General features: G+C 65.2%; 213 protein-coding genes, 4 tRNA genes, 3 other RNA genes and 1 pseudogene (1 of these 221 only partly in view). 125 read left to right on the top strand and 96 right to left on the bottom strand.

Features of this window, described 5'->3' with window-relative positions:
• The 7 genes from ACNI3Q_RS01275 to ACNI3Q_RS01305 all read left to right on the top strand — a co-directional run.
• Window positions 1-134 carry the end of a cysteine desulfurase family protein gene (locus ACNI3Q_RS01275; protein WP_426273488.1) on the top strand. Its footprint begins 961 nt before the window's first position, so the window shows 134 of its 1,095 coding nt (coding positions 962-1,095); the start codon falls outside the window, past its left edge; its stop codon occupies window positions 132-134.
• Window positions 131-466 carry a 2Fe-2S iron-sulfur cluster-binding protein gene (locus ACNI3Q_RS01280; protein ID WP_426273490.1) on the top strand — a complete coding sequence of 112 codons (336 nt, stop codon included), beginning with the start codon at window positions 131-133 and terminating at the stop codon, window positions 464-466. The genes ACNI3Q_RS01275 and ACNI3Q_RS01280 overlap by 4 nt, the downstream gene beginning before the upstream one ends.
• Before the next feature lie 14 nt (window positions 467-480).
• Complete coding sequence (gene bla, locus ACNI3Q_RS01285; protein ID WP_426273492.1) at window positions 481-1,350, top strand: class A beta-lactamase; 870 nt, start codon at window positions 481-483, stop codon at window positions 1,348-1,350.
• Window positions 1,351-1,415: 65 nt separating this feature from the next.
• Window positions 1,416-1,513, top strand: an RNA gene (gene ffs / locus ACNI3Q_RS01290) — signal recognition particle sRNA small type.
• Window positions 1,514-1,560: 47 nt separating this feature from the next.
• On the top strand, window positions 1,561-3,225 hold the full coding sequence (locus ACNI3Q_RS01295) for a DNA polymerase III subunit gamma/tau (RefSeq protein ID WP_426273494.1): 1,665 nt from the start codon (window positions 1,561-1,563) through the stop codon (window positions 3,223-3,225).
• Between the two features lie 26 nt (window positions 3,226-3,251).
• Window positions 3,252-3,575 (top strand): YbaB/EbfC family nucleoid-associated protein, encoded by a 324-nt coding sequence (locus ACNI3Q_RS01300; protein ID WP_426273496.1) that lies wholly within the window; start codon window positions 3,252-3,254, stop codon window positions 3,573-3,575.
• 60 nt (window positions 3,576-3,635) lie between these two features.
• Window positions 3,636-3,878 carry a hypothetical protein gene (locus ACNI3Q_RS01305; RefSeq protein WP_426273498.1) on the top strand — a complete coding sequence of 81 codons (243 nt, stop codon included), beginning with the start codon at window positions 3,636-3,638 and terminating at the stop codon, window positions 3,876-3,878.
• 6 nt (window positions 3,879-3,884) lie between these two features.
• Here ACNI3Q_RS01305 and ACNI3Q_RS01310 read toward each other — a convergent pair whose 3' ends face one another.
• A complete protein-coding gene (locus tag ACNI3Q_RS01310; RefSeq protein ID WP_426273499.1) occupies window positions 3,885-4,532 on the bottom strand; it encodes a CAP domain-containing protein in 648 nt (215 codons plus the stop codon).
• The gene (mtgA, locus tag ACNI3Q_RS01315) at window positions 4,529-5,179 is read right to left on the bottom strand and encodes a monofunctional biosynthetic peptidoglycan transglycosylase (protein WP_426274171.1); all 651 of its coding nucleotides are present in this window, start codon (window positions 5,177-5,179) and stop codon (window positions 4,529-4,531) included. Before mtgA ends, ACNI3Q_RS01310 begins: the two co-directional genes overlap by 4 nt.
• A 198-nt stretch (window positions 5,180-5,377) precedes the next feature.
• Between mtgA and ACNI3Q_RS01320 the strand changes: the two genes are divergently transcribed.
• Entirely contained in the window at window positions 5,378-6,196 is an 819-nt protein-coding gene (locus tag ACNI3Q_RS01320) for a sterol desaturase family protein (protein WP_426273501.1), read from the top strand.
• On the top strand, window positions 6,193-7,371 hold the full coding sequence (locus ACNI3Q_RS01325; RefSeq protein ID WP_426273502.1) for an acyltransferase family protein: 1,179 nt from the start codon (window positions 6,193-6,195) through the stop codon (window positions 7,369-7,371). The genes ACNI3Q_RS01320 and ACNI3Q_RS01325 overlap by 4 nt, the downstream gene beginning before the upstream one ends.
• Window positions 7,372-7,468: 97 nt before the next feature.
• On the opposite strand, the gene rpoH is transcribed toward ACNI3Q_RS01325, so the two are convergent.
• Complete coding sequence (rpoH, locus tag ACNI3Q_RS01330; protein WP_426273504.1) at window positions 7,469-8,371, bottom strand: RNA polymerase sigma factor RpoH; 903 nt, start codon at window positions 8,369-8,371, stop codon at window positions 7,469-7,471.
• Window positions 8,372-8,448: 77 nt separating this feature from the next.
• The gene (locus ACNI3Q_RS01335; protein ID WP_426273506.1) at window positions 8,449-9,396 is read right to left on the bottom strand and encodes an RluA family pseudouridine synthase; all 948 of its coding nucleotides are present in this window, start codon (window positions 9,394-9,396) and stop codon (window positions 8,449-8,451) included.
• 39 nt (window positions 9,397-9,435) lie between these two features.
• On the opposite strand from ACNI3Q_RS01335, the gene ACNI3Q_RS01340 reads away from it, so the two are divergent.
• The 9 genes from ACNI3Q_RS01340 (at window position 9,436) to rnpB (ending at window position 16,881) form a co-directional block, all read left to right on the top strand.
• Entirely contained in the window at window positions 9,436-9,819 is a 384-nt protein-coding gene (locus ACNI3Q_RS01340; RefSeq protein ID WP_426273507.1) for a M67 family metallopeptidase, read from the top strand.
• A gap of 63 nt (window positions 9,820-9,882) precedes the next feature.
• Window positions 9,883-10,524 (top strand): histidine phosphotransferase family protein, encoded by a 642-nt coding sequence (locus ACNI3Q_RS01345; RefSeq protein WP_426273509.1) that lies wholly within the window; start codon window positions 9,883-9,885, stop codon window positions 10,522-10,524.
• 56 nt (window positions 10,525-10,580) lie between these two features.
• The gene (locus tag ACNI3Q_RS01350; RefSeq protein WP_426273511.1) at window positions 10,581-12,920 is read left to right on the top strand and encodes a chemotaxis protein CheA; all 2,340 of its coding nucleotides are present in this window, start codon (window positions 10,581-10,583) and stop codon (window positions 12,918-12,920) included.
• Window positions 12,920-13,348 (top strand): chemotaxis protein CheW, encoded by a 429-nt coding sequence (locus ACNI3Q_RS01355; RefSeq protein WP_260019720.1) that lies wholly within the window; start codon window positions 12,920-12,922, stop codon window positions 13,346-13,348. Before ACNI3Q_RS01350 ends, ACNI3Q_RS01355 begins: the two co-directional genes overlap by 1 nt.
• 81 nt (window positions 13,349-13,429) lie before the next feature.
• Window positions 13,430-13,795 carry a response regulator gene (locus ACNI3Q_RS01360; RefSeq protein WP_260019719.1) on the top strand — a complete coding sequence of 122 codons (366 nt, stop codon included), beginning with the start codon at window positions 13,430-13,432 and terminating at the stop codon, window positions 13,793-13,795.
• A gap of 85 nt (window positions 13,796-13,880) precedes the next feature.
• The gene (locus tag ACNI3Q_RS01365) at window positions 13,881-14,900 is read left to right on the top strand and encodes a chemotaxis protein CheB (RefSeq protein ID WP_426273512.1); all 1,020 of its coding nucleotides are present in this window, start codon (window positions 13,881-13,883) and stop codon (window positions 14,898-14,900) included.
• The gene (locus tag ACNI3Q_RS01370; protein ID WP_426273513.1) at window positions 14,897-15,727 is read left to right on the top strand and encodes a CheR family methyltransferase; all 831 of its coding nucleotides are present in this window, start codon (window positions 14,897-14,899) and stop codon (window positions 15,725-15,727) included. The genes ACNI3Q_RS01365 and ACNI3Q_RS01370 overlap by 4 nt, the downstream gene beginning before the upstream one ends.
• Window positions 15,728-15,785: 58 nt before the next feature.
• Entirely contained in the window at window positions 15,786-16,475 is a 690-nt protein-coding gene (locus ACNI3Q_RS01375; RefSeq protein WP_426273515.1) for an N-acetylmuramoyl-L-alanine amidase, read from the top strand.
• An 11-nt stretch (window positions 16,476-16,486) separates the two neighbouring features.
• Window positions 16,487-16,881: RNase P RNA component class A (gene rnpB / locus ACNI3Q_RS01380), an RNA gene on the top strand.
• Between the two features lies 1 nt (window position 16,882).
• Here the strand turns inward: rnpB and ACNI3Q_RS01385 are convergent.
• Together ACNI3Q_RS01385 and ACNI3Q_RS01390 are read right to left on the bottom strand one after the other, a co-directional pair.
• Window positions 16,883-17,530, bottom strand: coding sequence for a carbonic anhydrase (locus ACNI3Q_RS01385; RefSeq protein WP_426273516.1), 648 nt, complete (start codon window positions 17,528-17,530; stop codon window positions 16,883-16,885).
• Window positions 17,527-19,113, bottom strand: coding sequence for a SulP family inorganic anion transporter (locus ACNI3Q_RS01390; RefSeq protein WP_426273517.1), 1,587 nt, complete (start codon window positions 19,111-19,113; stop codon window positions 17,527-17,529). The genes ACNI3Q_RS01385 and ACNI3Q_RS01390 overlap by 4 nt, the downstream gene beginning before the upstream one ends.
• A gap of 183 nt (window positions 19,114-19,296) precedes the next feature.
• Here ACNI3Q_RS01390 and ACNI3Q_RS01395 point away from each other — a divergent pair, with 183 nt between their 5' ends.
• Together ACNI3Q_RS01395 and ACNI3Q_RS01400 are read left to right on the top strand one after the other, a co-directional pair.
• Complete coding sequence (locus ACNI3Q_RS01395) at window positions 19,297-19,836, top strand: J domain-containing protein (protein WP_426273519.1); 540 nt, start codon at window positions 19,297-19,299, stop codon at window positions 19,834-19,836.
• Entirely contained in the window at window positions 19,833-20,150 is a 318-nt protein-coding gene (locus ACNI3Q_RS01400; protein ID WP_426273520.1) for a hypothetical protein, read from the top strand. The genes ACNI3Q_RS01395 and ACNI3Q_RS01400 overlap by 4 nt, the downstream gene beginning before the upstream one ends.
• Here ACNI3Q_RS01400 and ACNI3Q_RS01405 read toward each other — a convergent pair.
• Window positions 20,147-21,637 carry a glycerol kinase gene (locus ACNI3Q_RS01405; protein WP_426273522.1) on the bottom strand — a complete coding sequence of 497 codons (1,491 nt, stop codon included), beginning with the start codon at window positions 21,635-21,637 and terminating at the stop codon, window positions 20,147-20,149. The two genes, ACNI3Q_RS01400 and ACNI3Q_RS01405, sit on opposite strands and share 4 nt — an antisense overlap.
• 54 nt (window positions 21,638-21,691) lie before the next feature.
• On the opposite strand from ACNI3Q_RS01405, the gene ACNI3Q_RS01410 reads away from it, so the two are divergent.
• The 3 genes from ACNI3Q_RS01410 (at window position 21,692) to ACNI3Q_RS01420 (ending at window position 23,517) form a co-directional block, all read left to right on the top strand.
• The gene (locus ACNI3Q_RS01410; RefSeq protein ID WP_426273524.1) at window positions 21,692-22,897 is read left to right on the top strand and encodes an AI-2E family transporter; all 1,206 of its coding nucleotides are present in this window, start codon (window positions 21,692-21,694) and stop codon (window positions 22,895-22,897) included.
• A 45-nt stretch (window positions 22,898-22,942) separates the two neighbouring features.
• A tRNA-Asp gene (locus ACNI3Q_RS01415) sits at window positions 22,943-23,019 on the top strand.
• 141 nt (window positions 23,020-23,160) lie between these two features.
• Window positions 23,161-23,517, top strand: coding sequence for a PRC-barrel domain-containing protein (locus ACNI3Q_RS01420; RefSeq protein WP_260019709.1), 357 nt, complete (start codon window positions 23,161-23,163; stop codon window positions 23,515-23,517).
• Between the two features lie 43 nt (window positions 23,518-23,560).
• Here the strand turns inward: ACNI3Q_RS01420 and ACNI3Q_RS01425 are convergent, their stop codons facing one another.
• The 5 genes from ACNI3Q_RS01425 to ACNI3Q_RS01445 all read right to left on the bottom strand — a co-directional run bounded on the left by ACNI3Q_RS01425 (window position 23,561) and on the right by ACNI3Q_RS01445 (window position 25,033).
• Window positions 23,561-23,776, bottom strand: a complete 216-nt coding sequence (locus ACNI3Q_RS01425; protein WP_426273525.1) for a DUF2842 domain-containing protein — start codon at window positions 23,774-23,776, stop codon at window positions 23,561-23,563.
• The gene (locus tag ACNI3Q_RS01430) at window positions 23,773-24,333 is read right to left on the bottom strand and encodes a 5-formyltetrahydrofolate cyclo-ligase (RefSeq protein ID WP_426273527.1); all 561 of its coding nucleotides are present in this window, start codon (window positions 24,331-24,333) and stop codon (window positions 23,773-23,775) included. The genes ACNI3Q_RS01425 and ACNI3Q_RS01430 overlap by 4 nt, the downstream gene beginning before the upstream one ends.
• A 28-nt stretch (window positions 24,334-24,361) precedes the next feature.
• Window positions 24,362-24,519: non-coding RNA, 6S RNA (ssrS, locus tag ACNI3Q_RS01435), on the bottom strand.
• Window positions 24,520-24,530: 11 nt separating this feature from the next.
• A complete protein-coding gene (locus tag ACNI3Q_RS01440; RefSeq protein WP_426273529.1) occupies window positions 24,531-24,833 on the bottom strand; it encodes a cell division protein ZapA in 303 nt (100 codons plus the stop codon).
• Entirely contained in the window at window positions 24,833-25,033 is a 201-nt protein-coding gene (locus tag ACNI3Q_RS01445) for a hypothetical protein (protein ID WP_260019705.1), read from the bottom strand. Before ACNI3Q_RS01445 ends, ACNI3Q_RS01440 begins: the two co-directional genes overlap by 1 nt.
• 186 nt (window positions 25,034-25,219) lie before the next feature.
• Between ACNI3Q_RS01445 and tkt the strand changes: the two genes are divergently transcribed.
• The 29 genes from tkt (at window position 25,220) to ACNI3Q_RS01590 (ending at window position 53,043) form a co-directional block, all read left to right on the top strand.
• Window positions 25,220-27,187, top strand: a complete 1,968-nt coding sequence (tkt, locus tag ACNI3Q_RS01450) for a transketolase (protein WP_426273531.1) — start codon at window positions 25,220-25,222, stop codon at window positions 27,185-27,187.
• A 32-nt stretch (window positions 27,188-27,219) separates the two neighbouring features.
• On the top strand, window positions 27,220-28,224 hold the full coding sequence (gene gap, locus ACNI3Q_RS01455; protein ID WP_260019703.1) for a type I glyceraldehyde-3-phosphate dehydrogenase: 1,005 nt from the start codon (window positions 27,220-27,222) through the stop codon (window positions 28,222-28,224).
• 5 nt (window positions 28,225-28,229) lie between these two features.
• A complete protein-coding gene (locus tag ACNI3Q_RS01460; protein ID WP_260019702.1) occupies window positions 28,230-28,697 on the top strand; it encodes an MOSC domain-containing protein in 468 nt (155 codons plus the stop codon).
• 47 nt (window positions 28,698-28,744) lie between these two features.
• Window positions 28,745-29,938: a phosphoglycerate kinase gene (locus ACNI3Q_RS01465; protein WP_426273532.1), complete on the top strand. Its 1,194-nt coding sequence runs from the start codon at window positions 28,745-28,747 to the stop codon at window positions 29,936-29,938.
• 92 nt (window positions 29,939-30,030) lie between these two features.
• A complete protein-coding gene (locus ACNI3Q_RS01470; protein WP_426273533.1) occupies window positions 30,031-30,933 on the top strand; it encodes a fructose bisphosphate aldolase in 903 nt (300 codons plus the stop codon).
• Between the two features lie 71 nt (window positions 30,934-31,004).
• Entirely contained in the window at window positions 31,005-31,700 is a 696-nt protein-coding gene (thiE, locus tag ACNI3Q_RS01475) for a thiamine phosphate synthase (RefSeq protein ID WP_426273534.1), read from the top strand.
• Entirely contained in the window at window positions 31,693-32,106 is a 414-nt protein-coding gene (locus ACNI3Q_RS01480; protein WP_426273535.1) for a low affinity iron permease family protein, read from the top strand. The genes thiE and ACNI3Q_RS01480 overlap by 8 nt, the downstream gene beginning before the upstream one ends.
• A gap of 276 nt (window positions 32,107-32,382) precedes the next feature.
• Window positions 32,383-32,946: an elongation factor P gene (gene efp / locus ACNI3Q_RS01485; RefSeq protein WP_260019697.1), complete on the top strand. Its 564-nt coding sequence runs from the start codon at window positions 32,383-32,385 to the stop codon at window positions 32,944-32,946.
• Between the two features lie 63 nt (window positions 32,947-33,009).
• Window positions 33,010-33,831 (top strand): inositol monophosphatase family protein, encoded by an 822-nt coding sequence (locus ACNI3Q_RS01490; RefSeq protein WP_260019696.1) that lies wholly within the window; start codon window positions 33,010-33,012, stop codon window positions 33,829-33,831.
• 139 nt (window positions 33,832-33,970) lie between these two features.
• Entirely contained in the window at window positions 33,971-34,345 is a 375-nt protein-coding gene (gene ndhC / locus ACNI3Q_RS01495) for an NADH-quinone oxidoreductase subunit A (RefSeq protein ID WP_426273536.1), read from the top strand.
• A gap of 3 nt (window positions 34,346-34,348) precedes the next feature.
• Window positions 34,349-34,897 (top strand): NuoB/complex I 20 kDa subunit family protein, encoded by a 549-nt coding sequence (locus ACNI3Q_RS01500; RefSeq protein ID WP_426273537.1) that lies wholly within the window; start codon window positions 34,349-34,351, stop codon window positions 34,895-34,897.
• Entirely contained in the window at window positions 34,894-35,820 is a 927-nt protein-coding gene (locus ACNI3Q_RS01505; protein ID WP_426273538.1) for an NADH-quinone oxidoreductase subunit C, read from the top strand. Before ACNI3Q_RS01500 ends, ACNI3Q_RS01505 begins: the two co-directional genes overlap by 4 nt.
• Entirely contained in the window at window positions 35,820-37,049 is a 1,230-nt protein-coding gene (locus ACNI3Q_RS01510; protein ID WP_426273540.1) for an NADH-quinone oxidoreductase subunit D, read from the top strand. Before ACNI3Q_RS01505 ends, ACNI3Q_RS01510 begins: the two co-directional genes overlap by 1 nt.
• Window positions 37,049-37,720: a complex I 24 kDa subunit family protein gene (locus tag ACNI3Q_RS01515; protein WP_426273542.1), complete on the top strand. Its 672-nt coding sequence runs from the start codon at window positions 37,049-37,051 to the stop codon at window positions 37,718-37,720. Before ACNI3Q_RS01510 ends, ACNI3Q_RS01515 begins: the two co-directional genes overlap by 1 nt.
• Window positions 37,717-37,884, top strand: coding sequence for a hypothetical protein (locus ACNI3Q_RS01520; protein WP_426273544.1), 168 nt, complete (start codon window positions 37,717-37,719; stop codon window positions 37,882-37,884). Before ACNI3Q_RS01515 ends, ACNI3Q_RS01520 begins: the two co-directional genes overlap by 4 nt.
• Window positions 37,881-39,182 (top strand): NADH-quinone oxidoreductase subunit NuoF, encoded by a 1,302-nt coding sequence (nuoF, locus tag ACNI3Q_RS01525; RefSeq protein WP_426273546.1) that lies wholly within the window; start codon window positions 37,881-37,883, stop codon window positions 39,180-39,182. The genes ACNI3Q_RS01520 and nuoF overlap by 4 nt, the downstream gene beginning before the upstream one ends.
• On the top strand, window positions 39,179-39,829 hold the full coding sequence (locus ACNI3Q_RS01530; RefSeq protein WP_426273548.1) for a hypothetical protein: 651 nt from the start codon (window positions 39,179-39,181) through the stop codon (window positions 39,827-39,829). Before nuoF ends, ACNI3Q_RS01530 begins: the two co-directional genes overlap by 4 nt.
• Window positions 39,830-39,832: 3 nt before the next feature.
• The gene (gene nuoG, locus ACNI3Q_RS01535) at window positions 39,833-41,836 is read left to right on the top strand and encodes an NADH-quinone oxidoreductase subunit NuoG (RefSeq protein ID WP_426273550.1); all 2,004 of its coding nucleotides are present in this window, start codon (window positions 39,833-39,835) and stop codon (window positions 41,834-41,836) included.
• The gene (gene nuoH, locus ACNI3Q_RS01540) at window positions 41,833-42,891 is read left to right on the top strand and encodes an NADH-quinone oxidoreductase subunit NuoH (protein ID WP_426273552.1); all 1,059 of its coding nucleotides are present in this window, start codon (window positions 41,833-41,835) and stop codon (window positions 42,889-42,891) included. The genes nuoG and nuoH overlap by 4 nt, the downstream gene beginning before the upstream one ends.
• Window positions 42,888-43,373, top strand: a complete 486-nt coding sequence (nuoI, locus tag ACNI3Q_RS01545; RefSeq protein ID WP_260019686.1) for an NADH-quinone oxidoreductase subunit NuoI — start codon at window positions 42,888-42,890, stop codon at window positions 43,371-43,373. Before nuoH ends, nuoI begins: the two co-directional genes overlap by 4 nt.
• 121 nt (window positions 43,374-43,494) lie before the next feature.
• Window positions 43,495-44,106: an NADH-quinone oxidoreductase subunit J gene (locus ACNI3Q_RS01550; protein ID WP_426273554.1), complete on the top strand. Its 612-nt coding sequence runs from the start codon at window positions 43,495-43,497 to the stop codon at window positions 44,104-44,106.
• Window positions 44,103-44,408 carry an NADH-quinone oxidoreductase subunit NuoK gene (nuoK, locus tag ACNI3Q_RS01555; protein WP_260019684.1) on the top strand — a complete coding sequence of 102 codons (306 nt, stop codon included), beginning with the start codon at window positions 44,103-44,105 and terminating at the stop codon, window positions 44,406-44,408. Before ACNI3Q_RS01550 ends, nuoK begins: the two co-directional genes overlap by 4 nt.
• A 7-nt stretch (window positions 44,409-44,415) precedes the next feature.
• Complete coding sequence (gene nuoL, locus ACNI3Q_RS01560) at window positions 44,416-46,479, top strand: NADH-quinone oxidoreductase subunit L (protein ID WP_426273555.1); 2,064 nt, start codon at window positions 44,416-44,418, stop codon at window positions 46,477-46,479.
• An 8-nt stretch (window positions 46,480-46,487) separates the two neighbouring features.
• Window positions 46,488-48,086: an NADH-quinone oxidoreductase subunit M gene (locus tag ACNI3Q_RS01565; protein WP_426273557.1), complete on the top strand. Its 1,599-nt coding sequence runs from the start codon at window positions 46,488-46,490 to the stop codon at window positions 48,084-48,086.
• A complete protein-coding gene (nuoN, locus tag ACNI3Q_RS01570; protein WP_426273559.1) occupies window positions 48,086-49,534 on the top strand; it encodes an NADH-quinone oxidoreductase subunit NuoN in 1,449 nt (482 codons plus the stop codon). The genes ACNI3Q_RS01565 and nuoN overlap by 1 nt, the downstream gene beginning before the upstream one ends.
• 8 nt (window positions 49,535-49,542) lie before the next feature.
• Window positions 49,543-50,244: a biotin--[acetyl-CoA-carboxylase] ligase gene (locus ACNI3Q_RS01575; protein ID WP_426274173.1), complete on the top strand. Its 702-nt coding sequence runs from the start codon at window positions 49,543-49,545 to the stop codon at window positions 50,242-50,244.
• A 40-nt stretch (window positions 50,245-50,284) separates the two neighbouring features.
• Window positions 50,285-51,082 carry a type III pantothenate kinase gene (locus ACNI3Q_RS01580; protein WP_426273561.1) on the top strand — a complete coding sequence of 266 codons (798 nt, stop codon included), beginning with the start codon at window positions 50,285-50,287 and terminating at the stop codon, window positions 51,080-51,082.
• Between the two features lie 40 nt (window positions 51,083-51,122).
• Window positions 51,123-52,763: a ribonuclease J gene (locus ACNI3Q_RS01585; protein WP_426273563.1), complete on the top strand. Its 1,641-nt coding sequence runs from the start codon at window positions 51,123-51,125 to the stop codon at window positions 52,761-52,763.
• A gap of 4 nt (window positions 52,764-52,767) precedes the next feature.
• Window positions 52,768-53,043 (top strand): DUF1467 family protein, encoded by a 276-nt coding sequence (locus ACNI3Q_RS01590; RefSeq protein ID WP_426273565.1) that lies wholly within the window; start codon window positions 52,768-52,770, stop codon window positions 53,041-53,043.
• A gap of 21 nt (window positions 53,044-53,064) precedes the next feature.
• On the opposite strand, the gene ACNI3Q_RS01595 is transcribed toward ACNI3Q_RS01590, so the two are convergent.
• Window positions 53,065-55,353, bottom strand: a complete 2,289-nt coding sequence (locus tag ACNI3Q_RS01595) for a coiled-coil domain-containing protein (RefSeq protein ID WP_426273567.1) — start codon at window positions 55,351-55,353, stop codon at window positions 53,065-53,067.
• A gap of 83 nt (window positions 55,354-55,436) precedes the next feature.
• On the opposite strand from ACNI3Q_RS01595, the gene ACNI3Q_RS01600 reads away from it, so the two are divergent.
• Window positions 55,437-55,730: an Hpt domain-containing protein gene (locus tag ACNI3Q_RS01600; RefSeq protein ID WP_260019677.1), complete on the top strand. Its 294-nt coding sequence runs from the start codon at window positions 55,437-55,439 to the stop codon at window positions 55,728-55,730.
• A 3-nt stretch (window positions 55,731-55,733) separates the two neighbouring features.
• On the opposite strand, the gene ACNI3Q_RS01605 is transcribed toward ACNI3Q_RS01600, so the two are convergent.
• The 9 genes from ACNI3Q_RS01605 to ACNI3Q_RS01645 all read right to left on the bottom strand — a co-directional run bounded on the left by ACNI3Q_RS01605 (window position 55,734) and on the right by ACNI3Q_RS01645 (window position 66,241).
• The gene (locus ACNI3Q_RS01605; RefSeq protein ID WP_426273569.1) at window positions 55,734-56,912 is read right to left on the bottom strand and encodes a vWA domain-containing protein; all 1,179 of its coding nucleotides are present in this window, start codon (window positions 56,910-56,912) and stop codon (window positions 55,734-55,736) included.
• Window positions 56,913-56,917: 5 nt separating this feature from the next.
• A complete protein-coding gene (locus ACNI3Q_RS01610; protein ID WP_426273571.1) occupies window positions 56,918-58,324 on the bottom strand; it encodes a hypothetical protein in 1,407 nt (468 codons plus the stop codon).
• A gap of 47 nt (window positions 58,325-58,371) precedes the next feature.
• The gene (locus ACNI3Q_RS01615; protein ID WP_426273573.1) at window positions 58,372-58,950 is read right to left on the bottom strand and encodes a CHAP domain-containing protein; all 579 of its coding nucleotides are present in this window, start codon (window positions 58,948-58,950) and stop codon (window positions 58,372-58,374) included.
• 48 nt (window positions 58,951-58,998) lie between these two features.
• On the bottom strand, window positions 58,999-59,844 hold the full coding sequence (locus ACNI3Q_RS01620) for an AAA family ATPase (protein WP_260019674.1): 846 nt from the start codon (window positions 59,842-59,844) through the stop codon (window positions 58,999-59,001).
• A gap of 71 nt (window positions 59,845-59,915) precedes the next feature.
• Window positions 59,916-60,641 (bottom strand): DUF6975 family protein, encoded by a 726-nt coding sequence (locus tag ACNI3Q_RS01625; protein ID WP_426273576.1) that lies wholly within the window; start codon window positions 60,639-60,641, stop codon window positions 59,916-59,918.
• Window positions 60,642-60,665: 24 nt separating this feature from the next.
• Window positions 60,666-61,592: a nitrogen regulation protein NR(II) gene (locus ACNI3Q_RS01630; RefSeq protein ID WP_426273578.1), complete on the bottom strand. Its 927-nt coding sequence runs from the start codon at window positions 61,590-61,592 to the stop codon at window positions 60,666-60,668.
• A gap of 209 nt (window positions 61,593-61,801) precedes the next feature.
• Window positions 61,802-63,832: an RNA polymerase sigma factor RpoD gene (gene rpoD, locus ACNI3Q_RS01635; RefSeq protein WP_426273580.1), complete on the bottom strand. Its 2,031-nt coding sequence runs from the start codon at window positions 63,830-63,832 to the stop codon at window positions 61,802-61,804.
• Between the two features lie 16 nt (window positions 63,833-63,848).
• A complete protein-coding gene (dnaG, locus tag ACNI3Q_RS01640) occupies window positions 63,849-65,789 on the bottom strand; it encodes a DNA primase (protein ID WP_426273582.1) in 1,941 nt (646 codons plus the stop codon).
• Complete coding sequence (locus ACNI3Q_RS01645) at window positions 65,786-66,241, bottom strand: GatB/YqeY domain-containing protein (protein WP_260019669.1); 456 nt, start codon at window positions 66,239-66,241, stop codon at window positions 65,786-65,788. The genes dnaG and ACNI3Q_RS01645 overlap by 4 nt, the downstream gene beginning before the upstream one ends.
• A gap of 138 nt (window positions 66,242-66,379) precedes the next feature.
• Here ACNI3Q_RS01645 and carA point away from each other — a divergent pair, with 138 nt between their 5' ends.
• The 4 genes from carA to greA all read left to right on the top strand — a co-directional run bounded on the left by carA (window position 66,380) and on the right by greA (window position 71,886).
• Entirely contained in the window at window positions 66,380-67,636 is a 1,257-nt protein-coding gene (gene carA / locus ACNI3Q_RS01650) for a glutamine-hydrolyzing carbamoyl-phosphate synthase small subunit (protein WP_426273585.1), read from the top strand.
• Entirely contained in the window at window positions 67,629-68,000 is a 372-nt protein-coding gene (locus ACNI3Q_RS01655; RefSeq protein WP_426273587.1) for a hypothetical protein, read from the top strand. The genes carA and ACNI3Q_RS01655 overlap by 8 nt, the downstream gene beginning before the upstream one ends.
• Before the next feature lie 5 nt (window positions 68,001-68,005).
• Window positions 68,006-71,329, top strand: coding sequence for a carbamoyl-phosphate synthase large subunit (gene carB / locus ACNI3Q_RS01660; protein ID WP_426273589.1), 3,324 nt, complete (start codon window positions 68,006-68,008; stop codon window positions 71,327-71,329).
• Window positions 71,330-71,409: 80 nt separating this feature from the next.
• On the top strand, window positions 71,410-71,886 hold the full coding sequence (gene greA, locus ACNI3Q_RS01665; protein ID WP_426273590.1) for a transcription elongation factor GreA: 477 nt from the start codon (window positions 71,410-71,412) through the stop codon (window positions 71,884-71,886).
• A 70-nt stretch (window positions 71,887-71,956) separates the two neighbouring features.
• On the opposite strand, the gene ACNI3Q_RS01670 is transcribed toward greA, so the two are convergent.
• The 5 genes from ACNI3Q_RS01670 to ACNI3Q_RS01690 form a co-directional block, all read right to left on the bottom strand.
• Window positions 71,957-72,169 carry a DUF4170 domain-containing protein gene (locus ACNI3Q_RS01670; protein WP_426273592.1) on the bottom strand — a complete coding sequence of 71 codons (213 nt, stop codon included), beginning with the start codon at window positions 72,167-72,169 and terminating at the stop codon, window positions 71,957-71,959.
• Window positions 72,170-72,247: 78 nt separating this feature from the next.
• On the bottom strand, window positions 72,248-72,634 hold the full coding sequence (locus ACNI3Q_RS01675; protein ID WP_426273594.1) for a hypothetical protein: 387 nt from the start codon (window positions 72,632-72,634) through the stop codon (window positions 72,248-72,250).
• Window positions 72,631-72,951 (bottom strand): hypothetical protein, encoded by a 321-nt coding sequence (locus ACNI3Q_RS01680; protein ID WP_426273596.1) that lies wholly within the window; start codon window positions 72,949-72,951, stop codon window positions 72,631-72,633. Before ACNI3Q_RS01680 ends, ACNI3Q_RS01675 begins: the two co-directional genes overlap by 4 nt.
• Entirely contained in the window at window positions 72,948-73,316 is a 369-nt protein-coding gene (locus ACNI3Q_RS01685) for a phage holin family protein (RefSeq protein WP_426273598.1), read from the bottom strand. Before ACNI3Q_RS01685 ends, ACNI3Q_RS01680 begins: the two co-directional genes overlap by 4 nt.
• Window positions 73,317-73,343: 27 nt before the next feature.
• Window positions 73,344-73,823: a hypothetical protein gene (locus ACNI3Q_RS01690; RefSeq protein WP_426273600.1), complete on the bottom strand. Its 480-nt coding sequence runs from the start codon at window positions 73,821-73,823 to the stop codon at window positions 73,344-73,346.
• 155 nt (window positions 73,824-73,978) lie between these two features.
• On the opposite strand from ACNI3Q_RS01690, the gene eno reads away from it, so the two are divergent.
• The gene (eno, locus tag ACNI3Q_RS01695) at window positions 73,979-75,256 is read left to right on the top strand and encodes a phosphopyruvate hydratase (RefSeq protein ID WP_426273602.1); all 1,278 of its coding nucleotides are present in this window, start codon (window positions 73,979-73,981) and stop codon (window positions 75,254-75,256) included.
• A 26-nt stretch (window positions 75,257-75,282) separates the two neighbouring features.
• Here eno and ACNI3Q_RS01700 read toward each other — a convergent pair whose 3' ends face one another.
• A complete protein-coding gene (locus ACNI3Q_RS01700) occupies window positions 75,283-75,654 on the bottom strand; it encodes a tRNA-binding protein (RefSeq protein WP_426273604.1) in 372 nt (123 codons plus the stop codon).
• 57 nt (window positions 75,655-75,711) lie between these two features.
• Here ACNI3Q_RS01700 and ACNI3Q_RS01705 point away from each other — a divergent pair, with 57 nt between their 5' ends.
• The 3 genes from ACNI3Q_RS01705 (at window position 75,712) to ACNI3Q_RS01715 (ending at window position 78,567) form a co-directional block, all read left to right on the top strand.
• A complete protein-coding gene (locus tag ACNI3Q_RS01705) occupies window positions 75,712-76,026 on the top strand; it encodes an FtsB family cell division protein (protein ID WP_426273606.1) in 315 nt (104 codons plus the stop codon).
• Between the two features lie 101 nt (window positions 76,027-76,127).
• A complete protein-coding gene (gene pdhA, locus ACNI3Q_RS01710; protein WP_260019657.1) occupies window positions 76,128-77,177 on the top strand; it encodes a pyruvate dehydrogenase (acetyl-transferring) E1 component subunit alpha in 1,050 nt (349 codons plus the stop codon).
• Between the two features lies 1 nt (window position 77,178).
• Window positions 77,179-78,567 (top strand): pyruvate dehydrogenase complex E1 component subunit beta, encoded by a 1,389-nt coding sequence (locus ACNI3Q_RS01715; RefSeq protein WP_426273609.1) that lies wholly within the window; start codon window positions 77,179-77,181, stop codon window positions 78,565-78,567.
• Window positions 78,568-78,624: 57 nt separating this feature from the next.
• On the opposite strand, the gene ACNI3Q_RS01720 is transcribed toward ACNI3Q_RS01715, so the two are convergent.
• Genes ACNI3Q_RS01720 through ACNI3Q_RS01730 form a run of 3 tightly spaced genes read right to left on the bottom strand, consistent with a single transcriptional unit; the run spans window position 78,625 to window position 82,003 of the window.
• Complete coding sequence (locus ACNI3Q_RS01720; protein ID WP_426273611.1) at window positions 78,625-79,314, bottom strand: TadE/TadG family type IV pilus assembly protein; 690 nt, start codon at window positions 79,312-79,314, stop codon at window positions 78,625-78,627.
• Entirely contained in the window at window positions 79,311-80,033 is a 723-nt protein-coding gene (locus ACNI3Q_RS01725; protein WP_426273613.1) for a TadE/TadG family type IV pilus assembly protein, read from the bottom strand. The genes ACNI3Q_RS01720 and ACNI3Q_RS01725 overlap by 4 nt, the downstream gene beginning before the upstream one ends.
• Complete coding sequence (locus tag ACNI3Q_RS01730) at window positions 80,030-82,003, bottom strand: Tad domain-containing protein (protein WP_426273614.1); 1,974 nt, start codon at window positions 82,001-82,003, stop codon at window positions 80,030-80,032. Before ACNI3Q_RS01730 ends, ACNI3Q_RS01725 begins: the two co-directional genes overlap by 4 nt.
• A 148-nt stretch (window positions 82,004-82,151) precedes the next feature.
• Here ACNI3Q_RS01730 and ACNI3Q_RS01735 point away from each other — a divergent pair, with 148 nt between their 5' ends.
• The gene (locus tag ACNI3Q_RS01735) at window positions 82,152-82,826 is read left to right on the top strand and encodes a squalene/phytoene synthase family protein (RefSeq protein WP_426273616.1); all 675 of its coding nucleotides are present in this window, start codon (window positions 82,152-82,154) and stop codon (window positions 82,824-82,826) included.
• A gap of 62 nt (window positions 82,827-82,888) precedes the next feature.
• Window positions 82,889-83,368, top strand: a complete 480-nt coding sequence (locus ACNI3Q_RS01740; RefSeq protein ID WP_426273618.1) for an EF-hand domain-containing protein — start codon at window positions 82,889-82,891, stop codon at window positions 83,366-83,368.
• Here the strand turns inward: ACNI3Q_RS01740 and trmFO are convergent.
• On the bottom strand, window positions 83,365-84,684 hold the full coding sequence (gene trmFO, locus ACNI3Q_RS01745; RefSeq protein WP_426273620.1) for a methylenetetrahydrofolate--tRNA-(uracil(54)-C(5))-methyltransferase (FADH(2)-oxidizing) TrmFO: 1,320 nt from the start codon (window positions 84,682-84,684) through the stop codon (window positions 83,365-83,367). The two genes, ACNI3Q_RS01740 and trmFO, sit on opposite strands and share 4 nt — an antisense overlap.
• Window positions 84,685-85,327: 643 nt before the next feature.
• Between trmFO and ACNI3Q_RS01750 the strand changes: the two genes are divergently transcribed.
• Window positions 85,328-85,945 carry a lysoplasmalogenase family protein gene (locus ACNI3Q_RS01750; RefSeq protein ID WP_426273621.1) on the top strand — a complete coding sequence of 206 codons (618 nt, stop codon included), beginning with the start codon at window positions 85,328-85,330 and terminating at the stop codon, window positions 85,943-85,945.
• A 1,054-nt stretch (window positions 85,946-86,999) separates the two neighbouring features.
• Here ACNI3Q_RS01750 and ACNI3Q_RS01755 read toward each other — a convergent pair.
• A complete protein-coding gene (locus ACNI3Q_RS01755; protein WP_426273624.1) occupies window positions 87,000-87,548 on the bottom strand; it encodes a GbsR/MarR family transcriptional regulator in 549 nt (182 codons plus the stop codon).
• Between the two features lie 105 nt (window positions 87,549-87,653).
• On the opposite strand from ACNI3Q_RS01755, the gene ACNI3Q_RS01760 reads away from it, so the two are divergent.
• From ACNI3Q_RS01760 to ACNI3Q_RS01775, 4 genes are all read left to right on the top strand, one after another.
• Window positions 87,654-90,368 carry a valine--tRNA ligase gene (locus ACNI3Q_RS01760; protein ID WP_426273626.1) on the top strand — a complete coding sequence of 905 codons (2,715 nt, stop codon included), beginning with the start codon at window positions 87,654-87,656 and terminating at the stop codon, window positions 90,366-90,368.
• Between the two features lie 236 nt (window positions 90,369-90,604).
• Entirely contained in the window at window positions 90,605-91,594 is a 990-nt protein-coding gene (gene hemB, locus ACNI3Q_RS01765) for a porphobilinogen synthase (RefSeq protein WP_426273628.1), read from the top strand.
• Window positions 91,591-92,151, top strand: coding sequence for a GNAT family N-acetyltransferase (locus tag ACNI3Q_RS01770; RefSeq protein ID WP_426273630.1), 561 nt, complete (start codon window positions 91,591-91,593; stop codon window positions 92,149-92,151). The genes hemB and ACNI3Q_RS01770 overlap by 4 nt, the downstream gene beginning before the upstream one ends.
• A gap of 44 nt (window positions 92,152-92,195) precedes the next feature.
• Window positions 92,196-94,445, top strand: a complete 2,250-nt coding sequence (locus tag ACNI3Q_RS01775; RefSeq protein WP_426274175.1) for a fused MFS/spermidine synthase — start codon at window positions 92,196-92,198, stop codon at window positions 94,443-94,445.
• A gap of 10 nt (window positions 94,446-94,455) precedes the next feature.
• On the opposite strand, the gene ACNI3Q_RS01780 is transcribed toward ACNI3Q_RS01775, so the two are convergent.
• Window positions 94,456-94,989, bottom strand: a complete 534-nt coding sequence (locus ACNI3Q_RS01780; RefSeq protein ID WP_426273632.1) for a hypothetical protein — start codon at window positions 94,987-94,989, stop codon at window positions 94,456-94,458.
• A gap of 82 nt (window positions 94,990-95,071) precedes the next feature.
• Here ACNI3Q_RS01780 and ACNI3Q_RS01785 point away from each other — a divergent pair.
• The 7 genes from ACNI3Q_RS01785 to ACNI3Q_RS01815 all read left to right on the top strand — a co-directional run bounded on the left by ACNI3Q_RS01785 (window position 95,072) and on the right by ACNI3Q_RS01815 (window position 102,493).
• Window positions 95,072-95,148: transfer RNA gene (locus ACNI3Q_RS01785), tRNA-Arg, on the top strand.
• A 147-nt stretch (window positions 95,149-95,295) separates the two neighbouring features.
• The gene (locus ACNI3Q_RS01790; RefSeq protein ID WP_260019640.1) at window positions 95,296-96,870 is read left to right on the top strand and encodes an aldehyde dehydrogenase (NADP(+)); all 1,575 of its coding nucleotides are present in this window, start codon (window positions 95,296-95,298) and stop codon (window positions 96,868-96,870) included.
• 114 nt (window positions 96,871-96,984) lie between these two features.
• Entirely contained in the window at window positions 96,985-97,548 is a 564-nt protein-coding gene (locus ACNI3Q_RS01795; RefSeq protein ID WP_426273634.1) for a carbohydrate binding domain-containing protein, read from the top strand.
• Between the two features lie 103 nt (window positions 97,549-97,651).
• On the top strand, window positions 97,652-98,803 hold the full coding sequence (locus ACNI3Q_RS01800) for a fumarylacetoacetate hydrolase family protein (RefSeq protein ID WP_426273636.1): 1,152 nt from the start codon (window positions 97,652-97,654) through the stop codon (window positions 98,801-98,803).
• Between the two features lie 75 nt (window positions 98,804-98,878).
• Window positions 98,879-99,676, top strand: coding sequence for a D-xylose 1-dehydrogenase (xylB, locus tag ACNI3Q_RS01805; protein ID WP_426274177.1), 798 nt, complete (start codon window positions 98,879-98,881; stop codon window positions 99,674-99,676).
• A gap of 1 nt (window position 99,677) precedes the next feature.
• Window positions 99,678-100,559: an SMP-30/gluconolactonase/LRE family protein gene (locus tag ACNI3Q_RS01810; protein WP_426273638.1), complete on the top strand. Its 882-nt coding sequence runs from the start codon at window positions 99,678-99,680 to the stop codon at window positions 100,557-100,559.
• 5 nt (window positions 100,560-100,564) lie between these two features.
• A complete protein-coding gene (locus tag ACNI3Q_RS01815) occupies window positions 100,565-102,493 on the top strand; it encodes a sialate O-acetylesterase (protein WP_426273640.1) in 1,929 nt (642 codons plus the stop codon).
• A gap of 44 nt (window positions 102,494-102,537) precedes the next feature.
• On the opposite strand, the gene ACNI3Q_RS01820 is transcribed toward ACNI3Q_RS01815, so the two are convergent.
• The 3 genes from ACNI3Q_RS01820 to ACNI3Q_RS01830 form a co-directional block, all read right to left on the bottom strand.
• Entirely contained in the window at window positions 102,538-104,325 is a 1,788-nt protein-coding gene (locus tag ACNI3Q_RS01820) for an IlvD/Edd family dehydratase (RefSeq protein ID WP_426273642.1), read from the bottom strand.
• A gap of 149 nt (window positions 104,326-104,474) precedes the next feature.
• Window positions 104,475-105,875 (bottom strand): sugar porter family MFS transporter, encoded by a 1,401-nt coding sequence (locus ACNI3Q_RS01825; protein WP_426273644.1) that lies wholly within the window; start codon window positions 105,873-105,875, stop codon window positions 104,475-104,477.
• A 121-nt stretch (window positions 105,876-105,996) separates the two neighbouring features.
• Window positions 105,997-107,013: a LacI family DNA-binding transcriptional regulator gene (locus tag ACNI3Q_RS01830; protein WP_426273646.1), complete on the bottom strand. Its 1,017-nt coding sequence runs from the start codon at window positions 107,011-107,013 to the stop codon at window positions 105,997-105,999.
• A gap of 192 nt (window positions 107,014-107,205) precedes the next feature.
• Here ACNI3Q_RS01830 and ACNI3Q_RS01835 point away from each other — a divergent pair, with 192 nt between their 5' ends.
• On the top strand, window positions 107,206-109,632 hold the full coding sequence (locus tag ACNI3Q_RS01835; protein WP_426273648.1) for a glycoside hydrolase family 3 N-terminal domain-containing protein: 2,427 nt from the start codon (window positions 107,206-107,208) through the stop codon (window positions 109,630-109,632).
• A 139-nt stretch (window positions 109,633-109,771) separates the two neighbouring features.
• On the opposite strand, the gene ACNI3Q_RS01840 is transcribed toward ACNI3Q_RS01835, so the two are convergent.
• Together ACNI3Q_RS01840 and ACNI3Q_RS01845 are read right to left on the bottom strand one after the other, a co-directional pair.
• On the bottom strand, window positions 109,772-111,481 hold the full coding sequence (locus ACNI3Q_RS01840) for a glycoside hydrolase family 43 protein (protein WP_426273650.1): 1,710 nt from the start codon (window positions 111,479-111,481) through the stop codon (window positions 109,772-109,774).
• Window positions 111,482-111,510: 29 nt separating this feature from the next.
• Window positions 111,511-113,661 (bottom strand): alpha-glucuronidase family glycosyl hydrolase, encoded by a 2,151-nt coding sequence (locus ACNI3Q_RS01845; protein WP_426273652.1) that lies wholly within the window; start codon window positions 113,659-113,661, stop codon window positions 111,511-111,513.
• 165 nt (window positions 113,662-113,826) lie between these two features.
• On the opposite strand from ACNI3Q_RS01845, the gene ACNI3Q_RS01850 reads away from it, so the two are divergent.
• The 3 genes from ACNI3Q_RS01850 to ACNI3Q_RS01860 are packed head-to-tail and all read left to right on the top strand — an operon-like array spanning window position 113,827 to window position 117,535.
• Window positions 113,827-115,143 carry an MFS transporter gene (locus ACNI3Q_RS01850; protein WP_426273654.1) on the top strand — a complete coding sequence of 439 codons (1,317 nt, stop codon included), beginning with the start codon at window positions 113,827-113,829 and terminating at the stop codon, window positions 115,141-115,143.
• Window positions 115,140-116,312 carry an endo-1,4-beta-xylanase gene (locus ACNI3Q_RS01855; RefSeq protein ID WP_426273656.1) on the top strand — a complete coding sequence of 391 codons (1,173 nt, stop codon included), beginning with the start codon at window positions 115,140-115,142 and terminating at the stop codon, window positions 116,310-116,312. Before ACNI3Q_RS01850 ends, ACNI3Q_RS01855 begins: the two co-directional genes overlap by 4 nt.
• A complete protein-coding gene (locus ACNI3Q_RS01860; protein ID WP_426273659.1) occupies window positions 116,309-117,535 on the top strand; it encodes an SGNH/GDSL hydrolase family protein in 1,227 nt (408 codons plus the stop codon). The genes ACNI3Q_RS01855 and ACNI3Q_RS01860 overlap by 4 nt, the downstream gene beginning before the upstream one ends.
• A gap of 56 nt (window positions 117,536-117,591) precedes the next feature.
• Here the strand turns inward: ACNI3Q_RS01860 and ACNI3Q_RS01865 are convergent, their stop codons facing one another.
• From ACNI3Q_RS01865 to ACNI3Q_RS01900, 8 genes are all read right to left on the bottom strand, one after another.
• Complete coding sequence (locus tag ACNI3Q_RS01865) at window positions 117,592-118,605, bottom strand: glycoside hydrolase family 43 protein (protein WP_426273661.1); 1,014 nt, start codon at window positions 118,603-118,605, stop codon at window positions 117,592-117,594.
• Between the two features lie 60 nt (window positions 118,606-118,665).
• On the bottom strand, window positions 118,666-118,887 hold the full coding sequence (locus tag ACNI3Q_RS01870) for a hypothetical protein (protein ID WP_426273663.1): 222 nt from the start codon (window positions 118,885-118,887) through the stop codon (window positions 118,666-118,668).
• A 66-nt stretch (window positions 118,888-118,953) separates the two neighbouring features.
• Window positions 118,954-120,207 carry an N-succinylarginine dihydrolase gene (locus ACNI3Q_RS01875; RefSeq protein WP_426273665.1) on the bottom strand — a complete coding sequence of 418 codons (1,254 nt, stop codon included), beginning with the start codon at window positions 120,205-120,207 and terminating at the stop codon, window positions 118,954-118,956.
• A gap of 41 nt (window positions 120,208-120,248) precedes the next feature.
• On the bottom strand, window positions 120,249-121,262 hold the full coding sequence (locus tag ACNI3Q_RS01880) for an arginine N-succinyltransferase (protein WP_426273667.1): 1,014 nt from the start codon (window positions 121,260-121,262) through the stop codon (window positions 120,249-120,251).
• Complete coding sequence (locus ACNI3Q_RS01885) at window positions 121,259-122,467, bottom strand: hydrolase (protein ID WP_426273669.1); 1,209 nt, start codon at window positions 122,465-122,467, stop codon at window positions 121,259-121,261. Before ACNI3Q_RS01885 ends, ACNI3Q_RS01880 begins: the two co-directional genes overlap by 4 nt.
• Before the next feature lie 52 nt (window positions 122,468-122,519).
• On the bottom strand, window positions 122,520-123,425 hold the full coding sequence (locus ACNI3Q_RS01890; protein ID WP_426273671.1) for a DUF481 domain-containing protein: 906 nt from the start codon (window positions 123,423-123,425) through the stop codon (window positions 122,520-122,522).
• 54 nt (window positions 123,426-123,479) lie between these two features.
• Window positions 123,480-123,956 carry an RNA pyrophosphohydrolase gene (locus ACNI3Q_RS01895; protein WP_260019621.1) on the bottom strand — a complete coding sequence of 159 codons (477 nt, stop codon included), beginning with the start codon at window positions 123,954-123,956 and terminating at the stop codon, window positions 123,480-123,482.
• 120 nt (window positions 123,957-124,076) lie between these two features.
• On the bottom strand, window positions 124,077-125,021 hold the full coding sequence (locus ACNI3Q_RS01900; RefSeq protein WP_426273673.1) for an alpha/beta hydrolase: 945 nt from the start codon (window positions 125,019-125,021) through the stop codon (window positions 124,077-124,079).
• 56 nt (window positions 125,022-125,077) lie between these two features.
• Between ACNI3Q_RS01900 and ACNI3Q_RS01905 the strand changes: the two genes are divergently transcribed.
• The 7 genes from ACNI3Q_RS01905 to ACNI3Q_RS01935 all read left to right on the top strand — a co-directional run bounded on the left by ACNI3Q_RS01905 (window position 125,078) and on the right by ACNI3Q_RS01935 (window position 136,338).
• Window positions 125,078-126,019 (top strand): histone deacetylase family protein, encoded by a 942-nt coding sequence (locus tag ACNI3Q_RS01905; RefSeq protein ID WP_426273676.1) that lies wholly within the window; start codon window positions 125,078-125,080, stop codon window positions 126,017-126,019.
• Window positions 126,020-126,071: 52 nt separating this feature from the next.
• Window positions 126,072-127,949 (top strand): 2-oxoacid:acceptor oxidoreductase subunit alpha, encoded by a 1,878-nt coding sequence (locus ACNI3Q_RS01910; protein ID WP_426273678.1) that lies wholly within the window; start codon window positions 126,072-126,074, stop codon window positions 127,947-127,949.
• A 157-nt stretch (window positions 127,950-128,106) separates the two neighbouring features.
• Window positions 128,107-129,156 (top strand): 2-oxoacid:ferredoxin oxidoreductase subunit beta, encoded by a 1,050-nt coding sequence (locus ACNI3Q_RS01915; RefSeq protein ID WP_426273679.1) that lies wholly within the window; start codon window positions 128,107-128,109, stop codon window positions 129,154-129,156.
• Window positions 129,157-129,247: 91 nt separating this feature from the next.
• Window positions 129,248-130,609, top strand: a complete 1,362-nt coding sequence (locus ACNI3Q_RS01920; RefSeq protein ID WP_426273681.1) for a cryptochrome/photolyase family protein — start codon at window positions 129,248-129,250, stop codon at window positions 130,607-130,609.
• Window positions 130,610-130,812: 203 nt separating this feature from the next.
• On the top strand, window positions 130,813-133,737 hold the full coding sequence (locus tag ACNI3Q_RS01925) for a TonB-dependent receptor (RefSeq protein ID WP_426273683.1): 2,925 nt from the start codon (window positions 130,813-130,815) through the stop codon (window positions 133,735-133,737).
• A 184-nt stretch (window positions 133,738-133,921) separates the two neighbouring features.
• Complete coding sequence (locus ACNI3Q_RS01930) at window positions 133,922-135,154, top strand: class I SAM-dependent methyltransferase (protein WP_426273684.1); 1,233 nt, start codon at window positions 133,922-133,924, stop codon at window positions 135,152-135,154.
• Window positions 135,155-135,156: 2 nt separating this feature from the next.
• Window positions 135,157-136,338, top strand: a complete 1,182-nt coding sequence (locus ACNI3Q_RS01935) for a serine hydrolase domain-containing protein (RefSeq protein WP_426273685.1) — start codon at window positions 135,157-135,159, stop codon at window positions 136,336-136,338.
• Window positions 136,339-136,362: 24 nt separating this feature from the next.
• On the opposite strand, the gene ACNI3Q_RS01940 is transcribed toward ACNI3Q_RS01935, so the two are convergent.
• Together ACNI3Q_RS01940 and purF are read right to left on the bottom strand one after the other, a co-directional pair.
• Window positions 136,363-137,085 (bottom strand): SDR family NAD(P)-dependent oxidoreductase, encoded by a 723-nt coding sequence (locus ACNI3Q_RS01940; protein ID WP_426273688.1) that lies wholly within the window; start codon window positions 137,083-137,085, stop codon window positions 136,363-136,365.
• Window position 137,086: 1 nt separating this feature from the next.
• Window positions 137,087-138,538, bottom strand: a complete 1,452-nt coding sequence (purF, locus tag ACNI3Q_RS01945; RefSeq protein WP_426274179.1) for an amidophosphoribosyltransferase — start codon at window positions 138,536-138,538, stop codon at window positions 137,087-137,089.
• A 144-nt stretch (window positions 138,539-138,682) separates the two neighbouring features.
• Here purF and ACNI3Q_RS01950 point away from each other — a divergent pair, with 144 nt between their 5' ends.
• Complete coding sequence (locus ACNI3Q_RS01950) at window positions 138,683-138,931, top strand: Rho termination factor N-terminal domain-containing protein (RefSeq protein ID WP_426273690.1); 249 nt, start codon at window positions 138,683-138,685, stop codon at window positions 138,929-138,931.
• Window positions 138,932-138,935: 4 nt separating this feature from the next.
• Here the strand turns inward: ACNI3Q_RS01950 and rsmD are convergent, their stop codons facing one another.
• Window positions 138,936-139,475: a 16S rRNA (guanine(966)-N(2))-methyltransferase RsmD gene (rsmD, locus tag ACNI3Q_RS01955; protein ID WP_426273692.1), complete on the bottom strand. Its 540-nt coding sequence runs from the start codon at window positions 139,473-139,475 to the stop codon at window positions 138,936-138,938.
• Entirely contained in the window at window positions 139,472-140,209 is a 738-nt protein-coding gene (locus tag ACNI3Q_RS01960) for a pseudouridine synthase (RefSeq protein ID WP_260019609.1), read from the bottom strand. The genes rsmD and ACNI3Q_RS01960 overlap by 4 nt, the downstream gene beginning before the upstream one ends.
• 127 nt (window positions 140,210-140,336) lie before the next feature.
• Here ACNI3Q_RS01960 and ACNI3Q_RS01965 point away from each other — a divergent pair, with 127 nt between their 5' ends.
• The 6 genes and pseudogenes from ACNI3Q_RS01965 (at window position 140,337) to ACNI3Q_RS01990 (ending at window position 143,874) form a co-directional block, all read left to right on the top strand.
• Window positions 140,337-140,765, top strand: a complete 429-nt coding sequence (locus ACNI3Q_RS01965; protein WP_426273694.1) for a response regulator transcription factor — start codon at window positions 140,337-140,339, stop codon at window positions 140,763-140,765.
• 65 nt (window positions 140,766-140,830) lie between these two features.
• Window positions 140,831-141,001: a hypothetical protein gene (locus ACNI3Q_RS01970; protein WP_426273696.1), complete on the top strand. Its 171-nt coding sequence runs from the start codon at window positions 140,831-140,833 to the stop codon at window positions 140,999-141,001.
• Window positions 141,002-141,013: 12 nt separating this feature from the next.
• Window positions 141,014-141,322, top strand: a pseudogene (locus tag ACNI3Q_RS01975) (DUF1223 domain-containing protein); the annotation flags it as partial.
• A gap of 5 nt (window positions 141,323-141,327) precedes the next feature.
• A complete protein-coding gene (locus ACNI3Q_RS01980; protein WP_426273698.1) occupies window positions 141,328-141,588 on the top strand; it encodes a DUF1223 domain-containing protein in 261 nt (86 codons plus the stop codon).
• A 134-nt stretch (window positions 141,589-141,722) separates the two neighbouring features.
• Window positions 141,723-143,117, top strand: coding sequence for an AmpG family muropeptide MFS transporter (locus ACNI3Q_RS01985; protein WP_426273700.1), 1,395 nt, complete (start codon window positions 141,723-141,725; stop codon window positions 143,115-143,117).
• A 10-nt stretch (window positions 143,118-143,127) separates the two neighbouring features.
• On the top strand, window positions 143,128-143,874 hold the full coding sequence (locus ACNI3Q_RS01990) for a tetratricopeptide repeat protein (protein ID WP_426273702.1): 747 nt from the start codon (window positions 143,128-143,130) through the stop codon (window positions 143,872-143,874).
• A 20-nt stretch (window positions 143,875-143,894) separates the two neighbouring features.
• Here ACNI3Q_RS01990 and ACNI3Q_RS01995 read toward each other — a convergent pair whose 3' ends face one another.
• From ACNI3Q_RS01995 to ACNI3Q_RS02020, 6 genes are all read right to left on the bottom strand, one after another.
• Window positions 143,895-144,329: a DUF6628 family protein gene (locus tag ACNI3Q_RS01995; protein WP_426273704.1), complete on the bottom strand. Its 435-nt coding sequence runs from the start codon at window positions 144,327-144,329 to the stop codon at window positions 143,895-143,897.
• A 57-nt stretch (window positions 144,330-144,386) separates the two neighbouring features.
• Window positions 144,387-145,721: a bifunctional folylpolyglutamate synthase/dihydrofolate synthase gene (locus ACNI3Q_RS02000; protein WP_426273706.1), complete on the bottom strand. Its 1,335-nt coding sequence runs from the start codon at window positions 145,719-145,721 to the stop codon at window positions 144,387-144,389.
• 68 nt (window positions 145,722-145,789) lie between these two features.
• A complete protein-coding gene (gene accD, locus ACNI3Q_RS02005) occupies window positions 145,790-146,647 on the bottom strand; it encodes an acetyl-CoA carboxylase, carboxyltransferase subunit beta (protein WP_426273708.1) in 858 nt (285 codons plus the stop codon).
• Window positions 146,644-147,447, bottom strand: a complete 804-nt coding sequence (gene trpA / locus ACNI3Q_RS02010) for a tryptophan synthase subunit alpha (protein WP_426273711.1) — start codon at window positions 147,445-147,447, stop codon at window positions 146,644-146,646. The genes accD and trpA overlap by 4 nt, the downstream gene beginning before the upstream one ends.
• 3 nt (window positions 147,448-147,450) lie before the next feature.
• Entirely contained in the window at window positions 147,451-148,680 is a 1,230-nt protein-coding gene (gene trpB / locus ACNI3Q_RS02015; protein ID WP_426273713.1) for a tryptophan synthase subunit beta, read from the bottom strand.
• Window positions 148,677-149,315: a phosphoribosylanthranilate isomerase gene (locus ACNI3Q_RS02020; RefSeq protein ID WP_426273715.1), complete on the bottom strand. Its 639-nt coding sequence runs from the start codon at window positions 149,313-149,315 to the stop codon at window positions 148,677-148,679. Before ACNI3Q_RS02020 ends, trpB begins: the two co-directional genes overlap by 4 nt.
• A gap of 144 nt (window positions 149,316-149,459) precedes the next feature.
• Between ACNI3Q_RS02020 and ACNI3Q_RS02025 the strand changes: the two genes are divergently transcribed.
• From ACNI3Q_RS02025 to ACNI3Q_RS02040, 4 genes are read left to right on the top strand one after another with little or no spacing between them, the layout of a single operon-like run.
• Entirely contained in the window at window positions 149,460-150,101 is a 642-nt protein-coding gene (locus ACNI3Q_RS02025; protein ID WP_426273717.1) for a Pr6Pr family membrane protein, read from the top strand.
• Between the two features lie 50 nt (window positions 150,102-150,151).
• Complete coding sequence (locus ACNI3Q_RS02030) at window positions 150,152-151,786, top strand: sodium/sugar symporter (RefSeq protein ID WP_426273719.1); 1,635 nt, start codon at window positions 150,152-150,154, stop codon at window positions 151,784-151,786.
• A gap of 2 nt (window positions 151,787-151,788) precedes the next feature.
• A complete protein-coding gene (locus tag ACNI3Q_RS02035) occupies window positions 151,789-152,658 on the top strand; it encodes a 2-dehydro-3-deoxygalactonokinase (RefSeq protein WP_426273721.1) in 870 nt (289 codons plus the stop codon).
• Entirely contained in the window at window positions 152,655-153,293 is a 639-nt protein-coding gene (locus ACNI3Q_RS02040) for a 2-dehydro-3-deoxy-6-phosphogalactonate aldolase (protein ID WP_426273723.1), read from the top strand. The genes ACNI3Q_RS02035 and ACNI3Q_RS02040 overlap by 4 nt, the downstream gene beginning before the upstream one ends.
• Window positions 153,294-153,314: 21 nt before the next feature.
• On the opposite strand, the gene pyrF is transcribed toward ACNI3Q_RS02040, so the two are convergent.
• The 10 genes from pyrF to ACNI3Q_RS02090 form a co-directional block, all read right to left on the bottom strand.
• Window positions 153,315-153,989, bottom strand: coding sequence for an orotidine-5'-phosphate decarboxylase (gene pyrF, locus ACNI3Q_RS02045; RefSeq protein ID WP_426273725.1), 675 nt, complete (start codon window positions 153,987-153,989; stop codon window positions 153,315-153,317).
• A complete protein-coding gene (locus ACNI3Q_RS02050; RefSeq protein WP_426273727.1) occupies window positions 153,986-154,342 on the bottom strand; it encodes a lipopolysaccharide assembly protein LapA domain-containing protein in 357 nt (118 codons plus the stop codon). Before ACNI3Q_RS02050 ends, pyrF begins: the two co-directional genes overlap by 4 nt.
• A gap of 74 nt (window positions 154,343-154,416) precedes the next feature.
• Window positions 154,417-156,732 (bottom strand): patatin-like protein, encoded by a 2,316-nt coding sequence (locus ACNI3Q_RS02055; protein ID WP_426273729.1) that lies wholly within the window; start codon window positions 156,730-156,732, stop codon window positions 154,417-154,419.
• A 29-nt stretch (window positions 156,733-156,761) separates the two neighbouring features.
• On the bottom strand, window positions 156,762-157,457 hold the full coding sequence (locus tag ACNI3Q_RS02060; protein WP_426273731.1) for an endonuclease/exonuclease/phosphatase family protein: 696 nt from the start codon (window positions 157,455-157,457) through the stop codon (window positions 156,762-156,764).
• Window positions 157,458-157,461: 4 nt separating this feature from the next.
• Window positions 157,462-158,823, bottom strand: coding sequence for a sensor histidine kinase (locus tag ACNI3Q_RS02065; protein WP_426273733.1), 1,362 nt, complete (start codon window positions 158,821-158,823; stop codon window positions 157,462-157,464).
• A 7-nt stretch (window positions 158,824-158,830) separates the two neighbouring features.
• Entirely contained in the window at window positions 158,831-159,544 is a 714-nt protein-coding gene (locus ACNI3Q_RS02070) for a response regulator (protein WP_260019591.1), read from the bottom strand.
• A gap of 86 nt (window positions 159,545-159,630) precedes the next feature.
• Window positions 159,631-160,473 (bottom strand): EF-hand domain-containing protein, encoded by an 843-nt coding sequence (locus tag ACNI3Q_RS02075; protein WP_426273735.1) that lies wholly within the window; start codon window positions 160,471-160,473, stop codon window positions 159,631-159,633.
• A 128-nt stretch (window positions 160,474-160,601) separates the two neighbouring features.
• Complete coding sequence (locus tag ACNI3Q_RS02080; RefSeq protein WP_426273737.1) at window positions 160,602-161,294, bottom strand: glutathione binding-like protein; 693 nt, start codon at window positions 161,292-161,294, stop codon at window positions 160,602-160,604.
• A gap of 118 nt (window positions 161,295-161,412) precedes the next feature.
• A complete protein-coding gene (locus ACNI3Q_RS02085) occupies window positions 161,413-161,931 on the bottom strand; it encodes a hypothetical protein (protein WP_426273739.1) in 519 nt (172 codons plus the stop codon).
• 56 nt (window positions 161,932-161,987) lie between these two features.
• A complete protein-coding gene (locus tag ACNI3Q_RS02090) occupies window positions 161,988-163,235 on the bottom strand; it encodes a TetR/AcrR family transcriptional regulator (RefSeq protein WP_426273741.1) in 1,248 nt (415 codons plus the stop codon).
• A 175-nt stretch (window positions 163,236-163,410) separates the two neighbouring features.
• Between ACNI3Q_RS02090 and ACNI3Q_RS02095 the strand changes: the two genes are divergently transcribed.
• Genes ACNI3Q_RS02095 through ACNI3Q_RS02105 form a run of 3 tightly spaced genes read left to right on the top strand, consistent with a single transcriptional unit; the run spans window position 163,411 to window position 166,750 of the window.
• On the top strand, window positions 163,411-164,649 hold the full coding sequence (locus ACNI3Q_RS02095) for an acyl-CoA dehydrogenase family protein (protein WP_426273744.1): 1,239 nt from the start codon (window positions 163,411-163,413) through the stop codon (window positions 164,647-164,649).
• Window positions 164,646-165,731 carry a Zn-dependent alcohol dehydrogenase gene (locus ACNI3Q_RS02100; RefSeq protein ID WP_426273746.1) on the top strand — a complete coding sequence of 362 codons (1,086 nt, stop codon included), beginning with the start codon at window positions 164,646-164,648 and terminating at the stop codon, window positions 165,729-165,731. The genes ACNI3Q_RS02095 and ACNI3Q_RS02100 overlap by 4 nt, the downstream gene beginning before the upstream one ends.
• Entirely contained in the window at window positions 165,728-166,750 is a 1,023-nt protein-coding gene (locus tag ACNI3Q_RS02105) for a phosphotransferase family protein (RefSeq protein ID WP_426273748.1), read from the top strand. Before ACNI3Q_RS02100 ends, ACNI3Q_RS02105 begins: the two co-directional genes overlap by 4 nt.
• 22 nt (window positions 166,751-166,772) lie before the next feature.
• Here ACNI3Q_RS02105 and ACNI3Q_RS02110 read toward each other — a convergent pair whose 3' ends face one another.
• Window positions 166,773-168,548, bottom strand: coding sequence for a cation:proton antiporter domain-containing protein (locus ACNI3Q_RS02110; protein WP_426273750.1), 1,776 nt, complete (start codon window positions 168,546-168,548; stop codon window positions 166,773-166,775).
• Window positions 168,549-168,695: 147 nt separating this feature from the next.
• Complete coding sequence (locus tag ACNI3Q_RS02115; RefSeq protein WP_426273752.1) at window positions 168,696-169,919, bottom strand: NADP-dependent isocitrate dehydrogenase; 1,224 nt, start codon at window positions 169,917-169,919, stop codon at window positions 168,696-168,698.
• 135 nt (window positions 169,920-170,054) lie between these two features.
• Here ACNI3Q_RS02115 and ACNI3Q_RS02120 point away from each other — a divergent pair, with 135 nt between their 5' ends.
• Complete coding sequence (locus tag ACNI3Q_RS02120; RefSeq protein ID WP_426273754.1) at window positions 170,055-170,786, top strand: phosphatidylserine decarboxylase; 732 nt, start codon at window positions 170,055-170,057, stop codon at window positions 170,784-170,786.
• Window positions 170,786-171,592, top strand: a complete 807-nt coding sequence (pssA, locus tag ACNI3Q_RS02125; RefSeq protein ID WP_426273756.1) for a CDP-diacylglycerol--serine O-phosphatidyltransferase — start codon at window positions 170,786-170,788, stop codon at window positions 171,590-171,592. The genes ACNI3Q_RS02120 and pssA overlap by 1 nt, the downstream gene beginning before the upstream one ends.
• On the opposite strand, the gene ACNI3Q_RS02130 is transcribed toward pssA, so the two are convergent.
• Window positions 171,540-171,746 (bottom strand): hypothetical protein, encoded by a 207-nt coding sequence (locus tag ACNI3Q_RS02130; RefSeq protein ID WP_426273758.1) that lies wholly within the window; start codon window positions 171,744-171,746, stop codon window positions 171,540-171,542. The genes pssA and ACNI3Q_RS02130 overlap by 53 nt on opposite strands.
• Before the next feature lie 252 nt (window positions 171,747-171,998).
• Between ACNI3Q_RS02130 and rpsB the strand changes: the two genes are divergently transcribed.
• The gene (gene rpsB, locus ACNI3Q_RS02135; protein ID WP_426273760.1) at window positions 171,999-172,820 is read left to right on the top strand and encodes a 30S ribosomal protein S2; all 822 of its coding nucleotides are present in this window, start codon (window positions 171,999-172,001) and stop codon (window positions 172,818-172,820) included.
• A 116-nt stretch (window positions 172,821-172,936) separates the two neighbouring features.
• The gene (gene tsf / locus ACNI3Q_RS02140; protein ID WP_426273762.1) at window positions 172,937-173,866 is read left to right on the top strand and encodes a translation elongation factor Ts; all 930 of its coding nucleotides are present in this window, start codon (window positions 172,937-172,939) and stop codon (window positions 173,864-173,866) included.
• Window positions 173,867-174,115: 249 nt separating this feature from the next.
• On the opposite strand, the gene ACNI3Q_RS02145 is transcribed toward tsf, so the two are convergent.
• From ACNI3Q_RS02145 to moaA, 3 genes are all read right to left on the bottom strand, one after another.
• Window positions 174,116-174,190 (bottom strand) — tRNA-Asn (locus ACNI3Q_RS02145).
• Window positions 174,191-174,239: 49 nt separating this feature from the next.
• On the bottom strand, window positions 174,240-175,025 hold the full coding sequence (locus tag ACNI3Q_RS02150) for an NAD kinase (RefSeq protein ID WP_426273764.1): 786 nt from the start codon (window positions 175,023-175,025) through the stop codon (window positions 174,240-174,242).
• Window positions 175,022-176,020 (bottom strand): GTP 3',8-cyclase MoaA, encoded by a 999-nt coding sequence (moaA, locus tag ACNI3Q_RS02155; RefSeq protein ID WP_426273766.1) that lies wholly within the window; start codon window positions 176,018-176,020, stop codon window positions 175,022-175,024. The genes ACNI3Q_RS02150 and moaA overlap by 4 nt, the downstream gene beginning before the upstream one ends.
• A gap of 45 nt (window positions 176,021-176,065) precedes the next feature.
• Here moaA and ACNI3Q_RS02160 point away from each other — a divergent pair, with 45 nt between their 5' ends.
• The gene (locus ACNI3Q_RS02160; RefSeq protein ID WP_426273767.1) at window positions 176,066-178,084 is read left to right on the top strand and encodes an EAL domain-containing protein; all 2,019 of its coding nucleotides are present in this window, start codon (window positions 176,066-176,068) and stop codon (window positions 178,082-178,084) included.
• On the opposite strand, the gene ACNI3Q_RS02165 is transcribed toward ACNI3Q_RS02160, so the two are convergent.
• Window positions 178,081-180,141: an NAD(+) synthase gene (locus tag ACNI3Q_RS02165; RefSeq protein ID WP_426273769.1), complete on the bottom strand. Its 2,061-nt coding sequence runs from the start codon at window positions 180,139-180,141 to the stop codon at window positions 178,081-178,083. The genes ACNI3Q_RS02160 and ACNI3Q_RS02165 overlap by 4 nt on opposite strands.
• Window positions 180,142-180,185: 44 nt before the next feature.
• Window positions 180,186-180,935: a murein L,D-transpeptidase catalytic domain family protein gene (locus ACNI3Q_RS02170; protein ID WP_426273771.1), complete on the bottom strand. Its 750-nt coding sequence runs from the start codon at window positions 180,933-180,935 to the stop codon at window positions 180,186-180,188.
• Between the two features lie 196 nt (window positions 180,936-181,131).
• Between ACNI3Q_RS02170 and ACNI3Q_RS02175 the strand changes: the two genes are divergently transcribed.
• Together ACNI3Q_RS02175 and ACNI3Q_RS02180 are read left to right on the top strand one after the other, a co-directional pair.
• Window positions 181,132-181,851, top strand: coding sequence for a L,D-transpeptidase family protein (locus tag ACNI3Q_RS02175; RefSeq protein WP_426273773.1), 720 nt, complete (start codon window positions 181,132-181,134; stop codon window positions 181,849-181,851).
• 81 nt (window positions 181,852-181,932) lie between these two features.
• Window positions 181,933-183,165 (top strand): GNAT family N-acetyltransferase, encoded by a 1,233-nt coding sequence (locus ACNI3Q_RS02180; protein ID WP_426273775.1) that lies wholly within the window; start codon window positions 181,933-181,935, stop codon window positions 183,163-183,165.
• Window positions 183,166-183,170: 5 nt separating this feature from the next.
• Here the strand turns inward: ACNI3Q_RS02180 and ACNI3Q_RS02185 are convergent.
• The 8 genes from ACNI3Q_RS02185 to ACNI3Q_RS02220 all read right to left on the bottom strand — a co-directional run bounded on the left by ACNI3Q_RS02185 (window position 183,171) and on the right by ACNI3Q_RS02220 (window position 188,442).
• Window positions 183,171-183,245, bottom strand: a tRNA-Glu gene (locus ACNI3Q_RS02185).
• 22 nt (window positions 183,246-183,267) lie between these two features.
• A complete protein-coding gene (locus ACNI3Q_RS02190) occupies window positions 183,268-184,095 on the bottom strand; it encodes a TrmH family RNA methyltransferase (RefSeq protein WP_426273778.1) in 828 nt (275 codons plus the stop codon).
• Between the two features lie 45 nt (window positions 184,096-184,140).
• Window positions 184,141-184,413, bottom strand: a complete 273-nt coding sequence (locus tag ACNI3Q_RS02195) for an HPr family phosphocarrier protein (RefSeq protein WP_260019332.1) — start codon at window positions 184,411-184,413, stop codon at window positions 184,141-184,143.
• Window positions 184,410-184,817, bottom strand: a complete 408-nt coding sequence (locus tag ACNI3Q_RS02200) for a PTS sugar transporter subunit IIA (RefSeq protein WP_260019333.1) — start codon at window positions 184,815-184,817, stop codon at window positions 184,410-184,412. Before ACNI3Q_RS02200 ends, ACNI3Q_RS02195 begins: the two co-directional genes overlap by 4 nt.
• Complete coding sequence (rapZ, locus tag ACNI3Q_RS02205; protein ID WP_426273781.1) at window positions 184,814-185,752, bottom strand: RNase adapter RapZ; 939 nt, start codon at window positions 185,750-185,752, stop codon at window positions 184,814-184,816. The genes ACNI3Q_RS02200 and rapZ overlap by 4 nt, the downstream gene beginning before the upstream one ends.
• Window positions 185,749-186,180 (bottom strand): HPr kinase/phosphorylase, encoded by a 432-nt coding sequence (locus ACNI3Q_RS02210; protein WP_426273783.1) that lies wholly within the window; start codon window positions 186,178-186,180, stop codon window positions 185,749-185,751. Before ACNI3Q_RS02210 ends, rapZ begins: the two co-directional genes overlap by 4 nt.
• Complete coding sequence (locus ACNI3Q_RS02215) at window positions 186,177-187,736, bottom strand: sensor histidine kinase (protein ID WP_426273785.1); 1,560 nt, start codon at window positions 187,734-187,736, stop codon at window positions 186,177-186,179. Before ACNI3Q_RS02215 ends, ACNI3Q_RS02210 begins: the two co-directional genes overlap by 4 nt.
• On the bottom strand, window positions 187,723-188,442 hold the full coding sequence (locus tag ACNI3Q_RS02220; RefSeq protein ID WP_426273787.1) for a response regulator: 720 nt from the start codon (window positions 188,440-188,442) through the stop codon (window positions 187,723-187,725). Before ACNI3Q_RS02220 ends, ACNI3Q_RS02215 begins: the two co-directional genes overlap by 14 nt.
• Window positions 188,443-188,628: 186 nt before the next feature.
• On the opposite strand from ACNI3Q_RS02220, the gene ACNI3Q_RS02225 reads away from it, so the two are divergent.
• The 3 genes from ACNI3Q_RS02225 (at window position 188,629) to ACNI3Q_RS02235 (ending at window position 191,836) form a co-directional block, all read left to right on the top strand.
• Window positions 188,629-190,239, top strand: coding sequence for a phosphoenolpyruvate carboxykinase (locus ACNI3Q_RS02225; protein WP_426273789.1), 1,611 nt, complete (start codon window positions 188,629-188,631; stop codon window positions 190,237-190,239).
• Window positions 190,240-190,376: 137 nt separating this feature from the next.
• Window positions 190,377-190,697, top strand: a complete 321-nt coding sequence (locus ACNI3Q_RS02230; RefSeq protein ID WP_426273791.1) for a hypothetical protein — start codon at window positions 190,377-190,379, stop codon at window positions 190,695-190,697.
• A 53-nt stretch (window positions 190,698-190,750) separates the two neighbouring features.
• Window positions 190,751-191,836 (top strand): mechanosensitive ion channel family protein, encoded by a 1,086-nt coding sequence (locus ACNI3Q_RS02235; protein ID WP_426273793.1) that lies wholly within the window; start codon window positions 190,751-190,753, stop codon window positions 191,834-191,836.
• Here ACNI3Q_RS02235 and ACNI3Q_RS02240 read toward each other — a convergent pair.
• The 3 genes from ACNI3Q_RS02240 to ACNI3Q_RS02250 are packed head-to-tail and all read right to left on the bottom strand — an operon-like array spanning window position 191,828 to window position 195,113.
• Complete coding sequence (locus tag ACNI3Q_RS02240; RefSeq protein WP_426273795.1) at window positions 191,828-193,645, bottom strand: DUF885 domain-containing protein; 1,818 nt, start codon at window positions 193,643-193,645, stop codon at window positions 191,828-191,830. The genes ACNI3Q_RS02235 and ACNI3Q_RS02240 overlap by 9 nt on opposite strands.
• A gap of 10 nt (window positions 193,646-193,655) precedes the next feature.
• Entirely contained in the window at window positions 193,656-194,123 is a 468-nt protein-coding gene (locus tag ACNI3Q_RS02245; RefSeq protein ID WP_426273797.1) for an NfeD family protein, read from the bottom strand.
• Window positions 194,124-194,129: 6 nt separating this feature from the next.
• The gene (locus ACNI3Q_RS02250; RefSeq protein ID WP_426273799.1) at window positions 194,130-195,113 is read right to left on the bottom strand and encodes an SPFH domain-containing protein; all 984 of its coding nucleotides are present in this window, start codon (window positions 195,111-195,113) and stop codon (window positions 194,130-194,132) included.
• Between the two features lie 49 nt (window positions 195,114-195,162).
• Between ACNI3Q_RS02250 and ACNI3Q_RS02255 the strand changes: the two genes are divergently transcribed.
• The 5 genes from ACNI3Q_RS02255 to ACNI3Q_RS02275 all read left to right on the top strand — a co-directional run bounded on the left by ACNI3Q_RS02255 (window position 195,163) and on the right by ACNI3Q_RS02275 (window position 199,450).
• Window positions 195,163-195,987, top strand: coding sequence for an HpcH/HpaI aldolase/citrate lyase family protein (locus tag ACNI3Q_RS02255; protein WP_426273801.1), 825 nt, complete (start codon window positions 195,163-195,165; stop codon window positions 195,985-195,987).
• A 61-nt stretch (window positions 195,988-196,048) separates the two neighbouring features.
• Window positions 196,049-197,506 (top strand): IMP dehydrogenase, encoded by a 1,458-nt coding sequence (guaB, locus tag ACNI3Q_RS02260; protein ID WP_426273803.1) that lies wholly within the window; start codon window positions 196,049-196,051, stop codon window positions 197,504-197,506.
• Between the two features lie 33 nt (window positions 197,507-197,539).
• Window positions 197,540-197,710 (top strand): hypothetical protein, encoded by a 171-nt coding sequence (locus tag ACNI3Q_RS02265; protein WP_426273805.1) that lies wholly within the window; start codon window positions 197,540-197,542, stop codon window positions 197,708-197,710.
• Window positions 197,707-198,897 carry an RsmB/NOP family class I SAM-dependent RNA methyltransferase gene (locus ACNI3Q_RS02270; protein ID WP_426273807.1) on the top strand — a complete coding sequence of 397 codons (1,191 nt, stop codon included), beginning with the start codon at window positions 197,707-197,709 and terminating at the stop codon, window positions 198,895-198,897. Before ACNI3Q_RS02265 ends, ACNI3Q_RS02270 begins: the two co-directional genes overlap by 4 nt.
• A gap of 4 nt (window positions 198,898-198,901) precedes the next feature.
• Window positions 198,902-199,450 (top strand): hypothetical protein, encoded by a 549-nt coding sequence (locus tag ACNI3Q_RS02275; RefSeq protein ID WP_426273809.1) that lies wholly within the window; start codon window positions 198,902-198,904, stop codon window positions 199,448-199,450.
• Between the two features lie 21 nt (window positions 199,451-199,471).
• Here ACNI3Q_RS02275 and rsmA read toward each other — a convergent pair whose 3' ends face one another.
• From rsmA to ACNI3Q_RS02295, 4 genes are all read right to left on the bottom strand, one after another.
• A complete protein-coding gene (gene rsmA / locus ACNI3Q_RS02280) occupies window positions 199,472-200,296 on the bottom strand; it encodes a 16S rRNA (adenine(1518)-N(6)/adenine(1519)-N(6))-dimethyltransferase RsmA (RefSeq protein ID WP_426273811.1) in 825 nt (274 codons plus the stop codon).
• 4 nt (window positions 200,297-200,300) lie between these two features.
• Entirely contained in the window at window positions 200,301-201,314 is a 1,014-nt protein-coding gene (gene pdxA / locus ACNI3Q_RS02285; RefSeq protein WP_426273813.1) for a 4-hydroxythreonine-4-phosphate dehydrogenase PdxA, read from the bottom strand.
• Window positions 201,311-202,660 (bottom strand): peptidylprolyl isomerase, encoded by a 1,350-nt coding sequence (locus ACNI3Q_RS02290; protein WP_426273815.1) that lies wholly within the window; start codon window positions 202,658-202,660, stop codon window positions 201,311-201,313. Before ACNI3Q_RS02290 ends, pdxA begins: the two co-directional genes overlap by 4 nt.
• A gap of 84 nt (window positions 202,661-202,744) precedes the next feature.
• Window positions 202,745-204,982: an LPS-assembly protein LptD gene (locus tag ACNI3Q_RS02295; RefSeq protein ID WP_426273817.1), complete on the bottom strand. Its 2,238-nt coding sequence runs from the start codon at window positions 204,980-204,982 to the stop codon at window positions 202,745-202,747.
• A gap of 175 nt (window positions 204,983-205,157) precedes the next feature.
• On the opposite strand from ACNI3Q_RS02295, the gene ACNI3Q_RS02300 reads away from it, so the two are divergent.
• The 3 genes from ACNI3Q_RS02300 to ndk all read left to right on the top strand — a co-directional run bounded on the left by ACNI3Q_RS02300 (window position 205,158) and on the right by ndk (window position 207,579).
• Window positions 205,158-206,627, top strand: coding sequence for a leucyl aminopeptidase (locus ACNI3Q_RS02300; protein ID WP_426273819.1), 1,470 nt, complete (start codon window positions 205,158-205,160; stop codon window positions 206,625-206,627).
• Complete coding sequence (locus ACNI3Q_RS02305) at window positions 206,627-207,070, top strand: DNA polymerase III subunit chi (RefSeq protein ID WP_426273820.1); 444 nt, start codon at window positions 206,627-206,629, stop codon at window positions 207,068-207,070. The genes ACNI3Q_RS02300 and ACNI3Q_RS02305 overlap by 1 nt, the downstream gene beginning before the upstream one ends.
• 86 nt (window positions 207,071-207,156) lie before the next feature.
• Window positions 207,157-207,579 carry a nucleoside-diphosphate kinase gene (gene ndk, locus ACNI3Q_RS02310; RefSeq protein WP_260019354.1) on the top strand — a complete coding sequence of 141 codons (423 nt, stop codon included), beginning with the start codon at window positions 207,157-207,159 and terminating at the stop codon, window positions 207,577-207,579.
• 19 nt (window positions 207,580-207,598) lie between these two features.
• Here the strand turns inward: ndk and ACNI3Q_RS02315 are convergent, their stop codons facing one another.
• The 3 genes from ACNI3Q_RS02315 to purM are packed head-to-tail and all read right to left on the bottom strand — an operon-like array spanning window position 207,599 to window position 210,298.
• Complete coding sequence (locus ACNI3Q_RS02315; protein ID WP_426273822.1) at window positions 207,599-208,252, bottom strand: hypothetical protein; 654 nt, start codon at window positions 208,250-208,252, stop codon at window positions 207,599-207,601.
• Complete coding sequence (gene purN / locus ACNI3Q_RS02320; RefSeq protein ID WP_426273824.1) at window positions 208,252-209,199, bottom strand: phosphoribosylglycinamide formyltransferase; 948 nt, start codon at window positions 209,197-209,199, stop codon at window positions 208,252-208,254. The genes ACNI3Q_RS02315 and purN overlap by 1 nt, the downstream gene beginning before the upstream one ends.
• Window positions 209,192-210,298 (bottom strand): phosphoribosylformylglycinamidine cyclo-ligase, encoded by a 1,107-nt coding sequence (purM, locus tag ACNI3Q_RS02325; protein ID WP_426273825.1) that lies wholly within the window; start codon window positions 210,296-210,298, stop codon window positions 209,192-209,194. Before purM ends, purN begins: the two co-directional genes overlap by 8 nt.
• Window positions 210,299-210,363: 65 nt before the next feature.
• On the opposite strand from purM, the gene ACNI3Q_RS02330 reads away from it, so the two are divergent.
• From ACNI3Q_RS02330 to ACNI3Q_RS02345, 4 genes are read left to right on the top strand one after another with little or no spacing between them, the layout of a single operon-like run.
• The gene (locus ACNI3Q_RS02330) at window positions 210,364-211,587 is read left to right on the top strand and encodes a heavy-metal-associated domain-containing protein (protein WP_426273826.1); all 1,224 of its coding nucleotides are present in this window, start codon (window positions 210,364-210,366) and stop codon (window positions 211,585-211,587) included.
• Complete coding sequence (locus ACNI3Q_RS02335; RefSeq protein WP_426273827.1) at window positions 211,584-212,219, top strand: P-loop NTPase family protein; 636 nt, start codon at window positions 211,584-211,586, stop codon at window positions 212,217-212,219. Before ACNI3Q_RS02330 ends, ACNI3Q_RS02335 begins: the two co-directional genes overlap by 4 nt.
• Window positions 212,216-214,420, top strand: coding sequence for an RNA degradosome polyphosphate kinase (locus ACNI3Q_RS02340; protein ID WP_426273828.1), 2,205 nt, complete (start codon window positions 212,216-212,218; stop codon window positions 214,418-214,420). Before ACNI3Q_RS02335 ends, ACNI3Q_RS02340 begins: the two co-directional genes overlap by 4 nt.
• The gene (locus tag ACNI3Q_RS02345) at window positions 214,420-215,919 is read left to right on the top strand and encodes a Ppx/GppA phosphatase family protein (RefSeq protein WP_426273829.1); all 1,500 of its coding nucleotides are present in this window, start codon (window positions 214,420-214,422) and stop codon (window positions 215,917-215,919) included. The genes ACNI3Q_RS02340 and ACNI3Q_RS02345 overlap by 1 nt, the downstream gene beginning before the upstream one ends.
• A gap of 10 nt (window positions 215,920-215,929) precedes the next feature.
• Here the strand turns inward: ACNI3Q_RS02345 and ACNI3Q_RS02350 are convergent, their stop codons facing one another.
• Together ACNI3Q_RS02350 and rnd are read right to left on the bottom strand one after the other, a co-directional pair.
• Entirely contained in the window at window positions 215,930-216,223 is a 294-nt protein-coding gene (locus ACNI3Q_RS02350; RefSeq protein WP_426273830.1) for an I78 family peptidase inhibitor, read from the bottom strand.
• Entirely contained in the window at window positions 216,220-217,398 is a 1,179-nt protein-coding gene (gene rnd, locus ACNI3Q_RS02355) for a ribonuclease D (protein WP_426273831.1), read from the bottom strand. Before rnd ends, ACNI3Q_RS02350 begins: the two co-directional genes overlap by 4 nt.
• Window positions 217,399-217,515: 117 nt before the next feature.
• Between rnd and aspS the strand changes: the two genes are divergently transcribed.
• The 3 genes from aspS (at window position 217,516) to ACNI3Q_RS02370 (ending at window position 220,629) form a co-directional block, all read left to right on the top strand.
• Window positions 217,516-219,309 carry an aspartate--tRNA ligase gene (gene aspS / locus ACNI3Q_RS02360; protein WP_426273832.1) on the top strand — a complete coding sequence of 598 codons (1,794 nt, stop codon included), beginning with the start codon at window positions 217,516-217,518 and terminating at the stop codon, window positions 219,307-219,309.
• A 223-nt stretch (window positions 219,310-219,532) separates the two neighbouring features.
• A complete protein-coding gene (locus tag ACNI3Q_RS02365; protein ID WP_426273833.1) occupies window positions 219,533-220,297 on the top strand; it encodes a TetR/AcrR family transcriptional regulator in 765 nt (254 codons plus the stop codon).
• Complete coding sequence (locus ACNI3Q_RS02370) at window positions 220,297-220,629, top strand: hypothetical protein (RefSeq protein WP_426273834.1); 333 nt, start codon at window positions 220,297-220,299, stop codon at window positions 220,627-220,629. Before ACNI3Q_RS02365 ends, ACNI3Q_RS02370 begins: the two co-directional genes overlap by 1 nt.
• A 51-nt stretch (window positions 220,630-220,680) precedes the next feature.
• Here the strand turns inward: ACNI3Q_RS02370 and ACNI3Q_RS02375 are convergent, their stop codons facing one another.
• A complete protein-coding gene (locus ACNI3Q_RS02375) occupies window positions 220,681-223,161 on the bottom strand; it encodes a PhoX family protein (RefSeq protein WP_426273835.1) in 2,481 nt (826 codons plus the stop codon).
• Window positions 223,162-223,306 lie beyond the last annotated feature (145 nt).

A 223,306-nucleotide genomic window follows, 5' to 3' on the forward strand; every position in this document is an offset into this window, starting at 1 on the left:
CGATCGGGCTTGATGATGCCGAGGCGCGGTCGAGCATCCGCATCGGCCTTGGCCGCATGACCAGCGAGGAAGAAGTGATGACCGCAACCGGCAATATCCTCGACGCAGTCCGCGCCCAGCGGATCGCCGCATGATCACCGTCCGCTTCGTCGCGCCCGATGGGGAAACGGTGCGCGAGGCTGAGGCTGCGCCCGGGACCCGGCTGCTGGAGGTGGCGCAGGCCGCCGGTCAGCCGCTGGAGGGAACGTGCGAGGGGCAGATGGCGTGCAGCACCTGTCACGTCATTGTCGCCGTCGCCGATTTCGATCGACTGCCCCCGCCCGTCGAGGAAGAAGAGGACATGCTCGACCTTGCCCTTGGGGCGACCCGTCACAGCCGGCTTGCGTGCCAGATCGTGCTGAACGATGCGCTGGACGGCCTGACCGTCCGCATTCCGGGCGGCCATCGGGACATGCAGGGCCGATAGGAAAGGACGAAATGATGCCGACCCGTCGCCAGTTGATCGTCGGGGGCGCGATCGCCACCATTACCGGCCTGTCCGCACCCGCCTGGGCACAGGCGCGCGATCCGATCGCGGCATTGCTGGAGGGGACGGACGGGCGCATCGGTGTTGCCGCACTCAACACCAATACCGGCCAGCGGCTGATGATCGATGCAGAGGCCCGCTATCCGCTCCTTTCCACCTTCAAGCTGGTGCTGGCCGCCGCCGTCCTGGCCCGGGTCGAACGGGGCCAGATGGCGCTGACGGACAAGGTGCGCTTCACCGCTGCCGACCTGCTCGAATACGCCCCGGTCGTCCGCGCGGCCGCCACCACGGGCGAACTGAGCGTCGAGGCATTGTGCGCAGCCGCCGTCGAACAATCGGATAACAGCGCCGCCAACCTGCTGCTGATGAAAATCGGCGGGCCGGGCGGGCTGACCCGGTTCATCCGGCAATCGGGCGATCCTGCGACCCGCCTTGACCGGATGGAGCCGGAACTGAACCGGTTCGCCCCCGGCGCCGAGCTGGATACCACCATCCCCTATGCCATGGCCCGGCTGACCAAGCAGCTGCTGACCGGGGGCGAGGTGCTGAGCTCCGCATCCCGGCAAAGGCTGATCGGGTGGATGGTCGCATCCCAAACCGGGCTCAAGCGGCTGCGCGCCGGGCTGCCCGCCAACTGGGTGGTCGGGGACAAGACCGGCACCAGCGGGCGGGGGCAGTGGAACGATGTCGCCATCGCCACGCCGCCGGGGCGCAAGCCGATCATCATCGCCAGCTATCTCGATGCCCCCGGCCTTGACCCGGCAAAGGCGGATGCCGTGCATGTCGAGGTGGGCAAGCTGATCGGCGCGATCTGGGCGCAATAGGGCCGGTGCACGACGGCCGGCGGGGGCGGCGCTTGCATCGCGCGCGCCCTTGGCCCATATGCCCGCTCGGGAGTCGGGCGGACGTGGTCGTCGCGAACCGGGTCAGGTCCTGACGGAAGCAGCCACAGTGATTTCGCTACGGGTCGTTCCGGCTCCCACCGCAGCAACATCCTTCGACATCATCGGCCGCTGTCGTTAGACAGGCGGGCAATGTCCGATTCCTTCGACCTTGGTGAGCCCCCACAGCCGCGCGATGCCGCCTATCGCGTGCTCGCCCGCAAATACCGGCCTCAGACGTTCAGCCAGCTGATCGGCCAGGATGCGATGGTTCAGACGCTGGGCAACGCCATCCGGCGCGACCGGCTGGCCCATGCCTTTCTGCTGACCGGCGTGCGCGGGGTCGGCAAGACATCGACGGCGCGGCTGATCGCAAAGGCGCTGAACTGTGTCGGCCCGGACGGGCAGGGCGGGCCGACCATCGACCCGTGCGGAGTGTGCGAACCATGCCGCGCCATTGCCGAGGGTCGCCATATCGACGTCATCGAAATGGACGCGGCCAGCCATACCGGCATCGACGACATCCGCGAGATTATCGAGGCGGTGCGCTATGCCGCCGTGTCGGCGCGGTACAAGATCTACATCATCGACGAAGTGCACATGCTGTCCAAGGCCGCGTTCAACGGCCTACTCAAAACGCTTGAAGAGCCGCCGCCGCACGTCAAGTTCCTGTTCGCCACGACCGAGGTGAACAAGGTGCCGGTCACCGTCCTGTCGCGGTGCCAGCGGTTCGACCTGCGCCGGATTCCAGCGGAATTGCTGGCCGAGCACTTTCAGAAGGTAACCGCGGCCGAGGGGTTCGACGCAGAGCCGGAGGCGCTGGGCCTGATCGCCCGCGCGGCCGAGGGGTCGGCACGCGACGGCCTGTCGATCCTGGATCAGGCGATTGCCCATGCCGGGATGGAGGGCGGCGGCGTGTCGGCAGAGGCGGTTCGCCAGATGCTGGGCCTGTCCGATCGCGGCGCGATCCGCGCGCTGCTCGGGCACCTCTTGGCCGGCGATGCGCAGGCCGCGCTGGCCGGCCTTCGCGGGCAATATGATCTGGGCGTCGATCCGCTCGCCGTGCTGCGCACCCTTCTGGAAACGGTCCACGCCGTCACCCTGACCAAGATTGGCGCGGACAGCGGCGTTGCCCGTTCTGCCGAGGAACAGGCCGCGCTCGAGGAATGGGCAGCGGGCCTGACCCATGCCCGGCTCCACCGGCTGTGGCAGCTGTTGCTGCGCGCGCATGACGAGGTGACGCGCGCCGCCCTGCCGATTGAGGCGTGCGAAATGGCGCTGCTGCGGATCGTCCACGCCGCCGAACTGCCCGATCCCGGCACGCTGGCCCGGATGATCCGGGGCGGAGAGGTCTCCCTGCCGGCCGAATTGTCAGTCGCGCCCGCTGCCGCCGCCGCACCATCGGCCCGCGCGGCCGAACCGGCACCTGCCGCTGCCAATGCCGCAGCCGCCACCGATCCGGCGATGCCTCCCTTGCCGGCAACGCTGGCCGACATGGTCGACCTGCTCACCGATCGCGGCTTCGGCCAGATCGCGGCACAGGTCCGCAACCTTTTGCGCCCGGTCCGCTATGCGCCGCCCGCGCTGGAAATCAGCAGCGCCCGCCCGCTGCCCGCCGAACTGGTTGCCGAACTGACGCGTGCATTGCGCGACAGCACATCGACTGCATGGTCGGTGACGCTTGTCGCGGCAGAGGGAGACCCCACATTGCGGGAGCAGGAGGAGCAGGCGGCCGACGCCCGGCGGGCGGCCATCCTGGCATCGCCGCTGGTTGCAGCGGCGATGGCGGCGTTTCCGGGGGCAAAGCTGGTCGATTGACCGCAATTCGGATGGACAGGTGAAGTATGAAATCGCTCGAAGACATCATGGCCATGGCGCAGAACGTCCAGAACGAACTGGAAAAGGCGCAGGCCAATCTGGACGGGATCGAGGTTGAGGGCGCCGCCGGGGGCGGCCTGGTCAAGGTGCGCGCCAGTGCAAAGGGCCGCATCATCGGCATCGACATCGACGATTCGCTGTTGTCGCCGACCGAAAAGACCATGCTGGAGGATCTGATCACCGCCGCCATGAATGACGCGCGGGCAAAGGCGGATGCGGCGGCGCAGGGCGAAATGTCGAAACTGAGCGCGGGCATCCCGTTGCCGCCGGGTTTCAAGCTGCCCTTCTGATCCAAGGAACCATAACGGTTTGCCGGATGTTGCAACCTCCATCGATAAGGAGGGAACTTCATGGATAACCAAACGAATCCGCAGCCGACGCACACGACGGTGATCGAAAAGCGCGGCGGTGGCGGCACGGTGCTGATCGGTATCGCGCTGCTGCTGGCAGTCGTGATCGGCGCGTACTTTCTGATCAGTGAGAATAACCGGGAAACGGCAAAGACCGAAGCGGTGACCGAAGCCGCCAAATCGGTGGGGGATGCCGCTGACAAGGCGGGCGACGCCATCGAAAAGGCTGTGCCCGGCGAATAACCCCCCTCAGAGATCGGGCGGGACGTAATGGCCGTCCCGCCCGCTCGACAGGTCGATCACGCAGACGACGCGATACCGGCTGTGCGTCGCGCAACCCGCACCGGCAAACCGGTTCTGCCGATCCAGCAGCGTGACCCGGTGCCCCCGGCGGCCAACGCCGTCATCGATCAGCAGCGCCATCACGACGTCGCGCGCGCTGACATGGCCATAGCTGATGACCTCGGCAACAAACACATCGCCCCCCAGCGCCCGAACTCGCTCGCCCGGCCCGCGACCCATCCGATCGCGATGGCCGATCGCGCCGCTTGCCGCCTGTTCGCGGGCCAGTTGCAGGGCGGCTGCGCTCAACCTTGGCGATGGGGACAGGGGCGGCATCGGTGCCACCCGGCGCAGGGCTTCCGCCGCCTCCCGCACCGCCGCCGGCCCTTCCAGTGTCAGCATGCCGACGGGATCGCCGGGCGGGCGATAGACGCGCGCATCCACGAACCAGCGGGCGCGCTCGTCAATCGCATCGCCATATCGCCCGGGATCGGCGCGCATCCGGTTGAGTTCGGCCAGAATGGCTTCTGCATCGGGCGGCGTTGCGTGTTCCCCGGCCGCGGACGGGACGGCCCATGCCAGTATCGCCGCCAGTGCCGCCCGGCAAAGCGTCACCGCAGACAGGAATCCATGCCCTCGTTCGCGACGACGCCGATTCGCGCCGCGATCCGGTTGCCATACCGGCGGGTCCAGCCGCTGGGCGCGCTGCCCGGCCGTTTTTTGGGCAGCGGCAGGACAGCGGCGATCCGGGCCGCCTCGGTCCGGGTCAACCGGTCGGCACCATGCTTGAAATATCGCTGGGCGCCCGCTTCGACGCCATAGGTGCCGATGCCGGTTTCCGCGACGTTCAGATAGACTTCCATGATCCGCTGCTTGCCCCAGATCGTTTCGATCAGCAGCGTGAACCACGCCTCCAGCGCCTTGCGGAACAGGCCGCCGCCTTGCCACAGGAACACGTTCTTCGCGGTCTGCTGGCTGATCGTCGATCCACCGCGCAGGACACCCCGGCCGGTTGCGTTGCGTGCCGCCGCAGCAGCAATCGCCTTGTAATCAAAGCCGAAATGCGAACAGAAGCGCGCGTCTTCGCCAGCGATCACCGCACGCGCCATGTCGCGGTCGATACGGTCCAGCGACCGCCACTGCTTTTCCACGCCATGCCCGGCCAGCGCATCGCCGATCATCGTCCAGGTGATCGGCACGGGGACAAAGCGATAGATGACGACCATCAGCAGGGACAGCGCGACGAAGGCGCCAATGGCCATCCCGATCCAGCGGAGCAATCGCCCGAACCATCGCTGTTGCGCCACCCGTGCCACATCCCGGTCATAACGTGGCCGGGCACGCTCGTCATCGGCAAACTGACCCAAACAGCGACAGATCGACGTCCCGGCCGCCGATTTAATCCACGTGCGAAACGACGGGAAAAGGCGTATGACGCACTGCGAAATTGGGGGATTTCGATGGACCTGAACTTTTATCTGACATGGTTCGGCGTCATCACGCTGGGCGAAACAGTGCGCTATCTGCTGGTCGCGGGCGGGATGTTCCTTGCCTTTCTGGCGCTGTCCCGCTGGCTGGCGCCGCGCAAGATCCAGGATAAACCCTTGCGGTTCAAGGATGTTCGCCGCGAAATGGCGGCATCGCTCGTCTCGTGCGTCATGTTTGCCGGGGTCATCACGCTGACCATCCTTGGCCTGTACACGGGCGTGCTGACTTGGCGGTCCTTTCAGCTGTCTGTCGGTGCGACGATCCTGTTTCAGATTGCCATGGCCATCGGTCATGACACCTATTTTTACTGGACGCACCGGATGATGCACGGACGGCGGTTGTTCCGCACCGTCCACCTGACCCATCATCAGTCCAAGGCGCCGACCGCGCTGGCCAGCTATGCCTTCTCGCCGATCGAGGCTGTGGTACAGGTCGGTTTCGTCCCGCTCTGGGTGCTGCTGGTGCCGACGGCCCCCGAAAATGTCGGGTTTTTCGTGGCGCATCAGGTGATCCACAACGCGTTCGGCCATTCCGGATATGAACTGGCCTGGCCCGGCTTTGCGCGCGGCCGCATCACGCAATGGTTTGCCACGACGACGCATCACGACCTGCATCACAGCGAGGGGCGGTACAATTTCGGGCTGTGGTTCACCTGGTGGGACCGGATGATGGGGACCGAGCATCCCCACTATCGCGAACGCTTTGACGCCAATGCACGCCCGCTGCTCCGCCGTCGTGGCACGGCTCAGGCGGCGCCGGTCGCCGCCGCCGGTTCGCAGGGCAACGCATGACCGCTGCCGCGCCCCAGCGCCTGTACGGGCTGGACGTTGCCCGGATCGTCCTCGTCATCCTGGTCGTCATGGCCCATGTCGGCATGACCTATATCTCGCTGCCCGTCTGGGCGGCGTATGACGGGTTCGACATGATCGTCGCGCTGCAGGTGTTCCTGGCGCAGCTGTCGATCATGATCACCTTTTTCCTGATCAGCGGTTTTGCCGCACGCGCCCTGTTCGTGGGCAAGGGAGAGGCGTTTTTCATCCGCGACCGGTTGATCCGCATCGTCCTGCCCCTGATCGTGTTCGGCCTTGGCTATTATGCGGTGGTGCCGTTCATCTGGCGGTTGGGCGACCGTGTGATTACCCGGTACGGTACGGGCGTTGCCGACGGGTTCAATCCCGTGATCCAGTTTCCGCTGACCCATTTGTGGTTTCTGTACGTCATCGCGATTTTCTATGCGCTGACCGTTGCGCTGGTGCGGGTCCGGTCAACCATCCCGGCGTGGATCGATCGCTGGATGGCGCTGGCCGTGAACAGCTGGATCACGCCGCTGCTGTTCGGCCTGCCGATCGCGGCGGCGATGACGCTGTTCCGCGGGTGGGACCCGATGACCTCGATCCCGCCATCGACCCTGGTGCCCAGCGTGCATGTGCTGGTCGCCTTTGGTGCTGCCTATCTGTATGGCTGGTACTGCCATCGCCAGCCGGAATTGCTGGGCGTACTCGCGCGGCGCTGGGCCTGGCTGCTGGGTGCGGCGCTACTGATGCTGCCGCTTTATTTTGCGGTCGCATGGACCTGGCCGATCGACATCTCGGCGTCGCGAAAGCTGGAACGGCTGCCCTATGCGCTGGCGTTCGGCGTCCTGTCCTGGACCGTATCGCTCGCCGGCCTGTCCGCCGCGCTTCGCTTTGCCCGGCGGCCCGGCCCGGTCGTGCAGTTCCTGTCGGCCAGCTCCTACTGGGTCTATATCGCCCATATGATTCCGGCGCTGCTGCTGCCGATCCTGCTGCTGCCGCTGCCGTTGCCGCCTTTGGTCAAATATCTGATCGCATCTGCGGGCAGCATGGCGCTGCTGCTGGTCAGCTATCGCTGGCTGATCCGCGGCGGTCCCATCGACCGCTGGCTGAACGGTCCGGCAAAGCTGGCGAGGCCCGCCGCGCCGGCCGCCAATCCTGCTACCGCCGCCTGAGCGACCCGACGCACAAGAAAACGGCCGGCTGTTTTCGACCGCGAATGCGGGTCCGAAACAGCCGGCCGGTATCGTCCGGGTTATCGGCTGGCGAGCATCAGGCCGTGATCAGCCGCCGTTCCCCGGCCAGCCGCATCATCGCCTTTTGCAGCTTTTCGAACGCGCGCACCTCGATCTGGCGAACCCGTTCGCGGCTGACATTGTAAACCTGGCTCAACTCTTCCAGCGTCTTGGGATCGTCGGTCAGCCGCCGCTCGGTCAGGATATGCCGCTCGCGCTCGTTCAGGTCGTCCATCGCCTCCATCAACAGCGCGTGGCGAACATCCGCCTCCTGCGCATCGGCGACCCGCTCGTCCTGCAACGGACCTTCATCGGCCAGCCAGTCCTGCCACTGGCTTTCGGAATCGTCGCGCATAGACACGTTGAGCGAGGTATCCCCGCCCATCGCCATGCGACGGTTCATGGAGGTGACTTCCTCCTCGGTCACGCCCAGGTCGTGCGCGATCTTCGCCACATCCTCGGGGCGCAGATCGCCGTCCTCGAATGCGTCAAGCTTGGCCTTCATCCGGCGCAGGTTGAAGAACAGCTTCTTCTGCGCCGCCGTGGTGCCCATCTTCACCAGGCTCCACGACCGCAGGATGAATTCCTGAATGCTCGCGCGGATCCACCACATGGCATAGGTTGCGAGGCGGAAACCCCGGTCGGGCTCGAACTTCTTCACGCCCTGCATCAGGCCGATATTCCCTTCGGAAATCAGCTCGCTGACCGGCAGGCCATAGCCGCGATACCCCATGGCAATCTTGGCCACCAGCCGCAGGTGGCTGGTCACCAGCTGCGCCGCCGCCTCTGGATCGCCATGCTCCTGAAACCGCTTGGCGAGCATATATTCCTGCTCGGGCGCCAGGATCGGGAATTTCTTGATCTCCGACAGATAGCGGCTCAGGCTCGCCTCGCCGCCAAGCGCCGGGATCGTCGCCGGGACATTGCTCGATTTCGCCATAACCAGAACTCCCTTTCCGCCGGATTAGGGCAGGTCCGCGATCTTCGCGCCACCTGCCTTTTCAGCCGTATTGAATTTCAACCGCCAAGGTGAACGATCAGTTCCTGAATGTCAGCGGGAGCATCGCTATCGAACGACAAAGCGTTCTTTGTCGCAGGATGAATGAACCCCAACCGCGCTGCGTGCAAGGCCTGACGCCTGAAACCGATGGTTTCCAGCATCCGCTGATGTCGGCCACCCGCTCGGCCATAGACCGGATCTCCGATCAGCGCGTGGCCCAGCGATGCCATATGCACCCGAACCTGATGCGTTCGTCCGGTTTCCAGCCGACATTCGACCAGTCCGGCGTGATCAAGCGGCCGGATCATCCGCCAATGGGTCACCGCCCGCTTGCCGCTGGCCACAATGGCCACCTTCTTGCGATTGACGGGCGATCGCGCCAGCGGGGCATCGACCGTGCCGGCTGCTGACTTGGGAATGCCGTTCACCACCGCCAGATAGCGGCGGTCGATTGAATGATCCTTGAACTGTTTGGCCAGTCCGACATGCGCCCGGTCGGTCTTTGCCGCCACCATCAGGCCGCTGGTATCCTTGTCGATGCGGTGCACGATCCCCGGCCGCGCGACGCCGCCGATGCCGGACAGCGACCCCCCGCAATGATGGAGCAGCGCGTTGACCAGCGTGCCGTCGGGATTGCCGGCCGCCGGGTGCACGACCAGCCCCGCCTGCTTGTCGATCACGATCAGGTGCTCGTCCTCGAACACGACGTTCAGGGCGATGGCCTGCGCCTGGTTATGGGCGGGTGCGGGGTCGGGTATGGTCACCGAAAAGGGCGTGCCGGCCGCCGCCTTGCGCTTGGCATCGCGGACCGGGCCGTCGGGTCCGATCACCGCGCCGGCGGCGATCAGCGTCTTCAACCGTTCGCGCGATAGGGTGGGCAGGGCGTCCGCCAGCGCGCGGTCCAGCCGCCATCCATCGGCGTCTGCCGAAATGCGTGCTTGAAGAGTGGAGATCCCCCGATCCATTGTGCACCGCATATGGGATCGAAAATCGCCATTTCAAGGATGATAGTGAACGCACTCGTTCACGAATCGGCCGGGGCCGCGCCGCATGAGGCGTGCGGGCTTTTGTTCGGCAGCGTCGATCGCGTGACCGCATGGTCCGCAACGCCGAATGTGGCCGCCGACCCGCATCGCCATTTCGAGATTGATCCCGCCGCGCTGATCGCCGCTTATCGTGCCGAGCGGGCGGGTGGGCCGGCCATCATCGGCTGGTGGCATTCCCATCCCGGTGGCGATCCCTCGCCATCGCTGACGGACGCCGCCATGGCCGTTCCGGACGGCCGGCTGTGGCTGATCGTGGGGGCGGGCGGGGTGGCGGCCTGGCGTGCGTCGAATGGCGGCACCGTGCATGGCCGGTTCGATCCCGTAACCATCGAAATGGCCTGATCGCTTGCGATTCAGCCGCCCGGCGGACTAAGGACGGTCAAGGGGATCAGGAGTTTGCCAGTCTTGAACATCAGCGCCACCGATTTCGCCAGCCTGCTTTGTTCGCGCCTTTGCCACGACCTGCTGTCGCCGGTCGGCGCACTCAACAACGGTCTGGAACTGCTGGCGGACGAGACCGACCCGGAAATGCGGGCGCGCTGCATGGAACTGCTCAGCGACAGCGCGCGGGCATCGGCGAACAAGCTGAAATTCTTTCGCCTGGCGTTCGGCGCGGCTGGCGGCTTTGGCGACTCAGTCGATGTGCGTGAGGCGAAACAGGCGCTGGAGGGGCTGTTTTCCGATCACAAGCGGCTCACGATCGGCTGGATGATCGACGCACAAAGCCTGCCCAAGGTGGCGGTGAAGGTGATGCTGAACCTCGCGCTGATCGGCGGCGATGCCCTGATTCGCGGCGGCCAGCTGGATATCGGCGCGGAAATCGAGCGCGAGCAGGTGGAAATCGTGGTGCGCGCGACGGGCGACCGCATCGTGCTGGACAGCGAGCTTCGCGCCGTCCTGTCGGGCGAACCGGTAGAGGCGGTGACGCCGCGCGCGGCCGCTGCGCATCTGGTCCGGCATCTGGTCAGCGATGCGGGCGGCACCGTGATGATTTCGCCCGCCGATGCCGATGTGCTGCTGTTCGGGGCATCGCTGCGCGCCGCATAACGCGGAATTAACCCTCATCCGTCCATGGTCGTGCCGCAAATCCGCCGCGGGGACCAATGGACGATCTGCTCGTAGAATTCATCGCCGAGACCCGGGAAACGCTTGAATCGCTTTCCGGGGAAATCATCGCGTGGGAAGCCAATCCCGATGATCGTGCCCGGCTGGATGCCATTTTCCGCTTTGTCCACACGGTCAAGGGAAGCTGCGGCTTTCTTGACCTGCCCCGTCTTGCCCGGTTGAGCCATGCGGCAGAGGACGTGCTGGCCGATGTGCGCGATGGCAAGCGCCGGCCGGATCCTGCCCTGGTCAACGCCGTGCTGTCGGTGGTCGACCGGATCGGAGAGATTGTCGAGGCGATCGATGCTGGCGCTGCGCTGGACGATTCCGGCGAAGACCTGCTGATCGCTGCCCTGGCCGAAGGGGGAATCGGTCCGCAGCCGCCCGCCATACCGGTGGTTCAGGGCTTTCGCTCTGCCGCGCGATCGGTCCGGCTCAACGTCGATCTGCTCGACCGGATGATGAGCGGCATGTCGGACATGGTGCTGGCCCGCAACGAACTTGCCCGGCGGCTGCGCGAGCATGATGTAGATCCGGCGATCGAGGCATCGCTGGAGCGGCTGTCCGCCACCGTCGCCGAAATGCGCGACACCGTGACGCGCACCCGGATGCAGAAGGTGGAGGCGCTGTTTTCGCCGCTGCCGCGCATGGTGCGCGACACGGCGGCTGCCTGCGCCAAGTCGGTGACGCTGAATGTCGAGGGGTCGGAGGTCGAGCTGGACCGCGAGATGATCGAGCTGATGCGCGATCCGCTGGTCCATATCATCCGTAACGCCATCGACCATGGCATTGAATCGCCGATGGAGCGCCGCGCCGCCGGCAAGCGCGAAAATGGCCGTCTGACCGTGTGCGCCCGTCAGTCCGGCAACCAGATTGTGATCGACATTGCCGATGACGGTCGCGGCATCGACCCCGAACGACTGATCGCCAAGCTGGTCCGGGCCGGGCGCAGCGAAAGCGAACTGCGCGCGCTGTCGCCGCGTGAACGGCTCGAACTGATCTTCGAACCCGGTCTGTCGACCAAGGACGAGGTGACCGAAATTTCCGGCCGCGGGGTCGGCATGGACGTGGTGCGCGCCTGTATCGAACAGATTGGCGGCCGCATCCTCCTGGACAATATGCCCGGCCATGGCCTGCGCGTGTCGATCCATGTGCCGCTCACGCTGTCCATCATCCCGACCATCGTCGTGGGCCTGGGCGGTCAGCGGTTCGCCATGCCGCGCCAGACGATCGAGGAAATCGTCATGCTGCGCGGCGACACCATCCGCATCGACCGGCTGGGCGATCAGGATGTGGCAACGGTGCGCGGCCGCCGCCTGCCGCTCGTCAATCTGTGTGCGATGCTCGGCTTGAACTGCACTGGGCGGATGGATGGCGATGGCAAGCTGGTGATCGTCAGCGTCGGGACCACCAGCTATGTCGTGGCGGTCGATTCCGTGCTCGATAACGAAGAACTGGTCATCAAACCTGCGGCGCCCGCGATCATGGCCTGCGGCCTGTTCGCCGGACAGACGCTGCCCGACAATGGCGTGCCGATGCTGATCCTCGACTGTGCCGGAATTGCCGCTGCGGCGGGGGTCGCCGGCAGCGGAACGGTCATGGCAGATTCCGACGGTGCTGCCGACGACGATGCCGGGGAACCGGGCTATCCGGCGCTGCTGATCCACGATCTGGACGGCGCCCGCCGCATCGTCCCGCTGGCCGCCGTCGACCGGGTCGAACAGGTGACGACCGATGCCATCCGCGAAAGCGCCGGGCGGCTGCGCATGACGATTGACGGCACCATCATCCCGCTGGCCACGGTTGCGCCGGTCGACGGGCTGGATCGGGTCAGCGTGCTTCGGCTCCATGACGGCGCAACCGAAATCGGCTATGCTGTCCGCGAAAGCGTGGACATCGTGCAGGTCACTGAACCGCTGGTCCCGGCTGCGGCGCCTGGCCATGTGGCTGGCGTCACCCTGGTCGATGGCGAACCGACCGAACTGCTCGACCTGATCTGGCTGTTCGCCACGCATGGCGATCATCACCATCCGGCGGCCGCCGTTCAGCCGCTCTGTCTGATCGGCGACGATGCCTCCGGCTGGACGCAGACCTTTCTGCGGCCGATCATCGAGGGGATGGGCTTTCGCGTGACCCAGCGGCTGCGCGGTGGAGAGCGGGCGGACCTTTTGATCCTGTCGGACGACACCCCCGTGCCCGCCGATGGTCCCGCGCAAACGGTCGTCACGCTTCGCGCCGCGCCCGAACCCGATCCGGCGCGGCCCGAAAGCGTCTGGCGTTATGACCGCGAAGCCGTGGTCGCTGCCGTGAAACAGTCGCTGCGGCGAAAGGGGGCGTGATGAACGAACGGCTTTACCTGCTGGCCCAGCTTGATGGCCGCACCGTCGCGATCGATTCCGACCAGGTGGAATCGGTGGTCGATCTTGGCGATATCACGCCGGTGCCCTGCGCCCCGGCCGGTGTCTGCGGCCTTGCCGCCCTGCGCAGCCGGGTGGTGACCGTCATCGACAGCCGCGTGGCGCTTGGCCTGGCCGGTGTCACTGAATCGCGACGGGCGATCATCATCCGGTACGACAATCACCACTATGCAATGCTGGTCGATGCGCTGGACGATATCGTGCCGCTGGCGATGACCGCGCTCAACGCCGCGCTTCCGATTGCGGGGGAATGGAGCCGTGCGGCAACCGGCGTCATCGATCATTCGGGCGAACCGGTGCTGGTGATCAACCTGGCCGCGCTGGTGCCCAGTCACGCGCTTGCCGCCTGAAGTGCCGCATTTGGCGATTAACGTCGTGGTTACTCCCGGCGTGCCACAAGAATTGACCGATAAGTATACGGGAAGCGACGCATGAAGACCTGTCTGGTGGTCGACGATTCCAAGGTGATCCGCAAGGTCGCCCGGCATATCCTCGAGACGCTGAACTTTACAGTACGCGAGGCCGGGGACGGGCGCGAGGCGCTGGAATCCTGCATGGCCACGCCGCCGGACGTGATCCTGCTCGATTGGAACATGCCGATCATGAGCGGCATGGATTTCCTGCGCGCGCTCAAGGAAAGCGGCCTCGCCCAAAAGCCGAAGGTCGTGTTCTGCACCACCGAAAACGGCATGGCCTATATCCGCGCCGCCATCGAGGCGGGGGCCGACGAATATGTGATGAAACCGTTTGACCGCGACACGTTGCAAAGCAAGCTTCAGATCGTCGGCATGGCCTGATCGCCTTTTCCGGCAACCCACGGCAATGCACCCGCCCACACCCTTGAAGGCTCCGGAACCGGACGCTTCGGCCTCGCTTCGGCGCGTGCTGATCGTCGATGATTCGGTGGTCGCGCGATCGGTGATCGAACGGCTGGTGCAAAGCCTGCCGGGCTTCGTCATCGCCGGCGCGGTGCCGGATGCAGCGCGTGCCCTGCAATTCCTGGCGCAGAATACCGTCGACATCATCCTGCTCGACCTCGAACTGCCCGGCATCAGCGGACTGGCCGCCTTGCCCCGGCTGATCGATGCGGGCGTCGGCGCGCGGGTGCTGATCGTCTCGTCCGCCGCATCGGACGGCGCTGCATCGTCGCTTCAGGCGCTTGCGCTGGGCGCAGCCGACACGCTGGTCAAGCCGGGCCTGGGCAGCATCGGCAGCCGTTTTGCCGAACAACTGGCCGAAAAGCTGGTTCGCCTGGCCGATCCTGCGCCGGTCGACGCGGCGGCACCCGACGCCGTGCTGCCCCTGCCACCGAACGCGATCGGACAGTTCGACGTGGTGGCCATCGGTGCATCGACCGGCGGCATTCACGCGCTCAGCGGGATGCTGCGCGAAATCCCGCCAAGCATGGATGCCCCCATCCTGATCACCCAGCATCTGCCCGAAAGCTTCATGACCTATTTCGCCGCGCAAATCGCGGTGATGGCCGGCCGCCCGTGCGAGGTGGCGTGCGATCACCTGCGCGTGCGGCCGGGCCGCATCGTGATCGCGCCGGGCAATGCCCATATCGAATGTCTAAAGATGGCGGATGGCGTTTCTATCCGCCTGTCGACCGCACCGGCGCCCAGCGGCTGCATGCCGTCTGTCGATCCGATGTTCCAGTCGGTCGGCGATGTCTATGGCGACCGCGCGCTCGCCGTTCTGCTCAGTGGCATGGGCCGGGACGGGACGCGCGGGGCAAAGGAGCTGGTGACGCGCGGCGGACGCCTGATCGCTCAGGATCAGGCAAGCTCCGTGGTATGGGGCATGCCGGGATCGGCGGTTCAGGCGGGGCTGGCCCGCCTGGTCCTGCCGCCCGAAGAAATCGGGCGCATGGTCGCCCGTCGGCGGGCAGCGCAACGATGATCCAGTCGCCCATCGCCTCGGTCCGGTCGATCTCGACCATCACCAACCTTCTGGAACAGCGCACGGGCCAGCAGATTGCGCAGGGACGCGTATGGCGCATCGAAACCGCGCTGAAACCGGTCATGCGCGATCACGGCGTAACCACGCTGGATCAGCTTGCCCTTGCCGTGTCCACCGGGCCGCGCTCGGTCGGCGATGCGGTGGTGGAGGCATTGCTTAACCACGAAACGTCCTTCTTCCGCGATGGTCCGCTGTTCGAACATCTGGTCGAGGCGGTCGCCGAACGGGCGCGCGCGTTTCCGGAACGGCGCCTGCGCATCTGGTCGGTCGGCTGCTCCTATGGTCAGGAGCCGCTATCGCTGGCGATGCTGTTTGCCGATCATCCCGACCTGTCCGGGTCCCGCTTTCCGGAAATTACCGGGACCGACGTCTCCTCGGTGGCGATCGATCGCGCGCGGGAGGGGCGCTATACCCAGTTCGAGGTGCAGCGCGGGCTGCCGATCCGCCGGTTGATGCAGTGGTTCAGCGAAGGCGACACGGATCAGGAATGGCATGCCAATCCCGAACTGGTCGCCCGGATCCGCTATCGCCAGCATCATGTGGTGACGGACGAGCCGCCGGCGGGGCGGTTCGACCTGATCCTGTGCCGCAACCTCCTCATCTATTTCGCGCCGGACCTGCGCCAGCGGGTGTTCGACCGCCTGGCCGATGCGCTGCGTCCCGATGGCCTGCTTGTCCTTGGCGCGGGTGAAACCGTGATCGGTCAGACCGACGCACTGGTGCCCAGCCGCCGCCATCGCGGCTATTACGAGCGTCGCGCGGCCTGACTTGCCTTTTCGGCACCGGCACCGCATCCCCCTGTGCCTGAGGGGAATGTGCTGCGTCATGGACTGGATTGAATCGCCGTCGCCCAATTTCAACGACCGGCTGCTGCCGATCACGATGATCGTGCTGCATTACACCGGAATGCCGGATGCTGCCGGTGCGCTCGCCCGGCTGCGCGATCCGGATGCTCAGGTGTCCGCCCATTACCTGGTCGAGGAGGATGGCCGCATCCATCGACTGGTTGATGAGGAAAAGCGCGCCTGGCACGCCGGCCGTTCGCACTGGCGCGGCGTGACGGAGGTCAACAGCGCCAGCATCGGTATCGAAATCGTCAATCCGGGGCATGAATTCGGCTATCGCCCCTTTCGCGACGAACAGGTCGCCTCTGTCATCCGCCTCGTCCACGCGATCAAGGATCGGTACGAAATTACGCGCGGCAATATCGTCGGTCATTCCGACGTTGCGCCTGCCCGCAAACAGGATCCGGGCGAGCTGTTTCCCTGGGGCAAGCTGGCGCGGCTGCGGCTGGCGCTGCCGCGTCCGACGCGCAACCTGGTCGATCCCGGCTGGCCCGATGGCGGGTTTCTGCTGGCGCTGGAACGGTTCGGCTATGACGTCAGCGATGCAGAGGCGGCGGTGACCGCGTTTCAGCGGCGGTTCCGGCCGGAAATGATCGACGGGATCATCGATGCCGAATGCCGTATGATCCTGCTCGCGCTGCTGCTTCCCAAACCGCAGGGAGACGATTAGGGAAGGCCGGGTCAGAGGGCCGGGCGGCCGCGGCCTCCGCAATGCGGGGGGCGAGGAAAGTCCGGGCTCCACGGAACGGCGATGCCGGGTAACGCCCGGCGGCACCGGCTTTCAGCCGGGGTCAGGGAAAGTGCCACAGAGAGCAGACGGCGCAAGGGCTTCGGCCCGGATGCTTCGGCAGCGTCACGGTGAAAGGGTGCGGCAAGAGCGCACCGCGCGCCCGGCAACGGGGGCGGCACGGCAAACCCCATCGGGAGCAAGACCGAATAGGGACGCCATATGGGCCTCGTTCCGGCCCGGCGTCCGGGTTGGTTGCTTGAGGCGGCGCGTGAGCGTCGTCCTAGAGGAATGGTCGCCCATCCCCGAAAGGGGTGGACAGAACCCGGCTTACAGGCCCTCTGACGCCTTTACGCCGCCGGCGACAGCACCCGGTCCGGCGCGCCCAGCGTGTCCAGGTTGGTATCCGCCTCGATGTCCAGCAGCGGCTTGATCAACCCGTCGCGCAGGTCATAGACCCAGCCATGCAGATGCAGCCGCTGGCCCGATGCGAACGCTGCCTGCACGATATCCGTGCGGGCCAGATCGACCAGCTGATCGCGGACATTGCATTCGACCAGGCGGTTCAGCTTGGCCTCGGCATCCGGTTCGCCGTCGATTTCGTGGCGGTGATTGGCATGGACGTCGGCCGCATTCTTCAGCCATTCGCCGATATGCCCCTCGGGCGCGCCGTTCAGCGTCGCATGCAGGCCGCCACAGCCATAATGGCCGCAGATGATGATGTGCCCGACCTTCAGCACCGTGACCGCGAATTGCAGGACGGACATGAAATTGTCGTCGGTCGTATGGACCAGATTGGCGATGTTCCGGTGGATGAACAATTCGCCCGGCTGGGTCCGGGTGATCTGTTCCGGTGACACGCGGCTGTCGGAACAGCCGATCCACAGCACGTCGGGTTTCTGGCCCTCGGTCTGACGCAGGAAATAATCGGGATCCCGCTCGGTCACTTCCTGTGACCAGGCACGATTGGCAAGGATCAGCTGATGATAGGTTCTCATGCGTACACCACGTCCTTGGGTTCGGCCTTGATCTGCGGGCCGGCGCGTCGCGGCGTGTCGCCGCGCACGAACAGGTCGATATTGCGGAACCGCGCGCCCTCGCTGAACCCGTTGATGATATCGATATTGTCGGGATCGACGAAATCTGCGGCGGTCAGGTCGATGATGACATTGGCACCGTCGGGCACCCGGTCGAACGCCTTCTGCAGTTCATATTTGTGAATGAAATACAGGTTGCGGCGGGCGCGGACCAGCACATTGCCATGCTCGTCATCGACATAGGTGACGGCCGGGCGGAAATTGCGCGCGATGACAAAGGCAAAACCGATGGCCAGGCCGACGGCAATGCCCTTCAACAGGTCGGTGAACAGGATCGCGGCGACGGTGGCAACGAACGGGATGAACTGCGCCCAGCCCAGTTTCCAGAACTTCACGTACAGCACAGGCTTGTTCAGCTTGTACCCCGTCTGGATCAGGATCGCGGCCAGCACCGACAGCGGGATCAGGTTGATGATTGTCGGAATGATCACGACGCTGAGCAGCAGCCAGAAGCCGTGCAGGATCGTCGACAGCTTGGAATTGGCGTTCGAATCGACATTGGCCGACGACCGGACGATGACCGACGTGACCGGCAGGCCGCCGATCAGCCCGGAAATCAGGTTGCCGCTGCCCTGTGCCAGCAGTTCGCGGTTCTTGTCCGTCGTGCGCCGTTCCGGGTCGATCGTGTCGATCGCCTTGACGCTCAGCAGCGATTCAGGGCTGGCGACCAGCGCCAGCGTGACCGCGGCGGTCCACACGGCGGGCAGGGTGATCGCACTGAAATCGGGGAACGAGAAAAAGCTGAAGAACTCGGCCACCGACCCGGCGACCGGCACCTGCACCAGATGGGTTTTTTCGATGACCAGGCCGGGTGCAGCGGATGCGAACACCGCATTGGCAACGACGGCGAACACCACCACGACCAGCGGGCCGGGCAACAGGCGCAGCATGCCGTCCTTGGGCTTGTTCGCATCCCACCAGAACAGGAATGCCAGCGATACCAGCGCGATGATCGCCGCCCCCCACTGAATGCTGTTCGCCAGCGTGTACCAGATGGTCGACAGCGTGTTCATGCCGTCCGTCTGCAGGAACGCGAAATCCCCCTCGACATCGCCGTCATAGCCCAGCGCGTGCGGGATCTGCTTCAGGATCAGGATCAGGCCGATCGCGGCCAGCATCCCTGTCGTCACCGACGTCGGCACGAATTCACCCAGAATGCCGCCCTTCGTAAAGGAAAAGGCGATCTGAAGCACGCCGGCCAGCACCACGGCCAGCAGGAACGCCTGATAACTGGGCACCGATTCAATCGCCGTCAGGACGATGACAGTCAGGCCGGCCGCAGGGCCGCTGACCGAAAGCGGGGATTGGGAAATGATCCCGACGACGATGCCGCCGACGATCCCGGCGATCAGTCCGGAAAAGAGCGGCGCGCCCGATGCCAGCGCAATGCCGAGGCAGAGCGGCACCGCGACCAGGAAAACGACGATGGAGGCGGGAAAGTCCCGACGCCAATTTTCAGCCAGGGAAGCGAGGTTCTGCGACATAAACACTCATCGGCAATAAGGGATGTTATGGGATGATTGCATTCCATGCCCGGATCAAGCGCCGCGATTGCAATTGCCGGCATTATAGCGGTGGGCTATCGGTCAAATAACGCACCGCTATAAAATGTCTTTGGCCCGACATCGCTTGGCGATCCCGCCCTGCGTGCCTATGTGCGGTCCAAGATGGTACGATCCACCCGCTCCAATGACTGGGGATTTCCGCGCTGGCGCGGTTATGGCTCCTCGCGTGAGGCAAAGCCCGTTCGCCTGTGCGACCGGGACGGTTGCGACCGGCCGGGCGACCGCCCCGCGCCAAAGGCACCGAATTTGCCCGACCGCTGGTATTTCTGCGAAGAGCACGCCGCAGAATACAACCGCAACTGGAATTACTTCGAAGGGCTGAACGAGGCGGAGGCCCGCCAGCGGGAGGAGGCCGAACGGCGCACCGCCAATGGCTATGCCGAATCGTCGCATTACGCCTGGTCCGGCCCTGGCGATGGCACGCGCAGCCGCGACGAAATGCGCGCGCTGTCGATTCTCGAACTCGATCCCGATGCCGATTTCGATGCGGTGCGCGTCGCGTGGCGGCGGATGGCCAAGGCCAATCATCCCGATGTGTGCCCGGGCGATGCGGATGCGGCCAAGCGGTTTCAGGCGATCCAGACGGCGTACGAGGTGCTGAAGGCGGCAGAGGACCGGCGTCAGCTGCGCCCCGCACCGTGAAGGACAGGGTTCGCGCCAACTGGTCGGACGCCATCCTGGTCTGCGCAAAATGCTCGAAAAAGCTGGATGGCGGCTTTGGCGACAAGCAGAACCAGCCGCTGGCAAAGGCGCTGCGCAAGAATCTTGGCACCGGCAAGGGGCGAAAGGGCAGGGTGGGGATCGTCGAGGTGAAATGTCTGGGCGTCTGTCCGCGCGGCGCCGTGACCGTCATCAACGGGCGTGAACCCGGCGTCTGGCAACTGGTCCCGGCGGGCACCGATCTGGATGATGTCGCCGACACCCTCGGCCTCGGCGCGCGGAACCAGGGGGATTAGGGCAGGGCGCTGCCGCCCGGATCGCCCAGCACGGACCGTACCGCCGCTGCCCATCCGGTCAGCCGTTCCTGCCGCCGTTCCTCGTCCAGCATCGGGATGAACCGGCTTGCCGGGCCGCGCATCGCCGCCGCCGCATCCGGCAGGGACGGGTAAAGCCCTGCACCGACCGCCGCCAGCATCGCCGCGCCCAGCGCCGTCGTCTCCACCATCGCCGGCCGCTCGACCGGCACCGCCAGCATGTCGGCCAGATCCTGCGCCATCCAGTCGTTTGACGCCATGCCGCCATCGATGCGGATCGTCGCCCAGTCGGCATGATCGGCGGCAAAGGCGCGTTTCAGGTCGTGCGCCTGATACGCCATCGCCTCCAGCGCCGCCCGCACCAGATGCGCGCGCCCCGTGGCAAAGCTGAGGCCGGTCATCGCGCCCCGCGCCTCCGGCCGCCACCATGGCGCGCCCAGTCCGGACAAAGCGGGCACGCAGTACACGCCGCCGGTATCACTGACGGATGCGGCCAGCCCGGCGGTCTGCGCCGATGCCTCGATCAGGCCCATCTGGTCGCGCAGCCACTGGATCAGGCTGCCTGCGACAAAGATCGACCCTTCCAGCGCATAGGCGCGCGTCCCCGCCACCTGCCATGCCACGGTGGACAGCAACCGGTGCCGCGATACCGGGGGCGTCGCCCCGCTATGCGTCAGGATGAACGCCCCGGTGCCGAACGTCGCCTTTGTCTCGCCCGCGTTGAGGCACGCCTGCCCGATGGCCGCCGCCTGCTGATCGCCGGCCAGCCCGCAAATCGGGATGGGCGCGCCGAACAGCCGCGTTTCGCCACAGCTGCCCGCACTGTCGATGATCGCGGGCAGCGCGCGGCGGGGCACGCCGAACAGGTCGATCAACCCGTCGTCCCACGCCCCCGATCCCAGCGCCATCAACAGCGTGCGTGACGCATTGGTCGCATCCGTCACATGCGCCCCGCCGGTCAGTTTCCAGACCAGCCAGCTTTCCACCGTACCGATGACCAGCCGCTCGCCCGCCTCTGCCACGGCCGGCCAATGGTCCAGCGCCCACCGGATCTTGGTGGCCGAAAAATACGGATCAAGCAGCAGGCCGGTGCGCGCCTGCACGCCCGGTTCCTCGCCCGCTTCGATCAACTGGCGACAGGTGGCGGCCGTCCGCCGGTCCTGCCACACGATCGCCGGGGCCAGCGGTGCACCGCTGATGCGGTCCCAGAACAGGATCGTCTCACGCTGATTGGCGATGCCGATGGCCGCGATGCCCGCCGCGCCGCCCGCATCCGCGATGGCCCGTTCGGCGGCATCGCGCGTCAGGCGCCAGATCTCGTCCGCATCCTGCTCCACCCGGCCCGGTGCCGGATAATGCTGGGTGATCGGGTGCGCCGCGCTTGCGACCACCGCGCCCCGGGGGTCGAACACCAGCGCGCGGGTAGAGGTGGTGCCTGCGTCCAGCACCAGGATCAGGGGATCGGCCATCGCGCAACGCTAATCGGGATTACAGCCGCTGGGAATGGCGGTAGGAATGGGGGCATGGTTGCACAGCCCCCGCCCGACCCGACCAATGGCGACGCGAAAGCGGTGCAGGCCCCGCCGCCACTGGCGGGCGACGAAACCCGGCGGGATCGCCTGCTCGCCGCGCTGACGCTGATCGCCGGCATGGGACTGGTGCTGGCGACACCCTTTGCATTGCAGGCGGGCGCAGCCTTCTTTCTGCCGCTCACCGCCGCGCTGGTGATTGCGGTTGCGCTGGTGCCGATGCTCGAATGGCTGGAACGGCGGCGGGTGCCGTCCAGCCTTGCCGCGTTCCTGTGCCTGGTGCTGTTCCTGGCCATTGCCAATGTCGCGCTGGCATCCATCGTTGTCCCGGCATCGGGCTGGGTGCGCGAACTTCCCGCCCGGATCGGACGGATACAGGCCAATGTGAAGCCGGTGATCGACACCTATGCCCAGCTGGAGGCGTTCGTGAACCGCCTGATCGCCGAAGTGGCCGCTGCGCCTGCCCGCACGGCCCAGGCGAATGTCGGCACGCCGCCCACCTCGCTGATCGATCTGGTCGGCACCAGCGCGCCGTCGGCGCTGATCGAGATGTTCTTTGCCATCCTCGTCATCTATTTCGTGCTGTCCGGGTGGAGCCGGCTGCGCGCCCGGGCAATCACCGCGCGGCGCAGCTTCGACGGCGCAATGGCGACCGCTCGGGTGATCCAGAATGTCGTCGACGATACCTCGGCCTATCTCGGCACCATCACCGTCATCAACCTGTCCCTCGGCCTGACCGTGGCGGCCGCCCTGTGGGCGATCGGGATGCCGACCCCGCTGATGTGGGGCGGGATCGTCGCGCTGCTCAACTATATCCCCTATCTCGGCCCCATTCTTGCCGCTGCGCTGCTGGCGCTGGGCGGGCTGATGACCTTTGACGACCTGTTCTGGGCGCTGCTGCCATCGGCGATCATGATCGGCGCCCATCTGATCGAGGCGAATCTGGTGACGCCGATGATCGTCGGGCACCGGCTGACCATCCATCCGGTACTGATTCTCGTGTCGCTCAGTTTCTGGGGATGGGTGTGGGGACTGACCGGGGCGCTGCTGGCCGTGCCACTGCTGATCATCATCCAGACGGTGCTGAACGCCGCTGGAAAGCCGGATATCGCGGGATTTCTGTTCGAACGCGGGATGCTGGTGCGCCCTCCGGCGGCCCCCGGTGCGACGGATCGCAATTCGGTCGATCAGGACGGTTGACAGGCCCCGGCCCCTCCCTTAGAGGCCGCGCTCTCGCAAGCGAATGCGGGTGTAGCTCAGTTGGTTAGAGCGCCGGCCTGTCACGCCGGAGGTCGCGGGTTCGAGCCCCGTCACTCGCGCCACCCCCCTTGGGTGGCGCATCGCACGATCCCCCGAAAACAACGTCCTGCCGCTTCCGCTCGGTGCCACGCAACCCGTCGGCATTGCACGGGTTCCTTGATCATCACGCCAGTTCGGGCGTGCAACATTGAGGAGGGAACCCAATGGATATCGATACGCGCGAAACGTCGCAGCTCATTGCGTCGGATAAGGTCGAGGGGACGTCCGTCTACAGTCCCGATGGCGAAAAGCTGGGCCATGTCGAACGCTTCATGGTCGACAAGGTGTCGGGCAAGGCCGAATATGCCGTGCTCGCCTTTGGCGGCCTGTTCGGCATCGGCCACCGCCATTACCCGCTGCCGTGGCAGGCGCTGGCCTATGACACGGCAAAGGGCGGTTATGTCGTCAATGTCAGCCGCGACCAGATCGAGGGCGCACCATCCTATGAGGATGAGGAGCCCGCTTTCGACCGTGCCTATGGGCAACAGGTCTATGGCCATTACGGCATGACCTATATGTAAGACGCATCGGCCCTCGCCCCATCCGGGCGGGGGCCGCTTGTCCCTACCGCCAGCGGCCCGTTTCCATCCAGCGGAGCAGCGGCTTCAGCGGCAGGATCCAGACGATCCCCGCGATCAGGTAAAACACGGCCTGCACCGGCCACCACAGCATCGCCAGATAATCGGACAGGCTGGCGATCAGCACGATCCAGATCAGGATGATCCCGATGATCGATAGGGCGCCGACCGGCTTTCGCCAGCTGGGAAGGTCGTCATTCATTCGGCCATCTCCTGGTGGCGGATCGATCCCTGTTCGGTGACCACGGCGTGCAGCGGCACGTCCCATGGATCGGTCGGTACGGCGGGCACCTGTTGCACGGACCAGGCGACGCCGATGCGCAGGGCATCGGGATACCGGGCAAAGGCGCGGTCATAATGGCCCGCCCCCTGGCCCAGCCGATGCAGGCTGGCGTCAAACGCGATCAGCGGGGCCAGGATCAGCTGCGGGTCCAGCTCGGCTGCGCCCTCGTCCGGCTGCAACAGGCCCAACGGCCCCTCGATCAGCGGGTCGCCCGGCATCCACGACAAAAACCGGATGGGCGATGCTCGGCCGGTGACATGGGGCAGGGCGATGCGCGCCTGCCGCCCCACCGCGGCCTCGATCAGGTGCTCGCACCCCGCCTCGCTGCCGATCGCGCGATAGGCGGCGACCACCATGTCGCGGTGAATCTGCTCGATCATCCAGTGCGGCGCGGCAATGGCGGGCGGACAGGCGGCGACAAAGCCATCGCGGCGATCGCGCATCGTGGCGCGCAGATCGCGCTTGCCTATCGTCATCCCGGTCTCCGCCCGCTGCCGATGGGGTGGCGGAACCACCATGGGCCGTTTGCTTGAATATCCTCTGACGCCAGTAACGTCAGGTGGGGGCCATATGCATCGGGCCAGGACCCGAACAGGGACAGCTCCCATGGAGATTTAATCGCCTCAGGGATAATCGCTAAAGCGCGCACCGGGCAGTCCCGCCATCATCCTATTTAGGGTGTCGGCGCCGGTTCCTCAAGCACTTCGGCAATCCGTTCCAGCCGCTCGGCAATCTGGTCCAGCAGCGCGGGCGGCAGGCCGGTGGGCGGATTGCGCTCCGTCTCGACCAGCTTGTCCGTCATGATCAGCGCCAGCAGCAGCAGCGTGCGCTCATTGGCGATCCCGCCCGAAGCGCGAATGGCGACATCGGCCTCGCCATTCAGCCGGTCGGCCAGCATCTTCAGATGCCCTTCCTCGCCATCGCGGCACTGGACGATATGGGTCTTGCCCGCGACGGTCAGCGATATCTGGCCCATCAGTCGCGGCCCTCCGCCTCGGCCTGACGCGCGATCAGGCTGTCCAGCGCGGTCACCGCCTCGGCCAGTCCGTCGCGCAGGGTGGCATGACGGCGCGCCAGCTGCTCGGTCGCTGCGGTGCGCGCGGCGGCGGCGCGTTCGATGCGCGCCAATGCGGCATCGATCCGGGACAGGTCTGCTTTGGTCGGGGTTTCGGACATGGCCGTCCGATAGGGCGGGGCGCACCTGCCTGCAAGCCATCGTCTTGGCGGCGGCGCGGCAGGTTGACGTTGGCACACGCCGGTTCCAAAGGGGCGGCGTTCACGACTCGCCGTTCCCGCCGGGGCCGGGGCGACGATTGTTCCGGGCACTGCCGTGCCCCGCGCCGATGGGAGAAAACCACGCCGATGTCCGTGCAACCAAGCGCAATGGCGAATGCCATCCGGGTGCTGACCATGGACGCGGTTCAGGCGGCCAACAGCGGCCATCCGGGCATGCCGATGGGCATGGCCGATGCCGCAACAGTCCTGTGGACCCGGTATCTGAAATTCGATCCGGCCGATCCGCACTGGGCCGATCGCGACCGCTTCGTGCTGTCCGCCGGCCACGGGTCGATGCTGATCTACAGCCTGTTGCACCTGACCGGCTTTGCCCGTCCGACGATGGACGATATCCGATCGTTCCGCCAACTGCACAGCCCGTGCGCCGGGCATCCGGAAAATTTCGAGCTGCCAGGCGTCGAAACGACCACTGGTCCGCTGGGCCAGGGTTTAGCCACCGCGGTCGGCATGGCGATTGCTGAACGGCACCTCAATGCCGTGTTCGGCGACGATCTGGTCGATCACCGTACCTGGGTGGTCGCCGGTGACGGCTGCCTGATGGAAGGGATCAATCACGAGGCGATCGGCCTGGCCGGGCATCTGGGCCTTGGCCGCCTGATCGTGCTGTGGGACGATAACGACATCACCATCGACGGCAATGTGTCGCTGTCGTCCAGCGAGGATATTCCGGCCCGCTATGCCGCGACCGGCTGGCATGTCGAGGCGTGCGACGGGCACGACATGGCCGATGTCGCCCGCGCGATCGAGGCGGCGATGGCCGATGACCGCCCCAGTCTGATCCGGTGCAAGACCGTGATCGGCAAGGGCGCACCGAACAAGCAGGGGACGAACAAGACGCACGGCGCTCCGCTTGGCGCGGACGAGGTGACGGCCACCCGCGCTGCCCTTGGCTGGGATCTGCCCGCCTTCGAAATTCCCGGCGACGTGCGCGCCGCCTGGCTGGACGCTGGAAAGCGGTCGGCGGCTGTTCGCGCCGCATGGCAGGATCGGCTGGCAAGCCATTCCGATCGTTCGGAATTTGAACGCCGCATGGCTGGCGATCTGCCCGCCTCCTTCTCGATGAAGGCGCATCTCGACGGCCTGATCGCCGCCCCGCAAAAGGTGGCGACGCGCAAGGCATCGGAACTGGCGCTGGCGGCGATCAATGCCCAGCTGCCCGAAACCATCGGCGGGTCGGCCGATCTGACCGGATCGAACCTCACGCAGACAAAGGAAACGACTGCGTTTTCGCCCGCCGACTATGCCGGTCGCTATGTCAACTACGGCATCCGCGAATTCGGCATGGCCGCTGCGATGAACGGCATGGCACTGCACGGCGGCGTGATCCCCTATGGTGGCACGTTCCTGGTCTTTGCCGATTATTGCCGCGCCGCCATTCGCCTGTCCGCGCTTCAGGGCGCGCGCGTGGCCTATGTGATGACGCATGACAGCATCGGGGTGGGCGAGGATGGCCCGACGCATCAGCCGATCGAGCATGTAATGAGCCTGCGCCTCATCCCCAATCTCGACGTGATGCGCCCGTGCGACACGATCGAGACGGCGGAATGCTGGGAACTGGCGATCCGCCGCGCCGACGGCCCGTCGCTGCTGGCGCTCAGCCGCCAGAACCTGCCGCAGCTGCGCAGTGATGCCGCCGAAAACCGTTCGGCGCGCGGTGCCTATCGGCTGGTCGCTACCACTGCCCCGCGCCGGGTCGTGCTGATCGCCAGCGGGTCGGAGGTCGAGATTGCGGTCGGCGTCGCTGCCCTGCTTGAAGCGGACGGGGTGGGTGCCGATGTGGTGTCCATGCCCAGCTGGTTCCGTTTCGATGCGCAGGACGCGGCCTATCGCCGCGATGTCCTGCCGGCCGACGCGCTCAAGGTGTCGATCGAGGCGGGGGTGACGACCGGCTGGCAACGCTATACCGGGCTGGATGGCCTGAATATCGGCATCGACCGCTTCGGCACCTCTGCGCCGGGCAGCGATGCCTATGCCTATTTCGGACTGACGCCGGCCGATATCGCGCCGCGCGTGCTGGCGGCGCTGAACGGATAAGCGCCGCGACCGCCAATCAAGGGAGAAACTGTATGACCAGAGTTGCGATCAATGGCTTCGGACGCATCGGCCGGCTGGTGGCGCGCGCCATCCTGGAACGGGCGGACAGCGGCCTTGAACTGGTGACGATCAACGACCTGGCCGATGCCAAGGCAAATGCCTGGCTGTTTTCCCGCGATTCCGTGCACGGCCGGTATCCGGGCGAGGTGTCGGCCGATGGCAGCGACCTGATCGTCGATGGCAAGCGGATCAAGGTGACGGCGGAACGCGATCCCGCCAACCTGCCGCATGGTGACAATGGCGTCGACATCGTGCTGGAATGCACCGGCTTCTTCACCGACCGGGCGGCCTGCGAAAAGCATCTGGCGGGCGGTGCCAAGCGCGTGCTCATCTCCGCGCCGGGCAAGAATGTCGATCTGACGGTCGTCTATGGCGTCAACCATGACAAGCTGACCGCCGATCACGTCATCGTTTCGAACGCATCGTGCACCACCAACTGCCTGGCCCCCGTCGCCAAGGTGCTGAACGACAGCGTGGGCATCGAACGCGGCCTGATGACGACGGTCCATGCCTATACCAACGATCAGAAGATCCTGGACCAGATCCACCCCGATCTGCGCCGCGCACGGGCGGCTGCGATGAACATCATCCCGACCACCACCGGCGCTGCCCGCGCGGTGGGCGAAGTGCTGCCGGAACTGAAGGGCAAGCTGGACGGATCGGCCGTGCGCGTGCCCGTGCCGGACGGCAGCCTGGTCGACCTGACGTTCCAGCCGAAGCGCGATACCAGCGTCGAGGAAATCAACGCGCTGCTCAAGGCCGCTGCCGATGGCCCGATGAAGGGCGTGCTGGAATACAGCACCGATCCGCTGGTGTCGGCCGACATCGTCCACACGCCGTTCTCGTCCACGGTGGACAGCCTGGAAACCGCAGTGATCGACGGCAAGCTGGTTCGCGTCGTGTCGTGGTACGACAATGAATGGGGCTTTTCCAACCGGATGGTCGATACCGCCGGTGCCATGGCAAAGTTCCTGTAATCCCGATGGGCCGCATCGCCGGCATTGCCCGCCATGCGCGCTCGCGCGGCCCGATCGAGCGGATCGATCGGGCCAGCGTGTCGGTGGAGGGCGGCATCGCCGGCGACCTGCGCGGCGCGCGCAAGCCCGGCGGCACCGGCAAGCGTCAGGTCTCGCTGATGGAGGCGGGCGACTGGGCCGCCGCTATGGCGGAAACGGGCCATAATCTGCCCTGGTGGCACCGGCGCGCCAACCTGTTGGTCGAGGATTTCGACCTGCCGCAGACGCCCGGCACGCTGCTGGCGATCGGCGACACGGTGCTGATGGAACTGACCGTCGAATGCGATCCCTGTTCCCGGATGGACGAGATTGTCGACGGCCTTCGCGCCGCGCTGACGCCGGACTGGCGGGGCGGGGCGCTGGCACGGGTCATCCGCGGCGGGGACATTGCGGTGGGCGATGCGATCCGCATTGTTGAAAAACCGCCCATCTGAACGATCCGGCCGGACCGGTCCGGCCACATGAAAAGGGAATAGCCGACATGGCACGCAGCTTCAGCACGCTCGACGACATGGGCGACATCACTGGCAAGCGGGTGCTGGTGCGCGAGGATCTGAACGTGCCGATGGCCGATGGATCGGTCACCGACGACACCCGCCTGCGCGCTGCGGTGTCGACCATTGCCGAACTGTCCGATCGCGGCGCGCGCGTTGTCGTGCTGGCCCATTTCGGCCGGCCAAAGGGACGGCCCGACCCGACCCAGAGCCTGAGCCAGGTGACCGGCGCGCTTGCCGCCGTGCTGGGCCGCGAAGTGCGGTTCATCCCGCACAGCGCCGCACCGGAAGCGGTCGCCATGCTCCGTCCCGGCGATATCGGCCTGCTCGAAAACACCCGGTTCGATCCGGGCGAGGAAAAGAACGCGCCTGAAACCGTCGCATGGCTGGCCGCGCTGGGCGACCTGTACGTCAACGATGCCTTTTCCGCCGCACACCGCGCCCATGCCTCGACCGAGGGGCTGGCCCGCGCGTTGCCCGCCTTTGCCGGGCGGCAGATGGAGGCGGAACTGGACGCGCTCGACAAGGCGCTGGGCAATCCCGAACACCCCGTCGCCGCCGTGGTCGGCGGGGCAAAGGTGTCGACCAAGCTCGATGTGCTCAAGCATCTGGTCGCCCGCGTCGATCATCTGATCATCGGCGGCGGCATGGCCAACACCTTCCTTGCCGCGCGCGGCGTGGATGTGGGGAAAAGCCTGTGCGAGCATGACCTGACCGGCACCGCCGAGGAGATCCTGGACGCGGCCGATGCGGCCAACTGCACCGTCCACCTGCCCTATGACGTGGTGGTGTCAAAGGAGTTTGCCGCCAATCCGCCCAGCTTGCGCACCGTCAATGTGCACGAGGTCGCGGCCGACGAAATGATCCTGGATACCGGCCCCGCCGCCACCGAGGCGCTGGCCGATGTCCTGAAAACCTGCCGCACGCTCGTCTGGAACGGGCCGATGGGTGCGTTCGAAACCCCGCCCTTCGATGCCGCCACGGTGGCGCTGGCCCGCACGGCGGCGGCGCTGACCAAGGAAGGGTCGCTGGTGTCGGTCGCGGGCGGCGGCGATACCGTCGCGGCGCTCAATCAGGCCGGGGTCGCGGGCGATTTCACTTTCGTCTCCACCGCGGGCGGCGCGTTTCTGGAATGGATGGAGGGCAAGGAATTGCCCGGCGTCGCCGCGCTGTCGCGCTGAACCGACAGCAATGATGGTTTACGCTGTTGCGGCGCAACACCAGTCCGGCTAGGGGCATCCGCATACGTATGTGAGCTACCAAGGGATGCGCCATGAGCCTTGATATGACTGCCAAGATCGCCACCGGCCACGGCTTCATCGCCGCGCTGGATCAGTCGGGCGGCTCGACGCCAAAGGCGCTGCAGGGTTATGGCATCGACGCGGGCGCATGGACGTCGGATGAAGAGATGTTCGCGCTGATCCACGACATGCGCGCCCGGATCATCCGCTCGCCCGCGTTCGGCGGGGACAAGGTGATTGGCGCGATCCTGTTCGAACGCACGATGGACGGCGATGTCGATGGCGTGCCGGTGCCGACGGCGCTGGTGCAAAAGGGGATCGTCCCGTTCCTCAAGATCGACAAGGGGCTGGAGGCAGAGGCGAACGGCGTTCAGTTGATGAAGCCGATGCCCGGCCTGTCCGATCTGCTCGCCCGTGCGGCCACGCTTGGCGTGTTCGGGACCAAGGAACGCTCGGTCGTCAATCTGGCCAATCCGGCCGGCATCGACGCCGTGGTGGAACAGCAGTTCGACGTGGCGCGCCATGTCCTGGCCGCTGGCCTTGTTCCGATCATCGAACCGGAAGTGAACATCAAATCGCCGGAACGGGCCGATGCCGATGTGTTGCTGCGCGATTCCATCCTGCGCGCGCTGGATGCGATGCCGGGCACCGATCGGGTGATGCTGAAATTGTCCATCCCGGCGCAGCCCGGCCTGTTCGATCAGCTGGTCGATCATGCGCGCGTCCTGCGCGTCGTTGCGCTGTCCGGTGGCTTTGCGCGGACTGAGGCCTGTGCCGAACTGGCGAAGAATCGCGGCATGATCGCCAGCTTCAGCCGCGCGCTGCTCAACGATCTGCGCCACGGCATGACCGATGCCGAATTCGACGCCGCGCTGGGGCAGGCGATTGACGAAATTTATACCGCATCGGTCGAAAAGGACGCGATTGCGGCCTGAACGGTTTGGAGAGGGAGCGGAGCACGCGCGCGGGCATGGCATCCGCGCGCGGCTCTCGCTACAGCGTCCGCATGACGCTTGATGATGATCCGCTAGGCCCGCTCGATCCCGATTTTGCCGCGCAGTTCGTGCGCGATGATCGCCGCCCCGCCTGTCAGCTTTATCTGATCTCTCCGCCCGATGTCGGCGGCGACTATCCCGATCGGCTGGCGCGTGCGCTCGACGCCGGGCCGGTTGCGGCCTTTCAGTTCCGGGTAAAGGGCGTGGACCAGCATCAGGCCGCGCGCCTTGCCGAACCGCTGCAACGCCTGTGCGCCGACCGCGATGTCGCGTTCATCGTCAATGATTCGATCAGCCTGGCCAAGCGGCTGGGCGCCGACGGCGTGCATCTGGGGCAGGGGGATGGCGATCCGCGGGAGGCGCGGGCGATGCTGGGGCCACAGGCGCAGATCGGCGTCACCTGTCACGACAGCCGCCATCTGGCGATGGAAGCGGGCGAGGCGGGAGCCGATTATGTCGCGTTCGGCGCCTTCTATCCCACCACGACAAAGGCGGTTCGCCACGTTCCCGAACCGGTAATCCTGTCCTGGTGGACCGCCCTGTTCGAACTGCCCTGTGTCGCGATCGGCGGCATCACGCCGCACAATGCGGCACCGCTCGTCGCCGCTGGCGCAGACTTCCTCGCCGTATGCGGCGCGGTGTGGAATGGGGACGAGGCGGCGGCCGTGCGGGCCTTTGCCGACCTGCTGGGCGGCGGTGATGCTTGACCGGGTGTTTACCCGGCTGGCCGGGCTGACTTCCCGCTTGGCGGGACAGCCCGTCACCTTTGCCGCTGCGCTTGGCGTGATCCTGCTCTGGCTCGTCACCGGGCCGCTGTTCAACTATTCCGACACCTGGCAGCTGGTGGTGAACACCGCGACCACGATCATCACCTTTCTGATGGTGTTCCTGATCCAGAACTCGCAGAACCGCGATGCCGCCGCCATGCAGGCCAAGCTCGACGAGCTGATCCGCGCCAATGCTGAGGCGCGCAATGCGTTCATCGGCATCGAACACCGCACGGATCACGAGATTGAGGCGATCCGCACCGCGCTGGAGCGCGAAGTGGGCGATTCGATGCCCGACGATCAACATCCGGCGACCAGCGTCGAACGGCTGAGGGTCCGGTTCTAGCGGGCCCCGCAACGCCGCCGGTCGGGGCTGGTAAAGTTGGATTTGGCGTGCTTGATCTGGCTGCATGACAGCCTGGCCGCTCAGTTCGTCCGGTCCCGCGACAGACGCAACGACGGTCAATCGGGGTCCTGTAAAACCGGGTCATTCTGTCCAAACTGTCAACCGACCTGTCAACCGGTGCCGCTCCGTCAGTCGGTCCGCCTCCGGCTTGCCCCGCCGCGCGCCAGCCGCTATGGCCCCGCCTTCTTTCTCATCCTTGGCAGGCAGGCGATCGCTATGAAGATCAGCGGTGTGGACATCCGTCCCGGCAACATCATCGAATATGAAGGCGGCATCTGGCGCGCGGTGAAGATTCAGCACACCCAGCCGGGCAAGGGCGGCGCCTATATGCAGGTGGAGCTGAAGAACCTGCGCGACGGGCGCAAGAACAACGTCCGCTTCCGCTCCGCCGAAACGGTCGAGCGCGTCCGCCTGGATACCAAGGATTTCCAGTTCCTGTATCCCGAAGGCGACGGCCTCGTCTTCATGGACAAGGAAACCTATGATCAGGTGACGCTGCCCCGCGACCTGCTGGGCGATGCGGCCGCGTTCCTGCAGGACGGCATGGACGTCGTCATGGAACTGTACGACGAAGAAGCGATCAGCGTTCAGCTGCCCGACACGATCGAAGCGACGATTGTCGAGGCGGATGCGGTGGTAAAGGGGCAGACCGCCTCGTCCAGCTACAAGCCCGCTGTGCTCGACAATGGCGTTCGCATCATGGTGCCCCCGCACATCGCATCGGGCACGCGCATCGTCGTCGATGTCTACGAACAGACCTATGTCCGCCGCGCGGACTGACGCCTTATTCCCTCTCCCGACCCTCTCCCCGCGGTAAAGCGGGGGAGGGACCAAAGGTTTATCATGGTAGCCCATTCCGGCCTGATCACTGTCATCGACCGCGCCGCCCGCCGGGCAGCGCCGCGCCTGCGCCGCGATTTCAACGAGGTGCAGCAGCTTCAGGTCAGCCGCAAGGGACCGGCCGACTTCGTCTCCATCGCCGACAAGCGCGCCGAACAGACGATTGTCGAGGAACTGCAAAAGGCGCGGCCCGACTGGGGCCTCGTGCTGGAAGAAGGCGGCGTGATCGCGGGCGATCCCGACAAGCCCCGCTTTATCGTCGATCCCCTGGATGGCACCAGCAACTTCCTGCACGGCATCCCGCATTTCGCCATCTCGATTGCGGTCGAGGATCCGCGCGGGGCGGGCGGCAAGCCGGAAATTACGCATGGCATCGTCTATCAGCCGCTGACGGACGAAAGCTTCTGGGCCGAAAAGGGGCGGGGCGCCTGGGTTCAGTCGGAACGGCTGCGCGTATCGGCCCGCCGCGATCTTGCCGATGCGCTGATCGCCACGGGCATTCCGTTCCTCGGCCATGGCAATTTTGCCGAATGGACCCGCATTTTCGGTGCGGTCGCCCCGGAAGTGGCGGGCATCCGCCGCTTCGGCTCCGCCGCGCTCGACCTCGCCTGGGTCGCTGCCGGCCGCTATGATGGCTTCTGGGAAAGCGGGCTGAAAAGCTGGGACATCGCGGCCGGCCTGTTGCTGGTCAAGGAAGCGGGCGGCTTTGTCACCGACTTCCGCGGAACCGATCAGGCGCTGGCCAAGGGGCAGGTGCTGGCCGCCAATGACACGCTGCATTCCAAGCTTCACAAGCTTGTGGCGGGCTCACTGCGGAACCTGTGACGGGTTTGCATCCGGTCATCGGATTTTCCGTTCAACGCCGGACGGAAATACCAGCGATTATCGCTGGTCCGGGCCTTGCGGGGCGGGGGGCATCGGCCTAGAAGCCACCCCAATCCATACCGCAAGCGCGAGAAGAAAGTTGGTCGATCTCAGCCAATATCTGCCGATCCTGTTGTTTCTGGCTGTCGCGCTGCTCCTGTCCGGCGCATTTGTGTTCCTGCCGATGCTGGTGTCCCGCCTGACCGGCGCACACAAGCCCAGCCCGGAAAAGCTGACCGAATATGAATGCGGTTTCCCCGCGTTCGAGGACAGCCGGAGCCAGTTCGACGTTCGCTTCTACCTCGTCGCCATCCTGTTCATCATTTTTGATCTGGAAGCGGCCTTTATCTACCCCTGGGCAGTCAGCGTGTTCGACCTCGGCTGGGTCGCCTGGACTTCGATGATGATCTTCATCGCCGAACTCGCGCTGGGCCTAGTCTATGCGTGGAAGGTCGGCGCACTGGATTGGGAATAAGCCATGAATCAGACCTCTCCCATCCTGATGCCGCAGGGCGGCGCCATCACCCCGCCCGATCAGCAGTTTTTCAACGATCTGAACGGCGAACTGACTGACAAGGGCTTTCTGGTCACATCGACGGAAGACCTGTTCACCTGGGCGCGCACCGGCTCGCTGTGGTGGATGACGTTCGGCCTCGCCTGCTGCGCGGTGGAAATGATCCACGTCAACATGCCGCGCTATGACATGGAGCGGTTCGGTGCCGCGCCCCGCGCCTCTCCGCGCCAGTCGGACGTGATGATCGTCGCGGGTACGCTGTGCAACAAGATGGCTCCGGCGCTGCGCCGCGTCTATGACCAGATGTCCGAGCCGAAATACGTCATTTCGATGGGCAGCTGCGCCAATGGCGGCGGCTATTATCACTACAGCTATTCGGTGGTGCGCGGCTGCGACCGTATCGTTCCGGTGGACATCTATGTCCCCGGGTGCCCGCCGACTGCCGAGGCGCTGCTGTACGGCGTCATGCAGCTGCAACGGAAAATCCGCCGCGTAGGGACAATCGAACGGTGAGCACGCTGACCGCCCCCCGCTATGCCCCGAATGACGGGGTGATCGACACCGCCCGCACGGCGCTTGGCGATATGCTGGTTGATGCCATCGATCATGTCGGCGAAGTGTCGCTGACGGTCGTCCGTGACCGGCTGATCGACGCCATGATCGTCCTGCGCGACACGCCTGGCCTTGAATATCAGCAGTGCATGGAAATCGCCGGGGTGGACTATCCCGAGCGGGCCGAGCGGTTCGATGTGTGCTATCACCTGCTCAGCCTGACGCGGAACCACCGCATCCGCGTGCGCGTGACTACCGATGAGGTGCAGGCGGTGCCTAGCGTCACTGGCATCTGGCCCGTCGCCGGTTGGCTGGAGCGCGAGGTGTACGACATGTACGGTGTGCTGTTCAGCGGCAACCCGGACCTGCGCCGGATCCTGACCGATTACGGCTTTCGCGGCCATCCGCTGCGCAAGGATTTCCCGCTGACCGGCTATGTCGAGCTGCGCTATTCCGAGGAATCGAAGCGCGTGGTGTATGAGCCGGTGCAATTGGCCCAGGATTTCCGCAGCTTCGATTTCATGTCGCCTTGGGAAGGGGCGCAGTATGTCCTGCCCGGCGACGAAAAGGCGCCGCAGCCAGAGGCAAAGGGCGCGCCGACGCCAGCCCCCGCTGCTGTGGTTGCCAAGGCGGACGACAAGGGGCCGACCGCAGCCGCTGTCGACAAGCCCAAGACCACGGATGGCCCGGCCGATACGGGCGCTGGCAAGGCTGATCCGGGCGACAATGCCGCGGACAAGCCGGTGGCTGACACTGCTGCCGAACCGGAAAAGCCCAAGGCCAAGCGTGCCCCGCGTGCCAATGCCGCCGATCCAGACGCCGCTGCCGAGCCGGCGGCAAAACGCACCCGCAAGCCCAAGGCTGAACCGGAAGGGGGCGAATGATGGCTGAAACCATGGAAGCCCAGTCGAGCAATGCCGTCGTCACCGAAGGCGGCGATGTCGAAATTCAGAACTACACGATCAATTTCGGTCCGCAGCACCCGGCCGCGCACGGCGTGCTGCGCCTGGTCATGGAACTGGACGGCGAAATCGTCGAACGGCTCGACCCGCATGTCGGCCTGCTCCATCGCGGCACCGAAAAGCTGATCGAGTACAAGACCTATACCCAGGCGCTGCCCTATATGGACCGGCTGGATTACTGCTCGCCGCTGTGCATGGAGCACAGCTTCGTGCTGGCGGTGGAAAAGCTGCTCGGCCTCGAAGTGCCGCTGCGCGCCCAGTATCTCCGTGTGTTCTTCGCCGAACTGACCCGCATTTCCAACCATATGCTGAACCTTGGTTCGCACGTGATGGACGTGGGCGCGATGACGCCGAACCTGTGGATGTTCGAGGTGCGCGAGGATTGCCTCAACTTCTTCGAACGCGCATCGGGCGCGCGGATGCACTCCAACTATTTCCGCGTCGGCGGGGTGCATCAGGACGTGCCGCTCAAGCTGTTGACCGACATTGCGGAGTGGCTGGACACGCGCCTGCCGCAGTTGTTCGGTGACGCGATCAGCCTGGTCGCGGACAACCGCATCTTCAAGCAGCGCAATGTCGATATCGCCGTGGTGAGCCGCGACGATGCGATCAAGTGGGGCTTTTCCGGCCCGATGATCCGTGCGGCCGGCATCCCGTGGGATATCCGCAAGGCGCAGCCCTATGACGTCTATGACCGCATGGAATTCGACGTGCCGGTGGGGACGAAGGGCGATTGCTATGACCGGTTCATGGTCCGCGTCGAGGAAGTGTATCAGTCCGCCCGCATCATGAAGCAGTGCCTGTCGGAGATGCCCGAAGGCCCGATCATGACCGAAGACCGCAAGGTCGGCCCGCCCAAGCGCGCCGAGATGAAGCAGTCGATGGAAGCGCTGATCCACCACTTCAAGCTGTATACCGAGGGTTATCACGTCCCCGCCGGCGAAGTGTATGTGGCGACCGAAAGCCCCAAGGGCGAATTCGGCATCTACATGGTGTCCGACGGGTCGAACAAACCGTACCGCTGCAAGATCCGCCCAACGGCGTTCAGTCATCTCCAGGCCATGGACTTCATGTCGCGCGGCCACATGCTGGCGGATACTACCGCGATCCTGGGCGCGATGGACATCGTTTTTGGCGAATGTGATCGATAATGGCTGACGCACCACAAATCCCCTCCGAGGCCGAGACCCGCGCGCAGTGGGGCGCGTTTGCGTGGAACGAGGCGAACGCCGCCAAGGCGCAGGAGATCATCGCCCGCTATCCTGCGGGCCGGCAGATGTCTGCCACGCTGCCGCTGCTCGATCTGGCCCAGCGTCAGGTTGGGGCGGAAACGCAGACTCAGGGCTGGCTGCCCGTGCCGGTGATCGAATTCGTCGCCCGTACACTGGACCTTCCCTATATCCGCGTGTTCGAGGTCGCGACCTTCTACACCATGTTCAACCTCGCCCCTGTTGGCCGCTATCATGTGCAGGTGTGCGGCACGACGCCGTGCATGCTGCGCGGGTCGGATGACGTGATGGCGGCGTGCAAGAACAAGGGGCTGGTCAAGGGCAAGACGACGCCCGACGGCCTGTTCACGCTGACCGAGGTCGAGTGCATGGGCAATTGCTCGTCCGCGCCGATGGTCCAGATCAACGACGACAATTACGAAGACCTGGATTATGATCGCACGCTTGCGATCCTGGATGCGCTGGCCCGCGGCGAAAGCCCCAAGACCGGCACGCAGGAGCCGGGCCGCCACACGGTCGAGCCGCTGGGCGGGCCGACCACGCTGACTGCGATGGTGACCGAAAACCACGATTACCGGGGTGAATGGGCATGAAAAACCAGAGCCTGCTCGTCACCATTCTCGCCATCATCGGCGGGATCGTGGTGCTCGGTTGGGCGCTCAAGCTGACGTTCAAGCTGATGGGGCCGCTGGTCATCATTGGCTTGGGCGTCGTGATCTACCTCATGTTTTTCAAGGACAAGGGCGGCGCACGATGAGCCTGTCTGACAAGGATCGGATCTTCACGAACCTCTATGGCTATCAGTCATGGCGGATCGATGCGGCCATGCAACGTGGCGACTGGGACAATACCAAGGCGCTGCTGGCACTCGGCCAGGATACGATCATCGAAAAGATCAAGGCATCGGGCCTGCGCGGGCGGGGCGGGGCGGGTTTCCCGACCGGGATGAAGTGGAGCTTCATGCCCAAGGAGCCGAAGCCGGATCGCCCCAGTTTCCTTGTCATCAACGCCGATGAATCCGAACCCGGGTCGTGCAAGGACCGGGAAATCATTCGCCACGATCCGCACAAGCTGATCGAGGGGGCGCTGGTCGCGGGCTTCGCGATGCGCGCGCGCGCCGCCTATATCTATATTCGCGGCGAATATATCCGCGAGGCGGAGACGCTGTTCGCTGCTGTGGCCGAGGCGTATGACAAGGGCTTTCTGGGCAAGAACGCCTGCGGTTCCGGCTATGACTTCGACGTGTTCGTCCATCGCGGCGCGGGCGCCTATATCTGCGGTGAAGAAACCGCGATGATCGAAAGCCTGGAGGGCAAGAAGGGCCAGCCGCGTCTGAAGCCCCCGTTCCCGGCCGGCGCAGGCCTGTATGGCTGCCCCACCACGGTCAACAATGTGGAATCGATCGCGGTCGCGCCGACGATCCTGCGGCGCGGGCCGGAATGGTTCTCCAGCTTCGGGCGGGAGAATAACAAGGGCACCAAGCTGTTCCAGATCAGCGGCCATGTCGAAAAACCGTGCGTGGTCGAGGAAGCGATGAGCATCCCGTTCCGCGAGCTGATCGAAAAGCATTGCGGCGGCATTCGCGGCGGCTGGGACAATCTGCTCGCCGTCATCCCCGGCGGATCGTCGGTGCCGCTGGTGCCGGCGGAGCAGATCATGGACGCGCCGATGGATTTCGACGGCCTGCGCGCGCTCGGCTCGGGCCTTGGCACCGCTGCGGTCATCGTCATGGACAAGTCCACCGACATCGTCCGCGCGATCAGCCGCCTGTCCTATTTCTACAAGCACGAAAGCTGCGGCCAGTGCACGCCGTGCCGTGAGGGCACGGGCTGGATGTGGCGCGTGATGGAGCGGATGCGCACCGGCGATGCCGATGTCAGCGAAATCGACACGCTCTATAACGTGACCAAGCAGGTGGAAGGGCACACGATCTGCGCTCTTGGCGACGCCGCCGCCTGGCCGATCCAGGGCCTGATCCGCCATTTCCGCCCCGAAATGGAGCGTCGCATTGCCGAGCGTCGTGGCGGCAGCGACATGCTGGAGGCGGCGGAATGATCGCCGCGCTTCTTCTGTTGGCCGTTGTCCAGCAGCAGGCGGCACCGCCGCTGCAAACGGATGCGCGTCCTGCAACCTGGCCCGATCCGGTCAGCGATGGTCAGGATGAACAGGCGACGATGGATCGCGGCCGTCGCCGGATTTTCGAATTCGGCACCTGTGTTGCTCGGCGCAGTCCGGAAAAGGCCGCGGCCATGCTTCGTCAGGATTTTCGGAGCAAAAGCTATGCGTCAGGCATGGCTCAGCTTGTCGGGTCAAACATGGATGCTTGCCGCACGTTTCGCCGCGGGCGCCTGCGTGCTGTTAACCTGCTTGGCGCAGGTGCGATGGCGGAGCAATTGCTGAAATCCAGCCCGGTTGCGGTGAATGTCCGCCTGGCCCGGGCGGCCGCTCTGCCGGCCGTGGCCTCGTTCAGCCCGTCCGACGCAATTGCGGTCTGCGTGGTTCGGTCGGTGCCCGATGATGTCGCCACGCTGTTCGGTACGGAAATCGAAACTCCGGCGGAAAGCGCAGCCGCCGCCAAGCTGAATTTCGCCATGACGCGTTGTTCGAGCCCGGCGACCCGGGTGGAAACGTCCGTTTCGGGATTGCGATCAATGCTGGCGACGGCCGCATTTCGCAGCGCCGATGCGGCGGAGAAGAAGTAAGCCATGCCTAAGCTGACTGTAGATGGTATCGAAGTGGAAGTGCCGCAGGGGGCGACCGTGCTCCAGGCGTGCGAGGCGGCAGGCAAGGAAATCCCGCGCTTCTGCTATCATGAACGGCTGAGCATCGCGGGCAATTGCCGCATGTGCCTGGTCGAGGTGAAGCCGGGGCCGCCCAAGCCGCAGGCGTCGTGCGCGCTGCCGGCCGGTGAGGGGCAGGAAATCCGCACCGACAGTCCGATGGTGAAGGCCGCACGCGAAGGTGTGATGGAGTTCCTGCTGATCAACCACCCGCTTGATTGCCCGATCTGCGATCAGGGCGGTGAGTGCGACCTGCAGGATCAGTCCGTTGCCTATGGCAAGGGGCAGAGCCGCTATGCCGAAAACAAGCGGGCGGTGACCGAGAAATATATGGGTCCCATCGTCAAGACGGTGATGACCCGCTGCATCCACTGCACGCGCTGCGTTCGCTTTTCCGAGGAAGTCGCGGGCGTCGAGGAAATCGGCGCGATCTATCGCGGCGAGAACATGCAGATCACCAGCTATCTGGAAAAGGCGGTTACGTCCGAACTGTCGGGCAACGTCGTCGATCTGTGCCCGGTCGGCGCGCTGACCAGCCGCCCCTATGCGTTCGAGGCGCGGCCATGGGAGCTGAAAAAGACCATGGCGATCGACGTCATGGACGCAGTCGGCACCAATATCCGTCTGGACAGCCGCGGGCGGGCGGTGCTGCGCGCGCTGCCCCGGATCAACGAGGATGTGAACGAGGAATGGGCGCACGACAAGACGCGCCACGCCGTCGACGGGCTGGCGCATCGCCGCCTCGACCGGCCGTTCGTTCGCAAGGACGGCAAGCTTCAGCCGGCAAGCTGGGCAGAAGCGTTCGCCGCGATCAAGGCGGTTGATGCCGGGTCCAGCGTCGCGGCAATCGCGGGCGACCTGCTCGACTGCGAAACCATGTTTGCGGCGAAAAAGCTGGTTCAGGCGATGGGCTCCTCACTGCTTGAGGGGCGTCAGACCGGCATGGCCTATGACGTCACCAGCCTGGGCGCGGTTGCGTTCAATTCGACCATCGCCGGCATCGAGACGGCCGACGTCATCCTGATCGTCGGCAGCAACCTTCGCTGGGAAGCGCCGCTGATCAACACCCGGATTCGCAAGGCGGTACGCAAGCGCGGGGCAAAGGTATTCGCGATCGGGCCACAGGTTGATCTGACCTATCCGGTCGAATGGCTGGGTAATGATCTGGGCCTGCTGAACAAGCTGCCGGCAAATGTCGCAGAGGCGCTGGATGGTGCAGAGCGTCCGGGAGTGATTGTCGGCCCCGGCGCGCTGAAGCACGGCCACGGCGCCGCGCTGAAGCTGGCCAGCGACGGCAAGTTCGTTCGCGATGGCTGGAACGGCTTCAATGTCGTGCATACCGCCGCTGCCCGCATGGGCGCACTGATGCTCGGTTATGCGCAGACTGGCGGCATTGCCGATATCGTTGCGGCCAAGCCGAAGCTGACCTTCTTCCTTGGCGCGGACGAGGTCGATTTCACCGCCTTTGCCGACAGTTTCAAGGTTTATGTCGGCCATCATGGTGACAAGGGCGCGGCGGGGGCCGATGTCGTCCTGCCTGCCGCCAGCTATGCCGAAAAGCCCGGCACCTATGTGAACCTGGAGGGGCGCGTTCAGCGCGGCGACCGCGCCGTATTCCCGCCGGGTGATGCACGCGACGACTGGGCGATTTTCCGCGCCCTGTCCGATGTGCTGGGCCATACCCTGCCGTTTGACAGCTTCGACGCGCTGCGGTCCGCAATGATCGCGGAAGTGCCCGCGCTGGGCGAGGAAGGGCTGATCCGTTACGACTGGAATCCGCCATCGGTGCCCGCCCAGACGAGCGGCGAGGTGACCTATTCGATCGCCGACTTCTACCTAACCAATGCGATCTGCCGGGCCAGCCCGACAATGCAGCGCTGCTCGGCCGAACTGATCCACGGCCAGGATTTCGCGGAGGCGGCGGAATGACCGAGTTTTTCCAGTCGCTTGGCCTTAACTTCGAGGCCGCGTGGTTCACCGCGACCATTGCGGGCATTCTGCTGATCGCATTTCCCGTCATGCTGGCGGTCGCGCTGATCATTTATGCCGATCGCAAGATCTGGGCGTCGATGGCGCTGCGCCGCGGGCCGAACGTGGTCGGGCCGCTGGGGTTGCTCCAGTCGTTCGCGGACGGTCTGAAGGTCTTCCTTCAGGAAACGATCATCCCGACCGGCGCGAACAAGGGGCTGTTCCTGCTTGCCCCGATCATCACCTTCACGGTCGCGCTGATCGTATGGGCGGTGGTGCCGTTCGACGTCGGGGTCGTCCTCTCTGACATCAATGTCGGCCTGCTCTACATCCTGGCAGCATCGTCGCTGGGTGTGTACGGCATCATTCTGGCCGGATGGGCGTCCAACTCCAAATACCCCTTTTATTCCGCCATTCGCGCTGCGGCGCAGATGGTCAGTTATGAAGTCTCGATCGGCTTCGTCCTGATCGCGGTGGTGCTGTGGACCGGCAGCTTCAACCTGTCGGAGATCGTCGGAAATCAGCAGGGCCATGTGCTGGGCGTGATCAACGCCTATGGCCTGAACCCGCTGTTGTTCCCGATGGCGGTGGTGTTCTTCATCTCGTCGCTGGCTGAAACGCAGCGTGCGCCGTTCGATCTGACCGAGGCGGAGAGCGAGCTGGTCGCGGGATATCAGACCGAATATTCATCCATGGCGTTCGCACTCTACTGGCTGGGCGAATATGCGAACGTCATCCTGATGTGCGCGCTGAACGCGATCCTGTTCTGGGGCGGTTATCTGCCGCCGCTGAACATCGACCTGATCCCGTGGTTCGATATTCCGGGCATCATCTGGCTGTTTGCCAAGATCCTGTTCTTCTTCTTCCTGTTCAGCTGGGTGAAGGCGACGGTGCCGCGCTATCGCTATGACCAGCTGATGCGGCTGGGCTGGAAAATCTTCCTGCCGCTCAGCCTCGTCTTTGTGTTCCTTGTCTCCGGCTATCTGATGCTGGACCGGGTTGGAGTTCCCGCATGAGCGTCGCACAGACCCTCAAATCCTTCACCCTCTGGGAGTTCGTGAAGGCGCACGCCCTGACGCTGAAGTATTTCTTCAAGCCCAAGGCGACGATCAACTATCCGTTCGAAAAGAACCCGATCAGCCCGCGTTTCCGCGGCGAGCACGCGCTGCGTCGCTATCCCAACGGGGAGGAACGCTGCATCGCGTGCAAGCTGTGCGAGGCGATCTGTCCGGCGCTTGCGATCACGATCGAGGCCGAACCGCGCGACGACGGCAGCCGCCGCACCACGCGGTACGACATCGACATGACCAAGTGCATCTATTGCGGCCTGTGTCAGGAAGCCTGCCCCGTGGACGCGATTGTCGAAGGCCCGAATTTCGAGTTTTCGACGGAAACGCGTGAAGAGCTGATCTACCAGAAGGAAAAACTTCTGGAAAATGGCGACAAATGGGAACGCGCGATTGCGGCGAACCTTGCCGCCGATGCGCCCTATCGTTAATGGGCGCGCCAACCGCATTCGACGGTGTCCCGCTCAACGCGCCGGGCATCGTCGAGACTTCTGTGTCAACGATCACGTCGCTCGACTTCGCTCGCGACGAACGGGGGAATGAGTTTCAGCCGTGATCCAAGCCATCGCCTTTTATCTGTTTGCGGCCATCGTGCTGATTTCGGGCGCGATGACCATCGCGTCCCGCAACCCCGTTTATTCGGTCCTGTGGCTGATTCTGGCGTTTTTCAACGCCGCCGGCCTCATGGTGCTGGTGGGGGCGGAATTCATCGCGATGCTGCTGGTCATCGTCTATGTCGGTGCCGTCGCCGTGCTGTTCCTGTTCGTCGTGATGATGCTGGACATTGATTTCACAGAGCTGCGCGCCGGGGTGGTCCGCTATTTCTGGATCGGCATGACGTTGGCGGTCGCGCTGGCTGCGGAGATCATGATCGCCATCGGCGCGTGGAGCGCGGGCAAGATCGACCTTGCGGGCCGGCTGGCACCGATCGATCCTTCGGTCAGCAACATCGAGGCGATCGGCCGGCTGCTCTATTCGCGCTATCTGTTCGCGTTCGAGGCAGCGGGCCTGGTCCTGCTGGTCGCGATGATCGGTGCCATCGTGCTGACCCATCGCCAGCGCACCGGTGTGTTCAAGCAGAATGTGGCAGCGCAGGTCGCCCGGCGTCAGAAAGACGCGACGCGCCTGGTCAATCAGCCTGTGGGGCAGGGGGTTCAGCTGTGATCGGCCTGACGCACTATCTCGTCGTATCGGCGATCCTGTTCACGCTTGGCGTGCTGGGTATCTTTGTGAACCGCAAGAACCTGATCGTCATCCTGATGGCGATCGAATTGATCCTGCTTGCGGTGAACCTCAACCTTGTCGCCTTTTCCGCCTTTCTGGGCGATCTGGTGGGACAGGTGTTTGCCATGTTCGTGCTGACCGTCGCTGCTGGCGAGGCAGCGATCGGGCTGGCGATCCTGGTCATCTATTTCCGTGGCCGGGGCACGATCTCGGTCGAAGACGTCAACCGGATGAAGGGGTGATCATCTGGTGATCTACGCCATCGTATTCCTGCCCTTGCTGGCATCCATTGTTGCGGGTCTGTCGAACAAGTCGTTCGGGACCACACTGCCCAAGGTGCTGACCACCGCCGGGCTGTTCATCGCTGCAGGCTTGAGCTGGCCGATCTTCATCGGTTTCCTGACCGGAACACAGGCGGCGCATGTCCATCCCGTGCTGACCTGGGTCGCATCGGGCGACCTGACGTTCGAATGGGCGCTGCGGGTCGATTCGCTGACCGCCGTCATGCTGGTGGTCATCACCAGCGTGTCTGCGCTCGTGCATCTGTATAGCTGGAGCTATATGGAGGAGGATTCGGATCAGCCGCGGTTCTTCGCCTATCTGTCGCTGTTCACCTTTGCCATGCTGATGCTGGTGACGGCCGACAATCTGGTTCAGATGTTCTTCGGCTGGGAAGGGGTGGGTCTTGCGTCCTACCTGCTGATCGGTTTCTGGTTCCGCAAACCCAGCGCCAATGCTGCTGCGATCAAGGCGTTCGTTGTCAACCGCGTTGGCGACCTTGGCTTCATGCTCGGCATCTTCGGCACCTTTCTGGTGTTCGGCACGGTTTCGATCCCGGAAATCCTGGCGACGGTGCCCGATCATGCCGGTTCGACCATCGGCTTTCTCGGCTATCGCGTCGATACGATGACCGTCCTTTGCCTGCTGCTGTTCGTAGGCGCGATGGGCAAGTCGGCGCAACTTGGCCTGCACACCTGGCTGCCGGATGCGATGGAGGGGCCGACGCCCGTTTCCGCGCTGATCCACGCTGCCACTATGGTGACGGCCGGTGTGTTCATGGTGTGCCGCCTGTCCCCGATGTTCGAAGCGAGCCAGACCGCGTTGTATGTCGTCATGGCGGTTGGTGCCGCGACCTGCATCTTCGCCGCCACGATCGGTACGGTGCAGACCGATATCAAGCGGGTCATCGCCTATTCGACCTGTTCACAGCTTGGCTACATGTTTTTTGCCGCCGGTGTCGGCGCCTATGGCGCGGCGATGTTCCACCTGTTCACCCACGCCTTCTTCAAGGCGCTGTTGTTCCTGGGCGCGGGTTCGGTGATCCACGCGATGCACCATGAACAGGATATGCGCTTTTACGGTGGCCTGCGGCGTGAAATCCCGGTCACCTTCTGGGCGATGATGATGGGTACGCTGGCGATCACCGGCGTTGGCATTTACGGCATCGGCGGCTTTGCCGGTTTCCATTCGAAGGACGCGATCCTTGAGGCGGCCTATGCGTCGGGCACGGGTGTCGGCGCCTTCTGGGTCGGCACTTTGGCCGCGCTGCTGACCAGCTTTTACAGCTGGCGCCTGATGTTCCTGACCTTCTGGGGCAAGCCGCGCTGGGCCGCGTCAGAGCATATTCAGCACGCGATTCATGACGCCCATGGCCATGACGATCACGCGCATGACGATCATGCCGACGATCACGGCCATGGCCATCACCATGCAGTGCCTAACCACGCCAGTCAGATTGCGGAAGGGACGGGCGGGTATCATCCGCACGAAAGCCCATGGCCGATGCTGGTTCCGCTCGCGCTGCTCAGCGTCGGCGCGGTAGCTGCAGGGTTCGTGTTCTTTCCCTTCTTCCTCGAAGCGGGCCATGCCGAAGCGTTCTGGAAGGGGGCGATCTTCTTTGACGCCAGCCTTGCCCATGCGATGCATGAAGTGCCGTTGTTCGTGAAGCTGGCGGCCAGCATCGTGATGCTCATCGGCTTGGCGGTAGCGTTCTACACCTATATCCTGCGGCCGCGTACATCGGCGGCGGTGGCGGGGGAGTTGCGCATCCTGCACCGCTTCCTGATGAACAAATGGTATTTCGATCAGCTCTATGACCTGCTCTTCGTCCGTCCTGCGATGGCCTTTGGCCGGTTGTTCTGGAAGGCGGGTGATGAAGGCACCATCGACCGGTTCGGCCCCAACGGGTCGGCGGCGGTCGTGGCGTTGGGCAGCCGCGTCGCGGCGCGGGTGCAATCGGGCTATCTCTACAGCTATGCCTTTGTGATGCTGATCGGCCTGACCGCCGCCGTCACCTGGGCCATTGCGGGTTGATGGGGGCAATGAACGGTTTTCCAATCCTTTCGATCATGCTTGCCGTGCCCGCACTGGCGGCGGTGGCGTGCCTGTTCGCGGACGCACGGCGCGCCCGTATGATCGCGCTGATCGCGACGCTGATCGACTTCGCGCTGGGTTGCCTTTTGTGGGCCAATTACGATGTCGGCGGCGCCCAGTGGCAGTTTCAGGAAAGCTCCGCGATCTTCGGCCAGTTCACCTGGGCGCTCGGCATTGATGGCTTTGCCCTGATGCTGATCATGCTCAGCGTGTTCCTGATGCCGATCTGCATCGGGGCAAGCTGGGAAGCGGTGCAGAAGCGCGTGCCGGAATATATGGCCGCGTTCCTGGCGACCGAAGTGCTGATGATCGGCACCTTTGCCGCGCAGGACCTACTCCTGTTCTACATCTTCTTCGAGGCCGGCCTCATCCCGATGTATCTGATCATCGGCATCTGGGGCGGCGCCAATCGCATTTACGCCAGCTACAAGTTCTTCCTCTACACGCTGCTCGGCTCGCTGCTGATGCTGATCGCCATGATCTACATGATCGGCACGGCGGGCACGTCGAGCATCCCGGAACTGATGAACTACAACTTTCCGGCAGAGGTGCAGACCTGGCTGTGGCTGGCCTTCTTTGCCTCGTTTGCGGTGAAGATGCCGATGTGGCCGGTGCACACCTGGCTGCCTGACGCGCACGTTCAGGCGCCGACCGCCGGATCGGTGATCCTGGCCGGAGTGCTGCTGAAGCTGGGCGGATACGGTTTCCTGCGGTTCAGCCTGCCGATGTTCCCCGAGGCGACAGCACAGCTTGCCTGGCTCGTCCTCGCCCTTTCGGCGGTGGCGGTGGTGTACACTTCGCTGGTCGCGCTGGTGCAGAGCGACATGAAGAAGCTGATCGCCTATTCCTCGGTCGCGCACATGGCGATCGTGACGATTGGCCTGTTCGCGTTCAATCAGCAGGGGATCGAGGGCGCGATGATCGTCATGCTCTCTCACGGTCTGGTGTCGGGCGCGCTGTTCCTGTGCGTCGGCGTAATCTACGACCGCCTGCATACGCGGGAGATTGCGCGCTATGGAGGCTTGGCCATCAACATGCCGCGCTATGCGCTGCTGTTCCTGCTGTTTACCATGGCGTCCATCGGCCTGCCGGGGACCAGCGGCTTTGTCGGCGAGTTTTTGAGCCTGGCCGGCACGTATCAGATTTCGACCACCATCACGCTGATCTGCACCACCGGCATCATCCTTGGCGCCGCTTATATGCTGTGGCTCTATCGCCGCGTCGTGTTTGGTGAGATCAAGTCGGACGATGTCCGTGCTATGGCTGACCTGTCGGGTCGCGAGATTGCACTGCTGGCGCCGGTCGCTGCCGTCGTCCTCTGGATGGGCATTTACCCTGAACCGTTCATTGCGCCGATGCGGGCGGACACCACCGTTTTGCTGGCGCGGGTCAATCGTTCGGCACCGGTTGGGGACAGCCAGCCGACACAGGGCACCGCCGCCGGGCGCGCGGAATATGCCGAACGGGTCAAGGTGGCGGAAGGTCATCACGGATCGAGTGAAGAACACGGGTCGGCGGGTAAAGCCGCTGCCGAAGGGGCGCATTGATGAGTTACGCCAGCCAATTGATGTTTGTCCTGCCGGAGCTGGTGCTCACCATTGCCGCGCTGGTCCTGATGCTGTTCGCGGCATGGGGCGGTCCGGCTGCGACCCGGACGGTGACCTGGGTTTCGGTCGCTGCGCTGATCGGCGCGGGCATCGCCCTGGTCGGTCCGGCGTCATCGGGTGGGGAGGCGTTTGACGGCCTGATCCGCGCCGACGCCTTTTCCGCCTTTGCCAAGGTGCTGATCTATGCCGCTGCGGCGGTCGCCATGATCGTTGCCCCGCGGTTTTTCGAGGCAACGGCCGGCGAGAATCTTCGTCCGGAATATCCGGTGCTGATCCTGTTGTCGGCAGTCGGCATGGGCATCATGGTGTCTGCGGGTGACCTGATCACCCTTTACGTCGGCCTGGAGCTTCAGTCGCTTGCCGCCTACGTGCTGGCCAGCTTCATGCGGCGGGATACCCGTTCGGCCGAGGCGGGGCTGAAGTATTTCGTGCTCGGCGCGCTGGCCAGCGGCATTCTGCTCTATGGCATTTCGCTGGTCTACGGGTTCAGCGGAACAACCCTGTTCGACGGGATCGCCGCCGCTTATGCTGCGCCCGATGCAGGTATCGGCCTGCTGTTTGGGCTGGTGTTCGTGTTCGCCGGTCTTGCGTTCAAGATCAGCGCCGTGCCGTTCCACATGTGGACGCCCGACGTTTATGAAGGCGCACCGACGCCGGTCACGGCCTTCTTCGCCTCTGCACCCAAGGTGGCGGCCGTTGCGCTCGCTTTGCGCGTCGCGATGGAGGCGATGGGCCCGGCGGTCGATCAGTGGCGTCAGATCGTGATCTTTGCCAGCCTTGCCTCGATCCTTTTCGGCGCGGTCGCCGCGATCGGCCAGACGAACATCAAGCGGCTGCTTGCCTATTCCTCGATCAACAATATTGGCTTTGCACTGGTCGGTCTGGCTGCGGGGACGCAGGACGGTATTGCCTCCGTCCTGTTTTACATGGCGGTTTATGTCGTGATGACGCTTGGCTCGTTCTTGGTCGTGTTGCAGATGCGGCGCGAGGACGGCAGCCAGGTTGAGGATATCGCCAGCCTTGCCGGCTTGTCGCGCACTCGTCCGGGCCTTGCGCTCGCGCTTGCCATCTTCATGTTCTCTCTAGCGGGCATCCCGCCGCTGCTCGGCTTTTTCTCGAAGCTGGCGGTGTTCAACGCGGCAGTGGCAGCCGGGCTCTTCCCCTTTGCCGTCGTCGCGGTGCTGGGTTCGGTGGTCGGCGCCTATTACTATCTGAAGATCGTCAAGACGCTGTACCTGGATGAACCGGCACCCGCGTTCGCGCGGGGCGGCGATGTCGTTGAGGGCGGTTTGATCGCGGTCACTGCTGCGGCCATGTCCCCTATTGGCTGGTTCGCCCTGCCGGCGCTGACCGCCTGGACCAGCGCGGCGGCAGGGGCGCTGTTCTGACGGCGGATATCCGCACGGTCCCGGAAACGGGATCGACCAATGCCGATTGCCTGACCCTGGCCGGGGCGGGCGCGCCGGAGGGGTGCTGGCTTCGTGCCGATCGGCAGACCGGCGGGCGCGGGCGACAGGGTCGGACGTGGCAATCGCCGCCGGGCAACCTGTATGCCAGCACCATCGTCCGGCTGCGGTCGTGGGATCCTTCCCCGCCCAGTCTGGCGCTGGTCGCCGCCGGCGCGCTGCATGAAGCGGTTGGCAGCCTGGCGCTACTGGGTGACCGGCTGCGGATCAAATGGCCCAACGACCTGCTGATCGACCGGGCGAAGCTGTCGGGCATCTTGATGGAGCGATCCGGCGATGCCGTCGTCATCGGCTTTGGCGTGAACCTCGCCCACGCGCCCTCGCTCACGGATCGGGCGACCATCGCCTTGTCCGCCACCGGATTTGACGTGGCACCGCAGCAACTGGTCGAGGTGCTGGCGGCGACCTTTGCCCGGTGGCTGGGGCGGTGGCGTGATCGTGATCTTGCCGAAACACGGGCGGACTGGTTGGCGAGAGCCCATCCGGTCGGTACCGCGCTGTCCACGCACCTGCCGGACGGGTCTCGAATATCGGGACTGTTCAGGGGCATCGACCCTGCCGGTGCGCTGATGCTGGCAACATCGGATCAGGGGGTGATGACAATCCACGCCGGGGACGTGTTCCTTGTGTGATCCGCTCGCAATCGGGCAAGGAAGGGGCTAGGGGTTGGCCATGCTGCTTGCGATCGACGCCGGGAACACCAATATCGTTTTTGCGCTGATGGCGCCTGGGCCTGGCCCGGATGGTCGGCACAGCGTGCTCGCGCGCTGGCGGATCGCAACGGACCCGCGCCGGACCGCGGACGAATATGCCGTCTGGCTGAACCAGTTGTTGCAGCTCAACGATCTGGATCGCTCGGCCGTTGATGCGGTGATCATCGGCACGGTGGTTCCCCGCGCGCTCCACAATCTTCAGATGCTGGCCAGCAAATATTTCGGGACCGAAGCCGTCATCGCTGGCAAGGGCGACGCGGCATGGGGCTTTGCCCTGGATGTAGACGAGCCCGAAAGCCTGGGCGCGGACCGGGCGCTTAATTGCATTGCCGCCCATGCGCTGCACCCGGGCGATGCGGTGGTTATTGATTTCGGCACGGCGACGACGTTCGAGGTCATCGATTTTCGCGGCACGTACAAGGGCGGGGTAATCGCACCGGGCATCAACCTGTCGCTGGATGCGCTTTTTACCGCCGCCGCAAAGCTGCCGCGCATTGCGATCGAGGCACCGGCCAGCACCAGCGTGATCGGCCGTAATACGGTCGAACAGATGCATATCGGCATTTACTGGGGCTATATCGCGATGATCGAAGGGATGATCGCTCGGACCAAGGCAGAGGTCGGCCGACCGGCCAAGGTAATTGCAACAGGCGGGCTGGCGGTGCTGTTCGAGCGCCATACCAGCGTTTTCGATGTGATTGAGCCGGACCTGACGCTTCAGGGGCTGGCGATGCTGTGGTTGCGCACCCGGCAATGAACGATGGCGGCGCGAACCGCCCTTTGATGATTGGATGAATGTGACTCCAGGTAACGAACTGCTTTTCCTTGCGCTCGGTGGATCCGGCGAAATCGGGATGAACGTCAACCTTTACGGGACGCAGGGCAAATGGGTGATGGTCGATTGTGGCATCACCTTTAGCGGCGGTGAATATCCCGGCGTCGATATCGTGCTGCCCGACCTTCAGTTCATCGAGGATCGGCTCGACGACCTGCTCGGCATCGTGCTGACCCATGGGCATGAGGACCATATCGGCGCGCTGCCCTATCTGGCCGCCGATCTCGGCGTGCCGCTATATGCCACGCCGTTCACTGCCGGGTTGATCCGGGGCAAGCTGGACGAAGAGGGGGTGAGCGACCGGGTCGAACTGAACGTGATCGACAACCAGGGCAGTTTTGACCTTGGCCCTTTCCGGTTCACTTATGTCCCGCTGGCCCATTCGATTCCGGAGGGCAATGCAGTCCTGATCGAAACCAAGCACGGCGCCATTTTCCACACCGGCGACTGGAAACTCGATGATGCGCCGCAGATCGGCGTGCCGAGCACGGATGAGGAACTGAAGGCGATTGGCGATCAGGGCGTGCTGGCGCTGGTTTGCGATTCCACCAACGTCTTCAACCCCGAACCGTCGGGATCGGAGGGCGATGTCCGCGCCGGTCTGGCCGAAGTGATCGGCGCGGCGGAGGGACGTGTGCTGGTCACTACTTTTGCGTCCAATGCTGCACGGCTGAAGACGCTTGCGGACGTCGCACGGGACACGGGGCGCGAGCTTTGCGTGGCTGGACGGTCGCTGGACCGCATCCTGCGTGTTGCCAAGCAGACGGGATATCTGCGCGATTTTCCCGAAACGATCGATTTTGACGCAGCGATGCGGCTGCCGCGCAGCAGGGTGATGATCGTGGCGACCGGCGGGCAGGGGGAGCCGCGCGCGGCACTGGCGCGCGTGGCGGAGGGCACGCACCCGATCAAGCTGGAGAGCGGCGATACGGTCGTGTTTTCGTCCAAGCAAATCCCCGGCAACGAGATCGCGATCGGCCGCATCCAGAACATCCTGGCCGGCAAGGGCGTGGCGATGATCACTGACCGTCAGGCCCATGTCCATGTGTCGGGTCACCCGGGCCGCCCGGAACTGGCCGCCATGTATGGCTGGATCCGGCCGAAGTTCGTGGTGCCGGTGCATGGCGAAATCCGCCACATGGCCGAACAGGCACGGTTTGCGGTCAGTCAGGGTGTGCCGGGCGCCGTCGTGCAACAGAATGGCGAGATCATCCGCCTGGCACCGGGGCAGCCGGAACGGGTCGGCTTTGCGCCCGCCGGTCGGCTGGTCCTGGATGGTGACGTGATCCTGCCCGCCGATGGCGGCACGATCAACGAACGGCGCAAACTGGCGCTGAATGGCCAGATTTCGCTGGCCGTGGCCGTCAGCCGTGCTGGCAAGCTGATCGGCCGGCCGCAGGTCCGGCTGAACGGCGTTCCGGTCGAAGAGGAACGCGACAGCTTTCTGGATGAGGCGGAGACGGCCGTCGAAAAGGTCGTGGCCGATCAGGGTGCGGGCAACCCGGACAAGCTTCGCGAGGCGCTGCGCCTGGCGGTTCGCCGCGTCGCCACCCGCTGGACCGGCAAGAAGCCGGTTGTGGACGTGCTGTTGATCGGGGGCTGACCAAATGGCGTGGCAATCGGCCCTGGCAATCTATTTCCTGTTCTGGATGCTGTGCCTGTTCATCGTCCTGCCGTTCATGCGGCGACAGGGGGACGAAGGCGTGCCGGTACCGGGGCAGGCGGACGGCGCGCCCGCGCGGTTCAGCTTTGGCAAGCTCGCCCTGTGGAACACGGTGGTGTCAACCACCCTGTTCACGCTGTTTGTGCTGAATTACCGCAATGGCTGGGTGACGATGGAGATGCTGGATATCACCCGGCTGATGGGGCCACCGCCGCGCTGAGCGGGCCAGCAGACCCTGCGATCAGATGCGTAGCCGTTCGATCGCCTGCGCCAGCGCGACGTACAGCTTGCCCATGTCGGACGACAGCAGCGTGACGCCCAGCGGCGATCCATCGCGCAGGCCAAGCACCTGTCGCAGCATCGATTCGAAATCGTGGATGTAGCGGTTGATCTGTTCCCGCACCGAATCGTCATTGTCGTAAAGCTGGGCAATCTCGCGCGCCTGACCGGGTTCGAGCAGCCGCACGGCACGGCGGGTAAAGACGCCGCGATCTCCCTTCAGATAGGCGGACCAGGCACTGTCGGTCACGTCCTGGGCAAAGATCTTTGCGATATCGATGGAGGTTGAATTGAGCGCCTCGATCAACAGCGACACGCGGCGGGCAAACTGGTCATGGTCGTGCTTGTCGCGTTCCTCGCGCGCGTTCTGCAGCCGGGTTTCGACCGTCGCCGTCGCCTCTGCAATCGCGAAAATCTGCTGGCTGAGCCGTTCGGAGGCGCGGGCCACGGCCATGCTGGCCGCGTCACCTGCCTCTGCCAGTTCGTCAATCTGCCGCCGGACGGTGCGGTCGACGGCGTTTTCCAGCGCGGCCGTCCCCTCGGTTTCCAGCTGCCGGACGGCCGACGGGATCACATCGCCCAGCGTCTTGCGGGCATGATCGCTGGCGGTCTGTGCCGTTTCCCGGATACGGACCAGCGTTTCGATCAGATGCGGTGCCGAATCCTCGGCAAAGCGGCGTGTCGTTTCGATTGTCGCGTCCGCAATCGCCCGCACGCCATTGATCCGGTCATGTCCAGTATCCAGCGTCTCCAGAAGATGCTGTGACAGTGCGGCCAGCGTATCCCGCTGCGTTGCAATGACCCCGGCGATCGCCTCGATTGCGTCGTGCGTGCTTTCGGCAGCGGTGACCAGGGCAAGCAGCTCCGGCTTGGCATCCATGACGACGCGGCGGCTTGCGGCAATCCGATGGTCGAGCCGCGCCAGCGCCTCAGGCAGGGTTTCGTCCACTTCGCGTGCCGCGGCCTCGAGCGCCAGCAGCAGCGATTCGGACGTTACGATGACCGATCGGGCCATGTCGTCGCCGCTTTCCAGAGTGCGCGTCATCGCCTGAGCCGATTGGTCCAGCGCGCTGATCGCAGCAGCCAGCGACTGGCTGCGCTCCAGGCCGAAACTGTGCATGGCGGCCATCCGCTGATCGGCGTGATCGACGCCGCGATCCAGCCGTTCGAACAGGGCATCCGTCGCGCCGCGCTGCTCGCCAAGCCGCTCGGCAACCCGTTCAATCGACTGTTCAATCGCCGAAATCCGGTCGGCCAGTGCGGCGCTGCCCTCCAGCCCGGTGCGTTCAATCGCCGCCTGATTGGTGGACAGCATGGCCAGCATGGCCTCGCCCTGAGCGGAGATGCCGCGACGCGCCTCTTCGATCGCAGTAGCGGCGCGGTCCAGCACACCGTCAACGGCGTCCGACATCTCGCTGGTAACTGCCTCCAGACGGGCGCCGGCAACTTCGCTGGTCGCCTCCATCCGGCCGATATGGGCGGCCAGCCGCTCGGCCGCGCCGCCCGCAATCTCGTTTGCTTCCCGGCCCCGCTCGGCAACCCGGGCCAGTTCGGCGGAAAGCGACGCGACATGCTCGCCAGCGCGCAGCCCGGCCGTATCGAGAGCGGCGGTCATCTCCTCCGCCTCCGCCTTTGCCGTGGGCATCAGCGACATGACGAGGTTCAGCCGCTGATCCACCCGGTCCATGCTCTGGTCCAGGCGTTCGGCGCTGCCGATGATCGTGCGGCTCTTGTCGGCTGCCAGTTCGCTGGCACGGGCCATGCCGTCGCCGGCGCGCTCACCCATGGCAATCAGCTCACCGGTCTGACGGCTCAGTTCCTGCCGGTTGGTCTCCAGCGTCGCGCTGATCGCCGCGATCGCCCGTTCCAGTGCCGCCGCCTCGGCGCGCATCCCGGCGGATGTCGCGGCGAACCGGCGTGCCTCGGCACGGCTGGTCCGCATCAGCAGCAGGCAGAGCGTGGTGATAAGCACGATCGGCACGCACAGCGCCGCAATGAACTGAACCAGCGCGACCGGCGCCATGCCAGCGGCTAGGACGGGCGCAGACAGCCACAGCATCGTACCCAGCCAGCCCAGCGACAACAGGACGGTAAGCGCGATCAGCCAGCCGTGCCGCACAGGTTCGGCCGCAGGCTGCTCCCCGTCGGTCGTCCAGACCGGTTCATCCGACTGTTCCGGCATTTCCACCTGGTCCGCGACCGCATCCGACCGTTCCGGGCGAATGTCGATGATCCTTGAGCCCCCGTTCATGGCAATATGGTTACCACATTATCGGGGGACGGACACCCTGGTTTGGTAACATTTGATTAACTGTGGCGCGATACCATCGGCTTATGGCCTATGATCCCGGAGCAATCGACGCGACATTGGCGGCAGCGGTCGGCGACGAGCCTGCACTGATCGCGGAACTGCGCGAAGCGTTTCTTGATGGCGTCAAGCGGTGCATTGCCGTGATGGAGGATGCCGACGAGCGCGATGGATGGCGGGTCGCGGCACTGCGGCTCAAGGGGCTGGCGGCCAGTTTCGGTGCCGTCCGCCTGATGGCGCTGGCCGGTGAAGCGGCGGATGCGACGCCGGGCGACGCCACGCTGTTGCGCCGGATGCGGCGGGCAGTGGAGCGGCTCTGACCCCTATTTCCTGCGGCTGAGTTCCCGCATCGCATCGTCCAGGCCAGCCAGGGTCAGCGGATACATCCGGTCCCGCATCGCATCGCGGATCAGCCGCGTCGAATGGCTGTATCCCCAATGCTCCTCGGCCACCGGGTTGATCCACGCCGCCGATTTCCACATCCCCGTCAGGCGGCCAAGCCACGTGATCCCGGCCTCTTCATTGAAATGTTCCACCGAACCGCCGGGATGGGTCAGCTCATAGGGGCTCATCGCGGCATCGCCGACCAGCACCAGTTTGTGATCCGGGCCGAACCGGTGCAGCAGATCCAGCGTCGAAATGCGTTCCGACGTGCGGCGGCGATTATCCTTCCACACGCTTTCATAGGGGCAGTTGTGGAAATAATAGAATTCGAGATGCTTGAACTCGCTCGTCGCCGCTGAAAACAGCTCTTCGACCAAGCGGATATGCGGGTCCATCGATCCGCCGACATCGAGCATCAGGATCAGCTTGACCGCATTGTGCCGTTCCGGGCGTAGCCGGACGTCCAGCCAGCCCTGTCGTGCGGTACCGCTGATCGTCGCATCAAGGTCAAGCTCTTCCGCCGCGCCTTCGCGGGCAAAGCGGCGAAGCCTGCGCAGCGCCAGCTTGATGTTCCGCGTGCCCAGTTCCCGGCTGTTGTCGAGATTGCGAAATTCGCGCGCTTCCCACACCTTTACGGCGCGGCCCTGTTTCCCTTCGCCGCCGATCCGCACCCCTTCGGGATTATAGCCGCCATTGCCGAACGGGCTGGTGCCGCCGGTACCGATCCATTTCGATCCGCCCTCGTGCCGTTCCTGCTGCTCGGCGAGCCGCTGGCGCAGCGTTTCCATGATCTCGTCCCAGCTTCCCAGCGCCTTGACGCGGGCCATTTCCTCCGGGGTCAGAAACGCCTCTGCCACGGCGCGCAGCCATTCTTCGGGCAAGACCGCCTCCGGCGGCAGCGCGGGTCCGGCCGCACCGCGGAATATCCGTGCGAATACCTGATCGAACCGGTCGATCAGTCCTTCGTCCTTTACGAACGTGGCGCGGGCCAGGAAGTAGAATTGTTCCGGCGTGCGGTCGATCACATCCTGTTCCAGCGCCTCCAGCAGGATCAGGTGTTCCTTCAGGCTGGCCTGGATACCGGCGGCGCGCAGGGCGTCGATAAAGCCGTGGAACATCGGGTTCAGCGCCCCTGCCGCTGATACAGGCGCCAATGCGTGCCGGACATGCCCGTTGCGATGCGCCCGGCGATCGGGCGGTAGGTGCCGCCGCACAGCGTCATGCTGGCCGGGAAACGCTCACCCTTGTACCGGTCGGCCAGGATGAAGGGCGCAGCCGGGCACGGTGTATGCTGCAGCGTGACCGGATAGCGCGCCTGAGCCGCCGCCACCTCGACCATCGCATCGGCGGTGGGCCGTTCCAGATAGAGACGGGTGCCAGCGGGCGAGCGCTGTTTCAGGACGGCGATGGCGACGGCCGGATCGGCGCGTCGGTTGCGGATCAGCTCGACATTCTGGACCATCGCACCGACCAGCATGGCGATCAGCGCACCTGCCCCTGCGGTGCGGCGCCAGCCACCCGAAGCGATGGCGCGGCCGGTCATCTCCCCCAGCATCAGCAGCAGCGCGATGCCCGCGACCAGATAATAGCGCGGATGGCCGACATTGCCCGACTGAAGCAGCGCCAGCATCGCGGGGAAGGCCAGGATGGCCAGGCGATAAAAGGCCATGCGGCTTGCCCCGGCGGACCGCGCCACGATGACCGCCCCGCCAACCAGCGGCAGCAGCCAGAGCGAATTGAACGGCCAGCCGATGGTATAGCCGAACATCTCGATAATGCCGTGCAGGAACAGCTTGAGGTCAAAGGGTTCGTAGCTGCCGAACTGGAACCCGCGTGGATCGGCCGCCGCTGCGCCTGCGATGATCGCCAGCGCAAGCAGCGTCGCCAGCAGGGCGGGCCAGAACAGGGTCAGCGATCCCGTGAACGCACTTTCAGGACCGCCACGCTGCCACAGCGCAAAGAACACCCAGCCGCCCAGCGCGACGATCCCGAACAACATGGTCATCTGACTGAAAATGCCGAGGAAACAGCACAGCGCGATCGCGATCTGGGGCCGATATGCTGCATCGCTGCGTGCCAGCCATCGGTCGACTAGCAGAATGGCGGTCAGGAACGCCAGCGCCATCGGGGCATAACCCCGCGCTTCCGACCCCATGGTGACGAGGATCGGCGACAGGGCGAACAGAATGGCGGTTGCGATCATCGGCCATCGGCCGCGCGGCGCGGCGATCATCGCCGCGACCGGAATGGCCAGCGTGCCGGTGACGATGGCGGGCAGCCGGGCAAGCCATGACGGTGCGCCAAGCCCCACGGTCTGCAGCCATAGTGAGTTCAGGTGATGGCTATTGTCGTGGTTGATGTTGAAAAAGATACCAAGCGGCGTGCCGACATCATGCGCCAGGCGGGCTGACCATGCCTCATCCAGCCACAGGCCACCCCGGGCGGATAGCAATCGCAGGACAAGGCCGGCCAGCGTGATACCGGCGATCGCAAGCCAGGATTGCCGCATTGCCATGTCCCGCCTTGCCATGCCGACAGCTTTAGGCGCTGGCCCCATGGTCCATCAAGTCCCCCCGCCTAGCGGGCATAGGCGTCAATGAGCGACCCGACATAGTCGGGTGCCTCTGCCGTCAATTCGGGCGAGGGGCGGGCAGGGGGCGTCCCGGCGCCAACCGGGCGGCCATGGATGAACCCGGCGATCGGATAGCGGCTGGAACCGAGACCGTCATTGTCGCGGTACCACACCTTGACCTCGCTCCAGTCGCCGCGGGCCGACACGTCGAACAGCGTGACGTCGCGTTCCGCGCGGCCGCGCTTGCCGCCGAACCGGGACCAGTTGGCATGGGTGACCATCAGGACGCGGCGCTCGACAATGCGACTGACGACCGCGACATGGCCAAGGCGCAGGTGCGCCGCGCGCTCAAAGACGATGACCGATCCAACGCGCGGCGTGCGGCTGCGCTCGTAACGGCCCTTTGCCGCATCCCACCAGGTCCAGGCATCGCCATAGATCTGAATACCCGACATCTGCCGGGCAAAGGGGACGCATTCGCCGACATAGCTCGACCAGCTGCCCGCACGGACGGGGGTGGCGACGGGCACGGCCATGACCAGGCCGCACAGCACGGGAACGGAGAAGAATCGGGCGACGCGCATCGCCATACGCTATGCCCGTGATGGTTTACATCGGGTTGCTGGCGGCGATCAGTTCCCCGATCGGCGGGCCATGAAGGCCAAGCGTTCGAACAGCATCACATCCTGTTCGTTCTTGAGCAGCGCGCCATGCAGCGGCGGGATCGCCTTTGTCGGATCGCGGTTCTGCAGCACCTCCAGCGGCATATCCTCGTGCAGCAGAAGCTTTAGCCAGTCGAGCAGTTCGGACGTGGACGGCTTTTTCTTGATGCCCGGCACCTCGCGCACCTGATAGAACAGGTCGAGCGCGCGGCTGACCAGCAGCTGCTGGATGCCGGGGAAGTGCACGTCAATGATCGCCTGCATCGTCTCGCGATCGGGAAAGCGGATATAGTGGAAGAAGCAGCGGCGCAGAAAGGCGTCGGGCAATTCCTTTTCATTGTTCGACGTGATGACCACGACCGGCCGTTCGGCGGCACGCACCGTTTCGCCGGTTTCATAAACGTGGAACTCCATCCGATCGAGTTCCTGAAGCAGGTCGTTCGGAAACTCGATGTCCGCCTTGTCGATCTCGTCGATCAGCAGAACCGGCAGGCGATCGCTGACAAAGGCGTCCCACAGCTTGCCCCGGCGGATGTAATTGCCGATGTCGTGGACGCGCGGATCGCCCAATTGTCCATCGCGCAGGCGGGCGACCGCATCATATTCATACAGGCCCTGCTGCGCCTTGGTCGTCGATTTGACGTTCCATTCGATCAGGGGCGCATCCATGGCGCGGGCGATTTCCTGTGCCAGCACGGTCTTGCCCGTGCCCGGCTCACCCTTGACCAGCAGGGGGCGGCGCAGCGTGACTGCGGCGTTCACCGCCACCCGCAGATCGTCGGTCGCCACATAGCGATCGGTGCCGTCAAAACGCATCAGCCACTCCGTTCCGTTCTGCAACCGACCTTTGCATAGCGGCGCGTCAGGTCATGGCAAGCGAAACGGGGTCAGATCCGGCTGCGGGCATCGGCACGCGCGGCAAGCAGATCCCACAGGCCGCGATGCTGACTGATCAGCTGTTGCGCACCGAACAGAAGCGCGCGCTCCACCGGCGTGCTGCCGGCAACCTGCTCGACCATCGCTGCGGTTTCATAGCGTTCGGGAAGCGCAAGGCGGGGCGGGGTGACCCCCAGCCGGTTGGCGACATTGTCCATCACCAGGCGCAGTCCCGGCCAGTCCAGCGACAGGGCAACCGCAGCGCCCAGCGCACAGCCGCGACGATCGGATCGTCCCAGCATGTCCAGCGCGTGTCGCTGGGCCGCAACGGCGGCCTCTGCCTCTGCCTGACCCGGCGTACTGGGCAGGGGGCCGACCGCCGAAACCAGACGGGCAAGGAAACCGCGCTCTGCGGCAAAGGCACCGGCGGCATCGGCGGCCCACTGGGCTGCTTCGGCGGGATCGCCATGGCTGGCGGCCAGGTCGATCAGCCCCGGATAGCGCCCGTGCAGCACGCACAGATGGTGCACGATGTCGGCCAGATCGCGTTCGGGAAAGCCGGATCCGCTGGCACGGCCGATGAACCGGTGCGTATGCGCTCCATCCGCCTCGATCAGCGCCGACAGGGCATCCCAAGCGTTGCCGAAACCGTGAACTGCCGCCTGTGCCATCGTGTCGTCATGCTCCCGCAAGCCGGCGTCCAGCGCGCCGACCGCCTCGTTCTGAGCGGCGACCATAGGCAATGGCGGTAAAGAGGGGGTTTAAGCAGGCAACATTTTGTCGCCCTGACGCACGGCCAGTACGGCCTGCACCGACAGGATGGTCGCGCCGCCGAAGATCGGGCCCAGCGCGACCATCACCGCAACCGGATCATGGCCATGGGCCAGCAGGGTCGCACCGATCACCCGGGGGGCACCATCGGCGAACACCGCATTGACCGCATCGGTAACAGCCACGCGGGAGCCGATATCGAACAGGCTGGCCACCCGAACCTGCTCCAGCGCCGGCGCGCAAAGCCCGGTCAATCCAGCCAGCGATGCCATCGATCCCGCGCAATAACCGCGCGGGTTGATCCTCAGCGTCGCCACGCCGGGTAGCATCGCCATCGCCTCGTCAAGCGCGCCGAGCGCAGCCTGGGCCGTGGCGAGCGCATGGTGCAGGCCCATGTCGCGAGCGATCAGGGCGACCCCGTTGGCAATCGGCTGCATCGACAGGGACAGCTGCCGTTCCCGGCCGATTTCGCCGACAGCCAGCTCCATTGCATCGGCCATGCGGGACAGGGCAACGCGCCGCAGGATCGCGATGGGATAATCATTGCCCGCGAACATTGGCAGTTCATCGAACCGCGCCCCGATCATCGGGGCATCGCCATCACCGAACAGGTCGCGCGCCGCCCGGTTATGCCAGCCGATGATCAGGCGATCGTCCATCAGCAGGACGGGAAGGGGCAGCGCCTCCATCACCGGATGCCCTGCATCCGATCCATCGCCCGGCCGGTCTGCTGCATCGGTGCGAGCAGCGTCCAGCAACTCGCTGGCCATCAGGACAAGTCGGGAGCGGCCACGCTTGTTGATGAATACCGGGCGGTTGAGCGCGCGGTCCTGCCACTCGCCAAAATTTCGGACCAGCTCGGACGCCGATACCGTAACCGGCGCATTGGCGCCGTTCGCGCCCGCAAGAGCCGACATGCCGTCCCTCCCATTCTGGTTGACGGGAGGATCGCACAGACGCCGGATCAGTCCAGACCCGTCTTGGTCCGAAATCGAACCAAATACGTAGCAGGAACGCGCAATTAGCCGAACACCGGCAATGCCGGAATACGGCATTTCAGCAATTTACCGAAATGATGCGGTCACCGAACAGGTCCGGTTAACGCATCCGATCCGGATGCGATTGCCTATTGATCCAGGAAGCTACGCATCTTCCGACTGCGGCTGGGATGTTTCAGCTTGCGGAGCGCCTTGGCCTCGATCTGCCGGATACGCTCGCGGGTCACGCTGAACTGCTGACCCACTTCTTCAAGCGTATGGTCGGTATTCATGCCGATGCCGAACCGCATGCGAAGAACGCGCTCCTCACGCGGCGTCAGCGAGGCCAGAACGCGAGTGACGGTTTCCTTGAGGTTCGCCTGAATGGCGGCATCCACGGGGATGACGGCATTCTTGTCCTCGATAAAGTCGCCCAGATGGCTGTCTTCCTCGTCGCCGATCGGCGTTTCGAGGCTGATCGGTTCCTTGGCGATCTTCATCACCTTGCGAACCTTTTCCAGCGGCATGGACAGGCGCTCGGCCATCTCCTCCGGCGTCGGTTCGCGGCCCTGTTCGTGCAGGAACTGGCGGCTGGTGCGGACCAGCTTGTTGATCGTTTCGATCATGTGCACCGGAATGCGGATCGTCCGCGCCTGATCCGCGATCGACCGGGTGATCGCCTGACGAATCCACCAGGTCGCATAGGTGCTGAACTTGTAGCCGCGGCGATATTCGAACTTATCGACCGCCTTCATCAGGCCGATATTGCCCTCCTGGATCAGATCCAGGAACTGAAGCCCGCGGTTCGTGTATTTCTTGGCGATGGAAATGACGAGGCGGAGGTTTGCCTCAACCATTTCCTTCTTGGCGATCCGCGCTTCGCGCTCGCCCTTTTGCACCATGTTCACGATGCGGCGGAACTCGGCCAGGCTCATGCCCGTCGCCTGCGAGATTTCGGCGATTTCGACGCGGATGCGATCGACACCGTCGGTTTCGTTCTCGGCAAACGCCTTCCACTTCTTGTCGATCCCGGCGACCGAGGTCAGCCAGTTCTCGTCAAGCTCGCTGCCCATATAAGAGGCGAGGAAAGCGGCGCGCGGCACCTTGTGCCGTTCGGCAAGGCGCAGCATCTGGCCGCCCAGCGCGGTCAGGCGCCGGTTATAGCTGTACAGCTGATCGACCAGATATTCGATCTTGGCCTGATGAAACTGCACGCTTTCGACCTCTGCGGTCAGATCTTCGCGCAGCTTCTGATATTTCTTTTCGTCGGACGACGAGAATTCGGCACCGGCAGCCATGGCGTCGATGCGCGCCTGCTGCACCTTCGAAAACTTTTTATAAATGGCCGTGATGTTGGCGAACTTCTCAAGCGCCTGCGGCTTAAGCTGCTCTTCCATCTGGGCGAGGCTCAGGGTGTTGTCCTCGTCCTCATCGTCGGACGGGCGGCGCGCACGCCGCTCGGTCATCGATTCGTCATCGTCCTCGTCGGCCGATTCCTCCTCGATATCCTCTTCTTCCTTGAAGGACGGGCCAGCGGTCTTTTCGCTGATCTCGCCGTCGCCTTCCTCGTCCTCGTCGGACAGCGATTCGGGCGCCGGATCCTTGGACAGCATGGCATCGAGATCGAGGATCTCGCGCAGCTGCATCGTCCCTTCGTTCAAGGCCGTGGACCAGCCGATGATCGCGTTGAACGTGATGGGCGATTCGCACAGGCCCAGGATCATGGTGTCCCGGCCCGCCTCGATCCGCTTGGCGATGGCGATTTCGCCCTCGCGGCTCAGCAGTTCGACGGCGCCCATCTCGCGCAGGTACATCCGGACGGGATCGTCCGTGCGGTCGACGGTTTCCTTCTTCTTGGTCTCGACGATCAGCGTGCCGTCATCGCCGCCATCGCCCGAATCGAGATCATCGGCGGGATCTTCCTCCGCCTCGCCGTCCTCGCCGGCATCCTCGTTCTCGACCACATTGACGCCCATGTCGGACAGCGCCGACATCACATCCTCGATCTGTTCAGACGAGAACTGATCCTGGGGCAGCATTTCGTTGAGTTGATCGACGGTGATGTAGCCGCGCTTTTTAGCGCGCGCGATCAGCTTTTTGATCGAACCTTCGTTCAGATCAATCAGCGGCGCGTCACCAGCCTCGATCGTGTCATCCCCGCCGCCATTCGACTTCGCCATCAAAAACCCTCGAAACTCATCCCGCGCTGCCCGACCGCGGTGATTCTAAATCGTCTTTGTCCGATACCATCAGATTTGCAAGCCGTGCCTTCAAGGCAATCGACTCGCGCAGCAAGGCCTGCTGGCGGTCGAACGCGGCGGGATCGTCACTGGCGGATGCCGCAGCGGTCGCCTCTGCCAGTGCTCGTTCCACCCGTGGCCCCGCGGCCAGGATCGCGATCGCCTCACCCAGATCGGATGCGGCGCGGCGGCGCTGGTCGTCAATTTCGGCATGCCGGACCGGATCGTCCGCCTCGCCATGCGCGATCGGCCGGGTGAAACTGAACGCAAGCCCGTCAGCACGCAGCATATCGGTTGCCATCTGATCGAAACCGGATTTCGCCAATATGGTGCGCAGCCGGTCAGTATCAAGCGCCTGATCTTCCAGCGCGACATCGATCACCGCCTCGAAAAGGCGAGACAGGGCAGTGTCGGCGCGGGCAAGCGAATGAAGCACCTCCAGATGCCGCGCGATTTCCGCCGGATGGCGGATCAGGCCGGCCAGCACTGCCTTGGCCAGCACGCGGTCGATGCCGCCGGCACCGATCGCCCGCGCCTCGTCCACCGGGGGCGGATCGGGCGGGGTCCACCACGGCTTGCCCCGCTGGCCGCGTGCCTGGGGACGGCGGAGCGCGCTGCCGCCGGGATTGTCGCGGCGGGGCGGGGCGAAATGCGCGTCCGCCCGGTTGCGAAACTCGGCCAGATATTCCTCGCCCACGCCGCGATCGGCAATCGCACGGGCATGGGTGGTCAGCCGCCGCTTCAGCCCGGCCCGCTGTTCAGGCGTATCCAGCGGCTCGGCGGCCAGTTCGTGCCGCCACAGCCGGTCAACCAGCGGTTCGGGCTTGGCCAGCAGCGCCTCGAACGCGGCCGGTCCGGCAGAGCGGACCAGGTCGTCCGGGTCCTGACCCTGGGGCAGGGTGACGAACGACAGGCTGCGCCCCGGTGCCAGCATGGGCAGGGTGCGGGTGGCGGCGCGGATGCCCGCCTTTTGCCCCGCACTGTCGCCGTCGAAGCACAGGATGGGGACATCCGCCATTCGCCAAAGCCGTTCCAGCTGATGCTCGGTCATCGCGGTGCCAAGCGGGGCGACCGCCTCCTCAAACCCGGCCTGGGCGAGCGCGATCACGTCCATATACCCTTCGACCGCGATGATCCGCCCCGTCCGGCGGGCGGCGGCGCTGGCGCGGTCGAGGTTGTAAAGCTGCCGCCCCTTGTCGAACAGCGGCGTTTCGGGGGAATTCAGATATTTCGGTTCGCCGTCCCCGATGATGCGGCCGCCAAAGGCGATGACCCGGCCGCGCGGATCGCGGATCGGGATCATCAACCGGCCGCGAAACCGGTCATAGGGTTCCTTGCCCTCCACCTCGATCAGCAGCCCCGCCTCGATCAGCAGGCGGTCGCCATAGTCCTTGAGCGCGTCACGGATGCCCCGCCGGCTGTCGGGTGCAAAGCCCATGCCGAACGCGCGGGCCGTCTGTGCCCGGATGCCACGCCGTTCCAAGAGGGCGCGGGCCTCCGCCCCGTTCACGCCCCACAGCTGGTCGGCGTACCAGGCGGCGGCATCGGCGCATGCCTCGTGCAGCCCCTTTGCCCGCTCCGCCTTTTCCGCCGCGCGCGGATCGGGCGCGGGCATCTGCATCCCGGCCGCATCGCACAGTTCCTTGACCGCATCGATAAAGCCAAGGCCGCGCTGATCCGTCATCCAGCGGATGGCATCGCCATGCGCCCCGCACCCGAAGCAGTGGTAAAAACCTTTATCGTCGTTGACCCAGAAACTGGGCGTCTTTTCATTGTGGAACGGACAGCACGCCTTGTATTCCCGACCCGCCCGGACAAGCTTGACCGTCCGCCCGACCAGCGCAGACAGCGTGGTGCGTGCGCGCAATTCGTCGAGAAAGGCGGGGGTTAGCGTCACCCCGCCAGCGCAGCCTTTACCAGGCCACTGGCCTTGCTCATGTCGAGCTGGGTACCGTGGCGCGATTTCAGCTCCGCCATCACGCGGCCCATGTCCTTCATGCCCGCCGCGCCGATATCGGCCTTGATCGCCTCGATCGCCGCGGTGGTTTCGGCCTCGCTCATCTGTTGCGGCAGGAAGCGTTCGATGACCGCGACCTCCGCCGCCTCGATCGCGGCCAGCTCTGCACGGCCGCCCTGTTCGTACATGGCGATCGATTCGCGGCGCTGCTTGACCATTTTCTGGAGCACATCGACGACCACGGTGTCGTCGTCGCCCTGTGCGGTGGCGGTGCGCAATTCGATGTCGCGGTTCTTGATCGCGCTTTGAATCATGCGGATTGTCGCGGTTGTCGGCTTGTCGCCGCCCTTCATCGCGGTGACGAGCGCGGTCTTGATATCATCCCGAATCATGGGGCTTCCCGGCAAAGGTTGAAACGTCCCCGATAGCCTGAACATTGTGGGATTAACAGATTGACGCGGCCGTTCATCGAGTCTAGCCGCCGACACTTAGCGACATTGCCGGAACCCAGATAAGGAGCGCCCACCCCCATGGCCGAAGCCTCGACTATGCCTGCACCTGAAGGAGCGACGGGGGTGCTGGTACTGGCGTCCGGCGACGTGATCTGGGGCCATGGTTTCGGCGCAGAAGGATCGGCGGTCGGCGAAGTGTGCTTCCACACCGCAATGACCGGGTATCAGGAAATCATGACCGACCCGTCATTCGCCGGTCAGATGATCTGCTTCACCTTTCCGCATATCGGCAATGTCGGCGCGAACCCCGAGGATTTCGAGGCGGACGACCCCCATGCCCTGGGCATGATCGTGCGCGAGATGCCGACCCAGCCGAGCAATTTCCGCAGCGTCGAAACGCTGTCCGAATGGATGGCAAAGCATAACCGCATCGGCCTGGCCGGGGTGGATACCCGCGCGCTGACCCGGCGCATCCGCGGCGGTGGCGCACCGAACGGTGTGATCGCCCATTCCGCCACCGGCGAGTTCGATATTCCCGCCCTGCTGGAACAGGCGCGCGCCTGGCCGGGGCTGGAGGGGATGGACCTGGCCAAGAGCGTGACGCGCGAAACCCACGGCACGTGGGATGGCGGCATCTGGCGGCTTGGCTTCGGCTATGAAGCGGCGGGTGAGCGTCCTTCGACAGGCTCAGGACGAGCGGATGAAGGATCTCTGGCGGATGCTCCCCCGGCCGCTCACCCTGAGCCTGTCGAAGGGCGCAGTCCCGCCGAGCGGCCTCATGTCGTCGCCGTGGATTACGGCGCCAAGCGCAACATCTATCGCAATCTGGTCGCCGCAGGCGCAAAGGTCAGCGTGGTGCCGGCCGAGGCGACCTATGATCAGATCATGGCGCTGAACCCCGACGGCGTGTTCCTGTCCAACGGCCCCGGCGATCCGGCGGCGACGGGGGACTATGCGCTGGCCCCGATCAAGCAGCTGCTGGAGGAAAAGGTGCCGGTGTTCGGCATCTGCCTCGGTCATCAGTTGTTGGCGCTGGCAGCGGGGGCGAAAACGACCAAGATGTTTCAGGGGCATCGCGGCGCCAATCATCCGGTCAAGCGGCTGGACGACGGCGTGGTCGAGATCACCAGCATGAACCACGGTTTCGCGGTGGACCGCGACACGCTGCCCGCGAATGCGCGGGAAACCCATGTGTCGCTGTTCGACGGCAGCAATTGCGGGATCGAACTGACCGACCGCCCCGCGTTCAGCGTGCAATATCACCCGGAGGCCAGCCCCGGCCCGCAGGACAGCTTCTATCTGTTCCAGCGGTTTGTGGGGATGCTGCGTGCTTGAATTTAAAGACCCCATCGAAGCACCCAAGCTTCTCGTCAAAGCAGTTCGATGGGCCAAAAAGCATCGTTTTCATATCCTGTCTTTGTCCGCGCTTGCGCCCAGTCAAAGCTACGATGAACTGAAGCAAGTAGCAAAGACATGGCAAGCCAATGGTTTTGGAACGATGTTTGAGGAATGTTTCGATTGCCATCGGACAGTAACTTTTAGTTTGAATGCCAGCGCGATGGCCGCTGCGGAGAATATTGAGCGTAAAAGTTTGCGGGGGCGGTTCTCTGCTTTGCCATTGGGCAAAGGCGCATGGGATGTTGCCAAAATTCTCGGCGCGGCAGCCGCAGGCTGGCTCGCAAAATCATATTCCGGATAGGTCATATGCCCAAAAGAACAGACATCTCTTCCATCCTCGTCATTGGCGCAGGACCCATCGTCATCGGCCAGGCGTGCGAGTTCGATTATTCGGGCACGCAGGCGATCAAGGCGTTGAAGGAGGAGGGCTATCGCATCGTCCTCGTCAACTCCAACCCGGCGACGATCATGACCGATCCGGAGCTGGCGGACGCGACTTATGTCGAGCCGATCACCCCCGCCATCGTCGCCAAGATCATCGAGAAGGAGCGGCCCGACGCCGTGCTGCCCACGATGGGCGGTCAGACCGCGCTGAACACTGCGCTGGCGCTGTTCAACGACGGCACGCTTGAGAAGTTCGGCGTCAAGATGATCGGCGCGGATGCAGAGGCGATCGACAAGGCGGAGGACCGGCAGAAATTCCGTCAGGCGATGGACAAGATCGGGCTGGAATCCGCCCGCTCCGCCGTCGCACATACCATCGAGGAGGCGCTGGCCGCGCTGGAGATCACCGGCCTGCCCGCGATCATCCGCCCCAGCTTTACCCTGGGCGGCACGGGCGGCGGCATCGCCTATAACCGGGAAGAGTTCATCCGCATCGTCACCGGCGGGCTGGACGCGTCGCCCACCACCGAGGTGCTGATCGAGGAATCGCTGCTCGGCTGGAAAGAATATGAGATGGAGGTCGTCCGCGACCGGAACGACAACTGCATCATCGTGTGCTCCATCGAAAATGTCGATCCGATGGGCGTCCATACCGGCGATTCCATCACGGTCGCGCCCGCGTTGACGCTGACCGACAAGGAATATCAGATCATGCGGAGCGCCAGCATCGCGGTGCTGCGCGAGATCGGCGTGGAAACGGGCGGATCAAACGTCCAGTTCGCGGTAAATCCAAAGGATGGCCGCCTGATCGTCATCGAAATGAACCCGCGCGTGTCGCGTTCCTCGGCGCTGGCATCCAAGGCGACCGGCTTTCCCATTGCCAAGGTCGCGGCGAAGCTGGCCGTCGGGTACACGCTGGACGAAATCACCAACGACATCACTGGCGCGACCCCCGCATCCTTCGAACCCACCATCGATTATGTCGTAACGAAAATCCCGCGCTTTGCGTTCGAGAAGTTCAAGGGATCGGAGCCGCTGCTCTCCACCGCGATGAAATCGGTGGGCGAGGTGATGGCGATCGGCCGCAACATCCATGAATCGATGCAAAAGGCGCTTCGCGGCCTGGAAACCGGATTGTCCGGGTTCAACGATGTCGACCATCTGGTCGGCGCGCCGCGTGCGGAGATCGAGGCGGCGCTGGCCCAGGCGACGCCCGACCGGCTGCTCGTCGCGGCGCAGGCGCTGCGCGAGGGCTTTACCGTTGCCGAGGTCCACGCGATTGCGAAATACGATCCGTGGTTCCTTGAGCGGATGAAGGAGATTGTCGACGCGGAAAACGAAATCCGCGCCGATGGCCTGCCGCGCGATGCGGCGGGGATGCGCCGGCTCAAGGCGATGGGCTTTTCCGACAAGCGGCTCGCCTATCTGGCGGTGCAGTCGGCGGGCCTGCGCGACCGGTTTCAGGCGCGCGGCGGCCTGATCAACGAAGCGGTCAAGGCGATGACCGGCGGGGTGAACGAGGCGGATGTCCGCGCGCTGCGCCACAAGCTGGGCGTGCGGCCGGTGTTCAAGCGCATCGACACCTGCGCTGCCGAGTTCGAGGCCAAGACGCCTTACATGTACTCGACCTATGAAGCGCCCAGCTTTGGCGAGCCGGAGAATGAGGCGATGCCGAGCGAGCGTCGCAAGATCGTGATCCTGGGCGGCGGGCCGAACCGGATCGGGCAGGGGATCGAGTTCGATTATTGCTGCTGTCATGCCTGTTTCGCGCTGTCCGATGCCGGGTTCGAAACGATCATGGTCAATTGCAACCCGGAAACGGTTTCGACCGATTATGACACGTCGGACCGGCTGTATTTCGAGCCGCTGACGGCCGAGGACGTGCTGGAAATCCTGGACGTGGAACGCTCGTCCGGCGAGCTGGTCGGCGTAATCGTGCAGTTTGGCGGGCAGACGCCGCTCAACCTGGCCAAGGCGCTGGAGGCGGCGGGCATCCCCATATTGGGCACCAGCCCCGACGCCATCGACCTGGCCGAGGATCGCGAGCGGTTTGCCGCACTGGTGGCAAAGCTGGGCCTGAAACAGCCCGCCAATGGGCTGGCGCGCAGTCGGGACGAGGCGGTCGCCGCTGCCGAACGCATCGGCTATCCCGTGCTGATGCGGCCCAGCTATGTTCTTGGCGGCCGGGCGATGGAGATCGTGGATACGCAGGCGCAGCTGGATGACTATATCCAGACGGCGGTGCAGGTGTCCGGGGACAGCCCCGTCCTGATCGACCAGTATCTGCGCGATGCGATCGAAGTGGACGTGGACGCGATCTGCGACGGCACCGATGTCGTCGTTGCCGGCGTGCTTCAGCATATCGAGGAGGCGGGGGTCCATTCGGGCGACAGCGCCTGCTCCCTGCCGCCCTACAGCCTGCCCGCCGACATCATTGCCGAGATCGAGCGTCAGGCGGAGGCGCTTGCCCATGCGCTGAAGGTCAAGGGGCTGATGAACATCCAGTTTGCGGTCAAGAATGGCGAGGTTTACCTGATCGAGGTCAATCCGCGCGCTAGCCGCACGGTGCCCTTTGTTGCCAAGGCAATCGGCGCGCCCATCGCGAAATATGCCAGCCGCGTGATGGCGGGCGAAATGCTGCGCGACATGCCGGCCGTGAGCCGCCACATCGATCATATCGCGGTCAAGGAAGCGGTGTTCCCCTGGGCGCGCTTCCCCGGCGTCGATCCGGTGCTGTCGCCCGAAATGAAATCGACGGGCGAGGTGATGGGTATCGACCGCGATTTCGCCACCGCCTTTGCCAAATCGCAACTTGGCGCCGGCGTCACCCTGCCTCAGGGCGGTACGGTGTTCGTCAGCGTCAAGGACAGCGACAAGGCGGTCATCCTGCCGGGCGTCCGCATCCTGTCGGATCTGGGCTTTGCCATCATCGCGACGGGCGGCACCGCCGATTACCTGGCGGAGCAGGGCATCGCCGTGGAGCGGGTGAACAAGGTGGCGCAGGGTCGGCCGCACATTGTCGACCGGATCCTGGATGGCAAGGTGACGTTGGTCTTCAACACGACCGAAGGGTGGCAGTCGCTGAAGGATTCAGCGTCGATCCGCGCTTCGGCCGTTGCGCAGAAGGTGCCGTATTTCACCACGGCCCCCGCCAGCGTCGCCGCCGCACAGGCAATCCAGGCAATGCGCGGCCACTCTCTTGAAGTGCGTCCCCTGCAGGCCTATTATTCGAAATCGCACAATTGATCCCGGATCATTGGTGACTGGTGCGGGCGGTCAGGGGATGGGCCGCTTGGGACAAGATATTGATGTAAAGGGTTTGAGGGATGGCGACCGTCGAGAAGATGCCGATGCTGGCGCGGGGCTACGAGATGCTCAGCGAGCAGCTCAAGGCGCTGAAGGCCGAGCGTCCGCAGATCGTTGATGCGATCGAGGAAGCGCGCGCGCATGGCGACCTGTCGGAAAACGCCGAATATCACGCCGCCAAGGAGCGTCAGGGCCAGATCGAAGCGTCGATCGCGGATATCGAGGACAAGCTGTCCCGTGCCCAGGTGATCGACCCGCGCGATCTGTCCGGCGACCGCATCGTGTTCGGCGCGACCGTCACGCTGATCGACGAGGATGAGAAGGCGGTCCGTTATCAGATCGTCGGTCTGGCCGAAGCGGACGCCAAGACGGGCATGATCAGCTATAATTCGCCGCTGGGCCGCGCGCTGATCGGCCGCAAGGTCGGCGACGAGATCGAAGTGACCGTGCCCGCCGGCGATCGCTGGTACGAAGTCAGCAACATCGAATTCATCTGATCCCGACCGGCTCGCCCGAGGCAAAAGCAAAAAGGCCGCTTCCCGTTGAGGAGACGGCCTTTTTTGTTGGTTATGCTTCTGGTTCGAGCAGGCGGTGCAGATGGACGACAACATACCGCATTTCGGCATCGTCCACCGTGCGTTGCGCGGCTGCACGCCAGGCTTTTTCGGCGGCGGCGTAATCCGGATAGATGCCGACCACGTCCAGCTTTGACGGATCGGCGAAATCAAGGGTCTGCGGGTCGCTGACGCGGCCGCCGAATACCAGGTGCAGTTTGCTCATCGGCTGTTTCCCGGGGCTTGAGAATGATCCGTCCCGCTTACCGCAATGCGGCGCAGTCTCAACCCCGGGTAACCGGGGTCAGCCGGATTTTTTCGCTGCGTCGCGTCCCGCCTCCTTGGCGGCGAGCAGGACGTGCTCGACGATCGAGCCTGCGCGCGCCTTGGCCCTGCTGGTGTCGGGCGTCAACGCGCTCAGCTCCTGCTTTCCGACTTCACGGGCGGCGGCGACAGCCGCACCGGCGGTTGCGGTGATTCGCTTGCCGAGCGGGCCCAGCACCGATTTTTCCTTCTGCGTTTTTGGCAACAGCGCCCCGGCGATCATGCCGACGGCAATGCCTGCTCCCAGGACCGCCAGCGGATTATCCTCGACCCGGCGGCTCGTCTGTTCCCGGCTGCTGTCAATGGCCTTGGAAACCTTGCGCTTCACGCTGGCCTTGCCGTTCTTCGTCTTTGCGGAGTCGGTCATTGCTCGTCCTTTTCCGGTGAATCTAACTCGTGTTCGTCCAACCTGACTGACCGGGCGCCGGTTCCACGGCCTAGCCGTTTCACGAGCACCAACAATCCGATCAGCGCCGCGCCGATCATGGCAGGTTTGCTGGTCGCCGCCTTGCCGGCCAGTCCGGCGGCAAATTGCTGTCCCTTGCGCGCAGCGGCGCTGGACAGGCGTTCCAGCACCTCGTCCGGGCCCAGCTGATCGCGCAGGCGCGCCGCCGTGACGTCCATCTGCCGACGGGCAGCATTGGCCATCTGGCGGGCAGTCAGGGGGTCGATCGGGCTGCTCATTCATCAAGTTCCGCCGCAGGGGAGGTGGGGTCCAGCGGACGGACAAGGCGGCGTGCGCGCGACCGCGCCGTCAGCGCGAGCAACGCAACCAGCGCCACGCTCGGCACGATGACGAAGAGCATGGCAAAGACCAGACCGACGATCGGCTGTAGCAGCAACATCAGGCCGACCAGAATGGCAAGCATGATGGCCGTGCCTATCGCCAGCGCGCCGGCACCCAATCCAACCAGGATGATCGCATCCCGGGCCCGGTCGCGAGCGACCGCTTCGGCAAAGACGGCCTCTGCCTTTGCATAGGCTCGGGCATCCTTGACCAGCTGACCCATCAGCTTGGGTACGGTTTCCAGGTCGTGCTCATCCGCCACGGCAAAACGCCCCGCTCGCCGCCATGATCAGCCCTTGGTACCGCTCTCGTCAGCCGTTTCGGCAGCGTCAGCGACGCCATCGATGCCCGACTTGATCACCCGTGCCAGCACGAACCCGATGGCAGCGGCAGCACCAATCGCCACGGCAGGCGACTTGCGCACAAAATCGCGGACATCGTCGACCAGCTCGTCAACATCCTTGCGCTCGATGGTCCCGGCCAACCCGGCAACGGCGCTGGCCGCCGACCGCGCATACTGGCCATATTGCTGGCCGACCTTCTCATCGACCGTGCTGGCAGCGTCGTCCATCATCCGGGCGAACTCGTTAAGCGCGCCAGATGCCTTCTGCTTGCCTTCTTCGGCAAAGCCGCGGGCCTTGTCGGCAGCTTGGACGCCCAGCTTGGAAGCTTCGTGCTTGATGGCTTCGGCAGGCTTCGGCTTGGCATTCGCCGCCGATGCGGCTTCGGCATCGCCCGTCGGAGGCGTGGTTTCGGTGGATTCAGTCATGGGTCGATCCCTCCATTCGAATTCATCCAGTCAACCCGTGCCGGGCCAGCTGGTTCCAGCGCCGCCTCGATTGCCCCACGGCCAATCTGCCGATAGAGGCTGCCGCAAGAACGACCGGCGCCCAACGCGCCCCTCACATCTAGGAGGACCATTTCGTGACCGCAATCATCGACATTCATGCTCGCCAGATCCTGGACAGCCGGGGCAATCCCACGGTGGAGGTCGACGTGTTGCTGGAAGACGGCAGCTTCGGGCGTGCCGCCGTCCCGTCCGGCGCATCCACTGGCGCGCATGAAGCGGTGGAAAAGCGGGACGGCGACAAGTCTCGGTACATGGGCAAGGGCGTGACCGAAGCGGTCGAGGCGGTCAATTCCGAGATTTTCGAGGCGATTACCGGCATGGATGCCGAGGATCAGGCCGATCTGGATCAGGCAATGATCGAGCTGGACGGTACGGAGAACAAGAGCCGACTGGGCGCAAACGCCATCCTGGGCGTGTCGCTGGCAGCGGCGAAGGCAGCGGCCGATGCCCGTGGCCTGCCGCTCTACCGCTATGTCGGCGGCGTTTCGGCGCATGTTCTGCCGGTGCCGATGATGAACATCATCAATGGCGGCGAGCATGCCGACAACCCCATCGATTTCCAGGAGTTCATGATCATGCCCGTCGGTGCCGAGAGCATCGGCGAAGCCGTCCGCTGCGGCGCGGAGATCTTTCACACGCTGAAGAAGAAGCTGCATGACAAGGGGCTGGCGACAGGCGTGGGTGACGAGGGCGGATTTGCCCCCAACATCGCCAGCACGCGTGAGGCGCTGGACTTCATCATGGCGAGTGTCGAGGCGGCCGGATACAAGCCGGGCGAAGACGTGATGCTGGCGCTGGATTGCGCTGCGACCGAGTTCTTCAAGAACGGCCGGTACGAGATCACCGGCGAAGGCCTGTCTTTGACGCCGGTCCAGATGGCCGAATATCTGGCCGACCTGACCCGCGCCTATCCGATCCTGTCGATAGAGGACGGCATGGGCGAGGACGATTTCGAAGGGTGGAAGGCGCTGACGGACGCCGTGGGCGACAAGGTGCAGCTGGTCGGCGACGACCTGTTCGTCACCAATCCCAAGCGGCTTGCCATGGGGATCGAACAGGGCCTGGCCAATTCGCTGCTGGTCAAGGTGAACCAGATCGGTACGCTGACCGAAACGCTGGCGGCGGTCAGCCTGGCCCAGCGTTCGTCCTATACCGCCGTCATGTCGCACCGGTCGGGCGAGACCGAGGATGCGACGATCGCCGACCTGGCGGTCGCCACGAATTGCGGTCAGATCAAGACGGGATCGCTTGCCCGTTCCGACCGGCTTGCCAAGTACAACCAGCTGATCCGCATCGAGGAAGAGCTGGGCGACGCAGCGGTCTATGCCGGGCGCAGCGTCCTGCGCGGCTGATCGTCCGACCGGCCCGGCAGCGCGCGTCAGAACAGGCGCGCGCCGTCGGGCACCGGATGGTCGGGGCGAAACAGCACCACTTCGCCAGTCGCGTCGGGAAAGCCGAGTGTCAGCACCTCTGACATGAACTTGCCGATCTGGCGCGGCGGGAAATTGACGACGGCCGCGACCTGACGGCCGATCAGATCGTCGGGCGTATAGTGGCGGGTGATCTGTGCGCTCGACCTGCGCTGGCCGATGCCGGGGCCGAAATCGATGACCAGTTTCAGCGCCGGCTTGCGCGCTTCGGGAAAGGGTTCGGCGGACAGGATTGTCCCCACTCGGATATCGACGGCCAGAAAATCGTGGAAGCTGATCGTGTTGGCCGCAGGATCCGCCGGATTATGACTAAGGTGCATCACTTAATCCCTCAGTAACCACTTGATTCGCCGATTCGGGTCGGCCATGAATCATTCATGTCGGCAGGTGGGGTCATCCGGTCAATTCTGTGGAGGGCGGTCGTCCCGTCCCTGGCAATCGGTTTTATGGGCATCTTTGCCTATAATGCCGTGCTGGGTGCCAATGGCCTGCTGAACTACCGCGAATATAACCGCCAGATGCGCGTCAAACAGGCGCAATATGCTGCGCTTCAGCAACAGCGGCAGCAACTGGCGAACCGGGTGCGCCTGTTAAAGGGCAAGGCTGATCCCGATCTGGTCGACGAACTGCTGCGCAAGGGCATGGGCGTCAGCCGCGAGGATGAAATCATCATCCTTCTCAATCAGAACTGATCCCACCAGACCGGCACATTCGAATTCGGGTGATTGCCCTAGGGCAGAAAACACGCCTATAGGCGGGCACCTTCCTTCCCCGGAACGAGGATCAAGATAACGTGGCAAAGGCACCGGCGAACCGCGCCAGCACCGAACCCCCCATTCCCAATCGGGAGCGACCCGGCGAACCGCAGCGGTTCAAGGCTTCGAAGGAGCAACTGCTGGAATTCTACCGCCAGATGCTTCTGATCCGCCGGTTCGAGGAAAAGGCCGGCCAGTTGTACGGCCTGGGCCTGATCGGCGGTTTCTGCCACCTGTATATCGGTCAGGAAGCGGTGGCCGTGGGCCTGCAGTCGGCGCTGAATGGCGACACCGATTCGGTCATCACCGGATATCGCGATCATGGCCACATGCTGGCCTATGGCATCGATCCAAAGGTCATCATGGCCGAACTGACCGGACGTGAAGCGGGCATCAGCCGCGGCAAGGGCGGTTCGATGCACATGTTCTCGACCGAAAAGAAGTTTTACGGCGGCCACGGCATCGTCGGCGCTCAGGTCAGCCTGGGTGCGGGACTGGCGTTCGGGCATAAATATGCCGGCGATGGCGGCGTGTGCCTTGCCTATTTCGGCGACGGCGCGGCCAACCAGGGCCAGGTGTATGAATCGTTCAACATGGCCGAGCTGTGGAAGCTGCCGATCATTTTCGTGATCGAAAACAACCAGTACGCCATGGGCACCAGCGTGCAGCGTTCATCGGCCGAAGATCAGATGTATCGGCGTGGCGAGAGCTTCCGCATCCCCGGCATCCAGGTCGATGGGATGGATGTCCTTGCCTGTCGCGGCGCTGCCGAAACCGCGCTGGAATGGGTGCGCAGCGGCAAGGGCCCGATCATCCTCGAGATGAAGACCTATCGCTATCGCGGCCATTCCATGTCCGATCCGGCCAAGTATCGCTCCCGCGACGAAGTGCAGTCGATGCGCGACAATTCCGATCCGATCGAGGGTGTGAAGAAGGAACTGGCCGCCGCCGGCGTGACCGAGGCCGATCTGAAGTCGATCGAGACGGAAATTCGCAAGATCGTGAACGAAGCGGCGGATTTCGCCGAATCCACGCCGGAACCCGATCCGGCAGAACTCTATACGGACGTGCTGGTGGGGACCTACTGACATGGCGATCGAACTGAAGATGCCGGCTTTGTCGCCGACCATGGAGGAAGGCACGCTGGCCAAGTGGCTGGTGAAGGAAGGCGATAGCGTCGCTGCGGGCGACATCATGGCCGAAATCGAAACCGACAAGGCGACCATGGAATTCGAGGCGGTCGACGAAGGCGTGATCGCCAGGATCCTGGTCGCCGAGGGTACCGACAACGTAAAGGTCGGCACCGTGATCGCGTTGATCGCGGGTGAGGGCGAGGATGCCGGTTCGGTTGAGGCCGCGCCTGCTGCTGCGCCTGCGCCCGAAGCGCTCAAGGCGGACGAGGCTCCTGGCAAGGCGGAAACGCCCACCGGTACGGCTCAGCTCGCCGATGTGAAGCCGCGCGCCGCCGATCCCGCGATCCCCGAGGGGACCGAAATGGTCAAGACCACGGTCCGCGAGGCGTTGCGGGATGCGATGGCCGAGGAAATGCGCGCCGACGACCGCGTGTTCGTGATGGGTGAGGAAGTCGCCGAATATCAGGGCGCCTACAAGGTCACGCAGGGCCTGCTCGACGAATTCGGCTCGCGCCGCGTCATCGACACGCCGATCACCGAATATGGCTTTGCCGGCATCGGCACGGGGGCCGCAATGGGCGGCCTGCGCCCGATCGTCGAGTTCATGACGTTCAATTTCGCCATGCAGGCGATCGACCACATCATCAATTCGGCGGCCAAGACGAATTACATGTCCGGCGGCCAGATGCGCTGTCCGATCGTGTTCCGCGGCCCCAACGGCGCAGCCAGCCGTGTGGCGGCTCAGCACAGCCAGAATTACGGCCCGTGGTACGCCAGCGTACCCGGCCTGATCGTCATCGCGCCTTATGACGCCGCCGATGCCAAGGGCCTGTTGAAGGCGGCGATCCGTAGCGAAGACCCCGTCGTCTTCCTGGAAAACGAGCTGATGTATGGCCGCAGCTTCGACGTGCCGAAGCTGGATGATTACGTCCTGCCGATCGGGAAGGCGCGGATCGTTCGTCCGGGTAAGGACGTGACGATCGTGTCCTATTCCATCGGCGTCGGCGTCGCGCTGGAAGCAGCGGAGACGCTGGCAGGCGAGGGCGTGGATGCCGAAGTGGTCGATCTTCGCACGCTGCGTCCGCTGGACACGGCAACCGTACTGGAAAGCCTGAAAAAGACGAACCGCATGGTGGTGGTCGAGGAAGGCTGGCCGACCTGTTCGATCGCGTCGGAAATTGCCGCCGTGGCGATGGAGCAGGGCTTTGACGACCTCGACGCGCCGGTACTGCGCGTGACGAACGAGGACGTGCCGCTGCCCTATGCGGCCAACTTGGAAAAGCTGGCCCTGGTCGATGCGGCGCGGGTCGTGGCTGCGGTAAAGAAGGTCACCTATCGCGGATGACGTGACGCCGTGGCGGGGCAGCTGGCTCCGCCACGGCATCGCTGGTGCGGTTGCCGGTCAGTTCACTGTGCCGGTGGTCGGCCAGCCGCTATTGGCGGTGCAAAGCGCCTGAGGCGCATTCTCCGTGTTGTACACCGCGGTCAGGTCGCGCCGGTCGCGTACCATCATCGACGCGATTTCGACCATGTTTGGATCGGGATGGATTCCGGTCGTGATCAGCGGCGTATATTCGAAATACAGCTCGACGAACATGGTGGCGTTGCTGTCGGCAACCACAGCCTGACGGCCCGCCGGCCCCATGCCCGCCAGGTTGTCTGCGCCGGCCGCGCCGTATGTCGATTCGTGCGACACCTTTGACCCATAGCATCGCTGCCACCGGATCCGGTATTTGCCGGTATGAGCCGGATCGTCTTCGAGGCTGCTGAGGATCACCCGCCCGTTTTGCGACAGGTTGAGACCCCCCGATTGCAGCTGAGCGCCGATCAACAGGTCGTTGATATCCTGTTCGGTAATCCGCTTTGCCTGAAGCTGCGTACCCGCACCGATCCGGGCAGCATTGTCGGCAATGTGCAGCGCCAGCTGGCTCACCCGCATCCGCGTCGTGATGTAATGGGTCAGTTCAGCACCGGTCAGCGTGAACAACAGGAAAAACGGCAGGCCATAAGCAAACTCGATCAGCGCGAGACCGGATGTGTTGCCACGCAGCCGGCGCACCGCCGCGGCGATCATGATGCCCGCCCGCTTCATGGGCAATTCCTTGTCGTCGAGCTGACCGTTCCGCTCTGGTCGCCATAGGGCTGGTTGCGCAGCACAGTGGTTGCAACGATCTGTTTTGCACCGGACATGCCGATGAACTCATAGAGCGGAAACACTGCCTGATAATCCACCTCGACGCGGTAGATCACGGCATCCTTGGCGCCGCCCTGGCCATTTTGCCCCAGATTGGCAGTCCAGCTGTTGTTATTGTTTTCATCGACATACGCCTCGCCGTTGTTGCACACCCCGTCGGGTGCACCCATCGTGTCGATGTAAACCTCTCCCTCATCATAGACGCCATTGCCATTGAGATCGGTAAAGGTCTCACCCGGCGTGTATTTGCCATCCGGCTGCGCACTGGCCATGTCCGTAAACGGTTCGCCGCGCCGCGTTGCCTGCCTGAAATTCAGGAACGAGGTGCGGGTGATCGTGGTGGTGGCACCGCTGACCAGCTTGGCAACCTCGTCCCGCACCTTCTGGTCCATGGCCGTCTGGCTGGCGGTAAGCTGACCGCCCTCCAGCGCACCGTCGCGGGCTGTCTTCTGGACGATCCCCTCGACCATGGCGTCCATGTACAGGGTATGGCCGATGTCCATCGCACCCATCACGAGCATGCACAGTGTCGGCGCGATGAAGGCGAATTCAAGCAAGGTATTGCCATCCTTCGCCCGCGCCAGCCGCGCAGCCGATTTGCGAAGTTGCGCGATCACGAGGTCAGCCTCAACTGAGAGATCTGATTGGCGATGTCGCGGAACGTTTCCTGCAGCTGCGTCGAGTTGCGCGCACTGAAGAACCGGCCCGACGAGGCGCAGGTCGTCATCTGACCCTCGATCGTGGTGTTGGACGTGCCGTACCAGATCACCCAGAGTGTGATGTTCTTGTTCTTGATCGCGGTGCAGATCGCCTGGGTCCGGGCGTTGACCTGTTCGGTCAACGTGCCGGTGGTGCTGCAGCCCTCAGTCGGTTCGATGTCGGGGTCGGTCTGACGCCGGTCGTACCAGGCAAGGCCATATGCCTGGTAGTTGTTGACATTGGTACAGGCGTCGCCATCGGTCATGAACACCAGATGCCGCTCGATCTCGCCGCCCTCCGGCGTGAACCGGTTTTCGCTGGCGAACAGCCCGGTGGGCGACATCAGGCGGCCACCCCAGATCAGGCCGATGTCGTGATAGGTGTTACCATTGGGCGTCAATGCGTTGACATAGGTTTCAAACGCACTGGCAGAAGCCCATTCGGTCAGTTTGGTCGCGGCAACCGGGCAGGCAAAGCTTCCTCCGGAAAAGTTGGTAAAGCTCGTGATGGTGTTGAGCGAACGCGCGTTGTTGTTGTCGGAACTGACTTTTCGCTGGTATGTGACCGCCAGTGCTGGCCGCCAGCGCGTCCGGTCGTCGCCCGTCGAAGGGACGCGATCAATGTCAAGGTCGATGGCGTCCGCATCGATGGGATAATAGCTGGTCGCGCGGACCGTATCACGCTCCTCGATGCAGCCAGCCCAGTTGATGGTGCTGTTCCCGAAATTGTTGTTGATCGGAAGCGAAATGCTGTTGTTCCATGTCGTGCCATTTTTCAGGCCGCTCACATTGAACTGGACGGGTTTATACTCCCACGCATTGAAGGCGCGGGCATTCGCCGTGCCTTGCTGAACATGGCGGAAGTCGAAGGTGCGATCGTAATTGCGGGTGCGCGTGCGATATTTGCAGTTGTTGTTGCCGGCTGCCCAGCTGACATATTGATACTCGCGGTCGCGCCATTGACGGACGGATTGAAACGTACCGTCCCATGATGTCAGGCCGCCATTGGCCTCGTTCCGGCCAAGCCAGGCATTGGCGTTGCGCGCTTCATCCCGAATCGCGGGCTGGGCAAGCGCTTCGCACTCTGCCCTAGTCGCCGTCGTGGCGCTGACGTTTCCGCTCCAATTGCTCCAATTGCCCTTTGCGCCATCGGTAAACCCGGTTTCCACGCCATAGACCGTCTTGATCTGCCTGGACTGGTAGGTCCACTGGTCGACGACCCAGTCGGGGTTGAGCAGGCGTCCGACATTGACGTTGGAGGCATAGGGCACAAAGCCAAACCGGACCTGGGTTTCAGTGCCGATACCACCACTGGGGTCGCCGCCGACACAGGATGCGGCCGTGTTTTCGCGGGCGAGCGTTTCATAGAAGCAAAGAACGGCTGTTTTCAGACCGTCGATCTTGCGCTGTGTGTCGTTCGGCAGCGGATCATCCATCGACCCGGTAACGTCAAGCACGAACATCACGTCCGTATTCGGCAGCCGCATTTCGGCATCGCAGTCGATCTGCAGCGTTTCTTCTTCCTTGCCCAGCACCCGCATCACCGTCATCGGCACGGTTGCGCTGGCTGTCCCCGTCACCTTTCCAGCCGTTTCCGCGAAGGTCGCGGTGACGCTCTCTGCGCCGAAGCTGCTGGGCGCGATATTGGCGTTGAAGAACTGCTGGGCGGTCTGGTTCGGCCTGCCGCCATTCTGGGTCCAGATGCCGCCGCCCATCGCCTTGCGGCCGGCAAGCGCGCCAGCATCGCAGGCGTGCTGAAGCCGCGTCTTGACGATGTACAGCCGGCTCAGGTCAAGCGCGCCGCCGATCAGGCCGGCAAGCGGCATCAGCGATGCGGCCATGATGGCCAGGGTGTTGGCGCGCTTGTCGCGGGCCAATCGGGTCAGCAAACCGCCTGCATGACGGGCTTTTTTTGTGAACCAGAATTGCATAGTGCCTGCGGCCCCCGGATATACGTACCCTTGCCCATGCACCCGCATTGGATAACCGCTGTTCAACCATCATGGTTACTGACGCATTTACCCCTGGAAACCGGCCGTGACCCTGCGCCTTTTGGAAAACCCCGAGGTGGCGCTGACCATCGGATATGCCCCGGCGACGTTGCAGCCAGTGGTCAAGGCGCTGTTGAGCCTGGACGACTCGCTGGGTGCGGTGTTGCGGGCGACGGGTCAGCCGATGCTGGCGCAGCTGCGGCTTGCGTGGTGGCGGGATCAGCTGGCGGCGCTGGACGGCGGGGAACCACCAGCGATGCCGGTGCTGGTCGAGGTGGCGTCAGCGGTGGTCGGCGCCGAGGTTTCGGGCCAGATGCTGGCCGACATGGCGACGGGATGGGAGCGGCTGGCGACGGCGGAGGAACTGACGCCGGAAATTCTGGGCGCTTATGCCGAGGAGCGGGGGGCAACGCTGTTCCGGGCGGTGGCGCGGTGTGCCGGGGTCGGTGAGCCTGCGGGCCTCGCCAAGGCGGGGCAGGGATGGGCGCTGGCCGATCTGTCCCGACATCTGAGCGATCCGGCGGCGGCGGGGGAGGCACAGGGGATGGCGCTGGCTGCGCTGGCCGATGCGCCGGGGCGCTGGCCGGGGCCGCTGCGGGTGCTGGGCGCGCTTTCGCTGCTGGCGCGGATGGATGCCGCCATGCCGCTGGACCAGCCGATCCGGCATGGTGCGCCGGGGCGGGTGGCGCGGCTGGCGCTGATGAAGCTGACCGGTCGCTAATCCGCATTGACCATCGCGCGGCCTCCGCTAGCCTTGGCGTCAAAGGGGCTGGGAGGCGGGCGATGTGGCGGTATCTGGCGGGGGCGGCAGGCGCGATGCTGCTGATGGTGGCGGGCCTGTTCCTGTACCGGTCGATGGCGAGCGGCGAGGCCAGCCCGACACCGCCGCCGCCGCCAGGGGCGCAGGCCGCAGCAGCGCCCCTGCCCGATGTCGCCCCTTCGGCCCCGGAGCGGAGCCGGGAGGAGAAACGGTTCGACCGGTATGACAAGGACCGGGACGACCGGATCACCCGGGACGAATATCTGGCCAGCCGGCGCAAGGCCTATGCCAAGCTGGATGCCAATGGCGACGGCCGGCTGAGCTTTGACGAATGGGCGATCCGCACCACCGACAAGTTCGCCAAGGCCGATGCCAGCGGCGACCGGGTGCTGACCCGGACAGAGTTTGCGACCACTGCGGTCAAGCGCAAGCCGGCTGCGAGCGTCAAATGTCCGCCGGCCGAGCGCGCCCCGGAACCGGCGGAGGAAGAGGCCGAGGGTTAGGCCGCCAGCCATTCCCCAAGGGCGACCCGGGCGCGGTCGGTGTACATCCGTTTCCGATCCGCTTTTTTCGTGCGGCCGGGAATGGGGGGCATCAGGCCGAAATTGACGTTCATCGGCTGATAGCTTTCCGCCCGCGCATTGCCCGTGATGTGGCCGAGCAGCGCGCCCAGCGCGGTCTCCACCGGCGGCGGCGTCATGGCGCGGCCCGCCAGTTCGGCGGCCCAGAAACGCCCGGCGATCAGGCCGATGGCAGCACTTTCCACATAGCCCTCGCACCCCGTAATCTGTCCGGCGAAGCGGATATGCGGGGCCGATTTCAGGCGCAGCGTGGGGTCGAGCAGCTCGGGCGAGCGGATGAAGGTGTTGCGGTGCAGGCCGCCCAGTCGGGCGAACTCTGCATTTTCAAGGCCGGGGATGGTGCGGAAGATGCGCACCTGTTCGGCATATTTCAGCTTGGTCTGAAAACCCACCATGTTCCACAGCGTGCCGGTGGCATTATCCTGCCTGAGCTGAACGGCGGCATAGGGCCAGCGGCCGGTGCGCGGATCATCCAGGCCGACCCCCTTCATCGGACCGAAGCGCAGCGTGTCGAGCCCACGTTCCGCCATTACCTCGATCGGCATGCAGCCGTCGAAATAGGGGACGTTTTCCCATTCCCGGAACTCGGTCTTTTCGCCCGCCATCAGCGCGGCGTGGAACGCCTCATACTGTTCGCGGTCCATGGCGCAGTTGATGTAATCCGATCCTTCGCCCTTGTTCCAGCGCGACTGTTTCCAGGCGATGTCCATGTCGATGCTTTCGACATGGACGATGGGGGCGATGGCGTCGAAGAACGCCAGCTGATCCTTGCCCGTCGCAGCGCCGATAGCGCCGGCCAGACCCGGCGCGGTCAGGGGACCCGTGGCGATGATCGTCGGGCCGCTGGCGGGCAGGGTGTCGATCCGTTCCCGCACGACGGTAATGTTCGGATGTTGAGCCAGGCGTGCGGTGACCCCGGCGGCAAAGCCGTCGCGGTCGACGGCAAGGGCGGATCCGGCCGGAACCTTGTGCACATCCCCCATCGCCATGATGATCGAGCCCAATGCGCGCATTTCCTGATGCAGCAGGCCGACGGCATTGCTGTCGGCGTCATCGGAACGAAAGCTGTTCGAGCAGACCAGTTCGGCAAGATCGTCGGTCTGATGCGCGGGGGTGCGTTCTCCGGAGCCGCGCATTTCGGACAGGCGGACGCGAAGCCCGGCCTCGGCCAGCTGCCAGGCGGCTTCCGATCCGGCGAGGCCGCCGCCAATGATGTGAATGTCGTGGGTGTTGGTCATCAAATTGGGGCCAGTTTTGACAGTTTTGACACTATGAATGGGTTTACGGGGCGGTTGACAGTCGGAACCGGGTCTTTCCGCGCCATGCACGGGGCTTTTGCGCAGGCAGAGCCTAGGCGCAAGACGGGTGTGTAGGAAAGGGGCGGGATTGGGCGGAGGGCGGTGGGAAGGGGGGCAGCAAGAAGACCCTCACCCTTCCCACCGCTTCGCGGCGGGCCCCTTCCCTCTCCCGCTTGCGGGAGAGGGAGCATTCAACGCGGCCTGTGCCATCATTCCCTTTCCCGCAAGCGGGAGAGGGAGGGAGGCGCGCAGCGCCAGAAGGGTGAGGGCCTTCTCGCTACGCTCGTCGTGCCGGACCTGTTTCGGCATCCATGGTACAGCAGCGGGCGGTTGGCGGACCGCAAGCTGGACCCCGGCACGGGGCCGGGGTGACGGTGTTTGGTGAAGCAGGGCGGTGCGCCCATGCTCCCGTCATGCCGGATGTGTTCCGGCATCCATTGTGCGGCAGCAGGCGGATCGTGCGGTGGCACGCTGGACCCCGGCACAAGGCCGGGGTGACGGTGGGGAATAGGGCATCGGCGTGCTGGCATTGGCGCAAGAAGACGGGCAGTGCTTGGACAGGCTCAGCACGAGCGGGGACAGGATGGCGAAAACGATCTGGATAGCGGCGCTGATTGCGGGGGCGAGTTATACGCTGGTCGGATGGTCCGACCTGAGCGGGCCGGGCGTCGTCGTGTGGAAGGGGGCGGGCGTGGGCCTGCTCGCACTATGGGCGGCGATGACGGCGCGGGAAAGCGATGGCCGGTTGCTGGCCGCCGCGCTGGCGCTGGGCGCGATCGGCGATGTCCTGCTGGAGGCGGTGAGCCTGATCGTGGGGGCGATCGCGTTCCTGGCCGGGCATATCGTCTATATCGCGCTGTTCGCCCGGCACCGGCGACCGGCGATGAGCCGGAGCCAGCGCCTGCTCGGATGGATCATCGCGCCTGCCACGACGCTGATCGCCGCGTTGCTGAGCCGGGATGCTGGCGTCGCCATCTATGCGGCCGGGCTGGGCAGCATGGCGGCATTTGCGTGGACCAGCCGCTTTCCCCGCTATCGGGTCGGGGTCGGCGCGATGCTGTTCGTCCTGTCCGACCTGATCCTGTTCGCGCGGATCGGCGGATTTGGCAGCTGGGAGCTGCTGATCTGGCCGACGTATTTCGCGGGCCAGGCGCTGATCGCATGGGGCGCGGGGCGGTTGCTGGCCGCCTCTGCCCGCTGAGCGATGATCGCCAGCACGTTGTTCGACACATCGCCAATCAGCAATTCGCCCCAGGCGCGGGCATAGCGGTTCACCGGCGTCTGCGCCCAATAGCGGGTGGTCAGCGTGAGCCGGGTGCCGCCATCCGGCAGGTGGGTCAGCCGATAGCCGCCATCGGTGATGCGGTAATGCGGGCTGTCGGGCATCAGGTGCCGGTCCTGCATCGCCCAGCCGTCCATCGCAGCGCGGCCGAAGCGGAAATCCCAGTGGAGCCGACGTCCCGGCTGCCATGCTGTCACGACTTCATCGAAGCGGATATCATCCTGCCACGCGACGTGGCGGACCGCGCCCACCCGGTCGGCATCGAGGCGGACCCCGGTGGGGCGGGGCAGGCCGATCAGGCTTTGCGAGACGGTGAAGCGTCCCTCGTCCGCGCGGATCGCGCCGACGCCCTTGGCCAGCTGCCAGACGGTCATCGGATCGGCGGCAATATCGATGCTGCGCGTCACGACATAGCGATCGCGGGGAAGCGGGATCATCGGTTCGACCTGAAACGCGACGAGCGGGATGACCAGCAGCGCGCTGGCGTTGAACGTCGCCTCGATCGATTCCCCCGGCTTGCGGCGCTGGCGCAGCTTCATGGTCAGCGCGCCGCCGATCAGACTGCTGACCATCCACAGCGGGGCGAGCATCAGGATACAGATCACGCCTTCCCGCAGGAAAACCATGGATGCAACGATGACCAGTAGCATCAGGACGAAGGGGACGGTGCCGAGATACCAGCCGCGCCCTTTTTCCCCATGCGGGTCCCCGACATAGGCGATGAACGCCGTGACCGCGGCGGGCAGCACCAGCAGAAAGGTGAAGCCGACAAGCGCCCCGGGCCGGGTGAAATCGAGCAGCAGATAGACGCCAAGCGCAAAGGCCAGGGCGACCGCAAAGGCACCGGCGATGCGGCGGGTGGCGGTCGGCAGGCGAGGCGATTCAAGGTCCATGTTTATCTGCCTTCAGTTAATTCTGTAAATACAGAAACATATGGGTGCGGCTGATCGGGACTCGACGGGCGGCGGGCGGGTCAGCCTTCCTGCTTGCCGGAACCGGGGATGAAGCGGGCGACCTTTGCCCCCAGCTTCATCAGGGTGACGAGGGTGGATTTGGGCAGGGAGCGCACCTGTTCGTACCAGTTGCCCAGCGTGCCGATGAATTCGTTCATGCGGACGATCCGTTCCCGGACATGGGGCGGGGCCGATGGATCGTTGCGAAGCCGTTCGGCCAGTTCGCCCATCAGCTGAATCGTCGGGTCGATCTCTCTGCGCTTACGCTCCTGCGTGATGCGCACGAGCATTTCCCACAGATCGGTTTCGCCGACAAAATGATCGCGGCGATCCCCCTCTACATGCACGCGGCGGACGATGCCGTAGCCGGTCAGTTCCTTGAGCGCGGTGGAGACGTTGGAACGGGCGAGAGTGAGCGTGTCGGTAATCTCGTCCGCCGGCAGCGGCCGGTCGGACAGATAGAGCAGGGCATGGACCTGAGCCACCGATCGGTTGACCCCCCATTGCGTGCCCATTTCCCCCCAATGGAGGATGAACGCCTTTGCATCGGGATGGTCGAACAGGCTCAAGTGCAATCCTTTCTGTAAAGACAGAAATAACAGATGACGCTGATGAGTCAAGCCGGGATGCCGCGCTCTCTTGCGCTGACCGTCCGCCCGGTTATTGCGCGGTGCATGACCGAAATGTCCCGCACGTTCGACCCGGCCGAAATCGAGGCCCGCTGGTATGCCCATTGGGAGCGCGAAGGGCTGTTCCGCCCCGACCGGCCCGGCGCGGAGCCATGGACGATCGTCAATCCGCCGCCGAACGTCACGGGCAGCCTGCATATCGGCCATGCGCTGGACAATACGTTGCAGGACATCCTGGCCCGCCATGCGCGGTTGCAGGGCAAGGATGCGCGATGGGTGGTCGGCATGGACCATGCCGGCATCGCCACACAGATGGTGGTCGAGCGGCAGCTGAACGCCGCCGGGCAGAAGCGCACCGATTTCACGCGCGAGCAGTTTGTCGACAAGGTGTGGCAGTGGAAGGCGGAAAGCGGCGGGGCGATCACCCGGCAGCTGCGCCGGCTGGGCTGTTCGATGGACTGGTCGGACGAGCGGTTCACGATGGATGATGGCTTCAGCAAGACGGTGCTGAAGGTGTTCGTCGACCTGTATCGGCAGGGGCTGCTGTATCGCGACAAGCGGCTGGTGAACTGGGACCCTGGCCTTGGCACCGCGATTTCCGACCTGGAGGTCGAGACGCGCGAGGTGAAGGGGAGCTTCTGGCGCATCCGCTATCCGCTGGCCGACGGGTCGGGGCATATCGAGGTGGCGACGACGCGGCCCGAGACCATGCTGGCCGACATGGCGGTGGCGGTGCACCCGGACGATGCGCGCTATACCGCGATGGTGGGCAGGCAGGTGCGCCTGCCGATCACCGGGCGCCTGATCCCCATCGTCGCGGACGAACATGCCGATCCCGAACTGGGGTCGGGCGCGGTGAAGATCACGCCGGGGCATGATTTCAACGATTTTGAAGTGGGGGTTCGCGCCGGGATCAAGCCGGCGGAGATGCTCAACATGCTGGATGCCAGGGCGGCGGTTTGCCAGACGGCGGACGGGATGATCCCGGCCGAGCTGATCGGGCTGGACCGGGCCGATGCGCGGCGGGCGGTGGTCGAACGGCTGAAGGCCGAGGGCTGGCTGATCCCGCACATTGACAAGGACGGGGCCGAGCATGATGCCGAGCCGCGGACGATCCAGACGCCCTATGGCGACCGGTCGGGCGTGGTCATCGAGCCCTGGCTGACCGACCAATGGTATGTCGATGCCAAGACGCTGGCCCAGCGGCCGATCGAGGCGGTGAAATCCGGCGCGATCCAGGTCGTGCCCAGGACGTGGGAAAAGACGTTTTTTCACTGGATGGACAATATCCAGCCCTGGTGCGTCAGCCGCCAGCTGTGGTGGGGGCACCGTATCCCGGCATGGTATGCCGAGGATGGCCGCGTGTTCGTGGCCGAAACCGAGGAGGAGGCGCAGGCCGAGGCAGGGGCCGGCGTTGCGCTGACCCGCGACAATGACGTACTCGACACCTGGTTCTCGTCCGCGCTTTGGCCGTTCGGGACGCTGGGCTGGCCGGAGAATGGCGAACGGACGCTGGGCGGGCGGTATCCCAACGACATCCTGATTTCCGGGTTCGACATCCTGTTCTTCTGGGATGCGCGCATGATGATGCAGGGGATGCATTTCATGGGCGATGTGCCGTTCCGCAAGCTGTACCTGCACGGGCTGGTGCGCGCGGCGGACGGGGCCAAGATGTCCAAGTCAAAGGGCAATGTGGTCGATCCGCTTGGCCTGATTGACAAGTACGGCGCGGATGCCCTGCGCTTCTTCATGGCGGCGATGGAGAGCCAGGGCCGCGACGTGAAGATGGACGAGGCGCGGGTCGAGGGATACCGGAACTTCGCGACGAAGCTGTGGAATGCCGCCCGCTTCTGCCAGTCGAACGGGATCGGCGCGAGCCGCAGCATCGAGGCGCCGGAGGCGAGCCTGGCGGTCAATCGCTGGATCATCGGCGAAACGGTGGCGTGCGTGCAGGCGGTCGATCTGGCGCTGGCAGAGCTGCGTTTCGATGCGGCGGCCAACGCGATCTATCAGTTCGCGTGGAGCCGGTTCTGCGACTGGTATGTCGAGTTGATCAAGCCGGTGTTGCAGGGCAGCGTCCTTCGACAGGCTCAGGACGAGCGAGGGGCGGATGCGGACACCGCCGGGGACGAAACGCGGCGCGTTGCCGGATGGGTGCTGGATCAGATCCTGGTGCTGCTCCACCCGTTCATGCCGTTTGTGACCGAGGAGCTGTGGCACGCGCTGGGCGAACGGGAATATGACCTGATCGTCGCCAAATGGCCGATGCCGGACGCCCGGTCGCTGGACCCCGAGGCGGGGCGCGAGATTGACTGGCTGATCCGGCTGGTCAGCGATGTGCGCGCGGCGCGGGCGGAACTGAACGTGCCGCCGGGCGCGCGTCTGGCGTTCCATGTCCGCGATGCGGGCGAGACGACGCTGGGTCGGTTGGACCGGCAGGCGGCGGCGATTGCGCGGCTGGCGCGGATCGACCGGGCGGACGGTGCGGAACCGGCGGGCGGCGCGTTGCAGGTGGTGGTGGACGAGGCGGTGCTGGTCCTGCCGCTGGAAGGCGTCATCGACCTGGAGGCGGAGAAGGCGCGCCTGACCAAGGCGATCGCTGCCGCCGCGAAGGAGCGGGATGCGCTGGCCGGGCGGCTTTCCAACCCCAGCTTTGTCGAGCGTGCCAAGCCGGAGGCAGTGGAAAAGGCGAGGGCCGATCACGCGGAGAAAGAGGCCGAGGCGGAGCGGCTGTCCGCGGCGCTGGCGCGGCTGGGATAATGCCAGCGCTCCTGCTTTGGCAGGAGCATGGCTGGATACAGCGCCTATCGTCACCCCGGCCCTGTGCCGGGGTGACGGAGGGCGGGCAGATCGTCCGTGCGGACATGATCCCGGTAGGGTGACGCCGGCGGCCATCGGAAGCCTTGCCCCGGATCAAGTCCGGGGCGACGTCGGGCGGCGCCAAGGCGCGGATTCGGGCTTGCCTCCCCGCTGCCATCGCCCCACAACCCGGCTCCATGAGCCATTATCCAGCGCTGCGTATGCGCCGTACCCGATCCGCCCCGTGGAGCCGCAGGATGCACGCCGAGACCGTGCTGTCCCCGGCCGACCTGATCTGGCCGTTGTTCGTCACCGACGGGTCGGGGGTCGAGGAGCCGATCGGATCGCTGCCCGGCGTGTCGCGCTGGTCGGTGGACGGCATCGCCGCGCGGGCAAGGGAAGCGGCGGCGGCGGGAATCCCGTGCATCGCGCTGTTCCCCAACACGCCGCACGACCTGCGCAGCGAGGATGGGCGCGAGGCGCTGAACCCCGACAATCTGATGTGCCGGGCGATCCGGGCGATCAAGGATGCGGTGCCGGATATCGGCGTGCTGACCGATGTGGCGCTGGATCCCTATACCGCGCATGGCCATGACGGGCTGGTCGACGATGCGGGCTATGTCCTGAATGACGCCACGGCCGAAATGCTGGTGGCGCAATCGCTGAATCAGGCAGCGGCGGGGGCGGACGTGATCGCGCCCAGCGACATGATGGATGGGCGCATCGGCCTGATCCGGTCGGCGCTGGAAGAAGCCGGGCACCATAATGTCCAGATCATGAGCTATGCCGCCAAATATGCGTCGGCCTTTTACGGACCGTTCCGCGATGCGGTCGGCTCGCGCGGGCTGCTGAAAGGCGACAAGAAGACGTACCAGATGGATCCCGCCAATGCCGAGGAGGCGCTGCGCGAAGTGGCGCTGGACCTGGACGAGGGCGCGGACAGCGTAATGGTGAAACCGGGCCTGCCGTATCTGGACATTGTCCGGCGGGTGAAGGAACGGTTCGAGGTGCCTGTGTTCGCTTATCAGGTCAGCGGCGAATATGCGATGATCGAGGCGGCCGCAGCGGCGGGGGCGGGGGACCGTGATGCCCTGATCCTGGAAACGCTGATGGCGTTCAAGCGGGCGGGATGTTCCGGCGTCCTGTCCTATCACGCCCTGCACGCCGCGCGGCTGCTGCAGCCGTGATCGTTACCGACCGGTTGCACCTGCGACCCTGGACCGAGGCGGACAAGCCGGTGTTCCATGCGCTGGTGAACACGCCCGCGATGATGGCGCATTTCGGCGGGCCGGTTTCCGCCGAGCGGCACAATGCGATCATCGATGCCCAGATGGCGCAACAGGCGCAGCACGGCCATTGCATGTGGGCGGTCGATTTGCGGGAGACGGGCGAGCTGGCCGGGGTCTGCGGCCTGCGCATCGGCGGGCATCCCGGCACGCCGGTGATGGGCGACCTGGAGATCGGGTGGCGCATCGGCGAGCGATGGTGGGGAGAGGGCATCGCGCGTGAGGCGGCCGAGGCGAGCCTGGCATGGGGATGGGCGAACACCGCGCATCCGCGCATTTCCGCCTGGACCGTGATCGGCAACGCGCGGTCATGGGGCCTGATGCGGCGATTGGGCATGAAGCGTCGCGAGGACCTGGATTTCCGTCACCCGGATTATCCGGCGGACAGCCCGCAGGCGGCTATGATCGTTTATGCCGTCGACCGGCCGCAGACCGAACCGGCGAGCGCGGCAGCATGAGCGATCCAGCCGTTCCCGAAACCCGCCTGGAAGAGGAAGCCATCATGGCGACCGACGCGCTGACCGACGCGTCCGGGGGTTCGTCGTCGCGCCGATGGCTGTTCGTCGCCACCATCCTGCTGGGCAGTTTCCTGTTGTTCCTCGTCCAGCCGATGATCGCGCGCATGGCGCTGCCCCGGTTGGGCGGTGCGCCGGCGGTGTGGAACAGCGCCATGCTGGTCTATCAGGCGCTGCTGCTGGGCGGCTATGGCTATGCGCACTGGCTGGGCCGGTTTGCCGTGCGGCGGCAGGCGGCGATCCATCTGGGCGTGCTGGCCGGGGCATGCCTTTGGCTGCCCATCGGCCTGATCGCGATCAGCCCGCCCGCCGATGGCGAGCCGGCGCTGTGGGTGCCGGGGTTGCTGATCGCGTCCATCGGGCCGCTGTTCCTGGCGGTGTCGGCACAGGCGCCGCTGGTGCAGCGATGGTTTTCCAGCGCCAGTGGCGGGGCGGACCCCTATGCCCTGTATGCCGCGTCCAATATCGGCAGTTTCGGCGGCCTGCTTGCCTATCCCCTGCTGGTTGAACCCAGCCTGCCGATCACCGGCCAGCGGTGGCTGTGGACGATCGGTTATATCGCCCTGATCCTGTTCGTGCTGGCCTGTGCCCGGTTGCTGCCAAAGGGCGCGCCGCCGACGCGGGAGATGCACGCCCCCGGTTCCGCCCCCGGCAGGCGGCGCATCCTGCACTGGCTGGCGCTGGCGCTGGTGCCGTCGGGCCTGATGCTGGCGACGACGACGTTCCTGACCACCGATATCGTCGCCGTGCCGCTGCTGTGGGTCATGCCGCTGGGCCTGTATCTGCTGAGTTTCAGCGTCGCCTTTGCCGACCGGCGGGGGCTGGCGGACGTCATCATCCGCTGTGCGCCGGTGACGCTGATCATGTTCGGCGGGGTCATCATCGCGGGCAATCACGAATATCCGCTGCTTAACGCGATCATGGCGCTGGCGCTGCTGTTCGTGGTCAGTGTGGCGCTGCACGCGCGGATGTACGAGTTGCGCCCGGAGCCGAGCCGGTTGACCGGATTTTATCTTGTCATGGCGCTGGGCGGGGCATTGGGCGGCGTGTTCGCCGGGCTGATCGCGCCGGTGGTGTTCGACTGGACCTATGAATATCCCATCCTGATCCTGACGGCCGGGGTGCTGGTGCCGCAGATCTTCCTGCTGGATCCGATCGAGCGGATCTGGAGCGGCACGCTGCGGCGGCAATGGCTGTTGACCGGAGTGGTGACCGCCGCCGTCTTTGCCATCGTGATGATCGGCCTGAACCGGCCGGAACTGTTGCCGGGCAAGAAGCCGGAGGGGGTCGGGTTCCTGATCCTGGCGGGGCTGTCGCTGTTCGTCATCGGGCGGCGCGTGCCGTTCGTCATCATCCTGGCCGGGGCGCTGTTCCTGTTCGGCGGGTGGAACGCCATCGGCCTGACCATCCGGGGCGATGTGCGCACCCGCAGTTATTTCGGCGTCTATACGATCAACGACCGCAACCCCTATGTCCGCGAACTGACGCATGGCACGACGCTGCACGGCGTTCAGCTGCGCGGCAGCGAGGCCCGGCTGCGCTGGCCGACCACTTATTATGTGCCCGGGTCAGGCGTGGGGCAGGCGATGATCGCTGCCGAGGCGCTGTACGGACCGGATTCGCGGATCGGCGTTGTCGGGCTGGGGACCGGGACGCTGGCCTGTTACGCCCGGCCGCGCCAGCAATGGCAGTTTTTCGAGATCGACCCCACGGTCGTCCAGCTGTCGCGGGACAGCGGCAAGTTCACGTTCCTGAAGCAGTGCGCACCGCAGGCGAAGGTGGTGCTGGGCGATGCGCGGCTGCGGCTGGCCGAGGCGGCGCCGGCGAGCCTTGATCTGATCGCGCTGGATGCGTTTTCATCCGATGCGGTGCCGGTCCATCTGCTGACGCAGGAGGCATTCGCCACCTATCGCCAGGCGCTGGCCAAGGACGGCCTGCTGATGGTGCACATCTCCAACCGCTATCTGGCGATGGCGCCGGTGGTGGCGGCGAACATCCGGGCCAAGGGATGGTATGCCGCGCGAATGCGCTACACACCCGGCCCCGGCCTGGAACAGGCGACCGCATCCGACTGGATCGCGCTGAGCCCCAGCCCGGAGACGATTGCGCTGCTGCAGCTGGCGGGCGATGGGTGGGAGGGGCTGAAACCCTATCCGGGGTTCAAGCCATGGACCGACGATCACGCATCGATCCTGCCGGTGCTGAACGCGCTGCACCCCGAGCTGGCCGGGGAATAGGCACGGCGGATCAGGGCGCGGGGGCCAGCTGTTCCTCCAGCGCCGCAATGCGGGCGCGGCGGGCGGCCAGTGCCTCGCGCGCGGCTTCGAGCGCAGCGGTGAGGGGCGGATAGGCGTCCAGCCCCTCGATCCCCCGGTCGCTGGCCAGCCGGTCGAGATCGCTGACCACGCCGGACAGCGCATCGCGGTTGAGATCAAGCTGACCCAGCGCGAGCTGTGCCGACAGCCAGCGATCGCTGCCCGGCGCACTGCCGCGGGCAGCCGCAACGGCGCGTTCGGCAGTGTTCAACGCCGTATCGAATGCCTGTTCCACGGATGTGCGGCTGGCCGCCGCATCGGCGATGGCGGTATCCAGCGCGGGATCGCCGACCGGAGCGGCCACTGGCTGCACCGGGGTCGGGCGGCCCGCCATCCCCTTTTCGACCGGGCGCGGCAGCAGGCTTGGATAATCCTGACGCGGGATGCCGCAGCCGGCGAGCAGCGCGGCGGCCGAAAGCGCGGTGATGGACAGGGTAAAGGGCGAACGGGCGGGGCGTTGGATCATGCCTCCGTCTATGCCCGCCATATTCTGTTCGCAACGGGCTTGCATGATCCGAAAACCCCTTCTATTAGCGCCCCTCCAATGCGCGCCCGTAGCTCAGCTGGATAGAGCATCAGACTACGAATCTGAGGGTCGGACGTTCGAATCGTTCCGGGCGCGCCATGACAAGCCCCGTCGGCATCCAGTGCCGGCGGGGCTTATCTGTATCCGGCATCCCCGCTTCTCTGCGCTGCCCGGCATTTCCGTTTGAATGTTCCGGCACCACTCCCTAAGTCCCCGACCATACCCCGCATTGGCAGGAGAGAGGGCATGACGATTACCGGAGAACTGTTTATTGGTAGCGCTCGCATTGGCACGAGTCAGCGGTTTCATGCCTATAACCCGGCAACGGGCGAAGCGATTGCGGACGCCGGTTTTTCGATGGCCAGCGTGGAGCAGGTCGAGGAAGCGTGCGCGCTGGCCGCTGCTGCGTTTCCGATTTATTCGAACCTGCCGCTGGAACAGCGCGCGGCGTTTCTGGAAGCGGCCGCTGACGAGATTGATGCGCTGGGCGATACGCTGACCGAGCGGGGCTGTGCCGAAACCGGCCTGCCGACAGCGCGGCTGAACGGCGAGCGGGGCCGCACCGTCGGCCAGCTTCGCCTGTTCGCCAAGGAAGTGCGCGATGGCGCGTGGCAGGGCATCCGCATCGATCATGCGATTCCCGACCGTCAGCCGCTGCCGAAATCCGACCTGCGCCTGCGCCGCGTGCCGGTGGGCCCCGTTGCCGTGTTCGGCGCATCCAATTTCCCCCTGGCCTTTTCCGTTGCGGGTGGGGACACCGCGTCGGCCCTGGCCGCCGGGTGCCCGGTGGTCGTCAAGGCGCATTCGGCCCATCCGGGCACGTCGGAACTGGTCGCAGGCGCGATCATCCGCGCGGCGGAAAAGACCGGGATGCCCAATGGCGTGTTTTCGATGGTGACCGGTGCCGGATCGACCGTCGGTCAGGCGCTGGTCGCCGATCCCCGCATTGCGGCGGTCGGGTTCACCGGATCGCGCGGCGGCGGCACGGCGCTGATGAAGATCGCGGCGGCCCGGCCGGTGCCGATCCCGGTCTATGCCGAAATGTCGAGCATCAATCCCGTCATCCTGATGCCGCACGCGCTGGCCAACCGTGGCGGCGCGCTGGCCGATGCGTTCGTGGCGTCTGTGAGCATGGGTGCGGGCCAGTTCTGCACCAATCCCGGCCTGGTTCTGGCCGTGGACGGGCCGGACCTTGATGCGTTTGTCGAGCGTGCGGGCGGCGGCGTGTCTGGCTTGGGCGCGCAGGTCATGCTGACCGACGGCATTCACAAGGCGTTCGAGGAAGGCAAGGCCAAGCTGGCCGCCAGCCCGACCGTGCGCACGGTGGCCACCGGTCAGGCAGCCGAAGGGCCGACGCGCGGCGTCGCCGCCCTGTTCGAGACGAAGGGTGCCGATTTCATCGCCGACCCCGCCCATGCCCATGAGGTGTTCGGCGTATCGTCGCTGGTGGTGCGGTGTGCCGACCTGTCCGAACTGAACGAGGTGCTGCGCAAGCTGGAGGGTCAGTTGACCGCGACGCTGCAGGTCGACGAGGCGGATTATGACGCCGCCCGCAAGCTGATCTTTGCACTGGAGCAGACGGTGGGCCGGATCATCGTCAATGGCTGGCCGACCGGCGTCGAGGTGACCCATGCCATGGTGCATGGCGGCCCATACCCGTCGACATCGGACGGGCGCACCACGTCGGTGGGCACGCTGGCCATCGACCGGTTCCTGCGGCCCGTCAGCTATCAGGACATGCCGGAGGCGCTGTTGCCGGACGCGCTGAAGGGCGCGGCGGCGGGCGTTCTGGCCCGCGTGGATGGCGCCTGGCACATCTGATCCGACAGGATCGCACAGCCATGCCAAAGGGGCCGGTTCGCTCTTGCGTTCCGGCCCTTTTTGGCGGAAACTGATAGCGATAACAGCCTTGGGGAGAGGGCAATGAGGAGAGGCGTGGCGCTCGCACTGAGCGCGATGATGACGGCGATAGGCGCTGTCGGGGCATTTGCGCAGGCGGCCGGGGAGATCCTGATCACCGATCCTGAAAATGCCGAATGGAACTTTACCGGCAAGGGGATGCGCACCAAGGTCGTCGAGTCGGAAGGCGCGCCGGGCGGCATGGCGATCGAGGCGAATGTCGCGCGCAAGGGCGCCAATCCATGGGATATCCAGACCGCGATCACGCTGCGTCAGGGATTTGCCGTCGGGGACAAGCTGAGCTTTGGCTTTTATGCCCGTGCGGTGACGGGTGATGCGGGTGGTTCGACCATCAACCTGCCCATCCGCATCCAGCGCACCAGCGCACCCTATGACGCCGCCATCGAGGGCATGGTGACGGTTGGCCCGGAATGGAAATTCCATTGCATTTCCGGCCCGGCCAAAATCGCGTTGCAGCCCAATGAGATGAACGTGTCGGTTCAGATGGCGGGCGACAAGCGGGTCGTTCAGCTTGGGCCGTTCATGGGATTCATGATCCCGGCATCGTCATCGGCCCGGTTCAGCCGACAATGCGCCTGACTGTCGCTTCCGGTGCGACCGCTGCCGGGCCGGATGGCTTGACAGATGAGCGGGCCAGCGTAGTGGTAGCGCTATCAATGTTCAACAGATGATGGGATCCGCCGTGGAGAGGACGCTTTCGCCGCAATCATTGCCCGTGGACTATCAGGACGCGCTGCTCGTCGGGCGGGTCGGCCTGTCGCAGGGGCCGGTGCCGGTCGTGGTTCGGGGTGGCACCGTTTACGACGTGTCGCGCGAAGTGCCGACCGTCGCCGATCTGCTGGACGGGGACGTTTCGGCCGTCAGTGGCCGCGCGATCGGCGATGTCACGGACCTGTCCGTTCCGGGCGGAGAGGGCGGCGCGACGCTGCTGTCGCCGATCGACCTGCAATGCGTGAAGGCGGCGGGCGTGACCTTTGCCGTTTCCGCCATCGAGCGCGTGATCGAGGAGCGGGCGCGGGGCGATTCGTCCGCGGCGGCCGCCATCCGTGCCGAACTGGAAAGCAAGGTCGGGGACGGTATCCGTTCGGTGGTGCCGGGCAGCGAGCCGGCGATGCGGCTGAAACAGGCGCTGATCGATGCCGGGATGTGGTCGCAATATCTGGAGGTCGCCATCGGCCCGGATGCCGAGGTGTTCACCAAGGCGCCGGTCCTGTCGACGCTTGGCTGGGGATCGGAGATCGGCGTGCGGTCCGATTCCACCTGGAACAACCCCGAACCCGAAGTGGTCATCGCGGTCAATTCGCGGGGCGAAGCGGTTGGCGCGACGCTGGGCAATGACGTCAATCTGCGCGATTTCGAAGGCCGCAGCGCCCTGTTGCTGGGCAAGGCAAAGGACAACAATGCGTCCTGTTCCGTGGGGCCGTTCATCCGCCTGTTCGATGCGGGCTATACGATGGACGATGTCCGCGCAGCGGAGATCGACCTGTTGATCGAGGGGCCGGAGGGGTATCGCCTGGAAGGGCACAGCTCCATGCGCCAGATCAGCCGGGATCCGCTGGACCTGGTCAAGCAGACGCTGAGCGAGCATCAGTATCCGGACGGGTTCGTGCTGTTCCTGGGCACGCTGTTCGCGCCGGTGCAGGACCGCGACGTGCCGGGCCGCGGCTTTACCCACAAGGTCGGCGACCGGGTGACGATCGCCAATGACCGGCTGGGCCGCCTGATCAACCCGGTGACCACCAGCAAGGCGGCGGCGCCATGGACGATGGGGATTCGCGCATTTTACCGGAACCTGGCCGAACGCGGATTGCTTCGTGAAGCGGTTTCGGCTTGATTAAATAATATTAAATGGCGCACGGGGAGGGGATGCCCCGTGTGGACAAGGATTTTCGTGACGAAAGGAACTGACATGGCCGAGGCTGATCCGGCTCCGTTGACGCAAGCCGCAGCCCGGCGTGCCATTTATCCAAGCCTGGAGGGCAAGCGCGTCCTGATCACCGGCGGCGGTTCCGGCATTGGTGCCGGGCTGGTCGAGGGATTTGTGGCGCAGGGCGCACAGGTGACGTTTTTCGACATTGCCGAGGCGGATTCGCAGGCGGTGGTCGAGCGGCTGGACGGCCCGAACCGGCCGAGCTTTCACCGCGTCGACCTGACCGACATCGCCGCGCTGAAGGCGGCGATTGCCGCAGCCGAGGCCGCCACGGGCGGCGCGTTCGACGTGCTGGTCAACAACGCAGCCAATGACGACCGCCATTCCGTGGAACAGGTGGACGAGGCCTATTGGGACAACCGGCTGGCGGTGAACCTGAAGCACATGTTCTTTGCCGCGCAGGCAGTGGTGCCGGGCATGAAGGCCAATGGCGGCGGCGCGATCGTCAACCTGGGCTCGATCAGCTGGCATCTGGGGCTGAAGGACCTGCCTCTGTACCAGACGTGCAAGGCGGCCATCGAGGGGCTGTCGCGCAGTCTGGCCCGCGATCTGGGCGAGTTCGGCATCCGTTCCACCTGTGTCATCCCCGGCAATGTGCGCACGCCGCGCCAGCTGAAATGGTACACGCCGGAGGGCGAGGCCGAGATCGTGGCGGCGCAGTGCCTGAAGGGGCGGCTGGTGCCGGACGACATCGCCGCGATGGTGCTGTTCCTCGCGTCCGACGATGCCCGTCTGGTAACGGGGCACAGCTATTTCGTGGACGCGGGCTGGCGCTGACATGACGGTTTGCCTGTCCGATCCGCAATCGGTCTGGTCACTGGGCGCGCCGCTGGGCGAAGGGCCGGTGTGGGTCGAGCGGGATGCCGCCCTGTGGTTCGTGGACATCAAGAGCCACCGGATCCATCGGTTCGATCCGGCCAGCGGGGACAAGCAAAGCTGGGATGCGCCGGCACAGGTCGGCTTTTGCCTGCCCACCGACAGCGGGCAGTTTATCGCGGGGTTGCAGACCGGGCTGGCGCTGTTCGATCCTGCCACCGGCGGGTTTACCCCGATTGTCGATCCGGAACCGGACATGCCGGGCAACCGGCTGAACGACGGGGTGGTCGATGGCCATGGCCGCCTGTGGTTCGGGACGATGGACGATGGGGAGGCGGCGGATACCGGGTACTGGTATCGGCTGGACGGCAATGCCTGTATCAAGGCGGCAGGGCCGGTTTCGATCACCAACGGCCCGGCGCTGTGCCCGAAAAGCGAGACCATCTATACCGTCGATACGCTGGGCGGCCCGGTGTATGCGAGCGAGGTGCAGCCGGACGGCACCCTGGCCAACACTCGCCTGTTCACCACCATCCCGAACGCCGAGGGCTATCCCGACGGGCCGTGCGTCGATGCGGAAGGGTGCGTGTGGATCAGCCTTTACAATGGCTGGGGCGTGCGCCGGTATTCCCCGGCGGGCGAACTGCTTGAGGTGGTGGAGTTTCCGGTCAGCGCGATCACCAAGATCGCCTTTGGCGGACCGGACCTGAAGACCGTGTTCGCCACGACGGCGGCAAAGCATCTGGATGCGGCGGGCCGCGCCGCCCAGCCGCTGGCCGGCGACCTGTTTTCATTCCGGGTGGACGTGCCCGGATTGAAGGGAACAACGATAAAAGGGTTCTGAAGAGGATGATCCATCGCCCGTTTGCCGCCGCCCTTCTGCTTGCCGCAGGAGCGGCGCAGGCGGAGCCTGTCATCCTGACCCCCATGAGCAGCAACGCGGTGATCCAGCGGGATCGCCCGGTCATCGTCACCGGCACCGCCGATCCGGGCGAGGCGCTGACCGTCGCCATGGGCAGCGCGGCGGCGAAGGCCACCGCTGACGCCAAGGGCCGGTGGCAGGCGGTGCTGCCCCCGATCAAGGCGGGCGGCGATCCGATGACCCTGACCGTCACGGGTGCCAATGGCGCCGCGACGACGATGACCGGCCTGTTGGTCGGGGATGTCTGGCTGTGTTCCGGCCAGTCGAACATGGAGTATCAGACGCGGAACGCGCTGAACGGTCCCGCGCTGGTCGCATCGTCTGCCGACCCGCAGATCCGGCTGCTCCAGATGGAAAGGCGGGTCGCCTATGCGCCGGATGCACCGCTGGACAAGCGTCCGGCATGGGCGGCGGCATCGCCCGACAGCGTGAGCGGATTTTCGGCGGCCTGTTACCTGATGGTCAAGCAGTTGAAGGCCGAACAGGGCGTGCCGATGGGGGCGATCGACGCCAGCTGGGGCGGTACGGCGATCCGGCCGTGGATCGCGCTGGCGGATGCCCGGCCGCTGCCCGGCAATGCAGAGGACGCCGCGCTGCTGGAACAATATGCCGCTGATCCGGCCAAGGCGCTGATCACCTATGCCCGGCGATGGGGCGAATGGTGGCGCAAGGAGACGGGCGACAAGCCGGGGCAGGAGCCGTGGAACGCGCCCCAGCGGCTGAACTGGCAGCCGGTGCCGAAGATGACGCCATGGGAGCAATGGGGCGGCGCGACCGCCGAATTGAACGGCACCGTGTGGTTTGCGCGCGACGTGCCGCTGGGCAAGGAAGCGGCGGGCAAGGCGGCGACCCTCAGCCTGGCGGGGATCGACGAGCTGGACACGGTGTGGATCAATGGCGTGCCCGTTGGGTCCAGTTTCGGCTGGGGCAGCTGGCGCACCTATCCGGTGCCGGCCGGCGTGCTGAAGCCCGGGCAGAACCGCATCCTGGTCGCCATCGGTGATACCTGGGGGCCGGGCGGATTCATGGGACCGGCGGAGCAGATGAAGCTGACCGTCGAGGTGCAGGCGGCGGTGCCGCTGAGCGATGGCTGGCGCTATTCGGTCAGCACGGTCAAGGGGATGCCGCCCCGTACGCCTTGGGAAAGCCATTGGGGTCTGTCGACGCTGTACAACGGCATGATCGCGCCGCTGGGACCGATCGCGCTGAAGGGCGCCGCCTGGTATCAGGGGGAAAGCGATGTCGGCACGCGCGGCTATGACCAGCGCATGGCGGCGCTGATGGCGGGATGGCGGCGGCAGTCCGGGGTTGCCGACCTGCCGTTCCTGATCGTCGGGCTGACCAATTACGGGACGCCGACCTGGCAGCCCGTGGACAGCGCATGGGCGGCGACCCGCAACGAACAGCGGCTGGCCGCGGTGAACGATCCCCATGCGGCCATCGTTACCGCCATCGATATCGGCGAGCGGACGGACATTCACCCGGCGAACAAGAACGAACTGGCGCTGCGCCTGGCACGGGCGGCGACGGCGCTGGCCTATGGCGGCACCAGGTCCCCGTCCGGTCCGCTGGTCAGCGGGGCGCGGCGTGAGGGCAATGACGTGGTGGTATCGTTTTCTGGCGTCACCGGATCGCTGCGGGCATGGAGCGCGCCGCAGCCGATCGGGTTCGAGCTGTGCGGGGCGGGGGCGGGATGCCGCTATGCCGCCGCGCAGGCCGATGGCGCGACGGTGCGGCTGACCGGCGATGGCAAGCCGGTGGACATGGTGCGCTATGCCTGGGCCGACGCGCCGGTCGTCAACCTGTTCGACGAAGCGCCGCTGCCCGCCGTGCCGTTCGAGGTGGCGGTCCCGTAAACAGGGCCACGCCCTCTCCCCAACACGGGGAGAGGGCGCGTCGCTCAGTGATTGTGGCGCGGCGTCTTTTCGCTGGTCTTGCGGTATTTCAGCGCGAATTCCATCACGCCGCCTTCGCCCAGCTGACCGGTCTTTTCGCGGAACAGCTCTTCCCAAGGGGTCGCGCTTTCGGGCACGGGGGGCAGGCCGTCGGCGGCGAGGCGGCGGTCGATTTCCGCCTGATCGACCAGCGCGTTGCATTCGCCGGTGTTGAGATCGACGCGGATCATGTCGCCGGTTCGCAGCCAGGCAAGGCCGCCGCCTGCCGCGCTTTCCGGTGAGGCGTTCAGGATCGACGGGCTGTCCGACGTGCCCGACTGACGCCCATCGCCAAGCGTCGGCAGGCTGCGGATCCCGCGCTGAAGCAGGGCGGCGGGCGGTTGCATATTCACCACTTCGGCAGAGCCGGGCCAGCCGAGCACGCCGGAACCGCGAATGACGAGGATGCAGTTTTCGTCGATTTCCAGCGCGGGATCGTCGATGCGGTGATGATAATCGTCCGATCCGTCGAATACGATGGCGCGACATTCGAACACGCCTTCATGCCCCGGACGCGACAGATAACGCTGGCGGAATTCGTCCGAGATCACGCTGGTCTTCATGATGGCGAAATCGAACAGATTGCCCTTGAGCACCAGGAATCCCGCCTTGTCGATCAGCGGTTCGGCATAGGGTTTCACGACCTCCCGGTCCGTCGTCGCACGGCCGGTGATGTTTTCCGCCATCGATTTGCCGGTCACGGTCAGGACGCTGCCGTCCACCCGGCCCGCCTCGATCAGTTCGTGCAGCACGGCGGGAACGCCGCCCGCGCGGTGGAACCGTTCGCCCAGATATTTGCCGGCGGGCTGCATGTTGACGAGCAGGGGGACGTCATAGGCATCCTGCCAGTCCTGCGGCGTCACCTCGACCCCGGCATGGCGCGCCATGGCGACGATATGCGGCTGGGCATTGGACGATCCGCCGATGGCGGACACCAGCGTGATCGCGTTGACGAAGGACTGGCGGGTCAGGATGCGCGAGGGGCGCAGATCCTCATAGGCCATTTCCACGATGCGTCGGCCGGTCTCGTACGCGATCTGACCACGTTCGCGATAGGGCGCGGGGATGGCGGCGCAGCCGGGCAGGGACAGGCCAAGCCCTTCGGCCACCGCGTTCATCGTGCTGGCGGTGCCCATGGTGTTGCAGTGCCCGGCGGACGGCGCGGAGCTGGTCGCGGCGCGCAGGAAATCCGCCTCGGTAATCTCGCCCGCCGCCAGTTTCCGGCGGCTGCGCCAGATGACGGTGCCGGAACCGACCAGATCGCCCTCATCCCAGCCATCCAGCATCGGGCCGCCGGACAGGACAATGGCGGGGATATCCACCGTGGTCGCGGCCATCACCTGACTGGGCGTGGTCTTGTCACACCCGGTGGTCAGCACGACCGCATCGATGGGATAGCCGTTCAGGATTTCGACAAGGCCCAGATAGGCCAGATTGCGGTCGATCGCCGCGGTCGGGCGGCGGCAATTTTCGAAGATCGGATGCACCGGAAATTCGATGCACACCCCGCCCGCCGCCTCAATCCCCGAACGGACCCGCTTCGCAAGGTCGAGATGGATGCGGTTGCACGGGGACAGGTCGCTGCCCGATTGCGCGATGCCGATGATCGGTTTCCCGCTCATCAGCTCTTCGGGCGTGATCCCGTAATTCATGAACCGCTCAAGATAGAGCGCGGCCATGTCGCTGCGCCCGGGCGCTGCAAACCATTCGCGGGAGCGGAAGGGGCGGGCGGGGGTGCGGGTCACGGTTGTCATCCTCCAAAAAAATCCTCCCCGGTCACGGGGAGGGGGACCACCACGTCAGCGGTGGAGGAGGGGGATTGCCGCGAGCGTGACGCCCGATGGCTCGCCCCCTCCGTCAGTGCTTCGCACTGCCACCTCCCCGCAAGCGGGGAGGATCTGGTTCAGCCCTCCATGGCCTCCAGTTCCTTGCCCGCCGTCTCCTTGATGAAGGCGCGGACGAGGAAGAAGCTGATCGTCGCGCAGACAGCATAGAAGCTGTAGCTGCCGGCAAGGCTCCACGCCGCCATGATGGGAAAGGTCTGCGCGATCAGGTAATTGGATCCCCATTGCGCGAACCCGGCAACGGCCAGCGCCGATCCCCGGAACTGATTGGGGAACATTTCGCCCAGCATGACCCACATCACCGGGCCCCAGCTGACGTTGAAGAAGATCACGTAAAGGTTGGCGGCAACGACCGCGAGCATCCCCAGCTGAGGCGACAGCACCAGCTGACCGGCGGGGTCCAGCGACCCCTGGCTGAAGGCATAGACCATGGTGAACAGGGTGACGGCCATGCCGGCCGAACCGATCAGCAACAGCGGCTTGCGCCCGATCTTGTCGACCAGCAGGACGGTGACGAAACAGGCAGCGATGGAGACGACGCCCGACCCGATGTTGATCAGCAGGGCGTCATTTTCGGTGAAGCCGGCAAGCTGCCACAGCGTCGCGCCATAATAGAAAATGACGTTGATGCCGACCAGCTGCTGAAACACGGCGAGCAGGATGCCGGCCCAGACGATGGGGCGGAACACGGTGCCGCTGGCCAGCACGTCGGACAGGCGCGGTTTGTGATCGGAGAAGCTGGCCTTGATCTCCGCAGTCTTGGTGGTGGCGGTTTCCGGCCCGAACAGGCGGGTCAGCACCGACAGCGCCTCTGCATCGCGGCCCTTGGCGATCAGATAGCGGGGGCTTTCGGGGATGAAGAACAGCGCGATCAGGAAGACGGCCGCCGGGATCGCCTGCATCAGATACATCCAGCGCCATGCCTCCAGCCCGAGCCAGAACGGGTTGGTCGACGCACCGGCCGAGGCGGCGAGGGCGTAATTGACCACGAACGCGGCGGTCAGGCCGGTGATGATCATGATCTGCTGGATCGTGGTCATCCGGCCGCGGATGTTGGCCGGGGCGACCTCGGAGATATAGGCCGGCGACAGGACGCTGGCCGCGCCGACGGCGATGCCGCCCATCATGCGGGCCATCACGAACAGCGGCTGGGATTCCGCGAAACCCTGAATCAACGCACCGACAAGGAACAGGAGCGCGGCCAGCATCATCACGTTGCGACGGCCCATCATGTCGGCCAGCCAGCCCGCGGCGGTCGCGCCGACGACGCAACCGATCAGCAGCGAACCGACGGTGAAGCCAAGCCCTTCTTCCGACAGGGCAAAGGCGCTTTTCAGGCCGTCCTGCGTGCCGTTCACCGCGCCGCTGTCATATCCGAACAGCAATCCGCCGATCGTCGCCACCGCGACGATGGCAATGACGAGCGCCAGATTGGTGCGCTCCGCCGTTGTATGAACCATCTGTTTTCGTCCCCTCCGACCTAACCTGAACGCGCCGGCGCTGATGCCCGACTGTTAGCGGTAACTGAAAAAGCCCATCCGCAGCGTGATTGCAAGCGACTTTCGACGAGCGCGGGCATGGTCATTGCCGGGGCGGGGGGCCCGATGACTCGCGCTCGATCAGCTGGAACGGCATGATCTGATCCATGCCATTCGCAACGTCGCTATCCTGACGCCCGGAAATCCGCTTGAGCAGCATGCCGACGCCGATTTCCGCCATGTCGGCCGTCGGCTGACGAATGGTGGTCAGTTCCGGCCAGATCGACGTGGCGATTGCGGTGTCGTCAAAGCCGACGATGCTGACATCCTCTGGCACATGCAGGCCCAGCCGGTGTGCGACACCGACGGCGGCGGCGGCCATGTCGTCATTGGATGCGAACACGGCCGTCGGGCGCGACTTGCTGTCCAGGATACGCTCGGCGGCCTGCATCCCCGAACGGAAGGTGAAATAACCCTGTTCCACCCGCCCCTGCGCCGGATCCAGCCCGGCGGCGGCGAGCGAATCGCAAAAACCGCGATACCGTTCTGCCGATGCGACCTGATTGGGATGGCCCATGATGAAGGCGATGTCGCGATGACCCAGACGGATGAGATGATCGGTCATTGCGCGCGCGGCGGCATAATCGTCGATGCGGACATTCAGGCTGCCCGGCACGAACCGGCCCAGCGCGATCGAGGTATAGGGGATGCCCGCGGCATCCAGTTCGGCCCGGACAACCGTGTTTTCTGACAGGGGCGCAGGCAGCAGCACGCCCTGCACCTCGGTCGCGGCGAATTGCCGCGTCGCCTCGGCCAGTTCCTCGTCGCTTTCCCCTTCGCAGGATTCCAGAACGAGGTGACAACCCGCGCGGCGGGCGGCGTTGAGGGCGCCAATCAGGAACTGGCTGAGATAGCCGACCGAGGGGTTGGCGTAGAACAGACCGATCTGCGTCGCCTCACCGGCCGCCAGATTGCGGGCGGCAGTGTTGGGTCGATAGTTGAGCTGCTCGATCGCCTGAAGCACGGCGGTACGCGTCGCTTCGCGCACATTGGTGCCGCCATTGACGACGCGCGACACGGTCATCGCGGAAACGCCCGCTGCCATGGCGACGTCCTGCACCGTTGGGCTTCCCTGCCGCCTGCGACTAGTTCTCATTTCCCCCGCCCCTTTCGCGGTCTGCTTAATGTTAGGTTGTAACAAACGCAATCGGGGCGGATAGTTGACGGCTAGCGCGTCCAATGTCAGGACATTATGGTAGCGATATCACCGGCCGTGCGGACGACCGCACCGGGGATCAGGAGAGGGGATTTCATGAGCAGCAGCATCTGTGCGCGTGCCATTCTGGCAGCATCGGTCGGCCTGTCGATCCTGGCGGGCACCACAGGCGTCGCCATTGCCGAGCCGGGGCGCGAGGCAGCGCCGACAGCGCAGCAGGCCGGCGACCGGCCGATTTACAAGGACGCAGCACAGCCGGTAGATGCGCGGGTCGAGGACCTGCTGAAGCGGATGACGCTGGAGGAAAAGTTCGCTCAGATGATCGCGATCTGGGGCACCAAGAACAAGGTGCAGGACGCCAGGGGCGTGTTCGATCCCGCCGCCGCCAGCCGCAATTTCCCGCATGGCCTGGGGATGCTGTCCCGCCCGTCGGACAAGCGCGGGGTGGCGCGCGATACGGGTGCCGCCGGTGCGACCGCCGATGTGGTGAACCGCGAGGCGGAGGATACCGCCAATTACGTCAATGCCGCGCAGAAATGGGCGATCGAGCGGACGCGGCTCGGCATTCCGATGTTCACGCATGAAGAGGCGCTGCACGGATATGTTGCGCGCGGCGCGACCAGCTTTCCGCAGGCGATCGGCCTGGCCAGCACGTTCGACCCCGGGCTGGTCGAGCGGGTCTTTTCCGTGGCGGCGCGCGAGATGCGGGCGCGGGGCGCCAATCTGGCGCTGGCCCCGGTGGTCGATGTCGCGCGCGATCCGCGCTGGGGCCGGATCGAGGAGACCTATGGCGAGGATCCGCATCTGGTCGCCGAAATCGGGCTGGCCGCGATCAAGGGGTTTCAGGGTACCACGCTGCCGCTGGCCAAGGACAAGGTGTATGTGACGTTGAAGCACATGACCGGCCATGGCGAGCCGCAGGGCGGCACCAATGTCGCCCCGGCGCAGATTTCCGAGCGGATCCTGCGCGAAAACTTCTTTCCACCGTTCGAGCGGGCGGTGAAATCCCTGCCCGTGGCGGCGATCATGCCCAGCTATAACGAGATCGATGGCGTGCCCAGCCATGTGAACCCGTGGCTGCTGGACACGGTGCTGCGCAAGGAATGGGGGTTCAAGGGCATGGTGGTCAGCGACTATTTCGCGGTCGCCGAGACGGTGACCCGGCACAGGATGTTCCCCGACAAGCGCGAGGCGGCGGCCCGTGCGATCGAAGCCGGCGTCGATGTCGAGGCGCCCGATGACGATGCGTTCAAGCACCTGTCCGAACTGGTCAAGTCCGGCCGGATCAGCGAGGCGCAGATCGACACTGCGGTTCGCCGCATCCTGACGCTGAAGTTTCAGGCGGGGCTGTTCGAACATCCGTATGTCGATGCAAAGGCGGCGCGGGCCAAGGAGAACACGCCCGATGCCATCGCCCTGGCGCGGGAGGCGGCGCAGAAGGCGATGGTGCTGCTGAAAAACGACAAGGGTGTCCTGCCCCTGAACCCGGACCGGATCGGGCGGATGGCCGTGATCGGCACCCATGCGCGCGACACGCCGATTGGCGGTTATTCCGAAGTGCCGCGTCATGTGGTCAGCGTGCTGGAAGGGATGCAGGCCGCGGGCGAGGGCAAGTTCAAGGTGGACTATGCCGAGGGTGTCCGGCTGACCAAATCGCGGTCCTGGTCCGCCGATCCCGTCGATCTGGTCGAACCGGAAGTGAACGCAAAGCTGGCCGACGAGGCAGTCGAAACGGCGAAAAACGCAGACGTGATCGTGCTGGTGCTGGGCGACAACGAACAGCTGAGCCGGGAGGCGTGGGCGGACAATCACCTGGGCGACCGGTCATCGCTGGACCTGGTGGGGCCGCAGGAGGACCTGGCCAAGCGGCTGATCGCGCTGGGCAAGCCGGTGGTTGTGCTGTTGCTGAACGGTCGTCCGCTGTCGGTGAATTATCTGGCGGAGAATGCGCCCGCCCTGATCGAGGGCTGGTATCTGGGCGAGCAGACCGGCCATGCGGTTGCCGATGTGGTGTTCGGCAAGGTGAACCCGGGCGGCAAGCTGCCGGTCAGCTTTGCCCGGCATGTCGGCCAGCTGCCGATTTACTACAACGTCAAGCCAAGTGCGCGCCGCGGCTATCTGTTCGATACGACCAAGCCGCTGTTCCCGTTCGGCTATGGCCTGAGCTACACCAGTTTCGACATCGGTACGCCGCGCGTCACCACGCCGACGATCAAGGTGGGTCAGCCCGCGACGGTCGAGGTGGACGTGACCAACACCGGTGACCGGCCGGGCGACGAGGTCGTGCAGCTGTATGTCCGCGACGATGCGGCGAGCGTCACCCGGCCGATCAAGGAGCTGAAGGCGTTTCAGCGCGTCACGTTGAAGCCGGGGGAAAAGCAGACGGTGCGGTTCACCCTGTCGCCCGATGCGCTGTCGCTGTGGGACATGAAGATGCAGCGGGTGGTGGAACCCGGCACCTTTACCATCATGGCAGGTCCGGATTCGGCGCAGCTGAAGGAAGCGAAGCTGACCGTGGAGTGACGATCCAAACCCTCTCCCTGGACGGGAGAGGGTGACGGCCCGGCCGTTGCTGGGGCGTCCCACCCTCTCCAAGCTGCGCTTGCCGCTGCGGCGGCAAGCTTCGCCATCCTCTCCCGTAAAGGGAGAGGATCCCGGTTACTTAGTTCCCGCTTTGCGCGAATGGGCCGATGACCGTGCCGACAAAGCCGCCGGCCTTTTGCGTGGACAGGATGGTGGCGTCGGTGTTGTCGACGAGCGTCCGCCAATCGCCGCCGCTGGGGGCATAGGCAAGGCTGGCCGTCCCGCCCGTGACGCTGAGGCGCAGGCGGATCGGGCCGACCTCGATCGGGCGTTCGACGAGGATGCGCCCGTCGTGCGGGTCGCCCGACGACGAACGGACCACCGCGCGGATGACCCGATCGCCATCCTTTCGCGCCAGCAGGATCGCCAGCCACGCATCATCGCTTTGCAGCGCGACAAGACCGGCGCGGTCGCCATCGCGGCGCGGCTCGAACAGCATCTGCGTTTCGACCGTGGCGTCCAAATGCTGTTGCCGCCGGGCGATGAAGCTGGGGTTGCCATTGTCGCCAAGCCCGACGGCGCGCGGCGTCAGCTTGAGCATTCCGTCCTCAACCCGGTACCAGTTGTCGCGCGGGTTGCGCAGCATCACCCATTCCATGCCCAGTGGCCGGTCAAAGGCATAGCGGACGCTGAACGGCCCGTTGGTCGGCAGCGGGCCGGGCTTTCCGGGCGGAAGGTTGGGCCGTTTCGCGGTCCACGGAATGACCTGACCCGGCCGGGTGATGACCGGCCAGCCATTTTCCCAGGTGACGGGCATCAGGAACGTCTCTCGCCCGATATTGTACAGGTCACCCGAATAGGGGCGCACCGCCAGGAACGGCGCCCACCATTCGCCATTCTGGGTTTCGATGAGGTCGGCGTGACCGGCCGAGGTAATGGGGTTCGGCCGCCCATCCGGCAGGTCGCGCTGCGTCAGAAAGGGGTTGTTCGGATTGGGCGTGAAGGGGCCGTCGGGCCTGCGCGAGCGCAGAACGACCTGACTGTGATTGACTGCCGTGCCGCCCTCTGCCGCCGTCAGATAATACCAGCCATCCTTTTTGAAGAGGTGCGGCCCTTCGATCCACACCGGGTTCTTTGACGGGTCCACGCCGCCATCGACCAGGACGGTGCGCGGGCCAAAGGTCTTTAGCGACTTTGCATCGAATTGCTGGATCCAGATGGCGCGGTGCCCGTCATAGCGGGGCGTGCCGACCGGCGCCCCGTTGTTCAGCACCCAAGCCCGGCCATCCGCATCGAAGAAGATCGACGGATCGATGCCGCCTTCCAGATCCGGCAGAAAGACGGGATCGCTCCATGGCCCGCGCGGATCCTTTGCCGTGATGACGAAATTGCCGTCGCAATCGACACAGGTGTTGATGATGTAAAAGGTGCCGTCGTGATGTTCGATCGCGGGGGCGAACACGCCGCGCGACAGGCCGAGCGCCTTGAAATCCAGCTGGTCGGGACGGTCGATGGCATTGGCGATCTGAGTCCAGTTGACGAGATCGCGGCTGTGCCAGACCGGTATGCCGGGGAAATGGGCAAAGCTGGAATTGACGAGGTAATAATCCTCTCCGACCCGGGTGATCGACGGGTCGGGATAATAGCCCTGAAGGATCGGATTGCGGAACTCGCCGGGCCCGGGCTTTGCCTGAGCATCGACGGGATCGCTGCCGCGATAGGTCAGCCAGTCGAACTGGGCGAGGTTGGCGGGCGGTGGGGCGGTAGCGAGCCCGGCATCGGTCGCGGCGGCGCAGCCGGACAGGGCGAGCGCCGCTCCGGACAGCAGTGCCAGCATCGTTCGGTTCATGGTGTTTCCTTCCAATCCGGTTCTGTCGCTTACTCGCCGCTGCCCGGGGCATAGGGCGTCCGGATCGCCTTGTAATAGGACAGCGGATGCGGCGGTGCCTTGACGCCCGGGGGTAGGGGGCGGCCACTGACGCTGGACCAATAGGCGATGCTGGCATCGCGCCACCATGTCGCCTCATCCTGTTGGATCTGCAGGAACTGGGTGACTTCGCGGTGCCGATCCGGGTCGATCTGATCGGCCAGCGCGGCCCAGCTTGCCTGCATCCGGCCAACCTCGCCAAGCCCCCGGTCGTAGCGGGCGAGCAGGCCCTGCCACAGGGTTTCGCCGGATTTCAGGCGATGGTCCCAGGGCAGATGGTGGAACCAGAGGAGGTACCGTTCGTCCATCCGCGCCGGATCGCGCCACTGCGCCGCCGCACCGGGCGCATATTGGGCGATGGCGTTGCTGCCGCTGGTCATCCGGTCAAAGCCGATGCCGCGCTGATCCGCCTTGTGATAATAAACCGGGTTCCATTCCGGCCGGGCCAGATCGTCCACCCATGGCCCGGGGCCATAATGGTGGCCTGTCGCCATCAGATGGGTAAGGCCCAGCGGGGTCATGTAATCGGCCACCGCCTCGCGGCTGGCCATCATCATGTCGACGATCGCCGCCGTGCCGGGAGCATCCGCATCCCAGGTCAGCTCAGCCCAGTCGCGGGCAATGGCCGCAGCATCGGCCCGCGGGTTCCACGCGAGCCGGCCAAAGGCATACCAGTTTGCCTGATCGAACTGAGACCCGGACCAGTTGCGATCCGCGCCGATATTGGCGACCCCGGCCATGCCGGTCACGGCTGCTGGCCGCGGGCGCCGGGTCAGCACATCGGCGACCGTCATCCCCTTTTGCGGGCGATGCGTGTCGGCGGCCAGCACCTCCGCCCACATCGGCCCCAGATAGGCGAGGTGGGTAGCAAAGCCGAGATATTCCTTGGTCAACTGAACCTCCATCATCAGCGGCGTTTTCGGCATGGCGCCGAACAGCGGATGAAAGGGTTCGCGCGGCTGGAAATCGATCGCGCCGTTCTTGACCTGAACCAGCACATTGTCGCGGAACTTGCCGTCATAGGGCTGGAACTCGGCATAGGCCTGTTTCGCGCGGTCGGTGGGGTCGGTTTCGGAATAGACGAACGCGCGCCACATCACGATGCCGCCATGCGGGGCCAGCGCGTCGGCCATCATGTTGGCGCCATCGACATGATTGCGGCCGTAATTCTGCGGCCCCGGCTGTCCTTCCGAATTGGCCTTGACCAGGAAGCCGCCGAAATCGGGGATGGTCCGGTAAATCTCGTCCGCCTTTGCCCGCCACCACGCCCGGACCGCCGGGTCCAGGGGATCGGCGGTCTTCAGCCCGCCAATCTCCATCGGCGCGGAAAAGCGGGTGGAAAGATAGACGCGGATATTCCACGGGCGCAGCTGCGCGGCGATGGTCGCAACCTTTTCAAGGTAGGGTGCGGTCAGGATGTCGGCATTGGCATTGACGTTGTTCAGCACCGCGGCGTTGATGCCAATCGACGCATTGGCGCGGGCATAGTCGGTGTAGCGCGGATCAGCGAAGCGCGGCAGCTTCTGCCAGTCCCAGATGGATTCGCCGGCATATCCGCGCTCCACATGGCGATCCATATTGTCCCAATGGTTGAGGATGCGCACGTCCAACGCCGGCCTGTCCGTGACGTTCAGCCCGGTCAGCGGCGCGCCCCGGATCGCCAGATCAAGATAGCGGAACGCGCCATAAAGGACGCCCGCGCCGTCATTGGCGGCGATCACCGTGACCGGCCGCCCGGCGATCCTGGCGGAGCGGATCACGAACCCTTCGTCACCCAATCCGGCCAGCGGCAGCTTGAGCGCGGCGATTCGCGGACTGCCGGTCGGCGTGCCGATCACCAGCGTTTCGCCGTCAGCCAGCGTTGCCCCGGAAGCGATTGGCGCGCCGCGCATGACGGAGAGTGCACGGGTCAGTTCGTCCCGTGCGGACAGGATGCGGGGGTCGGTTTCCTCGACCGCCAATGTTCCCGGTAACATGGCAATCCGGCCCTGATCCGCGAGTCGATAGCGCAGCCACAGTTCGTGACCGTCCTCCGCCGAAGAAAGGGTGGGCATGATCGTCAGGAAAAGGGCGCAAAGCCCAGCCAGCAAACGCATCAACATCCTCTCTCCGCTCAAAGACCGACCGCCTTGCCAGCCGCACGTTATCGCTTAAGGTAGCGGTATCATAAAGCATAAGTCCATGCTGCAATGAATAGCGTGAACGATATCGGGAAAGGGGATGCGGGTGACCAATGGTCGGTCGGACAGCGTCGGAGACATGGCGCGATGATGGCGCCGCTGCCCGCTGATGCGATTGCTGCTGCGGCCCGGCCGGGGCGATATCGCTGGGTCATCTGCGCCCTGTTGTTCTTTGCGATCACCGTCAATTACGTCGACCGGCTGGTTCTGGGGAACCTGAAATCCGTGTTCGATGCCGAGTTCGGCTGGAGCGAGACGGATTACGGCAATATCGTCACCGTGTTTCAGGGCGCCTATGCCATCGGCCTGTTGCTGATGGGCCGGTTCATGGATGCTGTCGGCACGCGAACTGGCCTGGCCGTGGCGATCGCCGCATGGTCGCTGGCGGCGATGGCGCATGGCGCGGCGTCCAGCGTGGCGCATTTCATGCTGGCCCGCTTTGCGCTTGGCCTGGGCGAAGCGGGCGGATTTCCGGGTGCGATCAAGGCCGTGTCGGAATGGTTTCCCAAGCGGGAGCGCGCCTTTGCCACCGGGTTGTTCAACGCCGGGTCCAATGTCGGTGCGGTGCTGACGCCGCTGGCCGTGCCGTTCCTGGTCCTGTGGTTCGGGTGGCAGGCGGCGTTCATCGTGACGGGGGCGCTTGGCCTGGTCCTGCTCGTCTGCTGGCTGGCCATCTATCGCCGGCCGGAGGAGCATCCGCGGGTCGGAGCAGCGGAACTGGCGCTGATCCATTCCGATCCGCCGGAGCCGCAGGTGCGCGTGACCTGGGCCAAGGCACTGCGCAACCGGGGCACCTGGGCATTCATGATCGGCAAGTTCCTGACCGATCCGATCTGGTGGCTGTTCCTGTTCTGGCTGCCGGATTTCTTTACCAAGACCTATGGGCTTGAGCTGTTGCCCAAGGGCGGCGGGATGCTGGCGACGCTGGGGCCTGCGCTGATCGCCGTCTATCTGCTGGCCGATGTGGGCAGCATCGGCGGGGGCTGGCTGTCGTCGCGCCTGATCGCGCGGGGATGGAGCATCAATGCCGGGCGCAAGACGGTGATGCTGATCTGTGCGCTGTGCGTCGTGCCGGTCGCGTTCGCGCCGTCCATTCCCGATCCGCTGGTGGCGGTGGGGATCATCGGGCTGGCGGCCGCAGCGCATCAAGGTTGGTCGGCGAACCTTTACACGGTGGTGTCGGACACCTTTCCGCGCCCCGCCGTCGGCACGGTCGTCGGCATCGGCGGACTGGCGGGCGCGCTGGGCGGAATGGGGATCGCCCAGTTCGCCGGATGGACGCTGCAAAGCACGGGCAGTTACGTGCCGCTGATGGCGCTTGCCGGATCGGCCTATCTGGTGGCGCTGGCCATCATCCACCTGTTGTTGCCCCGGTTGGGGGAAACCGGAAAGGAATTGTCATGACTGAAATGGCCATGAACCGTCGTGAGTTGATCGGCGCGGGAATTGCTGCGGGCGGGGCGGCCATGCTGCATCCGGCGGCGGCGCTGGCACAGCAGCCGGAGGGACTGAACGCGATTGCCGAACGCCGGGGCCTGCGCTTTGGATCGGCCTGTGCCTTTGGGCGGGCCGGGGCTGACCGGGGCAGCTTTGCCAATCCGGCCTATGCCGCGTTGCTGGAGCGCGACTGCGGCCTGATCGTCCCGGAAAACGAGATGAAATGGGGGGCGACGCGGCCCGCCGTCGACCGGTATGATTTCAGCCGGTTCGATCCGATGGTGGATTGGAGCCAAAAACGGGGGATGGGCGTGCGCGGCCACACCCTGTTGTGGAACCAGACGCGATGGATGCCGAAATGGCTGAACGAGCATGATTTCGGATCGCGCGCGTCAAGCGAGGCGGAGCGGCTGATCGTCGAACATATCCGCAACGTTACCGGGCGCTATGGCAAGCGCATCTACAGTTATGACGTTGTCAACGAGACGGTCGATCCGGCGACGGGCGACCTTTATGCGAACGCGCTGACCGAGGCGATGGGCGACCGGCAGGCCGTGTGCGACTTGGCGTTCCGCACAGCGCGCGAGACGGCACCGGGGGCGGAGCTGGTTTATAACGACTATATGGGCTGGGACAGCGGCAACGATGCCACCCACCGCCGGGGCGTGCTGAAACTGCTGGAGGGGTTTCGCAAGCGGGGCGTGCCCGTCGATGCGCTGGGCCTGCAATCGCATATCAGCCCGCAGGGCGGCCAGCCGGTGGGCGAACAGATCGCGGCGCGGCAGCCGGTCTGGCGCGAGTTCCTGACCGAAGTGACGGCCATGGGATACCGGCTGGTCATCACCGAGTTCGACGTGAACGACCGGTATGTCAGCGCCGATGATGCGGCGCGCGACCGGATCGTCGCAGATTATGCGCGCGGGTATCTGGACGTGACGCTGTCCTTCCTGCAACTGCGCGACGTGCTGGTCTGGGGGATGAGCGACCGGTACAGCTGGCTGTCCGGCTTTACGCCGCGCGCCGACAAGTCACTGATCCGAGGCGCGCCCTATGACGCGGCCTTCAAGCCGAAGCCGCTTTACGATGCCATCGGACAGGCGCTGGCCGCCGCCCCCGCGCGGGGGAAAGCGGAATGATCGCAAGATGGTTCTCGCTGGCGGTTGCTGTACTCGCACTGGTCTGTTCGGGTGCAGCATCGGCGCAGCAAAAACGGTGGGTCGTCAGCTGGGCCAGCAGCAATTTCGAGCTGAACGACCAGCAGCGCCTGCCGCATGAGGGCAATGCCGGGGTTGTCATCCGGCAACTGATCCGGCCGACGCTGTCGGGCGACCGGATGCGCGTCCGCTTGTCCAATGTCGCGGGGGATCAGCCGCTGACCGTCACCAGCGTGACCGTGGCACCGGCCGCGGCGCGGGGCAGTGCAGCGATCAGGGGCAGGCCGGTTGCGGTCACCTTTTCGGGCCGTGGCACGGCGGTGATCCCGCAAGGTGCGGAGTTCTTGTCCGATCCCGTCGCGATGCCGGTGACGGCGCTGGAGCATCTTGCCGTGACGATCCGGCTGGCCGATGTGCCGGCGCGGCAGACCGGGCATCCGGGGTCGCGGACGAACAGTTATATCCTGCCGTCCGATGCGCCCGACACGGGCTTTGCCAATGCCGCTAAGAAGGTCGGCTGGTTCAACCTTGCCAGCATCGAGGTTGAGCGGAGGGCGGGGCGGGCACTGGTCATCCTGGCCGACAGCATCACCGATGGCTTTGGCGTGCAGCCCGATACCGATGCGCGCTGGCCCGACACGCTGGCGAACCGGTTGCAGGCGAACCGCGCGACCCGCGATCTGGCCGTCATCAATCAGGGGATCGGCGGCAACCGGTTGCTGCGTGACGGACTAGGGCCGAACGGGCTGGCGCGGCTGGAACGGGATGTGCTGGCACTGCCCGGCGTCACGCATCTGATGCTGCTGATCGGGGTGAACGATCTGGGCACGCTGACCCGCGATGCGCCCGTGTCGGCCGAACGCCATGCCGAGGAACGCGATGCGATGATCGCGGCGTATGCGCAGATCGTTGCACGGGCCCGGGCGCGCGGCATCCGGGTGATCGGCGGCACCATCCTGCCCTATGGCGCGTCCGCCTATTACCATCCCGATGCGCAGAACGAGGCGGACCGGCAGGCGGTCAACGCATGGCTGCGCACGCCCGGCAATGTCGACGCGGTGATGGATTTCGATGCGTTGATGCGCGATCCGGCCAATCCAGCGAGGATGCGTGCCGACTATGATTCCGGGGACGGGCTGCATCCGTCCATTGCCGGGTATCGGGTGATGGGCGAGGCAGTGCCGCTGAAGCTATTTTCGCGCTGATTTCCCCACTCGTCAGCGGACAGGCTCAGGATGAGCGCGGAAATGGGGGTCGGCTTCTAATCCGCGCGAGCGGCCGGGGGCGGCGGGGCGGTTACTCCCGCATCGGTGTGGGGCACCCGCTTGAGCGTTCCGTCGGGATTATATTGCAGATATTCGACCGTGACCGCGCGGCGGCCGATGGAGCCATTGAGTTCGCCAATGGCCAATGCAGCATTGTGAGCGAACAGATACCAGTTGTTCTTGAATGCAGCGATGCCCGGATGGATCGTAAAGCTGTATTTGCCTGAATCCATCAGTTCGCCGCGATATGTCCATGGGCCCTGGATCGACGGGGCGGTCGCATAGGAAATCCGTTCGTCGCGGTGGGCCGACCGGTCGAGCGAGGCATAGGTGAGGTAATACAGGTCCCCTCGCTTATGCAGCCAGGGTCCCTCTTCAAAATGCGGCGGCGTGATTTCGGTGATCGGGCCGTCAATCTCGATCATGTTGGGGTTCAGCCGGGCGATATAGCATTGGCGGTTCCCCCAGGCGATCCAGACGGTGCCGTCATCGTCGCGGAACACAGTGGGATCAATATCCTCCCAGCTATGCGAGCCCTTGGGCGTCATCTGATTGGTAATCAGCGCGGAACCCTTTGCATCGACAAACGGGCCGGTCGGGCTGTCGGATACAGCAACGGCGATCGCCTTGCCCGGATGGGTATCGTCATGCTCGACCGCGGCGTAGAAATAGAATCTGCCATTGGCCTGGATCGCCTGCGACGCCCAGGCATCGCCCTTGGCCCATTTGAAGTCGGCGACTTTCATGATTGGACCGTGATCGGTCCAATTCCGCATATCGGTGGTCGAATAGACCAGCCATTCGCGCATGTTGAACATCTGATCCCGCTCGGCCTGGTCGTGGCCCACATAGAGATAAAGGCGATTGTCGACGACCAGCGGCGCAGGATCGGCGGTGAACTTGTCGCGGAACAGGGGGTTGCTGCCCGGCGCCGTCGGCTCATCGCGCGCCAGGGTCGATGCCGACGACAAAAGGGCAATTGTGGCAGCGGCATGCATCACGAGTTTCATTGATCCTGCTCCGTTGGATGCAAGCACAATACTCGGACAAATAAAAGCCGCAAGCGCGGATCAAGCCTCGCGCTGAGCACGCTCCACGCTGTCGAGGATGCGGGTGGCGGCCATGAACACCGCGATCGGGCACAGGCAGAACATGAACCAGCCAAGCCAGCCGGGATATTGCACCAGATAATGCGTGCCCCGATCGGCCGCGCCGTTGGCGAGGCCGAAAATGACCATGAATGCCTCAAATTTGGTCTTGATCGTGAAGAGGCGCGCGAACCGTTGGAACATGGCCATTCCCTAAGCAATGCCCGTGCCAGCGGCGGAATTACGCGACTTACGGATTAACAGGCACGGTTACCTGTCAATTAACTCGACAAGTCCCATGACGTCCAGCGCAGCATGGCGGGCGTGCCGGATGGGGTCGATCAGGGCGGCGTCATTCAAATCGCCCGGGCCGATCGCATCCGGCCACCAGCGTTCAACCACATCGGCCAGCCGGTCGATCCGCGGTTCGTCGAGCAGGAAGCGCGGATCGACGCATTCCGGATCGCATACGACCCGCAGGCGAAGGCACGCCGGGCCGCCGCCATTGGCCATCGACTGGCGGACATCCACTACCTTTAGCTGACGGATCGGACCGTTGCCGGCGACGTGATCGTTCAGCCATGCCCATACGGCCGCGTTCTCCCGCGCTTCTTCGGGCAGGACGATGGCGGTGTCGCCGCCGGGCAGCGTCACCAGCTGGGCATTGAACAGATAGGACTGAATGGCGTCGGCCAGCGACACCCGGTCGGCAGGCACCTCAACAATCTCCACATCCGGCATGATCGCGCGGAGACGGTCGTAGAAAGCGGGGGCATCGGCAAAGGCGTGTTGATGGGCCAGCAGCACGCAGCCATTGGCGACGGCGACGACGTCGTTGTGAAAGGCACCGGCGGCAATCGCCGCTTCCGATTGCTGAACGAACAGGGTGCGCGCCGGGTCCAGCCGATGCGCGCGGGCCACCGCTTCGCTCGCCTCCCGGTGCTGGCGTGCGGGAAAGGGGCCGCCGGACACGCCATAGACAAAGATTTCGATGCCGGGCGCATCGTGCGACGCGCACAGCCGCATGTGATTGGCCGCACCCTCGTCGCCAAAGGGGGCGGGCACGGGCGCGTGAACGGCAAAGGCCGGATCGGCAAAGGCGATGCGCAGCTGTGCCAGCGTGTCGGGCCATTCATGGCTGCGATGCGGCATGGTCATCAGATTGGCGATGGTCAGATGGCAGCGGCCGTCCGCCGTATCAGGGGCGGGCGAGACGGTGGCAGCATTGGCCGCCCACATCGACGATGCGGACAACGCCTGTGCCTTCAGATGATCGGGCGCGGCGGGATAGTCCGTCGACAGGCTGTCCAGCCAGCGATGATCGGGGCGGGGCAGCGGCATGAAGATACCCTGGGGCAGGCCAAGGCGCAGATTGTGGCGCATCTTGGCCAGTCCCTGCAGCGCGGCGGCGCGCGGCTGCGACGTAGCGCCCCGGTTGCGGGTGGCGGCAAGGTTGCCGGGGCTCAACCCCGCGTAATTATGGCTTGGCCCGATCAGGCCGTCGAAATTGATTTCCGTCAGCATTGCCCCATCCTCATCCTGTCCGAACGGACGTCGGCCAGACTTCAGCGTTCCGCATAGAGCACGGCCGCGCCCGGTTCGACGCCCAGCAGCCGTGCGGTCCCGGCATCCACGGCAACGCCGTCCACCGTCGTGGCCAGCGTTCCGCAGCAGCAGCGGAAATCGGTCAGCCGGCCGGTGGCGACCAGCGCCGGTTCGCCGCCGGATGCCGCAACGTCGGTCACCACGGCCTCCTGCGCCTCCCGGACCGATCGGATATGGTCAGTGCGCGCCGTCATGGTCGGGCCGCCGTCGAAAATGTCGACATAGCGTTCATAGGCGAACCCTTCGTTTTCCAGCATCCGCATCGCCGCGCGGCCGCTGGGATGGGGCAGGCCGATGACCTGACGCGCGGTGTCGGGCAGCATCGCGGTATAGACGGGATGCTTGGGCATCAGGTCGGCAATGAACTGATTGCCGTGGATGGCATTGAACTGGTCCGCTTCCTGAAAGCTCATGCCGAAAAAGCGGCCGGCCACCCCGTCCCAGAAGGGGGAGCCGCCCGCCTCGTCAATGATGCCGCGAAGCTCGGCAATGGTGCGGTCGGCAAACCGGGCGCGGTGCTGGCGGATGAACAGATAGCGGCTGCGCGCCAGCAACAGGCCAAGGCCGCCCGCTCGCTCGCCGGGATGAAGGAACAGGCCGCCGACCTCTGACGATCCCTCCAGATCGTTGACCAGATTGAGGATTTCGGCGCGGAACGTGCGGTTCAGCTCCTCGCTATGCTTGGTCAGCATCGCCAGCCGATAGCTGTAGAATGGCCATCGCTGGCCGACCTGGGCAAAGATCTGACAGGTGCCGCGCACCTCGCCGGTATCCATGTTTTCCAGAACCAGCACGAACAGGTCGTCCTGCAGCGCATCGTCCGTGCGGGCAAAGGCGGCGGCGCTGCGTCCCAGCTTGGCGCGCAATGCCGGCTTGTCCGGCGGCAGGTTGGTGAATCCGCCCCCGGTCAGCTTGGCCATTTCATAAAGCGGTTGCAGGTCGCGATCAGTCGCCGCGCGGATGACGAAGCTCATAGGGTTCCTTTTTCTGCGATCCGCAGCATCGTGATGGCCGACAGTGCCGCGCGCTCGGCAAGGCTTTCCGGGATGAGGAACTCGTCCGCCGAATGGATCGCGCCGCCGCGCGCGCCCATGGTATCGACCACCGGCACCCCGCAGGCCGCGATGTTGTTGCCATCGCAAACGCCGCCGGTCGCCCGCCACGCGATGGCGATGCCCAGGTCGTCACCGACCGTGCGGACCAGGTCGAACAATCGGGCCGCCCCCGGATCAATCGGCTTTGGCGGCCGGTTGAACCCGCCATGCAGGTCCACCGCCACGTCGTGCGCAATGGCGACATCGCCCAGCACACGGTCGATCAGCGTGCGGGCATGGTCGATCATCGCCGCATCGCGCGGCCGGAAATTGACGCGCAGCACCGCAAGGTCGGGCACCATGTTGTTGGGGCCGCCGCCGTCGATCCGGGCCGGATTGACGGCCAGCCCATCGATCCGGGCAGCGTGCAGCCGGACGGCAATGTCGGCCGCAGCGACCAGGGCGTTGCGGCCATCCTCGGGATTGCGGCCGGCATGGGCGCTGCGCCCGCGCACGGTGATCGAGAAATTGCCGGTGCCGCCCCGCGCCCCCGCCAGCGTGCCATCGGGCAGGGCGGGTTCATAGGTCAGCGCCGCCATCTTGCCGCGCGCTGCATCGGCGATGAGCGGGGCAGAGGACAGCGATCCCGTTTCCTCATCCGAATTGATGACGACCTCATACCCGATGCGCGATGCCAGCGGGCTTGCCTCGATCGCGCGCAGGGCCGCGAGCATCAGGGCGATGCCCCCCTTCATATCGGCAGCACCGGGGCCGTTATAGCGGCCATCGGCCAGCCAGCGTGCGGACTGAAACGGATGATCGATGGCAAAGACGGTATCCATGTGCCCGGTCAGCACCAGTTGCACCGGCGCGTCCGGCCGGACGGTCAGGTGTAGATGCCGACCATGCTCCAGGGCGATCCGCTCGCCCGCGGGCGTTACCTGTTCGACGGGCGCGGGATCGACCAGCCGGAGCGTGCCGGGCAGGACGGAGAATGCATCGGCCAGGGTGGATGCCATGGCGGCAACACCGGCCAGATTGCGCGTCCCGCTGTTGATCGCCACCCAGCGTTCGGTGAGCGCAATCATCGGTTCGGCGGCGACATGGTCCGCAGCAGCGCGTTCGATCGGCGTCAGTCTCTCCATCCCGACCGACTAGCCCGAAGCGGGCGCAGAGGCCACCCCCGGCCGGGCGCGGTCAGAAATCGTAGACGATGGACGCGCGGCTGATCGTGTCGGTCGATACGCGGCCGGCTGGCGGCTTGCTTTCATACTGGACGGTATAGGACATTTGACCCGACAATGGCCCGAACAGCTTGGCGCGCACGGCCGATTTGCTCGACACGGTGCTGTTCGCGCTTTGCAGATAGGCCGATGCGTCCTGTTCGAACGTGATCGCGCGGGTCAGTTTCCACGAAAAGTCCATGGAACCGCGTGTGGCGAGGTTGCTTTCGGTCGGCGCGTTGATGAACTCGGTATGCCGGAACGCCGGGCCAAGTTCGACATCCAGCGTCATGTTCGGCCGCTTGATCGCGCTGTAGCCCGCCCCGAGCGAGGCGGAATAGCGTTCGGTATAGCCAAGGAACCGGTCGCTTTCGAACTGAGCGGCGCCATAGATATACGCCTTGTCGTCCAGCTTGTAGTTCGGTTCGTACGCCGCAAGGTAGCGTTCGCGGTTGGTGACGCCCAGCGATTCCTGATAATCCGCCTGCAGCCGCAGCTTGTGCCGCCACAGCCATCCTTCGCGGCGCAGATCAAGCACGCCATTCAGGCCGATATTGTCGGTATTGCCGGTGGTCAGCCACGCACCAACCTCTGCCCGGCCCTTGACCAGTTCAAAGAACGCCGCCTCTGCCAGGCGTTTCTGGTTGGCGTCGGATCGTGCCCGTTTCCAGTCGCCGACCCGCCGGTTGATCATCTCCGTCATGTCGGGGGCTGCCGTCTTGGCGTATTTGGCGATGGTGTTCACCTCGCCCTCATTCCCGCTGTCGAATGCGGCGAGCAGCATGGTTTCCACTGCATCGGGCAGCTTTGGCGGATCCGGCTTCGGCTCTTCCTGATTGGCGAGCAGCAGCGGCGACAGCGCCAGAAGAAGCAGAGGCATTCGCATCGATGCCGTCATTAACCCCGATTTCCGGCGGGGAAAAGGCAGCGGCGATCAAAGATGCGGTGAAAAGACGGCGAGCAGCTGTTGATAGAGCGTCCGCTTGAACGGCACGATCAGGTCGGGCAGCTCGGCCGGGTCGGCCCATCGCCAGGCGCGAAACTCCGGTTCCGGCGTCGCGATGTTCACATCGGCATCGGTGCCGAGGAACCGGAACAGGAACCACCGCTGGCGCTGGCCGCGCCATTTGCCCTTCCAGATGCGGCCGATCAGGTCGTCGGGCAGGTCATAGAAAAACTCGTCCGGTGCCTCTGCCACCAGTTCGACCAAGTGGCGTTCGATGCCGGTTTCTTCCCACAGCTCGCGATAGGCGGTTTCCAGCGGCGCTTCGCCCGGATCGATCCCGCCCTGCGGCATCTGCCATGCCTCGACCACCGAATCGAAGCGTTGGCCGACCAGCACCTGGCCGTCGCGGTTCAGGATCATGACGCCGGCACAGGGGCGATAGGGGAGCGATTCCTTGTCGATCATTCGTGTTCTCTGAAGTGTTGTTCGGTTCTTTGCCACCCCTTGCTCGTCCTGAGCCTGTCGAAGGACGAGCGATCGTGCTTCGACAAGCTCAGCATGAGCGGATGTGGCGGATGTGGCCGATCAGGAAGCAGCGGCAATCATCGCCTTCAACATTGCATGGGCGCGGGCCAGATCGGTCGCGCCGGACGGGATGATCTTTCGCAGGGTGATGAAGCCATGGATCATGCCGGGCACCTCGACAAAGCTGACCGCAACGCCCGCATGGGCAAGGCCGGCGGCATAGGCGCGGCCCTGATCGCGGATGGGATCATGGCTGGCGGTCAGCACCAGCGCGGGCGGCATTCCGGCAAGGTCGCCGAGCATGGGGGACGCGCGGACATGGCCGGCATCGGCGGCATAGGCCCCTTCGAACCAGGCCATGCTTTCGCGGGTCAGCAGATGGCCGTCGGCAAAGGCTTCATAACTGGGATAGTCCGATCCCATGTGCGTCGCCGGATAGATCGGGAATTGCGCGATCACCGGCACGGCGGCCGGACTGTCCCGCAAATCCATCGCGGCGATGATGGCAAGGTTGCCGCCCGCGCTGTCACCCGCCACGACCAGTCCGTTCACCGACAGGCCGAGTGCATCGGGGCTGGTGGCCAGCCAGCGGGCCGCCGCCTCCGCATCGTCCGCTGCGGCGGGCCAGGGGTGTTCGGGGGCCAGCCGGTAATCGACCGACACGACGGGCAGGTCCGTGGCGCGCGCCAGTTCGGCGCAATAGCTGGCATGGCTGTCGACATTGCCGATCACCCAGCCGCCGCCGTGATAGAACACGATCAGCGGCCCCGGTTCGCGCCCGGCGCGCGTATCGAACAATGCGGCGGGGATCGGGCCGGCGGGTCCGGGAATCGACAATTCCCGATGCACGGCCAGATCGCCCATCGGCAGGTCGACCAGCGATTTCATGGCGACATATTGCGCCCGCGCCTCGTCCGGCTGCATCTCGTGCATCTTTGGCCCGGGGAAATTGTTGGCATAGGCGAGGAAGGCGTTCACATCCGGGCGTAGTGGCGGCGTGGTCATCCATTCTCCCTTCGGCACTCTTGGTGCATGGCCGGTCAGCCCCTACCTTGGCGGCAATGATCGCCGTCGTCCACCACCCCAGTTATGTCGCGCCCGCGCCCGCCCGCAGCGCGTATGAATGGAACAAGAACGGTCTGGTCCGCGACCTGTTGAGCGACGAGGACGGGCTGGAATGGCACGCGCCCGAACCCATGCCGCGCCAGTGGCTGGAGGCGGTGCACGACCCCGATTATGTGGCCGAGGTGGTCGAGGTGCGCGTGCCCCGCGACAAGGAACGGCGCATCGGATTTCCCGTCACCCCCGCCGTCGCGCATCGCGCCGTCCACGTTCCGGCCGGCACCTGGCTGGCGGGCAAGCTGGCGCTGGATCGCGGTTATGCCGCCAATACCGCCGGGGGCAGCCATCATGCGCTGGCGGATACGGGCGCTGGATATTGCATCTTCAACGACCTGGCCTGCGCCGCCGTCCGGCTGGTGGAGGAGGGGGATGCGGCCCGCATCCTGATCGTCGATTGCGACGTGCATCAGGGTGACGGCACCGCGGCGCTGACCGCCGGGCGGCCGGAGATCGCAACCTATTCCATCCACGCCGAAAAGAATTTTCCGGTGCGCAAGGCACGATCGACGCTGGACGTCGGCCTGCCGGACTGGGTGGAGGATGACGAATATCTGGACACGCTGGCCCGGACGCTGGTGCCGCTGATCGATCAGGTGCGGCCGGACCTGATCCTGTATCAGGCGGGGGTCGATCCATGGTCGGGGGACAAATTGGGCCGGTTGTCGCTGAGCCTGGACGGCCTGATCGCCCGCGATGCGTGGCTGGCGGGCCTGTGTTCCGGGCGCGGCATTCCGCTGGCCAGCGCATTGGGCGGCGGGTACGGCACCGATCCGATGGAGGTGGCGCAGCGACACGCCCGGTCGGTGCTGACCCTGGGCCGCAGCTATGCAAAGCAGCCATTGGGCGGCCCCAAGCTGAAATCCTCTTTTGCCGCGGGCTAACCGGGCGTAGAGGGGCGGCAATTCCAATTCAGTGACGATAGCAGGACATTCTATGGCATCCGCCGTTCACGAGGTGACCCCGCAGGAAGCGGCGGCCAACCCGCCCGCCGAAAACATCGTCGTCCGGTTCGCGGGCGATTCCGGCGACGGGATGCAGCTGACCGGCGGTCAGTTCACGCTGGCGACCGCGATTGCGGGCAACGACCTGGCGACGTTCCCCGATTTTCCGGCCGAAATCCGCGCGCCGCAGGGCACGTTGTTCGGCGTTTCCGCCTTCCAGATCAATTTCGGTTCGGCCAGCATCGAAACTGCGGGCGACGAGCCCGACGTGCTGGTGGCGATGAACCCCGCCGCGCTGAAAGTGAATGTCGACGCGCTGAAGCCCGGCGGCCTGATCATCGCGGACGAGGGCGAGTTCAACCAGCGCAACCTGGACAAGGCCAAATACACGCAGAACCCGCTGGACGATGGCAGCCTGGTCAAGTGGCAGCTGCTCAAGCTGAACATCAGCCAGTTGACGCTGGATGCGGTGAAGCCGTTCGGCCTTGGCAACAAGGAGGCGCTGCGCTGCAAGAACATGTGGACGCTGGGCCTGGCGCTGTGGATGTTCGACCGCGACCGTCAGCCGATCGAGGATTGGCTGCGCGCCAAGTTCGCCAAGGCGCCTGAACTGGCCGAGGCGAACATCGCCGCGCTGAACGCCGGCCATGCCTATGGCGAAACAGCGGAGCTTGGCGCGATGGGCATCGCGCAGGTGCAGGTGCCCGCAGCGCCGGTGGAGCCGGGCCTGTACCGCACGGTGACCGGGGCCGAGGCAACGTCGCTGGGCCTGGTCGCGGGTGCGCAGCTGGCCAGCCTGCCGATGTTCTTTGGCGGCTATCCCATCACGCCGGCCAGCGCGATCCTGCACGCGCTGGCACGGTACAAGGAATATGGCGTCACGACGTTTCAGGCGGAGGACGAGATTGCGGCCATCGGCGCGTCGATCGGCGCATCCTATGCCGGGCAGCTGGGCGTCACCTGTTCGTCCGGCCCCGGCATCGCGCTGAAGGGCGAGTTCATGGGCCTGGCGATCATGACCGAGCTGCCGCTGGTGATCGTCAATGCGCAGCGGGGCGGCCCGTCGACCGGCCTGCCGACCAAGACGGAACAGTCCGACCTGTATCAGGCCGTTTATGGCCGCAACGGCGATGCGCCGATGCCGGTGATCGCCGCGCGTTCCGCCGCCGATTGCTTTGACGTGGCCATCGAGGCGGTGCGGATCGCCACGACGTACATGACGCCCGTCATGCTGCTGACCGACGGGTATCTGCAGAATGCGGCCGAGCCGTGGAAGGTGCCGGACATGAGCACGTACACGCCGTTCCCGGTCACGCATCACACCGACCTGCCTGCCGAGGGCACGAAGTTCATGCCCTATTCCCGCAACGACAATCTGGCGCGGCCCTGGGTCAAGCCGGGTACGCCGGGCCTGCTGCATCGCATCGGCGGGATCGAAAAGGCGCAAGGGACCGGCAACATCGATTATTCGCCGTCGAACCATCAGGCGATGACGACGATCCGCCAGCGCAAGGTGGCCGAAATCAAGGTGCCCGATCAGGTCGTCGTGCAGGGTGAGGCCGGCGGCAAGCTGGTCGTCGTCGGCTGGGGCAGCACCTATGGCCCGATCACCCAGGCGGTGCGCCGCGCGCGGAAGAAGGGGCTGGACGTCAGCCATATCCATATCCGCCACATCTGGCCGATGCCGGGCAATCTGGGCGATCTGCTCAAAAGCTATGACCAGATCCTGGTACCGGAAATGAACACGGGCCAGCTCAAGACCGTGCTGCGCGACCAGTTCCTGGTCGATGCCAAGCCGCTCAACAAGGTATCCGGCCAGCCCTTCCGCATCGCCGAGATCGAAGACGCGATCGAAGGGATGCTGGGGTGATTTCAAAGCCCTCTCCCGCAAGCGGGAGAGGGTTGGGTGAGGGTCTTTCTTCTTCATGCCGCTGGCAAGAAGTGCCCTCACCGACTACGACTAGGCGGCACGCCGCCAAGTCTTCGTAGCCTCTCCCGCCAGCGGGAGAGGGCAAGAGGTAGAAGACATGAACGAACTGACGACGATCAAGCCCGCCACCAGCCCCAAGGACTGGGAAACCGATCAGGAAGTGCGCTGGTGCCCCGGATGCGGCGATTATGCGATCCTGAAGGCGGTTCAGCGGACCATGCCGGAGATTGGCGCGACGCCGGAAAATACCGTGTTCGTCAGCGGCATCGGCTGTTCCTCGCGCTTTCCCTATTACATGGAAACCTATGGCTTCCATACCATCCACGGCCGCGCGCCGACGGTGGCGACGGGGGTCAAGCTGGCCAATCCGGATCTGGACGTGTGGATCATCACCGGCGACGGCGATGCGCTGTCCATCGGCGGCAACCACACCATGCACCTGATCCGTCGCAACCTGAATTGCCAGGTATTGCTGTTCAACAACGAGATTTACGGCCTGACCAAGGGGCAATATTCGCCCACCAGCCGGGTCGGCACCCGGTCGCCGTCGACCCCGTTCGGGTCGGTGGATCGCCCGGCGAGCCCTTGCGTCTTTGCGCTGGGCGCCGGTGCACGGTTCGTCGCGCGCGGGATCGACGTGCACAAGAACCTGCCCGACGTGCTGAAGGCCGCCTATGCCCATCAGGGGACGGCGTTCGTCGAAATCTATCAGAACTGCATCGTCTATAATGACGACGTGTTCGCGCCGTTCACGGCAAAGCCCAATGCCGCGACCGCGCAGCTGTGGGTCAAGCATGGCGAACCGATGCTGTTCGGTTCGGAAAAGACCGGCGGGGTCAAGGGCCTGTCGCTGGACCGTGAGCGGCTGGCGCTGAAGGTCGTGGATGTCGTCGATGGCGACTGGCAGGCCGCGGGCGTGCTGGTCCATGATCAGACCAACCGGACGATCGCGCATCTGCTGGTCGAAATGCCGGTCGGCACATTCCCGGTCGCGCTGGGCGTCATCTTTGACGATCCGGCCCCGACCTTTGAAACCGCGGTGATCGAGCAGAACCGGTCGGTCAGCGAGGGCAAGGTGCCCGACTTGCAAAAGCTGGTCAGCAAGGGCCAGACCTGGCAGGTGGACAAGCAGCCGCACGCCATTTGAGGGGGCAGGGGCGGTCAACACCGCCTTTGGCCCACATTGTCTTGCACCCCATTTCGTCGTTGGCGCATTGTCCAGCGACGAAAGGGGATCCATGAGCACGCCATCCATCATCTGGTTCCGCCGCGACCTGCGCCTGTCGGATCAGGCCGCGCTGGCCGCCGCCGTCGCCGAAGGGCCGGTCATCCCCGTCTATGTCCTGGACGACGACACGCCAAAGCATCGGGCGATGGGCGGTGCATCGCGGTGGTGGCTGCACCACAGCCTGAATGCGCTGGACGCGGCGCTGCGCGAAAAGGGCAGCCGCCTGATCCTGCGTCGGGGCAAATGCGATGCCGTGCTGGCCGAACTGGCCGAGGAAACGGGCGCGGGCAGGGTGCATTGCATCCGCCATTACGAACCATGGTGGCGCAACGCCGAAAAGGCGGTGGCAAAGCGGCTGGACCTGGTGTGCCATGACGGCAACTATCTGGCTCCGCCGGGCAGCGTGACGACCGGATCGGGCTCGCCGTACAAGATCTATACCCCGTTCTGGCGCGCCTTGCAGGAGCGGATGCCCCCCGAACACCCGACGCAGCGGCCGCGAAGCATCGATGCGCCGGCCAAATGGCCGAAATCGGATACGCTCGCCGACTGGGGCCTGCTGCCCACCCGTCCCAACTGGGCCACGGGGTTCGAGGCCGAATGGACGCCGGGGGAGGAGGGCGCGCGCAAGCGGCTGGACGCATTCGTCGCGAAAGCCGCGCGCTATGACGAACAGCGCAACCTGCCGTCGATCGAGGGATCCTCTCGCCTGTCGCCGCACCTGCATTTCGGCGAAATCTCGCCAGCCACGGTGTGGCACCGGGTTGCCGATGCGGGTGGTTCAGTAAAGGTTTTTCTGAGCGAGCTTGGCTGGCGCGATTATGCGCAGAACGTGATCCTGCAATTCCCGGAATATGCGTCGAAAAATGCCCGGGACAAATTCGATGCGCTGGAATGGCGGACGGATGCCGACGATCTGCGAGCATGGCAGCGCGGGCAGACCGGATACCCGATCGTCGATGCCGGTATGCGCCAGTTATGGGCGACGGGATGGATGCACAACCGGGTCCGCATGATCGCCGCATCCTTTCTGATCAAGCATCTGCTGATCGACTGGCGCGTGGGCGAACAATGGTTCTGGGACACGCTGGTCGACGCCGATTACGGGTCGAACGCGACCAACTGGCAATGGGTGTCGGGTACCGGCGTGGACAGCAATATGTTCGTGCGGATCATGGCGCCGCTGTCGCAATCCGAAAAGTTCGATGCGGCGGGCTATATCCGGCAATGGGTGCCCGAACTGGCCCGGCTGCACGATGACGTGATCCACGATCCGGAGGAGCATGGCCGTCGCCCGGCCAGTTATCCGCGCAAGATCGTGGGGCACAAGGCGGCAAGGGATCGGGCATTGGCCGGCGCCAAGGGTATCTGACCGACTTCGCCGTTTTGGCGCGCTGCCCTGTGACATTTATGTGTCGATAACGAAACAAGTCTCCCGTTAATTGTCTGATTTTTTGCATCAAGGTGCAAAAAAGCTGGACAGCTTCGGGGGTCCTCCAATAATATGGAAGCAAGTCCCACATATCGGGATGGTAATTGGGAGGATACCGGATGAGAGCAGTAAAGCCTCTGCACATGTGCAGTTCGATGATGGCGCTTGGCCTGGCGCTGGCGATGCCCGGCATGGCTGCGGCGCAGGACGCGCAGGCCGATGGTGCGAGCGAAACCGCCGCCGCAGAGGATGATATTGTCGTCACCGGGTTCCGCGCGTCGCTGAACACCGCGCTCAATCAGAAGCGGAACGAGACGGCCGCGATCGACACCATTCTGGCCGAAGACATCGGCAAGTTTCCCGACGCCAACCTGGCCGAATCCATGCAGCGCGTTCCAGGCGTCGCGCTGGCCCGCGGCGATGGCGGCGAAGGGCGCAACATCTCGGTCCGCGGTCTTGGCGCGCAGTTCACCCGGGTTCGCATCAACGGGATGGAAGGCACGTCGCAGACGGGTTCGTCTGACATTTACGGCGCGGGCAACAACGGCCGCAGCTTTGACTTCAACGTGTTCCCGACCGAAATCTTTTCCGCGCTGGCCGTGCGCAAGACGCCGACCGCCGATGTGGAGGAAGGCTCGCTGGGCGCGACCGTCGATCTGACCGCGCCGCGTCCGTTCGATTCCCGCGATCCCTTCGTCTTTTCGGCGACCGTGCGCGGCGTGTGGAACGAACTGTCCAAACAGGTCGATCCGCGTGCCTCCATGCTGCTGTCCAAGCAGTTCGGCGAAAGCGGGTTCGGCATCCTTGCCTCGGCCGCCTATCAGAAGCGGAATATCCGCGAAGTCGGTTATTCCGGCGTCGACATCCTGCCGGCCAATGTGAACGGGGGCTTCTGCTCGCCCGTCGGCTTTGCTCCGCAGAATCCGGCGAACAATGTGGCCAAGGGCGTTGATGCCGCGAATTGCAGCACCGGCAATCCGCGCACCGGCAGTGCCGCCGCCTATCAGACGATCCAGAACCTGACGCGGCCCGATGCGACCAACATTCCGGGCAGCGGCGCGTTTTTCCCGCGCATTCCGCGCTACCTGAATTCCGAGCAGGATCAGGAACGCATCGGCGGATCGCTGACGCTGCAGTATCAGCCGGACGACGCCACCGACATTGCCGTCGATTTCCTGTATTCGCGGTTCGAAGTGACTCGGCGGGACAATTACATCGCCGGCCTGTCGTTCGCGCGGTCGATCGCCAATAATGGCCAGCCGATGGTTTCGGTGCGCGACGTCGAATTCGATGCCAATGGATCGCTGGTCTATGGCCTGTTCGACGGGGTCGATGTCCGGTCGGAAGGGCTGGTCGACAATTTCGTGTCGACGTTCAAGCAGGCGAATTTCAACCTGAAGCGCAAGCTGAGCGACGCGCTTGAAGTGTCCATGCTGGTCGGCCTGAACAAGTCGGACTGGGACGGCAAGAAGCGCCTGCAGACGTTCATGGACGTCATCGACAGCGACGGTTTTTCGATCGATTTCCGCAATAGCGGCACGGTGCCGACGATCGGTTTCGGCTTTGACGTGTCGAACCCGGCATCCTTCACCTATGCCCCAGGCCGGGCCGACGGCACGGTGCTGGGTGGCTTCAGCTTCCAGGGCAAGCCGTCGCTGAACACGACCGACAACTTAACGGGCGAGGTGAACCTGGCCTGGACCCTGTCGGACGCGGTCAAGCTGCGCTTTGGCGGTCAGTATCGGGAAAGCGATTTCCGGGGGCAGTTCCAGCGGCCGTTCAATGCGGACACAGTGGTTCAGCCGCTGCCCGCCGGCACCACCCTTGCTAGCATCACCCGGCAGATCACCGGCGTCGACAAGCTGTGGGGCAATGGTGCGCCCGCATCCTGGGCCGCGATCGATCCGGATCGCTGGGCATCGACGTTCAATTTCGACGGCGTGCGTTATTGCGGCGTGGAATGCGGTGCGCAGGACGCCCGTGTGAACGAAGAGATCAAGAGCGCCTATGCCATGGCCACGTTCGATTTTGCCGATCAGATCGGCTTTGGCGTCCGGGGCGATATTGGCGTGCGCTATGTGCGCACCGACCTGCTCGCATCCGGCTATATCTCGGTCGCGCCGCCCGCCGGGGTGACGTCACCGACCGGCCTGGTCGGTCGTTATGCCGAAGCGCAGAACAGCTATGACGACTGGCTGCCGTCGGCCAATCTGGTCATCGAGCCGGTTCAGGACCTGTTGCTGCGGTTCTCGGCCGCAAAGGTCATGGCCCGTCCGGAACTGGGCCAGCTGACCCCGACCGCCGGCGTCAATCCGATCACCCGCGTCGGCAACGTCAACAACCCGTTCCTCGATCCGATCCGGGCCAAGACGTTCGATGCGGCACTGGAATGGTATTTCCGTCCCGGATCGCTGATTTCGGTCGCCTATTTCCACAAGGACATCGAAAGCTTTATCCAGACGATCACCAGCCTGGTGCCGTTTACCGAGCTGGGTCTGCCCGACGCGCTGCTTGAAAACTCGAACACGCTGCCGACTGAACTGTTCAACGTCTCTCAGCCGTTCAACACGCCTGGCGGCCCGCTGAACGGTGTCGAAGTCAACCTGCAGCTGCCGTTCGATTTCCTGGACGGGTTCCTGGGCAATTTCGGCGTGCTGGGCAATTACACCCGCGTCACGTCCGAAATCGAATATTGCCTGGCCAGCACGGCCGGCACCTGCACGCGGTCGGTGGTGAACAACCTGGTCGGCCTGTCGAAGAACACGGCTTCGGGCACGCTGTATTACGAAGACGACCGGTTCAGCATTCGCGGCACCGCGAACTGGCGCGACCGGTTCATCCGCGGCATCCCGGCATCGCAAGGCAGCGACCTTCAGGGCAACTCCCCGACGCTGTATGTCGATGCGTCGGCATCCTATGCGATCACCGAAAATCTGCGGTTCATCCTGGAAGCGCAGAACCTGACCGACGAACAGAACCGGCTGTACATCGACAGCGTCCGTCAGGACACGCTGTTTGAAACCCGGATCGGCCGCACGGTCATGTTCGGGGTCAACGCCCGCTTCTGATCCATCGATTTTTCTATCCTCTCCTTGGGCGCGTCCGGGCAACCGGGCGCGCCAACTTTTTTCCGGATGGTCGGGATGAGGGCGCCGTTGCCGTCAAGACCGTGATTGCCCGGCTTTCCCGCGTCGGTTGCCTGTGCCAAGAGCGCGGGCGATGGCGCACGGGACAGGTGAGCATGGCAGGGCAATGGAGCAGGGCGCGGGCATGAACCTGCCCCGGCCAGAGGGGGCGTTCGCATTGCTGCGCCCGGTGCTGGAGGCGGTGATCGACCGCATCGATCGCGGCCTCGCTGCGGGGCGAATCGACCTGACCCTGCCGGATGGCGATCGCCGGATGCTGGGCGGACGGGCGCCGGGGCCGAACGTCGTGCTGACCCTTTCCGACTGGCGGGCGATTGCGCGGCTGATCGCTGGCGGGTCGTCCGGCTGGTACCGCGCATGGGCGGCGGGCGAATGGAGCAGCCCGGATCCGGTTGCGCTGTTCGAACTGTTCACGCTCAACCGAACGACGCTGGGCGGGGCAGGGCGTGCGCGGGCCTGGTCGCGCCCGCTGATGCGGCTGCGCCACTGGCTGAGGCGAAATGACCGGGCCGGATCACGGCGGAACATCGCGTTCCACTATGACCTGGGCAACACCTTTTACGCGCCGTGGTTGAGCGGCGACATGACCTATTCGAGCGCGATGTTCGCCGCGCCGGGCGAGCCGCTGGAAACCGCACAGGCGCGCAAGCTGGATGCCGTGCTGGCCCGGACGGGGACGGGGCCGGGCGAGCGCATCCTGGAAATCGGCTGCGGCTGGGGCAGCTTTGCCGAACTGGCCGCGCAGGGCGGGCGGCATGTCCATGCCCTGACCCTGTCGGAGGAGCAGAAGCGTTACGCCGATCAGCGGATGGCCGATGCAGGATTATCCGATCGCGTCACCGTCGCCTTGACCGATTACCGGGACGTCACCGGCCAGTTCGACGCGGTGGCCAGCATCGAAATGGTCGAGGCGGTGGGCGAGGCCTATTGGACTGACTATCTGGCCACCATCGCCCGCGTGCTGAAACCGGGCGGGCGCGCCGCCATCCAGTATATCGCGATGGATGACGCGATTTTCGAATCTTATGCGTCGAATGTCGATTTCATCCAGACCTATATCTTCCCCGGCGGGATGCTGATTTCCGAAAGCCGGTTTCGCGCGATTGCGCAGCATCATGGCCTTGGCTGGCATGACCGGCGGGGGTTCGGGCCGGACTATGCCGAAACGCTGCGTATCTGGCGCGAACGGTTTGACGCGGCGGATCGCGACGGCACGCTGCCACCGGCGTTCGACGCGCGCTTTCGGGATATGTGGCGATACTATCTGATGTATTGTGAGGGCGGATTCAGAGGCGGCGCGATCGACGTTGCCCATGTCACGCTGGTGAAGGAGGGATGAGGATGCCGAAGCGGATGCTGCGTGCGATGCTGCTGCTGGGTGCGGGGATGCTGCCCGCCATGGGCATGGCCCAGACGGCGCCAGCGCCGGCACCGATGACGGCTGAACAGCGGGCAAAGCTGTCCCGCGCGGCGGCAGAGATCCTGTTCTGGCCCGACGCCGTGCGATCCAGGAATTTCCGGGCGATGGAAACCGTCTTTCCCGGCACCACGGCCAAGGCATCGAATGTCGTCCGCCTGTTGCCCAAGGGTCAGCCGCTGGCGATGGACGCGGCGCGCATCGACGCGTTCATGGCGGCCAATAATGTCGCCGGCCTGATCGTGGTACAGGACGGCAAGGTGCGCGAGGAACGCTATGGCCTGGGCATGACGGCGCAGGATCGCTGGACCAGCTTTTCGGTTGCCAAATCCTTTACCTCGACGCTGGTCGGTGCCGCGGTGAAGGACGGCAAGATCGCATCGCTGGACGATCCCGTGGTCCGTTACGTCCCCGAGCTGAAGGGCAGCGGCTATGACCGGGTGACGGTCCGCCAGGTGCTGACCATGACCAGCGGCGTGCGGTGGAACGAGGATTACACCAACCCCGACAGCGACGTCGCGCGCATGGCGCTGGCCACCGCTCCGGAGGGGCAGGACCCGATGGTCGCCTATCTCGCCAGGCTGCCCAGCGAAGCCGAGCCGGGCACGAAATGGGTGTACAAGACGGGCGAGACCAACCTGATCGGCATCATTGTCGAACGGGCGACGGGCCGCCGGCTGAGCGATTATGCGCAGGAAAAGATCACCGGCCCTGCGGGGTTTGAGGGTGATCTGTTCTGGATGACCGACCTGACGGGCCAGAATATCGGCAGATGCTGCCTGTCGGTTCGCCTGCGCGATTATGCCCGCATGGGCCTGTTCGCGCTGGAGGGCGGCAAGGGGCAGGTGCCCGATGGCTGGTTTGCCGAAGCGGGTAAGGAACAGGCATCGATCGGCAGCCTGCCCGGTTTCGGCTATGGCTATCAATGGTGGACCTATCCCGACGCGTTCGGTGCGCAGGGCATTTTCGGCCAGTCGATCGTGATCGTGCCGGACAGGAAGCTGGTGATCGCCATGATTGCCAACTGGCCAAAGGCGACGGGTCAGGACCTGAGGCTGGCGCAGCTGCAATTCATGGCAGAGATTTCGGCGGCGGCCGCGAACTGAGGGTCGCGGCGAGCCGTTCCGGGATCAGCCGACCCGTTCGACGCGCCCGTCCTCGAAATCGCTGGCCAGCAGCTTCAGGATATGGTCGGCCACCACCTCTGGCGGCTTAACGCTGTCCGGATTTTCGCCGGGATAGGCGCGGGCGCGCATCTTTGTCCGGGTCGCACCCGGATCAAGGATCGCGGTGCGCACGGGCGAGATGTTGCGCACTTCCTGCCCATAACATGCCAGCAGCGTTTCGAACGCCGCCTTGGACGCGCCATAGACGCCCCAATAGGCGCGCGGATGGCGCCCGACGCTGGACGTGATGCCGATCACCCGCCCGGCGGAGGATGCGCGCAGCATCGCATCGAACGAGGCCAGCAGCGCGGCCTGTGCGCTGACGTTCAGGGTCATCACCTTGGACAGTTCCTTGGGATCGATGGCCGTGACAGCGCCCAGCGATCCAAGCATCGCGGCGTTGAGGACCAGCACGTCCAGCGCCTTCCACCGTCCGGCAATCGCTTCGGCCAGGCGGATCACGCCATCCCCCTCGGTCAGGTCTAGCGGCGCGATGGTCGCGCTGCCCCCGGCGTCGTGAATTGCCTCCTCGACGGCCTCCAGCCCACCGGCCGTCCGTGCGGTCAGGATGACGTGCGCCCCGGCCCGGCCCAGCGCGATGGCGGTTGCCGCGCCGATCCCGCGACTGGCCCCGGTGACGAGCGCGAGCTTGCCGGCAAGCGGCTGTTCCGGCGTCAGTTCGGTCATGTCAGTTACCCAGCAGTTCGAGCTGATCCTGGCCGCCGCGTTCCAGCTGATCGGTCAGCGGCGTGGGATATTCCCCGGTGAAACACGCATCGCAATAGCGCGGGCGGACGGCGGTGCGCCCGGCCTCGCCCAGCGCCTTGTACAGCCCGTCGATCGAAATGAAGGCCAGGCTGTCGGCATGGATGAAATCGGTCATTCCGCCCAGGTCCAGCTTTGCGGCGAGCAGCTTGGCCCGTTCGGGGGTGTCGACGCCGTAAAAGCAGCTGTGCCGGGTCGGCGGGCTGGCGATGCGCATATGCACCTCGCGCGCCCCGGCCTCGCGCATCATCTGGACGATTTTCAGGCTGGTGGTCCCGCGCACGATCGAATCGTCGATAAGGACGACCCGCTTGCCCTGAATCAGCGCGCGGTTGGCATTGTGCTTCAGTTTGACGCCCAGGTGGCGGACCTTGTCGCCCGGCTGGATGAAGGTGCGGCCGACATAATGGGACCGGATGATGCCCAGTTCGAACGGAATGCCCGATTGCTGGGCATAACCGATGGCGGCGGGCGTGCCGCTGTCCGGCACCGGGATCACCAGGTCCGCCTCGACCGGGTTTTCGATCGCCAGCTGAGCGCCGATCGATTTGCGGACGGAATAGACCGACTGGTCATCCGCGATCGAATCAGGCCGGCTGAAATACACCCATTCGAAAATGCAGGGCCGCGGCGAGACGGGGGCAAAGGGGCGGACCGATTCGATTCGCCCGTCATGGTGCACGATCACCAGTTCGCCCGGTTCGACCGAACGGACGAAATGCGCCCCCACCACGTCCAGTGCGACGGTTTCGGATGCGAAGATGATCGAATCGCCGAACTTGCCCATCACCAGCGGGCGGATGCCGAGCGGATCACGGCAGGCGATCATCATCTGCGGCGTTGCGCAGATCAGGGAATAGGCCCCCTCCACCTGCTTCAGCGCGTCGATGAACCGGTCCAGCGGGGTGCGGAAATCGGACGTGGCGACCAGGTGGATGATCGTTTCGGTATCGCTGGTCGATTGAAAGATCGAACCCGACTGCACCAGTTCGCGGCGCAGGTGCATGGCGTTCGAGATATTGCCGTTGTGCGCAATGGCGAATCCGCCGGTTGCCAGTTCGGCATAGAGCGGCTGGACATTGCGCAGCGCCGTTTCGCCCGTCGTCGAATAGCGGACATGGCCCAGCGCGACCCGGCCCGGCATCTGTTCCATCACGTCCGGACGGTCGAAATTGCCCGCCACATGGCCCATCGCCCGATGGGTGTGGAACAATTCGCCGTCGAAACTGGTGATGCCCGCCGCTTCCTGGCCGCGATGCTGAAGCGCATGCAGGCCAAGCGCGACCAGCGCCGCCGCGCCGTCCGCCCCGGAAACCCCGAAAACACCGCATTCTTCACGCAGTTTGTCGTCGTCAAATGGATGAGTGGTAATCATCATGCGCCCGTCGCTGCCCTGCCCCTGGCGCGCCATATAGGGCGGTCGATCGGCTTTGTCGCCCTTTTGTCACATCCGATTGTCGGAAGGTGAACCCGCCCGGACCCTCTGCGTTGATCCGATGGAAAACAAGGGAAGATCGCGATGGCAAAGGATCACGGGCCGAGCATCAAGGACGATGCGACGTACGAGGCGCTGCTGCGGCAGGGCGCATCCCCGGAAAAGGCGGCGCGGATTGCCAATGCCCGCGCGGCAGGGACGCTGGAGCCGGGCGGCGGCAAGCTGGAGGACCGGACCAGGGCCGAACTGTATGATCAGGCCAGAAGGATCGGCATTCCCGGGCGGTCGTCGATGAACAAGGCGCAGCTTGTCCAGGCGATCCGCAAGGGATGACGGTTCAGGCGTCGCGCCGCAACAGCGTCAGCCGCGCCTTGCCATGCACCCGGTCGGCATCGATCGTGAAACCGGCGATGGTCACTGCCTCGGTCCGTTCCGTCTCGATGCTGATCCAGGTCGCATCGGCGATCCAGCCCAGCCGGTTGAGCTTGTCGAGCGCGACCGCACCCGCGCCGGTGCCATAGGGCGGGTCCATCATCACCAGATCGAGCGGCGCCGGGGCAGGGCCAAGCGCCATCACCGATTGCGCGCGGATATCGGCGCGGATGTTCAGCATCGTTGCATTGTCCCGGATCGCGGACAGGGCATCGCGGTCCTGCTCCACGAACAGGCACGTGGCTGCCCCGCGGGACAATGCCTCGAACCCCAGCGCGCCCGATCCGGCGAACATGTCTGCGACCGCCAGGCCGTCGAAACTGCCCAGACGGCTGGTCAGCATGGAAAACAGGGCCTCGCGCGTGCGATCGGCCGTTGGCCGCGTCGTGTCGCCGCGCGGAGTGGCCAGCCGCCGTCCGCGCCATTGCCCGGCAATGATCCTCATTTCAGCGTCTTGCGAAACGCGACCAGATCGTGCTGGCGCACTTCGCCAATCTCGCCGACCGGCAGGTCGCCCAGGATGAACGGGCCATAGGACATCCGGATCAGGCGGTTCACCTCCAGCCCCAGATATTCCAGCACCCGGCGCACTTCCCGGTTCTTGCCCTCGGTCAGTTTCAGCGCGATCCAGACATTGGCGCCGGTGCGCCGTTCGATATTGGCGTCGATGGGGCCGTATCGCATCCCCTCGATCTCGACCCCTTCCATCAGCGATTCGAGCTGCGCCTGCGTCACCTGTCCATGCGCGCGAGCACGATAGATGCGCTCGACCCCGCTGGACGGCAGCTCAAGCTGACGCTTCAAACCGCCATCGGTGGTCATCAGCAGCAGTCCCTCGGTATTGTAATCCAGCCGACCGACGGGGACGAGCCGCGGCAGATCGCGTGGCAACCGGTCATAGATGGTCGGCCGCCCCCTGGGATCGCGCTCCGTCGTCAGCACCCCGGTCGGCTTGTGGAACAGGAACAGCCGGGCGGGATCGGGCGCCCTGACCGGCTTTCCATCCACGGTCACGCCGTGCAGCGACGTCAGCAGAGTCGCGGGCGTTTCCACCGGCTTTCCGTCGATGGCGATGCGCCGGGCCTCGATCATCCGCTCCACCTCGCGCCGCGACGCGACTCCAGCGCGCGCGAGCAGCTTGGCAATGCGCTGAGTTTCCTTGGATTTGGGTGGCGCCATCGTTTTTGATATATTCCGTTTCAGGGACACGACGAAATCCATCCGGCGTGCCGACCCACCCCATGTCATGGGCGTTATGACCGGGGGCGCGGATAGTCCGCTTCACCAGGCGAAAGAGCGGATAGCAATGTTGTTCGGCAGAAGAAAGCGGACGATTACCCGGCTCCTCATCGTGGAGGATGAGCCGCTGGTCGCGTTCGATGCCGAACACATCCTGACCGAGGCGGGGTATGAGGTGCTGGCAACGGTCGATACGATCGCGGCGGCGTTGGCCCATATCGCCGATGGTCAGCCGCAACTGGTGCTGCTCGATATCAACCTGAGCGACGGCAACGGCCTTGCGATTGCAGAGCGTGCCCATGCGGACGGCGTCCCGGTGCTGATCGTATCCGGCCTGTGCCCGGATCAGGCGCAGATGCTGGCAATGGGGTGGCTGGCCAAGCCCTATCGGCCGCGCGACCTGATCGGCGCAGTGGCCGCCATCGAAGCCATGGTCGACGGCCAGCCGCCAAAGACATTTCCCACTGGCCTTTCCCTGTTCGCGCCCGCCGGTTAGCCCGTCCGTAACCTGACGCGGCATTCCGGCGAACCTGTTCGTGATCCGGAATGAAAGCCCGCGCCATGAACAGTCGAATCATTACCGGGATTGTCGCGGCGCTGGCGCTGGCTGGAGCTGGCTATGCCCTGACCCTGCAAAAGCCGTCGACCGATCCGGCTTTCAACCCTGCCTCCGTTTCGGCCATTACCGGCCATCCCGTGGCGGTCGAGCTGTTCACCAGCCAAGGCTGCTAGTCCTGTCCGCCAGCCGATGCGTTGCTGGCGCGGCTTGCGCGTGACCCCAATGTCGTCGCGATCACCCGGCCCGTCACCTATTGGGATCGTCTGGGCTGGACGGACACGCTTGCGCTTCCGGCCAACACCGCTCTGCAACAGGGTTATGCCGCCCGAGGGATTACCGGTGCAGGCGTGTACACACCGCAGGCGGTGGTACAGGGGATCGACGGAACGGTCGGCAGCCGGGAGGCGAGCTTGACCCGGCTCATCGCCCGGCACGCTGACCAGCCGGAAATCGGGATCACGATAAGGCGAGGCGGCCGGCCGGCCGTCTGCTGACCGGCATGCCGGCCATGCCCGCCACGGTGCAGCTGATCGGACTGGACAGCAGCGAGACCGTGCGCATCGGCGACGGCGAGAATGGCGGCCGGAAGGTCACTTACGTCAACGTCCTGCGAAACGAGGCGCGGCTCGCGGACTGGCGGGGCGGGCCGATGACCATCCCGCTGAACCTGGCCAAGGCTGGCGGGCGCGGCGTCGACCGACATGCCGTCATCATCCGCGCTGGCGATGCCGGCCCCATCCTTGCAGCGCGATATCTCTGACGACCCGCCCCGTCGCGCCGCCGGGCCGTGAGCGCACCCCCGCTCACGGCCCATCCCCCCTCTAGGCAATTGCGGCCGTTGCGCTATGCCATGGGCTGTTCGGGGCCGGATCGGCGCAGCGGAGGGACGGGTCTGTGAGTTTCGGGTGGGATACCCTTATCTTTGTCGGCATTCTGGCGGCGATCATCGGGCTGGCGTTCGTCATCCCCTCCTTTGCCCCCTATCGGCGGCCCATGCCGATCACGGCGTTCCTGCTGGGCGTGTCCAGCGGCTTTCCGCTGACGCTGTTGCTGGGCACCATGACCTATTGGCTGTCCAAGGTAGGGATCGAGAAATCGACCATCGGCTTCGCCATCGGGCTGACCACGCCCTATACCCTCAAATTCCTGTGGGCGCCGCTGGTCGACCGGCTGCCTCTGCCGGTGCTGACCCGCGCATTCGGGCAGCGGCGCGGCTGGCTGTTCTTCATTCAGGTACTGCTGTTCCTGTCGCTGTGGCAGCTGGGAGGCAGTGATCCGGCCAACAATATCGGCCTGTTTGCGATCTGGGCGATCATCGTCGCCTTTCTGTCCGCGACGCAGGATATCGTGATCGATGCCTATCGCATCGAAATTCTGCCCGAGGCGGAATTGCCGCACGGTACGGCCATGAACCAGTTCGGATATCGCACCGGCAATCTGATTGCTGGGGTGGTCACGGTCTGGCTTGCATCGTCGGAGGGGTTCGATCTGGGCTGGGCCATGGCCTATGGCATCACTGGGTTCCTGGTGATCCCGGCGGCCATCGCCGCATTGTTCGCCGGGCAGGGCAAGTTCGTGCCGCAAGCCGCACGAGGTGCCGGCATGGCATTCGGCGCATGGCTGAAAACCGCGGTGCTGGATCCGTTCATCGAATTTCTGGGCCGGCGCGGTGCGGTGCTGATCCTGGCATTCGTGCTGGTTTACAAGGTCGGCGACGCGATGGGGCAGGGGATGCTGAACCCGATGATCGTCGAGCTTGGCTTTACCGACAAGGAATTCATCGCAATCAACAAGCTGGTCGGGATTGCAGCGCTGTTCATCGGATCCGCCCTCGGCGCACCGTTTATCGCCTGGCTGGGCATGGGCCGCGCATTGTTCATGTCGGGCCTGTTGATGATGTTCTCAAATCTGCTGTTCGCTGTGCTGGCCAGTGTCGGACATTCGCCGCTGATGCTGGCACTGGCGGTGGGCACTGAAAACCTGACCAGTGGCATCGGGCTGACCGTGTTCGTCACCTATCTGTCCGGCCTGTCCAACCTTGCCTATACGGCCACGCAGTTTGCGCTGCTATCGTCCTTTGCAGCGGCGGGTCGCACTTGGCTGGCAACGCCGTCGGGCCAGTTGGCAGAGGGGCTCGGCTGGGTCGGATTCTGGCTGTTTACCGTCGCGGCGGCGCTACCCGGCATGATCCTGTTGTGGGTGCTGTGGCAAAAGGGGTTTGTGGTCGAAAGCCTGCGCGCGGCCAAGCAGCAACCCGAGCCGGAGCCGGCCAGGGCGGCAACCGAGTAGGGGCGCCGTCATGCCGATCTATCTGCTGATCCTGGCGATCCAGATTGCCTGTATCGTCCATGTGATCCGCAACGGCCGCAATCAGTTGTGGCTTCTGGCGCTTTTCTTTCTGCCGGTGGCCAGTGCCATCGCCTATCTGCTGGTCGAGGTGCTGCCCGGTGCGCGGGGCAATCGCCATGTGCGGCTGGCCGAGGCAAAGGTGCGCCACGCCATCGACCCGGAGCGGGAATTGCGCAGCGCCCGCGACGCGCTGGATCTGGCCGACACGGTCGCCAATCGCGAGCGGCTGGCCGATGCGCTGATGGCGCTTGGCCGTCATGCCGAGGCGCTGCCGGTGCTTCGCCAACTGGCAGCGATGCCGGGCGGCGGTATTCCGGCGCAGCGGCGCAAGATTGCCCGCGCGCTGTACGAAACGAACGAGCCAGCGGGCGCGCTGGCCGAGCTGGACGCGGCAGGCGATCCGTCGACCCAGGCGGACCGGGACCGCGTGATGCTGCTCCGCGCGCGGAGCCTTGAGGACCTTGGCAAGCGCGAGGAGGCGGCGACGATCTATGCCGACATCGTCACGCGCCTGCCGGGGGAGGAGGCACGGTGCCGCTATGCCGCGTTGTTGATCGCGCTTGGCCGACGCAGCGAGGCGCTGACCGTGCTGGAGGAGGTCGAGCGACGGGCAAAGCGGCTGGACCGGACGCAGCGCGCGGCAGAGGCGGAAATGTATCGCTGGGCCGCTGATACGCTGGCCGAACTCAGGGGTTGAACCCCTGACCCGCCGACCGGTCAGTCGAGCGGCTGGCCACCATCGGCAAAGGCTCGGGCGAGCAGGGCGGCGGTGGCCGCGGGGCCGTCCACCATCCGGCGGCCGATGACATCGCCCAGCAGCACGCGGGTGCGGCCCGGATCGGTGGCCGCCGCCGCAATGGCATCGGCCAGCAAAGCCTCGTCCACCGTCATGCGTCCGCAACAGGGCGGCGAGATGCGGATGGGGCCGCTGGCCAGCGACGACAGTTCCGCGATCAGGCTGCGCAGCAGAACGAGCGGGCGGCGATACTGACCGCCAAAGGCGGACATGAAGATGCTGGCCGTCATCGCATCGTCCAGGCCGTGCATCCCGGTACGGCGCAGGCCGTGCATCAACAGGCGGCGGGCGGCGTGATCGGGCTGACGACGGGGCAGGGCGGCGGCAATGGATTGGGTGGTCAACATCGGGGGCATGTCTCCTGTCAGGCCCCTACGCTACTCCTGCGCTAATGATAGTCAATCGCAAAAAGATCAGTCGGGCAATTCCGCGTTCATCCGCAGCACCTCACCCGCCAGATAGAGCGAACCGAGGATCAGGACGGGGGCCGCCTGTCCGTTCAACCGGCGGGCCAGGCAAGCAAAGGCATCGGCGGGATCGGCGGCAACCTGGCCATTGGCGACGCCCATCTGTGCCAAGGTGCTGACCAGCGCATCGGGGGCGTGATGGGCATGGCCGGGCACGGGGATCGCGGTTACGCTGGCCAGCATCGGCGCAATCGGGGCGAGCAGGCCCTCCGGCTGCTTGTTGGCGAGCATCCCCAGGATCAGGTGGACGCCGCCCTCCGGCACCAGCGATGCCAGCGCATCGGCCACCGCCTGCCCGGCCGCGGGATTATGGCCACCGTCCAGCCAGATGGGCGATCCCGGCGCGAGCATGGTGCTGAGCGGGCCGTCGCCCAACCGCTGCATCCGGGCGGGCCAGCGCACGGCAAGCGCCGCCTTCAGCGCGGCGGCACTGACCGGCACCCGATCCTGAGCCCGCAGCATGGCAATGGCCAGCGCCAGATTGCCCACCTGATGATCGCCCGGCAGGACGGGCCAGGGCGTCACGATCTGTGCACCGCCGCCCGGCCCATGGTGAACCACCTGTCCAAGCCGCGCATCGCCCCCGAACTGCCAGTCCACCCCTTCGCGCAACAGCGGCGCACCGACCGTTCGGCAATGCGCGGCGATGACGGTGTTCAGCGCATCGCCGTGATCGACCGTCACCAGCGGGCGGGCGGGCTTGGCAATCCCCGCCTTTTCGAATGCGATCTTCTCGATCGTGTCGCCCAGAAACGCCTCGTGGTCCATGCCCAGCTGGGCGATACCGCACACGGCCGGATCGGTCAGCACGTTGGTGGCGTCCAGCCGCCCGCCAAGCCCCACCTCGATCACGCAGGCGTCGGCTGGTGTCCGGTGAAAGGCGAGGAACGCGGCGGCCGTCGTCACCTCGAAAAAGCTGGCGCCGATATCGCCGCCCGCATCCAGCACCTCGGCCAGCAGTGCAGCCAGCGCATCATCCTCGATCAGCCGTCCGGCCAGCCGGATCCGTTCGTTGAACCGGACCAGATGCGGGCTGGTGTAGACATGGACGCGCCGCCCATCCGCCTCCAGCGCGGCGCGCAGAAAGGCGCAGGTCGACCCCTTTCCGTTCGTTCCCGCGACATGGAACACCGGCGGCAAAGCGCGATGCGGATTGCCGATCCGGTCCAGCAACCGGGTAATGCGGTCCAGCCCCAGCACGTCCACGCCGGGACCAAGCGCCATCAGCCGGTCAAGCTGGCGCTGCACCGCGGGGTCGGCCGAGGATGCGTGATCGGGCATGGATCAGACCCGGACCCTGGTTCCGTTCGTGGGACACGAACGCACGGGGCCTGCGCGACGGTGCGGGGTCACGCCGCCTTGCGAGCGCCGGTCAGGTAATCGATCACCTGCGCCAGCTGATCGGCCAGCTGATGACGATGGACCACCATATCGATCAGGCCGTGCGCCAGATAATATTCGCTGGTCTGGAAATCGTCGGGCAGCTTTTCGCGGATCGTGCTTTCGATGACGCGGCGGCCGGTAAAGGCCAGCGTCGCGCGCGGCTCCGCAATCTGCACATCGCCCAGCATGGCGTATGCGGCCATGACGCCGCCCGATGTCGGGTCGGTCAGCACGACGATATAGGGCAGGCCGGCATCGTGCAGCATCTGAATGGCGACGGTCGTGCGCGGCATCTGCATCAGGGACAGGATCCCCTCCTGCATGCGCGCGCCGCCGCTGGCGGTGAACACGATATAGGGCGCCTTGACCTTGATCGCGGCCTCGACGCCGGCGATGAACGCCTCACCCACCGCCTGACCCATGGATCCGCCCATGAACCCGAAATTCTGGACGCCGACGATCGCGCGCTGGCCCCGGATGCGGCCATCGGCATTGACGAATGCGTCGGTGTTGCCGGTATCGGCGCGCGCCGCCTTCAGCCGGGCGGCATAGGGCTTTGAATCGCGAAACTTCAGCGGGTCGTCGGCCGTGCGCGGGCTGGGCAGGACGGTGAAGCCGGGGTCGAACAGATGCTCGAAGCGGTCGTTCGGTCCGATCCGGCCATGATGGCCGCACAGCGGACAGACGGACATATTCTCCTGATATTCCTTCATGAAGACCATCTGCCCGCACCCTGCGCATTTGTGCCACAGATTGTCGGGCGTGTCCTTCCTGACGGGGACGAAAGAGGAGATCGCGTTGCGGACGCGGCCAAGCCAGCTCATGCGGAAACCCTGGATACGGCGCGGATCGCCTGCGCCAATGTGGTGATATAGGATTGGACGGCGGCCGGGGCGCTGACCCCGTGCTGCGCGACCAGTTCGACAATGGCGGAACCGACGACGACGCCGTCGGCGACCCGCCCGATGGCTGCGGCCTGTTCCGGCGTGCGTACGCCGAAACCGACCGCAACGGGAACGTCCGTCGCCGCTTTCAGCCGGGCGACGGCGGCATCGATGCTGTCCTGTGCCGCCTGTTGCAGACCGGTGATCCCGGCGACGGAGACGTAATAGAGAAAGCCCGATGCACCATCCAGCACGGCGGGCAGCCGCGCGGCATCGGTGGTCGGCGTGGCCAGGCGGATGAGGTGCAGGCCGGCGGCGCGAAGCGCGGGGCCAAGCTGGTCATCCTCCTCCGGCGGGATGTCGACGCAGATGACGCCATCGACGCCGGCATCGCGCGCCGCGGCAGCGAACCATTCCGGCCCGCGCCGCGTCATCGGATTGGCATAGCCCATCAGGACAAGGGGCACGTCGGGGTGCCGCTGGCGAAAGGCGCTGGCGATGGCCAGGATGTCCGCCGTGGTCGTGCCATTGGCCAGCGCGCGCAGATTCGCCGCCTGAATGGCCGGACCGTCCGCCATCGGATCGGTGAACGGCATCCCAAGCTCGATTACGTCCGCCCCGCCCGCGACCAGCGCGTCGAGGATGTCTGCAGTCGGCCCATCGCCAGCAGTGACGAAGGTAACCAGCGCGGCGCGCCCTGCTTCACGGGCAGCGGCGAAAGAGGAGGCGAGGCGGTCCATCGATTAGATGTCCGTCCCCAGCGCCTCGGCGACGGTGAAGATGTCCTTGTCGCCGCGGCCGCACAGATTGGCGAGAATCACCTGATCCTGCCGCATTTCCCGCGCGACCTTGCCGACGGCGGCGATGGCGTGGCTGGGCTCCAGCGCGGGGATGATCCCCTCCGTTCGGCACAGCAGCTGGAACGCGTCCAGCGCCTCGGTATCCGTCACGGACGTGTATTCCACCCGCCCGATTTCCTTCAGCCACGCGTGCTCCGGGCCGATGCCGGGATAGTCGAGGCCGGCACTGATCGAATGGGCTTCGGCAATCTGGCCGTCGTCATCCTGCAGCAGATACGTCTTGTTGCCATGAAGGATGCCGGGATAGCCGCCCGCAAGGCTGGCCGCGTGCTGCTTGTCCAGACCATGCCCCGCCGCCTCGACGCCCAGCATCTTGACGTCGGCATCGTCCAGGAAGGGGTGGAACAGGCCGATCGCGTTCGATCCGCCGCCGATCGCCGCAACCAAGAGGTCGGGCAGGCGGCCGGTGCGGCTCAGCATCTGTTCGCGCGCTTCTCGCCCGATCACGCTTTGGAAATCCCGGACCAGTTCCGGGTATGGGTGCGGACCGGCGGCGGTGCCGATGATGTAGAACGTGTCGTGGACGTTCGCCACCCAATAGCGCAGCGCCTCGTTCATGGCGTCCTTCAGCGTCGCCGCACCGCTCGTCACCGGCACGATTTCCGCGCCGAGCAGCTTCATGCGGAACACATTGGGCTGCTGCCGCTCCACGTCCTTTGCTCCCATGAAGATGGTGCAGGGCAGGCCGAAGCGCGCACAGACGGTGGCGGTGGCGACGCCATGCTGGCCCGCGCCCGTTTCGGCGATGATCCGCGTCTTGCCCATGCGGATCGCCAGCAGGATCTGGCCGATGCAGTTGTTGATCTTGTGCGCGCCGGTGTGGTTCAGCTCGTCGCGCTTGAACCAGACCTGTGCGCCCATGCCATCGGCCGCGTCCTTGCGAAATTCCTCGGTCAGCCGCTCGGCATAATAAAGCGGACTGGGGCGCCCGACATAATGCTCCAGCAGGTCGTCGAACTGCGCGGCAAAGGCCGGGTCCGCCTTGGCGGATTTATACGCCGTTTCCAGTTCGAGGATCAGCGGCATCAGCGTTTCGGCGACGTAACGGCCGCCAAACTGCCCGAAATGCCCGCGATCGTCGGGCTGTGAGCGATAGCTGTTGGGTGCGTTCATGATGCGACCGCTTTAAGGAAAGCGGCGATCTTGTCCACATCCTTGGTGCCCGGCGTGCGTTCGACGCCGGACGATACATCGACCAGCGTTGCCCCCGTCGTGCCGATCGCCTCTGCGACATTGCCGGCATCCAGCCCGCCGGACAGCGCCCAGGGCAGCGGGTGATCAAACCCGCGCAGCAGCGTCCAGTCAAAGCGAAGGCCCATGCCGCCCGGCAAGGATGCGCCATCCGGCGTCTTTGCATCGTACAGCACGCGGTCAACGATCCCGTGCAGCCGCCGCGCCGGATCAAGGTCAGCGCGCGTCTTGACCGCAATCGCCGCCCAGGTTTCGATCCCGGACAGGCGCGCGCGGATGGCGGCGATCCGTTCCGGCGCGGTCTTGTGCAGTTGAACGGCACTCAGCCGGCCGGCCGCGATTGCGCCGTTCAACAGGTCGTCATCGGGATCGACAAACACGCCGACCCGTCCGACCGTGTCGGGGGTGCGTGCCGCCAGCATCGCCGCCTGATCCAGCGTCAGGGTGCGGGGAGAGGGCGGAAAGAACACAAACCCGACATGGCTGGCCCCGCCGCCAATCGCGGCATCCAGTGTTTCGGGCGTCGAAAGTCCGCAGATCTTGGCAGTGGCACGCATGGTCCCGCGCTAGGGGCCGGGCATCGCGGGGTCAATCGTCCGCCGCCCGATCCATCGCCAAACTCGCCGCGTCCGGGCACAAGGGCATTGTCTTCGCCGCCATGCTTCGACAAGCATGGCCGGGGTTGAGGAGGGGATGAGCGAATGGACCGGCCAAGCACCTGGATGCAGCCGATCGCCCGAACGGTTGCGCTGGTCGCCGGATTTGCGCTGGTGCTGCAACTGGCGCTGATCGTCGGGCAGTTTGCCGGGCGGGGCGAGGGCGTCGGGGCCGCGCTGTGGCGGTTTTTCGGCTTTTTCACCATCCTGTCGAACCTGTTCGTGTGCATCGTGGCCGCGGCCATGGGCTTGCGCGCGGGATCGCCGCTGGCGCGGCCATGGGTGCGGCTGTCGGCGCTGGTCGCGATCCTGCTGGTCGGCATCACCTATTCGATTGCCCTGCGCCATGTATGGGAACCGACCGGATGGCAGGCGGTCGCGGACCACCTGTTGCACGATGCCGTGCCGCCCCTGTTCCTGCTGGCGTGGCTGACCAGCGGTCACGGCACGCTGCGTTGGGGGCAGTTGTGGCGGGCGCTGCTGTTCCCGTTGGCCTATCTGGCCTATGCGGTGGCGCGCGGTGCGCAGGATGGCTGGTATGCCTATTATTTCCTCGATCCGGGCAAGGCGGGATGGGGCGGTTTCGCCGCTGCGGCCGGCGGCATCACCATCGCCGTCGCGCTGGGGGCCGCCATTCTGGTCGCGGTCGACCGCTGGCTGGGCGGTGCCCGTGCCCGGCGACGCTAGACAATCGACAATCATATGATAATTCGGGTCAACAGTATGTGGGAGGGTGCGTGACGGGGCTGTCGCAAATCGATCTGATCGTGGTGATCGTCTATGCCATCGGCATTTTCGGCCTTGCCCAATGGATCAGCCGCGAAAAGGCGGGTCGGACCAAGAATACGTCCGATTATTTCCTGGCGTCCAAGGCGCTGCCCTGGTGGGCGATCGGCGCGTCGCTGATCGCGGCGAACATTTCCGCCGAACAGATCGTCGGGATGTCGGGATCGGGCTATGCCGTCGGCCTGGCCATTGCATCCTATGAATGGATGGCGGCGCTGACGCTGCTGATCGTCGGCAAATGGTTTCTGCCGATCTTCCTGCGCAACGAAATCTACACCATGCCGCAGTTTCTGGAACAGCGGTTCGGGCCGACGATCCGCACCGTGATGGCGGTGTTCTGGCTGGCGCTGTACGTTTTCGTCAACCTGACCTCGATCCTGTGGCTCGGCTCGATTGCTGTGACTCAGGTCGCGGGCGTGGATCAGGACGTGGCGCTGATCGGCCTGGGCATCTTTGCCCTTGTCTATCAGCTCCGCGGCGGGCTGAAGGCCGTGGCGATGACCGACATTGTGCAGGTGACGCTGCTGGTCTTTGGCGGTCTGGTCGTCTCGTGGCTGACGCTGAGCGAGATTGGCGGCAATGCCGGCGTTCTGGGCGGCTTTTCCCGGCTGACCACCGAATTGCCCGAAAAATTCGACATGATCCTGTCGCCGGACAACCCGTTCTACAAGGATCTGCCGGGCCTCAGCGTCCTGATCGGCGGGATGTGGATCGCCAATCTCAGCTATTGGGGGTTCAACCAGTACATCATTCAGCGTGCGCTGGCGGCCAAGAGCCTGGGCGAGGCGCAGAAGGGCGTCGTCTTTGCCGCGTTCCTCAAGATGCTGATGCCGATCATCATCGTCCTGCCCGGCATCGCGGCGGTGATCCTGGCCCCCGACCTTGCCAAGCCGGATCAGGCATACCCCACCATGATGCGGCTGTTGCCGACGGGGTTGCTGGGCCTAGTCTTTGCGGCCCTTGTCGCGGCGATCATCGCGTCGATGGCGTCCAAGATCAATTCGATCGCCACCATCTTCACCCTTGATCTCTATGCCAAGCTGAAGGGGATTCAGAGCCGGGCGAGCGAAGCGGACGGCGATGCCGCAGCCAGCATGGCGCATGAAAAGTCGCTGGTGCTGGTTGGCCGGATCAGCGCGGTCGTGGCGACGATCCTGGGCATCCTGACTGCCCGTCCGCTGCTGGGCAGCCTGGATCAGGCGTTCCAGTACATTCAGGAATTTTCCGGATTCGTCACGCCGGGCATCTGCGTCATCTTTCTGCTCGGCCTGTTCTGGCCGCGCGCGACAGAGGCGGGGGCGCTGGTCGGGGCGGTGGCGTCGGTTGTCCTCAGCTTCCTGTTCTGGCTGCCGGCCGACTGGGGCGGGATCGCTGCGCTGAATGCCGTGCCGTTCATGAACCGCATGATGATCGTGTTCTTCATCAGCCTGGCGCTGGCCATCATCGTCTCGCTGTTGCGTCCGGCACAGGCGGAGCGCAACCGGATCACGATGCAGGGCGTGTCCTTTGCGACCAGCACGGGATTCAACCTGGCCAGCGTGGCGGTGGTCGTCGTGCTCGCCATCCTTTACGCGGTCTGGTGGTAGTGATGGCGGACACGCTGCTGGCGATTGACTGGGGCACCACCAATCGCCGCATCTATCGGATCGAGGCGGGGGCGGTGGTGCACACGCACCAGGACGGCCTTGGTGTCACATCGGTCACCGATTTTGATGCGGCGGTGGGTGAAGTGCGGGGGCAGTTCGGCGATCATCCGATGCTGATGGCCGGGATGGTCGGGTCGTCGATCGGCTGGCGCGTCGCCCCTTATGTCGCGGCACCTGCCGGGATTTCCGAATTGGCGGCAAAGCTGATGCGGGTGGATGCGCGCACGGCCATCGTGCCGGGTGTTTCGACGACTGCCAACGGACGCGCCGATGTGATGCGGGGCGAGGAGGTGCAGTTGCTGGGTGCGATTGCCGCCGGGCTGGTGCCTCCCGACGCCGTTCTGGTTCAACCGGGTACGCACAGCAAATGGGCGCGAATGGCGGATGGCCGGATCGCGGGCTTTTCCACCGCGATGACCGGCGAACTGTTCGCCCTGCTGCGCGGGCATGGCGTGCTCGCTCAGCAGCTTGGCGGCGATCCGGCGCTTGGCCCGGCGTTTCTGGACGGCGTTGCCGATGCGCGGGACCGCCGCGACCTGTTGACCGACCTGTTCGGCATCCGGGCGGCAGGATTGCTGGGGATGCGCGCGGATGGGGATGCACCCGCCTATGCCAGCGGCCTGTTGATCGGGACGGAGGTTGCCGCGCGGCTGTCCGAAACGGATGCCGACCGGGTTCATATTCTGGCGGGCAATGCCCTGGGCCGGCTGTACGTCGCGGCGATCGAGGCGCACGGGCGGCAGGCGGTGCTGATCGACAGCAGCGCGGCATTTGTGGCGGGCGTTACCGCGCTTCAGGGATTTCAGAAATGAGTGAGACGAGCAACCGGTTCGACGCGGCGTTTGCGCGCTGCCCCCTGATCGCGATCCTGCGCGGCGTTCAGCCGGACGAGGTGGTGCCGATTGGCGAGGCGCTGATCGCGGCGGGGTTCACCCTGATCGAAGTGCCGCTCAATTCGCCGCGCCCGCTGGACAGTATCGCCCGCCTGGCCAGCGTGGCCGGCGATCGCGCGGTGATCGGTGCCGGAACGGTGCTGACCGTGGCGGATGTCGATGCCGTCGCGGCCGCGGGCGGCACGATGATCATTTCGCCCAACACCGACGCGGCAGTGATCGGGGCCAGCGTCAATGCGGGCCTTGTCTCACTGCCCGGCATGGCGACCCCGAGCGAGGGGTTTGCGGCGCTGGCCGCCGGGGCCCATGCCTTGAAACTGTTTCCGGCAGAGGGCGCATCGCCTGCGGTGCTGAAGGCGATGCGTGCGGTGCTGCCGGCCGGCACGCGCGTCCTGCCGGTGGGCGGCATCGATCCGGGGAATATGCAGCCATGGCTGGACGCCGGCGCTGCCGGATTCGGCCTTGGCTCGGCGCTCTATCGCCCCGGATACAGTGCGGAACAGGTCGGTGAACGCGCGCGGGCGTTCGTCGCGGCGCTGACCACCGCGGCTTGATCGGCCCGCTACCCTATCGATCTAGAGGGTCGCCTCGATGGCCCGCGCGGCCTGATCCGGGTCCTCGGCCTGCGTGATCGGGCGGCCGATGACCAGGATGGAGGCACCGCGATCCAGCGCGTCGCGGGGCGTTACCACCCGCTTCTGATCGCCGGCCGTCCCATCGGCGGGGCGCACGCCGGGGACGACGAAAAACCCGTCTTTCCACACCGAGTGGGCGGCCTTCACCTCTTCGCCTGAACATACGATGCCATCGACCCCGGCGGACCGCGCCAGTTCGGCCAGCCGAACGACCTGTTCGTGCGGATCGGCCGACAGGCCGATGGACTGAAGGTCGCTGCCGTCCAGGCTGGTCAGCATGGTGACGGCGACAACCTTGGTCCCCTCCGGCGCGGCGGCCTTGGCATCTTCCATCATCGCGCGGCCGCCACTGGCATGGACGGTCAGGATCGCGGGATTAAGCGGGCGCAGCGCCTGCACCGCCTTTGCCACCGTGTTCGGAATGTCGTGGAACTTCAGGTCAAGGAAGATGGGCAGGCCGATATCAGCCATGGCGTGCACGCCGTGCCGGCCATTGGCCATAAAGAATTCTAGGCCGAGCTTGATCCCCCCCACATGGGTATGGACGCGCCGGGCCAGGGCCTGCGCCTGTTCAAGGTCTGGCGTATCCAGGGCAACGAAGATCCGGTTGGTCACAGGCGCTGCCCCGGCGCGGGGTCGAGCGGAAGCTCGCCAGCAGCGGTCGGCGCTGTGGCCGATGGTACAGACGGCGCTGGCGGCGGCATAATCGGCGTCTGGGCATTGCGCAATTCGTTCAGCGCGCGCTCCGTGCTCGCCAGTTTCGATTTCAGCCGCCATTTCATCGCCTGATGCGCCAGGAACATGGGCAGGAAACCCAGCAGAAAGACGATGCCGAGCAGCAGCGGCAAGTTGGTCTGGGCAACCATCCCGCCCCACAGCCGGACGTCCACGCTGGTCCAGTTGTTGAAAGCGAAGGCAACCAGAATGCCGACCAGCAAGGCCCAGAACAGGGTCCTCAGGAATTGCATGGGCGATCCTTTCCTTTTCTCATGCCACGGCGGACCCTAGGCGCAATCGCCCGGATTGGCCAGCCACGGCGCGTTCATCCGATCTCGGCGTCCAGCGCCTCGAACAAGCCGGGAATGCTTTTGAGCCGTTCCCGTTCCTCGTTCAGGATGGCGCGGAACGCCTGTTGCTTGACCGCCAACAGCTCGGCCGGATCGGGACGCTGGCTTGGGGACAGGGTGGAAAGCACGATGTCGATCAGGCGGTCCGCACCATGCAAGCGGCCCCACAGATAGTCGTTTTCGCGATAGGCGCGGCTGAAAAACGCGCCGAAATTGTTGAACTGAATCCCCTTCAGCGTCGCCGCCGCGCCCCCGGACCGGATCGCCGTCGCATCGTCGGGCGAGATGCGGTCGACGCGGATCGGATCGAATTCGTCCATCCCCTCACCCTCCAGCAGCGGCAGGGTGGCCAGGTCGAAAAACGGAAAGCCCAGATAGGCGAGCAGCACCGGGCGGCGCAGATCGCGCGACAGCTGGCTGAATGCCGCCGACAATCGGTCGTCCGTCGCACTGTCCAGCGCCTCAAGGTTCATATGGGCGGCCACCCGGTCCAGCACGGCGCCGGGATGATCCAGCAACGCGGGCATGTCGTCCGGGCCGATCAGCCCCGCATGATGTTCCTGCCGCTCACATTCCAGATAGGCGCTGAGCGATTGATAGACCGCCTCGCGCATCGCCGACAGCGCCTCGTCCGGCGTCGCTTCGTCCAGCTCGGTGATCCGCCGGGCCAGCAGCCGCAGCCGCCGGATGCGAAAGCCAAGGTCATGGGCGCGCAGGAACGCGACGGCGGCGGGTGCGGCGCCGGTCGGATGCCCGGCGGCGAAATCCATCTCACCCCTGTCGCGCACGCACGCGGCCAGCGCGGCGCGGATCGTGCGGATATCCTCGGCCGTCGTCCGCTTGGTCATCGCCCCGACCAGGGAGGCCAGCCGGTCGATGATCGCGTCCACTTTCAACAGGGCATAGGCCGCATGGCCGTAACCCGCCCGGCTTGCCGCATGGCTCTGTGCCCGGCGACGCCAGTTCACCAGCCGTCGCGGTGTCGGATAATCCAGGAACAGGGTATAGCCGAACAGGCCGACGACCTGCGCCTCCACCTCTGCGCGGATCGCCTCCATGATCGTGCGCATCCGGATGATGCGTTCGGACCGGGCGGCAATCGCCTCCAGATTGTCGCGGATCGGCTGTTGCCGGGGCAGTTCAGACAGCGATCCGATGATCGTCTGGAAAAAGCCGGGCCGGTGGCCGGGTTCGCCATAGATGCCGGGCCGCGCGCCGGGGGTCGGATCGATGAAGATGAACCGCCGGTCCACCTGTCGCCGGGCGGGGCGTTCGCGCAGGGCATCGATGGCTGGCTGAAACGGGGCATTGACGAGAACGGACCCGTCGATCAGCGCTGCCTGTTCCGCCGCGCCCGCTGCTGCGCGATGCGGCATGGCGCGGCGCAGAAAATCGGCCCGGCCCGGCCACGACCGGTCCCGGGTATCCAGCACCCGGTCCAGTTCCCCGACCGAAAAGGGCGGAAAGGCGCCCGGAAAGCTGGACGTTGCGCGGGCAGCAAAGGCAAGCTCGGCAGGGTCGGCAAGGGCGCAGGGGCCGTCATGCCCCTGATCCCGGAAACTGATGACCAGCCGATGTTCCGTCTCGATCACCTCGGGCGGGGAATTGAGGCGGAGCAGTTCGAAATGCCCCTCGAAATCCGTCACCGTGACGAACAGGTCGATGGGCTGGCCCGGCGGCAACAGGCGGGGGCCGGGGGTGGCGGCCGCCATGGCGTCAAGCGCGTCCAGCAACAGGTCGAGCATCCGTTCCCCGCCAAAGGGCGGTTCGAACCAGCGGGATCGGACAAAATGTTCCAGCTTGCGCTTCACCTCGTCCCGCGCGCCCTCTTCGACAGTGGCGTCGATCATCGTGCCGCGGTTCATCGCCATCCAGGCGATGGGCAGCGCCCACAGCTTGGTCATGCGTCCGGATGGTGCCTGACCGGGATCGATCAGCGCCTCGACATCGGCCGTGTCCAGCCACAGGTCGGTCAGCGGGTCGAGCGATTGGCCCGAACTGATCGCCTGGGCGAGGAAGACGCCATTGATGCCGCCTGCACTCGCGCCCGCGACAATATCGGCCAGCACGCGTACCTGAACGCCGGTGCGGTCGGCAATGTCCTGAAGCAGCGCGCGATAGACCCCCTCACTGCCGGGGGATGGCGGGTCGCCATCGCAAAAGGCGCGGCTGGCGCGGGCAAGCCGCCAGATCTCCTTGGTAATGCCGTGCATGTACACGGCCAGGCTGATGCCGCCGTAACAGACAAGGGCGAGCCGCAATTCCTTTTCCCGCACGGGGCTCCCCCTCATATCGCCCGTTCCATCCATGGCATGGATGGTCAGGCCGGTTGTATCCTAGCCCAGACCGGCCGGTGATCGGAAGCGGCGTGGGCGGCGACGCTGCCATGGACGCCGCAGTCCAGGATGGACAGGTCCGGGCTGACCATGATCCGGTCGAGCCGCCCGATCGGCCGCTGCGCCGGAAAGCTTGGCCCGGTATCGGCCAGCCGGTGGGATCGGCAGAAATCGGCAATGCAGCCGCCATTGGGCCGCCATTCGTTCAGGTCACCCATCAGGATGGTCGGCATGGACCTGGGGCGGGCGGCAAGATGCGCCAGGATCGCCCGCGCCTGCCGCCGTCGCCAAAGGCCCGACAGATCAAGGTGCATGCCCACGATCCGATAGTCGCGCCCGCGGACGCGAACCTCGGTCAGCACTGCGCCGCGTGGCTCCAGCACGGGCAGGTGCAGCGCCTCTGCGTGCAGCAGCGTTGCGTCGGGCCGAATCAACAGGCCATTGCCGTGCCAGCCCATGCTGGCCTGCCGCTGTGCAACGGGCACCACCTGCCACCCGCCATGATCGTTCAGGATATGGCCGGGCAACACCGCCTGACGGTTGCCAAAGCGGCGATCGCATTCCTGCAGCGCGACGATATCGGCCCCGATTTCGCCCAGCACCTGCACGATGCGGTCCGGCCGCCGTTGCCGGTCGGTCCCCACGGCCTTGTGAATGTTATAGCTCGCGACCTTCAGCATCGGATCAGCGGGGCAGGCGGATTGCGGCGATCAGTCCGCCGCCCTGACGGTTGGTCAGCGTGATCGTGCCCCCTGCATCGCGGACAATGGCACGGGCCAGTGCCAGACCCAGGCCGATGCCGCCGGTATCCCGGTTGCGGCTGGTTTCGAGGCGGATAAAGGCATCGAACACACCGTCGATCTTGTCCTCGGGGATGCCGGGGCCGTGATCGGCCACCTCGATACACACGTCGCGCTCGCCCGGAACCAGCCGCACTTCGGCTGACCCCGCATATTTGACGGCGTTTTCGATCAGGTTGCGCAGCGCCCGCCGCATCAACGTCGGACGGATGCGGATGGTGACGCGCGGTGCCTCTGTCGCGGTCACATCGGCGCCCAGATCCTCGAAATCGGCAACGACGGCATCGACCAGCGCGGCCAGATCGACATCGCTGTGCGGCTCGCTTGGCCGGCCCATGCGGGCCAGCGACAGGATATCCTCCAGCGTCCGGTGCATTTCCTCGATGATCTCGGCCATGCGCGCCCGGTCCTGTTCGTCCTCGACGCTTTCGATCCGGACGCGCAGCGCGGCCAGCGGTGTGCGCAGATCATGGCCGATCGCGCCAAGCATCCGGTCCTTTTCATCCAGCATGGCGGTCGCGCGGCCGGACAGGCCATTATAGGCCGAAATCACCGACCGGACGTCCTCCGGCCCCCGTTCGGGCACCGGTTCGCCCGGCTGTGCAGGGTTAAAGCTGGCCGCCGACTGCGCCAGCGACCGCAGCGGACGCGCGATCCGCCGGCCCAGCACCACGATGGGCAGCATGACAACCGCATAGAGCACAAGCGTCTGGGCGATCAGTTGCCAGATCAGGAACCGCCCGGTCATTGGCCATGGCGCGCGGATCGCCAGCCACCCCTTGCCCGGCAATTCCACCGCGACCAGCAGGTCGGGCGGCCCCTTTTGCCGGCTCTGCCGCTGATCGTTCTGACGTCGGCGCGGTTCAAGCACCGGGACGGGCAGGTGGTCGTGGTTCAGGACGGCGACGATGCGGCCATATTGGACCCGGCTTTGGTCCAGGCCATAGCGGATGCCGGCCGCCACATCATCCTCGGTGGGCAGCCCTTCCGGCACCGGATTGGCGCTGACCAGCCGCACCCTGCCGCGCGGTCGCGGGTCGTCCAGCGACAGCCGGCCCTGCTCCACCCGTTCGGCGGCATCGACGATGCGGGTGATGGTGGGCACCGCGATCTGGGCAAAGCGATATCCCTGCCGCTCGCGCAGCAGCAGCGCGAAGTTCAGCGCCTGCGCCACGAACAGCGCCAGCGCGACGAGCAGCGCAAGCTGACCGGCAAGGCTGCGCGGCAACAGGCGGATTCGGCTCATGCGCGCGTCAAAGCCGCGTGACCTCGGCCGACAGGGTATACCCGCCGCCCCAAACGGTCTTGATGACGGAGGGGCTTTTGGGGTCCTCCTCCAGCTTCTTGCGCAGGCGGCTGACCTGATTGTCGATGGCGCGATCGAATGCTGCCGCTTCCCGACCCTGGGTCAGGTCGAGCAACTGGTCGCGGGTCAGCACCTGACGCGGCCGCATGACCAGCGCGTGAAGCAGGTTATATTCGCCCGTCGACAGCGGCACCGACACGCCGTCGCGGTCGACCAGCGTCCGCTCGCCGGTTTTCAGCACCCATCCGGCAAAGGCGAAACTGCCGCTTTCGGGCGCGTGCTGGCGCGATCCGTTCGCCGCGCGGCGCAGCACGACCTTGACCCGCGTGGCCAGCTCGCGGGGGGAAAAGGGCTTTACGACATAATCGTCCGCGCCCATTTCCAGGCCGACGATCCGGTCCGTCTCCTCGCTCTTTGCGGTCAGCAGGATGACGGGCGTATCGCTTGTCGCGCGAATGTGACGGCACAGGCTCAGGCCATCCTCGCCCGGCATCATGATGTCGACGATGGCTAGATCGATGTCATAGGCGTTGAGCCGCGCGCGCGCGGCCTCCGCATCGGCGACCTGCGTCACCCGAAACCCCTGTTTCGTCAGAAACTGGGCCAGCGGTTCGCGGATCGATCGTTCGTCATCGACCAGAAGAAGGTGCGGCAGGCTCATAGGCGGATCCGATTGTGACGCGGGAATGGGCCAAACGCCAGAGCGGAAGCAAGGCTCCGCCCTGGCGCGTCGGGCGTCGGCGGCGATCAGCCGGCCGGGGGCGGGGGCGGCGCCTCCGCCGGCATGGGCAGGCGGCCATCGCGCCACTTGTCCCGCAATTCGGCAAAGCGGGCCTTGGCCGCGCTGCGTTCGGCGGCGTCGATCTGCCCATCCTTGTTGGTGTCCAGCCGCGCGAACCGGGCCTGTGCCTGTACGCGCATTTCCGCCTGGCTGACCGTGCCGTTTCCGTCGGTATCGACACGGGCCATCATGCGGCCGCCGATCTGGCCCATCGTCTTGCGGGCGGCGGCACGTTCGGCATCGGAAACCGTGCCGTCCTTGTTCGCATCCAGCCGCGCCTGCATCTTCTCGCGCAGAGCGGCGCGTTCCGCATCGGTCACCGTCCCGTCGCGGTCTGCATCGGCCCAGCGGCCCGGCGCGCCACGCATCTCGCCAGCGTCAGCGCGTCCGGCGCGCCGTTCCTCCCGCGAAACCTGACCATCCTTGTTGGTGTCGAGCCGGGCGACCATGGCCGCGCGTGCAGCCTCCCGCTCCTCGGTCGACACCTGGCCGTCGCCATTGGTGTCCATGCGCTCCATCATCATGGCGCGCCGTTCGCCGCGGCCGCCGCCGTGGCGCTTGCCATGGCCTCGCTTGGGCATTTCCTCGGGCGAAAGCTGCCCGTCCTTGTTGACGTCCAGCTTGGCAAAGCGGGCGTCGGATTCAGCCACCATTTCCGCCTGGCTGATCTTGCCGTCCTTGTTGCTGTCCAGCTTGACCAGCATCCGGTCGGGGCCATCCACTCCCAGCTGCTGGGCGGCCAGCGCACCGCCGGCCAGAATGGTCGTGGCGCTCAGCGCCGCCGCGATTATCGTGTTGCGAACCATCATCCGTTTCCTTGATCCCTTGCCGGGAACATCCCGACATTGACGATGCTTTTCGTCGGGATTTGTCGCCCGAATTTGTCGGGCGACCGGATTATTGTCGCAATCTGTCGCGGCGGCGGTACGTTATCGGATCATTTCGCGGCGTTCTGACCGAACAGGACGCGCTTTTGCTCTTCGGTCATCGGCGTATCGGCCGGACGGATCTTTTCGCCCAGCGCATAGGCCGCGATCGTTGCGGGCCGTGCTGCGATCGCATCGAACCAGCGTTTCAGGTTGGGGAAATCCTCCAGCCGCTGTCCCTGCGCTTCATAGGGGACGATCCAGGGATAGGCGGCCATGTCCGCGATGGAATATTCCCCTGCGATGAACGCCCGGTCGGCCAGCCGCCGGTCGAGCACGCCGTACAGCCGCGCGGTTTCCTTGACATACCGGTCCACGGCATAGGGAATCCGTTCGGGGGCATAGCGGCTGAAATGATGGTTCTGCCCCGCCATGGGGCCCAGGCCGCCCATCTGCCAGAACAGCCATTGCGCAACCTCGATCCGGTTGCGGGCGTCCGTGCCGCCGAACTGGCCGGTCTTGTCGGCCAAATACTGAAGGATCGCGCCGCTTTCGAAAATGCTGACCGGTGCGCCGCCATCGGCCGGGGCATGATCGACGATCGCGGGCATCCGGTTGTTGGGCGCGATGGCCAGAAATTCCGGCTTGAACTGATCGCCCGTACCGATGTTGACCGGATGGACGGTGTAGGGAAGGCCGGTTTCCTCAAGGAACAGGGTAGTCTTGTGGCCATTGGGCGTCGGCCAGTAATGCAGGTCGATCATGTCTTGCTCCGCCTGATGCAGTTGGCCAACAGGTAGGTGCTGGCCAGCGCGGGGCAAGGCGGCCGTACCGCCTAGAAATTGTTTCGCCCCCCGCCGCTACCGCTTCGCCTGTTCCGCGTCAGGCAGCGGCCTTGCATCCCCGCGTGCGATGGACGCCGCGCAGGAAGCCGCGCCGGGCATGGCCGGCATCGATCGCCGCCTGCAGCCGCCGGTCTGCGCCCGCCGCGCCGCTGATTTCGCGCACCAGGCCGCGGAACGGGATCAGCGAATTGACGACGGCGCGGCCGCCGGCTTCGGCCACCTTGCCCTCGCGGCTGCGCTCTTCTGGGGTGGCGTCGAAATCGGGACCAAGCACGGCGCTGAGTTCGCCAAGCGCCTGCGTGATCTGCCCACAGGTGCGGATGCCGGTCAGGCTGTAGGGCGCTGCCTGCGCCTTGACCAGCACCTCGGGCGTTTTCGTCTCGACCGCACCCACGTCCCGCGCGGGTTGGCTGACGATATCGCCGGCGACCTTGCCGGTCTTGTCTTCCTTCTTGTCCTTTTCCTGCGCGGCGTCCTGACCGGGCTGCGGCCGGGCGGCGGCGGGCAGGGCGGGCAGCAGGGCAAGGATCATCAGCGGGGCTAGGGCATGGCGCATGGTGCAGTCTCCGTTTCGACCCACCAACGATCCTTGCCGCGCGCTGGTTCCAGCCGTTAATGACGATCGATTACATGGCCGTCGAACAGCCCCGCCATCAGGGTCGAGGCATAAAAGGCGACCGCCCGTTCGCGCGGCATCGCGCTGGCCCATTTGCGCATGTCGAACGCGGCATTGAGCAGCGCCATCAGCGCCTGGGACGCGACCAGCGGATCGACCGCCCGGATCGTTCCTTCGCTGATCCCGTCGCTGATCGTGCCGGCAAAGCGGCGGGCGATCATGTTCGATCGGTCGACCATCGCCTGACGCGCAGCGGGCGGCAGACCGGACAGCGCGGTGGTGCGCAGCAAGGGTCCCCGTTCCGAAAACTGGATGTCGAGCAGCGTTGCGACGACATCGGTCATCCGCTGCCAATGCGTGCCGCCGCGCGCATCCGCCGCACGCTGCGCTGCGCTGATCAGGTCGAAGCTGCGCCGATAGCACGCGGTGACCAGTTCGTCCTTGGCATCCAGGTGATGATAGAAACTGCCCTTGGTGACATTCAGCTCCGACGCGATCCGGCTGACCGACGCCCCCCGATAGCCCAGTTCGTTGATCAGCCGGGTGGCGGCCAGCAGAAACGCCTCACGCTGCGGCTCGCTTTCCACCGGCTCCAGCGTCAGCAGCTGAGGCGCCCAATGCTGCCCCGGCGCGGCCAGTCCGCCCGCGAACAGGTCGCCAAGCCGGGCCTGCACCCGGTCATACTGATCGATGGCATAGCGTTCGATCCACGCATTCAGCCAGAAGGTGTTTTCCAGCAACACGTGCGCCCGCGCGCCGTACAGGTCGGTCTGAGCCCGGCCGGCGGCGTCGCCCCAAAAGCGTCGGGCGGTGCGGAACACGTCGCGCCATCCGGCCAGCAGGCCCGACCGCATCGGTTCCTCCATCGCGCGGAGATCGGACAGGATGGCGAAGTTATGCACCTCCCCGCGGCGGATCGCGGCCATGCGGGCCATGTTGATCGCCAGATACCGCTGAACCCGTGAAGCCGGATCGCCCTCTGCCATCGCCTCCATCAGCATCGCCCGCAGCCGGCCCAGCGTATGTTCGAACGCAGCGGCGGCCAGATCCTCTTTCCGGCGGAAATAATAGGTGACGCTGGTGGTATTCAGGCCGACACGCCGTGCCACATCGGCAAAGGTCATGCCCTTTGCGCTTTGTTCGTTGATCGCGTCTGCAGCGGCGGCAAGGATCGCGTCCCGCTTTTCCTGATACCGCCTGGTCCCCTGCGCCTCGCCCTCGCGCACATCCACCCGATCGCCCATCGGTTCAGCTTAGCAGCTTGTTTTCGTGCTACCAGTATTTTCTGTCGGTAATGGCCCCAAACGGAAAACCGGGGATGCTATCGTTCAACTCACCCGATGTGCGGCTTTACCGAACAATGGGTATGTTCTACCCCTGTGGTGCTGGCGGTGGAAACCGCGACGGAGAGGATGGCCGATGGACTTTACCCTGACCGATCGACAGGCGGCCTATCGCGACCGGGTGCGCGCCTTTATCGCCCGCGAAATCGCGCCGCGCGATGCCGAATATCATGCGCATGTCGCCGGTGTCGACCGGTGGCAGCCGGTACCGCTGATCGAGGCGCTGAAGGAAAAGGCGCGGGCGGCCGGCCTCTGGAACTTCTTCATGCCGCCTCATTCGGGCCAGACGCATGTCGACGACAGCTTCGTGTTCGAAGGGGATCAGCTGACCAATCTGGAATATGCCCTGTGTGCCGAGGAGATGGGGCGGATCGGCTGGGCCAGCGAATGTTTCAACTGTTCCGCGCCCGACACCGGCAATATGGAGGTGCTGCACCGCTATGGCACGCGCGAGCAGAAGGAGGCGTGGCTTCGTCCGTTGATGAATGGCGACATTCGCAGCGCCTTTCTGATGACCGAGCCCGCCGTCGCATCGTCCGACGCGACCAATATCGAAACGTCCATCGTCCGGGATGGCGATGACTATGTCATCAACGGGCGGAAATGGTGGTCGTCCGGCACCGGGGATCCGCGCTGCAGGATTGCCATCGTGATGGGCAAGACCGACCCGGAGGCGCGCCGACACCAGCAGCAGTCGATGATCCTGGTCCCGCTGGACGCGCCGGGCGTGCGGATCGAACGGATGCTGTCCGTCTATGGCTATGACCACGCGCCCCATGGCCATGGCGAGGTGGTGCTGGACAATGTCCGCGTTCCCGCCGCCAACCTGTTGCTGGGCGAGGGGCGGGGCTTTGAAATCGCGCAGGGACGGCTTGGCCCCGGCCGCATCCACCATTGCATGCGCACCATCGGTGTGGCGGAGGTCGCGATCGAGGCGATGGCCCGGCGGCTGATGGCGCGCACGGCGTTCGGCAAGCGCATTGCGGAACATTCGATCTGGGAACAGCGCATCGCCCATGCGCGGATCGATATCGAGATGACGCGCCTGTTGTGCCTGAAGGCGGCGGACATGATGGACCGCGCGGGCAACAAGGCGGCCCAGCTGGAAATCGCGATGATCAAGGTGCAGGCGCCGACGATGGCACTCAGCGTGCTGGACGATGCGATCCAGGCGCATGGCGGCGCGGGCGTTTCGGATGATTTCGGCCTGGCCAGCGCATGGGCCAGCATCCGCACCCTGCGCTTTGCCGACGGACCGGATGAGGTTCACAACCGCGCCATCGCACGCGCCGAATTCGGGCGATACGGCGCGTGAAGGCTGCGGTCCTGCGTGCGGCGGGCCAGCCGCTGTCCATCGAGCAGGTGGTGATCGATGCCCCCGGCCCGCGCGAGGTATTGATCCGCACGGCCGCGTGCGGCGTGTGCCGGTCGGACCTGCATTTCGTCGACGGCAGCTTTCCGCACCCCGTGCCGACCGTGCCCGGCCATGAGGCATCGGGCGTTGTCGAGGCGGTGGGCGAGGGGGTTACGACGGTTCGCCCCGGCGATCATGTCATCACCTTCTTCACCGCCTTTTGCGGGTCGTGCGAATACTGCGTCACCGGCCGCCCGTCCCTGTGCATCGATCCGTCGACGCGTCGGCCGGCCGGTGCCGAACCCCGGTTGTCGCTGGCCGATGGCACGCCGCTTAACCCGTTCCTCAATCTGTCGGCCTTTGCCGAACAGATGCTGGTCCATGAAAACGCCTGTGTGGCGATCGACCGGGCGATGCCTCTGGAACGGGCCGCGCTGCTCGGCTGTGCCGTCATCACCGGCGCTGGCGCGATCTTCAACGACAGCAAGGTGCAGCCGGGGGAAAGCGTTGCCGTGATCGGGGCGGGGGGCATCGGCCTTGCCGCGATCAATGCGGCGCGGATTGCGGGCGCCGGCATGATCATCGCCGTCGACCCGCTGGCCGACAAACGGGCCACCGCCATGGCGATGGGCGCGACCCATGCGATCGATCCGGGCGAGGCCGGAGCCGCCAAATCTATTCAGGTCCTGACCAATGGCGGCGTCCATCACGCGATCGAGGCGGTGGGACGGGGGGACACGGCAGAGCTTGCCTGGACGATCCTGCGCCGGGGCGGCACGGCGACGATCCTGGGCATGATTGCGCCGGGCCAGTCGGTCAGCCTGCCCGGCCCGACCTTTCTGACCGGAAAGAAGATTCAGGGATCGCTGCTGGGGTCAACGCGCTTTCCCGTCGACATGCCCCGGCTGGTCCGGATGTATCTGGACGGGCTGCTCGACCTCGACAGGATGGTGGCGGAAACGATTGCGCTGGAGGATGTGAACGATGCGCTGGAAAAGCTGCGCCGTGGCGGCGCGGTGCGTTCGGTGATCCGGTTCGGATGAGCGACCTGGACGACGCCGCGCTGGATCGCTGGATGACGGCGCATCTGCCGGGCCATCACGGCCCGGTCCGCTGCACCAAATTTTCGGGCGGGCAAAGCAATCCGACCTATCGTGTCGACGGTCCCGCCGGTTCGTGCGTCCTGCGCCGCAAGCCGTTCGGGCCGATCCTGCCATCGGCCCATGCCATTGAGCGCGAATATCGTTTGATCGGTGCGCTGCACCCCAGCGGCTTTCCGGTCGCCCGGCCGATTGCCCTGTGCGAGGATGCCGGGGTAATCGGCGCGCCCTTCTATCTGATGGAGGAGGTGAGGGGCCGGACGCTGTGGGACGGAACGCTGCCCCGTATGTCGCCCGATGACCGACGGGCGCATTATCATGCGCTGATCGACACGCTCGCCGCCCTGCACGCGATTGATCCGGATGCGGTCGGCCTGTCCGATTATGGCCGGCCGGGCAATTATTTCGAACGGCAGGTGGACCGATGGTCCCGGCAATATCGCGCCAGTCAGACAGATGACCTGCCGGAGATCGAGCGGCTGATCGACTGGCTGCCGCGGTCCGTTCCGCCGCAGACGCGGGTCAGCATCGTGCATGGCGATTACCGGATCGACAATCTGATCTTTGCCGATGACGGGCCGCGCGTGCTGGCCGTGCTCGACTGGGAATTGTCGACGCTGGGCGATCCGCTGGCGGATTTCAGCTACCTTCTGATGAACTGGGTGACAGAGCCGGAGGGGCGATCCGGGGTCAAGGGGCAGACCGGGCCAGCAACGGGCATCCCCACGCTGGAAGAGGCGGTGGAGCGATACTGCGCCGCCACGGGCCGGGACGGCGTGCCCGACCTAGACTGGTATTTCAGCTACAATCTCTTCCGGCTGGCCGGGATCGTTCAGGGAATCAAGCGGCGGATGATCGATGGCAATGCGTCCAGCACTGCGGCGGCCGATGCGGTTGCGCGCCTTCCCGCACTGGCGGCGGCGGCGTGGCATTTTGCCGAGCGGGCCGGGGCAGGGGACTGATCCGCCGCCCGGCCGGCGACCGTCATTCGGCTGCCGACTGGCGCACTCGGCGGATGCGGGGTTCCCGGTCCAGCCCGGCGGCATGCTGAATGCCCTTGCGCATCTCGTCCCGTTTTTCGTGGATGCTGGCAATCACCGGTCCCATGGCCACGCCCAGGTCGACCAGCACCGCCTCGGCCAGCTGAAGCGAGCTTTCCAGCGTTTCGGGCACCGCGTCGGTGGCCCCGGCCTTGTACAGTTCGGCGGCATGGTCCTGATCGCGCGCGCGGGCGATGATGGGCAGATCGGGCAGCCAGCCGCGCACCCGCTTGGTCAGCCGCACGGTCAGCACCGGTTCGTCCATCGTCAGGATCAGCGCATCGGCACGGCCAAGGTTCAGCCGGTCGACCAGTTCGGCCCGCGACACATCGCCAAAGATCATCGGATATCCCGCCCGCCGGGCATCGGTCACCGATTCGATATTGGCGTCGACCGCGACAAACGTCTTGCCGTGCGCACGCAGCAGATCGGCGACCGTGCGACCAACCCGGCCAAATCCGATGATGACGGTACCCGGCCCCTCGCGCCCCACCTCTGCCTCGGGCGGCAGTTCGCCAGTGCGCTGTTCGATCTCGCGCGCGATTACCTGCCCCGTCTTGGCCAGCAGCGGCGTGATGGTCAGCCCGATGGCGGTCACCGCAGTCCAGAACGCCGCCGTTTGCGGATCGATCAGCAGCGCGGCGGTTGCGACGCCAAGCACGATCAGCGTCGTTTCTGACGGACTGGCCATCATCACCGCGGTTTCGATTGCGGTGCTGTTGCGCGCGCCCGACAGGCGGAGCAGCGCGGCCGTAACCGTCGTCTTGGCCAGCATGACGCCGACGATGGCGCCGGTCACCATCGCCCCGTTTTCGGCCAGGTATCGCCAGTCGAGCCGCATCCCGACCGTGATCAGGAACACGCCGAGGGCAAGGCCGCGGAACGGCGCGGTCATCACCTCGACCTCGCTGTGATATTCGGTTTCCGCGATCAGCAGACCGGCAAGCAGTGCGCCGACGATGGGGCTGAGCCCGGCGGCAGAGGTGACCAGGCTGGCCACGATGACGACCAGCAGGCTGGCAGCCAGGAACAGTTCCGGGTTCTTTGCCCGTGCCGCCTGTCCGAACAGGCGCGGCAGGACGAAGCGCCCGGCAATGTAAAGGCCAACGACGCTGATCGATCCGGTCAGGGCGATGTCGGCCAGCCCGACCCAGCCCTCGTCACTGGCGGCCGGGCCAAGCGCGCCCAGCAGGAAGATGATCGGCACCAGCGCCACGTCCTCGAACAGCAGCATGGCGAACGCCGCCTTGCCCGCCGGTCGCTCGGTTCCCGCGATCGGCAGCACCAGCGCGGTGGAGGATAGCGACAGGGCGAGGCCAAGACCGATCGCCGCCGCCCAGCTTTGCCCGAAAAACTGCAGCGCAACCGCGATGAACAGTGCCGATCCGAACAGCTCCGCCGCGCCCACGCCGAACACCAGCCGCCGCATCGCCCATAGCCGCTTGAACGACAGCTCAAGGCCGATGGAAAACAGCAGCAGGATGATGCCGAACTCGGCAAATGGCTCGATCGATTCCGGGTCGGAAATGGTGATGTAATAGAGCCACGGCGCCTGGGGCACGAGCGCGCCCAGCCCGGCCGGGCCGACCAACAGGCCGACCAGAATGAAGCCGATCACGGGGCTGATCCGGAACCGGGCAAAGGCGGGGATGACAAGGCCTGCCGCGCCAAGGATGACGAGGGCGTCGGAAAATCCATTGCTGGCAAGGCGGAGGTGCATGGCCCGACCTTAATCACGCGCGGCACGATCGGGAAAGCATTCCCGTCCCGATACGCAGCTTTTTTGCGCGGCGGCCAATGCGGCAAAACAAAAAAGGCCGCCCGGAAGGGTTTCCGGGCAGCCCCTGTTTGTCGTTCGGCAGGCTGATCAGCCGGTGATCTTGCCCATTTCCGCTTCCAGATTGGTGCGGATCGCCTCAAAGAACTGTTCCGTGGTCATCCACGGCTGATCCGGGCCGATCAGGATGGCCAGATCCTTGGTCATCTTGCCGCTCTCCACCGTTTCGATGCAGACCCGCTCCAGCGTCTCGGCAAACTGCGTCACTTCAGGCGTGCCGTCGAACCGGCCGCGGAACTTGAGGCCGCCGGTCCAGGCAAAGATCGACGCGATCGGATTGGTGCTGGTCGCCTTGCCCTGCTGGTGCTGGCGATAGTGGCGGGTGACGGTGCCATGGGCGGCTTCCGCCTCGACCGTCTTGCCGTCCGGCGACATCAGGACGCTGGTCATCAGGCCCAGCGAGCCAAAGCCCTGAGCGACCTGATCCGACTGGACGTCGCCGTCATAATTCTTGCACGCCCAGACGAACTCGCCATGCCACTTCAGGGCGCTGGCCACCATGTCGTCGATCAGGCGGTGCTGATATTCGATGCCGGCTTCCTTGAACCGGTCGTTGAACTCCGCCTGATACACGTCCTCGAAAATGTCCTTGAACCGGCCGTCATAGGCCTTGAGGATCGTGTTCTTGGTCGACAGGTAAACCGGCCAGCCAAGGTTGAGGCCGTAATTCAAGCTGGCGCGCGCGAAATCGCGGATCGATTCGTCCAGATTGTACATCGCCATGGCGACGCCAGCGCCCGGGAAGTCGAACACTTCGCGGTCGATGCTCTCGCCATTCGCGCCTTCCCAGACGAGGCGCAGCTTGCCCGGGCCGGGGACCAGGAAATCGGTCGCGCGATACTGGTCACCGAATGCGTGACGGCCGACGACGATCGGCTTGGTCCATCCGGGGATCAGGCGCGGCACATTCTGGATCACGATCGGTTCGCGGAACACCACGCCGCCCAGGATGTTGCGGATGGTGCCATTGGGCGACCGCCACATCTTCTTCAGGCCGAACTCCTCGACCCGCTGTTCGTCCGGGGTGATCGTGGCGCACTTCACGCCAACGCCGTACTTCTTGATCGCATTGGCGCTGTCGATCGTGATCTGATCGTCGGTTTCGTCACGCTTTTCGACGGCGAGATCGAAATAAACCAGGTCGATATCGAGATAGGGCTGGATCAGCCGCTCGCGGATCCATTGCCAGATGATCCGCGTCATCTCGTCGCCGTCAATCTCCACGACCGGCGTCTTGACCTTGATTTTCGCCATGCGTTCGCATTCCCGATTTAGAGGTTTTGGGGTTTCGCTGCCTCCTAGGCACAAGCGGGCGGACGATCAACCGTCCGGAACAAGGACCCTTGCTGGGCATTGTGTTGCAGGGACAGCACAGTTAGACCTGATGGGATGCAAGAGATCGAACCTGGTTCCGGCCTGCCACAGACAGTGAAGTGGCGTTGGCCGTCCATCCATCCCGAAGGATGGAAATATATCGCCATCAGCGGCGTGACCGCTTTCGTCTTTCTGGTCGCCATCTGGGACGAGCTGGGGTTTGCGCTGGTCGGCCTGACGATCTGGGTCGCTGCCTTTTTCCGCGATCCGGTGCGCGTGACGCCGCAGGGCGCCGACCTGATCGTTTCGCCCGCCGACGGGCTGGTCACCATGGTCCAGCGGGTGCCGGTGCCGCCCGAACTGGGCGGGCCAGGCGGATTGCCCGATGCAACGCGGGTTCGCGTGTCGGTGTTCATGAGCGTGTTCGACGTTCATGTGAACCGCACCCCGGTGACCGGCACGATCACCGAACATGTCTATATCTCCGGCAAGTTTCTGAACGCTGATCTCGACAAGGCGTCGGACGAAAACGAGCGCCAGCATCTGGTGATCGAACGGCGTGATGGCGTGCGGGTGGCGATGACGCAGATTGCCGGCCTGGTCGCGCGCCGCATCCTCAGCTTTGTAAAGCCCGGCGACATGGTCGTTGCGGGCCAGCGGGTCGGGCTGATCCGATTTGGCAGCCGGGTCGATGTGTGGTTGCCCGAGGGGGTGGAGCCGCAGGTGGCGCTGGGTCAGCGTGCGATTGCCGGTGAAACCGTGCTTGGCCGGATCGGCGTGGCGGCACCCACTGGCGTTTCGCAATAATGCTCGGCCCGCGCCGGCGCGCGATCCGGGCACCCCGGCCCCGTGGCGGAATTCCGCTCAGGACCATTGCGCCGAACGCGGTGACTGCGCTGGCACTATGTTTCGGCCTGACCGGTGTGCGCTATGCCATCGGCGCCGAGTTCGAGCGCGCGGTGACGATGATCCTGATTGCTGGCGTGCTGGACGGCATCGACGGCCGCGTCGCGCGGATGATGCGCGGTGAAAGCCGGTTCGGGGCTGAACTGGATTCGCTGTCCGACGCCATTTCGTTCGGCGTTGCGCCTGCGCTGATCGTCTATCTCTGGTCGCTGGTCACGCTGCCCCGGATCGGATGGCTGTGTGCCCTGATCTATGCGGTGTTTTGCGCGCTGCGACTGGCGCGGTTCAATGCGGCGATCGATCTGGATGTTCAACCGCACAAGTCCGCTGGCTTTCTGACCGGTGTTCCCGCTCCGGCCGGTGCGGGTCTTGCCATGCTGCCCATCTTCATCTGGCTGTGGAGCGGGGAGGAACTGCTCCGCTCTCCCTGGATCGTGGCGCCATGGATGGCGTTTGTCGCGTTTCTGATGGCGTCCAGCCTGGCAACCTATTCCTGGGGATCGCTGAAACTGCGGCCCAATATCCGGTTCGAGGCGATCCTGATCGTTGTGCTGTTCGGCGCTGCACTGCTTTCCGCGCCGTGGCAGACGCTGACCGCGATCTGTGTGCTGTACGTGGCCACGATCCCGTTCAGCATCGCATCCTATCGCCGGGTCAGGCGGCTGCGCGCTGCCGCGCCGCAACCGGCCGAATCTGCACAGGGGTAACGCGCATCTGAACGGCGGCGGCGTCGAACGGCCGTGCGCCGTTGCGGATGAGGTCCAGCCAGAGCGCACCGCGCTGCTCAAGCGCGAACAGGATGCCGAACAACGCCGTCAGCATTCCGGCAGCAATCACCAGCGAAACGAGCAATGCAATCATCGTCCATCTCCAACCCCGGCGGGACCATACCCGAACCGAATGGATCGATTCGGCGAACCCATCCCCTGTGGATAAGTTCCATGATCCCGGTGTGAACGCCTTATGTTCTATTCCCGTTCTCACTGTCAAGCATTGCTTTGCGACCTGCCATGGATTAAGCGACGCCGCATCTCTCATGGGTGGTACATAACCCGGTGTCGGGCGTCGTCCGATATTCACCGCCCAGAGGACTAACCGGAAGGAGACTATCCCATGGCGGCACCTGTCGTCACTCTGCAGCAATTGCTCGAATCAGGCGCGCACTTCGGCCACCAGACGCACCGCTGGAACCCGAAGATGAAGCCCTACATCTTTGGCGACCGCAACGGCGTCCACATCATCGACCTGTCGCAGACCGTGCCGCTGTTCGCGCGCGCGCTCGAATTCGTCAGCTCCACCGTCGCCTCGGGCGGCAAGGTCCTGTTCGTCGGCACCAAGCGCCAGGCGCAGGAGCCGATTGCCGACGCCGCGCGTCGTTCGGGCCAGCATTTCGTCAACCATCGCTGGCTGGGCGGCATGCTCACCAACTGGAAGACGATTTCCAACTCGATCAAGCGCCTGAAGACGCTGGAAGAAACGCTGTCTGGCGACACGCACGGCCTGACCAAGAAGGAAGTGCTGAACCTGACGCGTGAGCGCGACAAGCTGGAACTCAGCCTGGGCGGCATCCGCGACATGGGCGGCATTCCCGACATCATGTTCGTGATCGACGCGAACAAGGAAGAACTGGCGATCAAGGAAGCCAACACGCTGGGCATCCCGGTGGTTGCGATCCTGGATTCGAACGTGTCACCGGACGGTATCGCGTTCCCGGTTCCCGCGAATGACGACGCCAGCCGCGCCATCCGCCTGTATTGCGAAGCCGTGGCGATTGCCGCGACCCGTGGCGGGCAGGAGCGTCAGGCCAAGTCCGGGTTCGACCTGGGCGCGATGGACGAGCCGCCGGCCGAGGAAGCACTGAGCGAGCCGGAAGCGCCCGCCGCTGCGACCGAGCCGGAAACGGCAGCCGAGGGCGAGCGTCAGATCGACGCCTGAACCCGGTTTCGGGATATCGGCGCCCGGCATCGGGCGTCACCAATTTGTCATCCGGGCGGGGCAGGGCATTGATGCACTGCTCCGCCCGTACCCATAGCTGAAACGAGGAATTGAACATGGCCGAGATCACTGCAGCCGCGGTCAAGGAACTGCGCGAGCGCTCTGGCGCCGGCATGATGGATTGCAAGAAGGCGCTGGCCGAAAATGGCGGCGATACCGAAGCCGCCATGGACTGGCTGCGGACCAAGGGCCTTGCCGCCGCCGCCAAGAAGTCGAGCCGCACCGCGGCCGAGGGTCTGGTCGGCGTCGCCGTTGCCGGGACCAAGGGCGTTGCGGTCGAGGTGAACAGCCAGACTGATTTCGTCGCAAAGAACGAGATTTTCCAGTCGTTCGTGCGCGACGTCACTGCGCTTGCGATGGACGTCAACGATATCGACGCGCTGAAGGGCGCAACGATGCCGCAGGGCGGTACGGTCGAGGACGTGCTGACCGCGAACATCGCCACCATCGGCGAAAATCAGGTGCTGCGCCGGATGAAGCGGATCGAAGTCGCGCAGGGCGCGGTGATTCCGTACGTCCACAACGCTGCAGCGCCGGGCATGGGCAAGATCGGCGTGCTGGTCGCGCTGGAATCGGATGCCGGTGTCGATGTGCTTGAGCCGCTGGGCAAGCAGCTGGCGCAGCACGTCGCCGCTGCCTTCCCGCTGGCGCTGGACGAAACCGGCCTGGATCAGGACATCCTGGAGCGCGAGCGCGCCATCGCCACCGAAAAGGCCGCCGAAAGCGGTAAGCCCGCCGACATCATCGCCAAGATGGTCGAGGGTTCGGTGAAGAAGTTCGCCAAGGAAAACGCGCTGCTGAGCCAGCCCATCGTCCATGACGGCAAGACCCCGGTCGCCGACGTGGTCGCCAAGGCTGCAAAGGATGCGGGCGCGTCGATCAAGCTGGTCGATTATGTCCGCTTTCAGCTGGGTGAGGGCATCGAAAAGGAAGAGAGCGACTTCGCCGCCGAAGTCGCCGCCGCGGCCGGCATCAGCAAGGGCTGATTCGGCAGCCATCGCGCTTTCGCGATGACCGCAAAAAATGGGGGCCGGGCAGCAACTGTCCGGCCCCTTTTTTCATTACCCGTCCGGCACGGCGATACGGCGCGATGGCGATGGCGATGGCGATGGCGAATCCATCCGCCCGGCGGTGATCCCGCTGGCCCCTGCATCGATGCCTGACGGACACAGCGAACCGCCCCAAACCGCGATTTGCGGTTCAGGCCCGATGGCGTCCGACGATGTTGGAAAAGGTGGCTCCCTGAGTAGGATTCGAACCTACGGCCGCTCGATTAACAGTCGAGTGCTCTACCGCTGAGCTATCAGGGAACACGGCGGAGCGGGCTCTATAGCGCCCTGAACGCGGGTTGCAACCCCCTCAGGAAATGAACTGTTCCATCGTTATGCGTTCGTCCAACGCATGTTCCGGATCGAACATCAAGGTCAGCTCTCTCGTGCGATCCACGACCACCTCGACCCGGGCGACATCGCGCACTTCGCGCTGATCGGCGACCGCGCTGACCGGCCGCTTGGCCGCTTCCAGGACGTCGATGACGATGCGCGTCTTGTCCGGCAGAATCGCCCCGCGCCAGCGCCGGGGACGGAACGGGCTGATCGGCGTCAGGGCCAGCAACGCGGACCCCAGCGGCAGGATGGGGCCGTTGGCGGACAGGTTATAGGCGGTCGATCCCGCCGGGGTCGCCACCAGCACGCCGTCGCATACCAGTTCCGGCATCACGCGGCGGCCGTTGACCGAAATTGCCAGCTTTGCCGTCTGCCGCGTTTCGCGCAGCATCGACACCTCGTTGATCGCGGGCAGCACGACCTGTTCCCCCGACAGGGTTGTCGCCGTCATGGTCAGCGGCGTGACCTTGAACGGCTTGGCGCGCGCCAGCCGCGAATCGAGCCCGTCCAGCCGCCAGTCGTTCATCAGGAAACCGACAGTGCCCCGGTTCATGCCGAATACCGGCACGATGCGATGCCGTTCCAGCATGGCGTGAAGCGTTTGCAGCATGAACCCGTCGCCGCCCAGCGCGACGATCATGTCCGCCCGGTCGATTGACACCCAGTCATAGGCATCGCGCAGATCGCCCAGCGCCGTCTTTGCAACATGGCTGGACGATGCGACCAGCGCACGGGCGGTCGGGGTGACGATCCCGCTCATCCGCCGGTCACGCTCATATGACGGCTGACGGCGGGCGCGGCGCCGCTGGCGATGACGAAATCATGGGCAGCAGGTTTGATCGCGATGGCCGCATCAATCGCGGCATCCACCGCCGCCAGCCCGCCGGACCGAATCGCAGTCTTCAAATCCACCCGATCATCCTGTCCCAGGCAAAGATACAGCATCCCCTCCGTCGTCAGCCGGACCCGGTTGCACCCTGAACAGAAATTCTGCGTCAGCGGCGAGATAAGGCCCAGCCGGGTACCCCCGTCGCCAACCCGCCAGTAACGCGCCGGCCCGCCGCTGCGATGCGCGTCGGTGGCAAGGTCGAACTGCCGGTGCAGCGCGTCCAGAACCGCGGTCAGCGGCAGGAACCGGGCGGCCCGGTCCTGATCCACCTGGCCCATCGGCATGGTTTCAATGAGCGTCAGGTCCATGTCCTGCTGCGCGCACCAGGCAAGCATCGATCCAATCTCGTCGTCGTTGATGCCGTTCAGCGCGACCATGTTGATCTTGACCCGCAGGCCCGCCGCACGCGCCGCGTCGATGCCGCGCAGGACATCGGCCACGTCTCCGCGCCGGGTGATGGTGCGGAACCGTTCGGGATTGCGACTGTCCAGGCTGACATTGATCCGCCGGACGCCTGCATCGGCCAGCTGTGCCGCATGACGATCCAGCTGCGTCCCATTGGTCGTCAGGGTCAGCTCGTCCAGCCCGCTGCCGATATGCCGTCCCAGCCGCCGGATCAGATCGCCGACATCGCGGCGCACCAGCGGCTCGCCGCCGGTCAGCCGGATCCTGGTCACGCCGCGCGCAATGAACCGCTCGGCGATCATGGCCATTTCATCGAGGGACAGGACCTGATCGCGGGGCAGGAACTGCATGTCCTCTGCCATGCAATATCCGCAGCGCAGGTCGCACCGATCGGTCACGGACAACCGCAAATAGCTGATGACGCGGCCATGCCGGTCGATCAGGGGGCGCGGTGTTTCCATAATCGCAAGAGCTAGGCCCTATGGAGGATGCGCACAAGGCCGGTTATGGCGGTATCGGCAGCATCGGGGCGGGACGGACGCGGTTTGAAGGGACACGGCAATTCGCAGGCGGAACCGGCGGCAATGCCGCTGTTCGTGCTGTCCTTTCGCCAGCGGGACGAACTGGCCGCCCAGCTGGCGGGACCGGCATGGCGGGTCGTCGCCGCGCGGCGGGGCGAGGGCGTTGCCCGGCGGTATCAGGCGAGCGGCGCGGCGGTGGCGATCATCGATGCGCGCGGCGCGATTGACGACGGGGTGGCCGCCACGATCGAGATTGGCCCGCTGATCCATCGGCTGGGCCATGCCCTGCTGGTGCTGATTTCCCGACCGGACGACGAACGGCTGCCACGGCTGATCGCGGCGGGTGCGACGCATTTCATCGTCAGCCCCATTACATCGGTGATGCTGGCGCAGTCGCTGGTGCTGGCCCGCGCCCATGTCGACCGGATGGGCGGCGGCTGGCGGATTGCCGGCACGGGCACGGGCACGGCGCTTGGGTGGCGCCATGATCCGGCGATGCGCAGTTTCCAGATGACGCCCGCGCTTGCCCGGATGCTGTCGCTTGCCGAGGATGCGGGGCCGGGGGCCATTCTGTCGCGCATGACGGTTCAGGATCGCACGCTCGGCAAATCGGCGATTCGCCGCATTGCCGACGGGCCGGGCATCACCGCCTTTGCCCATGACCTTGCCGGGATCGGACGGGTGGTCAGCCATGTGCAGCATGACGCCGATACCGGGCGCTGGCATTGCCTGATCGAACCGCTGGACACCGCGCCCGAACCGCGCGTCGAATTGCGCGATGCCCTGACCGCTGCACGGGACGAGGAGGCTGCACGCCACTGGATCGGCCGGATGCTGGGCGATGGCAAGCCGGTGGTCGCAATCCGGCTGATCGTCGGGCAGGTGGAGGCGATCGACCGCGCATACGGCCCGGCGGCGCGGGACCGCATCATCGCGACCTTTGCCCGGCGGATCGGCAACGCCGCCCGCGATCTGCTGGGCCGTCAGATTGTCGTGGCACGCGAGGGGCGGTCTGGGTTCCTGGTCGCCGCCACCGGGATCGATCCGGCGCGCGCCGGTTTTGCCACCGAACGTCTGGCCGATCTGTTGAAGGAACCGGTGCTGGTCGGCGAACGGCCGCTGCTGCTGTCCGTCCTGTCGGGTCACGCATGGAGCGGGGCGGGCGAGGGCGTCGATGCCCTGTTGCGGCGGATCGTCGTCACGGCGGACGCAGCGGGGCGGGCGGACGCGACCGATGGCGGGACGGACGATGCACTGGCACGCGATGTGACCGCCGCCATCGACAGCGGCGCGATCGAAATCCTGTTCCAGCCACAGGTCGCCATGGCGTCCGGCGAAATTGTCGGTGTCGAGGCGCTGGCCCGGTGGCGGCACCCGCAGCGCGGCGAAATCGGCGCAGAGGCGCTGTTCGCCGCCGCCGAACGGGCGGGCATGAGCCTGACGCTGTCCGATCACGTGCAGCGCCATTCGCTGTCGCTGGCCGCGCGGTGGCCCGCAACGCTTGCGCATCTTCGCCTGTCGATCAACCTGACCGCCGCCGATATCGCCAGCCCCAGCGCCGCCGCAGTGCTGCTCGACCGCATCGACCGCAGCGGATTTCCGCGCGACCGCTTGACGATCGAGATTACCGAGGGCGAGTTGATCGAGGAACTGGATCAGGCCGCGCTGGTGCTGGGCGCGCTGCGGGCCGGGGGGTGCCGGGTGGCGATCGACGATTTCGGCACCGGCTATTCCAGCCTTGCCTATCTGAAGGCGCTGCCCGTCGATTACCTGAAGCTCGACCGGAGGCTCAGCGTCGATATCGAAGGATCGACGCGCGGCCGCGTGGTCGTCCGCGGGGTCATCGACATCGCTCGCTCGCTTGGCCTGACCCTGATCGCGGAGGGCGTCGAAACCCGCGCCCAGCGCGACCTGCTGGCTGGCGAGGGGTGCCAGCTTTATCAGGGGTATCTGTGCGCGCCGCCGCTGGACGGCCCGGCGCTCGCCCGGCTGATGCAGGGTTAGATCAGGTCCGCAGGGACGTTGGCGCGCAGTTCGTCCAGCCACACCGTCGCCACGCTGTCCGAAGGCGCGCGCCAGTCTCCGCGTGGCGACAATGCGCCGCCGCCCGACACCTTTGGCCCGTTGGGGATGGCCGACCGCTTGAACTGGCTCGTCTGGAAAAACCGGATCAGGAATTTTTCCAGCCAGTGCCGGATGGTCACCAGATCATACCCCTTCCGGTCGCCCGCCGGATACCCCGCGGGCCATGCACCCGCAGCGGCATCGCGCCAGGCGTGCCACGCTAGGAACGCGACCTTTGACGGCCGCATCCCGTACCGGACGATGTGGTGCAGAAAGAAATCGTTCAACGCATAGGGGCCGATGATCGATTCGGTGCTCTGGATCGCGCCGTCGCTGCCCGGCGGGACCAGCTCGGGCGAGATTTCGGTATCCAGGATCGCCTGCAGCACCTGATTGGCGGCATCGTCGAATTGGCCATCGCGGATGCACCAGCGGATCAGATACTGGATCAGCGTCTTGGGAACGCCGGCATTGACCGCATAATGGCTCATCTGGTCGCCGACGCCATAAGTGCACCAGCCCAGCGCCAGTTCGCTCAGGTCGCCGGTGCCGACGACGATGCCCTGCCGCTGATTGGCGATGCGGAACAGATAATCGGTGCGCAGGCCCGCCTGAACATTCTCGAACGTGATGTCGTGCACCGGTTCGCCGTTGGCAAAGCCGTGCCCGATATCGGTCAGCAGCTGCCGGGCGGCGGGGCGGATGTCGATTTCCTCCGCCGAAATCCCCATCGCCCGCATCAGCGCCCAGGCATTGCCCTTTGTCCCGTCGCTGGTGGCGAAACCGGGCATGGTAAAGCCCAGAATATCGGTGCGCGGGCGGTTCAGCCGATCAAAGGCCTTGGCCGCGACGATCAGGGCGTGGGTGGAATCAAGGCCGCCGGAAATGCCGATCACCAGCCGCTTTGCACCCGAAGCCACGATCCGCTGGCGCAGCCCCTCGACCTGGATGTTGAACGCCTCGAAACTGTCGGCATCCAGCATCGCCGGATCGTCGGGGACGAACGGAAACCGGGGGACGGCGCGCATCAGGCCGCGGTCGCTGCCATCGGGCTGATGCACGAACCCGATGCGGGTGAACCGCTGTTCGGGATGACCGGCGGCGTCGGCGGCATCGTTGAACGTGCCGTTACGCATCCGCTCCAGCCGGATGCGCTCCACATCGACATCGGCCAGCACCAGCTCGCTGGCGACATCGAACCGTTCGGATTGCACCAGCAGCTCGCCCAGCTCGTGCACCATCCCCTGACCGTCCCAGGCAAGGTCGGTGGTGCTCTCGCCCGGTCCGCTGGCGGAATAGACATAGGCCGCGATGGCGCGGGCCGACTGGCTGGCGCACAGCATGGCCCGTTCGCGCGCCTTGCCGATGACGATGTTGGATGCCGACAGATTGGCCAGCACCGTCGCCCCGGCCAGCGCACCATGCGTGGATGGCGGGATCGGTGCCCAGAAATCCTCGCACACCTCCATGTGCAGGACAAAATCGGGCACGTCTTCGGCGGCAAAGATCAGGTTGGTGCCGAACGGCACGGTCTGTCCCGCCACGGCGATCGTGCCGCCCGGGACGCCGCGACCGGGGGCAAACCACCGCTTCTCGTAATATTCGCGGTAATTGGGCAGGAAGGTTTTCGGGACCACGCCCAGGATGCGTCCGCGCGATATCGCGATGGCGCAATTATACAGGCGGTTGTTCCGGCGAAGCGCCGCGCCGACGGCCAGCACGGGGCTCAATTCCGCGCTGGCAGCCACGATCCGGGCCAGCGCGGCCTCTGTCGCATCGCACAGCGCATCCTGCAGGTGCAGGTCGTCGATGGCATAGCCGGTGATGCACAGCTCGGGATAGACCAGCAGGTCCGCGCCCTGCGCCGCGCCGCGCCGGGCGAGGTCGATGATCGATTCTGCTGCGGCCGCCGGATCGGCCACCGTGCCGCGCGGCGTACATGCACCGACGCGGATCAGGCCATGGCGATGGATGCTGGTAAAGGACGGGGCGCTCATGCCCGCGCTTTTACGCACAAAAGGACGAATGCGCCACTAACGGCTCAGGCAAGAACCGATTTGCCGGCATAGATCATGCGGCCTTCGCCAAGTGCGCCGAACAGGTTCGCCAATTCCGTCTCGCCAACCGCGAAACAGCCCTGACTGCGGCCAAGCTTGCCATGTTTTTCGATCATGTCGGCATTGGCGTACCAGGCGGCGTGGATCACGATCGCCCGCTCGAATGCCAGGTTGTTGGTGGGGTCCAGCCCCATCAGTCGCTGGGAATGGCCATGCTGGCCGACATAATAATCACGCGTCACATAGGTGCCGGCCGACGTGCACTCGCTGTCCGGCACATTGGAAAAGCGTTGCAGAAAGCCGCTATGGCCGGGGTCGGACCCGATGCCGTGCGCGACCAGCAACTCGCGGACCTTTCCGTCCTCCAGGTTGATCAGCTGCAACCGGGGGCGGGCCGAACCGGGGGTGAAATCGGCAATCACGATGCGATCGCGCGCCGGGATGCGGGTGCCGTGCCACTCCATCGCGGCCAGCGCCCGGCGATACAGGTCCGCCCGCACGCCGCGCGGCGCATCCCCGCGTGCCACCAGCGCAGGCGGCTCGGCGGGCAGGGCACCGGCGGGCACCGGCGTCGGCTGGCGCGGCGCAGCCGCCGTGGCGATGCGCAGGCCGGTGGTCGCTGACCTGGTTGCGCATCCGGTCAGCACGCCAGCACCGATCAGCGCCGCGCCGGTCAGAAACGCCCGGCGCCCGGCCAGTGCCGGATCGGCCGGAGAGTGCAGTGGATCAGTCATCGGCATTGGCCAACATTGCGCGCCCGTCTTGTTTCAAACCCGAATAGCATGGCTTGGCGATTTCGTCCTGTCCATTGCCGCCACGTCCGGCGTGCTGGTCGCTCCTGTCGCACGGCTGATCGTGCGCCCTTCAGGGTTGACGTGCCGTTAACCGGGACTCGCCAAGCGGCATGGAAATGGGAATAATCCCGCTGCAATGTGCGAGTCACGCCTGATCCTGACGCTGTGCGCCGTCGTCTTGACGCTGATTTCCGGCGGGATTGCTCGCGCGGCTGAACCGGCGGACCTGCCGATGCCGGTCGTGGCGGTGGAGCGGATGCGGCCTGGCGATCACCGCTGGTTCGACGATGCCGGAGCCGCCGGCCCGGTCGCCATCGTCATCTCGATCCCCATGCAAAAGGCGCTGGTCTATCGCGGCGACAGGCTGATCGGCATATCGACCGTCTCGACGGGCAAGCGCGGCAAGGAAACGCCGATCGGGGAATTCACCATCCTTCAGAAAAAGGTGTTTCACCGCTCCAATCTCTATTCCAACGCGCCGATGCCGTACATGCAGCGGCTGACATGGACCGGCATCGCGCTTCATGCGGGTCAGCTGCCCGGATATCCTGCCTCGCATGGCTGCATCCGGTTCCCGCTCGCCTTTGCCCGGCGGCTGTATCAGGAAACGGAAATGGGCGGCACCGTGGCGGTAACCGACCGGCCGATTGCGGTGCTGCGCCATCCGGATCGCCCCTTGCCGCCGCCGATCATCGAAATCCTGCCCGATCCGGTCAATGACGCACGGTTCAACATGGTCGTCGCCGCAAACTGGGTCGCCGTCGCACCGGGAGAGGTGGCGTTCGGCCCCGCGCGCCCGGTGATTCAGCCGATCCCGGCCGTGCAGCGGGTGCCGCGCAGGTCCCGCTACCGCTGATCCGCCGGATCGCAGCGCCGCCTTGATCGACCCGGTTTACCAACCGGTATGGTTTATCTGCCTATAGCGCCTGCATCCGGGATGCAGGAGGCGGCAGACAAGATGGCGGGTGGACGCGCCGAGGAGGAGAACCGGGACGACCGGCCGCCGGTGGCGCATCTTCTGTCCGGCTATCCCGCCGTCATCGACCGGACCTGCGCGCTCGATCTGCCCAGCCATCAGTTCCTCCGCCGCAGCTGGTTCGGCAACAGCCGGACGCCCGGCGCCCGCACGCTTTACATCGAACGCGTCGACCGGACCCCGCTGGCCGCCATCCCGATCGAACCGGCAAATACCTCGTTCCCCGGCATCAATGCGGTTGGTGGCGGGTACTGGCCGTTCCGCAGCTTCCCCGCTGCGGCCGATCTGACCAGTCTCGATCTGGCCCGCGCCCTCTCTGTCCCCCGCATTCAGCAGGGCATCGGGCCGGTGCTGCGCATCGGGCCTGCCTATGCCGGGGATCGTGCTGCCCTGCTGATGCGGGAGGCGGCGGCAATGCTCGGCTGGCAAATCCTGGTCCGCCGGCTTGGCACGCGCTTCGTTCAGCAGGTGGATGATCGGATGATTGCCGAAGGGGCGCTGGGCCGGTCGCGCCGCCGCCGGATCGCGGGCGCGGAACGCCGTCTGGCCGAACTGGGCACGATCGCCGTCGGCATCGTCCGGGGGGCGGAATGGTGCGACGTCGTGCTCAACGATCTGGGCAGGATCGAGGCGCAAAGCTGGATCGGCACCGATACCGACCGCAGCGGCGCAAAGTTCATCGACCCCGCCGCCCGTCGGCGCTGGCTTGAGCTGCTGGCCGACCGGCATCTGGCCGAACGGTTGCACGCGACCATCCTGTATGTGGACCATCAACCGGTCGCCTTTTCCTTCGACCTGATTGCCGGCACCATGCTCTATGCCATCGCATCGGGCTATGATCCCGCCTTTGCCCGGTTCGGGCCGGGCATGATCGTAACCCGGCACAGCCTGGATCACGCAATCGCATCGGGCGTGCGGACGATCGACTGGGGCTGCGGCGATACGGGATACAAGACCGAGATGGGGGCCACGCCCGATCAGGCGATAGAGGACTGGCTGATCGTTCGCGGCAACGTGCTGGCGGCAGCCCTGCGTCCGGTGTGGGAGGATCAGCAGGAACCGATGGGCCGCGCAGTCACCGCCGGCCTTTCCGGCGCGATGAGCGAACTTGGAACCGCCCGCCGTTCCCGCATGGAGCGGCTGATCATGCCCGGACTGGCCGTGGCCGCCGCCGCCATGATGATGTCGGAATGAACCGTTGGTGACCCCTACGGGAATCGAACCCGTGTTTCAGCCGTGAGAGGGCCGCGTCCTAACCGCTAGACGAAGGGGCCGTCTGGTTGTGGAGCGCGGGCATTAGGCCTGGCGACCGGCAGCGTCAAGGCGGACGCGGCGCTGGTTCAGCACCTCATAGGCCATGACGGCGGTGGCGACCGCCGCATTCAGGCTGTCGGCGCGGCCCAGCATGGGAATTTTGACAAGGACGTCGCACGCCTCGGCTATTTCGGGCAGCATCCCCTGCGCCTCGTTGCCGGTCAGCAGAAAGGTTGGCGGACGGTAATCGGGCAGCTGGTAATCGACGGCCCCATCAAGGTGCAGGCCGACCAGCTGTCCTTCGCCCCCGCGCAGCCAGTCTAGAAACCCTGACCAGTCGGACCGGGCCAGCGCGACCGTAAACAGCGCGCCCATGCTCGCCCGAACGGCTTCCACCGAAAACGGATCGGTGCATTCGCCGATCAGGATGACGCCGCCGGCGCCGACCGCGTCTGCGGTGCGCAGGATCGTGCCAAGATTGCCGGGATCGCGCAGCCGTTCCGCCACCAGCCAGATCGGCGCAGCGTGGCGGTCGATCCGGTCAAGGGCGGTGGGCAGTTCGGCATAAACGCCGATCACTGCGCCCGGATTATCCTTTCCCGACAATTTGGACAGGATGTCGTCGCTTGTCTCGATCGCCTCGCCGCCCGCCTGCTCGACGGCCGAAACCAGGCGGCGAACCAGGGGATGCGATGCCGACTGGTCGGCAAAGAACAGCAGCTCCGGCACATGGCCGGTATCCAGCGCCTCGGTCAGGATGCGCAGTCCCTCCGCCAGGAACCGGCCCTGTTCGCGCCGATGACGCTTGTCGCGCAGCGCGCGAACGTCCTTGATCAGGGGGTTGGAAAAGGCGGTGATCTGACGGGTCATGGCGGCGTCCTATCATGGACAAGGCGGCAAAAGTCGAGCCGCGCCCTAATCCTCGCCGAACTTGTCCTCGACCAGTGCGGCCATGGCGGCCACCGTCGCCTCTGCGTCCGGCCCTTCGGCACTGATGGTGATGGTATCGCCCTTTGCTGCGCCCAGCATCATCAGCCCCATGATCGAGGTGCCGGTGACGCTGGACCCGTCCTTTTCCACCTCGACCTGAGCGTCCTGAGATGCGGCGAGGGTCACGAATTTTGCGCTGGCCCTGGCGTGCAGGCCGCGGCGGTTGGTGATGGTGACGGTGCGGCTCACCCGGCTCATGCAGCAGCTTCGCCCAGCACTTCAGATGCCACGGAGATGTATTTCCGTCCGGCCTCGCGCGCGGCGGCGACAGCGTCGGCCACCTTCATCGCCTTGCGCGCACCGCCAAGCCGGATCAGCATCGGCAGGTTGATGCCGGCAATGACTTCGATCCGACCCTGCTCCATCAGGGAGATGGCGAGGTTCGACGGGGTGCCGCCGAACAGGTCGGTCAGGACAATTACACCCTTGCCCGCGTCGACGGTTTCGATCGCCCGGGCGATATCCGCCCGGCGTTCCTCCATGTCGTCATCCGGCCCGATCGAGATCGGGACGATCCGTTCCTGGACCCCCACGACATGTTCCATTGCCATGACGAATTCTTCGGCCAGCCGCCCATGCGTTACGAGTACTAAACCGATCATGATGCAGCATTTCCGTCCATTGACTGGTCCGTTGGCGATCCTTCGAGCGAGTCCTGCGGCGCGGCGCCAAGATCGCGATGCGCCAAGGTGAGCGAAAAACCCTCTGCGCGCAACCGTTTCGCCAGCCGCTCGGCAACATGAACCGACCGGTGTCTTCCCCCGGTACACCCGATGGCGATGGTGACATAGGCCTTGCCCTCCGCCCGGTAGCGGGGGATCAGCATCAGCAACAGCCCTTCGATCCGCTCCATCGCCTCGGCATAGGCGGGATCGCCCGCGACATAGGCGCTGACCGGTTCGTCCTGCCCGGTGCCGGGCCGAAGATCGGGGACCCAGTGCGGATTGCTCAGGAACCGCATGTCGAACACCAGGTCGGCATTGCGGGGCAGGCCGCGCGCAAAGCCGAACGAAAGAATGGTCACAACCGGCTCGCCCTCGCCCGGCCCGGCAAAGGATCGACGGATTTCGGCGGCAAGGTCATTTGCCCGCATTTCCGTCGTGTCGATCAGCCGGTTCGCCCAGCGCCGGATGGGCGCCAGCAATTCGCGTTCGCGGGCGATGCCGTCGGGGGCAGGGCGGTCCAGCGCCAGCGGGTGGCGCCGCCGCGTTTCGGAATAGCGCCGCTCCAGCTCCCCCCCGGCGCAATCCAGGAACAGAGTGCCGATATCGTGACCATGGGTCTCGCTCAGCTTCTTGATCCGCCTGACGATTGCCTCGGCATCGAATCCGCGCGTCATCGCACCGATGCCAATGGCCAGTGGCCGTTCGTTCGACCCATCGGGAAGAGCCGTTGCCATCAGCCGGTCGAGCAGCAGTAGCGGCAGGTTGTCGACCACCTCCCAGCCCAGATCTTCCAGTGTCCGCAGAACGGTCGATTTACCGGCACCCGACATGCCGGTGACCAGCAGGATGCGGGTCGGCGCGTGACCGGTCATTGTGCGGCAATCAGCTGACGGACAGCGAGTTCGACCTTGATCGGTGCAGATTGTTCGAAGGGATTGAGCACCAGCACGGGCAATGTCGTACCCAGCAGATGTCGCCGATTTTCATCGGGCAGGCGTGGCGGCTGGGCATGCAGCTGGACGGTCATCGCAACGGGAACGCCCGCGACGAATGGCATTTCGACAATGCCGACCCCGCGAACCTCGATCCGGCCGGCAATCCTGTCCGGCGCCGATGCCATCACCTGTCCGTCGCGCCGCTGCACCAGCGTGTAATCGTCGCTGACCAGAGCAGCGCCCCGATCGATCAGGCGGAGCGCAAGGTCCGATTTGCCGGAACCGGACGCGCCCTCGATCAGCACGGCTTGCCCCTGAATGGCGATGCAGGTGGCGTGGATGGTTTCCGATGATAGCTGGTTCATGCTGCCCTGTTCACCGGCAACCGGACGGTGAAACGCGCCCCCGATTGCCGATCCATACGCGATTCGACCCCGATCATGCCCTGATGTCCTTCGACAATCGTACGCGCAATGGCAAGTCCCAGGCCCGAATGGGTGCCAAAGGCTTCGCCGCCCGGCCGGACGGTGTGAAAACGGCGGAAAACGGCCTCTCGCTCGCTTTCCGGGACGCCGGGGCCGTTATCCTCCACGGCGACGCATGCCATGTCGTCGATGACGTCAATGGTGATCGAGATGGTGCCGCCCTCGGGCGAAAAGGACACGGCATTGTCGATCAGATTTTCGAACACCCGCTCCAGCCGGGTGCCGTCGCCCATGACTACGGCCCGGTCGCCCGCGTGCGATTCCAGCGCGATGCGGATGCCGTGGGGCAGGCCGCGGGTGCGATGACCGTCGACCAGATGCGCGATCAGGCTGGTCAGCGAAATCGGCTCGAACTGCGTGCGGCTGAGCTGGGCATCCAGGCGCGAGGCATCGGAAATATCGGTGATTAGCCGATCGAGCCGCAACACATCGTCGCGGATGATCGCGATCAGCCGTTCCTGAAGCGCCGGATCGCGTACCGTCGCCAGACTGTCCACGGCGGAACGAAGCGAGGCAAGCGGGTTCTTGATCTCATGCGTCACATCGGCGGCGAAACTCTCGGTCGCGTCGATCCGGGCGGTCAGGGCCTGGCTCATGTCCGACAGGGCGCGGGCAAGCATCCCGATCTCGTCCCGCCGGCTGGGCAGGCGCGGAACCACGACTCCGCGTGCCCGGCCCAGCCGCACGCGCACCGCCGCCACGGCAAGCCGACGCATCGGCCGCACGATGGTGCGGGCGAGAAACAGGGACAGCAGGATCGACACCAGCGTGACGACCAGCAGCACCATGGACAGGCGGAACCGTTCGACCCGGACGGTCCGGGTAATCTCCAGCGCGTTGACCGAACTCAGCACGGCGCCCCCCCGGGCGAGAGGCGCTGCGGCAGTGATAACCACGGTTCGGTCGGGCGCGCGCCATGCCGATGCGGCGGGCCGTCCCTTGCGGATCGCTGAGGCGACATCCGGCCAGTCCAAGCCTCGATCAGCGGCGCGTTCGCGGTACAGCGGCGCGCGCGCAGTGCCGACCACGGTGTCGATCATGGCATCCAGAAACCGCGCCGCATCCTGTTGCCACGGATCCTTGTCCGGATCGCGCAGCTGGAAATTGCGGATGCCAAGCACCCGGCTGTCGTCGGACAGCATCCCGCCCGGCTGATAGACACGAATGCGGGCGCCGGACACTCTGGCCAAGGCAGCAACCGCCGCTGCGCGCCCGCCGGCATCCGGTGTCCGGTCCAGCGCCTCTGCGACTAGGGCGATTTCATGCTCGGCCCGTTCGATGCGCCCGTCGATGATGCGGGCCCGATAGGTGTCGAGGTAGAAAAACCCCCCCGCCAACAGCGCCAGGGCAAAGATGTTGACCGCCAGGATGCGCGGGGTCAGCGAAATCCGGCCCGACCAGCGGAGCGACAGATCGCGGTCGTCACTCGTCGGCAAAACGATAACCCGCCCCGTACAGCGTCTTGATCGAATCGAACTCGGGATCGACTTCCCGGAACTTGCGCCTCACCCGCTTGATGTGGCTGTCGATGGTGCGGTCGTCGACGTAGATGTCGTCCTGATACGCGGCGTCCATCAACTGGTTGCGCGTCTTGACGATCCCGGGCCGCTGAGCGAGCGTTTCAAGGATCAGGAATTCCGTCACCGTCAGCGTCACCGGGCGATCATCCCAGGTGACGCTGTGCCGCGCCGGGTCCATGGACAGGCGGCCGCGCACCAGCACCGGCGCGCTTTCAGCCCCGCCATCCTGCTCACCATCGCCGGCGTTGCCGCGCGCCAGATCGGCCCGGCGCAGGATCGCGCGGATGCGGGCGATCAGCAATCGCTGGCTGAACGGTTTGGCGATGTAATCATCCGCGCCAAGGGCGAGGCCGAGCGCCTCGTCCAGCTCGTCATCCTTGGACGTCAGGAAGATGACCGGCAACTTCGTCTTTTCGCGCAGCCGGCGCAGCAACTCCAGCCCGTCCATGCGCGGCATCTTGATGTCCAGAACGGCAAGGTCCGGCGGATTGTCGATCAGCGCCTTCAACGCGGAATCGCCGTCCGAATAGACCCGCGTCACGAACCCTTCGGCCTGAAGCGCGATCGATACCGACGTCAGGATGTTGCGGTCATCATCCACCAGCGCGATGGTCGCACTCATCCGGCACTCCTTGTCTGCGTTCCCGAACGACTGACTAGGGCAAAGCAGCGCAGGCCTCAACTGACAGACCCTGTTCCCGAACCGGAACAGCTTGCGGGGTTTGACCGGAGCGCAATCAGCGGCTAACCGGACGCCATCTGAATACGTATGCAGCGATGCCGCCCAAGCAGGTTCGGGAGATGATGAATGACGCAGCGCACGCCGATTGCCGGGCTGGCCCGGACAGGGATTGAAACCCGGGCACAGGTTCACTGGAACCTGCTGACCCCCGCGTTGGTCGAGCACGCCCTGCGTCGCGGCGAGGGCAGGCTCGCCGACGGCGGCGCGCTGGTCGTCGAAACCGGCAAGCACACCGGGCGTTCGGCCAAGGACAAGTTCATTGTGCGCGATGCGATGACGGAAACCACCATCTGGTGGGGCAAATCGAATGTCGCGATGGACCCCGCGCATTTCGCGGCGCTGAAGGCCGATTTCATGGCCGCGTTGAGCCAGCGGGACACCCTGTTCGTGCAGGACCTGTATGGCGGATCACAGCCGGAGCACCGCGTCAATGTGCGCGTGATCAACGAGCTTGCCTGGCACAGCCAGTTCATCCGCACCATGCTGGTCCGCCCCGAAGAGGATGCGCTGAAGGGGTTCGAGCCGGAATATACCATCATCGACCTGCCCAGCTTTCGTGCTGACCCGGCGCGCCATGGCACGCGGTCGGAAACGGTCATCGCGGTCAACCTGACCGAAAAGCTGATCCTGATCGGCGGCACGGCCTATGCCGGCGAAATGAAGAAGAGCGTCTTTGGCCTGCTCAATTACCTGTTGCCGGAACAGGGCATCATGCCGATGCACTGTTCGGCCAACATGGCCCATGACGGTACCAATACGGCGGTGTTTTTCGGCCTGTCGGGCACGGGCAAGACAACGCTGTCGGCCGATGCCAGCCGGACGCTGATCGGCGATGACGAACATGGCTGGTCCGACACCGCCGTCTTCAATTTCGAAGGGGGCTGTTACGCCAAGATGATCCGGCTGTCCGCCGAAGCGGAACCGGAAATCCATGCCACGACGCGGCGGTTCGGCACGGTGCTGGAAAATGTCGTAATGGACGATGCAACGCGTCAGCTAGACCTGGACAACAACAGCCTGGCTGAAAATACCCGCGGTGCCTATCCGATCAATTTCATTCCTAATGCCTCGCCGGACAATATGGGGCCGGTGCCGCGCAACATCGTCATGCTGACCGCCGATGCCTATGGCGTGCTGCCCCCCATCGCGCGGCTGACGCCGGAACAGGCCATGTATCATTTCCTGTCCGGCTATACGGCGCGGGTCGCGGGGACGGAAATCGGGGTGACGGAGCCAGAAGCGACGTTTTCCACCTGTTTCGGTGCGCCGTTCATGCCGCGTCACCCCAGCGTTTACGGCAATCTGCTGAAGGAGCGGATTGCGCGCGGCGGCGTCGCCTGCTGGCTGGTCAACACCGGCTGGACTGGCGGCAAGCATGGCGTCGGCAGCCGGATGCCGATCAAGGCGACACGGGCACTGCTCAACGCTGCGCTGGACGGCAGCTTGAACGACGCAGTGTTCCGGACCGATCCCAATTTCGGGTTCAAGGTGCCGGTGGCGGTGCCGGGGGTCGACAGTGCGATCCTGGATCCGCGGGCAACCTGGGCGGACAAGGCCGATTACGATGCCACGGCCGCGCGGCTGGTCGATCTGTTCAATGACAATTTCGCGCAGTTCGCGGATCATGTGGACGAGGGTGTGCGCAAGGCCGCGCCGATGGTGACGGTGGCCGGCTGAACCCGCTGGCCCGGCCCGGAAGGGCAAGGCAGGGATTTCCCGCGGAGGTTCCTGCCGCCGTTCCGGCACCATGATTGATCGCTCGCCATTGCATGGGCGTAATGGTAGAACCCAAGCGATCAGCGATGGAGCGACTCATGGACCTGAATGCGATCCTCAATCAATTCGCCGGCAACGACGCCACCATCGAAAATCTGGGCCAAAAGCTGGGCCTTTCGCCGGAGCATGTGCAGGCCGCAGTGGCGGCGCTGGCGAAATTCCATCCCATGGACGTGAACACTGCCGAGGGTGCGGCAGCGGAGACCGGACTGCCGGTCGACACGCTGAACCAGATCATCGGCCAGATCGGTGGCGAGGGGTCGCTTGGCCGCTTTGCGCAGGTGCTGGGCGATGACAAAAGCGGCGGCATCGGCGGGATGCTGGGCGATATTGCGGGCAATTTCTTCGGCAAGAAATAACGCTTTTCCGGCGGTTTTCGGGAACATGATCTGGCCCGGTCGGTTTGCCGGACATGGTTTCCCTGCTTGATACCGTGTCGCCCTGGGTCAGTGCGCTGATCCAGGCTGCGATCGCAATCTGTGCCGCACTGGTTGTGCATTTCGTCGTTTTTGCGATGGCAACGCGCCTGGCCGCACGGAATGCCAGCAGCATCGACGACCTGTATGTCGCGGCGGCGCGCGGGCCATCGCGCTGGCTGCTCATCGCGGTTGCGCTGGCTGGCGTCCGCCCGATCCTGTCGCTGTCCGACAGCGGGGATCAGCTCTGGCTGCTGGTCGCCGGCATGGCGATCCCTGCCATCATCGGGTGGATGGCCATCAACCTCATCCGCGCAACGGGGGAGGCGGTCGCCATCCGGGCGGACATCAGCGTCGCCGACAATCTTGCCGCCCGGCGCAAGCGGACGCGCAGCGCGATCCTGACCCGCATTGCGGTGTTCGTCGTCGGGTTTCTGACGCTGTGCCTGATGCTGCTGAGCATCCCGGGCGTGCGCAGTGTCGGCGTGACGCTGATGGCATCGGCGGGGCTTGCCGGGCTGGCGGTCGGCGCTGCGGCACAACCGCTGCTCAAGAACCTTATCGCTGGCATCCAGATGGCGTTTACTGAGCCGATCCGGATCGACGACGTGGTCATCATCGACGGAGAGTGGGGCCGGATCGAGGAAATCCGGCTGACCTATGTCGTGGTGGCCATATGGGACGAACGGCGACTGGTCGTGCCGGTGTCCCGGTTCCTGGACGACAGTTTCCAGAACTGGACCCGGAACAGCAGCCAGTTGCTGGGCACGGTCTTTTTCCACCTTGATCCGACCGCTGACATCGACCGCATCCGTGCGCGGTTCGAGGCGCTGGTCCGCGCCAATCCACGCTGGGACGGCAGGGCTCAGGGTCTGCAGGTGACGGAGATCCGCGTCGATGCCATCGAGGTGCGTGGCCTGGCCACCGCACGCGATGCCGGGACTGCGTTCGACCTGCGTTGTGACCTGCGCGAGGGGATGCTTGCCTTTCTGCGCGACGAGATGCCAGAGGCGCTGCCGCGGCGGCGGACGCTGATCGAGGGCGATTCGATCCTTGCCGCGGCTTCCCCCGCCTCAGGCTGAACGGCGCTGGATGTAGCGTTCGACGACCTTGTCCAGCACGGTCATCGGCACGCCGCCACCGGTCACCACCGCGTCGTTGAACGTCCGGAAATCGAACTTCGGCCCCAACGTCTGTTTCGCGTGATCGCGCAGCCGGTTGATATAGCTGTGCCCAACTTTGTACCCGCACGCCTGGCCCGGCCAGCTGCAATAGCGATCAACCTCGCCCCGCACTTCCTCGACGGTCGAACCATTGGTCGTGGCGAACCATTGGATCGCCTGATCGCGGGTCCATCGCTTGGCATGGATGCCGGTGTCGACCACCAGGCGGCACGCGCGAAAGCCCAGGCTTTGCAAATAGCCCAGCCGCATGACGGGATCGTCGGCATAATAGCCAAGCTCGTCCGCAAGCTGTTCGGCATACAGCGCCCATCCCTCGGAATAGGCGTTGAACCCCAGCATCGACCGGATCAGCGGCAGCTTGAAGGTATATTCGCCCTGCCACGCATGGCCGGGGATGCTTTCGTGAAACGCCAGATCGGGCAGGGCGTAGCGCGGCCAGATTTCGGTAGTGCGCAGGTTGATCCACAACCGGCCCGGCACCTTGCCGTCGATCGTGCCCGCGCCGCCATAGGCACCGGGTGCGCCCGGCTCCACCTCCGGGGCCATCCGCTTTACCTCGACCCGGCCGGGGGCCAGGACGGTGAACGCTTCCGGCATCTTGCGGCGCATGTCGGCGATGGACTTTTCGAGCAATGCGATGATCTGACGCCGGCCATCGTCATTGTCGGGGAACAGATATTTCGGATCCTTGCCCAGCGCGGTCATCCGTTCGCCCACGCTGCCGTCGCGATAGCCGATGGATTTCAGGATCGTATCCATCTGACCCTGAAGCTCGGCCAGCTGCACCTTGCCCATCTCGTGGATTTCGTCCGGGGTCAGGCGCGTGGTCGTCGCGGCGCTGAGCGCCCAGGCGTAATAGGCATCCCCTTCGGGCAGCTTCAACGCCCCCGCATCGCTGGTCGCGCGCGGCGCATGACTTTCCAGCTCGGCAAGCTGGCGGGCAAGGGCAGGGGCGATCCGCGCCCGCGCGATCGCTTCGGCGCGGGCGGCGTAATCGGCGTTCATCGACCCCGTCCGCCGGGCCAGGGATGACACGATGGTCCATTCCCTTGGATCGCCCTTTTGCGCGATTTTTAGCTGGTTGATCGCCTTGGCCAGGTTGAAGTCGGGCAGGATGACGCCGCGCCCGGCGGCATCGCGCAGCCGCTCGGTCTCCCCATCCAGCTGCCGGGCATAGCCGTCCAGCCGCGCCAGATACGCCTCTGCATCCCATGGCGTTTCGACGGTGTGGCTGTCGTCAAGGAATTGCGGCACATCCAGAAACGCGCCGACATTCTGCGCCACGACATAGGGCGAGTTGCGCCAGCCGCCAAAGGCGACATCGCCATAGGGAAAACGATATCCCGCCGCCGCGATCTCGTGCGCCGCCAGCGCGACCTCAAGATCGATGCGGGTCGCCTCGCTCAGCCGGCCCTCGTCCACCGCCTTCATCGCCGCGATCCGCTGGTCCACCGCGCCCGCAATGGCCCGGATGCCCTGTGGCGACTTGTCCGACATCCGCGCCTTCAGCGCCGCACGCTTGCCGGTATCGATGCCAAGCGAGGTGGCACCCTCCGGATTTTCCCTCAGGATCGCTTCAGTCGCGCCGTCGATCAGGGCGCGTGCCGCCGCATCGGCGTCGGTTGCCGCACTGGCATATCGCGGGACGATGGCGGCGCTGGCAAGGGTGGCAGTCGTGGTGAGCAGGCGGCGGCGATCAATCAGCAAGGCAGGGCACTCATTCAGATGCAGGTGGCGACAGGGTGGCGAGCGGCGCGATAACAAGCAAGCCGCCATCGACCCGTTCGATCCGCCCGCGCGCGCCAGCGGGCATATCCGGGCCGGTGGCGGGCCATTCGCCATCACCGACACGCACCCGGCCGCTACCCTGCGACAGCGGCTCCACGACCGTTACCGTCTGCCCCACCATGCGCGCAGCGCGGTCGTTCAGCAGCGGGTCGGCGCTGGCGACAGGCCAATCGCCATACCACCGCTTGCCGATCAGCACGGCGGCGGTCGTCCATCCCGCAAGGCCGATCAGCTGGCCGATGATGCCCAGATCCGGAAAGATCAGCGCCATGACACCGGTCAGCGCCGCACCCGCCGCCAGAAAGACCAGGAACGCCCCCGGCACGATCAGTTCGGCCAGGCCGAGCAGCGCCGCCAGGATCAGCCAGAGAAAGCCTTCATTCCCGTCGAAGCTCACCGCTGGTCACTCCTCGCCGGCAAAGGGGCTGATCCGCTTTCCGGCGGGCGGGGCCGGGGGCGCAGGGGGTTTGGCCGGGTTGCCCAGTGCCTCCTTGGCCAGTTCGCCAATGCCGCCCAGCGTGCCGATCAGCTGCGTGGCCTCGACCGGGAACAGGATCGTCTTGGCATTGGGGCTGGTGGCGAATTTGCCGACCGCCTCGACATATTTCTGTGCGATGAAATAGTTGAGCGACTGAACGCCGCCCTGTTCGATCGCCTGAGAGACGACCTGAGTGGCGGTGGCTTCGGCCTGCGCCGCGCGTTCACGGGCCTCCGCATCGCGGAATGCGGATTCGCGGCGTCCTTCGGCTTCCAGGATGCGGGCCTGTTTCTGGCCCTCGGCGCGCAGGATTTCGGATGCGCGCGTGCCTTCGGCCTCCAGGATGTTGGCGCGCTTTTCGCGTTCCGCTTTCATCTGGCGACCCATCGCGTTGACGATATCGGCGGGCGGCCGAATGTCCTTGATCTCGACGCGGGTGATCTTGACGCCCCATGGCGTCGTCGCATGATCGACCACCGCCAGCAGGCGCGCGTTGATCTCGTCCCGCTTGGACAGGGTTTCATCCAGGTCCATCGCCCCCATGACGGTGCGCAGGTTGGTCGTCGTCAGCTGAAGCAGGGCGACATACAGGTCGGATACTTCATAGGCAGCCTTGGCCGCATCGAGCACCTGAAAGAACACGACCCCGTCGGTCGAGATCATCGCATTGTCCTTTGTGATGATCTCCTGTCCCGGGATGTCGATCACCTGTTCCATCATGTTGATCTTGCGACCGACGCGATAGAAGAATGCCGGATACAGGTTGAACCCGGGCCGGGCGACATTGGTAAAGCGGCCGAAATGTTCGATCGTGTATTCATAGCCTTGGCGCACGATCTTGATACTGGCGAACAGATACATGATCACCAGCAGGACAAGCGCAAAGACGCCCGAAATCACCAAATCCATCGCACCACTCCCTCTGGCTTCCCGACGACAGGGCTAGCATAAGCAGGGCATGAGCACATCCGAAACCGCACCGCGATCCGTCCTGTTCCTGCCCGCCAACAATCCCCGCGCGATGGCAAAGGCACGCGAGCTGCCCGTGGATATGGTGGTGCTCGACCTTGAAGATGCGGTTAAGCCCGAAGACAAGGAAGCGGCGCGCCAGGCCGCACGCGATTGCCCCGGCTTTCCCGGCAAACTGTTCGGCATCCGCGTCAATTCGCGCGAAAGCGATCAGCATGACGATGACCTGAAGGCGGTGCGCAAATCGGCGGCGACCCATGTCATTGTGCCGAAAGTGGAACAGCCCGAAACCGTCATCCTCGCCAGCAGCTCTGCGCGCCGCCCTGCGCTGGCGATGATCGAAACGGCCGCGGGGGCCATGAATGTCGGGCCGATCGCCTCAGTTTCCGGCTGGGGGTATTCGATTGCGGGGCTGATTGCCGGGACCAACGACTTGGCCGCATCGCTGCGCCTGCCGCCACAGGCCGGGCGGGCCGCGATGACGACCGCCTTGCAGCTGATCGTCCTTGCCGCGCGCGGCCGCGACATCTGGGCCATCGATGGCGTGTTTAATCGCCTATCCGATCCCGACGGGCTGGCCGCCGAATGTGCCGAGGGGCGGATGCTGGGGTTCGATGGCAAATCGCTGATCCATCCCGGACAGGTCGATATCTGCCATCAGGCATTTGCCCCGACCGAGGCGGAAATCGAGGGCGCAAGACAGCTGATCGCCGCCTTTACCGGCGGTGCGCAGCGGCATGAAGATGCGATGATCGAGGGGATGCACGTCGACCGGGCGCGTGCGATGCTGACACGGGCGGGCCTGACCCCCTAGCCGAACCGGCGGGGTGCGGTTACATGGGCCGCCAATCCGCGATTCTACGGGAACGGCACTCATGGAAATCCCCCTTGGCCTGACATTCGACGATGTGCTGCTGGTTCCGGCGGAATCGGAGGTGCTGCCCAGCGGCGCCGACACCCGGACGCGCGTGTCGCGGGGCCTTGCCCTCAACATCCCGTTCCTGTCGTCGGCGATGGATACAGTGACCGAAAGCGACATGGCGATCGTGATGGCGCAGATGGGCGGCATCGGCGTGCTGCACCGCAATCTGACCGTTGAGGAACAGGTCGCCGCCGTGCGGGCCGTGAAACGGTTTGAAAGCGGCATGGTCGTCAATCCGATCACCATCGCCCCCGATGCCCCGCTGGCCGAGGCGCAGGCGCTGATGGCCCGCCACCGGATCAGCGGCATTCCCGTGGTGGAAAAATCCGGCCGCCTGGCCGGGATCCTGACCCACCGCGACACCCGCTTTGCGGAAAATCCCGGTCAGCCGGTCAGCGAGCTGATGACCAGTGACAATCTGGCCACCGTTTCCCCCGGCGTCAGTCAGGAGGAGGCGCGCCGTTTGCTGCACCAGCGGCGGATCGAAAAGCTGCTGGTCGTCGACGATGCGTATCACTGCATCGGCCTGATCACGGTCAAGGATATCGAAAAGGCCGTCACCTATCCCAGCGCGACCAAGGACGCGGCCGGGAGGCTGTGCGTTGCGGCCGCGACCACGGTCGGCGACAAGGGGTTCGAACGGACCGAGGCGCTGGTCGATGCCGAATGCGATGTAATCGTCATCGATACGGCGCACGGCCATAACCGCGAGGTCGCCCGTGCCGTCGAACGGGTGAAGCGGCTGTCCAATTCGGTTCAGGTCATTGCCGGCAACGTCGCCACCGCCGAGGCGACCCGCGCCCTGATCGGTGCCGGGGCCGACGGCGTGAAGGTGGGCATCGGCCCGGGCTCGATCTGCACAACGCGCGTCGTTGCTGGCGTTGGCGTGCCGCAGCTGACGGCGGTAATGGAATCGGCAAAGGCCGCGCGCGAGCATGACGTTCCCGTCATCGCCGATGGCGGTATCCGCACGTCGGGCGACGCCGCCAAGGCGCTGGCCGCCGGTGCGTCTGCCGTGATGATCGGGTCGTTGCTGGCCGGGACCGAGGAAGCGCCGGGCGAGACGTTCCTGTATCAGGGCCGGGCGTACAAGAGCTATCGCGGAATGGGCAGCGTCGGCGCGATGGCGCGCGGTTCGGCCGACCGCTATTTCCAGGCGGACATCAAGGATCAGATGAAGCTGGTGCCTGAAGGGATCGAGGGGCAGGTGCCGTTCAAGGGCCCGGCCAAGGACGTGATCCATCAGCTGGTCGGCGGGGTAAAGGCGGCGATGGGCTATACCGGCAGCCACACCATCCCCGAACTTCAGGAACGGGCACGGTTCGTGCGCATCACCAATGCGGGCCTACGCGAAAGCCATGTCCATGATGTCACCATCACGCGAGAGGCGCCCAATTATCCGACGCGCTGAGCCTTTGGCCGGGCGCCCGGACGGTCTGGCGCCATGACGGATTCCCAGAAGCTCTGGCTGATCGTTGCCCTAGCCGCGCTGTACATCGTGGTTCGCATCCGCCTGTTCCGCGTCCGCTGGGCACGGACCAAGGCGCGGCTGGCAGAGGAACAGGCCATGGAGGCGGAACAGGCGATGCAGGCGAAACAGGAGCATCAGCCATGACGCCGGGCGCGCGCGTTCAGGCGGCGATCGAACTGCTCGACGCCATCATCCTTGCCGCCCGCGATCAGGGCGCGTCCGCCGACGTGCTGATCGCCCGATACTTCGCGGGTCGCCGCTATGCCGGGTCAAAGGACCGGCGGGCGGTGCGCGAGCTGGTCTATGCGGCCATCCGGATGCTGGGGGACCGTCCGGCCAGTGGCCGCGCGGCGATGCTGGCGCTGGCCGAAAGCGATCCGGCGATTGCCGCGACGTTCGGTTCGGGCGGCCATGCCCCCGCTGCGCAGGAGGCGGATGACGTGCCCGCCACGCCCGGTGTCCTCCCCGATTGGCTGGCACAGCGGATGACGGATAGCGGCGTCGGCGCGGACGTGCAGGCATCGCTGCTGGACCGAGCCCCGCTGGATATCCGGGTCAATCCGCTGCGGTCGGATGTGGCGGCGGTCCGGTCGGCTTTTCCGGATGCGGCGGGCATTGACGGCCTGCCGCACGGCCTTCGTCTGCCCGCGGATACCCGCGTCGATCCCCACCCGCTGTATGAGGCAGGCGGATTCGAGATTCAGGACGCGGGCAGCCAGTGGGTGACGCTTGCCAGCGGGTTAATGCCCGGCATGACGGTCATCGACCTGTGTGCAGGGGGGGGCGGCAAGACGCTGGCGCTGGCGGCGATGATGGCGGGTCAGGGGCGGATCATCGCCAGCGATACCGATCGTGCCCGCCTGTCGCGTCTTGCCCCCCGCGCTGCCCGTGCGGGGGTGACGGGGATCGAGCCCGTTCTTATCAATCCAATGCGTGAGGCGGAGGGGCTGGCCGACTGGTCCGGCAGGGCGGATCATGTCCTGATCGACGCGCCTTGTTCCGGCACGGGCACATGGCGGCGTAATCCGGAGGCGCGCTGGCGATTGACGCCCGACCGACTCGTCCGGCTGGCGGAAACGCAGCAACGGTTGCTTGGGGTCGCCGCGCGGCTCGTCCGGCCGGGCGGGACGCTGACCTATATCGTCTGTTCGTTGCTCGATGCCGAGGGGCGGGATCAGGCGGAGGCCTTTCTGGCCGAGCATCCCGACTGGGCGGCGGTGGACCGGCCCATCCCGATCGGCACACCGCATGGCCCCGGCCTGCGGCTTGATCCCGCTACCCACTCGACGGACGGCTTTTTTGTCGTAACAATGGCGGCGAAAGCGAATTGAACCCATGGCTGCCCTGGAGACCGCAATGCGAGTAATCGCCGTTAGCACCGCCGCCGCGCTGACCGTCCTGTGCCTTGGCACGTCGCTGACCGCGCAGCGTCCGGACGATCAGGTCGATGCGAAGTCGCTGGCGCTGCTTGAACAGAGCCGCGCGGCAAAGGCGGCGGGCAATCTGGAATCAGCGGTGGACCTTGCCGAAACGGCGCTGGTGATCGATCCGCGCAACCGGGCGGCTTATGTGCAACTGGGCGATCTGGCGACCGCACGCGAATTGCCGGGCAAGGCGCTGGGCTTTTACCGGGATGCGCTGAACCTGGAGCCGACCGATGTATCGGCCCTGCGCGGGCAGGGCGAGGCGCTGGTCGCCAAGGGTGCGGTCAACCGGGCGCGCGAGACGCTGGCAAAGATCAAGACGATCTGTACCAAACAGTGCCCGGAGGCGACCCAGCTTGCCATTGCGATCGAAAAGGGGCCGCCTGCGATCCAGACCGCGGTGAAGAGCGATCCGCCAGTCACAGTCATCCCGGACAAGGTGCCGGAAGCCAATCCCTGACGCTGATCTGAACTGACGCCTTCAGTTCATCAGCCGGGCGATCGACAGAAAATCATCGAGCGTCAGCGTTTCGGCCCGGCGCGTGGCATCGATGCCAAGCTGATCCAGCACATCCAGCGCGCCCGGCACGCCCTTCAGGCTCTGACGCAGCATCTTGCGGCGCTGCCCGAACGCGGCGCTGGTGATCTGTTCCAGCCGCGCCAGCCGCACACCGGCCGGTGCCTGCTTCGGCGTCAGGTGGACGACAGCCGACATCACCTTTGGCGGGGGCGTAAAGGCCGACCGGTGCACCGGCATCGCGATGCGGGCATCCGTCCGCCACTGGCTCAGGATGGCCAGGCGGCCATAGGCATCGCTGCCCGCCTTTGCGACAATGCGGTCGGCAACTTCCCGCTGGAACATCAGGGTGAGGCTTGCCCACCAGGGAAACCATTCGGTTAACAGCCAGCCGATCAGCAGCTGCGTGCCGACATTATAGGGCAGGTTCGCGACGATGTGCGGCCGCTCGCCCGGAAACAGGCCGGGGGCATCGACCGCCAGGGCATCGCCCTCAATCACCGTCAGCTTGCCGGGCCATGCCGCGCCAAGTTCGGCCAGCGCCGGGATGCAGCGCCGGTCGCGCTCGATTGCCGTCACCCTGGCCCCGGCCGCCAGCAGCGCGCGGGTCAGGCCGCCCGGACCCGGGCCGATTTCCAGGACCGGCGCGTCGTTCAGATCGCCCGGAATGGCAGCGATGCGGGCTAGCAGCTGCCCGTCGAACAGGAAATTCTGGCCCAGCGCCTTGCTGGCGGTCAGGCCATGGGTGCGAATAACCTCGCGCAGCGGGGGCAGATCGGCCGGTGTCATGGGATCAGGCGGTGCGCCGCTCGACCGATTCGGCCGCCATACGCAACGCGGCGATCATCGCCCCCGGATTGGCCAGCCCCTTGCCCGCAATGCCGAATGCGGTGCCATGATCGGGCGAGGTGCGCACGATGGGCAGGCCGAGCGAGATGTTCACGCCCTCATCGAAATACAGCGTCTTTAGCGGGATCAGCGCCTGATCGTGATACGCGCATAGCACTGCGTCATAGCGGGCACGGGCGCGCGCATGGAACAGCGTGTCGGCGGCAAAGGGGCCTGAAGCATCGATCCCCTCGGCCTGCAGTTGCTGGATTGCGGGCGTGATCCGCTCGATTTCCTCCCGACCCAGCGCGCCATCCTCCCCGGCATGGGGGTTGAACCCGGCAAAGGCCAATCGGGGTGACGCGATGCCGAAGTTGCGGGCAAGGCCGCGTGCCGTCACCCGCGCCTTGGCAACGATCAGTTCCGGCGTCAGCAGGTGCGCAACCTCTGCCAGCGGCAGGTGGGTTGTGATCGGCACCACGCGCAGGTCCGGCCCGGCCAGCATCATCACGACATTGTCCGGCGCGACGCCGCACCGTTCGGCCACGAACTCTGTCTGGCCGGGATGGGTGAAGCCCACCTTGTACAGCTGGGATTTGGAAACCGGGGCGGTGACCAGCGCGGATGCAGCACCCGACCGGGTCAGACCGACCGCGATCTCAAGCGCCTGAAGCGCACTGCGCGCGCCGTCGATGTCCGGTTCTCCAGGCGCACCGTCACCGGCATCGACGATGGACAGGACCGGCAGGGCATCGGCAAAGACCGCTGCGGCTTCGCCCGGTTCGGCGACGGCCCGCACTGGCCCTTGCCAGATTCGCTGGATGGAGCGGATATCGCCGACCACGAAGAATGGCGGGACGCGATCCTCGACCCGGCGCTCCCATGCGCCGACGGTAATGTCAGGACCGATCCCGGCCGGATCGCCCAGCGAGACCACCAGGGGCGCACGAAGCGCCGCGGGTGCAGCTGTGCCCGTCAACGATATTCGACCACCGCGTCGCGCCGCAGATCGCGCAGCATCCGCTGGGCACGCAGGTTCACCCGCTCCTGCTTCATCTTGTCCTGCATTTCCTCGACGGACGGCAGGCTTGCCGCACGCTGGTCGTCGCGGCCGCACAGTACCAGCACGCGCACGCCATCCTCGCGGGTGCCGAACGGCGGCGTCGCCTCGCCGACATTCAGGTTCATCATGATTTCCTGAAGCTGCGGGGGCAGGGTGCGGATGACGACCGCCTCATTGTCCACGACCTCCGCGCCTAGCTTGGCAGCGACCGTGCCGACATTGCCGCAACCCTGCAGTGCCTTGGTCGCCTCGGCAAACTCGGCCACCTTGGCATTGCCCTGTGCCTCGGTCGTGCCGGGGGCAAAGCGCATCGTCATCTGGCGCAGCGACAGCCGGGCATCCTTGGGATCGGCAACCAGCACCTGACGCTTGTCGACCAGATAAATGATGGAGAAGCCGCCCGGAATGGCGATCGGTCCCGCCACCTGGCCCGGCTGAAGCTGCTGCGCAGCGGCGTCCAGTGCATTGGGCAACACGCCCGCGCGGACCCAGCCCAGATCGCCTCCGGTGGATTTGAGCGTGGAGTCGTTTCTCGTGGTTGCGAAAAACTCGAAGGGCTGACCCTGGCGCATGGATGCGATGATCTTCTGCCCCTCGGCAAACACTGCCTGCTCCTGGTCGGGGGTCGCCTTGAGATAGATTTCCTTGACGTGGAACTCCTCGGTCCCCTTGGAATCCTCGATCCGCTTCAACACCGCCTCGACCTCTTCGGTCGACACGTTGACGAACGCATCGACCTTTCGGCCGATCACCCGCTGCCACGCCAGTTCGCCCTGAATCTGGCGATACAGCGTCTTGTCGGACGAACCGGCATTGCGCAGGAAGGTGCGCAGCTGCTCTGGCGTCATGTTGAAATTGCGGGCTACGCGGGCAAATCCCTGCGTCACTTCCTGCGGCGAGATGGTGATCTCGTTCGCCTCTGCTTCCTGAATCTGCAGCGTCTCGTCGATCAGGCCGCGCAGCACCTGCAGCTTCAGCTGCTGCAACTGGTCTTCCGGAATCTTGATCTGGTTCAGCGCGACGATCATGGCCACGCGGTGATCCACATCCGTGCCGGTCAGCACGGTGTTGTTCACGATCGCCGTCGGCTTGCGGACATTGGGGTCCGACTTTCCGAAAATCTGGAGATTGGCCGGCAAGTCCAGCCCGGCGTTCGGCACTTCGGCATCCTGTGCGCCCGCCATGGCGGCACCGATGCCCGTCATCGTCATCACCGAAGCAGCCAACAGGCTGGCCAGTTGAACGCGCAATCCGTTCTTCATTGAATTCGTTCCCGATCGTCCCTGGGCCACCGCCCCGGCGCAATGCCGCGCAATGGCCATGCAACTCCCTGTCTGAACCCCGGCTTAGCGGCCAAGGTTCAGCAATTCCAGTGTCAGCAGGAAACTGTTGCCCCGCCGCGCGTCGCCATTGTCCTGATAATCCCGCCGCCAGGTGACCCCCAGCCGCAGGCAGTCATCGTCATAAGCGACGCCGACCCGGTGGCGGATCGGGGAAAATCCGTCCGACGTCGACAGCAGATCCTCGCGCTGATCGGTCAGATCGACCAATGCCGAACCGAACACAGACCAGAACCGGCTGATCGCCACGCGTCCGCCAACTCGCGCTTCCTCGCGGTCCTGAAGGTCGGCAAGATCGAACGAAACATCGCGGTTCAGGCGCAGATAGCCGAGCTGTGCATAGGTCCGGCGGGTGCCGATCGTGGCGTCGATCTCGTTCCGGCGCACCGCGAAATTGTCCTTGTCCAGCCGGTAACGATGCGTGAAGCGCAGGAAATCGCGAAAGCGAACATCCGTTCGCCCGACAATGTCGGACACCTTTTCCGACAGGCCGGTACCATCGGGCAGGATGCTGGACCGGCTGGTCAGGCGAAAGCTTTGTCCCACGGTGGCGTTGATCGCAACGCCGGGCAGGTCGAGCGCGTAATCGACCCCGGCGGTGAACCGGGTCGAATCCTCGAACCGGTCATATCCGGGAAACCGGTTCAGCGCGAACAGGTTGGAATCTTCCAGATCGACGGCGCGCGCGTCTTCGTTGGGGACGTCGAAATTGTCGATGGGCGGCGCGGCAACCACCTGAAACCGGGGGGTGATCCGTTGTGTCCCGCCCAGAAACCCGCCGATGAACGGCCATTTGACGTCAACCGCTGCTGCCGCAACGCCGCGCGTCTGAAACCCTTCTTCCCCGCGATAGCTGGGCACCAGCGTCGACAGGGTGTCCCGCGTGTTATAGGCATCGCCACGGGCATAGGCGGTCAGCGTAACCTCATGCCCCCAGGGCGTCAGCCGCCGCAGGTCCCATCGGGCAGAGGCAAAGGCGCGCTGCGTATCCTGTCCCTCTTCCCGCGACAGGGCCAGCGTGTTGAGCTGAAACTCGAACATCCCGCCGACCACGCCGTCGCCCATCCGCTTGCGGAAATCGATTTCGGGCAGGGCGATGGGCTGCACCCGCTGATTTTCGGTAATGCGCAGCGTCTGCACAGCCCAGCCGCTGATGGAGAAATAGCTCGTCTCATCCATCCGCTCGACACGGACGACATTGCGTAGCCGGTCATCGCGCGAAATGTCATAACGGCGCAGGAACGTCTGGTCGCTGGCCAGCCGGATCGCGCCGGTAAAGCTCCAGTTGGGGTTCAGCTGAAACCGGGCATTGCCCTCAAGATAGCCGCGAAGCTCGCTGTTGCCCGGATCGGTTGCCGTCGACGCAAGGTCGTCCTGCACCCGGCTATAGGTGCCGAACGCCCGCACGCGATAGCTGCCAGTGGCGGTCAGCGCCCGATATTCGCCCTCGATCATCGGCAGGGTGCTGGTGAACAGATGCGGCGTGACGGTCAGGTCGCGATTGGGCGCGAGGTTCCAGTAATAAGGGACGGCCAGTTCAAGCCCGTTGACGCGGTCCAGCCGGACCAGCGGGGACAAAATGCCGCGATCGCTGGATTCGCCGGCCGGATGCGAGAATTCGGGCAGCGGCAGGGACGCGATCCCGAAAATGGCCAGCCGCGCACCACTGTATCGGATGCGTTCCCGAACGGGATCGTAAACGACGCGAACCGCCGTGATCTTCCAGCTCGGCTCTTTTGGGCATCCATCCGAATCAGTGACGGCGCAGGGCGTATAGGCAGCGCGGTCGACGATGACCCCGCCATTTTCCAGCCGCTCGCCCCGTTCCGCCGCCAGCCGGCCGCCCTGTTCCAGCACGACCAGGATGTTGTCGACCACCCCGTCCTTCAGGGAATCGGTCAATTCGATCCGGTCGCCATAGGCGGTGTCGCCTTCCGGGCTGACAATGGCCACATTGCCTTCGGCCACGACGATCCCGCTATTCCGGTTCCATGTCACCTTGTCGGCGCGCAGGCGGCTTCCCTCGCGGAACAGGCGGACATCGCCGGCCGCCGACACGATTTCCGTGTTGGTGTCATATTCCAGTTGATCGGATTCGAACTGGACCTGTTCCTCGATGGGCGGTGTGCCCTCTGCAGAGGGCGGCGGGGGGTCCACGGGTCGCTCGGACAGATCCTGCGCCCAGGCGGGCGCGGCGACGCATCCGGTCAGCGCACAGGAAAGCAGGAACAAGGTGCGCGTCACGCGTCGATCATCCTCCGGCGCCGCGTGCGGCGAAACTCAAATCGCGCCTATCGCATCCAATGCAGCGCCGCGCAATCAGCGGCATTTCAGGCCGGGGCTCCGAACGGCTTTGCCTCACGCCGGTTCCTTTCCTAGATAGGAGCGATCAACCCCCCAAGAACAGAACAGGTCATTCATGGATATCCGCTTTTCCGCCGAACCCGCTTCCGACGCGCTGATCCTCTATGCCGTCGACAAACCGGCGTTCGAAGCAGGCATCTTTGGCGCGCTGGACCCCACGGCGCTTGCGCTCGTCAAGGCAGCGGCCAGCGCCAGCCGGTTTTCAGCCGAGGCAGGCGCGCTCATTGAAATTGTCGTTCCGAATGGGGACGCGGTGCAGCGCATTGGCCTGATCGGCATCGGGTCGGGGGACGAACCGGCGCTTGAAAAGGCGGGCGGGGCGGTGACCGCACGTTATCTGATCAGCGGGACGACGGCTATCGCCATCGACCTGTCCGCCGTTTCGCCGACGCCGCGCGCGGTATCCCGGCTGGCGCTCGCAGCGCGGCTGCGCGCATGGCGGCACGATGCCTATCGCACCAAGCTGTCGGACAAGGCCAAGCCGAGCCTGAAGCATCTGACCATTCACGGCGCTCCAGAGGGCAGCGAGGCCGCCTGGCGCGACGGTGCCGCGCTGGCGTCGGGCGTGGAGTTCACCCGCACGCTCGTGACCGAACCGGCGAACATCCTGTACCCCGAAAGCTTCGCTGATCGGTGCCGCGATCTTGCCGATCTTGGCATTGAGCTGACCGTGCTGGACGCAGCGGCGATGCGCGACCTTGGCATGGGCGCGCTGCTGGGCGTGGCGCAGGGATCGGTGCGAGAGGCGCGGATGCTGGCCATGCGCTGGGATGGCCGTGGCAATGGCGGCAACCCGGATGTCGCGCTGGTGGGCAAGGGGGTCACTTTTGACACCGGCGGCATTTCGCTGAAGCCCGGGCCGGGCATGGAGGACATGAAGTGGGACATGGGCGGCGCCGGGGCCGTAGTCGGCACGATGCGCGCGCTCGCCCTGCGCAAGGCGAACGCCCATGTGCTTGGCGTTGTCGGTCTGGTTGAAAACATGCCCGACGGCAATGCTCAGCGGCCGGGCGATGTCGTCACCTCCATGTCGGGACAGACGATCGAGGTGCTGAACACCGATGCCGAGGGGCGGCTGGTCCTGTGCGACGTGCTGACCTGGGTTCAGCGGAATCACCGGCCGGGCACGATCGTCGATCTGGCGACGCTGACCGGCGCGATGATTGTTTCGCTGGGGCATGAACATGGCGGCCTGTTCGCCAATGACGATGATCTGGCGGCACAGCTGACGGCGGCGGGGCTGGCAACGGGCGACAAATTGTGGCGCTTTCCGCTGACGGATGCCTATGACAAGCTGATCGATAGTCCGATTGCCGACATGAAGAATATCGGTCCGCGCTATGCCGGTTCGATCACCGCGGCCCAGTTCCTCAAGCGGTTCGTGGATGCCGGCGTGCGCTGGGCGCATCTCGACATTGCCGGCATGGTCTGGTCGGACAAGCCGGGTGCCACGCATGACAAGGGCGCGACGGGGTATGGCGTGCGCCTGCTCGACCGGTTCGTGGCGGATCATTTCGAACGCTGATGCAGGTCGATTTCTACCATCTGGCCACGACGCCGATCGACCGGGTGCTGCCGCGCCTCGCCGAGCGGGTCGTGGCCGGTGGTGGCCGGTTGCTGGTGGTCAGCGGCGATGCCGGCCAGCGCCAGCGGATCGACGAGGGGCTGTGGACCTATTCCCCCGCCAGCTTCCTCGCTCATGCGCAGGCGGGGCAGGGGGATGACAGCATGCAGCCGGTGCTGATCGCCGGGGATGCCGACCGGCCGGGCAATGGCGCCCGCCATATCCTGATCGCCGATGGCGAATGGCGGGATGCTGCTCTGGCCTATGACCGCGCCTTTCACCTGTTTGACGATCAGGCGATCGACGCGGCGCGGGGCGCGTGGCGGGCACTGGCCGGTCGGGACGGGGTCGAACGGCGGTTCTGGAAGCAGGACGAGGACGGGCGCTGGCATCAGGCGGCCTGAAACCGACTGCCCTTGCATCCACCGACCGACAGGACTAGGGGGCGGCGACTTTTCCAATCAACCCCCAAAGCAGGAGCCGCACGGCCATGGCCGCGAACCGGACCTTTTCGATCATCAAGCCCGATGCCACCCGCCGCAACCTGACCGGTGCGGTCGTCAAGATGCTGGAGGAAGCCGGCCTGCGCGTCGTCGCTTCCAAGCGCATCCGCATGACCCGCCAGCAGGCGGAAGGCTTTTATGGCGTTCACAAGGATCGCCCCTTCTTCGCCGATCTGGTCGCGTTCATGACCAGCGGCCCGGTGGTGGTCCAGGTGCTGGAAGGCGAGAACGCCGTTGCCCGCAACCGCGAGATCATGGGCGCGACCAATCCGGAAAACGCAGCTCCCGGCACGATCCGCAAGGAACTGGCCGAGTCGATCGAGGCGAACACCGTCCACGGTTCGGACAGCGACGAGAATGCCGCGATCGAAATCGCGTTCTTCTTCAAGCCGGAAGAAATCGTCGGCTAATCTGAAACGGCCGGGCCAGTCATGGCCCGGTCCACAGGGTGTCGAGGCGGCGCTGGCCGTCGCCCGACACACCTTCCCGCCGGACCAGCCCGCGCAGGCGCAGGCTTCTGCCATTCAGAAAGCCCGGCTCGGTCCGCCAGATGACGTCATAGATCGCCGCTTCATGTCGCTCTCCCGCCTCGTCGATGCAGCGCGCATCGATCAGCACGGGCAGGCGCCCCTCGCGCCGGTCGGCACCGCCATCGGTCAGCTTGAGCAGCGGACCATCGATCCAGCCCGCTTCAATGCGGTGATCCAGCACCGTTGATTGCTCGCCCGCGCCAAGCGCCCTGGGAAAGCGGATCGTCGTGCTTTGCAGGGCGCATCCCGCCTGAGCCGCGAACTGGACGCCATCGTCATCCGCGGCGACGGTGACCAGCATCACGCGCCCACGCTTTGCCTTTTGTGCTGAGCGTTCGGCCTGCTGCTCGACGGCGCGTTGGGCCGCTGCATCCTCGCGCTCCTGCCAGCTGTTCCAGAAGCTGAGGCCGGCGATAATGACGCCGGCCACTGCCACGCCTTCACCGATGGTGATCCAGCGGCGGCGGATCGCTCGCGCCTCGGCCCGCTGCTCGGCCTGTTCGGCTGCGCGGGTTGCCGGGGTTTCTGCCGGTGGATCGGCCGGATCGGTCATCAGAACTGGTCCGCCATGTCCATCAGCTTGGTCAGCCGCTTGGGCGCCGCCATCCGCCAGCTGCGGTTCAGCCAATCCTCGATCACCGTCCAGTCCACCTCGCCCTGATCCAGCCGGATGCCGACCCAGCCCGATGGGCCCAGATAGGCTGGCCGGAAATACAGATCGGGATCGCGTTCGATCAGCATCGCCTGTTCCTCGACCCCGCTGGACTTGACCAGCAGCGCGGTCATCCCGTCGCCATGATGGTTGACGGTGAAATAGGCGAAGAACTTGCCGCCCTCGACATGGAACCCTTGAGAACCATGGCTCGTCTTTTCGCGCGCTTCGGGCAGGGCAAGGGCGCGGTCGCGCACTTCGTCCAGCGTCGATTTGGTGCCTGAACGGATCCAGTCGGCGACCACGCGCGGATAGAGCTGATGCTCCGCGATCAGCACTCGCGCCGCCAGGCTGTCGGCGCTGTCGCCCGGCAGGATCGCCACCCTTGCCTGACCCAATACCGGCCCGTCGTCCAGTTCGGCCGTCACCAGATGCACGGAACAGCCGCCATGGCTGTCCCCCGCCTCGATCGCGCGCTCATGCGTGTGAAGCCCCTTGTACAGCGGCAGCAGGGAGGGGTGGATATTGACCATCCGGCCCGCCCAGCCTTCGACGAATTCGGGCGACAACAGGCGCATATAGCCCGCCAGCGCGACATGGGTGCATCCCGCCGCACGCAATTCCCGGTCGATGATCGCGTCGAATTCGGCGCGCTTCATGCCCTTGTGGCTCTGGCCGAATGTCGCAATCCCCTCTGCCGCCGCCAGCGTCAGGCCGGGGGCATTGGGATCGTTGGCGGCGACCAGCGCCATTTCGTACGGGCAATCGGATACCCGCGCGGCATAGAGCAGCGCCGCCATGTTTGACCCGCGCCCCGAAATCAGGACGCCGAGTCGCGCCTTAGCCATGATGCGTTGCCTGCCACGCGGCCTTGGCGCTCCATGTCTCGGTGCTGCCCGTGACGGTGCAGCCCCGTTCGCCCTCGACGATGCTGCCGATGCGGAACACCTCGTCGCCCTGTGCGGCCAGATCGGCGGCAAGCGCCATCGCATCGGCTTCCGGCACGATCACTGCCATGCCGACGCCGCAGTTAAAGGTGCGCGCCATTTCCTCCGGCTCGATATTCCCCTGCGCCTGAAGGAACGCCATCAGTCGGGGCTGTTCCCACGCGTCGGCATCGATCATCGCATGACAGCCGACCGGCAGGACACGCGGAATGTTTTCCAGCAACCCGCCGCCCGTGATGTGGGCAAGGCCGTTGATCCGCCCCGCCTGCACCAGAGGCAGCAGCGCCTTCACATAGATGCGCGTCGGCGCCATCAGCGCGTCGATCAGGATCGTGTCCAGATCGAACAGGGCAGGGCGATTCAGCTTCCACCCCTTGTCTGCCGCCAGCCGCCGGACCAGCGAAAAGCCGTTGGAATGGACGCCGGAGGAGGCCATGCCCAGTACGATGTCCCCGGGGCGGATGCGGCTGCCGTCGAGCAGACGGTCGCGTTCGACCGCGCCCACGCAAAATCCGGCTAGGTCATAATCGCCCGGCGCATACATTCCCGGCATCTCGGCCGTCTCTCCGCCGATCAGCGCGCATCCGGCCTGGCGACAGCCATCGGCGATGCTGGCGATCACCCGTTCGGCCACGCCGTTCTCCAGCTTTCCGCTGGCGTAGTAATCCAGGAAAAACAGCGGCTCCGCCCCCTGAACGATCAGGTCGTTGGCGCACATCGCGACCAGATCGACGCCGACACCGTCATGCGCATCATGTTCGATGGCCAGTTTCAGCTTGGTACCCACGCCGTCATTGGCCGCCACCAGCAGGGGGTCGGCATAACCGCAGGCCTTCAGGTCGAATATGCCGCCAAAGCCGCCAAGGTCCGCATCGGCACCGGGCCGGCGTGTCGATCGCGCCAGCGGGCCGATCGCCCGGACAAGGGCATTGCCGGCGGCAATGGAAACGCCGGCGTCGGCATAGGTGTAGCGGGCGGATTCGGGCTCGGTCGTGCTCATGCTGTTGCCGTTAGCGAGAAGCCGCTTGGTTTTCCACGCCCGCTTCGCCAAAAGGGCGCGCAATGATGCGAAAGCGCACCTCGGTCGTCCTGTCTGTCTCTGTCGCGGCCCTGGCCGTGGTGAGCACCGCTGGCCTGGTTCAGGCGCAGCCGGATGGCTCCGCCGCGCCGATGGGCGAGGTTTACGGCAGTTTCGAAGTCACCGGGATCGAGGTGGATACGCGGGGCAAGACGGCTGATGCCGCCCGCATGGCCGGATGGCGGGAAGCGCAGCGAAAGGCGTGGCAGAAACTGACCCAGCGCTTGGGCAAATCGGCCAACCTGTCCGATTCGGCGCTGGATGCGATGGTAAGCGGCATCATCGTCGAAAACGAACAGATCGGCCCGACGCGCTATATCGCCCGGCTGGGTGTGATGTTCAGCCGCCAGCGGGCCGGCCCGATCCTGGGCGTCCGTGCCCAGATCACCCGTTCGGCACCCATGGTGGTGATGCCGCTGCAATGGTCCGGCGGCGTCGCATCCGGCTTTGAGCGGGAATCGTCATGGGGTCAGGCATGGAACCGGTTCCGGGCGGGGAACAGCAGCATCGATTATGTGCGGCTGACCGGGACGGGTCCGGACGCAATGCTGTTAAACGCGGGACAGGCATCGCGCCGCGGCCGGGGCTGGTGGAAGGCGATCCTCGATCAATACGGGGCCAAGGATGTCCTGATCCCCGAAGTGGTGCTGCGCCGCGAATGGCCGGGTGGCCCCGTTACCGCCGAGTTTCGCGCCGGGTTCGGCCCGGACAATCGCCAGATCAGCCGGTTCACGCTGCGCATCGAAAATGGCGACGGCCTGCCCGCCCTGCTGGACGAAGGCGCGCGGCGCATTGATGAGGCGTATCAGAATGCGCTCGCCTCCGGTCTGTTGCGGCCGGATGCGCTGCTTGGCTATGTCCCGCCAGCGCCTGTTGAAGAGGAAGTCCCGCTGACCGAAGAACCGGTGGACGGGATGATCGATCCGCTGGCGACGCCCGCCCCGGCGACGCAGATGTCGGTGAACGTCCAGTTCGATACGCCGGATGCGGCCGACGTGGCCAATGGCGAACTGGCGCTGCGGGCGATACCCGGCGTTCGGTCTGCGGCGACGACCAGCCTGGCGCTGGGCGGGGTTTCCGTCATGCGCGTCACGTTTGATGGCGATGTGGCGACCCTGCGCGCGGCGCTGGAAGGACGCGGCTGGCAGGTGCAGGAAGGGCCCGGCGCGCTCCGCATCCGGCGCGCGGGACGCAGCCCCGCCGGCCAATGAACCAGTTGACGCTGCCGCTTGGCGACCTGAACCCGGATGGCGGCTCCGCCTTTCTGGTGGGAGAGGCCAATGCCGATGCCGTGGCACAGCTGGATTTCTGGCACGGCTGGCCGGTTCAGGCGGCATTGCTGGTCGGGCCGCCCCGATCGGGCCGCACGCTGTTCGGGCGGTTGTTCGTCAACCGCACGGGCGGCCGGGTGATCGACGATGCAGAGGCGCAGGACGAGCGGTTGATCTTTCACGCCTGGAATGATGCGCAGGCAAGCGGCCACCCCCTGCTGATCATTGCGGGTGCCGTGCCGCCCGAATGGCCGGTCGCGCTGCCCGATCTTCGCTCGCGGCTGACGGCGACGCCGGTGCTGCGCTTTCAACCGCCGGACGATGCGCTGCTGCGTGCCATCCTGATCCGCGGGTTCGATCGCGCTGCGCTGGTTCCGGCGCCGGACGTCATAGACTGGCTCGTCCGGCGGATCGATCGCAGCTATGCCGTGATCGACCGAATCGTTACCGATCTTGCTGACACTGCAGACCGGAGCGGCCAGCGGCGCATCACCGTGCCGATGGTCCGGGCCTGGATCGACGGATCGCCTGATCGCGCCATCGATGATGCAAAGGACCCGACGGACCCATGAACCTTCCCGCCCAGCCGATGACCAGCCCCGCCGCGGCCGTTCCGGGCAATGGCCGGTACTTCAATCGGGAGCTGTCGTGGCTGGCGTTCAATCGGCGCGTGCTGGATGAGGCGTGCAACACCGCCCATCCGTTGCTTGAGCGGCTGCGCTTTCTGTCCATTTCCGCCTCGAACCTCGACGAGTTCTTCATGGTTCGGGTCGCCGGCCTGAAGGGGCAGCAGCTTCAGAATGTCGAGCAAAAGTCGGCCGACGGCCTGACCCCCGGCCAGCAGCTTGAGGCGATTGTCGAGGAAGCCGGCGAGCTGGTCGATGCCCAGCAGGAAATCTGGCGCGACCTTCGGGCGCTGCTCCGCGATGCCGGGATCGAGGTGCTGGATGGCGGCGACATCGTTGGCGAGGAGCGGGATTGGCTGGCCGAACATTTCCGGGAACAGATGTTCGCGGTGCTGACGCCGCAGGCGCTGGATCCAGCCCACCCGTTCCCGTTCATTCCCAATGCCGGGTCTGCCGTCATCTTTGACCTGGTGCGGATTTCCGACAATGTGCCGGTGCGTGAGCTGGTGCTGTTGCCGCCGACGATGTCGCGCTTTGTCCGCCTGCCGGGCAAGGCCGCCCGGTACGTCGCGGTCGACACCATCCTGCGGCATTTTCCGGAGCTGATCTTTCCCGGTTATCGCGTCAAGGCGGCGGCCGCGTTTCGCGTGCTGCGCGACAGCGATATCGAGGTGGAGGAAGAGGCCGAGGATCTGGTCCTCTATTTCCGCACCGCCATCAAGCGGCGGCGGCGCGGCCGCGTCATCCGGCTGGAAACCGAAACCGGGATGACCGCGGAGCTGGAGGCAACGCTGCTGGAAGAGCTTGGCGGCAGCGAGGCTCTGCTGACCGAACAGGGCGGCTTTCTGGGCCTGGCCGATCTGTCCGCGCTGGTCGATGAGGATCGGCCTGACCTGAAATTTACGCCCTTTTCCCCCCGTTTTCCTGAACGCATCCGGGAATATGGCGGCGATTGTTTTGCAGCAATCCGGGCAAAGGACATCATCGTCCATCACCCCTATGAAAGTTTCGACGTCGTTCTGGCGTTCTTGAAACAGGCGGCGCAGGACCCTGATGTCGTGGCGATCAAGCAGACGCTGTACCGTGCGGGCAAGCAGTCGGCGGTCATCCAGGCGCTGATCGCGGCGGCCGAGGCCGGAAAGTCGGTGACTGCCGTGGTCGAGCTGAAAGCCCGGTTTGACGAGGAGCAGAATCTGCTCTGGGCCGACGCGCTGGAACGGGCGGGGGTTCAGGTCGTCTACGGTTTTATCGACTGGAAGACGCACGCCAAGATTTCGATGGTCGTGCGGCGCGAAGAAGGCGGGTTCCGCACCTATTGCCACTTCGGTACCGGCAATTATCATCCGGTCACCGCGCGCATTTATACCGATCTGTCCTATTTCACCGCCGATCCGCGCATTGGGCGGGATGCGGCGCGGATTTTCAATTACGTCACCGGCTATGTCGAACCGGGCGATCTTGAACTGATCACCGTGTCGCCGCGTGGGTTGCGCAACGCGCTGATCGACCTGATCGACGCCGAAATCGCTCATGCCCGCGCGGGACGCCCGGCCGCGATCTGGGCCAAGATGAACTCGCTGGTCGATCCGGCGATTATCGAAAAGCTGTATGAGGCAAGCAATGCCGGGGTCGAAATCGACCTGGTCATCCGCGGCATCTGTTGCCTGCGCCCCGGCATCGCCGGAATGTCGGCCCATATCCATGTCCGGTCGGTCGTTGGCCGGTTCCTGGAACACAGCCGGATCTGGGCGTTCGCCAACGGCAAGGCACTGCCGCACGACGCCGCCCGGGTATTCATCTCCTCCGCCGACTGGATGCCGCGCAATTTCGACCGGCGGGTCGAATATATGATGCCGCTGACCAATCCGACGGTGCATGATCAGGTGCTGGATCAGGTGATGGTCGCCAATCTAATCGACAGCGAACAGACATGGGAATTGCACGCCGATGGCAGTTACGAACGGATCGAACCGGGCAGCCGTCCGTTCAACCTGCACCGCTATTTCATGACCAATCCGTCCCTTTCCGGCCGCGGAGAAAGTGCAGAAGCCATGCCGCAGAAACTGTCGCTGCGCAGGCGCAGGGCACCCGTCATCGCGCCAGAGGCGACCGCCGCCGAACCGGCACCCGGCGTGACTGCGTCCTGATGGCATCGCCCCTGATCCTGAAACAAGCATGGGCATTGCCTGAAAGTCGCAGCGTTCGTTCGGCAATCATCGATATCGGATCCAATTCCATCCGCCTGGTGGTGCATGAAGGGCCGCCGCGATTGCCCGCAATCCTGTTCAACGAAAAGGTGCTGGCCGGGCTGGGCAAGGGGCTGGCCTCTACCGGCCGGATTGACGACGACGCGCTGGAAAAGGCCGCGATCGCGCTGGGGCGGTTCGCGGCCCTTGCCCGCGAAATGGGCGTGGATGAACTTCGCACCGTTGCAACGGCCGCCGTGCGCGATGCGGCCAATGGCGACGTTCTGATGGCCGCCGCTCGCGAACTGGGCCTGAAGGTCGAATTGCTGACCGGTGAGCAGGAAGCCATGGCGGCGGGCCAGGGTGTGCTGTCCGCCATTCCCGATGCCGACGGCATTGTCGGCGATCTGGGCGGGGGCAGTCTGGAACTGATCCGGGTACGCCATGGCGAACTGGGCGAGCGGATTTCCTTTCCGCTGGGCGTTCTGCGCGTTGCAGGCATCCGGGCCAAGGGGAAGGGCGCGCTGGATCGCCGCGTGCGTCAGACGCTGAAGGCCAGCGGCTGGCTGGGCGAGGGCCGGGGACTGCCGCTGTATCTGGTCGGCGGGTCATGGCGCGCGCTGGCGCGGCTCGACATGCACCTGACGCACTATCCGCTGCCCGTGATGCACCAATATTGCCTGGCGCGGACCGATATCGCCCGACTGGTCCGGACACTCAGCCATGTCGGAAAGCCTGCGCTGAAGGCTGTGCCGAACCTGTCAGGCGGGCGTATTCCGACGTTGCTCGATGCGGCAAGCCTGCTGTCCGCATTGCTGCGCCATCTGGACAGCGAACAGACGGTGGTCTCCGCCTTTGGCCTTCGCGAAGGGCTGCTTTACGGGCGACTGACGCCGGCCGAGCGGGCGCTCGATCCGCTGATCGTGGCGACGCGCGAAGAGGGGGCTCGGCTGGGGCGGTTCCCCGAACATGGCGATCTGCTCGATCGCTGGATTGCGCCGCTGTTCCCGGATGAGGGCGATGCACTGGACCGGTTGCGGCACGCCGCCTGTCTGCTGGCCGATGTCGGGTGGCGGGCCAATCCGGAATTCCGTGCGGAACGAGGGCTGGAGATTGCGCTGCACGGCAACTGGGTTGCCATTGACGGGCGCGGCCGTGCGTTGCTGGCGCAGGCGCTGTTCACCTGTCTGGGCGGGGGGATGACTGCCCCTGACCCGCTGTCCCGGCTGGCCGAGCCACAGGCGCTTGCCATCGCGCGTCAATGGGGCCTTGCGATGCGGCTGGGCCAGCGGCTCAGCGGCGGGGTAGCCGCGCCCCTGAACCGGTCATCGGTCACGATCCAGGGCGATTCGCTGCTGCTGAACCTGAACCCCGCCGACCGGCTGCTCTATGGCGAAGCCGTGCAGCGGCGGCACAAGGCGCTGGCTCAGGCGTTCGACCGGAAAGCCGTGCTGATCTGACGCTCGCCGCTCAGCCGCAGCGCAGCGTCACCACCCGGTTCTGGTCGTCCAGTTCGATGTTCAGCCGGTCGGTGCGGAAATCCATGGTCATCGCCATGCCCGGCCGCAGCCAGCGGACAGTGCGCGCACCAACCCGCTTCATGGCGTCCGCCGCCAGTTCCGGCGTGCCGGCCTTGCCGATCAGGTCCTGGATCGCATCGGTCGAACAGGGTTCGGCCAGCTGTGGCGGTGCTGGTTGCTCGGGCGTGGACATCGGGGTGCATCCCATGGGGAACAGGGCAATGACGGGCAGCAGGCGTTTCATGGCTGAACCTCCTCGGTCCGCGTCATCTTGAGCTTTCCATCAAGCACCGTAAAGCCCAGCCGCCCTTCGACCAGGTCCAGCGCATCGCGGCCGAACTGTTCAAATCGCCATCCGGTCAACAGGGCCAGTCCATCCCGCTGACCAGCCGCCAACGCCTCCAGGTCATCGGCACGCGCCAGCAATTTTGCCGCAACATCAATGTCGCGCGCACGAATCTTGAGCAACAGTTTCAACAGATCGGCGACCAGCGCCCCTTCCTTGCCAAGGCCGGGCTTGCGATCATCGCGCAGCGGCATTTCATCGGCGGGCAGGGGGGCGGCGTGCTTCAGCGCCTCGATCATCCGTCCGCCAATATCGTTGGCTGCCCAGCTGGCCGACAGTCCGCGCACCCGGCCAAGGTCGCGTTGCTCGCGCGGAGGATTTCCGGCAATATCGGCGATGGTTTCATCCTTGGCGATGCGGCCGCGCGGCAGGTTCTTGTTCTGCGCCTCGATCTCGCGCCAACGGGCCAGCGCCTTCAGCCGACCCAGCACTTCGGCCTTGCGGCTGGGGATGCGGATGCGCTGCCATGCCTCGTCGGGATTGTTGGCATAGTTGGACGGATCGGCCAGCCGCTCCATCTCTTCGTTCAGCCAGGCGCCGCGATTGGTTTTCTTCAGCTTGTTCAGCATCTTCGGAAAGATGCGCGACAGGTGCGTCACGTCCGCGATCGCATAATCGATCTGCCGCTTGTCCAGCGGCCGGCGCGACCAGTCGGTAAAGCGCGCGCCCTTGTCGACCTGAATGCCCAGCCAGCTGTCGACCAGGTTGGAATAACCGATCTGTTCCCCCTGACCCAGCGCCATGGCCGCGATCTGGGTGTCAAAAATGGGGTGCGGCGTCTTCCCGGTCAGGTTGTAGACGATTTCGACGTCCTGCCCGCCGGCATGAAACACCTTCAGCACCTCCTCATTGTTGACCAGCAGGTCGAGAAGCGGGCCAAGGTCGATGCCCGGTGCCATCGGATCAATCGCCGCCGCCTCCTTGTCATCGGCGATCTGGATCAGGCAGAGTTCCGGCCAATAGGTGTTCTCGCGCATGAACTCTGTATCCACCGTCACGAAATCGGCGGTGGCCAGGCGGGCGCAGAGTTGGGCGAGCGACGCGGAATCTTCGATCAGCGGATGAATGTGCATCGCGCGGCCATAGCGGCCTCTTCGGGTTGACAAAAGAGTGCGCGGGGGGAAAGCGGACGACCAGGTTCACGCAGCCTGCCCCGCAGGCCGCTTTCGCAACAGAGAAATCAGATCGCCATGCACGCCTATCGCACCCATACCTGCGGCCAATTGACCGCTGCCGATGTCGATACTCACGTCCGCCTGTCCGGATGGGTGCATCGCAAGCGCGACCATGGCGGCGTGCTGTTCGTCGATCTGCGCGACCATCACGGGCTGACGCAGATTGTGGCGGATGCCGATTCGCCGGCGCTTCCGATCCTGGAAACGATCCGTGTTGAATCGGTCGTCACCATCGACGGGACGGTGAAGCGCCGGTCGGATGCGACCACCAACGCCAACCTCGCCACCGGTGAGATCGAGGTGTTTGCCCGCGCGGTCAGCATCCAGTCCGCCGCACAAGAGCTGCCGATGCCGGTGGCGGGTGAGGCGGAGTATCCCGAAGATATCCGCCTGCGGAACCGGTTCCTTGATCTGCGCCGCGACAAGATTCACCAGAACATCGTGTTGCGCAGCCAGGTGATTGCATCACTGCGCCGCCGGATGATCGATCAGGGCTTTACGGAGTTTCAGACGCCCATCCTGACCGCATCGTCGCCAGAAGGTGCGCGCGACTATCTCGTCCCCAGCCGCGTCCATCCGGGCAAATTCTATGCGCTGCCCCAGGCGCCGCAGATGTTCAAACAGCTGCTGATGGTTGCGGGCTTCGACCGCTATTTTCAGATCGCGCCCTGTTTCCGCGATGAGGATGCGCGCGCCGATCGCAGCCCGGGCGAATTCTATCAGCTCGATTTCGAAATGAGCTTCGTCACGCAAGACGATGTTTTCGCTGCCATCGAGCCGGTTCTTCACGGCGTGTTCGAAGAGTTCGCCAACTGGCAGGGCAAGGGCCGCACGGTCAGCCCGCTGCCGTTCAAGCGGATTCCGTACCGCGAATCGATGCTGAAATACGGCAATGACAAGCCGGACCTGCGCAACCCGATCCTGATCAGCGATGTGTCTGAACAGTTTGTCGGATCGGGATTCGGCCGGTTCGCCAGCATTGTCGAGGCGGGGGACGTGGTTCGCGCGATTCCCGCACCGGGCACCGCGGAAAAGAGCCGCAAGTTCTTTGACGACATGAACAGCTGGGCGCAGGGCGAAGGCTTTGCCGGCCTTGGCTATGCCACGCGCAAGGGCGGTGAATGGGGCGGTCCGATTGCCAAGAACCATGGCGAGGACAAGATGTCGGCGCTGGCCGACGCGCTCGGCGTTGGACCGGATGACGGCATCTTCTTTGCCGCGGGCAAGGAAGCACAGGCGGCCAAGTTGGCCGGTCTTGCCCGGACGCGCATTGCGGAACAGCTCGGCCTGATCGACCAGAACCGGTTCGAATTCTGCTGGATCGTCGATTTCCCGATGTTTGAGTATGATGAGGACGCCAAGAAGGTCGATTTCAGCCACAACCCGTTTTCGATGCCGCAGGGCGAGCTGGAGGCGCTGGAGACCAAGGATCCGCTGGACATCCTGGCCTATCAATACGACATCGTCTGCAACGGCGTGGAGCTGTCATCGGGAGCCATCCGGAACCACCGGCCGGAAATCATGTACAAGGCATTCGATATCGCCGGTTACACTCAGGAACAAGTCGACGCCAACTTCTCCGGTATGATCAACGCGTTCAAATTCGGAGCGCCGCCGCACGGAGGATCGGCCCCTGGCGTTGACCGCATCGTCATGCTGCTGGCGGACGAGCCGAACATTCGCGAAGTCATCGCCTTCCCGATGACACAAAAGGCGGAGGACCTGATGATGGGTGCGCCAAGCTTTGTCAGCGCGCGTCAGTTGAAGGAACTGAGCATCCGGCTGGCGCCAGGCGTCGGTCTGGATTGATTGCCGCTCCGGCCGGTTGAGGGGTTTGTGCGACTGGGCGCCACTGGCCGCCCGGACTACGGCCGCTTTCGAACGGTCGTCGGCTGCGCCCTTGCAGCGCGGGTTGCGCCGGAAACTGCGCCAATGCGCTTGATCCGCTCGCCATGCTGCATACGTAAGGTAATGGAGGTCGATCTGACCTCGGGCCCGTACGGCGGGCCATTGACATTGCCGCTCGATCCGCTTGCGCAATCGGGGATCTGGCGTAGACAGTATTGGTGAACGTCAACGTTTAGTTTTTGGAACAACCTTGATCGATCGATGCATCGCTGCTTCAAGTGCCGCTAACGACCTTCACACGGGTCGAAATGCCGTGGGGCGGCCGCGCGATCCGGCAAAGCATGACGCCATCATCGGCGCCGCCCGCGAGGCGTTTTTCGAACGCGGCTTCAACGCGGCAACCATCGAAGACATCGCCCAACGGGCCGGTGTGTCGAAAGTCACGATCTACAAGCAATTCAGTGACAAGGAGACGTTGTTCGAATCCGTCATCAAGGCCGAAACGGAACGGATGGCCGCGGGCTTTGTCGGCCCGGTGGAAACCGGCGATCAGCTGATTGATCGCCTGAACAGCTTTGGCCTGTTGCTGCTGTCGTTCCTGTTTCACCCGGATCATGTGACGCTCGACCGCGTGCTGGCACCAGAACTGACGCAGATGCCCGATCTTGCGCGGCGGTTTTTCGATGCAGGACCGGCGCAATGCCGGATGGCGCTGGGCAACATGATTGTCGAGGCGGATCAACGCGGGATGCTGAAGGTCGAAGACCCGATGTTTGCCGCCGAAACGCTGTTGGCGATGTGGAAGGGATTTCTGGACATCGAACTGCGGTTCCAGGTGACCCAGCATCAGACGGAAGAACAATTGAAAGCGCGGGTCAATCGTGGAACGCAACTGTTCCTGCGACTGTTTTCCGCAAAGCCGAACACTGACATTGGGGATGGTAGCTGATGCGTCAGATCTTGATTCCGGTAACGCTGCTGGCCGCGCTTCCCGCTGCCTGCTCGGGCGGGTCCGAACCTGCAGCAGAGCCAACGCCGACGGCTGAAAACAGCTCCGGCCTGAATTACATCGCCGAGGTCGAAAAGCTGCCGCAGGAACAGCAGAATATCGTGTTCATCCGGGCGATCCGCGATGCCCGGCGCGAATGTCAGGGCGTTGTGGGATCGGTAAAGGCGACTGAGGTTGGGCCGGGGGCATGGCGTGTCCGCTGCACCGATGGCGGCGGGCACCTGATCCGCATTTCCGCCAATGGCGACGGACGCGTCACCAGCAGCCGGTAACCAACAGAAAATCGGGGGGAAGCGCGCGGCCTCCCCCAGATGTGTCAACGGTTACAGGCCGACGACCCCGCCATCATTCTTGGTGATAACGACCGTGGCGGAGCGCGGCCGCGATCCGACCGCGGGGCCGGTCTGACTGGCCGGCCAGTTGCTGGTGATGTTCGCAAGCGTCCCGCCCTCGCCTGGGTGCTGGATGTTGACGAACAGCGTGCGGCCATCGGGCGTCGAGTCGACGCCGGTGATCTCGCACCCGACCGGACCCACCAGAAAGCGGCGCAGCTGAGTGCCGGGGGCGGCACCGATACGGGTCACGACGGTCGAGGTGACGCCGCTGGCGTTGGTGTTTGTCACCGTGCGCGTACCGCCATCGCCAACCCGGCCGGGCATCCCGACCAGCATCTGGTTGTTGGTCACATCGGTAAAGGCACCGTCATCCGTCTGAACCCACAACAGCGGCGTCACCTGACCCGATGCGTTGGTGGGGCGGCCGAACCATAGGCCGTCGGGGCTGGAAAAATCATTGTCTGCGGTCAGGCCGGACAGGTTGACGTTGGTGGCATCCAGGTCCGACCCCGCGCCAAAGGCATAGATGTCCCAGGTGAAGCGTAGCGCCTCGGTCGTGTCGCCCTGTTCGCGCAGGCGCAGGATATGCCCGTTGCGGTTGCCCCGCGCCGTGCTGGGCGCGTCGGTATAGACGCGTGGGTTGGCCGCATCGACCACGCGCTGGCTGGCCGAGACGGTGTCGCCGGGCACCCGCCGGTTGGCGTTGTTGGTCAGCGTCAGATACATTTCGCCGGTCACCGGGTTCACGGCCGTCCATTCCGGGCGATCCATCGGGGTCGCGCCCTGCGCATCGGCGGCAAGCCGGGCATGGACCAGCACATCCGCCTGATCGGCAAAGGCATAGGCCGCATTGGTCGAGGTGACGTTCCCCTGACCGAACACCAGCGGCAGCCACTCGCCCGTGCCATCGGCATTGAAACGGGCGACATACAGCGTCCCGGCATCCAGATACTTGTCGCCGATCGCAAGGCGGGTTGCCGACTGTGCGTCCGCGGCTGCCCAGGGCGTTGTCGAGACGAATTTGTACACATATTCGTTCTGCGCGTCGCAGCCCATGTACCAGGCAGGGCGCACCCCGGCGACAAAGTTGCCCGGCCACGCGCCCTCATGGTTCATCCGGCCCAGCGCCGTGCGCTTGCGCGGGGTCGATGCGGGGTCATAGGGGTCGATTTCGACCACCCAGCCATACTGGTTCGGTTCGTTGCGGTAATCCTGCGTTGCGTCCGATCCGGTAACGCGTGCGTCCCATTTGCGGAAAATGGTGTTGGCAGGATCGGCCGGAACCACCGTCGACCAGCTGTAGTTGCCGGTCGAGCTGCCCACGCCATAGCGGGCGAGCGCGACCACTTCCTTGGCCGAGCGCAGGGCATTGTCGCTGGACGGACGACGGAAATAGCCGGCCCAGTTTTCCTCGCACGTCAGGTTGGTGCCCCAGGGGGTGACGCCGTTGGCGCAGTTGTTGATCGTGCCGCGCCCGGCAACGCCGGTCGGCGAAAATGCGGTGCGCAGCAGCGCGCTGCCACGCGCCGGACCATTGATGGCCATTGGCGTGTTGGGCGTGACCCGGCGGTTGAACGGGCTGTTCTGGACATAGGACCATGCGCCGGATGCCGCGCGCGACACCTCGACAATGCTGACGCCGTGCAGGTCGATCTCGATCGTCACTTCGCCTTCGGGGCGGATGCCGCCGGGCGCAGTCGGGCCGTTGGCGTGCAGATACTGTTCGGTGATGTTTTCATGGTTCATCACCAGCAGGCCGCGCGTGCTGCTCATGTCATCGCGCGCGCCGCTGGCCGACAGGCCGTAATAATATAGCGCATCGCCGTGATCGCCCGCGCGCTGGGCGAAATTGGTGTCCGTGCCATCGTTGCGATAGGCCGGGACATTGGCCGCCAGCGGGTCACCCATGCGGTAAAGCACGTTGACCGTATAACCGGCCGGGACGGTGACGATGTCGTTGCGGTTCTTTGGAACGGGGGTGAAGCCCAGGGCAGGCGGGTTGATCGTCACCGTGGTATCGGCCTGAGAGATCAGGCCGGTGCCGTTGGTGGCGGTGTAGCGAAAGCCCAGCGTCGTGGCGCTGGCCACGGCGGGCGCGATAAAAGTCGTCGCGCCGGAATTGGCGCCGCTCAGCGTGACGGCAGGTCCGCTGGTCTGGGTAAAGCTTTGCGCCGTGACCTGAGCACCCGTTGCGGTGCCGTTCAGCGTGACCACGCGGCCGCCGGACGTCGCGCCGCTTGAGCCCGCAACGACCGACAGGGCCGGTTCGCCGTTCGTCGCATCCTCATCACAGCCGGCCAGCAAACCGCCGCCGAACACGGCGATGGCCGCGGCATTGACGCCGCCGCGCAGGGTTGTGCGACGCGAATAGCGTTGTTCGATCAGCGAGTTCAGCGTCGGCGTGGCGGACGGATTGGTGTCGATTTCACCGTCGGAATAGCTGACGGCAGGCAGGGCAAAGGATTCCATGAAGCGTGTCCCCCAATGAAGCGAATCAACTGGTCGGGCGGCAGCGCCGCTCCGCCGTGGTTTGGGTTGCGGATGCGACACGCTGATGAGCGTTCGCGGACAGAGCGGAGACAATTCGAAGTCAGGAATATGACGGACGGCAAAT

Origin of the sequence: Sphingomonas eleionomae, from assembly GCF_049889035.1 — a bacterium.
Classification (GTDB): domain Bacteria; phylum Pseudomonadota; class Alphaproteobacteria; order Sphingomonadales; family Sphingomonadaceae; genus Sphingomonas.

Coding starts and splice junctions, on each gene's coding strand:
- ACNI3Q_RS02020 (WP_426273715.1), bottom strand. CDS start 149,315: ATGCGTGCCACTGCCAAGATCTGCGGACTTTCGACGCCCGAAACACTG.
- ACNI3Q_RS02340 (WP_426273828.1), top strand. CDS start 212,216: ATGAACCTTCCCGCCCAGCCGATGACCAGCCCCGCCGCGGCCGTTCCG.
- ACNI3Q_RS01440 (WP_426273529.1), bottom strand. CDS start 24,833: ATGGGCCAGATATCGCTGACCGTCGCGGGCAAGACCCATATCGTCCAG.
- ACNI3Q_RS02060 (WP_426273731.1), bottom strand. CDS start 157,457: ATGCTGAAGGTCGCGAGCTATAACATTCACAAGGCCGTGGGGACCGAC.
- ACNI3Q_RS01845 (WP_426273652.1), bottom strand. CDS start 113,661: ATGTTGATGCGTTTGCTGGCTGGGCTTTGCGCCCTTTTCCTGACGATC.
- ACNI3Q_RS01815 (WP_426273640.1), top strand. CDS start 100,565: ATGATCCATCGCCCGTTTGCCGCCGCCCTTCTGCTTGCCGCAGGAGCG.
- ACNI3Q_RS02220 (WP_426273787.1), bottom strand. CDS start 188,442: ATGAGTGCGACCATCGCGCTGGTGGATGATGACCGCAACATCCTGACG.
- ACNI3Q_RS01850 (WP_426273654.1), top strand. CDS start 113,827: ATGATGGCGCCGCTGCCCGCTGATGCGATTGCTGCTGCGGCCCGGCCG.
- ACNI3Q_RS01645 (WP_260019669.1), bottom strand. CDS start 66,241: ATGATTCGGGATGATATCAAGACCGCGCTCGTCACCGCGATGAAGGGC.
- ACNI3Q_RS01680 (WP_426273596.1), bottom strand. CDS start 72,951: ATGAGCAGCCCGATCGACCCCCTGACTGCCCGCCAGATGGCCAATGCT.
- ACNI3Q_RS02225 (WP_426273789.1), top strand. CDS start 188,629: ATGACGCAGCGCACGCCGATTGCCGGGCTGGCCCGGACAGGGATTGAA.
- ACNI3Q_RS02035 (WP_426273721.1), top strand. CDS start 151,789: ATGGCGGACACGCTGCTGGCGATTGACTGGGGCACCACCAATCGCCGC.
- gap (WP_260019703.1), top strand. CDS start 27,220: ATGACCAGAGTTGCGATCAATGGCTTCGGACGCATCGGCCGGCTGGTG.
- ACNI3Q_RS01705 (WP_426273606.1), top strand. CDS start 75,712: ATGTCGGCAGGTGGGGTCATCCGGTCAATTCTGTGGAGGGCGGTCGTC.
- ACNI3Q_RS02290 (WP_426273815.1), bottom strand. CDS start 202,660: ATGAAGAACGGATTGCGCGTTCAACTGGCCAGCCTGTTGGCTGCTTCG.
- ACNI3Q_RS02200 (WP_260019333.1), bottom strand. CDS start 184,817: ATGATCGGTTTAGTACTCGTAACGCATGGGCGGCTGGCCGAAGAATTC.
- trmFO (WP_426273620.1), bottom strand. CDS start 84,684: ATGACCAACACCCACGACATTCACATCATTGGCGGCGGCCTCGCCGGA.
- ACNI3Q_RS01675 (WP_426273594.1), bottom strand. CDS start 72,634: ATGACCGACTCCGCAAAGACGAAGAACGGCAAGGCCAGCGTGAAGCGC.
- purM (WP_426273825.1), bottom strand. CDS start 210,298: ATGAGCACGACCGAGCCCGAATCCGCCCGCTACACCTATGCCGACGCC.
- accD (WP_426273708.1), bottom strand. CDS start 146,647: ATGAGCTGGCTTGGCCGCGTCCGCAACGCGATCTCCTCTTTCGTCCCC.
- ACNI3Q_RS01890 (WP_426273671.1), bottom strand. CDS start 123,425: ATGCCTCTGCTTCTTCTGGCGCTGTCGCCGCTGCTGCTCGCCAATCAG.
- ACNI3Q_RS01965 (WP_426273694.1), top strand. CDS start 140,337: ATGTTGTTCGGCAGAAGAAAGCGGACGATTACCCGGCTCCTCATCGTG.
- ACNI3Q_RS01470 (WP_426273533.1), top strand. CDS start 30,031: ATGAGCCTTGATATGACTGCCAAGATCGCCACCGGCCACGGCTTCATC.
- moaA (WP_426273766.1), bottom strand. CDS start 176,020: ATGGAAACACCGCGCCCCCTGATCGACCGGCATGGCCGCGTCATCAGC.
- ACNI3Q_RS02195 (WP_260019332.1), bottom strand. CDS start 184,413: ATGAGCCGGGTGAGCCGCACCGTCACCATCACCAACCGCCGCGGCCTG.
- greA (WP_426273590.1), top strand. CDS start 71,410: ATGGCGACCGTCGAGAAGATGCCGATGCTGGCGCGGGGCTACGAGATG.
- ACNI3Q_RS01605 (WP_426273569.1), bottom strand. CDS start 56,912: ATGTTCCACGGCTTTATCGACGCCCTGCGCGCCGCCGGTATCCAGGCC.
- ACNI3Q_RS01915 (WP_426273679.1), top strand. CDS start 128,107: ATGAACGAACTGACGACGATCAAGCCCGCCACCAGCCCCAAGGACTGG.
- ACNI3Q_RS02110 (WP_426273750.1), bottom strand. CDS start 168,548: ATGCACCTCCGCCTTGCCAGCAATGGATTTTCCGACGCCCTCGTCATC.
- ACNI3Q_RS02160 (WP_426273767.1), top strand. CDS start 176,066: ATGGCGGTATCGGCAGCATCGGGGCGGGACGGACGCGGTTTGAAGGGA.
- ACNI3Q_RS02330 (WP_426273826.1), top strand. CDS start 210,364: ATGCGAAAGCGCACCTCGGTCGTCCTGTCTGTCTCTGTCGCGGCCCTG.
- pssA (WP_426273756.1), top strand. CDS start 170,786: ATGCTCGGCCCGCGCCGGCGCGCGATCCGGGCACCCCGGCCCCGTGGC.
- ACNI3Q_RS01960 (WP_260019609.1), bottom strand. CDS start 140,209: ATGGCGCCACCCAAATCCAAGGAAACTCAGCGCATTGCCAAGCTGCTC.
- tsf (WP_426273762.1), top strand. CDS start 172,937: ATGGCCGAGATCACTGCAGCCGCGGTCAAGGAACTGCGCGAGCGCTCT.
- ACNI3Q_RS01865 (WP_426273661.1), bottom strand. CDS start 118,605: ATGAAACTCGTGATGCATGCCGCTGCCACAATTGCCCTTTTGTCGTCG.
- ACNI3Q_RS02105 (WP_426273748.1), top strand. CDS start 165,728: ATGAGCGACCTGGACGACGCCGCGCTGGATCGCTGGATGACGGCGCAT.
- ACNI3Q_RS01405 (WP_426273522.1), bottom strand. CDS start 21,637: ATGGCCGATCCCCTGATCCTGGTGCTGGACGCAGGCACCACCTCTACC.
- ACNI3Q_RS02300 (WP_426273819.1), top strand. CDS start 205,158: ATGGATATCCGCTTTTCCGCCGAACCCGCTTCCGACGCGCTGATCCTC.
- ACNI3Q_RS01340 (WP_426273507.1), top strand. CDS start 9,436: ATGATAGTGAACGCACTCGTTCACGAATCGGCCGGGGCCGCGCCGCAT.
- ACNI3Q_RS01670 (WP_426273592.1), bottom strand. CDS start 72,169: ATGAGCAAACTGCACCTGGTATTCGGCGGCCGCGTCAGCGACCCGCAG.
- ACNI3Q_RS02170 (WP_426273771.1), bottom strand. CDS start 180,935: ATGACTGATCCACTGCACTCTCCGGCCGATCCGGCACTGGCCGGGCGC.
- ACNI3Q_RS01940 (WP_426273688.1), bottom strand. CDS start 137,085: ATGACCGAACTGACGCCGGAACAGCCGCTTGCCGGCAAGCTCGCGCTC.
- ACNI3Q_RS01580 (WP_426273561.1), top strand. CDS start 50,285: ATGCTGCTTGCGATCGACGCCGGGAACACCAATATCGTTTTTGCGCTG.
- ACNI3Q_RS02075 (WP_426273735.1), bottom strand. CDS start 160,473: ATGATGGTTCGCAACACGATAATCGCGGCGGCGCTGAGCGCCACGACC.
- ACNI3Q_RS01600 (WP_260019677.1), top strand. CDS start 55,437: ATGGCCTATGATCCCGGAGCAATCGACGCGACATTGGCGGCAGCGGTC.
- ACNI3Q_RS01300 (WP_426273496.1), top strand. CDS start 3,252: ATGAAATCGCTCGAAGACATCATGGCCATGGCGCAGAACGTCCAGAAC.
- ACNI3Q_RS02070 (WP_260019591.1), bottom strand. CDS start 159,544: ATGAGCCTGCCGCACCTTCTTCTGGTCGATGACGAACGATCGATCCGC.
- ACNI3Q_RS02150 (WP_426273764.1), bottom strand. CDS start 175,025: ATGAGCGGGATCGTCACCCCGACCGCCCGTGCGCTGGTCGCATCGTCC.
- trpB (WP_426273713.1), bottom strand. CDS start 148,680: ATGAACGCACCCAACAGCTATCGCTCACAGCCCGACGATCGCGGGCAT.
- ACNI3Q_RS02040 (WP_426273723.1), top strand. CDS start 152,655: ATGAGTGAGACGAGCAACCGGTTCGACGCGGCGTTTGCGCGCTGCCCC.
- ACNI3Q_RS01620 (WP_260019674.1), bottom strand. CDS start 59,844: ATGCGTTTTGACGGCACCGATCGCTATGTGGCGACCGACGATCTGCGG.
- carA (WP_426273585.1), top strand. CDS start 66,380: ATGGCCGAAGCCTCGACTATGCCTGCACCTGAAGGAGCGACGGGGGTG.
- ACNI3Q_RS01325 (WP_426273502.1), top strand. CDS start 6,193: ATGACCGCTGCCGCGCCCCAGCGCCTGTACGGGCTGGACGTTGCCCGG.
- nuoG (WP_426273550.1), top strand. CDS start 39,833: ATGCCTAAGCTGACTGTAGATGGTATCGAAGTGGAAGTGCCGCAGGGG.
- ACNI3Q_RS01460 (WP_260019702.1), top strand. CDS start 28,230: ATGGGCCGCATCGCCGGCATTGCCCGCCATGCGCGCTCGCGCGGCCCG.
- ACNI3Q_RS01610 (WP_426273571.1), bottom strand. CDS start 58,324: ATGGCAAGGCGGGACATGGCAATGCGGCAATCCTGGCTTGCGATCGCC.
- ACNI3Q_RS01715 (WP_426273609.1), top strand. CDS start 77,179: ATGGCGATCGAACTGAAGATGCCGGCTTTGTCGCCGACCATGGAGGAA.
- thiE (WP_426273534.1), top strand. CDS start 31,005: ATGACGCTTGATGATGATCCGCTAGGCCCGCTCGATCCCGATTTTGCC.
- ACNI3Q_RS02235 (WP_426273793.1), top strand. CDS start 190,751: ATGGTTTCCCTGCTTGATACCGTGTCGCCCTGGGTCAGTGCGCTGATC.
- ACNI3Q_RS02050 (WP_426273727.1), bottom strand. CDS start 154,342: ATGCAATTCCTGAGGACCCTGTTCTGGGCCTTGCTGGTCGGCATTCTG.
- ACNI3Q_RS01870 (WP_426273663.1), bottom strand. CDS start 118,887: ATGTTCCAACGGTTCGCGCGCCTCTTCACGATCAAGACCAAATTTGAG.
- ACNI3Q_RS02270 (WP_426273807.1), top strand. CDS start 197,707: ATGACGCCGGGCGCGCGCGTTCAGGCGGCGATCGAACTGCTCGACGCC.
- ACNI3Q_RS01980 (WP_426273698.1), top strand. CDS start 141,328: ATGCCGGCCATGCCCGCCACGGTGCAGCTGATCGGACTGGACAGCAGC.
- ACNI3Q_RS01950 (WP_426273690.1), top strand. CDS start 138,683: ATGGCAAAGGATCACGGGCCGAGCATCAAGGACGATGCGACGTACGAG.
- ACNI3Q_RS02275 (WP_426273809.1), top strand. CDS start 198,902: ATGGCTGCCCTGGAGACCGCAATGCGAGTAATCGCCGTTAGCACCGCC.
- ACNI3Q_RS01910 (WP_426273678.1), top strand. CDS start 126,072: ATGGCATCCGCCGTTCACGAGGTGACCCCGCAGGAAGCGGCGGCCAAC.
- nuoN (WP_426273559.1), top strand. CDS start 48,086: ATGAGTTACGCCAGCCAATTGATGTTTGTCCTGCCGGAGCTGGTGCTC.
- ACNI3Q_RS02025 (WP_426273717.1), top strand. CDS start 149,460: ATGGACCGGCCAAGCACCTGGATGCAGCCGATCGCCCGAACGGTTGCG.
- ACNI3Q_RS01360 (WP_260019719.1), top strand. CDS start 13,430: ATGAAGACCTGTCTGGTGGTCGACGATTCCAAGGTGATCCGCAAGGTC.
- carB (WP_426273589.1), top strand. CDS start 68,006: ATGCCCAAAAGAACAGACATCTCTTCCATCCTCGTCATTGGCGCAGGA.
- efp (WP_260019697.1), top strand. CDS start 32,383: ATGAAGATCAGCGGTGTGGACATCCGTCCCGGCAACATCATCGAATAT.
- ACNI3Q_RS01835 (WP_426273648.1), top strand. CDS start 107,206: ATGAGCAGCAGCATCTGTGCGCGTGCCATTCTGGCAGCATCGGTCGGC.
- ACNI3Q_RS01625 (WP_426273576.1), bottom strand. CDS start 60,641: ATGGTCGCCGCTCAGAACGAGGCGGTCGGCGCGCTGGACGCCGGCTTG.
- ACNI3Q_RS01760 (WP_426273626.1), top strand. CDS start 87,654: ATGACCGAAATGTCCCGCACGTTCGACCCGGCCGAAATCGAGGCCCGC.
- rpoH (WP_426273504.1), bottom strand. CDS start 8,371: ATGGCGAAATCGAGCAATGTCCCGGCGACGATCCCGGCGCTTGGCGGC.
- aspS (WP_426273832.1), top strand. CDS start 217,516: ATGCACGCCTATCGCACCCATACCTGCGGCCAATTGACCGCTGCCGAT.
- ACNI3Q_RS01355 (WP_260019720.1), top strand. CDS start 12,920: ATGAACGAACGGCTTTACCTGCTGGCCCAGCTTGATGGCCGCACCGTC.
- ACNI3Q_RS01855 (WP_426273656.1), top strand. CDS start 115,140: ATGACTGAAATGGCCATGAACCGTCGTGAGTTGATCGGCGCGGGAATT.
- ACNI3Q_RS01750 (WP_426273621.1), top strand. CDS start 85,328: ATGGCGAAAACGATCTGGATAGCGGCGCTGATTGCGGGGGCGAGTTAT.
- ACNI3Q_RS01595 (WP_426273567.1), bottom strand. CDS start 55,353: ATGAACGGGGGCTCAAGGATCATCGACATTCGCCCGGAACGGTCGGAT.
- xylB (WP_426274177.1), top strand. CDS start 98,879: ATGGCCGAGGCTGATCCGGCTCCGTTGACGCAAGCCGCAGCCCGGCGT.
- ACNI3Q_RS01350 (WP_426273511.1), top strand. CDS start 10,581: ATGGACGATCTGCTCGTAGAATTCATCGCCGAGACCCGGGAAACGCTT.
- ACNI3Q_RS01305 (WP_426273498.1), top strand. CDS start 3,636: ATGGATAACCAAACGAATCCGCAGCCGACGCACACGACGGTGATCGAA.
- mtgA (WP_426274171.1), bottom strand. CDS start 5,179: ATGGCCATTGGCGCCTTCGTCGCGCTGTCCCTGCTGATGGTCGTCATC.
- guaB (WP_426273803.1), top strand. CDS start 196,049: ATGGAAATCCCCCTTGGCCTGACATTCGACGATGTGCTGCTGGTTCCG.
- ACNI3Q_RS01995 (WP_426273704.1), bottom strand. CDS start 144,329: ATGCCCCCGATGTTGACCACCCAATCCATTGCCGCCGCCCTGCCCCGT.
- ACNI3Q_RS01740 (WP_426273618.1), top strand. CDS start 82,889: ATGTGGCGGTATCTGGCGGGGGCGGCAGGCGCGATGCTGCTGATGGTG.
- ACNI3Q_RS01905 (WP_426273676.1), top strand. CDS start 125,078: ATGATCGCCGTCGTCCACCACCCCAGTTATGTCGCGCCCGCGCCCGCC.
- ACNI3Q_RS02265 (WP_426273805.1), top strand. CDS start 197,540: ATGACGGATTCCCAGAAGCTCTGGCTGATCGTTGCCCTAGCCGCGCTG.
- ACNI3Q_RS02130 (WP_426273758.1), bottom strand. CDS start 171,746: ATGATTGCATTGCTCGTTTCGCTGGTGATTGCTGCCGGAATGCTGACG.
- ACNI3Q_RS01720 (WP_426273611.1), bottom strand. CDS start 79,314: ATGAAGCGGGCGGGCATCATGATCGCCGCGGCGGTGCGCCGGCTGCGT.
- ACNI3Q_RS01690 (WP_426273600.1), bottom strand. CDS start 73,823: ATGACTGAATCCACCGAAACCACGCCTCCGACGGGCGATGCCGAAGCC.
- ACNI3Q_RS01390 (WP_426273517.1), bottom strand. CDS start 19,113: ATGTCGCAGAACCTCGCTTCCCTGGCTGAAAATTGGCGTCGGGACTTT.
- ACNI3Q_RS02055 (WP_426273729.1), bottom strand. CDS start 156,732: ATGAGGGGGAGCCCCGTGCGGGAAAAGGAATTGCGGCTCGCCCTTGTC.
- ACNI3Q_RS02335 (WP_426273827.1), top strand. CDS start 211,584: ATGAACCAGTTGACGCTGCCGCTTGGCGACCTGAACCCGGATGGCGGC.
- ACNI3Q_RS01820 (WP_426273642.1), bottom strand. CDS start 104,325: ATGACAACCGTGACCCGCACCCCCGCCCGCCCCTTCCGCTCCCGCGAA.
- ACNI3Q_RS02305 (WP_426273820.1), top strand. CDS start 206,627: ATGCAGGTCGATTTCTACCATCTGGCCACGACGCCGATCGACCGGGTG.
- ACNI3Q_RS01880 (WP_426273667.1), bottom strand. CDS start 121,262: ATGAGCTTCGTCATCCGCGCGGCGACTGATCGCGACCTGCAACCGCTT.
- ACNI3Q_RS01565 (WP_426273557.1), top strand. CDS start 46,488: ATGAACGGTTTTCCAATCCTTTCGATCATGCTTGCCGTGCCCGCACTG.
- ACNI3Q_RS02210 (WP_426273783.1), bottom strand. CDS start 186,180: ATGAACCAGCTATCATCGGAAACCATCCACGCCACCTGCATCGCCATT.
- ACNI3Q_RS02175 (WP_426273773.1), top strand. CDS start 181,132: ATGTGCGAGTCACGCCTGATCCTGACGCTGTGCGCCGTCGTCTTGACG.
- ACNI3Q_RS01935 (WP_426273685.1), top strand. CDS start 135,157: ATGCCGAAGCGGATGCTGCGTGCGATGCTGCTGCTGGGTGCGGGGATG.
- ACNI3Q_RS02230 (WP_426273791.1), top strand. CDS start 190,377: ATGGACCTGAATGCGATCCTCAATCAATTCGCCGGCAACGACGCCACC.
- ACNI3Q_RS01970 (WP_426273696.1), top strand. CDS start 140,831: ATGAACAGTCGAATCATTACCGGGATTGTCGCGGCGCTGGCGCTGGCT.
- ACNI3Q_RS01630 (WP_426273578.1), bottom strand. CDS start 61,592: ATGTCGGCTCTTGCGGGCGCGAACGGCGCCAATGCGCCGGTTACGGTA.
- ACNI3Q_RS02345 (WP_426273829.1), top strand. CDS start 214,420: ATGGCATCGCCCCTGATCCTGAAACAAGCATGGGCATTGCCTGAAAGT.
- ACNI3Q_RS01515 (WP_426273542.1), top strand. CDS start 37,049: ATGGCTGACGCACCACAAATCCCCTCCGAGGCCGAGACCCGCGCGCAG.
- ACNI3Q_RS01395 (WP_426273519.1), top strand. CDS start 19,297: ATGGTACGATCCACCCGCTCCAATGACTGGGGATTTCCGCGCTGGCGC.
- ACNI3Q_RS01295 (WP_426273494.1), top strand. CDS start 1,561: ATGTCCGATTCCTTCGACCTTGGTGAGCCCCCACAGCCGCGCGATGCC.
- ACNI3Q_RS01480 (WP_426273535.1), top strand. CDS start 31,693: ATGCTTGACCGGGTGTTTACCCGGCTGGCCGGGCTGACTTCCCGCTTG.
- ACNI3Q_RS02095 (WP_426273744.1), top strand. CDS start 163,411: ATGGACTTTACCCTGACCGATCGACAGGCGGCCTATCGCGACCGGGTG.
- ACNI3Q_RS01700 (WP_426273604.1), bottom strand. CDS start 75,654: ATGCACCTTAGTCATAATCCGGCGGATCCTGCGGCCAACACGATCAGC.
- ACNI3Q_RS01335 (WP_426273506.1), bottom strand. CDS start 9,396: ATGGATCGGGGGATCTCCACTCTTCAAGCACGCATTTCGGCAGACGCC.
- nuoF (WP_426273546.1), top strand. CDS start 37,881: ATGAGCCTGTCTGACAAGGATCGGATCTTCACGAACCTCTATGGCTAT.
- ACNI3Q_RS02000 (WP_426273706.1), bottom strand. CDS start 145,721: ATGCCCGATCACGCATCCTCGGCCGACCCCGCGGTGCAGCGCCAGCTT.
- ACNI3Q_RS02120 (WP_426273754.1), top strand. CDS start 170,055: ATGCAAGAGATCGAACCTGGTTCCGGCCTGCCACAGACAGTGAAGTGG.
- ACNI3Q_RS01875 (WP_426273665.1), bottom strand. CDS start 120,207: ATGCTGACGGAAATCAATTTCGACGGCCTGATCGGGCCAAGCCATAAT.
- purF (WP_426274179.1), bottom strand. CDS start 138,538: ATGATTACCACTCATCCATTTGACGACGACAAACTGCGTGAAGAATGC.
- rapZ (WP_426273781.1), bottom strand. CDS start 185,752: ATGACCGGTCACGCGCCGACCCGCATCCTGCTGGTCACCGGCATGTCG.
- ACNI3Q_RS01445 (WP_260019705.1), bottom strand. CDS start 25,033: ATGTCCGAAACCCCGACCAAAGCAGACCTGTCCCGGATCGATGCCGCA.
- ACNI3Q_RS01510 (WP_426273540.1), top strand. CDS start 35,820: ATGGCTGAAACCATGGAAGCCCAGTCGAGCAATGCCGTCGTCACCGAA.
- ACNI3Q_RS02115 (WP_426273752.1), bottom strand. CDS start 169,919: ATGGCGAAAATCAAGGTCAAGACGCCGGTCGTGGAGATTGACGGCGAC.
- ACNI3Q_RS01780 (WP_426273632.1), bottom strand. CDS start 94,989: ATGATCCAACGCCCCGCCCGTTCGCCCTTTACCCTGTCCATCACCGCG.
- ACNI3Q_RS01410 (WP_426273524.1), top strand. CDS start 21,692: ATGGTTGCACAGCCCCCGCCCGACCCGACCAATGGCGACGCGAAAGCG.
- ACNI3Q_RS01810 (WP_426273638.1), top strand. CDS start 99,678: ATGACGGTTTGCCTGTCCGATCCGCAATCGGTCTGGTCACTGGGCGCG.
- ACNI3Q_RS01385 (WP_426273516.1), bottom strand. CDS start 17,530: ATGAGAACCTATCATCAGCTGATCCTTGCCAATCGTGCCTGGTCACAG.
- ACNI3Q_RS01520 (WP_426273544.1), top strand. CDS start 37,717: ATGAAAAACCAGAGCCTGCTCGTCACCATTCTCGCCATCATCGGCGGG.
- ACNI3Q_RS01860 (WP_426273659.1), top strand. CDS start 116,309: ATGATCGCAAGATGGTTCTCGCTGGCGGTTGCTGTACTCGCACTGGTC.
- ACNI3Q_RS01490 (WP_260019696.1), top strand. CDS start 33,010: ATGGTAGCCCATTCCGGCCTGATCACTGTCATCGACCGCGCCGCCCGC.
- bla (WP_426273492.1), top strand. CDS start 481: ATGCCGACCCGTCGCCAGTTGATCGTCGGGGGCGCGATCGCCACCATT.
- ACNI3Q_RS01775 (WP_426274175.1), top strand. CDS start 92,196: ATGGCGACCGACGCGCTGACCGACGCGTCCGGGGGTTCGTCGTCGCGC.
- ACNI3Q_RS01930 (WP_426273684.1), top strand. CDS start 133,922: ATGGAGCAGGGCGCGGGCATGAACCTGCCCCGGCCAGAGGGGGCGTTC.
- ACNI3Q_RS01990 (WP_426273702.1), top strand. CDS start 143,128: ATGCCGATCTATCTGCTGATCCTGGCGATCCAGATTGCCTGTATCGTC.
- ACNI3Q_RS02180 (WP_426273775.1), top strand. CDS start 181,933: ATGCAGGAGGCGGCAGACAAGATGGCGGGTGGACGCGCCGAGGAGGAG.
- ACNI3Q_RS02190 (WP_426273778.1), bottom strand. CDS start 184,095: ATGACCCGTCAGATCACCGCCTTTTCCAACCCCCTGATCAAGGACGTT.
- rpsB (WP_426273760.1), top strand. CDS start 171,999: ATGGCGGCACCTGTCGTCACTCTGCAGCAATTGCTCGAATCAGGCGCG.
- ACNI3Q_RS02375 (WP_426273835.1), bottom strand. CDS start 223,161: ATGGAATCCTTTGCCCTGCCTGCCGTCAGCTATTCCGACGGTGAAATC.
- ACNI3Q_RS01420 (WP_260019709.1), top strand. CDS start 23,161: ATGGATATCGATACGCGCGAAACGTCGCAGCTCATTGCGTCGGATAAG.
- tkt (WP_426273531.1), top strand. CDS start 25,220: ATGTCCGTGCAACCAAGCGCAATGGCGAATGCCATCCGGGTGCTGACC.
- ACNI3Q_RS01615 (WP_426273573.1), bottom strand. CDS start 58,950: ATGCGCGTCGCCCGATTCTTCTCCGTTCCCGTGCTGTGCGGCCTGGTC.
- ACNI3Q_RS01425 (WP_426273525.1), bottom strand. CDS start 23,776: ATGAATGACGACCTTCCCAGCTGGCGAAAGCCGGTCGGCGCCCTATCG.
- trpA (WP_426273711.1), bottom strand. CDS start 147,447: ATGGACCGCCTCGCCTCCTCTTTCGCCGCTGCCCGTGAAGCAGGGCGC.
- ACNI3Q_RS02350 (WP_426273830.1), bottom strand. CDS start 216,223: ATGAAACGCCTGCTGCCCGTCATTGCCCTGTTCCCCATGGGATGCACC.
- ndk (WP_260019354.1), top strand. CDS start 207,157: ATGGCCGCGAACCGGACCTTTTCGATCATCAAGCCCGATGCCACCCGC.
- ACNI3Q_RS01320 (WP_426273501.1), top strand. CDS start 5,378: ATGGACCTGAACTTTTATCTGACATGGTTCGGCGTCATCACGCTGGGC.
- nuoI (WP_260019686.1), top strand. CDS start 42,888: ATGAGCGTCGCACAGACCCTCAAATCCTTCACCCTCTGGGAGTTCGTG.
- ACNI3Q_RS01465 (WP_426273532.1), top strand. CDS start 28,745: ATGGCACGCAGCTTCAGCACGCTCGACGACATGGGCGACATCACTGGC.
- ACNI3Q_RS02370 (WP_426273834.1), top strand. CDS start 220,297: ATGCGTCAGATCTTGATTCCGGTAACGCTGCTGGCCGCGCTTCCCGCT.
- ACNI3Q_RS01825 (WP_426273644.1), bottom strand. CDS start 105,875: ATGGTTCATACAACGGCGGAGCGCACCAATCTGGCGCTCGTCATTGCC.
- ACNI3Q_RS02090 (WP_426273741.1), bottom strand. CDS start 163,235: ATGGGCGATCGGGTGGATGTGCGCGAGGGCGAGGCGCAGGGGACCAGG.
- ACNI3Q_RS02255 (WP_426273801.1), top strand. CDS start 195,163: ATGAGCACATCCGAAACCGCACCGCGATCCGTCCTGTTCCTGCCCGCC.
- ACNI3Q_RS02065 (WP_426273733.1), bottom strand. CDS start 158,823: ATGAGCCGAATCCGCCTGTTGCCGCGCAGCCTTGCCGGTCAGCTTGCG.
- ACNI3Q_RS01790 (WP_260019640.1), top strand. CDS start 95,296: ATGACGATTACCGGAGAACTGTTTATTGGTAGCGCTCGCATTGGCACG.
- ACNI3Q_RS01375 (WP_426273515.1), top strand. CDS start 15,786: ATGGACTGGATTGAATCGCCGTCGCCCAATTTCAACGACCGGCTGCTG.
- ACNI3Q_RS01885 (WP_426273669.1), bottom strand. CDS start 122,467: ATGGAGAGACTGACGCCGATCGAACGCGCTGCTGCGGACCATGTCGCC.
- ACNI3Q_RS01370 (WP_426273513.1), top strand. CDS start 14,897: ATGATCCAGTCGCCCATCGCCTCGGTCCGGTCGATCTCGACCATCACC.
- rnd (WP_426273831.1), bottom strand. CDS start 217,398: ATGCACATTCATCCGCTGATCGAAGATTCCGCGTCGCTCGCCCAACTC.
- nuoH (WP_426273552.1), top strand. CDS start 41,833: ATGACCGAGTTTTTCCAGTCGCTTGGCCTTAACTTCGAGGCCGCGTGG.
- ACNI3Q_RS01530 (WP_426273548.1), top strand. CDS start 39,179: ATGATCGCCGCGCTTCTTCTGTTGGCCGTTGTCCAGCAGCAGGCGGCA.
- ACNI3Q_RS01840 (WP_426273650.1), bottom strand. CDS start 111,481: ATGAACCGAACGATGCTGGCACTGCTGTCCGGAGCGGCGCTCGCCCTG.
- purN (WP_426273824.1), bottom strand. CDS start 209,199: ATGGCTAAGGCGCGACTCGGCGTCCTGATTTCGGGGCGCGGGTCAAAC.
- ACNI3Q_RS01280 (WP_426273490.1), top strand. CDS start 131: ATGATCACCGTCCGCTTCGTCGCGCCCGATGGGGAAACGGTGCGCGAG.
- ACNI3Q_RS01920 (WP_426273681.1), top strand. CDS start 129,248: ATGAGCACGCCATCCATCATCTGGTTCCGCCGCGACCTGCGCCTGTCG.
- ACNI3Q_RS02165 (WP_426273769.1), bottom strand. CDS start 180,141: ATGAGCGCCCCGTCCTTTACCAGCATCCATCGCCATGGCCTGATCCGC.
- ACNI3Q_RS02250 (WP_426273799.1), bottom strand. CDS start 195,113: ATGGATTTGGTGATTTCGGGCGTCTTTGCGCTTGTCCTGCTGGTGATC.
- ACNI3Q_RS01500 (WP_426273537.1), top strand. CDS start 34,349: ATGAATCAGACCTCTCCCATCCTGATGCCGCAGGGCGGCGCCATCACC.
- rpoD (WP_426273580.1), bottom strand. CDS start 63,832: ATGGCGAAGTCGAATGGCGGCGGGGATGACACGATCGAGGCTGGTGAC.
- ACNI3Q_RS01900 (WP_426273673.1), bottom strand. CDS start 125,021: ATGACCACGCCGCCACTACGCCCGGATGTGAACGCCTTCCTCGCCTAT.
- ACNI3Q_RS01925 (WP_426273683.1), top strand. CDS start 130,813: ATGTGCAGTTCGATGATGGCGCTTGGCCTGGCGCTGGCGATGCCCGGC.
- rsmA (WP_426273811.1), bottom strand. CDS start 200,296: ATGACACCGGCCGATCTGCCCCCGCTGCGCGAGGTTATTCGCACCCAT.
- ACNI3Q_RS02315 (WP_426273822.1), bottom strand. CDS start 208,252: ATGACCGATCCGGCCGATCCACCGGCAGAAACCCCGGCAACCCGCGCA.
- hemB (WP_426273628.1), top strand. CDS start 90,605: ATGAGCCATTATCCAGCGCTGCGTATGCGCCGTACCCGATCCGCCCCG.
- ACNI3Q_RS02085 (WP_426273739.1), bottom strand. CDS start 161,931: ATGCGCCATGCCCTAGCCCCGCTGATGATCCTTGCCCTGCTGCCCGCC.
- ACNI3Q_RS01590 (WP_426273565.1), top strand. CDS start 52,768: ATGGCGTGGCAATCGGCCCTGGCAATCTATTTCCTGTTCTGGATGCTG.
- ACNI3Q_RS01895 (WP_260019621.1), bottom strand. CDS start 123,956: ATGATCGACAAGGAATCGCTCCCCTATCGCCCCTGTGCCGGCGTCATG.
- ACNI3Q_RS02080 (WP_426273737.1), bottom strand. CDS start 161,294: ATGATCGACCTGCATTACTGGCCGACGCCCAATGGCCACAAGACTACC.
- ACNI3Q_RS01430 (WP_426273527.1), bottom strand. CDS start 24,333: ATGACGATAGGCAAGCGCGATCTGCGCGCCACGATGCGCGATCGCCGC.
- rsmD (WP_426273692.1), bottom strand. CDS start 139,475: ATGAGGATCATTGCCGGGCAATGGCGCGGACGGCGGCTGGCCACTCCG.